Genomic DNA, 230,686 nt, shown 5'->3' with positions numbered 1-230,686 from the left:
CGGCACACGAATTGCCTGCCGTGACGCTTCCGGCGGTCCTGAATGCAGGCGGGAACCGCGCCATGAGAGCAGCCGACATCGTGCGTCGTGACGTCTCATCGGCCCCGCAACCCCCTACGGGGACGATCTCCGCGGCCATGGCGTCATGCGCTGCGGCTGTGCGTGCATAGCTGGACAACGCGTACCGGTCCTGCTGCTCCCGCCCGACACCGAAGGCGGCGGCGACGTTCTCGGCCGCTTCGCCGGCGTCGGGATCGCCCTGTTCCTCCGGCGCAAACTGAGCGCGGGAATAGATGTCCGGAGCGCCCGGCAGGGACGTCAGGCGATGCGCCCGCAGCGGGGCTGTACTGCAGCTCTCCACTCCCCCGGCGAGGAACCAGTCGCCGGCTCCCGATTCGACCAGCCGGCACGCGAGCACGATAGCGTCGAGCCCGGAAGAGCACTGCCTGTCGACGGTGAGGCCGGGTACCGCGTTCGGAAGCCCTGCTGTCAGGGCGGCCAGCCTCGCGACATTGCCACCGCCGCCAGTGGCGTTACCGACGATGACATCGTCAATGTCTGCGGCAGCCAGCCCGGCGTCACGCTGGGCCGCAGGAAGGACGGCGGCGAGCAGCTGGTGGGCCTCGATTGCCGCGTGCACACCCCGCACCCGCCCGAACGGAGTACGGCGGCACAGGACCACTGCTGCCCGACGGCGGTAGTCCGGCTCAAACGATGGGTTCAAGCTCACTCTCCTTGGCCAGGACGGCAGCCTGCAGCGCCGCACGATCCGGTTTCCCCGCTGCAGTCAGCGGGAGGGACGCTGTCCGGAAAAGTGACCGCGGGACCATTCCCACCGGCAGGAGTTGTTTCAGCCGGGCCCGCAGCACCGGCACGTTGATAGCGGTACCTCCGGGCGCCTCGATCACGGCGGCGAGGACAGCACCACGTCCGGCGTCCGGAACACCGACCACGACGGCGGACGGGTAGCCGGCCTCCGTCAGGGCTGCCTCGACCTCGGCCGGATAGACATTGATACCGGCGACGACCACCATGTCGCCGTTCCGCCCGGTCAGATGCAGGGCACCGTCGTCGTCAATCCAGCCGCGGTCCTGGACTGTCACCCAGTCCCCGTGCCGCTGGAACGCGCGACCGTCATCGCCGAACAGGTATCCCTCGATGGCCGTGTCAGTCCGGACGAAGATCGTCCCTGGCCGGTTCTCCGGCGTGGCGCCGTCACGCTCTATCCGAAGGTGCACGCCCGGAAAGGGGCGTCCGACATTGTCCCCGGCGTTGCCGTCCACGCGTCTGGCGGTGACGATGCTGAGCTCTGATGCCCCGTAATACTCAAAGATCCGTGCGGCGGGTGCCGCGCGGCCGATGATCGCTGCTTCCGCCGGGGACAGCCGGGACCCGCCCGAGACGACCGTGCGCAGGTGCGGCAGTGTTCCCGTCGTGCGGTCGAGTGCGATCCGTAAGGCGGAAGGGACTGCCACGAGGTGCTCGATCCGTTCGGTGCGCAGGATCTCCGCCAGATGCGGGCCTTTCGCGGATGCCGCCCCGGGTGCCGGGGCATGAAAGGTCGCACCGGCGAAGAGGCACTCCGCCAGAGCGTACAGGCTGAGGCTGGCCGCCAACGGACCCGGCGCGAGCACGCGGAGGCCGGGGGCGACACCGAACCAGTCAACGCTCCGTTCCAGGGACCGCGACCACGAGCCCACGGTACGTACAAATCCTTTCGGGACGCCGGACGTGCCGGATGTGAATCCGCAGTAGAAGCGGGCGCCGGCCGGCGCCTCTCCCAGGGGCGGCGCATCGCCCCTGTGCTCCGCTCCGCCGGTGAGGATCGCTGCCGGCCTCAGTTCATCGAGGACCCTGACGCGAAGCGCATCGGGCCAGGCCGGGTCGAGAACGGCGGCGCACCTGCCCCGCCCGACGAGGGCGGTGAATGCGACAGTAAACTCGAGCGGATCGGCAATGTCGACGCCAATGAGGTTCCCCGCCGGCAGCCGGAGGCGGGCTGCACGCATAGCAAGCTCGCCGTGACTCAATCTACGGTCACCAACAACGACGGCGGCGCGCAGGGGTTCGCTCGCAGCGAAGTGGAGCAGACGATTGATGAAGGGCATAAGCGAACGAACTTCCTCTTCTGGAGGTACGCAAAACGTTAGTACATTGGTGCCCATGTCCAGCACTTCGGCGGCGCTGCGTTTCAGCCACAATGAAACCCCTCTTGTCCTATGACGGCGGAGATCCGGATCGTCCAGGGCGACATCACCACCCAGACTGTTGACGCCGTCGTGAATGCGGCGAATTCAGCCCTGCTCGGGGGCGGCGGGGTTGACGGCGCCATTCATGCCGCAGCCGGCCCGGACCTACTGGAGGCCTGCCGTGCTCTCCGCCGGGATTCGCTTCCTGACGGACTGCCGGTCGGTCACGCAGTAGCGACCCCCGGCTTCAGGCTCCCGGCGCGCTGGATCATCCATACCGTCGGGCCAAACCGCCATGCCGGTCAGACCGACCCGGCTTTGCTGGAATCCTGTTTCCGCCGCAGCCTTGACGTAGCGGACGAACTCGAGGCCCGCTCCATCGCTTTCCCGGCGATCAGCGCTGGCATCTTCGGCTGGGATCCGGAAGAGGTGGCCGGGGCAGCGTTCACAGCCGTCGCAGATTACGACGGCGGCGTCCGGGAGGTCAGGTTCGTCCTGTTCTCCGCCGGCCTTGCTCAAACCTTCCGGAAGGTGCACGCGAACCGCACCGTCTGACACGAGCACAGGATCCGACCCAATGGAGAAAGGGCGGCAGCGCACAGTGCGCTGCCGCCCCCTTCCGGGCAGAACGGTCGTAAGAGACCCGCTAGATGTTGAAGCCGAGGGCGCGCATCTGGTCGCGTCCGTCCTCGGTGATGCGCTCCGGGCCCCACGGCGGCATCCAGACCCAGTTCAGCCTCCAGTCGTCGACTGTTCCATCCAGCGCCTGTCCGACCTGCTCCTCGATCACATCGGTGAGAGGGCATGCGGCGGTGGTGAGGGTCATGTCAATCAGGAGAGCGCCGTCGTCGGCATACTTCAGGCCGTACAGGAGGCCCAGGTCGACGATGTTCACACCGAGCTCCGGGTCGATGACGTCCTTCAGCGACTCTTCAACATCCTCAAGGGACGTCTGTGCTGCATTCACATCGCTCATGTGGAGGAGCCTTTCTCTCTCGGAATGCGGTGGTCAGGCGCCGGCGGTTGCGGTACCGGGAACGAGGAAGCGGTCGTAGCCTTCTTCCTCAAGGCGGTCGGCGAGCTCCGGGCCACCCTCCTCGGCGATGCGTCCGTCAACGAAGACGTGTACGAAGTCCGGCTTGATGTAACGAAGGATACGCGTGTAGTGGGTGATGAGCAGCGTGCCCATCTTGCCCTTGCTGTGCTCACGGTTGACGCCCTCCGAGACAACCTTCAGCGCGTCGACGTCAAGGCCGGAGTCGGTCTCGTCCAGGATCGCGAACTTCGGCTTGAACAGTTCAAGCTGAAGGATCTCCACGCGCTTCTTCTCGCCGCCGGAGAAGCCCTCGTTGACGTTGCGCTGGGCGAAGTCTGCGTCGATGCGCAGCTGCGTCATTGCTTCCTTGACGTCCTTGGTCCAGTGGCGGAGGCTCGGAGCCTCACCGTCGAGCGCAGTCTTGGCGGTGCGCAGGAAGTTCGTCATGGTGACGCCCGGAACCTCGACGGGGTACTGCATCGCGAGGAAGAGACCGGCGCGGGCGCGCTCGTCCACGCTCATCTCGAGGACGTTTTCACCGTCGAGGGTGATGGAGCCGCTGTCCACGGTGTACCGCGGGTGGCCCGCGATCGTGGAGGCGAGGGTGGACTTGCCGGAGCCGTTCGGGCCCATGATGGCGTGGGTCTCACCGGTGTTGATGGTCAGGCTGACGCCTTTGAGGATGGGCTTGGTGCCCTGTTCCGTCTCGATGCTGACGTGCAGATCCTTGATCTCAAGGGTGGACATCTGGAATTTCTCCTTTGCATCCTGCATGCGCAGGGTTGCTCAAATATTCGGAAGTGTTAGCTGTGTGCTGGTTCAGCCGCGGTCTGGGACGGGGGCCGAGTTGATCACGGTAGTGACGTCCACGTAGACCTCTTCACCGTGGATCTCCAGGGCGAACACAGGCACAGGTTCGTAGGCCGGCAGCTGAAGCGGCATACCGGTACGCAGGTCGAACTGGGAACCGTGTCCCCAGCATTCGATCCTGCAGCCTTCAACATCCCCTTCGGACAGGGAAATATCGGCATGTGAACAGGTATCCCCAATGGCGTGGATACCGCCGTCGGAGTCCTTCACGATGGCCACCGGGTAGTCGTCGATCAGGATCCGCAGAGCCTGCTTCACCTCGATGTCGTTCACGTTGCAGACCAGCTCGCCCTTCGGCGATGATCCGTTCGACGGTGATTCTGTCATCAGTAGTTCCCTGCAGCCAGCTCGCGTTCCACGGCTTCCGTGAGACGCTCTTCCAGGACGGGGACCTTGATCTGCTGAATGACCTCATTGAGGAATCCCCGCACCACCAGGCGGCGTGCGGTTTTTTCATCGATGCCTCGGGCCATCAGGTAGAACAGGTGCTCGTCGTCGAAACGGCCGGTGGCGCTTGCGTGGCCGGCACCCTCGATCAGGCCTGTTTCGATCTCGAGGTTTGGCACGGAATCGGACCGCGCACCATCGGTCAGCACCAGGTTGCGGTTGACCTCGTAGGTGTCCGTTCCTTCTGCTTCCTTCCGGATCAGGACGTCGCCCACCCAGACGGTGTGTGCGTCCTTGCCCTGCAGCGCGCCCTTGTACGTGACGCGGGACTTGCAGTTCGGTACGGCGTGGTCCACCAGCAGTCGCTGCTCAAGGTGCTGTCCGGCATCGGCGAAGTACAGACCGTACATCTCGACCTCGGAGCCGGGAGCGGTGAAGAACGACGACGGCGTCAGGCGCACCAGGTCGCCGCCGAGGCTGACCACAACGTGCTTGAAACGTGCGTCACGGCCCACCTTCGCCTGCTGCGAGGAGACGTGAACGGCGTCGTCGTCCCATTCCTGCACGCTCACCACAGTGAGCTCAGCGCCGTCGCCCACGACGATCTCGACGTTCTGGGCAAGGACGGTGCTGCCGTGGTGGTCGAGGACGACCACGGCGCGCGAGAACCGGCGAGCGTCGATGATCAGGTGCTGGGCAGCCGGGGCGTTGTCGCTTCCGCGCACGCTCACGGTTACCTCGCAGTCAGCAACGGTCTCCTCGGGAATGGTGACCACTGTTGCGGTCGTGACGGCTTCCCAGGCGGCGGCGGAGACCCGGTCCTCAGGAACAGCTGCCGAGCCGAACCGTGCGTCGTCCCGGCTGACGGTCTCAACCTGAATGTTCGAAGCTCCGGTGACGGTGACCGAGGGACCCTCACCGGTCAGCGGGGCGGAGTCCAGCCCGCGCAGGCGCTTGAGCGGCGTGAACCGCCAGTCCTCCTCGCGGCCGGTCAATGGAGCGAAATCGGCCAGGCGGTAGGACTTCAGCCGCTCTCCGCGTGACGCCTCGGGCACGACTGGCTCGTCGCCGTGGCTATGGCGGCGCGCGCCGTGCTGTTCGGTGCCGGTGTTCAGCGGAGAAAGGTTCTCGCCCTCCTCGGTGAAGCCGTCGATGGCAATCTTCTCGGCGCTTGACGGGGCCCCGACCCGGGCCTTCTCATCGCTCAGGCTTTCGGACAAGTCAGGGCTCAACTGTGAGGTTTCGGCCATTAGCCTACGGCTCCTTCCATCTGGAGTTCGATCAAGCGGTTCAGTTCGAGGGCGTACTCCATGGGGAGTTCACGCGCAATGGGCTCGATGAATCCGCGAACGATCATCGCCATCGCCTCATCCTCGGGCATGCCGCGGGACATGAGGTAGAACAACTGCTCCTCGCTGACGCGGGAGACGGTGGCTTCGTGGCCCATGGTGACGTCATCTTCGCGGATGTCCACGTACGGATACGTGTCAGACCGGGAAATGGTGTCAACGAGCAGCGCGTCACAGCGCACCGTGTTAGCGGAGTGCGAGGCACCCTCCCGGACCTGGACGAGGCCGCGGTAGGCTGCGCGTCCGCCGCCGCGTGCAACCGACTTGGAAATGATCGAGGACTTGGTGTTCGGCGCAATGTGCACCATCTTCGACCCGGTGTCCTGGTGCTGGCCCTCGCCTGCGAAGGCGATCGAGAGAGTCTCACCCTTGGCATGCTCGCCTACCAGGTAGACGGCCGGGTACTTCATGGTGACCTTCGAGCCGATGTTTCCGTCGATCCACTCCATGGTGGCGCCCTCGTGCGCGATGGCGCGCTTGGTGACGAGGTTGTAGACGTTGTTGGACCAGTTCTGGATGGTGGTGTAGCGAACGCGGGCGTTCTTCTTCACGATGATCTCTACTACGGCGGAGTGCAGCGAGTCCGACGTGTAAATCGGCGCTGTGCAGCCCTCGATGTAGTGAACGTAGGAGCCCTCGTCGGCGATGATGAGCGTCCGCTCGAACTGGCCCATGTTCTCGGTATTGATCCGGAAATATGCCTGCAGCGGGATCTCCACATGCACACCCGGGGGAACGTAGACGAAGGAGCCGCCGGACCATACAGCGGTGTTCAGCGAGCCGAACTTGTTGTCGCCCACAGGAATGACCGAACCGAAGTACTCCTCGAAGAATTCGGGGTGCTCGCGCAGCGCTGTGTCGGTGTCCATGAAGATGACACCCTGACGCTCGAGTTCCTCGTTGATCTGGTGGTAGACAACCTCGGACTCGTACTGGGCAGCGACGCCCGCAACAAGGCGGTTACGCTCAGCCTCGGGGATACCAAGCTTCTCGTAGGTGTTCTTGATGTCCTCGGGCAGCTCTTCCCAGCTGGTGGCCTGCTTCTCGGTGGAGCGCACGAAGTACTTGATGTTGTCGAAATCAATCCCCGACAGGTCCGCACCCCATGCGGGCATGGGCTTACGGTCGAAGTACTTCAGGCCCTTGAGCCGCATGTCGAGCATCCACTCGGGCTCGTTCTTCTTGGCGGAGATGTCGCGAACGACCTCTTCATTAAGACCGCGCTTGGCGTTGGCACCGACGTCGTTCTTGTCGGCCCAGCCGTACTCGTAGTTGCCGATGCCGTGAAGCTCCGGGTTCCTCTCGAGGATGTCGCTGATCACTCCTGCCGGCACGGCGTCGGGAACCAATGCCTTCTGATCTGTCTGATCCGTCATCACGGCCTTCCTTGCTGATGGTTGGAGACGTTTGTTGAGAATGGGTGAGGCGCCGGTTCAACGGCACCCGGTGGCGGGCTGCCGGAAAGACCGGCGCGCGCTATCCGGCCAATAGGTATGTGGGTGGTGCAGACATGTCCGCCACTTGCCAGGGTCGATAGCCTCCGGACGTCCACGCCGAGGAGGCGGGCAAACACTTCCGTCTCCTGCTCGCAGAATTCCGGAAAAGCGGACGCTAGTTCCTGGATCGGACAGTGCCCCTGGCAGAGCTGCACGCTCAACATGGCGGCATTCGGCGCGTTACGTCCGATCTCCCGGGTGGAGCCCACGAACCCGTCCTGGCTCAGGGATTCTGCCAGCGCAGCTGCCTTGTCTTCAATGCGGTCGCCTGCTGATTCCACAACGGGTCGATACCGCTGCTCCATGTCGGCGAACCGGCTGGCTGCAAACTGGCGAACGGCGTCGGGCCCTGCCGCTTCCCGCAACTGACCCAAAGCGGCTTGCGCAATATGCAGATAATCATTGCCGAGCCTCGTCTGACCGCGCTGGCTCAGCACGTATCGCCGCGCCGGCCGGCCGGCGCCCGGTGAGGGATTGCCGATCACCTTGACTTCGATGAGGCCGTCGCGGGACAGGGCGTCCAGGTGCCGCCGGACGGCTGCCGGGGTGTAGCCCAGCCGGTCGCCCAGCTCTGCAGCGCTGACCGGCCCGTGCTCCAGCACCGCGGAAAGTACCTTGTCCCTGGTGCGCTCGTCGACGGAGCGCCGCGAATCGGCGTCGTCGGTCCCACTGATAGCGGCGGCTGCCCTGGCCTGCCCGGACACCACTGAATGTGACATCGCGAGGCCTCCTTAGGGTTCGCCGGGAAAGAGCCGGGCGGCACCCGACCAATTAAGACAACATAAGCGTGTCCTAATCTATTCCAGATCCTCACCCGCTTCCAGTAAGGCGAGGCTACCCACGGAAAGGAGTCCACCCAGTTACTACGTGGCGTAGAATTATGCGGTGCCTCCCTCCTCCCCCGCCGTCGAAGTGAGCGGACTTGTCAAGGACTTCGGCCCGGTCCCATCCCTCGACGGCAAGATGATCCGGGTGCTCGACGGCGTCAGCCTGCGCGCTGACAAAGGCCGCGTCACCGCGTTGCTCGGGGCCAACGGAGCAGGTAAGACGACCAGCCTCGAATGCGCTCAGGGCCTGCAGAAGGCCAGCGGAGGAACCGTCCGCCTGCTGGGCGAGGACCCCTGGCGTGCCGGTGCCGACCTGCGCAGCCGGGTGGGGATCATGCTCCAGGAAGGCGGCCTACCCCCCGCTGTCCGGCCCCTGCCCTTGCTGCGCCACATCGCCGGCATGTATTCCTCGCCTCGGGATGTTGACGACCTGGCCACCAGGCTCGGTCTCCACTCCTTTGCGCGCACCACCGTGCGGCGCCTTTCAGGCGGCCAGAAACAACGGCTCGCCCTCGCATGCGCGCTCGTCGGAAACCCCGAAGTGCTGTTTCTGGACGAGCCGAGCGCCGGCCTCGACCCGCAGTCCCGCAACATAGTGTTCGAGCTGATCAACGAGCTCCGCACGGAAGGTCTCGCGATCATCCTGACAACCCACCTCCTCGATGACGCGCAGAGACTCGCCGACTACGTGTACATCATCGACCAGGGCCAGACCGTCCGGCAGGGAACGGTCGCCGAGTTGACCGCTCACGCCTCAGATGCCGCCCGCGAGCTGAAGTTCGAAGCCTCGGCCCGCCTGCCGCTGCCCACTGCCCGCCTTCCGCACCTCGAGGTCATCGAATGCGCACCGGGCCAGTACCAGGTCAGCGGCGCACTGACGCCGAAGGACCTCGCGGTGCTGGCAGCCTGGTGGGCCGAGGAGGGCATCCTCCCTTCCTCTATCTCCCTGACCTCCCGCTCACTCGAAGACGTATTCTTGGACATCTCAGGACGGAGCATCCGATGAGCGCATCCCCGCTGACGGTGCGCGTACTGCAGCACGGAAAATATGAGACTGTTGCCATGCTCCGCAACGGCGAGCAGCTTGTTCTTGCCATTGTGCTGCCGCTGCTCGCCCTCGCGGCGATCGCCGTAACGCCGTTCTTCGATGTCCTGGGCGTGCCCCGGCTTGGGACCGGAACTCCCGGAGTGATTGCGCTGTGTGTCCTGTCTACGGCCTTCACCGGGCAGGGAATCGCCACGGGATTCGACCGCCGGTACGGCGTGCTTCGCTTCCTTTCCACCACGCCGCTGGGCCGCAGCGGACTGATCCTCGGCAAGATTCTCGCCGTCGGCGCTGTGCTCGCCCTTCAGCTAGTGGTCATCTGCGCGACGGCGGTACTGCTCGGTTGGGAACCGCCCCTTACCGGAGTTCTCCCGGCGCTTCTGATGCTGATCCCGGGAATCGGGGCCTTCACTGCGCTCGGGCTGCTGATAGCGGGCACCCTCCGGCCTGAGGCAACCCTGGCCGTAACGAACCTGGCCTGGATCCTGCTTGCTGCCGTAGGAGGCACGATCATCCCCCGCAGTGCCCTGCCGGATGCCATCGAGCCCATCGTTGCAATTCTGCCGTCCGCTGCCCTCGGCGACGGCCTTCGGGCTGCACTGACATCCGGCACGTTTGATTTCCTGTCCTTCGCACTGCTCAGCGGATGGGCTGTCGTCGTGGGATTGGCCGCCGTCCGCTGGTTCAAATGGAGTTAGGAACATGACTCAGCTCTCCCCCGCTCGCGTAACCGACCGTCTGCCAAGAACGGTCACGCCGATCGTGCGCATACTGGCGCTAGCCTCGCTCATCTCCCAGATCCTCATTGTCGTCACCGGTGGTGCGGTTCGGTTGACCGCCTCCGGACTTGGCTGCCCCGAGTGGCCGCGATGCACAGCGGATTCCATGGTCACTACGGCCGAGATGGGTATCCACGGAGTGATCGAGTTCGGTAACCGCCTGCTCACGTTCGTCCTGACCGCCATCGCGATCGCCATGCTCGTTTCCCTTTGGAACATGCGCAAGACCCGTCGCGACCTCTTTATTCCCGCTGTCCTGCTTCTGGCGGGCATCCCTGCCCAGGCGGTTGTCGGCGGGATTACGGTTCTGACCCAGCTCAATCCCTGGGTCGTCGGCTGGCACTTCGTCATCTCCATGGTCCTGATTGCCGTGGCCACAGTACTGGTGAACCGGAGCAGGCTTTCCAGCGCAGAGACTGCTGCCGATAACCCACCCCGCGCCACTCCCTTGCTCCGGCAGCTCCTCGGCGCAGCCGCGGTGCTGGTGGCCGTCGCGGTGCTGCTCGGCGTCGTTGTCACGGGCTCCGGACCTCACGCGGGCGACGCCGGTGCGGCCCGCAACAACCTCAACCCCGACCTGATGACCCGTATCCACGCAGCGCCGGTGTACCTGCTGGTCCTGACCGTGCTCGTCCTGGTGGTGGCCGCATACCGGCTCCGGGTCGCCCCTCGGCTGAAAGCCGCGCTGGTTCTCCTTGCCGTCGTCGTGTTCGCACAGGGTGGGATCGGCTACCTGCAGCACTTCCTTCACCTGCCGGTCGCACTGGTCGCGCTGCACATGCTCGGTGCTTCACTGCTGACCGCAGCAATGGCCCACGCTGTCTATGTCGGCTATACGCGCCGCACGGTTGACGAGCTATCCCAGGTCAGCTGAGGGTCAGCGCAGAACGCCGTCCTCGACGTCGTCGAACGCCTCCGCCAGCCGAGCGAGATCCCGCTGCTCGCTGCCGGCAATCGGAAGCAGTGGTCGGCGAGGATCGCCGGCATCCACTCCGCACGCCCTGCCCAGGGCATGGAGACCGCTGAGCTTCCGAAGACGCTGGACTGCCTGAACCACTGGGACAAGGCGGGAACGCTCGGCGGCGATGCGGGCGGAGTCGCCCTGGAGGACAGCAGTTCGAAAGGCAAGATAACTTGCCGGCAGCAACGCGGCCAGGCCGGTATGCCAGGCATCCGCCGCCACCTCGCCGGTCGCAATGAGTGAGTCCCCGCTGACGCCATGGCTCAGTGGCCGATCCAGGGATCCGCGCAGCCGCGCCGAGCGCTGGGCGAACTCGGCGGGCGTGGCAGCCGTGTCCTTGAACGCTACGAGCGTGGGTACGTGCGCCAGCCGGGCTACCAGTTCGACGTCGATGGAGAACTGCGTGGTGGACGGGTTGTTGTAGAGGCAGATGGGCAGCGTGGTCGCGGACGCCGCCTCTTCCACCAGTGCCACGAGTTCGTCGTCGGTCAGCGGCAGGTAGGACACCGGTGAAATCACCACCCCATCAGCTCCCAGCTGTTCGGCGGCGCGCGCACCGGCGACGACTTCGCGGGTGGCGACTGCGCTGATTCCTGCCGCAACGGGCATCCGGCCCGCAGCCGCTTCAATTGCGTTCGCCAGAACCTGCTTGCGCTCCTCGGCATCGAGATACGCGAAGCTGCCCGAAGATCCGAGGACAGCAATCGAGTCGACCCCGGATTGTGCGAGACGGTCAACGAGCAAGGCAAGCTCCGCTGAGTTCACCGCACCGTCAGCGTCGAAGGGTGTCAGTGGGTACGCAACGACTCCGGTGAAGACCATCCCACCATCCTAGGCGGAGGATGGGGCCGCCTCAGGAAGCGAAGACGGAGGCACCGACGAACGGGTCGATCGCCAGGGCCAGGAACAGCACCGTGAGGTAGCTGATTGATCCGTGGAAGACCTTCATTGCCCCTTTGCCGGTCACTGTCCCTGCACGGGCGGCGGAGTGCAGCTTGTGCGACTCGAGAATGAACCATCCGCCGCCGACCAGCGCTGCAACGGTATAGACCCAGCCGGCACCGCCAACCGGAATGAGCAGGAGCGAACAGACCACCGTGGCCCACGCATAAAGGACCACCTGCACCGAGACGATCCCCGCTCCCGCGATAGCGCCCAGCATGGGAACATTCGCGGCGTTGTAGTCATCGCTGTATTTCATGGACAGGGGCCAGTAATGGGGCGGAGTCCACAGGAAAATGACGAGGAACAGTACGACGGCGGGCCATTCCACCGTTTCCGTTACCGCAGCCCACGCGATGAGCACAGGCATGCAGCCCGCGGCACCACCCCACACGATATTCTGCGCGGTCCGCCGCTTCAGGATGAGCGTGTAGATGACCACGTAGAAGAAGATGGCGGCGACTCCCAGCCACGCCGCCAGGGGATTGGCTCCCAACCATAGGATGGCCACAGCGGCCACGCCGAGCGCCCAGGCGAAGATCAAAGCTTCCCGCGGTGTCACCTCGCCGGTAACCAGCGGACGGTTGACCGTGCGGTTCATGACCTTGTCGATGTCCCGGTCGAGATAACAGTTGAAAGCGCCCGCGCTGCCTGCGGCGAACGCTCCGCCGACCATGGTGGCGAGCACGAGGCCGAGCGACGGGAACCCGCCCTGGGCAAAGATCATGGTGGGCAGAGTTGTCACCAGCAGCAGTTCAATGACCCGGGGTTTGGTGAGTGCCAAATACGCCCGGAGCTTGCGGGATACGCCGCCGCCTGCCTGATGCACGCTGGGCGCAACTGCCGCCTGGTGGAAATTCACGGAGGGATGCTCTGCTTCTCTTTGTGAGGTTAAAGTCCTCCGTCATCATACCCGGTCGTTGTGTCTTTTTTACAGTTCGTAGAAAACGACCGGATGGATGCGGCGGGTACGCGTTGCCGTCGTTCGTGTCCTTGTGTGACCCTTCACAAAAGTCCGTTCCGCGCATATCCGGACACGAAAGCGCTAAGGTGACATATATCGCCTGGATCACTTCCGCACGCCGGGATACACGAACAGATACCGCAGGGAACGCCCTTTGGAACTTGTCAGTACTACCACGACGTGCGTCGTATCGGGTTTGGTCGAATCGCAGCAGTATTCAAGATTTCAACGGTGAACGGCCGGCTGGCCGCGGGACTTTCGCGTCCGTGGCGCAGTCCCACTCGGCGCCGCGGCGCTGGCCGTGACGTAAAGAGAGGGGCCCGGTGAACGTGCCACAGCTGGAAAATCAGGAACTCGACTGGAATGAACTGGATGAGCGCGCAGTAGACGCAATTCGCGTACTCGCTGCCGATGCCGTGGAGAAGGTCGGCAACGGACACCCGGGAACGGCGATGAGCCTCGCCCCGGCGGCCTACCTTCTGTTCCAGAAGTTCATGCGTCATGATCCGACCGACCCGGAGTGGACCGGCCGCGACCGTTTCGTGCTTTCCCCCGGCCACACTTCGCTCACCCTCTACATTCAGCTCTTCCTCTCCGGATACGGTCTGGAGCTTGATGACCTGAAGGCGCTGCGCACCTGGGGCTCCCAGACACCGGGCCACCCGGAATACCGCCACACCGCGGGCGTCGAAATCACCACCGGTCCCCTGGGACAGGGCCTCGCATCCTCCGTGGGGTTCGCCTATGCTCAGCGCCGCATGCGCGGGCTGCTGGATCCGGAAGCACCGCAGGGCGAGAGTCCGTTCGACCACACCATCTGGGTGATCGCTTCCGACGGCGACCTGCAGGAAGGCGTTACCTCCGAGGCGAGCTCCCTTGCCGGCCACCAGGAACTCGGTAACCTCGTGGTGATTTACGACGAGAACCACATCTCGATCGAAGATGACACCGACATCGCCTTCACCGAAGACGTCCTTGGCCGGTACGCGGCCTACGGCTGGCACACGCAGCGGGTGGACTGGACCAAGACCGGCGAATATGTCGAAGATGTCGCAGAGCTCTACAACGCCCTGACCGCTGCGAAGGCTGAAACCACACGGCCCTCCATCATCTCGCTGCGCACCATCATCGGTTGGCCCGCCCCGAACAAGCAGAACACCGGAAAGATCCACGGTTCCGCCCTCGGCAAGGATGAAGTTGCCGCACTCAAGTCCGCTCTGGGAATGGACCCGCAGAAGGACTTCCAGATCGACGACGAGGTACTCGCCCACGCGCGGAAGGTCGTGGATCGCGGTCAGGACGCCCGCAAGAGCTGGGAAGAGACGTTCGACGCCTGGAAGGCCGCCAACCCGGACAGCTCAGCACTGCTCGACCGCATTTCGGCACGCGAGCTTCCCGAAGGCTGGGAATCGAGCCTTCCTGAGTTCGAAGCCGGCAAGGATGTGTCGACCCGCGCAGCGTCCGGCAAGGTGCTCAACGCCATCGGCCCGGTACTGCCCGAGCTGTGGGGCGGATCAGCGGACCTCGCCGAGTCGAACAACACCACGATCGAAGGCTCTCCGTCCTTCGTTCCCGCGAGCAAGCAGACTGATGCCTGGTCGGGGAACCCGTACGGCCGCGTCCTCCACTTCGGCATCCGCGAGCACGCCGCGGCCGCCATCGTGAACGGCATCGTGATGCACAGCAGCACCCGCGCGTTCTCCGGCACTTTCCTCATCTTCAGTGACTACCAGCGACCCGCCATCAGGCTCGGCGCGCTCATGGGAGTTCCGGCGATCTACGTGTGGACCCACGACTCCATCGGCTTGGGCGAAGACGGCCCGACCCACCAGCCGGTCGAACAGCTCGCCTCGCTGCGGGCCATTCCCGGTCTGGATGTTGTCCGGCCGGGTGACGCCAACGAAGTTGCGATCGCGTGGCGCACCATCCTGGAGAACACCTCCAATCCCGCAGGCATCGTTCTCACCCGCCAGAACATCCCCACTTGGGAACGCGGTGAAGGGGCCGCCAGCGGCGACACGTTCGCGTCCGCCGAGGGTGTTGCGAAGGGCGCATACGTGCTCGCCGAAGCGCCGAACGGCGACCCTGACGTCATCCTGATCGCCACCGGGTCCGAGGTTCAGTTGGCCGTTGAAGCACGGGCTGTCCTGCAAAAGGACGGCATCGCTGCGCGCGTTGTGTCCCTCCCCTGCCTTGAGTGGTTCAACAAGCAGGATGAGTCCTACCGGGAATCAGTCCTGCCCTCCACCATCCGGGCGCGCGTTTCCGTCGAAGCCGGTATTGCGCAGGGCTGGCGCGAACTCGTAGGTGACGCCGGAAAGTCAATATCGCTGGAGCACTTCGGTGCGTCGGCTGACTACAAAACCCTCTTCCGCGAGTTCGGCATCACCACCGAAGCCGTGGTCGAGGCTGCCCGCGAATCGATCGCTGCCTCGGGAACGCGTAACGCTCCCGAGGGAACGGCCGCCGCTGCCGGCGCCTCAGCCTCAGCTACCGGCGACCGCCTCTAGCAATCCCTCACCGAACAGCACATTCCACCCTGGATCAAGGAGAAACCATGACTCCCACCCCTACCGCCGCCCTCTCGCAAGCCGGCGTATCCATCTGGCTGGATGACCTCTCCCGTGAGCGGATCACCACCGGAACCCTGAAAGCACTCATCACCGAGCGCGACGTCGTCGGCGTCACCACCAACCCGAGCATCTTTGCCGCTGCGTTGAAGAACGGCGAGTCGTACTCGGCACAGGTCAAGCAGCTTGCTGCGAACGGCGCGGATGTCGATACCGCGGTCTTCGAGATCACCACCACCGACGTTGCGCAGGCCTGTGACATCTTCGCCCCGGTGGCGGAGAAGACCAACGGTGTCGACGGCCGAGTGTCCATTGAGGTCGACCCCCGGCTCGCCCGCGACACTGCCGGTACCATCACAGAGGCCCGCCACCTCTTCGACGCCGTCGGCCGCTCCAACGTGCACATCAAAATCCCGGCCACGGCCGAGGGCCTCGAGGCGATCACGGCAACTCTGGCTGCCGGTATCAGCGTCAACGTGACCCTGATCTTCTCCCTGGAGCGTTACCGCGAGGTCATCAACGCCTTCATGCTCGGCCTCGAGCAGGCGAAGGATAATGGGCATGATCTGGCCACCATCCACTCGGTTGCGTCGTTCTTCGTCTCGCGTGTCGATGCTGAAATCGACAAGCGACTCGATGCGCTGGGCACCGACGAGGCCTCCGCGCTCCGCGGCAAGGCAGGTTTGGCCAATGCGCGTCTGGCCTACGAAGTCTATGAGGAAGCCTTCAGCTCCGAGCGCTGGAAGGTGCTCGCATCGGCTGGTGCCCACCCGCAGCGTCCGCTCTGGGCGTCCACCGGGGTGAAGGATCCGGCTTACCCGGACACCCTCTACGTCACGGGCCTCGTTGCGCAGGGCGTAGTCAACACCATGCCGGAGAAGACACTCGAAGCTACGGCTGACCACGGGGAGATCACCGGTGACACGGTGACGGGAACGTACGCCGAGTCAAACGAGATCCTGGATCGCCTGGAGACAATCGGCATTTCCTATAAGGAGGTCGTTCACCTCCTCGAGGAGGAAGGCCTGGACAAGTTCGTCGCGAGCTGGGGCGAACTGCTCGAGACGGTTACCACGGCGCTCGATTCCGCAAAGGGCTGAAGCACCATGGCCACCCTCTTTGTCAACGCATCCGGGGCCGCCGCTGAAGCGATCGAGCGAGCCATACCGGAACTCGTGGAGGAGCAGGTTGCCTCCCGCATAATGGCCAAGGACGCCACCCTGTGGGGTCCGGAGTCCACGTCCGAGGCATCCGTGCGGCTGGGCTGGGTCGATCTCATTGACGCATCGCGCGCTCTGCTGCCCGAAATCGAGCAGCTGCAGCGCGACCTTTCGGACGAGGGGGTGAACCATATCGTCCTCTGCGGGATGGGTGGATCTTCCCTCGCCCCTGAGGTCATCACGCGATCAGCGGGAGTGGAACTGACCGTACTTGACTCGACAGACCCGGCGCAGGTCCGTGCAGCCTTGGCTGACCGGATCGAAAGCACAGCGATCGTGGTGTCCTCGAAGTCGGGCTCCACCGTGGAGACGGACTCCCAGCGCCGCGCGTTCGAGCAGGCTTTCGCCGACGCCGGGGTCGACGCCAAGAGCAGGGTCATCATCGTCACGGACCCCGGCTCGCCCCTCGACGAGTCCGCCCGTGCAGCAGGTTACCGTGCAGTCTTCAACGCGGATCCGAACGTGGGCGGCCGGTACTCTGCGCTCACGGCGTTCGGGCTCGTGCCCTCGGGGCTGGCCGGCGCGGATATCGCGACGCTGCTGGATGACGCGGAGTCGATCTCCGAGTTCCTGGCCGACGACGACGCCGGGAACGTCGGACTGCGCCTCGGCGCCGTGCTTGGCGGCACACTGCCGCTGCGCGACAAGATCGTCTTTGTCGATGAGGGATCCGGAATCGTCGGTTTAGGCGATTGGGTGGAACAGCTCATCGCCGAATCCACCGGCAAGCTGGGTACCGGCGTCCTTCCCGTGGTTGTCGAGCAGGACGCTCCGGAACTCTCATCCGGCGCCACGGACGTCCTGGCTGTCCATCTCGTTTCGCCCGAGTGGAGCACAGAGCCGTCCGGGGATGCCATAGCCGTCGGGGGGACGCTTGGCAGTCAGCTGCTGGTGTGGGAATTCGCAACCGCCGTTGCAGGCAGGCTCCTCGGCATCAACCCGTTTGACCAGCCGGACGTCGAGGCGGCCAAGCAGGCCGCCCGCGGGCTGCTTGATGCCCAGCCGGAGGCCTCGGCGCCGAACTTCGTGGACGGTGCTGTTGAGGTTCGCGGAAGCGCAGCCCTTCTGGGATCGGCGACCACCGTCGGTGAAGCACTTGAGGCGCTTTTCGGAACGCTTGAGCCGAATGGGTACCTCGCGGTACACGCGTACCTCGACCGCATTGCGGAGGCACCCCTCGCAGAGGTGAGGCCTGCGCTGTCGCGGGCTACCGGGCGCCCGGTGACGTTCGGCTGGGGGCCCCGCTTCCTCCATTCGACGGGTCAGTTCCATAAGGGCGGTACGGCGGTGGGCACGTTCCTCCAGGTCACAGGAGCCACAACCGAAGACCTGGGGATCCCTGAGCGGCCGTTCACCTTCGGGGAGCTGATAGCTGCTCAGGCAGCGGGAGACGCGCAGGTTCTGGAGGATGCCGGGCGACCGGTCCTCAGACTGCACCTGGCGGACCGGGCTGCGGGCCTCAAGCAGCTTCGCGACGTCGTCGAGCACTTGTCCGGTCGATCAGTTGAAAACGGAAACGGGTAGATGCCTGACAACAGCGCCAAATCCAGGAACCCACTGCGCGACCCACGGGACCGACGGCTCAGCCGAATCGCCGGTCCCGCTTCCCTGGTCCTGTTCGGTGTAACGGGAGATCTGGCCCGCAAGAAGCTGATGCCGGCGGTTTACGATCTCGCGAACCGCGGTCTGCTGCCCCCGAGCTTCGCCCTGGTCGGCTTCGGCCGCAGGGAATGGAGCGATGAGGACTTCGCACAGGAAGTGCTGTCCTCGGTGAAGCAGTATGCCCGCACACCGTTCGATGAGTCGGTCTGGGAGCAGCTCTCTGCGGGCGTCCGGTTCGTCCAGGGCAACTTCGACGACGACGACGCCTTCGTTGAGCTGAAGAAGACCGTGGAGGAGCTTGATTCCACGCGCGGAACCCGCGGCAACCACGCCTTCTACCTTTCCATCCCTCCCAAGGCATTCGAACTCGTGTGCCAGAAGCTTTCGGAGCACGGTCTCGCACAGCCCGAAGAAGGCAAATGGCGCCGAGTGGTGATCGAGAAGCCCTTCGGGCACAACCTTGAGTCCGCACGCGAACTGAACGCCATAGTCGAGCAGGTGTTCCCGCCCGACGCCGTCTTCCGCATCGATCACTACCTGGGCAAGGAAACGGTTCAGAACATCCTTGCGCTACGGTTCGCCAACCAGCTTTTTGAGCCGCTCTGGAACGCCAACTATGTTGACCACGTCCAGATCACCATGGCAGAAGACATCGGCATCGGCGGCAGGGCCGGCTATTACGACGGCGTGGGCGCGGCCCGCGACGTCATCCAGAACCACCTGCTGCAGCTGCTGGCCCTCACGGCCATGGAAGAACCCATTTCCTTCAACGCTGAGGACCTTCGTGCCGAGAAGGAGAAGGTCCTTGCGGCGGTGAAACTTCCTGAGGATCTGTCCACCCACTCCGCACGCGGACAGTACGACGGCGGCTGGCAGGGCGGGGAACTGGTCAACGGCTTCCTGGACGAAGACGGAATCCCCGAAGATTCCATGACGGAAACCTACGCCGCCATCAGGCTCGACATCAACACCAGGCGCTGGAGCGGTGTGCCGTTCTACCTGCGCGCCGGCAAGCGGCTGGGCCGCCGCGTGACAGAAATCGCCGTCGTCTTCAAGCGTGCACCGAACCTCCTTTTCCGCGACCACGGCGAGGATGATTTCGGCCAGAATGCAGTGGTCATCCGTGTCCAGCCCGATGAGGGCGCCACGATCCGTTTCGGATCCAAGGTTCCCGGGACGCAGATGGAAGTGCGGGACGTGACCATGGACTTCGGGTACGGCCACTCGTTCACGGAGTCCAGCCCAGAAGCCTACGAACGCCTGATTCTCGACGTCCTGCTGGGGGAACCCCCTCTGTTCCCGCGTCATCAGGAGGTGGAGTTGTCCTGGAAGATCCTTGACCCGTTCGAGGATTACTGGGCCACCCTCTCGTCAGCTCCTGAGAAGTACATCCCCGGCAGCTGGGGACCGGACTCCGCTGATGAATTGCTCGCGCGCGACGGAAGGACGTGGAGGCGGCCATGATCGTCGATCTTCCCGATACAACGACGTCCAAGGTTTCCAAGGAAATCATGACCATGCGGGACAAGGGCGGAGTGGTAGCCCTTGGTCGGGTACTCACGCTCGTGGTCATCACCCGTTCAGGGCATGAAGAGGAGGCGATCCTCGCTGCGAACGAAGCCAGTCGTGAACATCCGTGCCGCATCATTGTGCTCGCGGAAGGCGGAGACGCCGAGGAGACGCGGCTTGATGCGCAGATTCGTGTAGGAGGCGACGCGGGTGCTTCCGAGGTCATCGTTCTGCGCGGCTATGGTGAGCTCGCCGGGGAAAGCGAATCGCTGGTTTCCGCGCTCCTGCTTCCCGATGCCCCGATCGTCGCGTGGTGGCCGCGCGGCATTCCCGATGCGGCCGCTCGGACGTCGATCGGCAGCATCGCCCACCGACGCATCACCGATTCGGCGAACGAACCGGACCCTACGGCTGCGCTGTTCAACATCCGGCGTACATACGAAGCCGGCGACACGGATCTCGCGTGGACCAGGTTGACCAACTGGCGGATCCAGCTCGCAGCGGTTCTTGAGCAGCTGGACGGATCGCCCATCACCTCGGTGACGGTGGAAGGCGCGTCGGACTCCCCCAGTACCGTGCTGCTGGCAGCCTGGCTGACGCTCTCCCTTGATACGCCGGTGTCGATTGTGGCCGGCGAGCCGGGGACCGGCCTGCACCGGGTGCGCCTGTCGCGTCCGGCGGGCGACGTCGAGCTCGACCGACCGCGACGGTCTGTGGCGGAGCTGCATCAGCCCGACCAGCCCGTGCAGAAAATTTCCCTACCACGGCGCAGCCTGCAAGACTGTCTCGCGGAAGAGTTGCGGCGCCTCGACCCCGATGATGTTTTCGGGGAAGTGATTACCGAGGGCCTGGCACGGACCAACTTGAGGAGCGTACGTACCAGTGACCACTGAACCCAAAGTCAGTATCCATCCTGACGCCGGGCTGCTTGCGGCGTCCGTCGCGGCACGCCTGGTCACGCGCCTCGTGGATGTGCAGAACGAACGAGGGACGGCGACGGTAGTCCTCACGGGCGGAACGCTTGGCATTGGGGCACTGCGCGCAGTGGCGGAGTCGCCGGCGCGGTCAGCGGTTGACTGGTCGGCGGTCGACTTCTGGTGGGGCGATGAACGGTTCCTGCCCGCAGGGCATGAGGATCGCAACGCTGTCCAGGCACGTGCCGCGCTTCTTGACCAGATTGGTGTCTCCGAAGATCGCGTGCACGAGTTCGGGACGGCTGACGCCTACAGCAGCCAGGATGACGCCGCTGCAGCCTATGCCTCGGCCTTGCAGGAAGCGGCAGAGAAGGAAGCGGCGCAGGGCATCGAGTTGAGAGACCCCCGGCTGCCCCAGTTCGACATTCTCCTGCTCGGCGTCGGTCCCGACGCCCATGTCGCTTCCCTGTTCCCGGAAATGGCAGGAATTCGCACCAGGGGCCAGACTGTGATCGGCGTGAGCAACGCTCCGAAGCCTCCGCCTGAACGCATCAGCCTCACACTGGAGGCCATCAATTCAGCGGAAGAGGTTTGGCTCGCGGTCGCAGGCAAGGACAAGGCCGGCGCTGTCGGACTTGCACTCGCCGGCGCGGGTCACGTGCAGGTGCCGGCCGCGGGTGCCCGGGGACGGCGGAAGACGCTCTGGCTGATAGACCAGGAGGCCGCCAGCCAGCTGCCCGGACGTTTGATAAACAACGGCGAGTCTGACGCCGACTAAACGGAGTGGCGCTGGCGCACCTGCGCCAGCGCTTCCTCCAGCACTCGGGCTGCTTCAGCTTCAGTGCGACGCTCTTTCACGTACTGCAGATGGCTCTTGAACGGCTCATCACCGTCGATATTGAGCTCTACTCCCGGTGAGCGTCCGGCAGGCCTGCCACAGCGACCGCACTCCCATACTTCGGGGATTTCGGCATCGCTCAATTTGGCGAAGGTCGGTCTCGTCTCATGGCCATCCAGACACCAGTAGCTCACAACCGTACGCTCAGCGGCGCTCTGCCTCCGCTCGGCGTCGAGGTGGCGGCCGGAAGCCTGTGTACTGGAGCCGGAGCCAATACGTGTTCCCTTAAAAGCGTGTCCCGCGTTCACCATGGATTTCTCCCATCAGTACCGCACACGACCTGCGTTTCGAGGTTCAGTGTACGCCCTGAAGTGGTGGACGCGGGATAGCTTGTGGTGCCTGAAGTTCCGGGTGCCTGCGGAAATCCTGTTTCCGCAGGCCGTGGGTCAGGAGTCTCCGGCGAAGCGCTGAATCAATCCGAGGGCAACAATGACAACACCCCAGGCGAGCCCGAGGGCCACCGTGAACCGGTTGAGGTTGCGCTCTGCGACTCCGGAGGATCCCATGCTGGTGGTCATGCCGCCGCCGAACATGTCGGACATGCCGCCGCCCCGCCCCTTATGAAGCAGGATGAGCAGCGTCAGCAGCAAGCTGGTGATGCCCAGCAATACCAGCAGGATGATACGGAGAATTTCCACGGTGACCTTTCAGCGTGACCTTAGTCGGTCACCAGATGGTGCTCGAACCTGACAATGTTAGCAAACTCATCTACGTCGAGGCTCGCTCCGCCGACGAGGACGCCGTCTACGTCGCGTTCCTTCAGGATTGCGGCAGCGTTGGCGGCCTTGACTGATCCTCCGTAGAGCAGCCGTACACGTGCGGCGACCGACTCGTCGAAAAGCACGGCCAGTTCGGCCCGGATCGCCGCGCACATCTCCTGCGCGTCCGCAGGTCCCGCTACTTCACCGGTTCCGATGGCCCAGACCGGTTCATAGGCGACGACCAGATCAGACGCCTGCTCTGCGCTCAGACCTGCGACGTCCGCCCGGAGCTGGTTCAGTGTGTGCTCCACATGGGTTCCAGCCTGACGGACCTCGAGCCCTTCACCGACACACAGGACCGGCACGAGGTTGTGACGGTAGGCTGCCTGGACCTTCTGAACGAGGAGCTCATCCGACTCGCCGTGGATGGTGCGCCGCTCGGAGTGGCCGACCAGCACGTACGCGCAGCCGAGCTTCTCGAGGAATTGCCCGGAGATGTCTCCGGTGTAGGCGCCCGAGTCGAACGGCGAAAGGTCCTGTCCCCCGTACACAACATCGAGGTCATCGCCCTTTACCAGTGTCTGCACGCCACGAAGATCCGTGAAGGGCGGGAACACTGCTACCTCTACACGCGAGTAGTCATGCTTTGCGTCATCGAGGGTCCACGCGAGCTTCTGCAACAGAGTGATGCCCTGAACATGGTCCAGGTTCATCTTCCAGTTGCCCGCGATCAGTGGACGACGGTCGTAAGTGCCGTTCGTCGAGGAAGTCATAGTTCTCCAGTTCTAGAAGTATTGCCTGTCGCTTCAGCGCTGCAGCGCGGTCAGGCCCGGGAGTTCCTTGCCCTCAAGGTATTCCAGGCTGGCACCGCCGCCGGTTGAGATGTGGCTGAAACTCGATTCGTCAAAGCCGAGCCCCCGGACTGCCGCGGCGGAGTCACCGCCGCCGACCACAGTCAGCGCGCCGTTGCTCGTAGCGTCGGCAAGCGCCTGCGCCACTACCCTGGTTCCGGCTGCGAACGCGTCGAACTCGAACACACCCATGGGCCCGTTCCAGAAGACGGTCCGGGCCTCGCCGATATGGCGGGCAAATGCCTTGCCCGATTCAGGGCCGATATCCAACCCCAGGCCGGAAGCACCATACTGCCCGGTTTCCATCGACTCGGCCGGAAGAGTCTCGCTGCCTGCGTCTGCTGCAAACTTTTCCGCTACCACGATGTCGGTGGGCAGCACGAACTCGGTACCGGCGTCCCTGGCGCGGGCCAGGTATCCGCGGACTGCGTCGAGTTGGTCCTCTTCCAGCAGGCTGGCACCCACCGAGTGCCCCTGGGCGGCGAGGAATGTGAAGACCATTCCGCCGCCGATGAGCAGCCGGTCGGCAGTGCCGATGAGGTTTTCGATGAACGCGAGCTTATCGGACACTTTTGAACCGCCCAGCACGACCACGAAGGGCCGCTCAGGCTCGCTGGTGAGCCGCTGCAGTACGTCAACCTCGGCCTTGACCAGGTCACCCTGGTAGGAGGGCAGACGGGACGCGACATCGTAGACACTTGCATGCTTGCGGTGGACCGCTCCGAACGCGTCGTCAACATACGCGCCGTTCTCGCCGGTCAACTGGACGAGCTCGTCCGCAAAAGAGGCACGTTCGGCGTCGTCCTTGCTCGTTTCGCGGGCATCGAACCGGACGTTCTGCAGAACGAGAACACTTCCCTCAGTGAGCGACTGCGCATGTTCGCGCGCGTTCTGGCCGCTGACGTCGTCGGCGAACGCCACCTCGAAGTCGGCAAGCTCGGCCAACCTGTCCACCGCGGGCCTGAGCGAGTACTTTTCCTCGGGCGCGCCCTTGGGGCGGCCGAGGTGGGCCATCACGATGACGGCTGCGCCGGCCTCGGTGAGCTTCTGGAGGACCGGGAGGGATGCACGAATGCGTCCGTCATCGGTCACCCGAAGGTTGGGGAGATCGCCCTCAAGGGGCACGTTCAGGTCCGACCTGACCAGAACGCGCCGCCCGCGGACTCCTTCGCTTAGCAGATCATTCAGGGATGCGTAGCTCACAGTCTTCCTAGGAGAGCTTCGATGCGACGATTTCGGTGAGGTCGACCAGGCGGTTTGAGTAGCCCCACTCGTTGTCGTACCAGGAGACAACCTTCACCTGGTTGCCGATGACCTTGGTAAGGCCGGAATCGAAGATCGAGGAAGCGGGATCGGTGACAATGTCCGAGGAGACGATTGGGTCCTCGGTGTAGGTGAGGTACCCCTTCAGCGGTCCTTCGGCTGCAGCGGCCTTGTACGCAGCATTAACTTCCTCCACGGAAACCTCGCGGCCCACGGTGACTGTGAGGTCGGTCGCGGAGCCGGTGGGCACGGGAACGCGGATGGCGTAGCCGTCAAGCTTGCCCTTGAGTTCCGGGAGGACCAGACCGATGGCCTTTGCAGCCCCGGTGGAGGTGGGAACCATGTTGATGGCCGCTGCACGCGCACGGCGGAGGTCCTTGTGGGGACCGTCCTGGAGATTCTGGTCGGCAGTGTAAGCGTGGATGGTGGTCATCAGTCCGCGCTCGATGCCGAATGCGTCATTGAGCACCTTGGCCAGCGGGCCAAGGCAGTTGGTGGTGCAGGACGCGTTGGAGATGATGTGGTGCGTCTCGGGATCGTACTGATCGTCGTTCACGCCGAGTACGACGGTGATGTCCTCATCGGAGGCGGGAGCCGAAATCAGAACCTTCTTGGCCCCTGCATCGATGTGCTTGCGCGCGTCCGAAGCCTTGGTGAAGAACCCGGTGGACTCGATGACGATGTCTACGCCCAGGTCGGCCCAGGGCAGGTTCGACGGGTCGCGCTCGGCGAGGACCTTGATGGTCTTGCCGTCGACGACAAGGCTGCCATCTGCGACCTCCACGCTGACGCCCAGTCGGCCGGTGACGGAGTCGTACTTCAGCAGGTGTGCAAGCGTCTCGGGGCTGGTGAGGTCGTTGACTGCGACGATTTCGAGGTCTGCGCCCTGTTCCAGGGCCGCGCGGAAGTAGTTGCGCCCAATGCGGCCGAATCCGTTGATTCCGATACGGGTAGTCACTGTTTTCTATCTCCTTGATGGGGGTTGCTGCCGACGGCTGTTGCCCTCAAGAAAGGCGGACCGCTTCGGCGTCTGAAAATCAATGCACCGCACTGTGCGCGTCTTGTGTGAACTTGGAGGTTGCCTCCGCAGAGTGTGACGGAGGCGACATTCATCATAGTACGCACCGGGCGCCTTTCCTGCCCGGACGGGCAGGAAAGGTTACGCCGGGCGTGTCTTGCTACGAGAGAGTGATCAGTCCGCTGGCGTTTGCGCGCGCAGACTCGAACCGGCGGGACACATCCGCCCAGTTCACGATGTTCCAGAACGCCTTGACGTAATCAGCCTTGACGTTGACGTAGTCGAGGTAGAACGCGTGCTCCCACATGTCCAGCATGAGGATGGGGGTGGTTCCGACCGGGACGTTGCCCTGCTGGTCGTACAGTTGCTCGATGACGAGGTTGCCGCCGATCGGCTCCCAGGCGAGCAGCGCCCACCCCGAACCCTGAAGGCTCAGAGCAGCCGCGTTGAAATGCCCGCGGAACGCGTCGAAGGACCCGAAAGCATCATCGAGTGCAGCAGCGAGCTCGCCCTCGGGCTTGTCGCCACCGTCCGGCGAAAGGTTGTTCCAGAAGACAGAGTGGTTGACGTGGCCGCCGGTGTGGAATGCCAGGTCCTTGGACAGCTTGGGGATGTTGGTGAAGTCACCGTTCTGGCGGGCCTCGGCGAGCTGCGCAAGTGCATCATTGGCGCCCTTGACGTAGGCTGCGTGATGCTTGCTGTGGTGCAGCTCCATAATCCGGGCGGAGATGTGCGGCTCAAGCGCCGCGTAGTCATAGTTGAGTTCAGGCAAAACGTATTCGCTCACGAAATCCTCCAGGTCCTGTGTTGCTGATCCGGGCTGCAGCCCGGCTATTGCGTTTCTCCAGGCGAGGCCCCGCAACCTTTGACGGCGCGCAGAGCCCCTTGAAGTTCCATCCTATGCAGGTATTCAGTCATCCAGCATGTCTGCAGTCACATTGGCCTCGGTTCCCGGGATGCCGAGTTCCACTGCGCGTTTGTCCGCCATCGCGAGCAACCGCCGGATGCGGCCGGCAATGGCGTCCTTCGTCATGGGCGGGTCTGCGATGCGCCCGAGCTCGTCGAGGCTTGCCTGCTTGTGCGCTACGCGCAGCTCCCCCGCGTACTTGAGGTGATCCGGCACTTCCTCACCCAGAATCTCCAGGGCACGCTCCACGCGCGCACCGGCAGCGACCGCAGCCTGGGCAGACCGCCGGAGGTTTGCGTCGTCGAAGTTGGCAAGGCGGTTCGCGGTGGCGCGAACTTCCTTGCGCATCCGCCGCTCCTCCCACACCATGAGGGCGTCATGGGCTCCCATCCGGGTGAGCAGGACTGCGATGGTGTCGCCGTCGCGAATCACCACGCGGTCCACACCGCGGACTTCCCGGGCCTTCGCCGTGATGCCGAGCCGGCGCGCCGCCCCGACCAGGGCGAGGGCCGACTCCGGCCCCGGACACGTGACCTCCAGTGCCGAGGAGCGGCCGGGTTCGGTGAGAGATCCGTGGGCCAGGAAAGCGCCACGCCAGACCGCCTCCGCATCGGCGGCAGAACCATTGACGACGACGGACGGCAACCCGCGCACGGGCCTCCCCCGGTTGTCGAGCAACCCGGTTTGCCGTGCCAGCGATTCTCCGTCGCGCACAACGCGGACCACATAGCGGTTCCCCCGCCTCAAGCCGTTGCCTGATACCACGATGATCTCGCTGTTGTGGCCATAGACGTCAGAGATAGCGCTCCGGAGCCTACGAGCGGTTGACGCAAGGTCAACCTCCGCCTCGATGACAATCCGTCCGGAGATGATATGCAGGCCGCCGGCGAAGCGCAGGAGTGCGGAAACCTCAGCCTTGCGTACCGACGATTTTTTGACGTCGAGGTGCGAGAGTTCCTCTTTCACATCCGCGGTCAGCGCCACAGACACCCTCCTAGAATTCGCCGAACATGTCTTGATAGGCAGTTGCCAGGCGCAACGCGTCATGAACCGGTCCGCCGCTTGAAGACCCTACTTTACCCAAGAACGCCCGTCCCCCCATTTCGCTGACGGCCGCTTCGAACTCGTCGCGGTCGGCAACCACGGAGGGGTCCGCAATAACGGCATCAATGCGGAACTCCGGCGCGTAACGCCTGATCACCGAGAGGTGGTCGACGGCGCTCATCCCCTGTGTTTCCTTGGTGTCGTTGCTCAGGTTCATCGTCAGGCACCGACGCGCAGTGGTGTTGCACAGTGCGTCCCGCAACTCGGGAAGGAGCAGGTGGGGAAGGACCGAGGTGTACCAGGAACCCGGTCCGAGGATCACCCAATCCGCGAGTTCTATGGCATTGAGTGCGTCGACGCACGCCGGGGCATCTTCGGGGAGAAGACGTACCTTGCTCACATTGCCGGCGCTTCCCGCCACGGCGAGTTGCGCCTGCCCCGAAACCTTCCGGAGCCGAAGGCTGCCGTCGACCTCAGTCAGTACGTCGCCCTCGATGGTCAGCGGCACGCTGGCCATGGGCAGCACCCGCCCCCGCGCACCCAGGAGCGCCCCTGCCCACTGCAGTCCCGCGACAGGGTCGCCCAACAACTCCCAGAGAGTCACGATGAGGAGATTGCCGAGGGCGTGGTTGTCGAGAGATCCCTCCACTCCGTCCCGGGATGCGAACCTGTGCTGCATAACATCGCGCCAGGTCCTCCCCCAGTCCGTGTCATCACACAGCGCCGCAAGAGCCATCCGGAGGTCTCCCGGCGGGAGGACGCCGAGTTCATGCCGCAACCGTCCGGAGGAACCGCCGTCGTCGGCTACGGTGACCACGGCCGTGAGTTCGGAGGTGAGCAGGCGCAGTGCCGAGAGCGAGGCTGACAGACCATGCCCCCCACCAAGAGCCACCACCGATGGAGCATTGTCCTGCGATCCGGTACCGGCCCGGCCGGTCGAAGTGGCTGGAATCAGGGGCAGTGATCCGGTGAGGACCGCCACTATTCGCGCCCGAGGTCACGGTGATGAGCGGTCACCTGCAGACGGGGCAGCTGGGCTAGGCGCTGTGCGATCTCCTCGGTCACCGCAACCGAGCGGTGCTTCCCGCCGGTACAGCCCACAGCGATAGTGGCGTAGTGCTTGTTCTCACGGCGATAGCCCTCAAGCACCGGCTCCAGTGCATGGACATACCTGTCGATGAAATCGGAGGCGCCGTTTGCACCCAGCACGTAGTCCCGTACAGGCTCGTCCATGCCGGTCTGCGGTCGGAGCACCGGCACCCAGTGCGGGTTGGGGATGAAGCGGACGTCAGCGACGAAGTTCGCGTCAACGGGCAATCCGTACTTGAAGCCGAAGCTCATGACGTTCAGCCGCAGGACGATCGGCCCCGACTCCGAGAACAACTCGGTGATGGTGGTCGCGAGGGCGTGCACATTCAGCTGAGTGGTGTCCACGACGACGTCGGAGGCATGCTTCAGTTCCTTGAGCACCTCCCGCTCAGCGGAGATACCGTCCAGGATGCGTCCGTCTCCCTGAAGCGGGTGCGGGCGGCGTCCCTGCTCGAACCGCCGTACAAGGGTGTTGTCCGCCGCGTCAAGGAACAGGACCCGGTAGGTGATGCCCGCCGCCCTCAGTGCGGCCAGCGAACCCTGCACGTTCTGGAACAGTTCCTTGCTTCGTACATCGATCACTACGGCCAGCTTCGGGATCGATTCAGGAGTCCGCGAAACAATCTCCGTGAGGGTGCCGAGCATCTGCGGGGGAAGGTTCTCCACGACGTACCAGCCGTGATCCTCCAGCGCGTTCGCCGCCGTGCTTCGGCCGGCCCCCGACATGCCCGTGACAACGAGCAACTCGGATTCGGCAGGTTTGACCGGCGTCAGACCGTCAGTCTCGTTCATGTGTTCGTTGTCCGTCCCACCGTTGCACGCAAATGTAAGCCGGCTGGGCGCCGGCAGCCACGTCTACCCTAGCTAAGAATCCACTATTTCGCCGGTCATCATGTTCACGGCGGGGGCAGCAGCGTCGCCGGTTGCATCTCCGCCGTCCTCGGCAAGTTGGCGCCTGATCGTGGCCGCCAGCGCCGGTCCCACCCCCTGCACTTCCTGCAGCTCCTCGACGCTTGCCGCCTTCAGTTTACGAACGGATCCGAAGTGCTTGAGCAGGGATCGCCGCTTCGCCGGACCGAGGCCCGGAACGCCGTCCAGTACCGACACGGTCATGGACTTCCCCCGCTTCTGCCGGTGGTAGGCCAGGGCAAACCGGTGGGCCTCGTCGCGGATACGCTGCAGAAGGAACAGCCCCTCAGAGGCGCGGGGAAGAATGATCGGGAAGTCTCCCTCCGGGAGCCACACCTCCTCAAGGCGCTTGGCGAGTCCGATCACAAAGACATCGTCGATACCGAGGTCTTCCAGCGCGTGCGCAGCCGCGCGGACCTGGGGCTGACCGCCGTCGACCACCACGAGGTTCGGCGGGTAGGCGAACTTCTGGCGCGACGGCGCTTTCGCCTCCTCCGGAAGGGAGCCGGCGCCGTCGTCGGTACCGGGCAGGGAGTCGAGCGGATTGCGCTCCGCCAGGTAGTTGCGGAAGCGCCGGGAGATCACGTCATACATCGAGGACGTGTCGTCCCGTGCGGCATCTCCGGTGATGGAAAACCTGCGGTAGTCGGATTTACGTGGAAGGCCGTCCTCGACCACCACCATGGAGGCAACCACGTTGGTGCCCTGCACGTGGGAGATGTCGAAGCACTCGATGCGCATCAGCGGCATGGGCAGGTCCAGCGCTTCCTGGAGTTCCTGCAGTGCTGCGGACCGGGTGGTGATGTCTCCCGCCCGGCGGCTCTTGTGGAGCCTGAGGGAATCAGCAGCGTTCTGGGCGACCGTTCCGAGCAATGTCGCCTTATCCCCCCGCTGCGGGACGCGGATGTCCACGCGGGCTCCCCGCAACCCGTACAGCCACTCGCGCATCTGCTCTTCGTTGCTCGGCATCTCGGGCACGAGGACTTCTCGGGGAATGCGGTTGTTGCTGCTGCTCCCCTCGCCGTAAACCTGCTGCAGGAGATGCTCCACCAGGTCGGCGGTAGTCATGTCCTCGACCTTCTCGACAACCCACCCCCGCTGCCCGCGAATCCTGCCCCCGCGAACATGGAACACCTGCGCTGCCGCTTCAAGTTCATCTTCCGCAAGGGCAAACACGTCGGCGTCGGTATCCTCGCTGAGCACCACGGTGTTCCGTTCAAAAACGCGCTTGAGGGCGGCGATGTCGTCGCGGACGCGCGCTGCCGACTCATAGTCCAGTTCAGCGACGGCTGCCGACATCTTCTGCTCCAGCTCGCGGATGAAGCGGTTGGCCTGGCCGGACATGAAATCGCAGAACTGTACAGCCAGTTCGCGGTGTTCTTCAGGCGACACGCGTCCGATGCAGGGCGCTGAGCACTTGTCGATGTACCCGAGCAGGCAAGGACGGCCGGAACGCTCGGCGCGCTTGAAAACGCCGGAACTGCAGGTTCGGACGGGAAAGACGCGCAGCAGGGTGTCTACAGTCTCCCGAATGGCCTTCGCCGGATAGAAGGGCCCGAAGTAGCGGGTATCCTTCCGGCGGTCCCCGCGCATCACCTGCACCCGTGGGTATTTTTCCCCCAGCGTTACTGCGAGGTATGGGTATGACTTGTCGTCGCGGAACATGACGTTGAACCGCGGATTGAATTCCTTGATCCAGGTGTACTCCAGCTGGAGCGCCTCAAGTTCACTGCCGACGACGGTCCACTCAACACTTGCCGCCGTGTGTACCATGGCGCGGGTGCGCGGCATCAGTCCCTGAGGATTGGCGAAGTAGGAGTTAAGCCGGGAGCGAAGGTTCTTTGCCTTACCGACGTAGACAACCCGCCGATGCTGGTCCCGGAACCGATAAACCCCCGGTTCCTGTGGGATCTCGCCGGTTTTCGGGCGGTATGTTGCTGGATCTGCCACCCAAATATCCTACCGGCGCGCTGCTTGCGGGGTGGCGCCGACGCTGTTGGTGCAGACGCACCCGGTTATTCGGAAAGGCCCTTGTTGTACCCGGCTGCCCTGTGCTGCCCTGTCAAGGCGGCGATAGCGTCCATCACCGCGTCTGTCGCCTGCCGTCGCGCGGGTAGCGAGTGATCGGGTCCGGTTCGCTCGAAATACAGCGGCTCACCGATCTTCATCGTGAAGTGCTGCGGCCGGATCCACCGGGCACCCGCGGGTTGCAGGCGCTCAGTGCCCAGAAGGCCGACCGGAACAACCGGGGCGCCCGTCGTCAGGGCGAGCCACCCCACGCCCGTCCGGCCCCGGTACAGCAACCCGTCACGGGAGCGCGTCCCTTCCGGGTAGATGCCGACCCCGTCTCCATGCTCGAGCATGGTGAGCAGTGTCTTCAGCGCCTGCACGCTTGCGGCCTGCTGACCGCGCTGTACCGGGATGGAGCCGACGCCCTCGAAAAAGGATCGCATCAGAGCCCCCTTTATTCCTGTGCCGGTGAAGTACTCGGCCTTGGCGAAAAAGGCTACGGGCCGAGGCATGAGTGCCTGAACCAGAACGCTGTCGAGAAAGGAAAGATGATTGGCCGCAACAATAAAACCACCCGTTGCCGGTACGTTCTCCAGGCCAAGGACCGTGGGGCGGCAGAGACCTGCGATCAGACCGCGGGTGCTGCTGCGGGTGAGTTCATAGACGCCCATGGGCCACCACCTGCGAGGGTTCGGCGTATGCGAGCACCCGTTCCACAAGTTCTGCGGACGAACTTACGACGGCGGCCGCGCCGGCCTGCGTGAACTCGTCCATACTGCCGAATCCCCACTGCACGGCAATGCATTCCAAGCCGTTCGCGGCTGCACCCTCGATGTCGTGAAGCCGGTCCCCGATCATCAGCGCGTGGTCGAAGTTACCCTGGTGCTCAGCGAGAGCCGCTGCGATGATTGTCCGCTTGCCGTCCAGCAGGGCAGCGGCTTGTTCATCATTGGGCGCCCCGTGAATGGACTCGAACAGGGGCGTCATCCCTTGTATTTCGAGAAGCTCACGCGCCAGCCGCTCCGGCTTCTGGGTAGCTACCCCGACACGGTGGCCCCGGTCCCGGAGCATCCGGACGGCCTCGACGATGCCTGGATAGGGGCTGCTTTCCGCCATACCGTGCATGCGGTACCCGGCACGGTACAGGGCGATGACCTCCGCCACGCGATCCTCCGGCACGCCGGCGATGTCCACGAGTGACCGCACCAGCGCAGGCCCGACCATACGCCGCATGTCGTCAGCACCCGGCACAGGCAGCCCGAGCGATCGCAGCGCCGCAGCGATCCCGCCTGTGATTGCTCCTTCCGGGTTCACCAGCGTTCCATCCAGGTCGAACAGGATGAGCAGCCGCGTATTCTTCACCGAGCAAGTTTCCCATAGTGCGACGCCGTGCCGGAAATGGCATGCCGGCGTCGGAATATTAGGACGCCGGGTCGAGTACCTCCGCCAGGAACTGGCCGGTGTGGCTTCCTTCGGTGAGCGCGATCTGCTCGGGGGTTCCGGTGGCGATGATCTCGCCGCCGCCCGAACCGCCATCCGGGCCGAGGTCTATGACCCAGTCCGCGCTTTTGATGACGTCGAGGTTGTGCTCGATGGTGATCACGGTGTTTCCCTTGTCCACGAGCCCCTGAAGAACCTGCAACAGCTTGCGGATGTCCTCGAAATGCAGACCGGTGGTCGGCTCATCGAGCACGTAGATGCTGCGTCCATTCGAACGCTTCTGCAGTTCACTGGCCAGCTTGACGCGCTGTGCCTCACCGCCCGAGAGGGTGGTGGCGGGTTGCCCGAGCCGCACGTAACCCAGGCCTACATCCACGAGGGTGGTCAGGTGCCGTGCGATCGGTGTGAAAGCAGCGAAGAACTCCGCGGCTTCCTCGATGGGCATGTCCAGAACATCGGCGATGGTCTTGCCCTTGTAGTGAACCTCGAGGGTTTCCCGGTTATAGCGCGCACCGTGGCAGACCTCGCACGGCACGTAGACATCGGGGAGGAAGTTCATCTCGATCTTCAGGGTGCCGTCACCCGAGCAGGCCTCGCAGCGTCCGCCCTTGACGTTGAAGGAGAACCTTCCCGGCAGGTAGCCGCGGACCTTCGCTTCGGTGGTTTCGGCGAAGAGCTTTCGGATGTTGTCGAACACCCCGGTGTAGGTCGCCGGGTTGGATCGCGGCGTCCTGCCGATCGGCCCCTGGTCGACGTGGATGACCTTGTCGAGGTGCTGGAGGCCGTCGATTCGGCGGTGCCGACCGGCGACCTGCTTGGCGCCGTTGAGCTTGTTCGCGAGGACCTTGTACAGGATCTCATTGACCAGGGTGGACTTGCCCGATCCGCTGACCCCCGTGACGGCAGTGAGCACGCCCAGCGGGAAGGTGGCGTCGACGCCCTTCAGATTGTGCTCACGAGCGCCGACGACCTTGAGCTGCCGGGAACGGTCGATCTTTCGACGCTTCGCCGGAGGCTCGATCTTCCGCCTCCCCGAGAGGTAATCGCCCGTTATGGACCGCTCGTTGCGCAGCAGGTCCTCCAAGGAACCCGAGTGGACTACCTCGCCGCCGTGCTCACCGGCGCCCGGGCCGATGTCCACGATCCAGTCCGCTTCGTTGATGGTGTCTTCATCGTGCTCAACGACGATCAGTGTGTTTCCGAGGTTCCTCAGCCGCGTGAGGGTCTCGATGAGACGGCGGTTGTCGCGCTGGTGCAAGCCGATGGAGGGTTCGTCGAGTACATACAGCACGCCAACCAGGCCGGAGCCGATCTGGGTGGCCAGGCGGATACGCTGCGCCTCACCGCCGGACAGCGTACCTGCCGCCCGTTCGAGATTGAGGTATTCGAGACCGACATCCAGCAGGAAACGAAGGCGGGCCTGGATCTCCTTCAAAACCTGGGAGGCAATCTGCGCCTCGCGGCCCGTCAGGACGAGGTTGTTCAGGAAGTCGCTGCATTCGCGCATCGGCAGGGCCGCGACCTCGGCGATCGAACGGCCGTTGATGAGCACCGACAGGGAAGCGGGATTGAGCCTGGCTCCGCCGCATTCGGGGCAGGGAACCTGCCGCATGTATTCCTCATAGCGGTCCCTCGCGTAGTCGGACTCCGTCTCGAGGTGCTTGCGGTGAATGTACTGGACCGCTCCCTCAAATCCGGTGCTGTACTTCCGTTCACGTCCGAATCGGTTGCGGTACTGCACAACGACCTTGTGGTCCTTGCCGTACAGGGCGGCATCCCGGGCGTGCGCGGGCAGCTTCTTCCAGGCGGTATCCATGGAGAAGTCGAGCTCCTTGGAGAGCCCTTCGAGGAGGCGTGTCCAATATTCGAGGGTGGCGGCGCCGAGTGCCCAGGGGGCGATTGCGCCTTCGCGGAGCGAAAGGTCAGGGTTGGGTACGACGAGTTCCTCATCGACTTCAAGCTTGGTGCCGATGCCGGTGCAGGCCGGGCACGCACCGAAAGGGTTGTTGAAGGAAAACGACCGGGGCTCGATCTCATCCAACGCAAGCGGGTGCTCGTTGGGGCATGCCAGGTTCTCGGAGAATGCGCGCAGCCGGTGCGGATCGTCTGACTCGAGGTCGACGAAGTCTGCCAGCACCCGCCCCTCGGCGAGCTTGAGCGCCGTCTCGATGGAATCGGTGAGCCGCTGCCGTACACCCGGTTTGACGACCAGGCGGTCCACGACGACCTCGATGGTGTGCTTGAACTGCTTGCCCAGCTTCGGTGGATCGGTGAGCTGGATAAGGTCACCGTCCACGCGTGCCCGGGAGTACCCCTTTGCCGACAGGTCCTGAAAGAGATCGACGAACTCACCCTTGCGGCCGCGCACGACGGGCGCGAGTATCTGGAACCTTGTGCCTTCCGCGAGCTCCATGAGCTGGTCGACGATTTGCTGTGGAGTTTGCTTGGTGACCGCTTCGCCGCACTGCGGACAGTGGGGCCGACCCACGCGTGCCCACAGCAACCGCATGTAGTCGTAGATTTCGGTGATGGTTCCCACGGTGGACCGCGGGTTCTTGCTGGTCGATTTCTGGTCGATGGAGACCGCAGGAGACAAACCCTCAATGAAGTCGACGTCGGGCTTGTCCACCTGTCCGAGGAACTGGCGGGCGTAAGCAGAGAGGGATTCGACGTAGCGGCGCTGCCCCTCCGCGAAGATGGTGTCGAAAGCGAGGGAGGATTTACCGGAGCCGGAGAGACCGGTGAAGACGATCATCGCGTCCCGAGGCAGGTCCAGATCGACGTTGCGCAGGTTGTGTTCCCGTGCACCCTTGACCACAAGCCGCGAGAGATCCTGAGGCATTTTGTCGGGGTGGGCGAAAGCGGAATCCACGGAGGTTGCTATAGACACCATTTCACTTTAGAGGAAACAGTGTTCGAAGACATATTCGAACGTCGATTTTTCCGGGTATTAGCGGCGTGTCGCCTCGTATGTTCACCGACGGCGCAGAGCCGCCCGCAGATAGGAAACCGCTTCCTCCTCAGTCAGGCCGTTCGCCTTAATAAGCCGTGCATACTCGGCCGCACCTTCTGCTGCCTTGCGCCGCGCCTCGTCCCCCGCCGCCGCGACGACAGTCCCCGCCCGCGAACGTGTGACGACAATATGCGCCTGCTCCAGTTCCCGGTAAGCCCGGGCGACCGTATTGACTGCAACACCGAGATGGCCCGCGAGAGTGCGGACCGGTGGCAGCCGGGTACCCACCGGCAGGGAGCCGTCATTGGCGGCGTCCAGTATCTGCACGCGCAACTGTTCGTACGGGGGGACTGAGCTGTTGGGATCGATCCGCAGCCACGCCGATACATCAGAATTCACGGTGCGCGCTCCTGGACGACAGTGGGAAAGGTGCTCACATTGTGCCACGCGGTGTCATGCATCACCATCAGTATTAGAGTTGCCCGCATGCATGATCTTGCCGGTGTGACCATCAGGAGCATCTCTGTCAGCGAGACGGACAACAACTACCTCTGAATGTAGCGGGGCCGGTGTACTAAATTTGCCACTATCTACATCCGTCAAGCTCCGACCTCTGACGGCACCATCTCTCCTGGAGCTTCAGCAGCACGTTAAATAGGATTGGATACCCGCAAACGCGTTGAGTTGCCACGTACGTCGAAGGCACTTCGAACCCAGAAGGCGCGTTCGCCTCGCTGCTCTTCATACTGCTCTCTGCCATAACTTCACCCGCGCTATGAGAAAGCGCTCGATGGCACGCACGCGTACCGGATAGCTCAGAGGCTTTTTTGAACGGTGTCAGGCAGTACAGAGGGGAGGCCATGGTCGACCTACTCTCCGCATCCTCATCAAACGCTCGTTTTCGATTCTCGCCCGAGCATTGCATCGGCGGATCTCGTGCTGAAAATCCCCTCGCCCGGTGCCAGTTTCGGGTGAGACGCTGGCCGGATTCGGAATGGTAAGGCTACTGTGGATTTGAGGGGCCAACGGCCCGCTGGCCCTCTTTCGTCTATGGATCAGGAGCAGAATCAAATGACGCACATCACCTCTATGCTCGAGACGTATCCGAAGGACCTCGGTGGCATCGACCGGGAAAAACTAGCCGAATGCATTGCAGCGTGCTTTGAATGCGCGCAGACGTGTACCGCCTGTGCAGATGCCTGCCTGAGCGAAGATATGGTCGCCGAACTCACTAAATGCATCCGCACCAATCTGGATTGCGCGGATATCTGCGCCACCACAGGAAACGTCCTCTCCCGCCATACCGGCTACGACGCGAACGTGACTAAGTCCGTCCTGGAAGCCTGCGCAACTGTGTGCAAGGCTTGCGCGGACGAATGCGAACAGCACGCAGGCATGCACGATCACTGCCAGACCTGCGCTGAAGCATGCCGCCGTTGCGAAACCGCCTGCAACGAACTCTTGAGTTCCCTCGGCCGTGGGGCTTCCGAGTAGAAACAATCTATGGCTTGATCGGCGGCTTCGCCGGAACGATGACCCAGTGAAACCTCCTCGGAGCTGATCTCGCCGAATCGTGAAGGAAAGGACCCTGCAATCGAACGCGGCTCCACCGGCAAGGTCGGACAGACACTGTCCCTAACGGGCTCCGTGGCCCTGGGCACCGGCGTCATGATCGGTGCCGGCATTTTCGCGCTTGTGGGCCAGGTCGCGGAACTGGCCGGTGGTTGGGTGCCTTGGGCGTTCTTCGCCGGTGCGGTGGTCGTGGCGTTCAGCTCCTACTCCTACATTCGCTACTCCGCCACCAACCCCTCCGCTGGTGGAATCGCCATGCTGCTCAAGGCCGCTTACGGCCCGGGCGTGGTTGCAGGCTCGTTTTCCCTGTTCATGTACGTGTCGATGATTCTGGCCGAAAGCCTACTGGGCCGCACCTTCGGCACATACTTGTTGCGGCCTTTCGGGATGCAAGATTCCGCGCTGTGGGTGCCGGTGCTGGCCATTACAGCTATCTCATCCGCAGCGCTGGTGAACCTCGTCGGCAATCAGTGGGTGGAGCCCTTTGCCACGGTGACCGCGGCAATCAAGATTATTGGAATTGCGGTCTTGGCCCTCGCCGGGATTGTCGCCGCCGGGCTCTCCTCTCTGGGACGGTTGTTCAACACCGCGGACCGGACCCCGCCGGAAACGGGGTTGTTGGGTTTCCTGGCCGGAGTGGCCTTATGCATCCTGGCTTATAAGGGATTCACCACCATCACCAATCAGGGGGCGGACCTACGCGACCCCAAACGCAACATCGGCCGGTCCATCATGATCGCGATCGGTCTGTGCACCATCCTCTACCTGCTGATCACCGTCGCCGTGACCGGCAGCCTCAGTGTCCCGCAGATCGTGGAGGCCCGGGACTACGCCCTTGCCGAGGCGGCCGAGCCCACCTTCGGGTCGTGGGGGGTGAGGTTGACCGTGATGATCGCCGTCGTCGCCACACTCTCCGGGCTTGTTGCCAGCCTGTTCTCAGTCTCCAAGCTCTATGACATGCTCCGCGACATGGGCCAAGCCCCTGGTCTGCCGGGGAAGGAGGGGCACCAGTCACTGTTCATCACCGCGGGGCTAGCCATTGTCATGGCAGCCTTCTTCGACCTGTCCCAAATCGCCGCCCTCGGCGCCATCCTCTACCTCGCGATGGATATCGCCATTCACTGGGGCATCATCCGGCACCTGCGAAGCGACACTCAGGCCAAGGTGTGGATACCGTGGGTTGCCATCGCGCTCGACTTCGCCGTCCTGGTGCCCTTCACGATCCTAAAAGCACAGGCGGACCCGCTCACCATAGTCATCACCGTGGTGGTGGCTTCGATCATCGTCGCGACCCAGTGGCTGGTCGTACGCCACAGAAGCCGCGATGGTGAACCATCACAGGAAACCCCCGCCCAGCGCCACTTCGAGTAACGGCCATTCCGACGCCCAGCCCGACAAACCTTATAGCCGTCGCCGGTTACAGACTCGATTGAAGGGCGAGACCACATAAGCGCCGACCCGCCAGCGGAGCCACAGAAGAACTGTCAGCGAGCGGTCGTCTTCCCGTTGCGCTTGAAGTTAGGGCGGCACTCCCTGAAAGGGTCGGCTGTAGAGCCAGTCAAGATGAGCTCGGCTTGGTACCGAAGGCCACGTTCAGTCCCCATCCGAGTGCGGTGACGACCAGGACTGCTCCAGCCATTGTGAGTAGCTGGAGCGGCGTAGTAAGTATGCCGAGGCTGACAATGAGCGTTGTCGCACCGGCTGGCGGGTGCGACATTTTGATAAGCGTCAGCACCAGGGTTGTCAGGGCTACGGAGAGCGCACCGGCGATCACGTACTGCGGGGTTAATCCTCCAACGGGTGCCGGCGGAGCACCTACCAGTCCCAGCGCGTAGAAACAGCCGGCTCCTGCGAGCAGCCCCACACCGTGGCCTACCAGGGCGTTGCGCGGTCGTGAGGACTCTTGCTGGGGAGATTCGAAGAACAGCATGACGGTGGGGCCAAGGCTGGGAAAAAGCCACGGTAGGTGAGCCAGCAAGCCGACGAGCCCGGCGATCGCAAGGACGATCAGCGAAAGGACTCCAGCGTAAGCGGCTGCTCCCAGTCGCCCAACCGGTTCAGACATCCGTTTCAGCAGGGGCGCTCGTCCCATTGGTTAAACCTCCTGACGAACCGGCTGCAGGCGATGCCCCTTCCGGTTTCTCGCTGGGTATGGCGATTGGTTGGTCAGCTGATCAATGCCTGGGTCGATTCCACTTTCAGCATGGCGTTGGCCCAGCGCAGCTGCCGCAGCGTTTCGGGGTGGCACTGCTTGGTGACATCGAGGAGGTCGGTGTGTTTGATGCCTTGGGCGGCCTGGGCGAGCATTTCCCAGTCGACTGAGACTCCGGCGGCTTTGAGGTAGATTTCACGCAGGTCCCGCAACAGCAGCAAGGCGGGAGAGCTGCGCCGCCCAATAAGTTCGCTGCCTTTTTCCCGGAGTTTCTTGGTAACAGCCAAGTCTCCCTTGGGATCCGGGTCGAGGTCCTGGCCGTAGTTCTTCGCGATCTTCGCTATTTCGCGTACGTGTTCCTGGGACCACTTCGCAAGGTCCCGGCCGAGATGGTAAATCTCGTGGTCTACTTTGTGCCGTTCGGAAACTTGCAGCAGTTCATGCGCGAGATCGTTCTCCGATCGGTGCAGCTCCTCCAGCACCAGTCCGATCTTCATCGTGATCCTCCCGCTGCTCCGGCTTTGATGTCTTCTTCCACCGCAGCGTTATGTGAGCCGGCCGTCTCATAACCAATAGACCGGACCGGTGCGGACGCTGTCGTTGTCGGCGCTGCTGAAGGGCCCTTGCCGGACTTGACCCGCTTAATGTTCGCGGCAGCGGTCTTGAAGATGGGTTGTTTGGACGCCGGATCCCAGTCCGTAACGGTCAATTCGTTCGCCGCGCGCCCGGCCTTGTCCGGTTGGTGTCCGCCGTCGGTATCCCAGTAGCCGTAGTGGAAGGGCAGGAATAGGACACCGTCCCGGACGCCGCTGATCCTTACTTTCGCCTCAACCGACCCCCGGGGAGTGGAGACCCGGGCGAGGTCTCCTTCTTTGATGCCGTAGGCGGTCGCGTCATTGTCAGACATTTCGACCCATACCTCTGGGGCTGCGGCTTGAAGTTGGGGTGCGCGCCCCGTTTTCGTACGGGTATGGAAGTGGTACAGGGTGCGCCCGGTGATCAGCTGTAGCGGGTAGTCCTGGCTGGGGAGCTCATGCGGGGGCATGTACGCCGCTGCTTTGAGGATGGCCTTGCCTTTCGGGTTCATGGCCTTGTACTCATCCGGTTCCAGGGGCGCACCGGTCACCAGGTCGCGCCCGTAGCTCTCGCAGTACTCCGGGGAGCTCCAGAACTTGCCGTCGGCGTAAATCCGCTCGGAGCCTTCCGGGTTTTCCTCATTGCAGGGCCACTGGATCCCGGAGCCGCCGCGGAGCTTTTCGTACGTGATTCCGGTGTAATCACAGGGACGGCCGCGAGTGCACTCCTTCCACGCTTCGAAGGCCGATTCCGGATCGTGCCACTTCACCAGCGGCTGCCCGTCCTTATCGCGCAGGTCCATCCGTCGGGCGTAGTCGATGAATATGTCCAAGTCCGGCTTCGCCTCCCCGGGCGGATCGACGGCCTTCTCCGAAATGTGGACGGTCCGGTCCACGTTCGTGAAAGTCCCCGTCTTTTCCCCCCAGGTTGCCGCTGGAAGCACGACGTCGGCTAGTCGGGCTGTTTCGGAAAGGAAGATGTCCTGGACCACCAGGAACAGGCGTTCCTGGGTGAGGATGGAGCGGATACGTTGAAGTTCCGGCAGGGACAGCGCCGGATTGGTGCCGCTGACCCAGAGCATGCGGATGGACCCGTCCTCAACGTACCGCATCATCTGCATTACGTGGGTGGGCGGTGAGTAGTGCGGTATTGCCATGGGGTCGACGTTCCACACATCCGCGAGGTCTTTCACGTGGGCGTCGTTGGACCAGTTCCGGAAGGCCGGGAAATCTCCGTCGGCACCGCATTCGCGGGTGTTCTGAGCCGTGGGCTGCCCATTCATCTGCAGGATCCCGCAGCCGGGTTTGCCGAGCATGCCGCGAATGATGTTGATGTTGTTGACCTGCACGGCCGCCGCCGTGGCCTGATGGGATTGATAAAAGCCTTGCAGCACGGTCGAGAGCAGGCGTTCGGCGTGCCCGATGATGCTCGCTGCCTCGCGGATCTTCTCCGCCGGCACATCACAGATTTCTGCCACACGTTCAGGCGGGTACTCCTTGACCCGCTTCTGAAGTTCGCTGTACCCGACGGCATGAGCCTCTACGTAGTCCGTGTCGACCCAGCCGTTCTCGATGATTTCGTGGAGCAACCCGTTCATGAGCGCCACGTTCGTGCCCGGCCTGGGTGCGAGGTGGACGGTGGCCGCTCGCGCTACGGGTGTGGCTCGCGGATCGACGCAGATGATTTTCGGGGGGTTCGGCCCGGCAAGGCGGTCAAGGACCCGCGTCCAGAGCACTGTCTGCGTCTCGGCCATGTTGTGGCCATACAGGGCAATCACATCAGCATGATCAACATCGGTATAGGAGCCAGGCTGACCATCACATGCGAAGGACTCCTTCAACGCTGCAGCAGCGGTCGCGGTACACAACCGCGTATTGCCGTCCACGTGATTGGTGCCCAAACCCCCGTGTGCAACGATCCCCAGGGTGTAGTACTCCTCAGCGAACAATTGCCCCGTGGTATAGAAACCGATGGCGCTGGCACCTTGCCCATCAAGCAGATCCCTGCTGCGCTCGACCACTTTCTCCATTGCGGTGTCCCAGTCCGTCTCCACGAGCTTCCCCCTTCTCCGGATCAGGGGTTTCGTGAGGCGGTCCGGGGACGAGTTGGCCTGCCACCCGTAGAGGTCCTTCGGGCCCAGGCGTCCGTGGTTGACGCGATCCTGAGCCCGTCCCCGGACGCCAGCTATGCGGTCATCCTTCACCGCTATATCCAAGGCGTCACCGTTGGAGTGAAGAATAGATGCAGTCTGCACCCATCGATCAACATCCGCTTCCTGAAGGCCCTCTTCCAGGTGCATATCCACCCGGACAGGCCAGGCCTCGCCCGACGCGTAAGGGGTTCGTGTACCCCATGGTTCGGCTATCCGGTCCTTGCGAGTCATCGACACGTCCTCCGGTCCTGGTGGGGTAATGCTCACTGACTAACCGTGAAGCCACCGGCGGATGGCGTCATGGCCGACTCTACGGAAGGCCCGGACAACCCCACAAGGGGTTCCTTCTTCGTCCTGGCCGGCAGGGTTGCACTTCAGCAAGAAGAACCGTATTTCGAGGACTCAGCGCAAGATGATTGAAGTGGGCAACCTAGAGACCCGACTAGGGTCCGTACGCGCTACTAGGATGAGCCAATGCTGATTCATGACCTACAGGACGTGACGATTCGACGTATCTTCGTCAGCGAGATGGACAACAACGTTTACCTCATCACGGGGAAGGCGACCGGAGCGCAAGTCCTCATCGATGCGGCTGACGACGCGCCCGCCATCCACCGTCTGATCGCCGAAGGTGCTGCCGATGCGGAAGTCCCCTCACAACTGGCCCTCGTCGTGACCACCCACTCCCATTGGGATCACGTCCGGGCGCTGAAGGACGTTGTCCGGGCAACGGGCGCGCGCACGGCCGCCGGCGTGGAGGACGTCGGCGATATCGCGGTCCCCACCGATGTACCGCTCAATCACGGCGACGTGGGTGAGTTCGACGGTTTCGAGCTCGAAGCAATCGGGCTGCGCGGACACACGCCCGGATCCGTCGCATTGGTGTACCGGGACCCCGACGGGCCCGTCCACCTTTTCACCGGCGACTCGCTGTTTCCAGGCGGTGTCGGTAACACCGGTGGTGACCCTCAGCGGTTCGAGTCCCTGTACAACGACGTAGTGGAGCGGATCTTCAACCGATTCGATGACGACACCATCGTCCATCCCGGCCACGGCAAGCCGACCACTCTCGGGGCGGAACGGCCGTCTTTGGCCGAGTGGCGTTCACGCGGCTGGTGAGCCTTCGCTCCCCTGCTTCGCACCCACGGCGAACACACGCCTGAATGCAAAGAGAGTGCCGCCGTCGGGCTCGGGCGGATACGCCTCGGTAAGCAGGTCGGCGTAGGCGCGCTCGAACTCGGCGGCCTCGTCCTCAGCGAGGGCGGCAAGAACCGGGCGCAGCCCGGTACCCCGCACCCACTGAAGGACCGGATCGGCACCCGAGAGCCGGTGCTGATAGGTCGTCTCCCACACATCTGCTTCAAGACCCGCGTCGTTGAGCAGGCGATGATATTCCTCTGGTGAGCCGACGGCGTCCTCGTGTCTGAGCACAGATCCAAGCTGCTCCCTCCAACGCACGGACTCTGCCAGTCTTCGCATCAGCGAGTGCGAGGGCGCCGAGAAGTTGCCTGGAACCTGAAACGCTATCCAGGCGTGCTCCCCAAGGTCGCGGGCCCAGCGCGCCAGCAGCTCCTGATGCCCAGGCACCCACTGCAGCACAGCATTGGATACCACGACGTCGATGCCCGGCTCCACAGCCCAGTCCCGGACGTCGGCCAGCGAGAAGAGCAGGTTCGGAGGAGCATGCTTGAGCGCACGTGCGCGGTCAATCATCTCCGGTGATGAATCCAGTCCCACGACCTCGGCATTGGGCCATCTGCGCGCAAGCACAGCAGTAAGCTCTCCGGGCCCGCAACCGAGATCAACCACCCGCCGGGGCGCGGCATGGCCGATCCGGCCCACCAGGTCGAAAAACGGTCGCGACCGGTGGTCGGAGAAGGCGGCATACTGTGAAGGGTCCCAGCGCATGAGGGCAAGCCTAGCCGTCGAGGGTTCAGGCCGACGGGCAGGGCACATCCGGCACAAGCGGATAGGCTGGAACTAAATGACTATCCAGGAACATCTCCCCCAGCCCGGCGAAGCACACGCTCCCGACGCCGACTCCGTCTACACGGCCTTCCATTCCTGGTCCGCCAGCACCGGGATCACTCTGTACCCGGCGCAGGATGAAGCCGTCCTCGAGCTTGTCTCCGGGAACAACGTCATCCTCGCGACCCCCACCGGATCAGGCAAATCACTGGTGGCCGTCGCAGCTCACTTCCATGCGATCGCGGAGGGGCGGCGAAGCTACTACACCGCCCCGATCAAGGCGCTGGTCTCGGAGAAGTTCTTCGCACTGTGCGCGATCTTCGGCGCCGAGAACGTCGGCATGGTCACGGGCGACTCCGCCGTCAACCAGGATGCCCCCATCATCTGCTGTACAGCGGAGATCCTGGCGAACATCGCACTGCGCGAGGGAAGCCGCGCCGATGTCGGCACGGTGGTCATGGATGAGTTCCACTTCTATGCTGATCCGCAGCGCGGTTGGGCCTGGCAGGTCCCCCTGCTCGAGCTGCCGCAGGCACAGTTCCTCCTGATGTCCGCAACCCTCGGCGATGTTGAGCGCTTCGAGAAGGACCTGACCGAGCGAACCTCGCGGGCCACTGTTCTGGTCAGTTCGGGTGATCGACCCATTCCGCTGAACTTCTACTATTCCGAGGAGCCCCTGCAGGAAGCCCTCGAGGAATTGCTCTCCACGCACCAGGCACCGGTCTACGTGGTGCACTTCAGCCAGGCGGACGCCATCGAACGCGCGCAGAACCTGATGAGCATCAATGTGTGCACACGTGAGGAGAAGGACAGGATCGCGGCCCTCATTGCGAACTTCCGGTTCTCCTCCGGCTTCGGCAAGACCCTGAACCGGCTGGTGCGCCACGGTATCGGTGTACATCACGCCGGGATGCTGCCCAAGTACCGGCGGCTTGTTGAGCAGCTTGCACAGGCGGGGCTGCTCAAGGTCATCTGCGGCACGGATACGCTTGGCGTGGGCATCAACGTGCCCATCCGCACCGTCATGCTCACGGCTCTCAGCAAGTACGACGGCGTTCGCACCCGCCTGCTCAACGTGCGGGAGTTCCACCAGATCGCCGGCCGCGCGGGGCGGGCGGGTTACGACACCTCCGGAACGGTGGTGGTGCAGGCGCCCGACCACGTCGTCGAGAATACGAAGGCAATGGCCAAGGCCACAGCAAAATTCGGCGATGACCAGAAGAAGCTCCGCCAGGTCGTGCGTAAAAAGCCTCCCCAGGGGTTTGTTTCCTGGGGTAAGCCCACCTATGACAGGCTCGTCGAGGGCACACCGGAGCCGCTCGGTTCCAGTTTCGCGGTGAGTCACTCGATGCTGCTGAACCTGCTCGAGCGTCCGGGGGACCCGCTGAGGGCCGTGCAGGATCTGCTGCGCGGTAATCATGAACCTCCCGCCCGCCAGTTCATGCACCTTCGCAGGGCAATCAGCATCTATCGCGAACTGGTGACAGCGGGCATCGTGGAGCGGCTCCCCGAGCCCGACGACGAGGGCAGGACCATCCGGCTCAAGGTCCACCTGCAGGCGAACTTCGCGCTCAACCAACCGCTCTCCCCCTTCGCGCTCGCCAGCCTCGAACTCCTCGACCCCGAGAGCCCGGCCTACGCCCTCGACGTCATTTCGGTCATCGAGGCCACCCTCGAGAAGCCGCGCCAGGTGCTCAGCGCGCAGGAAAAGAAGGCCCGCGGCGAGGCCGTTGCCGCAATGAAGGCCGACGGCGTTGACTACGACCAGCGGATGGCCAGGCTCGAGGAGATCTCCTATCCGCAACCGCTCGCCGAGCTGTTGTTCCAGGCCTTCGAGACCTACCGCTCGGGTGCTCCCTGGCTGGGGGACTTCGAACTCACGCCCAAGTCGGTAGTCCGCGACATGTACGAGCGGGCCATGAACTTCGGCGAGTACATCGCGTTCTACTCCCTGGCCCGTTCCGAGGGGATTCTCCTCAGGTACCTTGCCGACTGCTTCAAGGCCCTGCGTCAGACCGTCCCCCGTGACGCCCTGCGCGAAGACCTGACCGACATCATCGAGTGGCTCGGGGAGCTGATCCGCCAGGTGGACTCGAGCCTGCTCGATGAGTGGGAACAGTTGGCGGCGGGCGTGTCCGGCCAGGACACAGGGACTGTTGATCTTCCCCCGGAGCCCGATTCCGTTACCTCGAACGAGCGGGCGTTCCGGGTCATGGTGCGCAACGAGATGTTCCAGCGGGTGAAGCTGTTCGCCGCGGAGGACGAGGAAGCACTTGGCCGGCTGGATGAGGCGTCGGGCTGGAACGCAGACCGATGGGCCGAAGCAATGGACGGCTACTTCGACGCTCACGACGACATCGACGACGGTCCTGATGCCCGCGGGCCCGCCCTGCTCATCATCAAGCAGGTTCCCGGACGCTGGGAGGTGCGGCAGATCTTCAAGGACCCGGCCGGCGACCAGGACTGGGGCATTAACGCGGTCATCGACCTCGCGGCGTCAGACGAGGCGGGATTCCCGGTTCTGGCGGTCACTTCCGTGGGCGGTCCCTGAACCGCGTCTAGCGGACCCTGAACCGCGGCCACCCACACCTCGCTGGCGCTCGGCGCGGGCCCCTCGGCCAGTAGCGCCTACCGGCCTCCCACACCTCGCTGGCGCTCGGCGCGGGTCCCTCGGCCAGTAGGCTTGGGGATCATGACTCCTATCCGGGAAGCGCGTCGTGATGACGTGCCCATCATCCTGCAATTGATCCACGACCTTGCGGTCTATGAGAAGGAACCTGACGCCGTCCGCAATACGGTGCAGGGCCTTGAGGAAGCGCTGTTCGGACCACATCCCGGCATCTTTGCGCATGTGGCCGAGGACGACGACGGCGTCCAGGGTTTCGCTCTGTGGTTCCTCAACTACTCCACCTGGGAGGGCGTGCACGGCATCTACCTTGAAGATTTGTACGTACGCCCTGAAGCGCGGGGATCGGGTTACGGGAAAGCGCTGCTGCGCACACTCGCCGGAATCGCGTCCGAACGCGGTTATGCACGCGTGGAGTGGTCGGTACTGAACTGGAACGAACCTTCGATCGCCTTTTACCGCAGTCTGGGGGCGCTTCCGCAGGACGAGTGGACCACCTTCAGGCTCACCGGCGATCCGCTGACGAAGTTTGCGGGCAACGGCGCATGACCGCCCGGGCTCATGAAACGGGGTCCACCCGGGTGATGCGAGGCGTGAAGACGACGCCGCACCGTTTCGCCGTTCCACTGGACTACACCGTTCCTGAGGGTGAGCACATCGAGGTTTTCGCTCGAGAGTACAGCTCCACGGATCACGACGACGCGGCGCGGCTCCCGTGGCTGCTCTTCCTTCAGGGCGGGCCCGGCGTGCGCGGCAGCCGCACCACCCAGCTCTCCGGCTGGATGAAGGCAGCCGCCCGTGATTTCCGGATCCTGATGCTTGACCAGCGCGGTACCGGGCTCTCCACGCCCGCCGACACCGTGACGCTCCCCCTGCGCGGCACCCCGGCTGAGCAGGCGCGCTACCTTCGCCACTTCCGCGCTGACTCGATCGTTGCGGATGCCGAGTCCATCCGTAACGCCCTGGGTTCGGAACCGTGGACAGTATTCGGGCAAAGCTTCGGCGGATTCTGCACCCTGTCCTATCTTTCCTTCGCTCCGGAGGGGGTGGAACGCGCCTTGATCACAGGCGGACTGGCACCACTCGCCGGACCGCCCGAGCGTGTCTACCGATCAACTTTCAAGCGCGTAGCGAAGCGCAACGCCGAGTACTTCTCCTGGTATCCCGAGCACCGGGCACTGGCCACACGCCTGATGCGCCACCTCGACGCGGTCGAGGAGTTTCTGCCTAGCGGCGAACGGCTTACCGCGCACCGATTCCAGATGGTCGGGTCCTTCCTCGGCGGAAACGCGCGGGTGGACGCACTTCACTACCTGCTGGAGGACGCTTTCGTCCCGGCCCCCGGCGGGGAACGTCTCTCGTCCAGTTTCCTGGATCAGGTGCAGTCCGTCGTGAGCCGTCGATCGAACCCGCTGTACGCGCTCCTTCACGAGTCCATCTACTGCCAGGGTGAAGCCTCGAGGTGGGCGGCATGGCGGGTGTTGAAAGAGTTCCCCGACTTCGCGCCCGATGCAACGGATCCGCTGCTCACCGGTGAAATGATCTACCCCTGGTACTTCGATGAGGACCCCGCACTGATACCGCTTAAGGAGACAGCTGAACTCATCGCAGCGGCAGACGACTGGGGGCCGCTGTACGATCCGGTCCGGCTTGCGCGCAACGATGTGCCCGTCGCAGCTGCCGTTTACAGCGATGACATCTACGTGGACCGGGACCTGTCCCTTGAGACGGCAGCGGCGGTCCGTGGCCTCCAGGTGTGGGAAACCTCGGACTTTCATCATGACGGAATCAACGACGACGGTGACGCCATCTTCTCGCGTCTGCTCGCCATGACCCGCCGCGGCTAGGGAACCTCGGCAACGTAGAAGGCGCCGACCCTGCACTGCAGGATCGGCGCCTTATGTATCAGCTCTCAGGCGTGGTTCAGTGTTCCGGACCGCCCGTGCGGGCCTTTTCGGCGTCCGCAGCGAGTTCGGCATCGAGCTTGGCGCGCTTCCCGGCAGGGCTCAGCAGGCTCGCTACGACAGCTATCACGATGGTGGCGACGATGAAGCCCAGCGAAGCGAACGTCGGGATTACCGGGGCCCATTCAATATGCTGGCCGCCGTTGATGAACGGCAGTTCGTTCTCGTGCATGGCGTGCAGGATCAGTTTCACACCGATGAAGGCGAGGATGATCGAGAGCGCGTGCTTGAGGAACACCAGTCGGGTCATGAGACCGCCAAGGAGGAAGTACAGCTGGCGCAGGCCCATCAGCGCGAACAGGTTCGCGGTGAACACGATGAACGCACTTTCGGTCAGGCCGAAGATCGCGGGAATGGAGTCCACAGCGAACAGCAGGTCGGTGAGGCCGATCGTGACGAAGACGATGAGCATCGGTGTGAAGACCTTCTTGCCGTTGACCACGGTGCGGACCTTGCCGCCGTCGTACTTGTCGGTCATAGGCAGCACAGTGCGCAGCTTGGCAATGAGCTTGTTTTCCTTCTCCTCTTCCTCTTCACCGGAGTCTTTCGCCTGGTGGTAAGCGGTCCACAGGAGGAATGCGCCGAAGATGTAGAAGATCCAGGAGAAGTTGCTGATCAGCGCCGCACCCAAAAGGATGAAGATTCCGCGCAGTATCAGGGCGATGATAATGCCCACCATCAGCACTTCCTGCTGGTACTTCCGCGGCACGGAGAACCTGGCCATGATGATGATGAACACGAACAGGTTATCGATGCTCAGGCTGTACTCCGTCACCCAGCCGGCGACGAACTGCCCGCCGAATTCGGGGCCTGTTATAGCGAACATGAGTACGGCAAAGATCAGGGCGAGTCCCACGTAGAAGGAGACCCATAAGCCGGCTTCCTTCATCGAAGGCTCGTGGGGCCGCTTCACGACAAGCAGGAGGTCGAACAGGAGGATAATTCCCAGAACGACAAATGTGCCTATTTCAAAGGCAAGGGGCAGTTCAAGCACTAGGGACCCTTTCGAAGGTACAACGGGATTCGCAAGTCTCTCCGTCGCATTCGTTGTGCGACCGCTACGCCCGGCAGACCGTCGTCGGCCTGCGTGTTGACGTTCGTAGCGCGAAAGGATACTCCCCTACGTTCGTCCCATGGTACCCGCGGCCGGTCGGGATCGGGAAACAAGACGCAAGTCAAGTACGGAGCTGCGCCAACCCGGCGACATGTTGCACGATGTCGGGCTCGGTCCAGTAGTCGCTGTGACCTCGGACCAGGCCGTCGGGCCGCGGATCTGGAAGTTCGCTGTTTGCGATCCCCGGGATGGGGAACCCGATGGGATCTGTTGCCCGCCAGTAATTGCGCCAGCTTTGGGATCCGGCAACGGCGTCGGCCAGCAGTTCCGGCGTGAAGGTGGCCGGAAAAAACCGCGCATACACGGAGTGGACGGGTGACCCGGCCGTCACGAGGTGCGGCCGCACGCCATCAACGGAGGTGTGAGCGACAAGCCAGGCACAGAGTACCGACCCCTGGCTGTGGGCGACGAGGACAACCTGGCCCCGGGCATGCCGGTCCACCAGGTTCGAGATACCGTCAACAGCAGCGTCCCGGTACGATGAGCCGGCCAGCGGATGGTCCAGGACGGGCCAGAAGCCGGCGACGTCGGCTATCTTCCCGAGCACCTCCCGCAAGGGACGAAGCTGCCCGAGAAGGAGCACGAGCACCACCACCGCCCCCGCAGCTTGGAGCACCAGGATCGCCAATGCCAGCCAAGGACCACCGAGCCTGCCCTCGCCGAGGACGATTGCCGCCGTCATCGCCGCCAGCGCGAGTACGAGGGCGAGCGGCAGAATGCGTGGCACCAACTGCGGCGCTTGGGCGCACACAGCGTGCCACCAGCGCCCGCGTTCCGCCTTACCATGCCCGAGAGGCGGCAGACCCGGTCCGGCGCCCGAAGCCAGCACGACAGCGATGGCGACCAGCGCTGCTGCTGCGGCGATCAGCGCGAGGAACGGGAAGAGGTCAAGCCGGCTGTCGCCGGGATCGTCGGGATTGTCATAGGGAAGGAGAATGCCGGAGAGCGGCTGCGGAACCCGCACCCACCCGAAAAGCCCGGTGACGTAGCCGAGCAGGTTGTCCAAAACCATACGGACCAGCGCGGTGACGAAGTGCATCAGGGGTACTGCAACAGCCAGCAGGACACCAGCAGCAGCGAGCGGCCCCCGCACCTTCTCGCGCGCACCTGGGCTTCCCCTGCCCAGCGCGGAAAGTACGAACGCCGCCGCGAAGCCCGCGACCGTACTTGCGGCGATCCAGAGCGCCATGGCGTCCAGGCGCGGCGGACCGGTGGGAAGCGCGGCTGAGGGCCAGCCTGCGTGAATGAGTTGCGCCGGCGGGGCAAGGCTGAGCGCGATACCGCCCACAACGACAAAGGCGGCGTGCATGACGGGCACGGCACTCCCGCGGTTGTGCCCGGACTGTACCCGGACAACGGTCCGGTAGCGGAAGGCCAGCCATGCAACCAGTAGTGCCGCTGCAATCAGCGGCACGATGCGCAGAACGGAAGACGGAAGGCTCAGATACCTCAGGACCGTTTCACCCAGCACGATCAGCCAGGCAAGCTGCGACAGCGTCAGCACGACGCCGATGACGCCAACCATCGCTCGCAGGGTTGCGACGGCCGGAGCTCCTGCTCCCACGGGTTCCATGCGCCCCGCCACGTTTGCAAGGGTGAACGGGAATGCCAGGTACCAGAGGAAGCCGGTCTTCTGCCGCCGTGACCGCGACCAGTTCACAATGCGCAGCCGGTGTTCCGGCAGCGGCGGAGGTGCGGCGACCTGAACCCAGGCATTGAGTCGTTTCTCAACCGGCAACCCAAGACTGGTGTAGTACTCGTGGTCTCCGATCCCATGGACCCGGATCTCGGTGAAGGACCCGGCGCCTGCCGCAACCTCGTCGACCATCGGTCAGGCGTGCCCGGCGGACTGCATCTGCCTCAGTTCCTTCTTCAGATCGCTGACCTCGTCGCGGAGCCGGGCCGCCAGTTCGAACTGCAGCTCCTCGGCTGCGGCGTGCATCTGGTCAGTCAACTGGCTGATCAGATCGGTGAGGTTTTCTGCCGGCACCGCGGCGAGGCCATCGTGCCGGACGGTTGGGACCTTGCCCTTACCTTTGCCCTTGGACGACTTGGCCGTTTTCTCGAGCAGAGCCCGGGTATCCGCGTCCTCCTTTGCCAGGGAGTCCGTGATGTCCGCAATGCGCTTCCGCAGGGGTTGGGGATCCACGCCGTTCTTTTTGTTGAAGGCGATCTGGATGTCGCGTCGCCGGGTGGTCTCCTCGATCGCATTCGCCATGGAATCCGTGATCCGGTCGGCGTACATGTGCACCTGACCGGAAACGTTCCTGGCGGCGCGGCCGATGGTCTGGATCAGTGAGGTGGAACTGCGCAGGAAACCCTCCTTGTCCGCGTCCAGGATGCTGACCAGAGACACTTCCGGCAGATCCAGGCCCTCCCTCAGAAGGTTGATGCCCACCAGCACGTCGAACGTGCCCATCCGGAGCTCACGCAGCAACTCCACCCGGCGAAGGGTATCCACGTCCGAGTGCAGGTACTCGACCTTCACCCCGTGTTCCAGAAGGTAGCCGGTAAGGTCTTCGGCCATGCGCTTGGTCAGGGTGGTAACCAGGACCCGCTCATCGCGCTCCACCCGCACCTGAATCTCCCCGAGAAGGTCATCGATCTGGCCCTTGCTCGGCTTGACGACGATCTCCGGGTCCACCAGCCCGGTGGGTCGGATGATCTGCTGGACATAACCGTCTGACTTGCTCAGCTCGTACTTTCCGGGGGTAGCCGAGAGGTAGACGGTCTGGCCGATGCGCTCGAGGAACTCATCCCACTTCAGCGGCCTGTTGTCCATGGCGGACGGGAGGCGGAAGCCGTGGTCAACCAGGGTGCGCTTGCGGGACATGTCGCCCTCGTACATAGCGCCAATCTGCGGAATGGTCACGTGGGATTCATCCACGACAAGCAGGAAGTCGTCAGGGAAGTAATCGATGAGGCAATGCGGCGCGCTGCCTTTGGTTCGTCCGTCGATATGGCGGGAGTAGTTCTCGATGCCGTTGCAGAAACCCATCTGCTGCATCATCTCGAGGTCATAAGTGGTGCGCATGCGCAGCCGCTGTGCTTCGACCAGCTTGTTCTGTGACTCAAGTTCCTCGAGACGCTCCCGCAATTCGTCTTCAATGCGTGTGATCGCCCGGGCCATCCGCTCCGGTCCGGCCACATAGTGCGAGGCCGGGAAGACGTACATCTCCGTCTCCTCCCGCACCACTTCACCCGTGAGCGGGTGAAGCGTGTAGATGCGCTCAACCTCATCGCCGAAAAACTCTATGCGCAGCGCAAGCTCTTCATACATCGGAATGATCTCAACGGTGTCCCCGCGTACTCGGAATGTGCCGCGATGAAAATCCATGTCATTGCGGACATACTGCATCGCCACGAACTGACGCAGCAGGGCATCCCGGTTCATCTCCTGCCCCTGCCGCAGGGTGACCATCGCGGAGACGTACTCCTCGGGTGTACCGAGACCATAGATGCACGAGACAGTGGCGACCACCACGACATCGCGCCGGGTCAGCAGCGCGTTCGTAGCGGAGTGGCGCAGCCGCTCAACCTCCTCATTGATGGAGGAGTCCTTTTCGATGAAGGTGTCGGTCTGCGGGACGTATGCCTCGGGTTGGTAGTAGTCGTAGTAGGAGACGAAGTACTCGACCGCGTTGTTCGGCAGGAGCTCGCGGAATTCGTTGGCAAGCTGGGCCGCGAGGGTCTTGTTCTGGACCATGACCAGCGTTGGCCGCTGTACCTGCTCGATGAGCCATGCAGTCGTGGCGCTTTTGCCGGTACCGGTGGCGCCAAGGAGCACCACGTCCTTCTCACCGGCGTTGATTCGCTCCGCAAGTTCCTTGATGGCGGTCGGCTGGTCACCGGCAGGCTGGTACTCGCTGATCACCTCAAAAGGCGCAACAACACGGTTGATTTCCTGCGCAAGACTCATGGTTCTACGTTACCGCCCGCCGCGGACAACCACAGTCCGTGATAGGTGTTCTTTGCTGGAGGCTGAACCCCGGCTCAGCCCGCGACGGGCGGGCTCGGTGACCAGCCGACGTCGTACTTCCAGGCGGTCACACGCGGGGCCGCAAAGGTGTTGAACCACTCCTCCTTGCAGGCGGCGTAACCCGAGGTGGAGGCGTCGTTCCGATGGATGCCGGCGCACCGGTCCTTCTCTGCTGCATATGCCGCCGCCATATCAGGATTGGCCCGCAGCCAGTCCCGGAAGGCCAGGGCGTACTGCCACCCCGGGGAACCCTCGACACGGACATGCAGGTTCACCGCCCGCCCCGGATCAGCGTTGCAATGCAGCCGTTTCTGCCACAGCTCCGGGTGCGGAAGGTCTGCGGTGGGCGTATCCCGCCAGACGCCCGGTAGGCGTGGGAACCCTGCCTCTGCGAGAGGGCCGGAGAGGGCGTCGGCGTCCTCAAGGGAGGCGACCGTCAGCTGGAGGTCGATGACGTCCTTCGCCGGCAAACCCGGGACGGCGGTGGATCCGATGTGGTCGACGCGGAGCACTCGCGGATCGCGCCGCTTCAGGCGGCGGCCCAGCAGGGCGGCCTGGCGCGGCCAGTCGTCATCATGCAGGAGTACGGGTCCCCCGCGGCGTTGCGCCCGTTCCTGTTCAGTCAGGTTCCGTGCGAACGGCACAATCCGCTGTTCCCATAATTCCTCTATGGCGCTGATGAGCGCCGCCGGGGACCCGGAGTTGTCCAGTACGACGTCGGCTGCCGCATTTCTCGTGTCCGGTTCGGCCTGCGCCTCCATCCGCTTTCGTGCCTCCTGCTCCGTCATTCCGCGCTGCTCCACCATGCGGCGAAGCCGCATCTCCTGGGGCGCGTCAATCACCAGCACCAGGTGAAAGCTGTCTTCCTGCCCGGTCTCCACGAGGAGCGGGATGTCATGCACCACAACGGCGCCGCTTGACCGTGCGCGCGCGTCGGCCTCTGCCTTCGCTGCCTCCTGACGGACCCGCGGATGGATGATTGCGTTCAGCGTTGCGCGTCCGGCAGGGTCCGCGAAGATGACGGCCCCGAGCGCAGGCCGGTCCAGTGAGCCGTCCTGCCGGAGCACGCCTTGCCCAAACGCTGCAACGACCTCCCGCAGACCCTCGGTGCCGGGCTCCACTACAGCGCGGGCAAGCTGGTCGGCGTCGATGAGTACCGCTCCCAGCTCACGAAGTGTTGACGCCGCCAGCGACTTTCCCGCAGCAATCCCGCCCGTCAATCCAACCCTCAACATGACTGCAAGGCTACCTGCGGACGTCGCTCCCTGCCCTCTCCGGGTTGCCTACACTGGAGGAGTGACAGGGACGGCGGGAACGGTGGCGCGATACACGACTATCGCTGGTTCTCATCGACACGAATTGGAGGTCCGCCGGTCCCGCTTCATCACCGTGCTGCAGCGGGTGGAGTCCGAGGACGAGGTCCGTGACCTCCTTACCCGGGTGCGCCGGGAGTTCCACGATGCGAGGCACCATTGCAGCGCCGTCGTTCTTGGACCCGGCCGCGAGATCCAGCGCGCCAACGACGACGGCGAGCCCTCCGGTACCGCCGGCCAACCGATGCTCGACGCGATCATCAGACGGGCCACTTCCCCTGATCGAGCGGATCTGAGCGATCTTGCTGCGATCGTCGTGCGCTACTTCGGCGGGATCCTGCTGGGCGCCGGCGGATTGGTGCGTGCGTACTCGGACTCGGTGTCCCAGGCGCTCGATGCCGCGCCGATGATCACCCGGGAGCGACGGCAGCTGCTCGAGATCGCGGCGCCTTCCGCCACCGCCGGGCGGGTCGAGAATGAGCTGCGAGCCGTCGGCACTCCAGTGCTGGCGGTGCACTACGAAGGGGAGCTGGCTCGCCTCACCGTCGCGGTTGATGACGACGCCGCCGCAATGGGCTCCTTCTTAAGTCGCCTTGCAGCGATCACAGCCGGTGAATTGACCGCAGTGCCAGTGAGCCGCGAATGGGTGGACCGTGGCTGACTTCCCTTTCAACGCTCTCAGGCGCTGGCCTGACGTGGAAGCCGAGAACCTGCACGCGGTCGATGCCACGGACAGGCTGCTCCTCGATACAGCAGGTGAAGCCCTGCGGGGCTGTGCTGCGGGTGAAGTCGCCGTCGTCGGTGACACACACGGCGCCCTGACTCTCGGCACGCTGCATGCCGGCGCTGAGCACGTGCGCGTCCATCAGGACTCAGTCACCGGCGAGCGTGCGCTCGCGGCAAATGCACGCAGCTTTCCGCTCAGCGGTCTGTACACCTCAACGGTCCTGGGCAAGGACCTCTTCGACGGCGTCCGCCTGGTGCTGCTGCAACTCCCCCGCTCCCTTGACGCGTTGGAGGAGATCGCGTGGCATATCGCAACCGCCGCACATCCCGACGTCACCGTCTTCGCGGGAGGGAGAGTCAAACACATGACTCCGGCCATGACCACGGTCCTGGCCAAGTACTTCCGCACCGTCGAGGCCGGGCTGGCGCGGCAGAAGTCCCGGATCCTTACTGCGTCGTGCCCGCTCCCGACGGGCCCATGCCCATTTCCTTCCGAAGCAGAGTACGACGTCGGACTCCCCCGCCCGCTGCGGCTACGCGCCTTCGGGGCAACGTTCGGGGGCGCGAAGCTCGACCCCGGCACCCGCTTCCTGCTCCCCCACCTCCAAGGAACACGACCATCCAGCCACGCCGTGGACCTTGGCTGCGGCAACGGCACCATCGCCGCTTACCTTGCCCTGACCCACCCGGGACTCTCCGTCATCGCGACCGATACCTCGGCGGCGGCGGTGGCCGCCACCCGCGCTACGGTCGACGCGAACGGTGTAGGCGACCGGGTAACGGTGGTGCGCGACGACGCCCTCTCAGGGCGGCCCGATTCCGGTGACCATCTGATCGTCCTGAACCCGCCGTTCCACTCCGGTCATACCGTCCATGCGGGAATCGCACTGAAGCTGTTCGCCGAATCGGGGCGTTCGCTGGCGCCCGGCGGCGAACTGTGGACCGTGTGGAACAGCCATCTGCAGTACCGCAGCGCGCTGGAGCGGCTTGTGGGACCTACCCGCCAGGTAGCGCGCGACCGCAAGTTCACGGTTACGGTGTCCACTCGCAGCTGAAGATCTACGCCCAGCGTTTTGCCGGGCAGTGCTTCAACGCAGGAAACCCCCGCCCAATGGGCGAGGGTTTCCTGAGGAGATCGGACCTAGTTGCCGGTCAGCTTCTCACGCAGTGCGGCGAGAGCCTCATCCGACGCGAGGGTGCCGGACCCTGCGGGTGACTCTGCAGCCGGCTCCGAGGAGTAGCTGGTTGCACCGGAGTCCGCCGGCTCGTTGGCTGCGGCGGCGTCGTCGGACGCGTGCTGAACAACCTGCTTCTTGTGAGCTTCCCAGCGGGACTGGGCCTCGGCGTACTGGGCTTCCCAGGCTGCGCGCTGGGTCTCGTAGCCTTCAAGCCACTCGTTGGACTCGGGATCGAAGCCCTCGGGGTACTTGTAGTTGCCCTCTTCGTCGTACTCAGCGGCCATGCCGTAGAGAGCCGGATCGAATTCGGTGCTGTCTGCGTCGACGCCCTCGTTGGCCTGCTTGAGGGACAGCGAGATGCGGCGGCGCTCAAGATCGATGTCGATGACCTTGACGAAGAGCTCGTCACCAACGGAGACAACCTGCTCGGCCAGTTCAACGTGGCGCACAGCAAGTTCAGAGATGTGGACGAGGCCTTCGATGCCGTCTTCGACGCGAACGAACGCACCGAACGGAACCAGCTTGGTGACCTTACCGGGGACAACCTGGCCCAACGCGTGAGTGCGGGCGAAGGTCTGCCACGGATCTTCCTGGGTGGCCTTGAGCGACAGGGAGACGCGCTCGCGGTCCAGATCCACCTCGAGAACCTCGACGGTGACCTCCTGGCCGACCTCGACAACCTCGGACGGGTGGTCGATGTGCTTCCAGGACAGTTCCGAAACGTGAACCAGTCCGTCTACGCCGCCAAGATCGACGAATGCACCGAAGTTGACGATGGAGGACACAACGCCCGGACGGACCTGGCCCTTTTCCAGCTTGTTGAGGAAAGTGGAGCGAACCTCGGACTGGGTCTGCTCGAGCCATGCACGGCGGGACAGCACAACGTTGTTGCGGTTCTTGTCCAGCTCGATGATCTTGGCTTCAATCTGCTGGCCGATGTACGGAGCGAGGTCGCGGACACGGCGCATCTCAACGAGGGAAGCGGGAAGGAAGCCGCGCAGGCCGATGTCGAGGATGAGACCACCCTTGACAACCTCGATGACCGTACCGGTGACAACACCGTCTTCTTCCTTGACCTTCTCAATGTCGCCCCAGGCGCGCTCGTACTGAGCACGCTTCTTGGAGAGGATCAGGCGGCCTTCTTTGTCTTCCTTCGTGAGGACAAGCGCTTCAACCTCGTCACCAACGGAGACCACGTCCCCCGGATCGACATCGTGCTTGATGGAAAGCTCGCGGGAAGGGATGACACCTTCGGTCTTGTAACCGATGTCGAGCAGAACTTCATCGCGGTCAACCTTGACTACCGTTCCTTCGACGAGGTCTCCGTCGTTGAAGTACTTGATGGTGGCGTCAATAGCTGCGAGGAAGTCCTCAGCGGTGCCGATGTCGTTGATAGCGACCTGCGGGGCACCTGGCTTCTCGGTGGTGGTGATGGTCATGTAGTTGGGGCTCCGTTGTGGATTATGAATTTGATCCGGACTTCTTGGAACCGCGCGCGGGTACATGTTGATGTACCCGCCATGAGGAACCTGCCCGGATGCGGACAAATGGAAATATGGAGAACACTGTGCCAACACAACGCAGAGGCTGTGCAGGACACATTGCAGGGCCCACTGTGCGCGGGACATGCCCACCCAGTCTAGCGTTCTGCTGCAACGCCGGTCAAAGCGTGCTGGCTGCTTCCCGTGCGGTCATGGTGAGCGGGCCGGAGCGGACCGTCAGAAATGCGTGATGCAGTAGGGTGCCCGGGCCACCGAGAACAACGTTGCGGCACGCTCAACACCTTCAGGGGAACCTCCGGTCAGACCGCCTGCACTGGCAAGAATCCGCGCGTCCACTCCCCCAAGGTACAACGACCCTAAAGCAGCTACATCGAGCGTGATGTCCGTCCTGGACCCGTCGCCCAGTCTACGGACGGTGCCCGCACCGTTCGCCACACTCAGTTCGAAAGCGCCCTCGGCATGACCGAGCGCATCCGTGATTGACAGGGACAGGACACCGTCGTGCTCATAGTTGCGCTGGGACAGCGCGGCCACCGGATCGAGGATCCGCAACCAAAGCACGTCTTCATCGGATTTCAGTTCACGGCATCTCCGGTCAGCCAGAGCCCACGGCAGCGGATCCTGGACAGGCGCCGACCCGAAGGTGACCCGTTCGATCAGGTCCAGCGAGCCGAGATAACGCCACAGCTCGAGGTAGGCGGCATCCGATACCGCCACCAGATCCTTCACCCGCATGGTGTACGGCGTCTTCTCCCAACCCGCGAACGAGTAGGAGACGAAGGCGTCCGGGCGGCCGTCGTCGTCATAATGGACGGCGGTGCGCAGCGCCTTGTCGGGTTGGGGACGATCCTCACCCCACAGACCCGCTGACCGGCGGGAGTACGCGAACTGGCGGCCGATCGAACCCAGCGAGTGTGAGTGAAAACCAGCGAAAACTTCCTGGGTGAGGTCGACGGCAGCTTCCGGCGAAACCACCTCCATCCGCCCGTACGGTACGGAAGTGATGGCGAAGCGCTCTCGAACGTCAACCTCAATCGAGGTGGTGTGCGTTGCCGTACCAAACCCGAAGCGACCGTAGATGGTGGCTTCCGACGCAGTCAGGGCCGCGACGGCAAAACCCCGTTCGGCCGCGCCCTGAAGGTCGGCAGTGATCATTTGGCGCAGCAGTCCCCGACGCCGGTGTGTCGGGCGAACCGTGACCGCGGTGACCAGATGGGCGTCCAGCAACCTGCCCCCACCGACGTTCAGCGAATTCACCATAGTGCCGTAAGTGGCTACGGGAATGCGCGGATTCCACGCATGGGGACCCGGATTGTCGTCATAGGCGCCCCACAGGATGCGCCGGTCCGCCGCATACGCCTCAGCCAGTTTCGGCAGGTCCTCGACCTCCAGCCGGCCCTCGTGGAATCCGAAGCTGACGCCCTCGAACCAGGCGGCCAACGGGCCCTCTGCTGAGGTATCGGCATCCCCGTCTACGGAGAAGGTCTCGATCCGAAGCGTGGATGCGGCGGTGTTGATCCCTGTTTGCGTGCTCACGGTTCCCCAGCCTAATCCTCCGACAGCCGACGGGCTATGCCGCGGCACCTGTTCCTAGTGCGCCGCTTCGTGCCAGCTGGTGCCGGTACCGACCGAGACGTCGAGCGGCACCGTCAGTTCGGCCGCACCCGCCATCTCCGCGCGCACCAGCTGCTCCACTTCGTCACGTTCCCCCGGCGCGATTTCGAGTACCAGTTCGTCGTGGACCTGCAAAAGCATCCTCGACGTGAGCCCGCGGCGTCGCAGCTCGTCATCGACACCGAGCATTGCCTTTTTGATGATGTCTGCCGCCGAACCCTGAATCGGTGCGTTGAGCGCCGCCCGCTCAGCCATCTCCCGCAGCTGGCGGTTGTCACTCGACAGGTCCGGCAGGTACCGCCGCCTTCCCTCGATGGTTGAGGTGAAACCGTCCTTGCGTGCCTGCTCCACGATTCCGCGGAGGTAGTCACGGACGGCGCCGAACCGGTCGAAGTAGTCACCCATCAGGGTCCGGGCCTCATCCACCGAGATGGCAAGCTGCTTCGACAGCCCGAACGAGCTCAGCCCGTACACCAACCCGTAGGACATGGCCTTGACCTTTGAGCGCATCGCACTGGTCACTTCCTCCGGGGCCACGTGGAAGATGGAGGAGCCCACGAAGCGGTGCAGATCCTCGCCCTCGTTGAACGCCTGGATCAAGCCCTCATCGCCCGAGAGGTGCGCCATGATGCGCATTTCGATCTGCGAATAGTCCGCCGTCATCAGGCAGTCATAGCCGGGACCTACTACGAACGCTTCCCGGATCCGGCGGCCCTCATCCGAGCGGATCGGAATGTTCTGCAGGTTCGGGTTCATGGAGGACAGCCGGCCAGTCGCTGCAATGGTCTGTACGTAGGTCGTGTGAATTCGACCGTCTTCTGCGACCGACTTCCGGAGGCCCTCCACCGTCTGCCGAAGCTTGGAGGCATCCCGGTGTGCCAGCAGCTGCTCAAGGAACGGGTGTCCCGTCTTGACGATCAGGTCCGTGAGCGCATCTGCGTCGGTGGAGTACCCGGTCTTGATCTTCTTGGTTTTCGGCAGGGCCAGCTCGTCGAAAAGAACGGTCTGAAGCTGCTTGGGCGAGCCCAGGTTGATCTCCTTGCCGATGATCCTGAACGCTTCGGCGCTGGTGTTCGCCATGGTCGCGGAGAAGTCGTCGTACAGGCGGTCGAGACCGTCGACAGCCACGCTGATTCCCGTCAGCTCCATCCGCGCCAGCACCTCGGACAGCGGCAGTTCCAGACCCGCGAGCAGCTGATTGGCGCCGCGCTCTACGAGCTGGCCCGTGAAGTGCTGGCTGAGTTCCAATGCTGCGAAGGCCGCCGCTACCGCTGGGGTTGCGACATCCTCCTCCTCGAGTGCCAGCGCCTGCTGGCCGCCCGTCGCAGCGTTCGACGTCGGCAGGGTGAGCTTCAGGTGCACCTGGCTGAGGTCAGCAAGCTCATAGCTGCGCCGGTCGGGCTGAATGAGGTAGCCCGAGATGGCGGTGTCGTCCACCTCGCCCGCAAGGGTGAAACCGCGGGCATGGAGCAGCTTGTAGGCCGCTTTGAAGTCGTGCACCACCTTGGGCGCGTCCAGGTCCTGGAGCCACTCCCCGACGACGCTCTCGGCGTCCTGATCCAACTCTTCGAACGGGATATAGGCAGCGACCGCGGCGGTCACCAGCGCAACGCCGACGGCTTCCTCTCCTCCGCTCGTGGAACGTGTGGCCACGTGGACAGCCGCGGGAGCCTGATTGGTTCCATTGATCCAGGCGGTCAGGGAGTTCGCTTCGGTGAGGATTTCATGCTGCGGCGGGGACATTTCATCCCTGGCTGTATCCGCTTCCTCCTCGCCGAACAGATCAAACAGGCGCTTCCGAAGCACATTGAACTGCAGGGCGTCGAAAAGGTCCTCAACGGCGTCCCGGTCCGGACGTTGCGCTCCCATCGCCTGCAGATCCACCGGCAGATCGAGGTCCGTGAGCAGGCGGTTGAGGCGCCGGTTCCGCTTGACGTTCTCGATGTTCTCCCGGAGTGCGATTCCCACCTTGCCGCCGATCGCGTCCAGGTTCTCGAGGATGCCTTCGAGGCCGCCATACTTCAGGATCCACTTGGCCGCGGTCTTCGGCCCGACGCCCGGCACACCCGGAAGATTGTCCGCGGTCTCGCCCACCAGCGCCGCCAGGTCCGAGTAGAGGTGCGGCGGAACGAAGTACTTCTCCTCAACGGCCTTGGCGTCCATCTGCGGGATATTCGTGACTCCCTGTTTGGGATACAGGACCGTCACGCGATCATTGACGAGCTGGAAGACATCCCGGTCTCCGCTGACTACCTGTACGTCCCAACCCCTGGCAGCGGCGTCGACGGCAAGGGTAGCGAGGACATCGTCGGCCTCGTAGCCCTCCATCGACAAAGTAGGAATGCGCATGGCTTCCAGCACCTTGATGATCAGGTCGATCTGGCCGTGGAATTCCTCCGGGGTGCGGGACCGTCCGCCCTTGTACTCGGTGTATTCGGTGTCCCTGAAGGTGGGTGTGTCGAGGTCGAAGGCGACTGCGACGTGCGTTGGCTCCTGGTCACGCAGCAGGTTGATGAGCATGGCGGTGAACCCATAGACCGCATTGGTGTGCTGGCCCGTGTCGGTAGAAAAATTCTCGGCCGGCAACGCGTAGAACGCGCGGAACGCCATCGAATGGCCATCGACGACCAACAACCGCGACCGCTTCCCCGCGGATGCGGGTGCAGGTGCCGCATCCACCGCGGCATCGGTCTGGACGCTGGTTTGCACGTCGATCTGCACGTCGGAATCTACGGTTTGGTTTGTTTGGCTCACAGGTGCCAGCCTAGTTCCCATGGATGACAAATTCACTCCGGGCCCAGGTTCCGACGGCGACCACCCCTACCTTGCCGAACTGACCGCTGCGGGTGTTCCCGAGCACATGCACGGTTGGCTTCGCGGCCACGGCATCGGGCGGCTCGCTGCCAAGATGGGGATCGTTTTTCAGGAGATGGGGGCGGAGCGCATGGTGGCTACCATGCCGGTCGAGGGGAACCAGCAGGTTGCCGGGATCCTGCACGGAGGGGCCCATCTGGTCCTTGCTGAAACATTGGGGTCATTCGCGGCGGGCATCCATGCAGGCCCGGGCCGCCAGGCTGTCGGTATTGAAATCGGGGCCACCCATCACCGGTCCGCCTCGAGCGGCCTGGTCACAGGAACTGCCGTTGCCATCCACCTCGGCCGTACGCTGGCCACACACGAGGTGATCATGACCGACGAAGACGGCAGACGGCTCTCCTCAGCCCGCATCACCAACCTCATCCGGGACGTACGCTGACCCGGTTCTGAGGCCAGGAACCGGGTCAGGCCTGGGCGGCCGACGCCGCTGTTCCGACGCCGAGCACACCGAGTATCCCGCCGGATGAAATCTCCAGATTGCGGGTTACCCGCGGACGGTTCAGCCACTCGTTCGCCTTGGCGGCCAGCAGGCATAGACCCACAAGGTACATCAGCACAATGAAGCCGAGAGTTGCCCCCAGCAGCATCGTGACAGCGAAAACTGAACCATCCTTGGGAAGGAACTGCGGGACCACGGCAAGGAAAAACAGGCCCACCTTCGGGTTGAGCATGGTGGATGTGAGTCCGGCTGCACACGAACTCAACGCACGCACTTCCACCATGACGACGCCGTCGGGCACGGGGGCCGATGATTTCTTCCTATCCCCCCGAATAGCTTTGATCCCCAAATAGACCAGATAGATACCACCAAGGACCTTGAGCCCGCGGTAAGCGACGGCCGACTGTTCGATGAGGGCGGCGAGGCCGACAGCAACGAGCACAGCCCAGACCAGGTACCCGGCAGCGGAGCCGAACGAAGCCGCAATACCGGATGGAAGCTTCCGCAGGCTGAACCGGAGGATCAGGAAGCTGTCGGGACCGGGAGTTACGGCGAGAACCACGCACAAGCCGCAGAAGGCCAGGTAGGAAGACATTGCCATGTCCCTATTAGAAGCCAGTCCGGAAGGATTCTCAGAAACAAGTCAGTCAATATGACTGGACGACTGACCGTAAAAGTCAGTGCGTGCTGGTGCCCGAAGTGGGACTCGAACCCACACACCTTTCGATACTGCATTTTGAGTGCAGCGCGTCTGCCAATTCCGCCATTCGGGCTGATCAGTGCACCGACGTGAGTTCCGTGACTCGGGGACCCCCGGGTGCGCGAATCTACTCTACATGCCGATAGGCTGTTCCAGTGAACCCGTGCAGCGCGCCTTCAGGGCTGCTCCTGCGCCGGGGCACGCAGAACCAATAAACGCATACCAAGGAGCCTCAGTGTCCCAGAACCGCGACTCAGCGAACACGAGCCCGGCACGGCGCGTCATCGTCGCTGAGGATGAAACCCTCATTCGTCTCGACATTGTGGAGATCCTGCGTGGCGAGGGTTACGACGTGGTCGCCGAAGCCGACAACGGTGAGAAAGCAGTTGAGCTGGCGCATGAGCACAAGCCCGATCTTGTCCTCATGGATGTAAAAATGCCGGTCATGGACGGAATCACCGCTGCGGAGCAGATCGTGAAGGCGCGCATCGCCCCTGTCGTCCTGCTGACCGCCTTCAGCCAGAAGGAACTCGTGGAGCGTGCGCGCGACGCCGGAGCCATGGCCTACGTGGTGAAGCCCTTCACTCCAGCCGATCTGGTGCCGGCCATCGAGATCGCTCTCTCCCGCCATGAAGAGATCAAGGCGCTTGAGAATGAGGTTTCCGACCTCCAGGAGCAGTTCGCTACCCGGAAGCTCGTAGAGCGCGCGAAGAGCCTGCTCACCACGAAGATGGGGCTGACGGAGCCCGAAGCCTTCCGTTGGATCCAGAAAACGTCCATGGACCGCCGCCTGAGCATGCGCGAAGTTGCCGAGACGATCATTAATCAGGTCAATTAGCGGGCGCTTCCACACGGAGAACCACACACCAAACAGCTCGCACATACAGAAGGACCCCGCCGAGGCGGGGTCCTTCTGTATGCGAGTCGCGTGCGGGCTACTTGTGCTTGTTCTTGACCGGCCAGGGACCGACCTTCTCCTTGCTCGGTGTGTAGCCTTCGGGCAACTGGCCCGCGTCGGCGATATCCCCGACCTTATGCACCTTGATGGAGTTCGTCGAACCGGACTGCCCTGGAGGGGAACCGGCCGCGATGACCACGAGGTCGTTGAGGTCAACAAGCTTCTGCTCGAACAGTACGCGGTCAACCTGCGCAGTCATCTGGTCCGTGTGTTCGGCGTACTCAACGAGCATCGGCTGGACACCCCAGATCAGTGACATGGTGTTGAGGGTCGACTGCACCGGAGTGAAGGCGAAGACCGGCTTCGTCGGACGAAGGCGGGAGAGGCGGCGTGCGGAGTCGCCCGACTGGGTGAAGGTACAGATGTACTTCGCATCCAGCTGGTCGGCGATCTCCACGGCTGCACGGGTGATGGCGCCGCCGCGCGTCTTGGGCTTGCTGCCCAGAGGCGGAACCCGATCGAGGCCGTGCTTCTCGGTGGACTCGATGATGTCTGCCATGGTGCGGACCGTATCGATGGGGTACTTGCCCACGCTGGTCTCGCCGGACAGCATGACCGCATCAGCGCCGTCGAGCACTGCGTTGGCACAGTCAGAAGCCTCCGCGCGCGTGGGGCGGGGGTTATCGATCATGGACTCGAGGACCTGGGTGGCCACGATGACCGGCTTGGCCCAGCGGCGGGCGAGCTCGATGGCACGCTTCTGCACGATGGGGACGTCCTGGAGAGGCAGCTCAACGCCGAGGTCGCCTCGAGCAACCATGATGGCGTCGAACGCATCGATGATTTCCTCGATGGCGTCCACGGCCTGCGGCTTCTCGATCTTGGCGATCACCGGGACGCGCCGGCCCTCTTCGTCCATGATCTCGTGTACGCGCTCGACGTCGGCCGCATTGCGCACGAAGGACAGGGCAACCATGTCGACGCCGCGCTGGATTGCCCAGCGGAGGTCTTCTTCGTCCTTGTCGCTCAACGCAGGCACGTTCACTGCGACGCCGGGCAGGTTGATGCCCTTGTTGTTCGAAACCGCTCCGCCGACGGTGACCTCAGCGGTGACCTTGACGTCGTCGACTGCGGTAGCGCGCATCGCGACCTTGCCGTCGTCGATCAGGAGGATGTCGCCGACATTGACATCGTGAGGCAGCCCTTTATGGGTGGTGGAGCAGATCTCCGCGGTGCCTTCCACGTCCTCCGTGGTGATCGTGAAGGTGTCACCGGGAAGCAGCATATGGGGTCCGTCAACGAAGCGCCCGAGACGGATTTTGGGGCCCTGGAGGTCGGCGAAGATGCCCACCGGCCGGCCCAGCTCTTCTGCTGCCTTACGGACAAATTCGTACGTCTGGTTGTGTACGGAATGGTCGCCGTGGCTCATGTTCATACGAGCTACGTCCACCCCGGCTTCAAGAACTGCGAGGGTGTTTTCATAGCTCGCGATTGCCGGGCCGAAAGTGGCCACTATCTTTGCGCGTCTCATAAAACCTTGCCTGTCATGTCGTGTTCGTGGATTGCTCTTTGGCTCCTGCGCACCTGGGAATTACAGGACGTTGAGGGCCCGGTCTGTCGGTGCCACGGGTGCGGGCAGCTTGGTCTGACCCATCAGCCACTGGTCAACCGCTGCGGCACACGCACGGCCCTCCGCGATTGCCCACACAATGAGGGATTGCCCGCGTCCTGCGTCGCCGGCTACGAAGATTCCGGGAGTGCTGGTCATGTAATACCCGTCACGCTCAACGTTACCCCGTCCGTCGAAAGCAGCGTCGAGCTGTTCGGCGATTCCCGCAGGTTCCGGGCCGGTGAATCCGAGCGCGAGGAAGACCAGGTCCGCCGGGATATCCCGCTCGGTTCCAGCCTTCGGCACCCGTCTGCCGTTGACGAACTCCGTCTCGGCGACGCGAACCGCAGTCAGTTTTCCGTTGTCACCAACAAACTCGACCGTTGACGCGAGGTAGGTGCGCTCACCGCCCTCTTCATGGGCGCTGGCTACCTCGAACAGCGTCGGGAAGGTAGGCCATGGCTGGTTGGGCATGCGCTCGAGCGGCGGTTGCTGCCCGATGGCGAGCGTGGTGACCGAGGCAGCCTTGTGGCGATGCGCGGTGCCGATGCAGTCTGCACCTGTGTCGCCGCCGCCCAGAATGACCACGTGCTTGCCTTCGGCGTGGATCTGGTCCTCGATTTCCTCGCCCGCCACAACCCGGTTTGCCTGCACCAGGTACTCCATCGCGAAGTGAACGCCGTCGAGCTCGCGTCCGGGAATAGGCAGGTCGCGTGGAACCGTGGCGCCGGTGGCGACCACGACGGCGTCGTAACGGCGGCGCAGCTGGTCCCAGCTGATGTCGCGGCCCACTTCGACGCCGGCCCGGAAACGTGTTCCCTCCGCCTTCATCTGGTCGAGGCGACGGTCAAGCTGGATCTTCTCCATCTTGAAGTCGGGGATTCCGTAGCGCAGGAGCCCGCCGATGCGGTCGTCGCGCTCATATACGGCCACAGTGTGGCCCGCGCGGGTCAGCTGTTGGGCAACAGCCAGACCGGCAGGTCCGGAGCCGACGACGGCGATGGTCTTGCCCGTCAGGCGCTCCGGCGGGTGCGGGTGCACCCAATCGTTGTCGAACGCTTCGTCGATGATCGAAACCTCAACCTGCTTGATCGTGACCGGAGGCTGATTGATTCCGAGAACACAGGACGCCTCGCACGGAGCAGGACACAGCCGGCCGGTGAACTCGGGGAAGTTGTTGGTGGCGTGCAGACGGTCAATCGCCTCGCGACCCTTGTCCCGCCACGTGAGGTCATTCCATTCCGGAATGAGGTTCCCGAGCGGGCACCCCTGGTGACAGAACGGGATGCCGCAATCCATGCAGCGCCCGGCCTGGCTCTTCAGGACGCCCTTTTCCTGGGCCTCGTACACTTCCTTCCAGTCCATGATCCGGACCGGAACGGGCCTGCGCGGCTGCGTCTGCCGCTCGCGCACCTTCATGAATCCGCGTGGGTCAGCCACCGGTAACCTCCAAAATCCTGTTCCAGACCTCTTCACCGTCGGGATCGAGTCCCTCTTCGATGGCGGCGGCCCGGGCATCGAGAACGCGTGCGTAGTCACGCGGCAGCACCTTGGTCAGGCGCGGCACGGTCGTCTCGAATTCATCGAGTAGTTGGGCAGCGAGCGGCGACTCGGTTTCTTCCTGGTGCCGCAGAAGCAGCTGGCGGACGATCTCGATGTCTTCCGCGTCCAGCTCTTCGAGCTGCAGTTCGCCGCTGTTGAGCGCCTGTACGTTCACGCGGGTTTGGTCGAGGTCCAGCACGTAGGCCGTACCTCCGGACATGCCGGCGCCGAAGTTCCGCCCCGTCCGTCCGAGGATGAGCGTCTGGCCACCGGTCATGTACTCGCAGCCGTGGTCACCGATCCCCTCCACGACAGCCGTTGCGCCGGAGTTGCGCACGAGGAACCGCTCCCCCACCTGGCCCCGCAGGAAGATCTCACCGCTGGTTGCCCCGTAGCCGATCACGTTGCCGGCGATGACGTTGCGGTCGGCGGCGAAGACGTTGGCGCGGTCCGGCCGAACGATGATGCGCCCGCCCGACAGTCCCTTGCCGACGTAGTCGTTCGAGTCACCAAGCAACCGCAGGGTGATTCCTGCGGGGAGGAACGCGCCGAGCGACTGGCCGGCGTGACCGGTCAGAGTAACGTCGATGGTGTCCGTTGCCAGCGTGTCGGTGCCGAAGCGCCGTGTGACCTCGTAGCCGAGCATGGTGCCGACTGAGCGGTCGGTGTTCACGACGTCGAGGGTGATCCGGACCGGGGCCCGGTGATCAAGCGCGTCGCTGCTCATCTCGATCAGCTTGTTGTCGAAGTGCTGATCGAGCTCGTGGTTCTGCGGGAACATGTTCCGCAGTGGAGCGTCCTCGCCGAACTCGTTGCCGCGCAGGATCGGTTCGAGGTCGAGCCCGTCCGCCTTCCAGTGCGCAACGGCCCGCTGCACGTCAAGTACCTCGCTGTGGCCGATCGCCTCGTCCAGCGAGCGGAAACCAAGTTCGGCCAGCAGCTCGCGGACCTCTTCTGCGATGAACTCGAAGAAGTTGACCACGAACTCAGGCTTGCCGGTGAAGCGGCTGCGCAGCTCTGGGTTCTGCGTTGCAACGCCTACCGGACAGGTGTCGAGGTGGCACACACGCATCATGATGCAGCCCGAGACCACCAGCGGCGCTGTGGCGAAACCGAATTCTTCGCCGCCCAGCAGCGCGGCGATCAGTACGTCACGTCCGGTCTTGAGCTGCCCGTCCACCTGAACCACCACCCGGTCCCGGAGTCCGTTGAGCATCAGGGTCTGCTGCGTTTCGGCAACTCCAAGCTCCCATGGGACGCCCGCGTGCTTGAGCGAGTTCAGCGGGCTGGCGCCGGTACCGCCGTCGTGACCTGAAATCAGTACGACGTCGGCCTTCGCCTTTGTGACACCGGCAGCCACCGTGCCGATCCCCACTTCCGACACGAGCTTCACGTGCACACGTGCCGATGTGTTGGCCCGCTTCAGGTCGTAGATGAGCTGAGCGAGGTCTTCGATCGAGTAGATGTCGTGGTGCGGCGGAGGCGAGATCAGCGCCACGCCGGGCGTCGAGTGCCGGGTACGAGCCACCCACGGGTAGACCTTCTGGCTCATGAGCTGGCCGCCCTCACCGGGCTTTGCTCCCTGCGCCATCTTGATCTGGATGTCCTCAGCATTGGTCAGGTACAGGCTGGTGACTCCGAACCGCCCTGACGCAACCTGCTTGATGGCGGAGCGGCGCTCCGGATCGAGCAGGCGCTCGACGTCCTCGCCGCCTTCGCCGGTGTTGGACTTCGCACCCAACCGGTTCATGGCAATAGCGAGAGTTTCGTGGGCCTCCTGGGAGATGGACCCATAGCTCATCGCACCTGTGGAGAAGCGCTTGACGATGCTCGAGACAGGCTCCACTTCCTCGAGCGGGATGGCAGGCCGGAGCCCTTCCTTGAAGCCGAGCAGGCCGCGCAGGGTCATCAGCTCGCGGGACTGATCGTCAACGCCCTTGGTGTAGGACTTGAAGATGTCGTAGCGACGCTCGCGGGTTGCGTGCTGCAGGCGGAAGACCGTTTCAGGGTTGAACAGGTGCGGCGGTCCTTCCCGGCGCCACTGATACTCACCACCGTTGTCCAGGCTGCGGTACGGGTCCTCAATGCCGTCCTGGGGGTACGCGTACTCGTGGCGAGCCGCTACCTCGGCAGCGACAACATTGAGGCCGACCCCGCCAAGCTGGGTTTGCGTGCCGTGGAAGTATTCGTCCACGAGCTCCTGGGACAGTCCCAGGGCCTCGAACGTCTGCGCACCGCAGTAGGAACTGACGGTGGAGATACCCATCTTCGACATGATCTTGAGGACGCCCTTGCCGAGGCCCTTGATCAGGTTGGCCACAGCCTGTTCCGCAGTGACACCGGTGATGTCGCCGTTACGCACCAGTTCCTCGCAGCTTTCCATCGCGAGGTAGGGGTTGATTGCGGACGCGCCATAACCGATGAGCACGGCCACATGGTGCACCTCCCGAACGTCGCCGGCCTCGACCACAAGGGAGGTCTTGGTGCGGTTCGCGCTCTTCAGCAGGTGATGATGAACGGCACTAGCCAGCAGCAGCGAAGGGATAGGAGCCCACTGCGCGTTCGAGTCGCGGTCGGAGAGCACCACGTACTGGATGCCGCGGTTGATGGCGCTTGAAACCTGCTCGCAGATCTCGGCCAGGCGGGCACGCAGGGACGCTTCGCCGCCGTCGACCCGGTAGAGACCGCGTACGCGAACGGTGAGGCGGTCGCCGTCGTCGGACTCCAGGTTGGCGATCTTGGCGAGCTCATCGTTGTTGATGACCGGGAAGTTCAGGGCGATCTGCTTGGAGCGGACCCGGCTGGAGGACAGCAGGTTGCCATCCGGGCCGATGGTGACACCCATCGACGTGACGAGTTCTTCGCGGATGGCGTCCAACGGCGGGTTGGTAACCTGCGCAAAGGACTGGACGAAGTAGTCGAACAGAAGGCGGGGCCGCTTGGAAAGCACCGCGATTGGGGTATCTGAACCCATGGCACCCAGCGGCTCCGCCCCGGCCTTCGCCATGGGACCAAGCAGGATACGCAGTTCCTCCTGGGTGTAGCCGAAGGTGCGTTGCCTGCGGTTGATCGAGGCCTTGGTGTGCACCACGTGCTCGCGATCGGGCAGGTCCTTCAGGTCAATCAGGTTTTCCTTGACCCACTCACCCCAGGGGTTAGCGGCGGCGATTTCGGCCTTGACCTCCTGGTCCTCGATGATGCGGCCGTCCTCGGTATCGACGAGGAACATCTTGCCGGGCGAAACGCGTCCCTTCCGGACGATCTTCGAAGGCTCGACGTCGACCACGCCGACCTCGGAGGCCAGGACCACGAGCCCGTCCTCCATGACCCAGTAGCGGGCAGGACGAAGACCGTTACGGTCCAGGACAGCTCCGACAAGGCGTCCATCGGTGAAGGAGACCGCTGCAGGCCCGTCCCAGGGCTCCATGAGCATGGAGTGGTACTGGTAGAACGCGCGCCGCGCCGGATCCATGGAGGTGTGGTTCTCCCAGGCCTCCGGGATCATCATCATGATTGCGTGGGTGATGGGACGCCCAGCGAGCATCAGGAGTTCCGCGACCTCGTCGAAGGAGGCTGAGTCGGACGCGCCCGGGGTGCAGATTGGGTACAGTTCCTCGGGCGAATCTCCGAGGAGTGGATGTGCAAGGAGCGACTGGCGTGCGCGCATCCAATTCCGGTTGCCCTTGACCGTATTGATCTCGCCGTTGTGCGCGATCGTCCGGAACGGCTGAGCTAGCGGCCATGACGGGAAGGTGTTCGTCGAGAAGCGCGAGTGGACGATGCCGAGCTTGGTCTTGAAGCGCGGGTCCGAAAGGTCCGGGTAGAACGGCTCGAGCTGCGCGGTGGTGAGCATTCCCTTGTAGACCATGGTGCGCGAGGACAGCGAAGGGAAGTACACACCGTACTTGTTCTGGGCACGCTTCCGCAGCCGGAACGCCTTGGCGTCAAGGTCCGCTGCCTTGCCTGCGACGGGTGCGATGAAGAGCTGTACGAAGTGCGGCATGCAAGCGCGGGCCATCGACCCGACCAGGTCAGCGACCACAGGAACCTCACGCCAGCCAAGGACCGTCAGGCCCTCAGCCTCTGCAAGGCTCTCGATGCCGGCGCGGGCGGTTGCTTCTTCACTCGCGACAGCAGGGAGGAAGGCCGTGCCCACGGCGTAGGAACCGGGAGCCGGAAGTTCGAAATCGACAACGGCGCGGAAGAACTCGTCAGGAACCTGCGTCAGCAGACCAGCACCGTCACCGGTACCTTCATCCGCGCCCACCGCACCGCGGTGCTCCAGGTTGCGCAGCGCTGTCAGGGCGGCGTCGACGATGTCGTGGCCGGGCTCACCCCGGAGCGTGGCAATGACAGCCAGGCCGCAGGCGTCCTTTTCGTTCTCCGGGTTGTACAGCCCGGAGGCTTCCGGGTAGGAAGCAAACCGCGTGAAGGGCGATTCCGCAGTGATGTCTTCCGGCACGAGACCGGTAGTGGGTGCAGTCATAGATAGAGTCCTTCCCCCATGATGGAGCGTCGGGAGGGGACGACTTCGGCCCCGAGGCGCGCTTGTCCCTTCAGGGAGGCGCTGCGTATTTCTAGTGCACATTGTAGAGGCGCACGCCACATGCCGACATGGATTGCCGGAATGGTCTGATGGCGGTGGGCCTGATCAATCCCGGTACGGCGCGAAAGCCGGTGAGCTAGCTGGTGTACCGAGCGGAGCCACGACGCTGTGACATCGTCCGTGGGTAGGGCGGTGGCCCCGCTGGACGCTACTTTCGGGAGTCTGATTCCCGGGGTTCCTCAGGGGCTTGGTTCGCGGAGGCGGCCGCACCTGAGGCGTCTTTTATTTCTGGAAGGTTACCACGATCCGGACTTTTTCCAGCGGAAGTGTCCGGACTGTGGACGTCCGTGCCTGATCCGCTACCCGCATCCGTCGTGGCGGCAGCGGCATCTTCGGCTGGGTCTGGACCGCGACCCGGCAGGTACACAGAGTGCTCCTTCACCCCGCGCTGCTTCACGGAAAGATAGATGAAGACCGCGAGGGACACCAGCAGCACAAGTACGCTCATCCAGACATTCAGTCGCTGGGTGACGCCGAGAATGCTGATCATCTCCGCGTCGTCGATACGCAGTGCCTCGATCCAGATGCGACCTGCCGTGTAGTACGCGGCGTACAGCCAGAACATTCGGCCCCTGCGCAGTGAGAACCTGCGGTCCAGGAGAAGGAGGAGTGCGACACCGGCCAGGCTCCAGAGCGACTCATACAGGAAGGTGGGGTGGAAAAGGGTTCCGGGATCAGCGTCTGCCGGGAAATTGGGGTTGTTCGCATCGATCTCAAGACCCCAGGGCAGGTCCGTCGGGGCACCAAAGAGCTCCTGATTGAACCAGTTTCCCCAGCGCCCGATGGCCTGTGCGAGGAGGACCCCCGGTGCGGCAGCGTCAGCGAAAGCCGACAGGCGAACTCCTGCGCGTCGGCATCCGATCCAGGCGCCGACAGCGCCGAGCGCAATTGCACCCCAGATTCCCAGACCGCCCTCCCAGATACGGGGTATGCGGGAGAGATCTCCATCGGGCCCGAAGTAGGCGTCCGGCGACGAGAACACGTGGTAGAGACGTCCGCCGATGAGTCCGAACGGTACGGCCCAGATGGCTACATCCCAGACGACGTCAGGGTTACCGCCGTAGCGCCTCCAGCGGGCTGAGGTGAGCAGCAACGCGGCGACGATTCCAGCGAGTATGCACAGCGCGTAAACGTGGATGGTGGCCGGTCCGATGGAAAAGCTGGCCCATTCTGCGGGCGGACTGGGGATGCTGGCGGGGATCATGCTCAGCCTTTCGAGGTTCCGGAGCTGAGGTCTTTGGCCAGGGCGGCGACAGCGGGAACACCGCCGTCGCGAAGGGCCGCGACCAGCGCTGTACCAACGATCGCCCCGTCCGCGTAGGCGCCGATTTCCCGCACCTGGTCGGCGGTGGAGACGCCCAGCCCGACGCAGGCCCTCTCTGCCCCGGCTCGGTGAGCAGCGTCGACCACCTCACGCGCAGCGGAACTGACCGCCGTCCGTGCACCGGTGACGCCCATGATCGAGACCGCGTAGACGAATCCGCGGGTGGCGTCGACCGTTGACTGCATCCGCTCCGGCGAACTTGAAGGAGCCACCAGGAACACGCGGTCGAGGCCGAACTCATCGGACGCCGCGATCCATTCGCCGGCTTCGTCGGGGATGAGGTCAGGCGTAATCAGGCCGGCGCCGCCGGCTTCGGCGAGACGGCGCGCAAAATCACGGACGCCCATGCGCATGACGGGGTTCCAGTAGGTCATCACGAGGACCGCAGCGTCCGTGCGGTCGGTGATTCCCTTCACCACGTCGAAGATCTGACGAACGGCAAATCCGTTCTGGAGCGCCTCGACCGTGGCCTGCTGGATGACCGCGCCGTCCATGACCGGGTCGGAATACGGAATACCGATTTCGATCAGATCGACGCCGTTCTCTGCCAGCGCGACAGCGGCATCGATGGTGGTCTGAACGTCAGGGAAACCGGCGGGCAGGTACGCGATGAGGGCAGTTCGGCCGGCAGCGCGCGCACGCTCGATTGCGGCGGCAGACTTACTCACGGTTCCGATGCTCACAGTTGCTCCCCCTCTGCGCCGATTTCCGCCTCTGCACTGTCTTCAGGCAGCAGGTCAAACCATTCCGCCGCCGTCGCCACATCCTTGTCGCCACGCCCGGAGAGGTTCACCAGTACGATCTTCTCGCCTGGATCGCCCGGCTCGGCCGCAAGCCGCTGCCCCACCTTCAGCGCGCCTGCGAGGGCGTGTGCGGATTCGATGGCTGGAATGATGCCTTCGGTGCGGCAGAGCAGCCGGAACGCTTCCATGGCTTCGGCGTCGGTGATGGGCTCATAGCGCGCCCTCCCGATGTCCGCGAGAAACGCATGTTCCGGACCCACACCGGGGTAGTCCAGACCGGCCGAAATGGAATGGGACTCGATGGTCTGTCCGTCGTCGTTCTGCATCAGATACGAGCGCGCACCGTGGAGTACTCCCGGCCGGCCGAGTGTGATGGTCGCGGCGTGGCGGCCCGACTCGACGCCGTCACCGCCGGCCTCGAACCCGTACAGCGCCACGTCGCGGTCGTCCAGGAAACCGTGGAAAATTCCGATGGCGTTCGATCCGCCTCCGATGCACGCGCAGACAGCGTCAGGCAGACGGCCTGTTGTGCTGAGCATCTGCTCCCGTGCCTCTTCGCCGATGACCTCGTGGAAGTACCGGACCATTGCCGGGAAGGGGTGCGCACCGGCTGCGGTGCCCAGCAGATAGTGGGTGGTGTCAACATTGGCGACCCAGTCACGCAGGGCGTCATTGATGGCGTCCTTGAGCGTCTGCGAGCCGTTGGTGACGGGAATGACCTCCGCACCGAGCAGCTGCATCCGGGCCACGTTCAGTGCCTGGCGCCTGCAGTCCTCAGCTCCCATATAGACCACACACTCAAGACCGAGCAGTGCAGCGGCAGTGGCACTGGCAACACCGTGCTGACCGGCACCGGTCTCGGCGATTACCCGGGTCTTGCCCATGCGCTTTGCGAGCAGGGCCTGACCCAGCACGTTGTTGATCTTGTGTGAGCCCGTGTGGTTCAGGTCCTCGCGCTTGAGGAAGACACGCACTCCCCCGGCATGCTCGGCGAAGCGGCGTGCTTCAGTCAGCAGGGACGGACGTCCCGAGTAGGACCGGTTGAGCTCAGCCACCTGAGCCAGGAATTCGGGATCCGACTTGGCCTTGTCGAAGGTCTCCTCCAACTCGTCCAGGGCGGCAATGAGCGACTCGGGCATCCAGCGCCCGCCGTAGGCTCCGAAGTACGGACCCTGTGCGTGGCGCAGGGATCCTCCTGCCAGGAAAGCTTCTGCCGCGCTCTCAGTGTCAGACTGCGGCTGTGGGGTGTCGGTCATGAACCTGCTGTCTTTCGTGATGGTTTTGCCCGGCCGTTGGAACGGCGAGAGCCTCAGGAATGCAGTGCGCTGCCGGCGCGGGCGAATTCGCGGACTGTCTCCTCCGGATTCGAGTGGCGCACCAGCGCTTCGCCCACCAGAACTGCCTGCGCTCCGTCAGCAACGAAGCGTTCGACGTCGGCGATGTCCCGAACGCCCGATTCCGCGACGACGACGGCATCGGAAGGGATGAGCCCTGCCAAGGCAGGGAAAACAGACCTGTCGATGTCCAGGGTTTTGAGGTTGCGCACGTTGACGCCGATGATCCGCGCGCCTACGGCGACAGCGCGCTCCACTTCCTCAGTCGTGTGCGTCTCGACGAGCGCGTGCATGCCGAGCCGCTCGGTGAGTTCCAGGAAAGACCTGAGTGTCGCGTCGTCGAGCGCGGCGACGATGAGAAGGATCAGGTCCGCGCCGTGCGCGCGGGCCTCCCAGATCTGGTACTCATCGACCGTGAAGTCTTTGCGGAGAATAGGAAGATCCACCGCTGCCCGAACGGCATCGAGGTCTTCCAGAGAGCCTCCGAAGCGTCGCTCTTCCGTGAGGACGCTGATGACGCTCGCCCCGCCGCGCTCGTAGGCGGCGGCCAGTTCGGCAGGATCGGGGATGTCGGAGAGTGCGCCTTTGGACGGACTCTTCCGCTTCACCTCGGCGATGACGCGAACGCCGCCACCCTTCGTGCTCAGAGCCCGGTAGGCGTCACGGGGCCCTGGAGCCTGATCCGCGAGGACCTGAATTTCCTCGAGGGGAAGGAGTGTGCGGCGGGAGTCGAGATCGGCGCGCACTCCGACGATGATGTCGTCGAGAACGCTCACTTAGTGTCCGGAGTTCTTGAGCCGGTGGCCGCCGACGCCGAATCCGGCCTTCTTGAGGATGATCCCGAGCACGAGGCCGATCACCATGATCAGCGCACCGATCCAGAACAGCACGGTGCCGGCGTCCTTGTTGCCTTCGGTGCTGGCGAACACGAACGCAAAGGAAGACAGAGCCGCGCCGGCAAGCATGACGAATACACAGGTCCACGCTGCAGGGCTGTTGCCGTGACCGATGGTCTCGTCGCGGGCCGCGGAATGCTGGATCATAGGGGTGTCGTTAGTACCGGTCTCGGGCGCGGTCTTAGCCATGGCAGTTCTCCTTGTGCTGTGGTCTTCAGTCCATTCTGCCATTGATTCAGAAGGACTTTGATTTACCTGGACGGTCCGCTGGTCGGGTCCTCGCCCCGGCTGAGGCTGTCCCAACTGTCGATCTCGTCAGCGTTCGTATCGGTCGCCGCCGCCTTGTCGCGGGGACCGGACTCTCTGGTCCGGTTCTCGTATCGGCGGGCAGCAAGCCAGCGTCTACCCACGACGACCAGCCAGACCGCCGAGAGCACGAGCAGCAGACCGGCCAGCGCCGCTACCCACGGCATGGCCGTGACGGTGACCGATGCCCCGCTCTGGCTGGTGACCCCGAGGGCTTCCCCGATAGCGGGTGACGCGGAGCCTGCCGGGTCCATGGGCACCGCAACGCTGCTGAAAATGATGCCTGCGCCCGCGACAACCAGGATCCCGGCGATAACCCAACGGGCAACGCGACCTGCGATCGACGCCGCCAGGCCTGCGGCCAGACCAACCAGCGCGAACGCGGTAACGGCAGTGGCGGCGTCGGAACCCGGGACCTGAATGGACGGAGTCTGGACAGCGGTCTGCGGCAGCGCGACCGTCAGCCAGGTCTGCGTGGTGCTGCCGAAGGCCGCCAGGGCGGCAATCACGGTTGCCAGTACGACGGCGCCCCTGCGCCGGTAGGCGGGCGGGCGGTTACCGGCGGGGGCGTCCGGATCGGGAGCCGTACTCACGGTGTGCCCACGCCGGCTTCAGTGACCGGCTGAAGGCTTGATGCCAGCAACGCAGCGCGCAACGGAGCGGCGGCCTTGTTGACGGTTTCCAGCGCCTCCGCCTCAAGCTCGGAATCCGCCACAATCCCGCCGCCGGCCTGGACGTAGGCGCGGTTGTCACGGAGCAGTGCGGACCGGATGGCAATTGCCATGTCCATGTCCCCGGCGAAGTCGAAGTAGCCGACCACTCCCCCGTAGATGCCCCGCTTGTGTGGTTCAAGCTCATCGAGCAGTCTCAGCGCCCGCGGTTTGGGCGCGCCGGAAAGGGTTCCCGCGGGGAAGGTTGCCGCCAGGACGTCGTAGGTCGTCCGGTCGGGATGCAACTGGCCGACGACGGTCGAGACGAGGTGCATGATGTGGCTGAACCGCTCGACCTCCATAAATTGGGTGACGTCCACCGTTCCCGGCCGGCACACCTTTGAGATGTCGTTGCGTGCAAGGTCAACCAGCATCAGGTGCTCCGCGCGCTCCTTTTCGTCAGCGAGCAGTTCTTCTGCCAGCGCGCGGTCCAGCTCGGCGGTCTTGCCACGCGGCCTTGAACCTGCGATGGGGTGCGTGATGACCTCTGAGCCGTTGACTGTGACGAGCGCTTCCGGAGACGAGCCCACGATGGAGTAGGGGCGCCCCGAAGCATCCTCGAGGCTGAAGAGATACATGTAGGGGCTGGGGTTGGTCGTCCGCAGGACGCGATAGACGTCGAGGGCTGATGCATCGCAGTCGAGTTCGAACCGGCGGGAGATGACAACCTGGAACACCTCACCGTCCACGATGGCTTCCTTGCCGCGCTCAATCGCAGCAAGGTAGCGGTCGCGGTCCCAGCGTTCACGGACGCGGGACATCAGCGCTGTGGTGTCCGCTGCCCCGTCCGCGAGAACCGAAACCGGCTGCTCCGAGGGGGACGCAAGCCGCTCGAGCATGCTCCTGCAGCGGGCGACGGCGTCGTGCCAGGCTTCGTCAACGCGCGCTGTCGAGTTGTCGTAGTTGATGGCGTTCGCCACCAGAGTGACCTTGCCGCCGGCGTTGTCATGAATGGCCATATCAGTGACCAGGTTCATGGCCAGCTCCGGCAGGTCGAGGTCATCCTCCGGCGGCGAGGTGAGGCGTTCCCAGTGGCGCACCGATTCCCAACCGATGAATCCCACCATGCCGGACGTAAACGGGGGAAGGCCATCGAAGCGCGCCGTCTGAAGTTCCTCGACGGTGCGGCGCAGGGCTTCAACCGGATTGCCGTCGACGGGCACTCCTGCCGGCGGCTCCCCCAGCCAGCACGCCTCGCCGCCCCGGGTGGTGAGTGTTGCGCGGGAGTTCACACCGATGAAGGAATACCGCGACCAGACGCCGCCCTCCGCGGCGGATTCCATCAGGAACGTACCTGGGTGCCCGTCAGTGAGCTTCCGGTAGATGCCGATAGGTGTGTGGGCGTCGTCAAGTACCGTGAGGCGAACAGGTATGACCCTCCGGTCCCGGGCAAGAGCGCGGAACTCTTCCAGGCCGGGGCTGATTACTCCGAGCTCATCCATGAAATGCGTTTCCTCATTCCTTGCGCCCATCCACCTGGCGGGCGTCCTGCGGGGGTGGTGCTGCCTGAATTGTTCTGTGCGGCGTCCTACTCGGAGCCGACGACGGCTGCGAGTTCCCTGCCCTCGAAGCAGGTCCGGGTGCCGGTGTGGCATGCAGCACCGACCTGATGAACCCGCACGAGGAGCGCATCGCCGTCGCAATCCAGGGCGACCGACCGCACAAACTGCACGTGACCCGAGGTGTCTCCCTTGCGCCAGTATTCCTGGCGCGAGCGGGAGTAGAAGGTGACACGGCCGCTGGTGAGAGTTCGCCGCAGCGCTTCGTCGTCCATCCAGCCCAGCATGAGGACCTCACCGGTGTCATGGTCCTGGATGATGGCTGCGACCAGCCCAGCGGCATCCCGCTTGAGCGCGTCGGCGATCGCAGGGTCCAGCTCCGGCGAATCGTCCGCAGCGATGGAAGAGGCAGGTTCAGGGTGTTGTGACATCGCATCTGATTCTAGTCGCGCCGGGACGGAGCGCCGCATCGGGGACCAGCTGCGGCGCGCTTTGGAGGCTTGCGGTGCTTTCGCCGGAGGACCGACCCCATACCCGGACATCGGATGGCCCATCATGCTATTTTCAACAGTGATGCATTTCGTTGATCCCTCCCGTGAAGTCCTCGCCGAAACCCTGCTTGCGGCCGGTCCTCACTCACCCACGCTGTGCGACGGGTGGCAGACCAAGGAACTGGCTGCACACCTGTACCTCCGGGGACACAAGCCCAGCGTCGGAATAGGGGCACTCATCAAGCCGCTGTCCGTCGTGTCGGAGAAGGCAACGCGGAAGCTCGGCGCCAAGTGCGCATCCACGCCGGCCTACGAGAAACTGGTCAACGACTTCCGCAAGGGCCACCCGTTCTACTCACCGATGCGCTTCCAGTCCATCGACACCAGCACCAACCTCATCGAGTACTTCGTGCATACCGAAGACGTGCGCCGGGCAACCAGCAGATGGGCACCGCGGGCGCTGGACGAGGACTACTCGAACGCACTCTGGGACGAGCTGATCAAGCGCGCCGCCATCCTCTACCGGGGTGTCGACCTGGGCATCGTGCTCGTGAGGCCTGACGGTCCAAGGCACGTTGCAAAACGTGCGCCGGTGTCCGTTGCGATCGTCGGCGAGCCGGGTGAACTCCTCATGCACGCTCACGGGCGAACCCGCCATGCCCTGGTCACTTTCGAAGGACAGCCCGACGCCGTGGCACTCCTCGAGAGCGCGGAGGTCGGGCTCTAACCGGCCCGGGCGTTCTCAACGGACGGCGAGTCCTCAGCGAACGGGGAAACCGGCGTCCCGGATCGCCTTTTTCACTTCAGCGATCGCATCGACCGGGCCGAAGTGAAAGACCGAAGCTGCGAGTACGGCATCCGCTCCGGCAGCGACCGCGGGCGGGAAATGTGCTGGTTCGCCTGCACCACCCGAGGCAATCAGGGGTACCTTCACCGCAGCCCGGACCACGCGGATCATCTCCAGGTCGAAGCCCTCACGCGTTCCGTCGGCATCGATCGAGTTGAGGAGGATCTCTCCGACACCCCGGTCGGCGGCCTCCTGCGCCCAGGCGACCGCGTCGATCCCGGTTCCCTTGCGGCCGCCGTGCGTGGTGACCTCGAAGCCTGACGGCGTTGAACCGTCGTGGGTCCGACGCGCGTCAAGGCTCAACACCAGCACCTGCGAACCGAAGTGGGACGTGATCTCATCAATGACCTGCGGGCGCGCCACGGCCGCGGTGTTGATGGACGCCTTGTCGGCGCCGGCACGCAGCAAGCGGTCGACGTCGGAAATCTCCCGCACGCCTCCGCCGACAGTGAGCGGAATGAAGACTTCCTCAGCCGTTTTGGCAACCACGTCGAAAGTGGTTGCCCGGTTGCCTGAGGATGCAGTGACATCCAGGAAGGTCAGTTCGTCGGCGCCTGCCCGGTCATAGCGGTGGGCCAGTTCCACCGGGTCTCCGGCGTCCCGGAGGTCCTCGAAGTTGATGCCCTTAACCACGCGGCCGGCGTCAACATCAAGGCAGGGAATGACGCGGATTGCCACGCTCATCGATCGATCCTGCCCTAGATCCGGCACGCGTGGATGGTGCTGACCAGGATGGCTCGGGCGCCGAGGTCGTACAGCTCATCCATGATCTGGTTGGTGCTGTTGCGCTTGACCATTGAGCGAACCGCAACCCAGTCGGAGTCGCGCAGCGGCGATACGGTCGGCGACTCAAGGCCGGGGGTGAGCGCCGCTGCCTGGTCGACCAGCTCCTTGCGGATGTCATAGTCGAGCAGAACGTACTGCCGGGCAACGAGCACGCCCTGAAGCCGTCGGATCAAAATGTCCAGCCCGACCGGAGTTGCCCTCTTGCGTCCGATGAGGACGGCCTCACTGCGCAGAATCGGTTCACCGAAGATTTCCATGCCGGCTGCCTTCAGGGTGTTGCCGGTCTCCACGACGTCGGCTATGGCATCCGCAACGCCAAGGCGCACTGAGGATTCCACCGCACCATCGAGACGGACCACTGTCGCATTGACGCCTTCCTCGGCGAGGAAGGCGCGCAGGAGGCCGTCATAGCTCGTGGCCAGGCGCCGGCCCTCAAGTTCAGCGACGGAGGCGAAGTTTCCTACCGGTCCGGCGAACCGGAAGGTGGAGGCGCCGAAGCCGAGGGGCAGGAGCTCCTCGGCATCCACCTGCGCGTCGAGGAAGAGATCTCGGCCGGTGATTCCGACGTCGAGCGTTCCGGAACCGACGTACACGGCGATGTCCCGCGGCCGGAGGAAGAAGAACTCGATTTCATTTTCAGGGTCCACCATCACCAGTTCGCGGGTATCGCGGCGCTGGCGGTAGCCCGCCTCGGCGAGCATCGCGGACGCGGATTCGGACAGGGATCCCTTGTTGGGGACTGCAACTCGAAGCATGGGTTTCCTTCAGTGAGGAGGGTTTCCTTGGGACTGCCAGAAAGCGGGAGTGTGCCGCGCGGTAACCAGGAGCCTGGCGCGCGGCTACAGATGCTTGTAGACGTCCTCGAGAGTGAGCCCCTTGGCGATCATCATGACCTGAAGGTGGTAGAGCAACTGCGAGATTTCTTCTGCGGCAGCCTCGTTCGACTCGTACTCGGCCGCCATCCATACTTCGGCAGCCTCCTCGACAACTTTCTTGCCGATGCCGTGTACGCCTGAGTCCAATTCGGCCACGGTGCCCGACCCGGACGGACGGGCGGCAGCTTTCTCGCTCAGCTCGGCAAAGAGGGTATCGAAGGATTTCACTCTGCCTAGGTTACTGGGTTCCACTGGATCCGCCGTATCCTGCCCGCCGTATGTGACGAACCTCTAGGCGTACTCACGTGCCCCAGGGCCCAAGCACCGCGGCCGTTGCCAGCGCAGCAACGGTGGCCTCGTATCCCTTGTCCTCACTTGAACCGGCAAGGCCCGCCCGATCGAGGCCCTGCTGCTCCGTGTCGCAGGTCAGCACACCAAAGCCCACCGGCACTCCGGTGCGTACGCTGACCTCGGTGAGTCCCGACGTCGCCGCCTGGCACACATAGTCGAAGTGGGGCGTTCCCCCGCGGATAACCACGCCGAGCGCGACGACGGCGTCATAGTGCGGTGCCAGCCTCGCGGCAGCGACCGGCAACTCGAAGCTGCCCGGCACACGAATCACGTCGGGCTCGATGCCTGCATCAGCTGCTGCACGGCGGGCGCCGTCGAGCAGGCCGTCCATGATTGCGGTGTGCCAGCTGGCCGCGACGACCGCGAGCCGAACCGGCTCCTGCTCATTCCGGCCCTGCGCGAGGGAGGTGACATCAATCGTGGGGGCGCCGTGTCCGGCCATGGTTCTCCTTGGGGTATGAGGGGGTTTGCTGGTAGGGGGATCGTCAGCTCTGCTGGACGATCTTCTCCTGGGGGCGCTGATGGAACCGTTCTTCCAGATGCGACAGCTGGTGGTTGAGCCGGTCACGCTTCGTCTCGAGGTAACGCTGGTTCTCGAGGCGGGACGGAATCTCGGAGGGCACCATCGACACCACGGCGATCCCGTAGCGTTCCAGGTGCTCGCGTTTGACCGGGTTGTTGCTCAGCAGCCGGATCCGTGGGATGCCGAGGTTGGTAAGGATCTCGGCAGCCGCCTGGTAGTCGCGTGAGTCGACCGGCAGTCCGAGCTGCTCGTTCGCCTCGACGGTGTCTGCCCCGTTTTCCTGCAGGGCGTAGGCGCGGAGCTTGTTGGCGAGGCCGATGCCGCGCCCCTCCTGGCCGCGCAGATAGACGACCGTTCCGCCCTGCTCCTGAACCAGTCCGAGCGCCTGTTCCAACTGCTCGCCGCAGTCGCACCGGTAGGAGCCGAACACATCGCCGGTCAGGCATTCGGAGTGCATGCGGACCAGCGGAGTTCCGTCGGCCCGCGACCCCGGCGCGGACATGGTGAGGTGCTCCACCCCGGAGGCGGTGTCAGTCCAGGCCTGCGCGGTGAAGGGACCGAACGGCGTCGGAATGGTGACAACCGGGCCCCCAATGACTGTGCTCATTCGGCGGCTCCTGCACTGCGTACGGCAAGATAGCCCGCGAGGTCCTCGATGGAGATCAGCGGGGCATCGAAGCGGGTGGCGAACTCGCGCAGCGCCGGCAGGCGCATCATCTCGCCGTCGTCGTGGGTTACCTCCGCAATGACAGCTGCCGGTTCCACCCCGGCCAGTCGGCATAGGTCGACCGCGGCTTCGGTGTGTCCAGGCCGCTCACGGACGCCGCCGTCGACCGCACGCAGCGGAAACATATGGCCCGGCCGTGTGAGGTCCGAGGGCGTGGACGCAGCCGAGGCGAGCACACGCGCAGTCAGCGCGCGATCCGCTGCACTGATGCCCGTACTCACACCGACGGCAGCATCACACGAAACCGTGTAGGCGGTCTGCTTGGCGTCCTGGTTGTTGATGACCATGGCGGGAAGCTGCAGGCGGTCCGCCGTGTCCCCCGTTACCGGGACGCACAGGACACCGGACGTGTAGCGGATGGTCCAGGCGGTCAGTTCCGTCGTGGCGAACTGCGCGGCGAAGATGATGTCGCCTTCGTTTTCCCGGTTGGCGTCGTCAACAACGACGACGGCACGGCCTGCAGCCATTGCGGCAACGGCCGTCTCCACCGGGTCAAGCGCTATCTCAAGCACCGCACCGCTCTGCGTGTCCGGGGCACTGCCCTCGCCGCTGCGCATCATGCCCGGCCTTCCTTTCCGGTGAACGCGAGCAGCCGCTCAGCGTATTTGGCCAGGACGTCCATCTCCAGGTTCACGGGATCCCCGATGTCCTTTGCCCCCAGGCCGGTCTCGGTGAGGGTTGTGGGGATCAGGCCGACCTCGAACCAGGGGTCGGGTGTTCCGGCGTCGCTCACGGCCGTCACTGTCAGTGAAACGCCGTCCACGGCGATGGATCCCTTCTCGGCCGCATAGCGGTCCAGCGGGACGGGCAGGCTGAAACGCAGGCGCTCCCAATCGCCGAAGTTCTCACGCTCAAGGAGCGTACCGACGCCGTCGACGTGACCCTGCACGACGTGGCCGTCCAAACGGCCGTTCGCCGGTACGCAGCGTTCCAGGTTGACCCTGCGGCCCTCGGTCAGGCCCCCGATTGTCGTACGCCTCAGCGTCTCCCCCATCACGTCCACGCTGATTCGGCCGTCGTCGATGACGGTCGCGGTCAGGCATACCCCGTCCACAGCGATGGACCCGCCGAGCTCGAGCCCCTCTCCTGTGGGACCGGCCTCGAACACAAGCACCGCGCTGCCGCCGTCCGGGGAGCTGCGGAGGGAGGTGACGGTGCCCTGCCCGGAAACTATTCCTGTGAACACTCAAGAGCCTTTCTCAAAGGACGCCGGTGCCGGCGCTATGGGTTTGAAATGCAGACGGACGTCGTCGCCAATCTGGGTTACCGCGGCGGCGCCATCCGGATCCAGACGCCATACATGGGCGTCGGCCAGGGTTGCCACCCCAAGGCGCTGGAAGGCCGGAACACCGGCGCCAAGGAGCATGGGCGCAATGTAGGTGAAGAGCTCATCCGCCAGGTCCGCCATGAGGAATACCCCGACAAGCTGGGGACCGCCCTCCACCAGGACGTGCCGCACGCCCCGCCCATACAGTTCCTCCAGTACTGCGGCGGGGTCGTGCGTCCGCAGGTGAATGAAGCCCTGGCCGCGCATCGCCGCGTCATCGGGAACGTCCCGCTCACCGACGGCGACCCGGAGCGGCTGGCTGTTCGCGTCGGAACCGTCGAGCGCCCGCGCAGTCAGGCGGGGGTTGTCTGCCAGGACGGTTCCGGTGCCGACGAGGACTGCATCAACCCGGGCGCGGATGGCGTGGCCGTCCGCACGGGCATGCGGTCCGGTGATCCATTGGCTTGAACCGTCCGCCGCGGCTGACTGTGCATCAAGGCTCTGTGCCACCTTGACCGTGACGAATGGACGGCGCGTCCGCACTGCGTCCAGCCACCGGCGGTTCAGTTCCGTTGCGGCGTCGGCGAGGAGCCCGCCGGCCACATCGATCCCATTCTCCGCCAGCCGCGACGCGCCGCCGGCTGCCTCGGGGTTGGGATCGGATGCGGCGTACACCACGCGGCTGATTCCGGCAGCAAGGATGGCTTCAGTGCAAGGCCCCGTGCGTCCGGTGTGGTTGCAGGGCTCGAGCGTCACCACCATGGTGCAGCCTGCGGGGTCGACTCCGTGCAGGGCCGCGTTCTTCAGTGCGGCGACCTCCGCGTGGTCGGTTCCGGCACCGAAATGAGCGCCTGTGGCGACCATGCCGCCGTCGTCATCGAGGAGGACAGCGCCCACCAACGGATTGGCGCCGCGCACACCCTGGCCGGCAAGGAGCAGCGCGTGCTCCATCGCCATCATTTCCTGCGCGGTGATGTTTCCGGATGCAGTCATGACAGGCTCGGCGCAGGCTCGGCGGCGCGAGGCTCATGACTGCCGCCAATGACAATCTGGGCTTCGAAGAGCCACTTCAGAAAATTCATGCCGTTCCTCAAGCTCGCGTGAAGGCTCCGGGGAACGACAGGCAAGGCTGGCGCTGCCGACGGCGCGAAGAGCCGACAACAAAGCACAGCCGTAGCTGTACGCGCTTCTCCCATCCAGACTTTGACTGTCGGTGCCGGAATTTCACCGGCTCAACCGTTTGCTGCCCGTGAGGGCTGCGCGCGGGTCGCGGACTATAACCGCCGGTTCGGAATTACACCGACCCCGGAGCACGTTTTACGACGCCCATTGTTTCACATAATTGAGGATGTGCAGGAAGGTGCGGTGGTGACACGCACCACCGCACCCTCCCGAAGCAGATCAGGCCCCTGCCGCGGGCTTCGCCTCGGGCTTCGCGTCCGACTTCACAACCGGCTTGGCGTCAACCCCTGCTTCCTTTCGCTGCTGCGGGGTGATCGGCGCCGGTGCCGCAGTCAGCGGGTCATAGCCGCCGCCGGACTTGGGGAATGCGATCACATCGCGGATGGAATCGCTTCCGGCCAGAAGTGCCACCACACGGTCCCAGCCGAAGGCTATTCCGCCGTGCGGAGGCGCACCGTACTTGAAGCCCTCGAGCAGGAATCCGAACTTCTCCTGTGCGTCCTCGGGGCTGATTCCCATTACCGAGAAAACCCGTTCCTGAACGTCACGCTGGTGGATACGGATCGACCCGCCGCCGATCTCGTTGCCGTTGCAGACGATGTCGTAGGCGTACGCCAGTGCGCTCCCCGGGTCAGTGTCGAAGGAGTCGAGGTACTCCGGCTTCGGCGAGGTAAAGGCGTGGTGGACTGCTGTCCAGGCTCCCGACCCCACGGCGACATCACCGGCCGCGACGGCGTCCGACGCCGGCTCGAACATGGGTGCGTCGACAACCCAGACAAAGGCCCAGGCTTTGGGATCGATGAGTCCCGTCCGGTGGCCGATCTCCACGCGCGCCGCGCCGAGCAGTGCACGTGCGGACGACTTCTCCCCCGCGGCGAAGAAGATGCAGTCTCCCGGGTTTGCACCGACGGCAGCTGCCAGGCCCTCCCGTTCGGAATCCGTCAGGTTCTTCGCCACAGGTCCGCGCAGGCCGCCGTCGTCGTCGATCAGCACGTAGGCAAGGCCCTTCGCGCCGCGCTGCTTGGCCCATTCCTGCCAGGCATCCAACTGCCGGCGCGGCTGGGAACCGCCGCCGGGCATGACCACGGCACCGACATAGGATGCCTTGAAGACGCCGAACTCCGTGTCCTTGAAGTACTCGGTCAGCTCAGTCAGCTCCAGGCCAAAGCGCAGGTCCGGCTTGTCCGAGCCGTAGCGCGCCATGGCGTCTGCGTAGGTCATGCGCTGAATGGGTGTGGGGATTTCGACGTCGATCAGCTTCCACAGTGCCTTCACCAACTGCTCGCCGAGAGCGATGATGTCATCCTGCTCAACGAAACTCGCCTCAATGTCCAGCTGCGTGAATTCGGGCTGCCGATCGGCGCGGAAATCCTCGTCGCGGTAGCAGCGGGCGATCTGGTAGTACTTCTCGAACCCGCCGACCTGAAGCAGCTGCTTGAAGAGCTGCGGCGACTGCGGAAGCGCGTACCAGGAGCCCGGTGCGAGCCGCGCGGGAACAAGAAAGTCGCGGGCGCCTTCCGGCGTGGAGCGCGTCAGGGTCGGGGTTTCGATCTCCACGTAGCCGTCGGAATGCAGGAGCTCGCGGGCGACCCTGTTGGCCTCGGAGCGCAGGCGGAGGTTCGCGTTCGGTGTGGGACGCCGCAGGTCGAGGTAACGGTGCTTCAGCCGTGCTTCCTCGCCGACCTCCACGTGCTCGTCGATCTGGAACGGCAGCGGGTCAGACGTGTTGAGGATGGTCACCTTCTCCGCGATGACCTCGATCTCGCCGCTGGCCAGGGCGGGGTTCTCGTTGCCCTCGGGGCGCTTCTCGACCGTGCCGATAATCTGCAGCACGTACTCGTTGCGGAGGGTCGAGAACACGTCTTCTTCCCGCACCACTACCTGCGCAACCCCGGAAGCATCACGCAGATCGAGGAACGCCACGCCACCGTGATCACGACGGCGGGCCACCCATCCGGCGAGAGTAACGGTTTGTCCGATGTGCCCGGTTCGCAGGGAACCAAGGTCATGTGTGCGCAGCACAGCATTCCTTCCGGTGTGTGGTTAAGGTTGGTGGAGTTACAGCTCAGTGTTCGAGTTTACCGCCGGATGCACCGCGCTCCCGGCCACACCATTCACCGGACGGGGACCCGCGCATGCCACAGGCGCTGAAGAGACAGCTTGGCGGCTTCGATGCCACGACGGTCGGCATTGGCTCGATGATCGGCGCCGGGGTTTTCGTCGTCTTCTCCCCGGCCGCTGCTGCGGCGGGATCCCTCCTGCCCCTCGCCGTCGGCCTTGCCGCGATCATTGCCTACGCGAATGCCGCGGCGTCAGCACAGTTGGCGGCGGTGCATCCGGTCAGCGGAGGCACCTACACCTACGGCCGGCGCCAACTGGGCGAATGGCCGGGCTTCCTCGCCGGCTGGAGTTTCATCACCGGCAAGCTCGCCTCCTGCGCCGCCATGGCGCTCACTTTCGGGCTCTACGCCGCCCCCGGTTTCGAGAAGGCAGCCGGTGTGGCCGCGGTCGCGGCGCTGACTGCCGTGAACCTCCTGGGTGTTACCCGCACGGCTATGATGACACGCATCATCGTTTCACTCGTGGTTCCCGTGCTCGCCTTCGTCATTGTGGTTGCGTTCACCCAGGACGCGCACGACGGCGGCGCCTCGCCTGCCGGACCCGCCGGGGTCCTGCAGGCGGCGGGCCTCATGTTCTTCGCATTCGCCGGATATGCGCGCATTGCCACGATGGGTGAAGAGGTGCGCGAACCCGAACGCAATATCCCGCGAGCCATCTTCGGGGCACTGGGGTTCACCCTCGCCCTGTACCTGCTGCTCGCATTCGGCCTGCTTCGGGCAGTGGGACCGGACATGCTCGCCGAGTCGGCCGCCCCACTCACCGAAGTCTTCACCGGAGGCCAGTCAATACCGGTCCTCGCCGTTGCCATTGCTGCTGCGCTCGCGAGCCTGGGTGCCCTGCTCGCCCTGATCAGCGGCATCGCCCGCACCACGCTTGCCATGGCGCGCGAAGGCGACCTGCCCCGAGTGCTCGGATCGGTGTCTCCGCGCCGGGCCACGCCGTTCGTCGCCGAGCTGGCCATCGCCGTCGTCGTGATTGCCCTGCTGCTGGGAACCGACGTCCTGACGGTGGTGGGTTTCTCCAGTTTCGGTGTGCTGCTCTATTACGCGGTAGCCAACCTGTCGGCGCTGACCCTCCGTACCCGGCCCTGGTACGCGCCACGGGCCCTGAACGTGCTCGGGGTGGTGGGCTGTCTGGTGCTCGCATTCACCCTCCCGGTGCAGTCGGTTCTCACCATGACCGGGATACTGCTGGTCGGGCTTCTGGGCCGCGCCGCGGTGATTCTCGTGCGGGGGCGCGGGGGTTCAGCCTAGAGACTCATGCTTCAGCCCTGCGGCAACACCGCGGGCCACTGATCCTCGGCGGGCGGAGTCCACGATCGCGGGTCTGCGGATACCTGTTCACCCGAGCGGATGTCCTTGACTTCGTGGGTGCCGTCCTCGGAAGTGAACCAGACGAACGGGATGCCCCGCCGGTCGGCGAACTTGATCTGCTTGCCGAACTTCTCGGCGGAGGCGGCCACCTCCACCGGGATGCCACGGCTGCGCAGCGCGGCAGCGACGTCCTGGGCGGCTGACCAGGAATCATCATTGGCGAGGGTGACCAGCACGGCCGTCGGAACCTGCCGCGTTGCGGCGGCGAACTCCTGGCTGAGAATGCGGGTGACCAGGCGTGTGACGCCGATGGAGAGTCCGACGCCGGGGAAGGTCCGGTTGCCCTTGCTCGCGAGCGCGTCGTAACGCCCACCGGAACATATGGACCCGAGTGCCTCGTGGCCGACCAGCACCGTCTCGTAGACCGTGCCGGTGTAATAGTCCAGGCCTCGGGCGATACTGAGGTCCGCAATGACCTTGCCCGGTGCCCGCTTCGAGGCCTCGGCGATAACCTGCTCGAGTTCCGCAAGTCCTTCATCGAGCAGCGGGTCCGTCACGCCGAAAGCGCGAACCCGCTCGACGAAGGACGTGTCCTGGGTGCGGATCTCCGCCAGGCTGAGAGCGGCCTTGGCCTGCTCGTCGGTGGCACCCAGTTCGGCCTTGAGCAGTTCCGCGACCCTGCCTGCGCCGATCTTCTCGAGCTTGTCGATGCTCCGCAGTACGCCCGGCGTATCGGTCAAGCCGATTCCCCGGTAGAACCCCTCTGCGAGCTTGCGGTTGTTCACGCGCAGCTGGAAGTCAGGGATCGGCAGGGCGCTCAGGGCCTCGGCGATCACGAGGGCGATTTCGACGTCGTACCGGAAAGGCAGTGAGCCGTCGCCGACCACGTCGATATCAGCCTGGGTGAACTCGCGGGCACGCCCCTCCTGCGGACGCTCGCCGCGCCAGACCTTCTGAATCTGGTACCGGCGGAAGGGGAAGGCAAGGTAACCGGCGTTTTCGACGACGTACCGCGCGAACGGCACCGTCAGGTCGAAGTGGAGGGCTAGCGAGTCCTCGCCGGCGGGAGCAGATCCGTCCTCATCCTGCAGACGGGATACGGCGTAGACCTCCTTGTCGATCTCGCCCTTGCGGAGCAGCTGACCCACTGTCTCAACGGCCCGGGTCTCGACGTTGGAGAAGCCGTGAAGCTCGAAGGTCCGTCGCAGGATGTCCAGGACATGCAGTTCCACGAGGCGCTCCTGCGGGAGCCACTCGGGGAATCCGGACAACGAGGACTTTCGTGCCATGTAAGCAACTCTCCTTGGGTGACGCTTGTGTCCCCAACCTGATGGCTCGGGATCCTGCGGTGAATCGTAGGGCGGACGGTCTGCTGTGCCTACACTGTCTGCGGCATTCATTTTAGGGGGTTCGTGCTGGGCCGTGCTAACCGGCCCAGGGCGCTGCGCCTGAAGTGCCAGACCATGCCGGAACCGTGCTGGAACAACGTCGGACACAGGAGGTCGCGTGGCCGTTGACCGTCGCGGACGCGAAATGCGCCGTCACATCAGCCAGATCGAAGCACGCCGCGAGCTGAAGCGCGCACAGGAGAAACGCCGCCGGAAGGACAGCACAGTGGCTGGCATTGCGGCGGCAGCAACCCTTGCCCTCGCCGTCCTCCTGCAAGCGGTCTGGTTCAGTTCGGATCCCACGGCGGCGGAAATCGACGCCCTCGAGGAGAGTCCCGGGGTGACGGAGACGGCGGAGCCGAACAGCGCGAACATTCCCGACCCGTCTATCGCCGAGGGAAAAGTATTCGAGGGCACACTTTCCACCAGCATCGGTGACATCGGCGTCGAGCTCGACGGAAACGTGGCTCCGCAGGCAGTGGCTGTCTTTTCCTCTCTCGCTGAGGAGGGGTTCTTCGAGGGCAAGACCTGTCATCGGCTGACGACCGCCAAGAGCATGGGGGTACTGCAGTGCGGCTCATTGAACGGCGACGGCGTGGGTGACCCGGCCTATCAGTGGGGTCCGGTGGAGAACACGCCGGCGGACGGCCTGTATCCGGCCGGGAGCATCGCAGTGGCGCGCGGAGCGAGCACGGACAGCAACGGTACGCAGTTCTTCATCGTGTACAAGGACTCGCCGATTCCACAGAACACGGGCGGGTACACCATCATGGGTTCCGTGACCTCGGGCCTGGACGCTGTTCAGGAGGTCGCGGAGGCTGGAGTCGAAGGCGGCGGCGAGGACGGAGCCCCCGCCACTCCTGTGACGATAGACTCGTTAACCCTGCAGTAAATCAACCGGGACCGGCCTTGGGGCCGACCATCGAGCGAAAGACTTTTAGCGGTGACAAACAGTCAGAAATCCGACGAAGCGCCTGTAACCGAAGCGGCCGAGATCGAGCAGCCCAGCACTGGAACAGATAGTGCCGCTGCCGAGCAGCCTGCTGCAGCCGACACTGCTGCGGCCGCCGGCGAGTCCGCAGCCGACGAGTCCGCGGCCGACGATGAGTCCCCCACTCCCGATGCTTCCCCCGCTGCCGGGCAGCCGGTCCCTTCCGTTCCCCGGCAGAAGTCCACTCCGGTTCCGGGTAAGCCTGCACGGCCCCGCCCGACGCCGGCTGCCATGGCCCCGCGTTCCAGTGGCGCAGCAGCGCCCACGGTTGTCGCTGCTCCCCCGACCCACTCCACTCCGCTGACCGAGGCGGAGAAGTTCGCCCGCGTGGAGGAAGACGGGCATGTCTTCCTCATCGTGGACGGCGAGGAGTTCGCCGTCGGCCAGTACCCGGACGCGTCCCGCGAGGAAGCCCTCGGCTACTTCGTACGCAAGTACGACGACGTCGCCGGCCAGGTCACGCTGCTTGAGCAGCGCGTGCATGCCAAGGCTCCCACTACGGATATGCGCAAGACTGCGGCCCACCTTGCCGAGCAGGTGGCCGAGCGGAAGATGGTGGGCGATGTCCGCGCACTCGAGTCCCGTCTCGAAGCCCTCCTCACTCTTATCGCCGACCTCGAATCTGCGGAGAAGGCGGAGCAGGACGCTGCCCGAGCCCGCGAGCTGCAGGCGCGCGAGGCGATTGTCGCCGAGGCCGAGGAGATCGCCGGCAGGGACCCTTCCTCCGTGCAGTGGAAGGCGAGCAGCAACCGCATGAACGAACTGTTCGAGCAGTGGAAGACCGCCCAGAAGTCGGGAATGCGGCTCGGACGCGGCACTGAGGACGCACTCTGGAAGCGGTTCCGCTCGGCCCGCACCATCTTTGACCGGCACCGTCGGGCCTATTTCTCCCAGCTCGACAATGAGAACGCCGAGGCGAAGCGCGCCAAGGAAGCACTCATCAAGCGGGCCGAGGAACTCTCCAGTTCCACCGACTGGGGCCACACAGCTGCCGAGTACCGCCGCCTCATGGACGAATGGAAAACCTCCAAGCGCGCAAGCCGCAAGGACGACGACGCCCTGTGGTCCCGCTTCCGTGCTGCTCAGGACACCTTCTTTGCTGCACGTAAGGCGGCGAACGAGGCAATTGATGAGGAGTACGGCGCGAACCTGGCAGTGAAGGAAGCCCTGCTGGCCGAAGCGCGCCAGCTCCTGCCGGTCAAGGATCCGGCAGCGGCTCGCAAGGCCCTGCAGTCCATCCGGGACCGCTGGGAGGACGCCGGAAAGGTCCCGCGCGCTGATATGGGACGCGTCGAGGCGCGCCTGCGCGAGGTCGAGGATGCGGTGCAGGCTGCCGAGCAGGAGCACTGGCAGCGGACCAATCCGGAGACCAAGGCCCGCACCAACAGTGCGCTCAGTCAGCTGGAGAGCACCATCGCCTCCCTTGAGGACGACCTGGCAGCCGCGGAAAAGAATGGAGACGCGCGCCGGATCTCCGAGGCCCGAGAGGCGCTCGCTGCCCGCCGGCAGTGGCTGGACATGCTGCAGAGGTCGGCACAGGACTTCTCCTAGGGACCCTCCTGCAGCCGCTCGCGCGTTAGATAGAAGTCCCGGTCAGCCGTTTTCCACAGCGGCTCGACCGGGACTTTTCCTTTGCTTCCGGATTGGGAAAGCTTGTTGCATGTCAATCACCCAAGGGTCCTCCGTGCAGGGGCGCACGGCAGCCCGCCGGGATCTCGCCATCAACTCCACCGGAGGCGTGCTCTTCCACGGCGGCGCACTGTTCACCCATGTGGAACTGCAGGCCATGCGGCTGGACGGGCTGATGACCCACGTGTGCGGCAAGTCCTACGTGCGCACGGATCAACCTTCCACCCCGGCCATCCGCGCGCAATCCGCGATCAACGCTGTGCCCAGGACCCTGCACCGGCGGGTCGCGTTGGCGAGACAGAGCGCTGCCTGGGTCTACGGGTGCGCGCCGGCCCCGGAGATTGTCAGCCTCGTCACCGACCACCGGCGGCGGACCACTGCCCTGCCCGTGTTCTGCGAGGCAGTAATGCACCAGGTAACGCTCGGGCCGTGCGATCTGTCCACCATCGGAGGCGTTGAGGTAACGTCTCCCCTTCGCACTGCCCTCGATGTGGCAGTACACGGCTCCGAGCAGTGGGCAGTGGACACCCTGAAGAGAATCGCCGCAGCGCCTGAACTGCGTTGCCCCCTGCACCTTGTCACTCTCTCGCTGGAGGCGTCTCCGCGGGTTCCAGGCAAGGCGCGCGCACTGAGCCGGCTCCGCGAAGCAATGCGGGTGGAGCGCTAGATGCGGCGCTGTGACCCGGTTGTCCGGTAGACGTCGAACACTCCGTCGATCCGACGAACCGCACTCAGGATGTGGCTCAGGTACTTCGGGTCGCCCATCTCGAAGGCGAACCGTGACATCGCCACCCGGTCGGTCGAGGTATTAACACTCGCAGCGAGAATGTTCACGTGGTTCTCGGACAATACCCGGGTCACGTCGGAGAGCAGGCTCTTTCGATCCAGCGCCTCCACCTGAATCTCCACGAGGAACACGCTGGACTGTGTGGGCGCCCACTCGACGTCAACAATGCGGTCGGGCTGATCACGCAACTCCTGAACATTACGGCAGTCGCTGCGGTGCACGGAGACGCCGGACCCGCGCGTGACGAATCCGACGATCGGGTCGGGAGGCACAGGCGTGCAGCAGCGGGCCAGTTTGACCCAAACGTCGCCTACGCCCACAACGGTCACTCCGGAGTCCGAGAACTTGGGGCGGCGGGGCTGGGTGGCAACGGTGGCCTCGGCGATGTCGTCCTCCGCCCCCTGATGGCCGCCCATCAGCGTCACCAGGTGTTCTATGACATTCTGGGCTGACGTGTGGCCGTCACCGACGGCCGCGTAGAGCGCGGAAATGTCCGCGTGCCGCAGTTCCTGTGCTACGGCAAGGAGCGCGTCGTGGGTCATCATGCGCTGAAGGGGGAGGTTCTGCTTCCGCATGGTGCGGGTGAGCTGATCCTTGCCCTTCTCGATCGCTTCCTCGCGGCGTTCCTTGGTGAACCACTGCCGGATCTTGTTACGTGCTCGCGGACTCTTGACGAAGCCCTGCCAGTCCTGGCTCGGGCCGGCGCCCTCGGCCTTCGAGGTGAAGATCTCCACCCAGTCGCCGTGGTTGAGTTCGCTGTTGAGCGGAACAAGCTTGCCGTTGACACGGGCGCCAATGGTCCGGTGGCCGACCTCCGTGTGCACGGCGTAGGCGAAATCCACAGGGGTTGACCCAGCGGGCAGCGCCATGACCTCGCCCTTGGGAGTGAAGACGAACACTTCACGGGCGTTGATCTCGAACCGCAATGAATCGAGGAACTCGTCAGGATCGGAAGTCTCCTGCTGCCAGTCCACGAGGCTGCGAAGCCAACCCATGTCGCTGTTGTCCGGGGCACCACTGGTGCCGGCGCCGCCCTGGTTCTTGTACTTCCAGTGCGCCGCCACACCGTACTCGGCACGCCGGTGCATGTCGTGGGTGCGGATCTGGATTTCTACGGGCCGCCCGCCGGGTCCGATCACCGTGGTGTGCAGCGACTGGTACATGTTGAACTTGGGCATCGCGATGTAATCCTTGAAGCGGCCCGGGAGCGGATTCCACCGTGCGTGCAGCTGGCCAAGGGTCGCATAACAGTCGCGGACCGAGTCAACGAGGACTCGCACGCCCATCAGGTCATGAATGTCGTCGAAGTCCTTACCCCTGACGATCATCTTCTGGTAGATCGAGTAGTAGTGCTTCGGGCGTCCGGTGATGGTGGCCTTGATCTTGACTGACCGCAGGTCCTCACCGATCTGGTCGCGGACCAGGTTCAGGTGCTTCTCCCGTTCCGGGGTGCGGTCGCCGACCATCCGGACGATTTCCTCGTAAACCTTCGGGTGCAGCGCCGCAAAGGAAAGATCTTCCAGTTCCCACTTGATGGTGTTCATGCCGAGGCGATGTGCAAGCGGAGCGAAGATTTCGAGCGTTTCCCTCGCCTTACGGGCGGAAGATTCCGGTGAGACGAACCGCCAGGTCCGGGCGTTGTGCAGCCGGTCAGCAAGCTTGATGACGAGGACCCGGATGTCCTTCGCCATCGCCACGACCATCTTGCGGACGGTTTCGGCCTGCGCTGCGTCACCGAAGGACACCTTGTCCAGCTTGGTAACGCCGTCCACCAGCATGGCAACTTCCTGGCCGAAGTCCCGGCGGATGTCATCGAGGGTGCAGTTGGTGTCTTCCACCGTGTCATGCAGGAGTGCTGCGGCGAGCGTGGTGCCCGTCATGCCCAGCTCGGCCAGAATGGTGGCAACGGCCACCGGGTGGGTGATGTACGGATCACCGCTCTTGCGCTTCTGCCCTTCGTGGCTGCGTTCAGCGACCTCATAGGCGCGTTTGATGAACTCCAGGTCCTCTTTGGGATTGTTCGCGCGCACCGTGCGCAGGAGCGGTTCAAGAATGGGGGAATAACCGGTGCTTCCGCGGCCGGCCAAGCGCGCGAGGCGTGCACGGGTGCGCTCCCTGCGACCAGGAGAGCTGGGCGGCTCCACGGGAACGGCCGACCCCGGCCCTGGGCGTGCCTGCACGGGCGTCACGGCGCGGATGGGTTGGGGGCGCGATTCGACGCCGGACCCTGTGGACGGTCCGGTACCGGACGGGCGTCCGGGACCACTGGCTTCAGCCACCCAATACCCTACTTCCGTTGAAGTTTTCGCCAACCCCGCCGCCGCGGGTAAGGCTACAACATGCCACACCCTGGTTGACTATCCAAGTTTATCCACCGCGCGAGACTTCCCGTGCACGTTTCGCCTCACGGAGTAAGGATCGGATCCTGCCTGGCTGCACGCTGGTGCCGGGCTCGAGCCGCTGCCGAACCGGGAAAGCGGCCCGATATCCAGGCGTACCGGGCCGCTTTCCGGGCCTTGATCTTCCGTCAGGGCTTCCGCTAGGCGGGTACCGTGGGCGACGGTTCGCTTGCTTCAAGCGAGCGACGGTGCAGCACGCGCTTTTCCTGTTTGCGGATCTCCGGCTCATTCATCCGCAGCATCGCGTACATCGGAGCCGCCACGAATACCGTGGTCAGCGTACCGATGATGATGCCGACGAAGAGGGCCAGCGACAGGTCCCGCAGCGTACCCGCGCCCAGCAGCATTGCCCCGATGAACAGGATGGCGGCCACCGGCAGGACGGCCACGACCGACGTATTGATGGACCGGACCAGGGTTTGATTGACCGCGAGGTTCACCTGCTCGCTGAAGGTCCGCTTGCCGGACACCTCCAGATCCGCGGTGTTCTCGCGGATCTTGTCGAAGACCACGACTGTGTCATAGAGCGAATAACTCAGGATGGTGAGGAACCCGATGACGGCGGACGGCGTTACTTCGAAGTCGCTGAGCGCATAGATGCCCGCGGACGTGATCATCACCACGACCAGCGCCGCCATCGCGGCCACGGACATCTTCCACGTGCGGAAATAAATAGCCATCAGCAGCGCAGCAAGGGCGACAAAAACAATGAGTCCGATGATCGCCTGACGGCTGACGTCCTCACCCCAGGTCGGTCCCACGAAGTTGGAGGTGACCTCCTCCTCCGTAACGTCATAGGCGCCGATCAGCGCGTCGCGAACACTCAGGGTCTGGTCGTCGGTCAGCCGCTCCGTCTGGATCCGCATGGTCCCAGGCGCGATGTTGGTCACCCGTGGAACAGCTTCCGGTACGACGTTGGTGACCGCCTGTTCACCGGCGGTGACATCCGTGTTCTCCACGTTCGACACCGTGAACTCCGACCCGCCCCGGAAGTCGATACCGAGGTTGAACCCGCCCTTGACGATCGGGATCAGAATCGACAGCAGGATGGCAGCCGCTGCGATGAGGAACCATAGCTTGCGCTTGCCCACGAAGGGGTACGACCGCTTGCCGGAATACAGCTCATTTCCGAACTCGGCGAAACTGAAACGGCTCATCGGTTATCCCCTTCCTCGGATCCGCGTGCTTGCGCAGTAACGGTCTTTTGTTCTTCAGCGGCCTTCCGCTGTTCGGCGAGGCGCCGCTCCGCAATGGTCATTCGCCGTTCCGCTTCTCCTGCCGCTGCCTTGTTCCGGCCGCGCAGTTCGACCTCAGGCCGTTCCACCGGCTTGTGCCGCACTCGACCGGCTCCGCGGTATAGCGGAAGCGCACCGAGGCGTGACGGGTCGAGGCCCGACCAGCGGTGGCCTTCACCAAAGAATCGGGTCATCGCCAGCAACCGCATCACGGGGTGGGTGAAGAGGAACACGACCACGAGGTCGGCAATGGCGGTGAGGCCGAGTGTGAACGCAAACCCACGTACGTTGCCGACGGCCACGAAGTAGAGCACGACGGCGGCAAGCAGGTTCATTGCCTTGGAGGCGAGTACCGTGCGCTTGGCTCGCCTCCAGCCGTTCTCGACCGCGGATACCAGGCCGCGACCGTCGCGAAGCTCGTCCCGGATACGTTCGAAGTACACGATGAACGAGTCGGCGGTCTGGCCAATTGCGACGATCAGTCCGGCCACACCGGCGAGCGACAGGCGGTAGTTCTCAGTCCAGCCGAGGATACAGATCGCAAGGTAGGTGAGCGCGCCGGCCACCACCAGGGAGGCAATCGTCACCAGGCCGAGCATCCGGTACTGGAACAGCGAGTACACGGCGACGAGAACCAGGCCGATCACGCCCGCGATGAGCCCGAGGCGCAGCTGGTCGGCGCCCAGGGTGGCGGAGATCTGCTGCTCACTCTGGATTTCGAAGCTGATCGGCAACGCGCCGTACTTCAACTGTTCGGCCAGAGCCGCCGATGACTCCTCGGTGAAGCTGCCGCTGATCTGCGGCCGCCCGTCAGGGATCACAGCGTTGGTTGTCGGGGCCGAGACAATGATGCCGTCGAGCACGATGGCGAACTGGTTCCTCGGGTCGCCGGAGCCGATCGCGAACAACCGCTCCGTGACCGAGCGGAAAGTTTCCGTTGCCTCATCGTTGAAGTCGATGTTGACGACCCACTCATTGAGGGTCTGGCCCTGCGAGCTGCGCGCCATGCCGTAGTCGGCGGAGTCGATCTCCGTACCGCGAACCTCGACCGGTCCGAGGATGTACTTGCCCTGCGTGTCCGGCTCACACGCAACCATGGGCTGGTCGGCCGGCGCGGGCTCCACCGCAGGCTGCAGGGCTTCGGGATTCGTGCAGTCCGTTGTCTCGAATTCCTGCATCAGTTCAGCGGTGATCCAGTTCGGATCACTCCCATCCGTGGGTTCCGCGCTGGGCGTCGGCAGCTGGTCTTCGGGCGTCGGCGTCTCAGCGGCCGGGGCAAGCCCGGGCCCGCCGAACAGGACCGGCCGGAACTCCATCTGCGCGGAAGCCTGGATCAGCTCCCGTGTTTCAGGTTCCGGGATGCCGGGGAGAGCAACAATGACGTTTCGACCGGACTGCGTGCTGATCTCGGCCTCGGCCACGCCGCTGCCGTCGACGCGCTGTCGAATGATTTCGACCGCTTGGTCAAGCTGCTCGGGGGTGATTTCGTCGCTACCCCCCTGAACCTGAGGCGCAAGGATCATCTGGGTACCACCCTCGAGATCGAGGGCCAGCTTTGGTGCCCAGCTGGCGCTACTCCACAGCGAGCCGCCGCCGAGCAGCAGCGCGAGGAGTGCAAAGACGACGCCGAGCCAGACGAGTGTGCGTCTGGCGGCGGAGCCTGGGCCGGTTCGTGCCATGGTGGGTGAATCCTTCGGGTGTTGGAGCGCGAGACTTGACGGAGCCTACATAGGGGCCGGGTCGCAGGTTACTGGTCTTTGTCGTTTCGGTCGCGGGAGTTTTCCCGGTTCAGTCGCTCGACGGTCTCTTCCGGGGTCTCCTCGCGTACCGGGCGCTGGTCATCCGTGGCCGGGTCCGTCAGTGAGGAGGCATCGTTCGGAACGGTACCTTCATCCTCGACCACCGGCTCAGGGGTGACAACCTTGGTCAGCGTCTGGGTATGGACCGTGGCCGTGACACCCGGCGAGATTTCAATGACGGCCTTGTTGTGTTCGTCATCGAGGGAAACGATGGTGCCGAACAAGCCGAAGTTGGTCATGACTTCGGTTCCCGAAACCATCTGGGTGCGCTGCTCGGCAACCTGCTGCTTCATCTTCCGTTGCTTGCGGAACATGGTGAAGATCAGGAAAGCCAGGGCCAACGGGAGCAGCAGGCTGAAGATGTCAAAGCCGCCGGTTGTCTGAGTGGTCTGGGCAACTACGTTTGCGAGCACAGAGAAGATCCGTTTCTATATTTGGTCGGCGCAGCGGGCCGCAACACATGCGGTTGCGACGCCGAATTCCGCGGCCACGCGCGGTCTGCAGGGGTACTGCCTTCAGGGTATCGACTCCGTGCCCCGTATTTCACAACGGTGAGACGGGACAGGAAACCGTGAACAGCGTTTCCGGCGATTTAGACCATGCGTGTGCCACACGTCATACCAGTCTACGGGGAACCCGGCGCAACTGACGCCTAGCCCTCGTTACGACTCCATTCCGTTTCGTTCTCCAGAGCGGTTCCCAGGGCGGGATCTTCCTGATAGACGGAGAACAGGTCCTCAGGCATGGCGGCAGCGACGGTTGGCGGCATGACCAGTCCGAGGTGTTCCCATGCAGCAGCCGTGGCAATACGTCCCCGGGGCGTTCGGCCGAGCATCCCTTCACGCACAAGATAGGGCTCGGCCACGGTTTCCACGGTCTCGGGCTCCTCACCTACCGCGATCGCGAGCGTGGAGAGGCCCACCGGTCCCCCGTTGAACTTCGTGATCAGGGCGGTCAGCACCGACCGGTCTAGCCGGTCAAGGCCCTTCGCGTCGACTTCGTACATGTCCAGGGCGGAACCGGCGCATCGTGCGTCTATGACGTCCACGCCGTGCACGAGTGCCCAGTCACGAACGCGGCGCAGCAACCGGTTCGCGATTCGGGGAGTGCCCCGCGATCGACCCGCAATCTCGGCAAAGGCCGCGGAGTTGACCCGCATGTCCATCATCATTGCCGAACGCCGGAGCACGAGTTCAAGCTCCGCGGTGGAGTAGAACTCAAGGTGCCCCGTGAACCCAAACCGGTCACGCAGGGGACCCGGAAGCAGCCCTGCCCGGGTAGTGGCCCCAACCAGCGTGAATGGCGGAAGTTCCAGCGGGATCGCGGTCGCCCCGGGGCCCTTGCCCACAACGATGTCGACCCGGAAGTCCTCCATGGCCATGTACAGCATTTCCTCGGCGGGGCGCGACATCCGGTGGATCTCGTCGAGGAACAGCACCTCACCTTCAGTGAGTGACGAGAGGATAGCCGCGAGATCCCCGGCGTGCTGGATCGCAGGACCGGAACTGATCCGCAGCGGGGCGTTCATTTCTGCTGCGATGATCATGGCGAGGGTGGTTTTTCCGAGTCCGGGCGGGCCGGACAGCAGCACATGGTCTGCGCTTCGACCGCGCATGCGCGACGCTTCAAGAACCAGGGACAACTGTCGGCGCACCCTCGCCTGGCCCACGAAGTCGTCGAGGTTCTTCGGCCGGAGGGCTGCCTCGACGGCCCGGTCCTCAGGATCGACCGAGGGCGAGACGAGAGGTTGTTCCTGATCTGCCGCCATCAGTTCACCGAGGCCCGTGCCGAGCTGCGCGCACCGTCCTGGCCGAGCCGGCGCAGGGTGAGCTTCAGGATGGCGCCGACGTCACCGGCAGCAGCGGTCTCCGGCGATTCCTTGACGGCTGCCTCTATGGCCGAGCCGGCGTCCTTCTCCGACCAACCGAGGCCCATCATGGCTGCGAGGACCTGCGACTGCCAGGCACCGGCTGAGGTTGCTGGTGAGTCAGCCTCGAGCGGAACAAGCTTGTCCGCGAGTTCGAGCACTATTCGCCGGGCCCCCTTGGGCCCGATGCCGGGAACCTTGCTGAAGGCCTTGTCATCACCCGACGACGCCGCGGTGCGGATGGCTGCCGGAGCATGCACGGCGAGGACAGCCAGCGCGAGCCTTGGGCCGACACCGCTGACCCCTAGCAGCGTTTCAAAGACCTCGCGCTCCTCCGGCTCGGTGAAACCGAACAGGGTCATCGAGTCCTCACGGACGATCATCGATGTGAAGACCTTGGCCTGGTTCCCGGGACGCAATGTTGAGAGGGTCTGGGGCGTTGCCTGCACCTGCATGCCGAACCCGTTGACGTCGAGGACAGCCGAGTGCAGGCCGACGTGGCTTACGGTCCCGGTCAGAGAGCTGATCATGCGTGCGGCTCCAGGTGCTGAGGATTGAAACGAATAACACCGAACATATCTACGAATCAGCGTACGGGCAGGCGGTGACTATTTCACGCCCGCCACACCGAAGCCGAGGCAGAGGCGGATTCGCATACGGGCGCTTAGCGCCGTCGTCGGGCTTTCGCTTCTGCTTCTGCCCACAGTCGTTGCGCTGCGGTCAGGCCGGAACCGCCTTGCGCACGGACGGACGACGACGAACCGGTTCGCCAGGCGTGCGTGATGGCCAGCGCCAGTGCGTCCGCCGCGTCGGCGGGGGTCGGTGCGGTGGAAAGCCGCAGGATCTTCGTGACCATCTTCGTCACCGCAGCCTTGTCTGACTGGCCGTTGCCGGTAACAGCGGCCTTGACCTCGGTGGGCGTGTGCAGTGCGACAGGAATCCCGCGGCGTGCAGCCGCAGCAATCACGACGCCGGATGCCTGCGCTGTACCCATCACGGTGCTCACGTTCAGTTGACTGAAGACACGTTCGACGGCGAGGACGTCCGGCGCATGGGTATCAAGCCACGTGTCGACCGACTCCGCAATCATGAGAAGCCGCCGGTCGAGCGTGTGGTCAGCGGGTGTGCCAACCACTCCGACGGCCACGAGCGTGGCCCGGCGGTTCGGTTCGACATCGACCACCGCCAACCCGCAGCGCGTGAGGCCAGGGTCGATACCCAGGACGCGCAAGGTCACCCGGAACGCTCCGGGACCGCCTGAGTGAGACTAATCGTCGCTCTCCAACTCGGCCATGACGTCTTCGCTGAGGTCGGCGTTCGAGTACACGTTCTGCACGTCGTCCAGCTCTTCGAGCGCGTCAACCAGCTTGAGGAACTTGCGTGCGGCATCGGCGTCGAGCTCCACCTGCATGGAGGGAACAAACTCGACCTCATCGGTCTCGTACTCGATACCTGCTTCCTCCAGGCCGGCAACGACGGCGCGCAGGTCGGACGGCTCGGAGTGAACGTCGAAGGAGTCCCCCGATTCCTTGACTTCCTCAGCGCCGGCGTCGAGGACTGCCATCAGAACATCGTCTTCGGACAGGTCCTTCTTCGGCAGCGAGACAACCCCCTTGCGTGCAAACAGGTACGCCACCGAACCAGGATCGGCAACGGTTCCGCCGTTGCGGGTGATGGCGACCCGGACCTCGGAGGCGGCACGGTTCTTGTTGTCCGTCAAGCACTCGATCAACAGGGCTGAGCCCTGGGGACCGCGCGCTTCGTAAATGATCTCCGAGTAATCGATGACCTCGCCGGTCAGGCCGGCGCCGCGCTTGATCGCGCGGTCGATGTTGTCGTTAGGAACAGAGGTCTTCTTGGCTTTCTGTACGGCGAGTTCCAGTGCAGGGTTGCCCGACAGGTCGGCTCCACCGGCACGGGCGGCAACCTCAATGTTCTTGATCAGCTTCGCGAAGGATTTTGCGCGTTTGGCATCGATCACGGCCTTCTTGTGTTTGGTGGTTGCCCATTTAGAGTGCCCCGACATGCTCTGCCCTTCTGGTAGCGATCATCGATAGGAAAAGCTCGTGGATGCGGTGCTCACCGGTGACCTCCGGATGGAAGCTGGTGGCAAGCAGGTTTCCCGAGCGAACTGCAACAATTCTAGCGATCGGCGGTGCGTGGCCCTTGCCGGCGTCCTGCTCAGCGCCGTGTTCGGCCGGCGGAGTATCAGGCGCCTCGACCTGCGCGAGGATCTTCACCGACTCTCCTACCTTTTCCACCCACGGCGCACGGATGAATACCGCGTGGACATCGTCGCCGTCTCCCGGCAGCTCGGCGAACGGCAGATCCGTCTCGAAGGATTCCCGCTGCCGGCCGAAGGCATTGCGGCGCACAACGATATCCAGCCCGCCGATGGTCTGCTGGGGACTGCCCTGCAGGTCCACCGAAGGATCCGCAATGGTGTCGGCCAGCATGATCATTCCGGCACAGGATCCGTAGACAGGAAACCCGTCACGAATGCGTTCACGGAGCGGCTCGGCAAGGTCGAAGGCGCGGGTCAGCTTGTCCATGGTAGTCGACTCGCCGCCGGGAATGATCAGGCCTTCGACCTGGTCCAGCTCGTCGGGACGCCGGACGGGCGAAGCGAGGCCTCCGAGGGATTCGATCACCCGGATGTGTTCGCGGACGTCACCCTGGACGGCGAGAACGCCCACGCGCAGCGCGGAGCCCTGAGGAGAATTGGTGGAAGTCACCGACCCATTCTAGTTTGGCCAGAGCCCTTCCCACCGAATCGATCACGACGCCGGCTCCTCCCGCCGCTGAGGTGCGCATGCCTAAGACGCTTGCAAACCGCGATAAGTTAGACATCATGTCTGTTCTGTCGAGCGTGAGCGTGCCCCTGGGCAAAACAGTGCGGGCGCTTTCCCGTTTACGGGGTGGCGGTTCTGCGTTCCCGGGTCTAGTAGTCGAGCGGATCGACCCCGGTTTCATGGCGCGAGCGCTACGCAACCTCCCCCACGGGGTCATCGTCGTGAGTGGGACCAATGGCAAGACCACCACTACCAAGATGGTCGTTGAGCTCCTCGAAGGCCAGGGCCTGAACGTCTTCACCAACCGGACCGGCAGCAACTTCACCCGCGGGGTCGCCGCTGCACTCCTGGGCGACGTCGACTGGCGGGGCCGTCTGAAGGCCGACGTCGCCGTCCTCGAACTGGACGAGGCCCACGCGGTCCACTTCGTGAACCTGGTTCCGCCGACGCACTGCCTGCTGCTCAACGTCCTGCGCGACCAGCTGGACCGCTTCGGTGAGATCGACAAGACAACCCGGCTGCTTGAGCAGATCGCGGTGAAAACCACCGGCACCGTCGTCCTGAACCGGGAGGACCCGCGGGTCGCCTCCATCGCATCCTCGGTCCGGTCGGCATCGGTGGCCTACTTCGGCCTGAACGAATCGTTGCGTTCGACCTTCCCCAGCGATGATGACCTGCGCGGCGCCACCGGCACCGCTCCGGCCTCGAGTCTTCCGGCCGACGTCGTGCTTGAGTCTGTGAACTCGAACACCGCGACGTTCTCGATGGACGGCGAGACGAGCACAGTCGAGCTGAGCCTGCGCGGCGTCTACAACATCTTCAACGCCGCGGCTGCGCTGGCGATGGCGCGAATCATCCTGGGTGGTAACGCGAAACGCGCAGAGATGCTCAGTTCGCTGGCAGCGGTTGAGCCTGCCTTCGGCCGCGGTGAATCGCTCGTTGTAGACGGTCAGCCCCTCGAACTCGTCCTCGTGAAGAATCCGAGCGGTTTCCGGCTGGGCCTGAAATCATTCGATGCCGCCGGGTACGCGACCATGATCGCCATCAATGACAACTATGCGGACGGCAGGGACATGTCGTGGCTCTGGGATGTCGATTTCGACACCCTGAGGAACGACGGCGTGGACATGGTCAGCGGCGTCCGCGCCTATGACATGGCCCTTCGCCTCCAGTACGACGACGTCGCCGCCCGCGACATCGACCCGGACACCGGATCCGCCCTGCGCACCTTCATCAGCAGCGCGAAGGGTCAGCCGAAACGAATCTTCTGCACCTACACGGCGATGCTCGCCATCCGCAGGGATCTGTCCAAAATTACCGATGTGAAGGTGGTTTCATGACTTCCGGCGCCCAGGAGAGCACTCCAGCACACAGCAATTCAGCACACAAGGGCACGCTGCGCATCCTGCAGCTGTACCCGCGCGACATGAACATCTACGGTGACTGGGGCAACGTACTGGTGCTCAAGCAGCGCCTTGCCTGGCACGGCTACGATGCCGAGATCCTCGAACACAACGCCGGTGATACCTTCCCGGACGACGTCGACATCCTGATCGGCGGCGGCGGCCAGGACAGCGGGCAGGTGGTGATCCAGCAGGACCTGCAGTCCAATGCGGCGCACCTTCGCGCGCTGGCGGAGGACGGCACGCCGATGCTGGCCATCTGCGGCCTCTACCAACTGTTCGGCAACTTCTTCAAGACGCACGACGGCACAGTCATCCCCGGCATCAGCATCCTGGACATCGAGACACACGGCGGCAGCGAGCGGCTGATCGGTAACGTCGTTGCCCGCAGCGAGGAATTCGGCGACATCCACGGCTATGAGAACCACAGCGGCCAGACCTACCTCGGTCCCGGTGTCCGGCCTCTTGCGACAGTGACCAAAGGCGAGGGCAACAACTCTTCCGAGGATCACGAGGGCGCCCGCCACCTCAACATTGTTGCAAGTTACCTCCACGGTTCACTGTTGCCGAAAAACCCGGCGATCGCGGACTTCCTCATCCGTGAAGCAGCCACCCGCAAGTTCGGGTCTTTCGAGCCCGGTGACGTGGACGACAGCCTGGCTGAGCTTGCGCGCCGGCACGCCGCGACCCGCCCACGCTGACCGGGCCCTGAGCGGCCCTCACGTGAGGCCCGCTCAACCACCAGCTCCGCTGAACCAGTCCCCGGCCGGACTATTCCTCTTCAGACACCAGCCACTGGTGAGCACCGTCGTCGGACGCTCCGAAGGCGTCCACCGTTGCGAGGGTGCGCGCCTTGACGGCTTCCTCGTGCTCGGGAGTCGAGCACGAGCCGGGCTCCCGGTCCGGTGCCAGCGAGCACCAGCGGTACGGGTCCCGGACGATGACGGAAGGAACCCAGGCCAGATCGCTGACCGTCCACTCACCCGATTCGTCAGCGGCGAATTGAGCCCGGATGGTCAGCCCTTCGTTGTTCACGTCATACACCGGTGACAGCTCGGTCACTCCGTTGCCGAGTCCGTACACGATCCAGGTGTCGTTGTAATACTCGATGGGAAGCACCGAGTGCGTGTGGTGCCCATAGATGAAGTCGACGGCCCCGCTGTCCGCCAGCGCGTGGGCGAGGTCGATCTGCTGCTGGTTGGGCAGTGAAGCGTACTCATCTCCGGCGTGGATGGCAGCGATAACGACGTCGGCGCCTTCCGCACGCGCCCGTTCTGCCTTCGCAATCATTGTTGCGGAATCGAGCATGTCCACCTGCCACGGGAACTCCGCGATCAGCCCGTTCAGCCCGTAGGTCGCCTCGATGACCGCTACCTTCGCCGCGGGTGTCTCGAGAATCATCAGCTCGCGCGATTCTTCCTCCGTCCGGTAGGAGCCGGTGTGCGGCAATTCCAGCCGATCGAGTGTGTCCAGGGTGCGCACCAGCCCTTCGGTGCCGGCATCGATCGTGTGGTTGCTGGCAGTGGTGCAGGCGTCGTAGCCGACGGCCTTTGCGGCGTCGAGGATCTGCGGGGGCACGTTGAACTGCGGGTAGCCGCTGAACGGTCCTTCCGGTGCGGCAACCGGGGTTTCCATGTGGCACATGGCGAGATCACTGGCCTCGATGTACGGACGCTGTCCGGACAGGAGCGGCTCGAAGTCGAGAGAGCCCTTGCCGGTCTGCTGGGCATCGGCGGTGGCCTGCTCCCATAACTGCGGGTGTACCAGAAGATCGCCCGAAGCCATGAACGAGAAACACCGGTCGGTGGGGCAGTCGGGACCCTTGCCGGGAGTCGGCTCCGGCGTGGGTTCCGGCGCCTCCGACGTGGAGGCGGTTTCAGGCGCCGAGGAGGCGGCGGGCGCCGTCGTCGATGGTTCTGCGCCCTCCGTGGTTCGCCCCTCCCCTGCCCCCATGCAGCCTGAGCACGCAAGCGTGAGCGCCAGTCCCAGCGCTGCCCACCTGCCTCGTACTAGCGCCTTTTCGGACACAGCTTCCTCCCTCGGGTGATGACTCTCAATGATAGGTGCGCCACAGCACGGATTCGGGGAGAAACGGCCCCGATCTGCTGGAGTGGCGCCAACCGTTATGCCAAGGTTGGTTTCCATGAGCAACCCCTTCCTCAGTCCCAGTACGCTGCCGTATCAGCTGCCGCCCTTCGCCCAGATCCGAGAAGAGGACTACCTTCCGGCCTTCGAAGCAGGCATGCAGGTGCATCTCAGCGAGATCGACGCGATCGTCTCCAACCCTGAACCAGCGACGTTCGACAATACGATCGTTGAGCTGGAACTGGCCGGTGAGACTCTCCGCCGCGTCTCTCTGGTGTTCTACAACAACTCGTCGGCGCACTCCACCGACGGTATACAGGCGGTGGAGAAGGAGATCGCACCGCGGCTCGCTGCGCACGGGGACAACATTTACCTGAACACCGCTCTCTTTGCCCGCGTCAACGCTGTCGATGCCTCCGACATGGACCCCGAATCGGCGCGGCTCGCCGATGAATACCGACAGCGTTTCGTCCGCGCGGGTGCCCAGCTCGACGATGATGCGCAGCACCGCCTGCGCGAACTGAACGGAAAGCTCTCCGAACTCGGCACCGAGTTCAGCCAACGACTGCTCCGGGAAACGAATGATTCTGCGCTTCTGATCGACGACCCGGCGGAACTGGACGGCCTGACAGCGGACGACGTCGCGTCAGCGGCCGACGCCGCCAAGGCAGCAGGACATCCGGGCAAATACCTCCTGACCCTCATCCTGCCCACCTCCCAGCCTGCACTGGAGTCCCTGACCAACCGGGAAACCCGGCGCCGCCTCCACGAAGCCTCCATCAACCGCGGCTTCCGCGACAACGCCAACAACACAGTCGGCGTCGCGGCGACCATGGCCGCCCTGCGTGCAGAACGCGCCGCCCTGCTCGGCTTCGCCAATCACGCCGAGCTCGCCACGGACGACCAGACGGCACCTTCGTTGGACGCCATCCACGACATGCTGGGCCGGTTGGCAGGACCTGCGGTGCGGAATGCGCGTGCCGAAGCTGAACAGCTGGAGAGCGTTGCCGGCCACCCGATCGAGGCATGGGACTGGTCCTTCTACTCCGAGAAGGTGCGCTCGGAGCGTTACGACGTCGATCTGTCCGCGCTGCGCCCCTACTTCGAGCTGGACCGGGTACTCAAGGACGGGGTTTTCTTCGCCGCGAACAAGTTGTACGGGCTGTCGTTCCATGAGCGTGACGACCTGCAGGGTTACCATCCGGATGTGCGGGTCTGGGAGGTCCGAGAGGAGGACGGAACGGAACTCGGGCTGTTCCTCGGGGACTACTACACGCGCGAGACCAAGAACGGCGGTGCCTGGATGAATTCCTTCGTGGAGCAATCCCGGCTGGCCGGGACGCGCGCCGTCGTCGTCAATAATCTCAATGTCACCCGGCCGCCGGCGGGTGAACCCACGTTGCTGACGTTCGACGAGGTCCGGACCACGTTCCACGAGTTCGGACACGCACTGCACGGTCTGTTCTCGAACGTCGCCTATCCGCTGTTCTCGGGCACGAGCGTGCCCCGCGACTTCGTGGAGTACCCCTCACAGGTCAACGAGATGTGGATGCTCTGGCCGGAAGTGGTGAATAATTACGCGCGCCACCACCAGACCGGCGAGCCGCTTGCCCAGGACACGATCGACAAGCTGGTTGCCGCACGGCAGTGGGGTGAGGGATTCGCCACGACCGAGTATCTCGCCGCTGCACTTCTGGACCTGGCCTGGCACGAGCTGCCGCCGGGGACAACGGTGGAGGATCCACTAGCCTTCGAGAAGCAGGCTCTGCACGACGCCGGAGTGGACTACGCACTTGTGCCGCCGCGGTACCGCACCGGTTATTTCAAGCATATTTTCGCGGGCGGCTACGCGGCAGCGTACTACGCCTACATCTGGAGTGAAGTCCTTGATGCGGACAGCGTCGAGTGGTTCGAGGAGTCCGGCGGGCTCACCCGCGAGAACGGCGAGCACTTCCGTCGTGAGCTGCTCTCGCGCGGCTACAGCGTCGACCCGCTCGAGGCGTTCGCTGCATTCCGTGGGCGGGCTGCAAGCATCGATCCGCTGTTGGCGCGTCGAGGGCTGGCTGAGAAGCCATGACCACGATCGCCGGTTGCCAGAGGCTGCAGCGGGCATGGTTCGCTGCGATGGCCCGGGCAACCGGCGGCAGGACTTTCTCGACGCACGAGTGTGACTGGATCTGGCTGCCTGCACGGCGCGAGCTCATGCTGATGTTCCCGACTGCAGTGTCCCCTGCCGGGTTGAGGCCCGGCCTCGCCGAGGGGGTCCGGCTTGGGGCGGGGACCGTGGGTGTATGGCTCAATGGTGCGGTTCGGGGACAGGAGCTTGGAAGCTTCGGCTTCGAACAGGGCTGGCAGCCGTGGTGGATGAGCGCTCCGGTTGACGCTGTCACTGCCTTCGACAGCAGTGGAACGACCATTACGGCGTCGGTTTCTGAGTTCGATGGGCCGCCTGCCACTGAACTGGCTGTCGCCCGGGCCGAACCGCGGAGGGCCTGGCACGCGGTGGCGCGGCAGGGTGAGTCCCTCGTTGGGTCGGCGTATTCGTTTTATGACGGGATCGACAACCCCCGCGGCCTCGGCGGCGTCTTCAACATGGAAGTCCACCCCGGGTTCCGTCGTCGCGGGCACGGCACAGCTCTTCTTGCAGCCCTTGCCCGGGAGGCCGCGGCGGCGGGCGCCAGGGAGCTCGCGTTGAATGCCACGCCCGAAGGTTACGAGCTGTATTCCCGCCGCGGCTTCGAACTGATCGGGCGTGGGCAGACCTGGTGGCTGCGGCTGGACTGAGCGGCCTCTCAGCCGTTATACGCTTCTAGCTGCGGCAAAATTCTTGGGGGAAGGTTTCACTGTGGAACGACGGGCGTTTATCGGTGCGCTGGCAGCTACCGGAATCGGTTGTGGGCTGGCGGCCTGCGCCGGCGCCGAGCGAAGCTCAAGCGGCGCACAGGTCCTGACGAAGCCGCCCGCAGCACCAAAACCTACTCCTTCACCAATCTCAACCTCCCCCACTCCGAGTCCGGTGCCGGCTCCTCCCGCCGTAACGAAGGTGCCCCTGCCTCCCGGCATCATCACCGGCCTTCCCACGACGGAACCCGTCCTCGCCTGGACGGTCGACGATGGGTCTGACAGCGAAGTCGTGCGGCGATACGCAGAGTTCGCCCGTGACAGCGGCACCCGGCTTACGTTCTTCCTCAACGGCTCATACCCGGGCTGGACCGAGCACGCTTCCCTCCTGAAGCCGCTCGTCGCGTCCGGGCAGGTGCAGGTCGCCAACCACACGTGGTCCCATGCCGATCTGACCAGCGTCAGCGACGCGGAAGTGGTCGCCGAACTTCAGCGCAACCACGATTTCATCTCCGCCACCTTCGGCGTCGACGCACGCCCGTACTACCGCCCGCCCTACGGGTACCGCGACGCGCGTACGGACGCTCTCGCAGCGTCGATCGGCTACACGTGCCCAGTCCTGTGGTACGGCTCCCTCGCTGATTCGGGTCTGCTGCCCGAGCAGGAAATCGTTAACCTCGCCACGGAGTGGTTCAGGCCGGCGCACATCATCATTGGTCATCTCAATTACCTGCCCGTCACCAACGTGTTCCCACAACTTCGTCAGCTGATCAACGACCGTCAACTCATCACCGTGACCTTGAACGACATCTTCACCCCCTGAGCGCCGGGCGCACGGTGAAATTCGCGCTCACACTGACACACGTTGCACCTGCACCCGCCGCTCTAGCGCGAGTGAAAGTCAAGAGCGACGCCGATCCACTGCATGAGGTCCTCGTCCCCCAGCAGCGCGTCGGGCTGCACGGTGAGCCAACCCGGACCCATGGGCCGTTCTATACCCATGAATGACAGGCCGGCGCCCTTCCGCTGCAGTAATTCTTCGCTGTCGGCCGGATCAACCCGGACGAGGAGTGACCCGTCACGACCAGCGGATAGCAGCATCCGGTCCTCCAGCATGAACGCTATCCCACCGAACATGGCGACCTCGCGAACGGGGCCGCCGTCTTGAATCATCGACCTGATCCGGGCAGCCAGTGCCTCACGCTCTGCAGTCATCCCATCTCCCTGTCCTAGTCCTCAACTTCAGGCCACTCCACCGCACCGGCCTCCGCTGCTCCCAGAGACTCCACCGTTGCCTTGGTTCGCGCGCGGCTCGCGGCGTCCTCCTCATTCGAGACGCATGACGCTCCCGAGGCGGCCATCTCCTGCAGGCTGGAGGCTGCCACAGGGCACCAGCGATGTTCAGGACCATTCCAGGTGGCCGGCAGCCAGCGAAGCTCGGCCACCTGGAACCCGGCGTCGTCGTTGCGTTCGAAGTCCGCACGGACCAGAAGGCCCTCCGTGTTGCGGATATCCGGCGTGAGATGGGCGGCAATGGTGTTTCCGAGGCCATAGACGATCCACACGCCGTTGTACTTCTCGATGGGCAGCACCGAGTGGCTGTGGTGTCCGTAGATCAGATCGAAGCGGCCGCTGTCCACCAGTGCGTGCGCCACCTCCTGCTGCTGAGCATTGGCGTAGTCGGCGTACTCGTCGCCGGCATGCACAGCTGCGAGTACGACGTCGGCACCCGCCTGGCGCGCGGCGTCCGCCTTCGCGATCATCGCGGCTGTATCCAACCGGTCTACCTGCCAGTCAAACTCCGGGACCATCCCGTTGAGCGCGTAGGTGCCGGTGACTATCGCAACCTTCGCCTCTCCGGTGTCCATGATGAACGGTTCTGCTGCCTCCTCGGCTGTGCGGTAGGAACCGGTATGTTCGAGTCCCGCCTGATCCAGGGTGTCGAGGGTACGGTTCAGCCCATCCGTGCCGGCGTCGAGCGTGTGGTTGCTGGCGGTGGTACAGGCGTCGTAGCCCAACGCGGCGACGGCGTCGGCGATCTGCGGCGGCACGTTGAAGGCGGGAAAGCCTGAGAACGGTCCGCTGGGCTCCGCCAGCGGTGTCTCCTGGTGGCAGACGGCGAGATCTGCGGGCGCGACATACGCTTCCTGCGCGGCCAGGAGCGGCCGGAAATCCAGGTCGCCACCGCCGTCGAGCGTTGCCTGTTGCCAGAGTCTCTCATGAAGGAGCAGGTCCCCGGTGAACACAACCGTGAGGCAATCTCCCCCTGGACAGCCCCCCGGTTCCGGCTCCGTTGAAGCGGGCGCTGAAGGTTGCGGCGGAGATGATGCGGTGGCGGAGGTTGCCGGGCCGGAGGATGATGGTGCGGCCGATGATGGTGCGGACGCCGGAGGAGTGCCCGATGGCACGCCCTGGGGAGGCGGGCCGGCCGTCGTACAACCCGTGAGCGACAGAAGCACCACAAGCGTCACGGCTTTCCCGGTGAATATCCTGCGCCCGCTCACGCGACAAGCCTAGCCCCGCCCCTGGAAACAACGAAGGGCCGGACGAATTCGTCCGACCCTTCATAGTGAAGCGGGTATTACCAGCCGCGCTCGGCGAGGCGGTGCGGCTGCGGGATCTCGTCGACGTTGATGCCGACCATTGCTTCGCCCAGGCCTCGGGAAACCTTGGCGATCATATCGGGATCATCGTGGAAGGTGGTGGCCTTCACGATCGCCGCGGCCCGCTCGGCCGGGTTGCCGGACTTGAAGATACCCGACCCGACAAAAACGCCGTCGGCGCCGAGCTGCATCATCATCGCAGCGTCAGCCGGGGTGGCGATACCGCCGGCGGTGAACAGCACTACCGGGAGCTTGCCCGCAGCGGCAACCTCCTTGACCAGCTCATACGGCGCCTGAAGCTCCTTGGCCGCGACATACAGCTCGTCCTCCGGCATGGAACTGAGCCGGGCAATCTCCGCCCGGATCTTACGCATGTGCATGGTGGCGTTGGAGACATCCCCGGTACCGGCTTCACCCTTGGAACGGATCATCGCCGCACCCTCGTTGATCCGGCGAAGCGCCTCACCGAGATTCGTGGCACCGCACACGAAGGGGACAGTGAACTTCCACTTGTCGATGTGGTTGGTGAAATCCGCCGGGGTCAGGACCTCGGACTCGTCAATGTAGTCAACACCGAGGGACTGCAGCACCTGCGCCTCGACGAAGTGACCGATCCGGGCCTTGGCCATGACCGGAATGGACACAGCCTCGATGATGCTCTCGATCATGTCCGGATCAGACATCCGGGACACTCCGCCCTGAGCACGGATATCAGCGGGAACGCGCTCAAGAGCCATCACAGCAACGGCACCGGCATCCTCAGCGATGCGCGCCTGCTCCGCAGTGACGACATCCATGATGACGCCGCCCTTGAGCATCTCCGCCATCCCGCGCTTGACCCGGCTGCTCCCGGTCACTGGCGCGGTGGTGGAAGCTTCTTCAACAGTGGACACAGTTTGGCCCCTCGGGTAGAGAAAAGATAACAATCCATGATACGCCCGCGCGCAGCCGTAAAGCGCCGGTCAGCAACCAGACGTAATGGGATGCCAATTGTGCGACCGGACAGCGGGTCCCGCACGAAGCCGGCGCCAGGAACCGCGCTCAGGTTGCGGCGGCGGCCTGGACCCGCACCGTCATGATGCGCTGCACGATGGTGATGACACTCGCCAGAGCCAGGAGGACCAGCACAGCCAGGAGAACCACCTCCGGCAGGCCCAGTCCGGTCAGCCCGGTCACTACCAACACCGAAACCAGCCGCTCTGCACGCTCGGCTATGCCTACGTTGGCAGTGAAGCCCAGCGACTCAGCTTTGGCCCGTGCGTAGGAAACGATCATGCCGAGCACGAGGCAGGCCAGCGCGGCGAGTGCGATCGCGTTGTTACTGCCGCCGAGGAAGAACCAGACGGCGACGCCGGCGAAAAGTGCACCGTCCGCGATGCGGTCCAGGGTCGAGTCGAGGAAGCTTCCCCAGGAACTGCTGCGCCCCTGCATGCGCGCCATGATCCCGTCAACCACGTCCGAGAAGACAAAAAGTGTGATGAAGACCGTGCCCCAGAACAGCTGCCCCAAGGGATAGAAGACCAGCGCTCCCCCCGCAACACCGACCGTTCCGATAACGGTGACGGTATCCGGAGATACCCGCCATTTCAGGAGCAGCGTCGCCAGCGGTGTGAAGAGGGAGGTGAAGAAGGACCGGGCGTACTTATTCAACATGGCCCGCACCGGTGTCCATCGAGGCTGCAGCTGCTTCATCCCAGGCCGCTGCCAATTGTTCCCTTACCTCGTCGAGGGTCTGGGTGATGGCCTTGGTCTGGGCAATGATCGGGAAGAAGTTGCCGTCGCCGTTCCACCGAGGAACCACATGCTGATGCAGGTGCGCTGCGATGCCCGCGCCGCCGGTGACTCCCTGGTTCATGCCGAGGTTGAATCCGGTGGGCCGCGCCACGCTGCGCAGCGCATGCATGGCTGCCTGCGTAAGCTGCGCGATCTCCACCGTTTCTTCCGACGTGATGTCGGTGTAGTCGGGCACGTGGCGGTAGGGACATACCAGCAGGTGGCCGGGGTTGTACGGGAAGAGGTTCAGGACGACGTACGCACGTTCTCCGCGGTGGACAATGAGCGATTCCTCGTCAGACCGCGCGGGCGCGGCACAGAAGGGACAGTCCTCCTGCTTGCTGAACTGACCCTGGCCACCCTTGATGTAGGCCAGCCGGTGCGGAGTCCACAGGCGCTGGAAGGCATCGGGCACGCCGGCCAGCTCAAACCTGTCCGTTACGTCCCCGTCGTCGCGATACTGCCCGTCAGCGCCTGTGTTCCCCATGGACCGCTACTGTTCCCTGCTGCGGACGGCTTCCACAATCCGCTTCACGGCTTGGTCGACCGGCACCTGATTCTCCTGGCTTCCATCCCGGAAGCGGAAGGACACAGCGCCGGCGTCGACGTCATCTCCGCCCGCGATCAGGACGAACGGAATCTTCTCCTTGCTTGCCGTGCGGATCTTCTTGGGGAACCGGTCGGAGCTGATGTCCACCTCGGCCCGGATACCCTCCGCCTTGAGCTTGTCGACGACGTCGAACAGGTAGTCGTTGAACGCGTCCGCCACCGGAATGGCACGTACCTGCACCGGAGCCAGCCAGGCGGGGAAGGCCCCTGCGTAGTGCTCGGTGAGCACGCCCAGGAACCGTTCGATGGAGCCGAACAGTGCACGGTGAATCATGACCGGCCGTTGGCGCGTACCATCCGCTGCCTGGTATTCAAGTTCGAAACGCTCCGGCAGGTTGAAGTCCAGCTGGATGGTGGACATCTGCCAGGTCCGGCCGATGGCGTCGCGGGCCTGCACGGAGATCTTCGGTCCGTAGAACGCCGCTCCTCCGGGATCGGGGACCAGGTCCAGCCCGGATGCCTCAGCGACTTCGGCCAGTGTCCGGGTCGCTTCTTCCCAGGTCTGGTCATCCCCCACGTACTTCTCAGGGTCCTTCGTGGAGAGTTCCAGATAGAAGTCGTCCAGTCCGTAATCCTTCAGCAGCCCGAGGACGAAGTTGAGCGTGGTGGTCAGCTCGTCCTTCATCTGTTCCCGGGTGCAGTAGATGTGGGCGTCGTCCTGGGTCATGCCCCGCACGCGGGTCAGCCCGTGCACCACTCCCGACTTCTCGTACCGGTACACCGACCCGAATTCAAAGAGCCGAAGCGGCAGTTCGCGGTAGGACCGTCCGCGGGAACGGAAGATCAGGTTGTGCATGGGGCAGTTCATCGGCTTCAGGTAGTAATCCTGGCCGGGCTTGCGCACCTTGCCGTCGGCGTCGAGCTCAGCGTCCACGTGCATGGGCGGAAACATGCCGTCGCGGTACCAGTCAAGGTGTCCGGACACCTCGTAGAGGTGTCCCTTGGTGATGTGCGGGGTGTAGACAAATTCGTAACCGGCTTCGACATGCCGCTGACGCGAGTAGTCCTCCATCGCCTTGCGGATGATGCCGCCGCGAGGATGGAAAACGGGCAACCCGGATCCGAGCTCGTCCGGGAAAGAGAACAGGTCAAGTTCGCTGCCGAGCTTGCGGTGGTCGCGGCGCTCAGCCTCGGCCAGCCGCTCCTGGTAGGCCTTGAGGTCATCCTTGGTGGGCCAGGCCGTGCCATAGATGCGCTGCAGCTGCTTGTTCTTTTCGCTGCCCCGCCAGTAGGCCGCAGCCGAACGGGTCAGCGCATAGGCGTTCGAGATCAGCTTGGTGTTGGGCAGGTGCGGGCCGCGGCACAGGTCCTTCCACACCACGTCCCCGGACTTGCGGTCCAGGTTGTCGTAGATGGTCAATTCGCCCGCGCCGACCTCGACGGATGCGCCGTCGTCGTCGGTGATGTCTCCGTTGCCGCCCTTGAGGCCGATGAGTTCGAGCTTGTAGGGCTCGTCTTTCATGGCTTCGCGGGCTTCATCCTCGCTCGCGACCCGGCGCTCAAAGAGCTGGTTCGCGTTGACGATCTTCAGCATCATCTTCTCGAGCTGCTTCAGATCCTCCGGCGTGAAGGGATCGTTGACATCGAAATCGAAGTAGAAGCCGTCCGTGATGTACGGGCCGATGCCAAGCTTGGCATCGGGACGGAGCTGCTGGACAGCCTGCGCCATGACGTGCGCGGCGGAGTGGCGAAGAACGTTCAGGCCGTCGGGGGAATCGATGGTGACCCGCTCAACGCGCGCACCGTCCTCCAGTTCGCGGCTTAGATCCCACAGTTCGTCGTTAACCCGGACTACGACGACGTCGCGCTGCTCCTTGAAGAGGTCCGCTCCCGTAGTGCCGGTGGTCACCCGCTGCTCTTCGCCGTCGACGATGAGGGTGAGTGATGGGGGCGCTGACACTAAGGTCTCCTCTTGATAAGGGTGAACTGAACGGGTTCCAAAACTGGTCAATCAACCGTACCGGCGGACGAGGGGCACAATCCCCCAACACTCCCGCCGCGGTCTTCTCGATGGTATCCGTTACGTCAGCGGCCAACCAACCGAACTCCGGGCCGCAGCGGCAGTGCTCTCCGGGAATGCGCCTCGCTCCCCGGGCGTTATACCTGCCGACAGAAACCACCTCTCAGGCGGATTCGGAACGAGTCCGCCACGCACCAAAGGAGCACTGTGGACTACACACCCGCTGCCGGCACCATCACCATGTTCAGCACCTCGTGGTGCGGTTACTGCCGCAGGCTCAAGTCACAACTCGATGCGCAGGGCATCGGATACCAGGAGATCAACATCGAGGAAGTTGACGGAACGGCGGAACTGGTCGCGTCCCTGAATGGCGGAAACCAGACCGTGCCTACCGTCATCTTCCCGGACGGAAGCACCGCCACCAACCCCTCGGCATCCGAGGTGAAGGCGCGCGTCGGCGTCTAGCCCGCGGTGATTCGGCAGGACACGCCCCTTATCCGAGTGGATAAGGGGCGTGTCCTGCTTTTTCGATAGTCGTCCGTCCACTATCTATAAGCTGGAGGCGTTCCCCCACCCTCGAGGAAAAGGACAGTGTCAATGCCACACAGCGTCAAGGGCGTCGTCGTCATGGAAAAGGATGCGCCGGCCACCGTCGTCACCATCAATGTGCCCGACCCCGGTCCGGGCGAGGCACTGGTCGACATTCTCACGTGCGGCGTGTGCCACACGGACCTGCACTACAAGCAGGGCGGCATCAGCGATGACTACCCCTTCCTGCTGGGGCACGAAGCCACCGGCGTCGTCAGCGCCGTCGGACCGGACGTCACCAATGTGCAGCCGGGCGATCGCGTCATCCTCAACTGGCGGGCCGTTTGCGGACAGTGCCGGGCGTGTCTGCGCGGGGAAGCGCAATACTGCTTCAATACGCACAACGCCACCCAGAAAATGACGCTCGACGACGGCACCGAACTCTCCCCCGCCCTCGGGATCGGCGCCTTCGCGGAGAAAACGCTCGTGGCTTCGGGGCAGTGCACCAAGGTTGATCCCGATGTGGATCCGGCAGCTGTGGGCCTGCTCGGTTGCGGGATCATGGCCGGCATCGGCGCGGCCATCAACACCGGAAACGTCCGGCGTGGTGATTCCGTAGCTGTGATCGGCTGCGGCGGCGTGGGCATCGCAGCGATCGCCGGCGCAAAGCTCGCCGGGGCAACGCGGATCATCGCCGTCGACATCGACAGCCGCAAGCTGGATCTCGCGAAGGGCCTGGGTGCCACGGATACCGTGAACTCCAAGGAGTCCGACCCGGTCGAGGCAATCCGGGAGCTGACCGACGGCAACGGTGCCGCCGTGGTGATTGACGCCGTCGGACGCCCTGAAACCTACAAGCAGGCGTTTTACGCCCGTGACCTCGCTGGGACCGTTGTGCTGGTGGGCGTGCCGACACCGGAGATGACGCTTGAACTGCCGCTGCTGGACGTCTTCGGCCGCGGTGGAGCGCTGAAATCGTCCTGGTACGGCGATTGCCTTCCCTCCCGGGACTTCCCCATGCTTGTCAGCCACTACAAGCAGGGCAACCTTGACCTTGACGCCTTCGTCACCGAGCGGATCGCGCTCGACCAGGTTGAGGCCGCTTTCGCCAAAATGCACGACGGCGTGGTGCTGCGTTCGGTGGTGGAGCTCTGATGGGCGCACGCATCGATCACCTCGTCACTTCCGGCACGTTCTCCCTCGACGGTGGGACGTGGGAGGTGGACAACAACGTCTGGATCATCGGTGATGATTCGGAGTGCATCGTCATCGACGCTCCGCACGACGCCGATGCGATCATTGATCAGGTCAACGGACGTCAGGTCCGCGCGATCCTGCTGACGCACGGACATGATGACCATATCCGGGCGGTCGGCGATCTGTTCGACGCGGTACGGGCACCGATCCACCTCCACCCCGACGACCGCATGCTTTGGAATGCCGTGTACCCGGACACCGCTCCGGGCGGCACCATCGCGGACGGAGACACCTTTACCGTCGCCGGAGCGACCCTTCAGGCAATTCATACCCCCGGCCACTCACCTGGCTCGGTGTGCTTCTACCTGCCCGACGCCGGCACGCTGTTTAGCGGAGACACCCTCTTTCGCGGCGGGCCGGGAGCGACCGGCCGCTCGTACAGCGACTTCCCCACCATCATCGAGTCGATCCGCGCCCGGCTGTTGACCCTTCCGCCCGACACCGTGGTGCGAACCGGGCACGGTGACTCGACCAGCATCGCCGAGGAAGCTCCACAACTTGAGGAATGGATCGCCCGCGGGCACTGATTTGCGTCGCCTTCCGGCGGCTCAGAGGCCGTCGAACACGTCCGAAAGAAGCGGCGCCCCCGGTGTCACCGGGGGCCACGCAATCACCATGCTCTCCCGTCCAACAGAACGCTCCCACTGCTCGTTTGAACGGTCCTGACCGTAGATTACGTGGCGTTGGCTGCGGTGTTCGTTCAGCCCGGCCACGATGCGCGATGCAACAGAAGTCGTGTCGACCTCCACGCCGATCTGGTCATCGGCCACGCCGCGCAGGTGATAGACGCGGGAGGGATCCCAGGGCTCGTCCCCCTCTTTGGCCCGCGCTGTGTTCCAGCGGCGAAAAGTGGACTCGCGCATGGCCCCGTGCAACAGCCGGTGCAGTCCAGCGCTGCCGGAGGCGCGGACCCGGTGAAACGCCTCATCCGTCGCCGCGCCCACGGCGATGTGGTCCGGATGTCCGGTTATCCCGTCCGGACCGAAGGTGGCAACGACGTCGGGTGCTTCTTCCCTCATGATTGCGGCGATACGGTCGACGAGCTCTGCGAAGGGCGCCTGGGCAACGGTGCCGTCGTCGTAGTCCAGCCAGTCGTGCCGATCCGGCTCCCGGCCGAGTGACCGCCAGGCGCGGGTGCATTCCTCCCGGCGAATCTGTCCGAGGTTCTCGCGCGTAGCAGGAAAACCATGCGCGATGTCCCCAGCCGCGCCGTCGGTCGCATGCACAAGGACGAATCGGAAGTCGGGATCATCAGCGTGAAGTGCCACCGTTCCAGCGAGCCCGTACGCGTCGTCGTCCGGGTGGGCAACAACGAGCATCAGAGCGCGCGAGGGTCTGTTCGCCATGGCTCACCCTAGCGCCGCGCCCCAGTCAACGACCAGCAGCTCACCCGGATCACCAAAACTCGCTAGCTGCGCCGCACCACATCCTCGTAAACGGCGACGACGGCGTCCGCGACCGTATCGACCGTCAGGCCGGGCACGAGGTCGTCGGCCGCCCCGGCGGTTGCCGGATTCCATTCGAGACCCAGGGCGGCGTAGGTCTTCTCCAGTACCGCCCTGATCGGTGCCGAGTCCTCGACCACAATGACGGATGAGAACAGCCAGGCACCCGAAATAACCCGCTGGGCCGTCCCGACCAGCTTCACCCGGACCGGGCCGTTACCGTGGACGCTGAACTCTCCGGGGCAGTACTCGCCCGGAATCTCGCCCACAGACGCATCGACGCCGACCCGGCGCAGCGCCTCAGCGAGGAGCTCACCGAGCAGGCCGAAACGGGCGTGTGAGCCGGCGATCGCGTCGTCGTGCTGTTCAATATGGTCAACGATCAGGCAGCCCTGATGATAGGCCGCCGCCCTCCCGCCCGCCTTGCGGATCAGCGGCTCGAAACCGGCACCGCGTGCGGCCTCGGCCGCTTCATCGAATCCGGGCAGGCGCGCATCCCTCTGCCCGAAGGCAACGGTGGGGTACGGCCGGTACAGCCGGAGCGTCGGCGGGAGTTGACCGGACGCGGCAGCACGCAGCAGCTCGATGCCGCGTGCAAGGTCCGCCGCAGCGCCCCTCGAAGGATCATGGACAATGGCGAGCTGGCCGCGCGACCACGGTTGGGCACTCACGAGGTTCCGGCTCCCATCTGTGGTTTTCCTTCCCATTTATATCCTCCGGGGTCACTTCTGCAGGTTCGGTGTCGCCAATGGAACTCGTCACAGTTCCTTCGGGCGCGTGCGTGGAATGGCGCGATCGGGCTTGTCTGATGACATCATGACCCCGTGACAACCCATGCCCCCCAGATGCCCGGCAGCCAGTCCACTCCCCCACCCCGGACGCTGATCGACGTCCTGGCAGCAACCGCCGAAGCATACCCCGACGCGTCGGCCCTGGACGACGGCACCAGCCGGATGAGCTACACCGAGCTGTTGGATGCGGCGCGCGCCGTGGGACGCACACTGCACAGCGCCGGGCTGGGCGCAGAAGATCGCATCGGGATCCGCATACAGTCGGGCACGGCCGAGCTGTATGTCTCCATTCTGGCCACGCTCATGATCGGGGCGGCCTACGTGCCCGTTGACGCCGACGACCCGGAGGAGCGCGCGAAGCTCGTCTTCAGTGAGGCGGAGGTTGCCGGTGTCATCCTGACGGGTGGCCGTATCAAGGTACGCAAGGACCGGAAAGGACCCTTTCCCCGGCCCCGGCAGCCGCTGCCGGATGACGACGCGTGGGTCATTTTCACCTCCGGTTCCACGGGCACGCCGAAGGGCGTGGCGGTGAGCCACCGCTCCGCTGCTGCCTTCGTCGACGCTGAAGCCCGTATCTTCCTTCAGCGGGAGCCGGCAGGACCGGGCGACCGTGTGCTTGCTGGACTGTCGGTAGCCTTTGACGCCTCCTGTGAGGAGATGTGGCTGGCCTGGCGGCACGGCGCATGCCTGGTCCCCGCCCCGCGTGCTCTGGTCAGGACCGGAATGGACCTCGGACCATGGCTGGTGACGCGCGGCGTCACGATCGTCTCCACTGTTCCGACGCTCGCGGCGCTCTGGCCAGTGGAAGCGCTCGAGTCGGTGCGCCTGCTCATCTTCGGGGGCGAAGCCTGTCCTCCCGAGCTCGCAGCACGGCTTGCCGACGGTGAACGGGAGGTATGGAACACCTATGGGCCCACCGAGGCGACGGTCGTCGCCTGCGCAGCGCCGCTGACCGGGACCGGCCCAGTGCGCATCGGACTTCCGCTGGACGGATGGGATCTCGCCGTCGTCGATCCGGAAGGCCTACCGGTGGCCAAGGGTGAAGTCGGGGAGCTGATCATCGGCGGCGTCGGTCTTGCCCGCTACCTCGACGAGGCGAAGGATCGTGAGAAGTACGCTCCGTTCCCCACCCTGGGGTGGGAACGCGCCTACCGTTCCGGGGACCTGGTCCAGTTCGAACCCGAGGGGCTCATCTTCAAGGGGCGGGCGGATGAGCAGGTCAAGCTCGGCGGCCGCCGCATTGAACTGGGCGAGATTGACGCGGCCCTTCAGGCGCTTCCCGGAGTGTCCGGAGCAGCTGCGGCGGTCAAGGACACAGCCGCCGGCACCCAGGTATTGGTGGGCTACCTCGTGCCGGCGGGCCACCCCCTGGATCTGGTGGCCCTCCGCGAGAAACTGGCCGCCTCCCTCCCCGCACCGCTCATCCCCCTACTCACCGAGTCCGACTCGCTTCCCACGAAAACCAGCGGGAAGGTGGACCGGGCAGCCCTGCTGTGGCCATTGCCCGGCGCAGGGCACGACGACGACGGTGCCCCGCTTGACCTCGATGAAGCCGCCCAGTGGATAGCCGACCAGTTCGCCGCCATCCTTGGGGCGCCTGTCACCTCCCTTGACGCCGACTTCTTCGCGCTGGGGGGCGGCAGCCTGTCCGCGGCGCAGCTGGTCTCCGCACTACGGCGCCGCTATCCGGGCATCACGGTTGCCGACGTGTACTCGCATCCCCGTGTGGGTGCCCTGATCGACATGGTGCGGCAGACGGAGGTCGCAGCTGATGCGGTTGAACGTCGCGTGGTCCGGACCAGCCGCAAGGCACAGGTGTTCCAGACCATCATGGGTGTGCCCCTGCACATCCTGGTGGCCATGCGGTGGCTCACCTACCTCATGGCACTCAACAATCTGTTCGCGGCCTGGGGCGTCTTCACGCTCACTCCCATCTCCTGGTGGTGGGTCGTTGCGACGTGGGCGGTCTTTGTCACGCCCTGGGGCCGCATGGCCATCGCCGTCTGCGCCGCACGGCTCCTGCTTCGAGGCGTAGGGCCAGGCAGCTACCCGCGCAGCGGGCGGGCTCACCTGAGGTTGTGGCTGGCTGAACAGATCGCGGATATGGCCTCCGCCGTCAGCCTCGCGAGCGCCCCCTGGATCACCTATTACGCGCGTGCCCTTGGTGCGAAAGTGGGACACAATGTGGACCTGCATTCGGTCCCGCCCGTCACCGGCATGCTGAATCTGGGCAGTGGAACCTCGGTGGAACCCGAGGTAGACCTCTCCGGCTGGTGGGTAGACGGCGATCTGGTTCACATCGGCCGCGTCAGCATCGGCACGGGCGCCACGATCGGAGCGCGCAGCACTTTGATGCCCGGAGCAAGGGTCGGCTCAGGTGCTGTCGTTGCGCCAGGATCTGCGGTATCGGGGAAAGTGAAGGCCGGACATCACGTCTCAGGATCGCCCGCTACCCGTACCGGGAAGGCGAAACAACCCTGGCCGGCCGCGCCCGCATCCCGCGGGATCGGCGAGTTCCTCGGCTTTGCGGCCGCCTCGGTGGTCCTGGCAGCCATCCCATTCCTCGCCGCCGCCGTCGCAATCCTTCCGCTGATGCCGACGCTTCAGGGAGCAGGATCCCTCTCCGAAGCATTCCCCCGACTTCTCATTTCCCTCCCTCTCGTGGCCGCAATCTGGTTCCTGGTGACGATGCTGCTCATCCTCGGAACGGTCCGGTTGCTCGGGATCGGTCTCACCGAGGGGTGGCATCGCGTCCGCGGCCGTGTCGGGTGGCAGGTCTGGGCCACTGAACGGGTGCTCGATATGGCACGGGACCTCCTGTTCCCGCTCTACGCCAGCCTGTTCACGCCGATTTGGCTCCGCCTTCTGGGCGCAACCGTCGGCAAGCACGTGGAAATCTCGACCGTGCTCCTGATCCCGCGCATGACGACCATCGGCGACGGCGCTTTCCTCGCTGACGACACCATGGTGGCCTCCTACGAGCTCGGCGGCGGCTGGATGAAGATCGCGCCGGCCAAGATCGGCAAGCGTTCTTTCCTAGGCAACTCCGGCATGATCGGCGCCGGACGGCGGGTTCCCAGGGATTCCCTCGTCGCCGTGCTGTCCGCCACGCCGGCGAAGGCCAAAGCTGGAACCTCCTGGCTGGGTTCCCCTCCCCTCCGGCTGCGGCGGACCCAGATGCTCGCCGATGAGGGACTTACCTTCAGTCCCCCCACGCGACTCCGGGTCGCGCGCGCCGCCTGGGAGGTCACCCGGTTCGCCGCCACGATCCTGACCGTGGGTATCGCGGGACTGGTGCTCTATCTGCTGGACCTGCTCGCCAACACCTGGGGATACGGTGTGGCCGCACTGGCAGGTGGAGCGGTCATGATGTTCGCGGGCGCGCTGGCGGCGGCGAGCGCCGTCGTCGTCAAATGGTTGCTGGTAGGAAGGATCCGGGCGGGCGAACATCCGCTCTGGAGCTCGTTCATCTGGCGGAATGAGGTGGTGGACACGTTCGTCGAGTCCGTGGCGGCGCCCTGGTTCGCGCGGGCAGCAAGCGGTACACCGGCGCTGGTCTGGTGGCTGCGTGCGCTGGGCGCGAAGATCGGACACGGAGTCTGGTGCGAGAGTTACTGGCTGCCGGAAGCGGACCTCGTTCATCTGCAGGACAGCTCGACGGTCAATCGCGGTTGCGTGGTCCAGACTCACCTGTTCCATGACCGCGTCATGTCCATGGACACCGTAACGTTGGAGGACGGCGCTACCCTTGGACCGCACGGAGTCATCCTTCCGGCGGCTGAACTGGGAGCAGGCTCAACGGTGGGACCGGCTTCACTGGTCATGCGAGGAGAGACTGTTCCCGCGGGAAGCTCGTGGATGGGTAATCCGGTCAGCCCGTGGAAGCGTTCCGAGTCCGCGGCACCTGCAGAGAAGGTCCTGGTTAGTTGATGGCACAATCCACTGATTGCAGCAGGAACGCGGTGCAATCTGCTTCCGCGGACCCGTACACGCCCGGGCACGGCACAGAGGATTACTCGGTCAGTTCCTATGACCTCACCATCGAATACCGGCTGGCCAGCAACCGGCTGGAGGGCAGGGCGCTTATCTCGGGTGTCATCGGCGGGCCGGAGTCGCATTCTGTGCCCGATCTGGTTCTCAGCCTCTCGGGGTTGCGGGCGGGCCGGGTTTCGCTGAACGGTGAGCGGGTGCGGAAGATACGGGCCGCCAACGGCCGTCTGAAGGTCACGCCCGCCAAGGCCCTGATCGGCGGATCACCATTCGTCCTGGACATTCGCTATTCGGGGAATCCGTCGCCGCTGAACGGGGTGTGGGGAGACGTCGGATGGGAGGAGCTCACTGACGGCGCGCTCGTGGCAGGTCAGCCCACCGGTTCGCCGTCGTGGTTCCCCTGTAACGACCACCCGCGGATGAAGGCTGCCTTCACCATCCGCGTCACCACCGACGCCGGCTACCGGGCGGTCTGCAATGGGACGCTTACCTCCCATTCGGTGGCGTCCAGCCGTGAGACGTGGGTCTACGAATCCACCGCACCGATGGCCACGTACCTCGCGACGGTCCAGATTGGCCGTTACCAGCTGGCTGAGCTCGCCGACGCCGGCGCCGTGCCGCAGTATGTTGCCGCACCCGGCCCTCTTCTTCCCGCAGCCCGCAAGGCGCTCGCCCATCAGGGGAAGATGATCAGTGCGTTCTCCGAACGGTTCGGTGCCTATCCCTTCCCGCTCTACACCGTCGTCGTGGCGGATGACGAGCTCGAAATACCGTTGGAGGCGCAGACGCTGTCCATCATCGGCAAGAACCATCTCAGCTCTGAATGGGCAGCGCAACGGCTGATTGCCCACGAGCTCGCGCACCAGTGGTTTGGGAACTCGGTGACCGCTTCTTCCTGGCAGGACATCTGGCTGCACGAGGGCTTCGCCTGCTATGCGGAGTGGATCTGGTCCGAGGAATCCGGCTCGCTGTCAACGGAGCGCCGCGCCAGTGACGCCTGGTCGGGTCTCGCCTCAGCCCCGCGCGATCTGGAGATCGGCTCTCCGGGCCCGGCTGCGATGTTCGACGACCGCGTCTACAAGCGGGGGGCGTGCGCCCTGCACGCGTTGAGGAAAACGATCGGCGACGAGCGGTTCTTCGGCGTACTCAGGGAATGGACGGGGCGCTTCAGGCACGCCAACGCCAGCACGGCCGACTTCCTGTCGCTCACGGATGAGCTGTGCGCGGACCTCCCCGGGTTCGATGCCGCCGGGTTGCTGCGTCCCTGGCTGTATGAAGCGCGGCTACCCGCACTTCCCTGACCCGGCCCGCCGGTTTCCGACGCTTCAGCAGGCTGTCGCAAGGGCGACAACGAAGCCGTGGGGCAACTCAAGCTCTGCAGGGTCAACGTCCTCGAGCACATAGTTGCGCCGTCCCACGCGGATCTGCTGTTCCAGAACATCGACCGACGCCGGGTCGGTCATGAGACCTGTACCGGCCGCTTTGAGCACCGCTTCTTTCCGCGCCCAGAGCATCGCCCGCAGCAACGGTCTGCCGGACTCGTCCTGGCCCTCGATGCGGAAGCGTTCGGCGGACGTGAACACCGTCGCATCAAGTTCCGTGCCCTCGAACCGGTTGATCTGTTCGAGATCGATCCCGACCACGGGGGTCACCCGCGCATCCTCGACCGCAGCAACGGCCCAGCCGCCGCTACGGCTCAGGCTGACAGCCAACGGCACCACTTCCCCATCGACCGTCCAGCCCGGCCGTCCATGATCTACGCCGCCGCACGACGGACAATCGAATCGGGCGAGGAGCCGGTTCGCCTCGATACCAGCGGCACAACCCACGATTTCACGCAGCCAGGCCCGCCCGGCGAGAAAGCTGTGCCGGGCGGCTGCGTCCGCAAAGGTTCCGCCGCGCTCGCGCTCACCGGTGTCCACGGGTTCTTGCCGCCGGCCGTCCAACCGGACGGCATGGAGTTTCACGTCCCTAGCGGCCGCCGTCGATATTCCGGCTTCGCTGCTCCACGCCGGGCGTCCCGTACGGATAATCGGCGAGCTCCGGTGTGCTGACCTCGGACAACCGGCCGATCTCCCCGTCACTGAGCGTGAGGGTCGCCGCTCCCAGGTTGTCCGCCAACTGTTCGGTAGTCCGCGCGCCGAGGATCACCGAGGTGACGGCCGGTTGCTGCGCGACCCACGCGAGGGCCACCTGGGATGCGCTGACACCGCGCGTTTCCGCGATTTCCAGTACGACGTCGATGATCGCCCACGTGCGCTCCTGCGCGTTGCGCTTCTGCCACGCTTCCATGCCGCGCTCGGGATTCTCTCCGAGCCGGGTTGCGCCCTCGGGTGCGGTGTCACGCTTGTACTTCCCGGTGAGCCAGCCCCCGCCCAGGGGCGACCAGGGCAGGAGGCCCATACCGGCGTCGACCGCTGCCGGCACGATCTCCGCCTCAATCCCCCGAACCAGCAGACTGTACTGGGGCTGCAGGGTGACCGGCAGGTCCCATCCACGAGCCTTCGCGATTCCGACGGCCTTGGTGAGCTGCCAGCCGGTGTAGTTCGAGAAGCCGTAGTAGCTGATCTTGCCTGCGCTCACGGCGTCGTGCAGGAACCCAAGCGTCTCCTCAAGCGGAGTGAGCGGGTCCCAGGAGTGCATCTGGTAGAGGTCGATATGGTCGACGTTGAGCCGCTTCAGCGACGCGTCGAGCGCAAGGCGCAGGTGCCTGCGGGAGAGCCCCAGATCGTTGGGGCCCTTCCCCATCGGGAACCTGCCCTTGGTCGCCAGGATCATGTCTGCAGCGGACGAGCTTTTCGCGAGCCACCGCCCGATGATCTCCTCTGACGCGCCCGCGGTGTAGACATCGGCGGTGTCAATGAAGTTGCCGCCGGCGTCCGCGTAGTCGTCAAGGATGGCATGCGACGCGGCCTCGTCCGATTCCGCTCCGAAGGTCATGGTGCCCAGCGCGTACGCTGACACCGATGTACCGCTGCTGCCGAGATTCCTGTACTCCATCAACACTCCTGTCGTTCGGTTCTACTGCGGGTTGGATCGGTCGGGATGGTCCAGTCAGTCGGTGACGGTGACTCCACGCCAGAACGCGACGTGGTCCTTGATGTTCGCGGCGGCGTCCTTCGGTTCCGGGTAGGTCCAGGCGGCGTCCGGGTTGCTCTCTCCGTCTACCTCGAGGCTGTAGTAGCTCGCCTCCCCTTTCCAGGGGCAGGTGGTGTGCATGTCGCTTGGCCGCAGGAACTCCTGCCGCACGCTTTCCTTCGGGAAGTAGTGGTTGCCTTCGACCATCTCTGTGGAGTCGGACTCCGCAATCACCTGGTTGTTCCACATTGCCTTGGCCATGATGTCCTCGCTTGTTTTTGAACGGCTCGGCGCCGGCTGCGCTGTGAGCGCGGTTACACAGAGAACCAACGACGATGGTGAGCACCGCATTCCCTCCGATGAGTCATTAGGTTCCAATGACTGAGTCATCGGGTTCCAAGAACTGATCAGGGCAGCTTGCGCAGGGTGAGGATCTGTTCGCTGCGCCCGAACGGTCCTTCGAGGTCGTGAAGGACCGACGAGGTCAGGCCGACTCCTTCGCGGCCGAACGTCACTCGGGTGTCCAGACCGAGCCATTCACCCACTGGTTGACGGTGCAGGTGTACCTGAAGGTCAACATTCGGGAAGGCCCAACTGCCCGGTCCAGGAGGAACCCGGGTCGCTATGCCGTTCGCTGTGTCGATGAGTCCGATGAGCCGCGCCATGTCCGACGATGGCTGACCCTCCACGAGAGGGTGGGGCGTACGCAGCCACACCTTGCCGTGACCGGAACGGTGACCCTTGAGCCGGCGAACATCGATGGACTGGATGTACCCGCCCGGCCACTCGGCCACCGCATCGTGCTCTTCGCCCTCGGCCGGACCTGGCATTGGCTCATCCTCAAGGGCTGCCACCAGCGAGGTGTCGCTGGTCGCGAGGCGCCAGGCACGGGCTCGTATTGCAGTACGTCCTCCGTGGTTCATCTCCGCTTCGAGGAGCTCGATGGTACGCCCGGGCCGCACCACCCGGGTTGCCACCTGCACGGTGTCGAGTGGGATGAGCCCGAGAATCTCGTACGAAATCCTCGCCATCTGCAGCTCAGGGCGCGGCTCGAATTGTTCGAGGCAGTGGGCGAGAAGCCCGGATGCCGGCGCCATGTGCTGTTCGTGTGCGTTCCAGGCGCCCTGCGAGTGGATGGTCGCTTCGAACTGCCCGTCTCCGACGGCGCGATAGTAGGAATCTGCCATAGTGCTGATGAACACGCTCCCTTGAGTGATGACCGGAGTCCCCGCGGCAGGGGGTGGCTCAGGAGCGACAATACCCAATCGTGGCGGAAGCCGTGACGCGTTGCTCGCCCACGGGTACATTCAGTGTCCCGCCGAGGCCAGTGCTGCACACGCCGGTCTCCGGCAGCTCCAGACGGACTGCGGAAGCTGCCTGGTGATCACCTGCAATGGCGGCGACCACCGACCGCACCTGTTCGTAGCCCGTGGCCAGGAGGAAAGTTGGTGCCCGGCCGTAGCTCTTCATGCCGACCAGATAGAAGTCCTTTTCCGGGTGCGCCAGGACCTCGGCTCCATGTGCCCGAACAGTGCCGCAGGAGTGAAACTCAGGATCGATCAATGGCCCCAATGCACGTGGTGCCTCCACCGCGGGATCCAATTCCAGGCGGAGTTCACGCAGCATGTCCAGATCCGGGCGGAAGCCGGTGGCAGGGACGAGCACGTCGACCTCCACTTCGCGCTCGCCGTCCGGAGTTTCGGATCGGACGGTGAGGGCGTCGTCGTCGGTTTTGAGTGAAGTGATGGTGAACTGGGTCAGCAGTTCGACCACGCGGTCTTCCACCAGCGAGCGCAGGCGGCTTCCCAACGCACCGCGGGCGGGAAGCCCATCGAGGTCACCGCCGCCGTAGAGGCGCTGCGCCGATCCTTCCCCGCGCACCGCCCACAGGACGCGCGTTCCCGGATCTGCTTTGGCAACCTGGCCCAGACTCAAGAGGGTGTTGGCCGCTGAGTGCCCTGCCCCGACAACCATTACCCGCTTTCCCGAGACCCTCCCGCGCTCTGCTCCTGTGATGTCCGGGAGCGGTGCTGTGATGTATTGCCGCGCTGCGCGCTCCCCGGGAGCGGGCAGACCCGCCTGGCCCAGCGGATTCGGTTGGGTCCAGGTGCCGGACGCATCGATGACAGCACGTACGAGGTGGTCCTCGAGCCCGTGGGGGCCACTGACCCGGACGAGGAACGGCGTAACTTCCCGGCCCTTGGTCCTCGTCTTGTCCAGCCCATGCCGGGTCACCGCCAGAACCTCACATCCGAAGCGAAGAGCGCCAGCCACCTCGGGCAGGGCTGCGAGCGGTTCAAGATAGGACTCCACCAACTCGCTTCCGAAGGGAAGCGCAGTAGGACGCGGAACGGTCCAGCCCGTCGGTTCAAGCGCGCGGCGTGCGGCGTCGTCGATGTTGTACTGCCAGGGCGAGAACAGCCTGATATGGCCCCACTGACGGATTGAGGTCCCCACCGTGGGGCCCTTCTCGAAGACGACCGGGGTTAGTCCCCGCTCGAGCACGTGAGCAGCTGCCGCCAGTCCTACCGGGCCCGCGCCAATGATGGCGATGGGCAGTTCCTGCTGTTCAGTCATCCGTGTCCCTTCCTCGCGCCTCAGCGGCGGACCGATCCACATTGATCTGCGTCGATATAGATGATCACCACTATATCGATAGATGTCAATGCAGCGCGGCCAAGAGGGCACTCCACCCGTCCCCCGCAAATACGAAGCAGGCTTCCTAGTTTAGAGTTCTCGCATGAGCTTCAATGACAATGCGCAGTTTGATCCGTCCCGGGTAAGTGATCGCCGAGGCCGCGGAGGGCGCGGCCGGGGCGTCGCCGTCGGCGGTGGGCTGGGCGGTGGCCTCATTCTTTTGCTGTCTCTGTTCTTCGGCCCCGGCGTGGTCGATCAGCTGGGCCTTGACGGCAGCAGCGGAACGGATTCCGGCTTCACGGAGGACTCTGACCCTGCAATCAACGCCTGCCAGACCGGCGAGGATGCCAATAGGCAACTGGACTGCCGCATACTGGGGACGGCAGAGAGCCTCGACAGCTTCTGGGCCCCCTACCTGGAGCCTTACGGGATTCGGTACACGCCGCCGGGCGTTGTCCTTTTCAGCGGCCAGACTGACACGGGATGTGGCACGGCGAGCAGCGCCGTTGGACCGTTCTACTGCCCGGCGGACGAGCAAACCTATTACGACACTGCATTCTTCGACGACCTCGTGACCCGCTTCGGCGCGTCAGCCGGACCCCTGGCACAGGAATACGTCATCGCGCACGAGTTCGGACACCACATCCAGAACCTGACGGGTGCGCTCAGCGCTTCCCAGCAAGATCCCCGCGGCGCGGAATCGGGCGCCGTGCGGGTGGAACTGCAGGCTGACTGTTACGCGGGCATGTGGGCAGCACACGCAACCAGCGTTCCCGATCCCGAGTCTGGCGTTCCCTTCCTTCGGGAATTCACCAGGACCGACCTGCAGGACGCCCTGTCGGCGGCGTCCGCTGTGGGAGATGACCGGATCCAGGAGTCGACCACCGGTCAGGTCAACCCGGAGGCCTGGACCCATGGCTCGAGCGAACAGCGGCGGGCGTGGTTCCTGCAGGGGCTGGAAACTGGAGACATTGAAGCCTGCGACACCTTCGCCGCTAACGACCTCGACAACCCCTAGGCAGCGACAGGGTCAGGTTCCGCAGAACGTCCGGTAGGAACCGAAGTCATCCGGTGCACCCAGGGCGTAGCGCTCGAACCCGGACCGTTCCTCAAAGGGAGCCGTGACCGCCGCAAGGAGCGTCTCAAGCGGAGCGAGGTCGCCGTCGGAAGCGGCAGCGAGCGCCTCTTCCACGAGGTGGTTTCTCGGCACGTAGATCGGGTTGACCTTGTCCATCTGTTCCGCGGACGGGTTGAGCGCATGCCACTCCCCCAGCCAGCTGTCGAACCTCGCCGTGTCCATGAAGAACGCCCGGGCCGGCTCTGCGTTGCCCCTCGCGGCTGAACTGAGGCTGCGCAGGAAGGACGTGTAGTCGACACGGTCTTCCTCCAGCAGCGTCAGGAGCTTGCCCGCCAGCTCAGAAGCATCGACGCCGTCAGCCAGGCCCAGCTTGCGGCCCATACCCGCCGACCAGGCTTCGCTGTAGCGGGCGGGGAAACGGTTCAGGGCTTCTTCGGCGAGTGCGACGGCGTCGTCCTGGTTCTCGTGAAGCAGCGGCAGGAGGGTCTCAGCGAAGCGGGTCAGGTTCCATTGCGCCGCGAGCGGCTGGTTCGCGTAGGCGTAGCGGCCCATGGTGTCGATGGAGCTGTAGACAGAGGAGGGGTTGAACGAGTCCATGAACGCACATGGGCCGTAGTCAATTGTCTCTCCCGAAATCGTCATGTTATCCGTATTCATGACTCCGTGAACAAAGCCAATCAGCATCCATTGCGCGACCAGCGACGCCTGCACCTCGATGACCGATTCGAGAAGGGCTGGATATGGGCGGGGAGCCTTCGCCAGGTGCGGGAAATGGCGTGCGATGGCGTAGTCCGCCACACGTCGCAGCAACTCGAGATCGCCGGTTGCACGCGCGTACTGGAACGTCCCGACACGCAGGTGGCTCGCCGCAACGCGGGTCAGGACAGCTCCGGGCAAGAGCTCTTCGCGCTGCACCGGGCGGCCGGTGGCTGTGACCGCGAGTGAGCGGGTGGTGGGAATCCCCATCGCAGACATGCCTTCGCTGACGATGTATTCGCGCAGCATTGGGCCGACGGCGGCCAGCCCGTCGCCGCCTCGTGCAAAGGGGGTGCGGCCCGAACCTTTGAGGTGGATGTCCCGCAGGCTGCCGTCCGGGCCGGTGATCTCGCCAAGCAGCAACGCTCGCCCGTCCCCGAGGCGGGGACTGTATCCGCCGAACTGGTGACCTGCATAGGCCTGCGCCACAGGAGTTGCGCCCGCCGGCACCCGGTTGCCGGTCAGCAGCTCGATTCCCTCCGAGCTTCGAAGGACGGCGGCATCCAGGCCCAGGTCGGAAGCAAGTTGCTCGTTCAGTACAAGCAGCTGTGGTTCCGAAAGCTCGGCAGCCTGCCAGGGCATGCCCATTTCGGGCAGATGGCGGGCGAAATGGTTGTCGAGGGTGATCGTTGACGCCGTTGAGATGCTCACCCCTGAATCAACAGCGTGCTGACTAAAAATGTTCCCTCTACGCCGGTTTCACTCTCGCGCGCGCCCCATCTTTTCGTTATCGCTTTCCAGTTCCAGCGGGCGTATTTTGGATGTATGTCGGCGATGGGCCGTCTGCCCTGCGCCGATCCTACGGGACCGGAAAGGAGCGGGACATGTCCATCTTCCGTCGGAAAGGCAACGCTTTCGAGCGTAAGCAGGCCGCCGCTGCGTCAGCCCAGCAAAAGGACTTCCGCGAAGGGTACGTCCATATCCATGGAAGCGAGAAAAAGGCCAATGAACTGGCCATGAGGGCCTACGGTGACAAGGACAAGGACGGAAAGCCCGACGTTCCGTTCATGCCATTTCCCGGATAGACGCCGGCATCGGACTTCTGCTTTCGATATGCGCGGTGCCGGACTGCTATTTGATCACATTCGGGAGATAACCCGTCGTGCCCGCAATCTGGCTGAGGGCTCAGGCGGTAATGGGGGCTGACGTTCCATCAGCGCGGTCCACCACGTACGTTACTTTTGCCGGGTCCGGCCAGCCGGTGAAGGTTCCGTCGAAGGGCCCGTTTCCGTCCGCGTCCACAGCCTCGATGGTCAGCTGATCGATCTTGCCCTCGAAGACGTGCAGGAGGACATGGAGTGTCTCCCCTTTGGATCCGGAGAACTGTGCGCGGACAGGGAACACCTGATCGTGAGGCACTGCGCGTGGCAGGTCTTCGGGCACCCTGAAATGCGTTGTGGGATAGAGTGCCTCCCCCCACGAGACTTCCTTGGCAGCGCGAAGTTGTGCCAGCAGCTCCGGCGCTCCCGCCAAGTTCCCGGCGCCCAGCATGCCTTCGACCAGGCGAGACACCGCAGGATCGACCGGGCGCACGTGCTCCAGTTGATCAAGTGGAAGGGCTTCGAAGAAGGGTTGCTTGGCGGCTGCGCGATCACTCAGATAGCCGGCGAACGTGAGCACCGCCGCCCCGACCGCCATCCAGCGGCGGGGGTTCCGAGCGCCTGCTTCGCGCAGCTTCTGCTCAAGGCGGCTATCGAATGCGTCGCTTGCGTCGGCGAACCGCAGAGCGAGGCCCGATGTCGCCAGACCGGCAGCACTTCTCAGAAGTACTCTTCGCTTCCGGGTACCGCCGATGGTCAGGGCGACGTAGGCACCGGCGAACACAGCTGATGCGACGTGGAAGGCGCGCCGCTGCGACTCGCCAAGCCTGGAGATGTCGACGAGCTGGAGTGCCCCGATCACGGCAGTGGAGGCTACGCCGAAGACCGGCGAGGTAGCGATGGTCGTTGACATTGGAACTTCGGAATTCATGCGTCGATCCTGTCTGGGCGAGCGTACGGGTCCGATGACGGTCCTTCGGAACTCCATTGTGTACCCGGTCCGCGCCAACATGGGAGTGAAGGTCTCCGGGCGCGGGCCTTTGGTTCAATCTACTATCGAGGAGACGGTCGGCTCTGCTGCGACAAACGGCGCGTGCAAGGATGCGGCGACAGGTCCAGCGAGATTGCAAGCGATCAGGGAGGCAGCATGCCGGAGGGTGACACTGTCTTCCGGCTGGCGATTCGCCTCAGGAAGTCCTTGGACGGCCGCAAGCTGAAGCGGGGAGACCTCCGCGTCCCTGCTCACGCTACGGATGCTTTGGACGGCATGCGGGTGATCGAGCATGAGACGCACGGAAAGCATCTGCTGACACGATTCGACAGCGGACTCACCCTCCACACGCACCTCCGGATGGAGGGGTCGTGGACCGTCACGTCGCCGGGCAGGAAGCTCCCGCACGCAGTGCTTTCGGACGCCCGGGTAATCCTGGAAGTCGACGGCGGTCCCACCGCGTACGGGCTGAAGCTACCCGTCGTCGACCTCCTTCCAACAAACGCAGAGAACGACGTCGTTGGGCACCTTGGTCCCGATCCGCTCAGAAGCGACTGGTCGGCACAGGAAGCAGTCAGGCGACTAGATCAGGACCTCGACCGGCGGGTGGCTGCTGCCCTCCTCGATCAGCGCAACATCGCTGGATTCGGCAATCTGTGGGCCAATGAGCTCTGTTTTCTGCGCGGGATTCACCCTGACACCGCCATGAGCCAGGTGGATGTTCCCGCGCTGGTCACGCTGGGGGCACGATGCCTGCGCTTCTCCGCCACTCAGCCCGGAGCCCTCCAGGTCACCACGGGCAACACCCGCAAAGGACAACAGCACTGGGTGGCGGGCCGGGCCGGAAAGCCGTGCTTGCGATGCGGCACGGCGATCCTGGTCAGGCCCGAAGTCCCGGGAGATCCGGAGCGACGCCGGACCTGGTGGTGCCCGCACTGTCAGCCACTCCGTTCCTCCTGATGCGACACTCTGATGGGACACTGATGGGTATGGCTGCGGTGATCCTGGGCTGGAACCCCGAACGATGGAGCTGGGACGGGACGTACGCGCGTGCGGTGAGTGAGACCCATGAGGTTGGGAGACACCTGGGGAGGTGGCCCAACGACTGTACTGAAGTTCAGCCGATAGGCACTGAAGCATGGCTGTTCGTCCAAGGGGGCGGGCCGAACCAGCGCGGTCTCATCGGCCACGGGGTGACGGTCAGCAAGCCCTTCCGGGCTCATTCCCACACCTTCGATACCGGAACCGGAAGCTACATTCAGGTGGAGTTCGATCTCCTGCTTCCCGAGGGCGACCAGCTGCGTACTGCAGAGCTCGCTGCTCGAGTGCCCGCAGTGGAATGGGAGTCGCTGAACGCCTCCGTCCAGCGCCTTCCGACCGGTTCAGAGGCGGAAGTGAGAGCGGCGTGGACCGAACATGTCATCGGCGACCACGACGGCGACACCCTGGAACCGCCGCCCGGTACCTGTCCGGAGGACGCTTTGACGCGGATCGCTGTGATTCGATACGAACGCAACGCGGACGCCAGGCGTGTGGCGCTTGCCCATCACGGGTCACGATGCGCGGCATGCGGTTTTGACTTCGAGCAGACGTACGGAGCCCCGGGGTCCTCGTGCGTGCACGTTCACCACACGGTGCCCGTCTCCCAGCTCGGAAGAGGCTATGAGCTTGACCCGACTGCCGACCTGATTCCACTCTGCCCGAACTGTCATCACATGGCCCACCGCCGCAAGCCGGACGCCTACACGGTGGCGGAGCTCCGGGCGATGATCTCGGCAGGCGGGCACCTTCGTGGCGCGATCATGAGTGAGGAGCAGATGGCAGCCGAGGCCGCGGCGAAGACGCTTCTGCAGAACTAATCCGCGAGACACTTGGTGTATCGAGCGCTGTGCAAGCGTTCCTGACACCGGCAGTCAGCGCTTGTTCAGCTCCTCGGCGAGCATGACGATGATACCGCTGGGGCCGCGGACATAGCTGAGTTTGTAGGAGTCTTCGTATGTCGCGACACCGCGCAGGGGGTGGCAGCCGTGACTTGCGGCAACCTCCAGGGCCTCCTCGATGTCGTCGACCGAAAACGCCACGCGGTGCATGCCGATCTCATTGGGTTGCGTGGGTTCCGTCTGGATCGCGTCAGGGTGGATGTATTCGAAGAGTTCCAGCCGACCGTTGCCATCGGGAGTCTGGAGCATGGCGATTTTGGCATGGTTGCCGTCGAGCCCGACTGCAGTGTCGGCCCACTCTCCGCTGATCGTTTCACGTCCCAGGACGGTGAGTCCAAGATCCGTGAAAAATGCGATCGTCGCTTCGAGGTCGCGGACCGCGATGCCGACATTCTCGAGTCTGATGGGCATAACGTTCACGGTAGCAAGTCGAGGCAACCCTCCTCAGGGCCGGGCGCCCGATAAGCAACCGGCCGCCCTTCGGCATGATTGAAGAAGGCAAGGGACCTTTTGGTTCAATGGTTACGCTGGGTCAATGGCGACAGTTCTTCTCGTGCGGCACGGCCGCACCACAGCTAATGCTTCCGGGCTGCTGGCCGGCCGGGCCGACGGCGTCAGTCTGGATCAGGTCGGCCGCGACCAAGCGGCCTTGACAGCTGACCGACTCGCTGCTGTGCCGGCCGTCGGAGTGGTGTCGAGCCCCCTCGAACGGTGCCGGCAGACCGCTCGGTTCATCATCGATCGCCAGACTGGCTCTCCCCACGCGCCGCTTGATCCCGATATCACCGAGTGCGATTACGGCCAGTGGCAAGGCCGTACGCTCACCGATCTCGCAACCGAAAACTTGTGGTCCGTTGTACAGTCGCAACCGTCCGCCGTCACCTTCCCCGGCGGCGAGTCCATGGCCGCCATGCAGGCTCGGTCCGTGGCGGCGATTCGCCGTCACGATGCAGCATTCGAGGCTGAGCACGGACCGGGCGCGGTCTGGGTCGCGGTGAGTCACGGGGACATCATCAAATCAGTCCTCGCCGACGCGCTCGGCATGCACCTCGACCTGTTCCAGCGCATCGCTGTTGGTCCGGCCTCTGTGTCAATCGTGCGCTACAGCTCCAGCCGCCCGACCGTCCATGCGACCAACACTGACGCCGGAGACCTCTCATGGCTCGCGAATACCGGCACTTCCGACGACGCGCCGGTGGGGGGTGGCGCAGGACACACGGCGCCGCCGCCCGGATGAGCCTAAAATGATCCCATGCCTACAACTGTTCACGAGTTCGCCTGGCCTGACCGCGTCGTCATCGGCACCGTCGGCGTTCCGGGGCAGCGCACTTTCTATCTGCAGGTACGTGCGGGTAAGCAGCTCGTGAGTATCGCGCTGGAAAAGCAGCAGTCCGCGCAACTGGCCGAGAAGATTGACGAAATTCTCGACCAACTCATCACCATCGAGGGCAACCCGTTCAGTGTTCCCACGGGCACACCCATCGAACTCGTCGACAACGACCAACTGGAGACGGTCGAGGAGCAGTTCCGCACGGGCGTCATGAGTCTGGGATGGGACCCTACGACGGCGCAGATCGTCATCGAGGCTTACCCGCTCGCGGACGTAGACGCTGAGGACGAGGCGGTCCTCGACGAGGACGCCGATGCGTCCGAAGTGCTGCGGGTCAGCATGCCGGTCGGCACCGCCCGCGCCTTCGCGAAGCGCACCCGGGAGATCGTGGGCGCCGGGCGTCCGATCTGCGTGCTCTGCGGTCAGCCCATCGACGCCGACGGACACACCTGCACCATTCCCGAGGCCTGATGTCGCCGCTCGACCTGGTGACAGCCGAGCTGACGCTCACCGGCCGCATTACGACGGCGTCCAACGCCACTTTCCTCGGCAGCATCGGCGAAACGACGGTCGTATACAAGCCGATCGCTGGCGAGAAACCGCTGTGGGACTTCCCTGAAGGGTGCCTGGCGCACCGGGAGATGGCCGCCTATCTGGTGTCGGAAGCCTTCACCTGGAACGTCGTTCCTCGTACGTGGCTGCGCGATGGTCCTTTCGGGGAGGGCATGGTGCAGCTCTGGCAGGAGACGGATCCTGACCAGAGTGCGGTCGACCTCATCGCCGCAGAAGACGTCCCCGAGTCCGGCTGGAAGCAGGTCCTTGAGGGTCAGGACGAAAGTGGACGGGTGGTAGCCCTCGTCCACGAGGACACGTCGCCGTTGCGACGCATGGCGGTCTTCGACGTCGTCGTTAACAACGCAGACCGCAAAGGCGACCACATTCTTGCCAGCGCGGATGGGCACCGGTACGGCGTGGACCATGGGCTGACCTTCCACACTGACCACAAGTTGCGCACCGTGCTGTGGGGATGGCTGGGCGAGGAACTGACCAGCGACGAGCTCGACGGCGTGGATCGCATCAGCGGAGCCTTGAACGGTGAGCTGGGCCGGGAGCTAACGGACCTGCTCACCGCGGACGAAATCGCTGCGCTCGACGCGCGCTGCGCCCGCTTACGCTCAGCAGGGCGGTTTCCCGCCCCGAGAGGGAACATGTCGGCCGTGCCCTGGCCATTGTTCTAAGGGATCCGTCTCGTTCAGGTGAGTGATCAAGACTCATGTGGTCCTGTGTTATCGCCAGGCTTTGACAGCGTGAATATCCCATACCGCATCGCACCGGTGCGGTAGGCCAGGATCAGGCGCGGGACGCTCAGAACGAAGATGCTGCTGCGTGTGCCAAGGGCGAGGCGGCGGATCTGCCGATCGACAAGGAAGACCTTCGCAATTCGACGGGCGCAGATCGTCCACGTCCGCTCGACGCGGCGGCTGACGTCCTCATAGCTGACAATCTCAAACCCTGCGGCTTTCGCCATCGCCTCGTACTCCTCGCGCGTGCCCATCGACGGCAGCCGGCCTTCACGGCAGATCGGCCCCAGCAGGTGGCGCACCTTCCAATTGCTGGCATCAGTCTCGGCGAGCCACGCACAGACGACGAAGCGGCTGCCCGGCATTAGCACGCGATGCGCCTCGGCGAAGAATCCGGGCTTGTCGACCATGTGCTCGCTCGACTCGATTGCCCACGCGGCATTAGCCGACGCGTCGGGCAGCCCGTTGCCAAGCCAGTCACAGAGCTGGATGTCCACGTGGGGTGCTGGATGCGCAGCGGCGTAGGCGGCCTGCTCGGCGGAAAGGGTGAAACCGGTAACGCGCACTCCCCGCCTCACGGCGAGCTGCCTCGCGGTGGAGCCGTAGCCGCATCCGATATCGACGCACTCATCTCCGGGCGAGAGCCGCAACCGATCGCCCACCGTGTCGACCAACGCTTCGACAGCCTCGACGGGCGTTTCTCGACCCGTCGCCCATAGTCCGTGATGGACATGCTCACCCCACACCCGACGATAGATCGGGTCGAGCTCGTCATAGTGGTCCGCAACCGCGACGGCGTTCTGGTGAATATCGGGGATGATCACGCCGTCACACTACAACGTCCGTTCATGCGTCGGAAGGCCGCTCAACGTCAACAGCCCAGCGGAGGAGTCCCTTGTGGCTTGATCACTTCTTGGACTGAAGGAGGGAGGCGGCGGGGACTCGAAGGGGGAGAACGGTCCCCGCCTCGCGGGAGTGATCTCCGTCCAGACCAGGTCCCGCTGCGTTTCATTGTGAGTGGGGAACGGGCCTCGATCCATAACTTCGGTGATTGTTACCGAAGCTGCTGCGCACATGACGCCTGGGCCACACCCGTAGAATCCTCGAACGGCGGACAAGTTCCTCCGTACGATTGTCAGTCCTCGCCCTCCGGCCCGCGAGTCTTTAGGATTTCCTCATGTCCTGGTCCGATTTGTCCCATGAGGTGACCACCCGGTGACCGGGGTTCAGGTAGCTGTGGTTTTCTGCGATGACTTTCTCGGTCTTCGGTGTTGAAACTGTCCACGTTCCAGGACAGGTCTTGCACTTGATCGTTCCCATATCCGCCGCCCCAAAGTTGATCCTGCTGAGATGCAGTTGATAACAGCATCCGGCTCTGACACTCGAGCCGTCAACGGGTTTAGTCGAGACGTGAGACTTACTTGAGGGAAGCTTGAACTTACCTGTCGGTAGGCACCCTGACCGCACCGGTCAGGGCGAGCGTAGCCTCTGTCGGCACGGCTTCAGCTGGGTTGGAAGCGCTCGCTCCTGGTTCTTCGAGGGAATCAGAACCCGGCTATGGTGTAGCCATTCCAACCGGTCCCAATCAGGTTGTTCATGATTTTCCAGCTGCGGCGCAGCCCTGCCAGCCGCTAGTTGACTGACTTCTCTTAAAGTCGGGGGGCTACGCGGGTGATCATGGGCAAGGGACTATTCATACGGGATAGTCACGAATCCATCCGTCCACTTGTCCTCACCTAGCGTCAAAGTGTCGATCATGAAGCAATCAGGTTCGTCCTTAAAGCCTGGTTGCTGGCGCGCTCTTTCGATGCGGCCTTCGGTCTCGGCTCTTGTGGCGTAGACACCCAAGAGTTTCAGGCTGTCGCCGTCCTGTTCATCCCAAGTCAGCTCGCCGTCCTCACCGAAGTGTTCCGTCGGGGAACCATCCAAGAACTTTGCATGACGGACATGCCAAACCATAAATACGTCCATGTTGGAAGTGTCTCACCGGCGCCCACCCCTCGGAGGTAAGGAGACCAACCAGCACCTGATCGAACCGGTCGGCAAGGTATAGGCACGCAGCTAGGACGCCCTGAAAGCCTGGCCGCTACTCTTTCGGGTCCTGCCAGATCAGCTGGCTCATATTGTTCTCGCCGTCGGCACGCACGGTGACCGGGTAGCTCTGACCGGGAATGAATAGCGGGTCTTTCACGGTCAGCTTGTAGAACGAGGGCTCGATCGGCTCGCTGCCGCAGGACGGCTCGTCGGGCACCTGAGCAGGGAAAGCAGCCAACGACGCATTGTCGCCGCGGCTTTGGGCTTGAGGGGCGTTCGGGGAGACTTCGAGCGTAATCACGTCCCGAACAATCGAGATGCCATCAACGGTCTGCCCGCACTCGTGATGACCGTTTAGGAGTACGATCGCTTCCTGCGGCGAGTACACCAGCCCAGCGGAACCTCGGATCTCGTTGAAATCATCCATGTCATAGATCGACTGCCATTCAGCGTCGTCGACCGGTTCGATGGTGATCGGCTCCGTGGGCGCCGCACTCACCTCAGGTCTGGCAGCAGAGGGCGCTTCCGTGGCCTCCTGGCTTGATGCGCAGCCGGTGAGTACGGAGCTGGCGGCAAATATTGCAACCGCTGCGCTGAAAATTCTAGCCATTGAGCCCCCGTATGGTCGTAGGAATTGCTCGAAGACTACTACGCGGCGAGTCGGCTCAGGCAGCTGGCAGCATTGTTACGCGAAGAGCCGGGCGGGGCCGGTCCTAGGGGCGAAAGCGTCCCCCGGTAGGCGCTCTCGCCGAGTCGTCGTACGGCTGCTCCCGCAACCAGCGTCTGATGTGTGGCTTGCTGTTTCCTTCGAGAAAGACGGTGGGACCGCGGCCGGGGAAACCGGGCCCCACCTTTCAGGAAGTGCTAGCCGGCGTCCCGGCATCTCCTGGGTACATTCTCACTGCTGGACGATGAAATCGCACAGCAGCGGGTCACCCTCCAATTCAGGCTCGTGGCTCAGTCACGGGCAGCTGAGGTTCGGGTTGAAGGCCGCGAAGGTCCCGCTCGGGTTCTTCTCGTAAATCCATGCATGTAGCGAATGGTTGCCCGGGAAAGGCCCCTCTTCGAACGGAATTCCGGCCACCGATGGTGCCTGAGTTAGACCAACGGTCAGGAATTCGACTGCGACAAGATCGAGCCTGCCCCTGTCGTCCGGCATAAACACCAGGACCTCCGGAGCTTTTGGATCGATGACGCCGTCGACCAGGGCGCCATTCACGTAGTGGACGCCCATGGCGCCGAGGCCTGGGACCTCCACGCAAGGGCCTTCCGGTAGGTACCCGGCCTTCATCGCGTCCTCAACCTTCCTCAGGTCCTTTGTAGACTTCTTGAGGGTCTTGACGAGGTCATGGGCGGCGCGCGTCTCCGTGCCGCCTGTATGAGCATTTGCTGCACCGGGTGCAAGACCGCCCATAAGGAGGGCGGCAACCGAGGCGAGGGCGACACCAGATCGCCTGAAACTGGGCAGAGTGTGCATTTTTGGCTCCTAGGCCTAAATCAGAAAGCATTCCAAAGTGGAGCGTGACTGACACCCCGAGCTGAGACCGCGCAGGAGGCTAGAAACGTCCTTGACGGGCCGTCCGGGACCAACGGCTGAGCAACAACAGACAGTGTAGAAGCTACCTATGGGGCCCACAAGGACCCTTCCAGATCAATCAACGAGTCAAGCTGTTTGTCGGCCTCGACAGCGGCGAAGAGTTCGAAGCGGCCTCGCTTGACCTTGCCAAGTTCGGCTACGTCGTACGCTCCACCCTGACGACCCCGGTCCGAGGCTTCATCTACGACGCTTTGCAGGAATCCACCACGGTCAGGGCCGGCGAGAGCGTTCCGCCGAGCTGAAGACCGCCATCCTCGGGATCGAGCAGGCTCTGGTCATAAACGTCCGCCGCAGCTAAGGCGGGCAGGACTACTGAGATCACGTTTGGGTTCATACTGATGGCATGAGCGATTGTGCTGGCTTCCTGAACTGGGTGCGGACTGAGCTGTTCGAAGCCGAACTAGCTATTCACAATGGTGACGCCGGCCCGAGGAAGGCACTCTGGTCGCGCAGTGAACCCGTGAGCGTCCTAGGCGCATGGCGCAACGCCTTCGGACGGCAGGAGCTCGATGAACTGTTCACCGACCTAGCCCAGCAGTTCTCCGACTGCACCTCGTACAGATTCGAGCTGCTCGCCTACGACGTCGCCGGCGACATGGCATACACAGCGGGACTTGAACATACATCAGCCTCCGTCGACGGTGAACCTCGCAGTTACGTCCTCAGGGTCTCGCAAATCTATCGACGAGAAGGCGGCACGTGGAAGGTTGTCCACCGGCATGGCGACACGGTAACCGCTGATGGTGAGCAGTGACCTCCCACGCCACCATGACTACTGAGCCCTCCGGCTAGGCTGGCAGGACAACTCAACTCCTGGGGGGAACCATGATGCTCGAACCTTCACCACTGCTGCTGCTCGTCTACGGCCTGGTACCGGCGCTGATCAGCGCGCTGCTGCTGTACGTCGTCGTCCGGTTCGGCGTGAAGCACGGCATGCGCGCCTACTACGCCGAGGAACGCCGCAGCCCGAGCAACTGATCTCGGTGGCTGCCGTCAGGTCAGGATTCCCGCAGCCTGGTGATGATCTCGTAGTCGGCGCCATGGCGGTCCGGTCCTCATCCGACGGCTACCGAGTAGCATCAGTACTCACATCGTCGCTTCTTACACCTAGGCCTGCACTCACCTTGAGGCTGACATTCCAGGCACTTGAGTTGCCAACTAGTCATCGAATCGCCAACTAGCTTCCGATCTCACGAACGTCTAGAAGTCCCAGTCCTCGTCTTCGGTGTTGACGGCCTTGCCGATGACGTACGAGGAACCCGACCCCGAGAAGAAGTCGTGGTTCTCGTCCGCGTTTGGTGACAGGGCCGACAGGATCGCAGGGTTCACGTCCGTGACCGACGACGGGAACATTGCCTCGTAGCCCAGGTTCATGAGCGCCTTGTTGGCGTTGTAGTGCAGGAACTTCTTGACGTCCTCCGCCAGGCCAACGCCGTCGTACAGGTCATGCGTGTACTGAACTTCGTTTTCGTACAGCTCGAACAGCAGTTCGAAGGTGTAGTCCTTGATCTCCTGGCGCTTCTCCTCGGAAACCTTCTCCAAACCCTTCTGGAATTTGTAACCGATGTAGTACCCGTGAACGGCTTCGTCGCGGATGATCAGTCGGATCAGGTCAGCGGTGTTGGTCAGCTTGGCGCGCGAGGACCAGTACATCGGCAGGTAAAAGCCGGAGTAGAACAGGAAGCTCTCCAGCAGTGTGGAGGCCACCTTGCGCTTCAGAGGATCGTCGCCCTGGTAGTAGTCCATGACGATACTGGCCTTCTTCTGAAGGTTAACGTTCTCCGTCGACCAACGGAAGGCCTCGTCAATTTCCTTGGTGGAAGCCAGCGTGGAAAAGATCGAGGAGTAACTCTTGGCGTGCACCGACTCCATGAACGCGATGTTTGTGTACACGGCTTCTTCGTGGGGGGTGATCGCGTCCGGGATCAGCGAGACGGCGCCAACAGTGCCCTGGATCGTATCCAGTAGCGTCAGGCCGGTGAACACCCGCATGGTGAGCTGCTGCTCATCATGCGTCAGCGTGTTCCACGACTGGACGTCGTTGGACAGCGGCACCTTTTCAGGCAGCCAGAAGTTATTGACCAGACGGTTCCAGACCTCGACATCCTTGTCGTCCTGGATACGGTTCCAGTTGATCGCCTCAACGTGCGACAGCAACTTAACCTTCTCGGTCATTGTGACCCCTTGTCCCATTCAATCGAACTGCCCCTCAGGGCGGTGAAATTCCTCTTATAAATGTACGACGACGGCGAGCCGGTTTCTCCCCGCCTGCCCGCCGGCGTCGTCGTTGGCTTACTTCAGCGTTACAGCATGCAACTGACGCAGCCCTCAACCTCCGTGCCCTCCAGCGCGAGCTGACGGAGACGGATGTAGTACAGCGTCTTGATGCCCTTGCGCCAGGCGTAGATCTGGGCACGGTTGATGTCACGCGTGGTGGCGGTGTCCTTGAAGAACAGCGTCAGCGAAAGCCCCTGGTCCACGTGCTGCGTGGCAGCGGCGTAGGTGTCGATGACCTTCTCGTAGCCGATCTCGTACGCGTCCTGGTAGTACTCGAGGTTGTCGTTCGTCAGGTAGGGCGCCGGGTAGTACACGCGTCCCAGCTTGCCTTCCTTGCGGATCTCGATCTTCGCTGCCACCGGGTGAATGGAGGAGGTCGAGTTGTTGATGTAGCTGATCGATCCGGTCGGCGGTACGGCCTGCAGGTTCTGGTTGTAGATCCCGTGCTCCATGACCGAGGCCTTGAGCGCCCGCCAGTCCTCCTGGGTGGGGATGTGCACGTTGGCGAACAATTCCTTCACGCGGGCGGTCTGCGGAACCCATTCCTGCTCGGTGTACTTGTCGAAGTACTCCCCCGACGCGTACTTCGACTTCTCGAAGCCGCCGAAGGTTTGACCGGTCTCGATCGCCAGCAGGTTGGAGGCACGGACCGCGTGGTACACCACTGTGTAGAAGTAGATGTTCGTGAAGTCCAGACCCTCTTCGGAGCCGTAGTGGACCCGCTCGCGGGCAAGGTAGCCGTGCAGGTTCATCTGGCCGAGTCCGATGGCGTGGGACGCGTCGTTGCCCTTGGCGATAGACGGGACCGAGGAGATGTGGGACATGTCCGACACAGCCGAGAGGGCACGGATTGCGGTCTCGATGGTGCTGCCGAAGTCGGGCGAGTCCATGGTCTTGGCGATGTTCAGCGAGCCCAGGTTGCAGGAAATGTCCTTGCCGGTCTCGGCGTAGGAGAGGTCCTCGTTGTACGTGGTGGGCTGTGAAACCTGCAGGATCTCGGAGCACAGGTTGGACATGATGATCTTGCCGTCGATCGGGTTGGCCCGATTCACGGTGTCCTCGAACATGATGTACGGGTAGCCGGACTCGAACTGGATCTCCGCGAGCGTCTGGAAGAACTCGCGGGCCTTGATCTTGGTCTTCTTGATCCGTGAGTCGTCGACCATCTCGTAGTACTTCTCGGTGACGGAGACATCGGAGAACGGCATGCCGTAAACGCGCTCGACGTCGTAGGGCGAGAACAGGTACATGTCCTCGTCCTTCTTCGCGAGCTCAAAGGTGATGTCCGGGACAACGACGCCGAGCGAGAGCGTCTTGATGCGGATCTTCTCGTCAGCGTTCTCACGCTTGGTGTCGAGGAACCGGTTGATGTCCGGGTGGTGCGCGTGCAGATAGACGGCGCCGGCACCCTGACGCGCGCCGAGCTGGTTGGCGTAGGAGAAGCTGTCTTCGAGGAGCTTCATCACGGGGATGACGCCGGAAGACTGGTTCTCGATCTGCTTGATCGGGGCGCCGACCTCGCGGATGTTCGTCAGTGCGAAAGCGACACCGCCACCCCGCTTGGACAACTGTAGCGCCGAATTGATGGAGCGCCCGATGGACTCCATGTTGTCTTCGATGCGGAGCAGGAAGCAGGAGACGAGCTCGCCGCGCTGCTTCTTGCCTGCGTTGAGGAAGGTGGGTGTTGCCGGCTGGAAACGGCCCTCGATGATCTCGTCCACCATGCGGGTGGCGAGTTCCTCGTTGCCCCGGGCCAGGTGCATGGCAACCATGCAAACGCGGTCCTCGTAGCGCTCGAGGTACCGCTTGCCGTCAAAAGTCTTCAGCGTGTAAGAGGTGTAGAACTTGAACGCGCCGAGGAAGGTCTCGAACCGGAACTTCTTCGCGTAGGCACGCTTGTAAAGGTCACGGATGAAGTTCATGGTGTACTGATCGAGCGTTTCCCGCTCGTAGTACTCGTTCTTGACCAGGTAGTCGAGCTTTTCCTCGAGGTCGTGGAAGAAGACCGTGTTGTTGTTGACGTGCTGCAGGAAGTACTGGTGCGCGGCTTCCCTGTCAGCTTCGAACTGGATCTCGCCGTTCGGGCCGTACAGGTTGAGCATCGCGTTGAGCTCGTGATAGCCCAAACCCTTGAAACGCTCGGGAAGTGCGGGTGCTTCTGGTTCAGCGACTGTCATGTCCAAAACTCTTCCAATCCTTGGGTTACCCGGTCAACGTCCTCAGACGTGCCCATAAGTTCAAATCGATACAGCACGGGAACACCGCATTTTGCCGCCACGATATCCGCAGCAAGGCAGTAGGTGTCCCCGAAGTTGGTGTTGCCGGCGCCGATGACGCCGCGCAGCAGCACGCGGTTGTTCTCGACATTGAGAAACTTGATGACCTGCCTGGGCACTGCGCCCTGGCCGCCGACTCCCCCGTAAGTAGGTAGAACCAGCACGAACGGGCTGAGCGCGTGCAGTGTGTCTTCTTTAGTGAGGAGCGGAATGCGCGCCGAACGGACGGGCAATTTACTGACGAACCGATGGGTATTGTCCGACGCCGACGAAAAATAGATCAACGACGCGTCAGTTTCCAAGGGTTCCCTCGCTGCCCGTCCGCGAGCAGGTCGACTAATGGTTGGTGTTGTCATGGTGACTACATCCGCCCTCGCGAGTGGGTAAGACTGAAAGCCGTGCCTAGGCTACGGAAGTAACCGATCCCTGAGCGAGCTCGTTGATCTTGTCGGGGCGGAATCCTGACCAGTGATCCTGGTCGGTGATGACGACGGGCGCCTGCATGTAACCGAGCGAGCGGACCCGCTCCAGCGCTGCGGGATCCTGAGAGATATCGACGCTTTGGTAGGCGATGCCCTTCTTGTCCAGGGCCCGATAGGTGGCGTTGCACTGTACGCATGCTGGCTTGGTGTAAACCGTGACGGTCATGTCCCTGACTCCCCTTGTGAAGTGCTGTTATTCGGCCAATGTTGGTGGGCTTCAAGCCGCTCTTCGGACCGTCAAACGGTCGATGCGGAGACTGCCTCGCCAGCAGGTATTTCGATATCTAGATACTACATCTAGTGCAACGCAGTGGCGCCGACCCCAAGATGATGTATTACAAGTATGTCATTTGCCGGTCGATTCGTCCACAGGGAATCCACATGCAGCAGCCCGTCAAAACGGCTCAACGGCGCGGTTGCATGCAGTTGGGTCCACAGGCTGTGGAGCACTGTCCACACAGGAAAATGGCGAGCGTGTCGCGCTTTCTCGGCGTGTCGCTGCGTAGGGGAAAACGCGTGAGAGGATGACGACGTGGTCAATCCCGTTCACCTGCGGACCCTGCTTGAAGTCATCCGGCACGGATCCTTCGCGTCCGCCGCCACACGGCTCGGTTACACGGCCTCCGCAGTGTCCCAGCAGATGTCGGCGCTGGAACGGGACACCGGCGTCACTCTCTTCACTCGATCCGCACGCACCGCTGTTCCCACGGAAGCCGCCGTCGTCATGTCACGCCATGCTGCCAAGGTGCTGACGGACATCGACACTCTCCTGGCATCCACCGCCAAAGCCGGCGCCGCAGTGACCCAGGAACTGCGGCTGGGGATCTTTCCAAGCCTCGCAACGTTCGCTCTCCCCCGGCTTGTGCGCACGCCGCAGTGGCAGCGGCTCGGAATCAACCTCAAAGTCTTCGTCGGCGAGCCGGCGCAAACCATCCATGGCCTGCGCACCGGCGGTGAACTGGATCTAGCCCTGGTCTTCCAGGTTGGACAGGGCGGCCTTGCCTGGCCCTCCTCGGTGAGCCGGCAATGGATCGGTGACGACAATTTCCGTGTCGTGCTGCCGGCGGCCTGGGGAATAGGCGAAGGTTCCACCGTCTCGGCTGGACAGTTGGCCGATATGCCGTGGATCATGCACCACCCCGGCACCTCGGACGCAACGGTTATCGAACGGTTGTTCGCCAGCTGCAACCTCCACCCGCATGTCGCCGCCTACTGTGACGACTTCAACGCCAGCTTGGCCATGGCAGCCTCCGGCATGGGCGCAGCGCTCGTACCTGAACTGGCCATGCTCCGTGCACCCGAAGGCATTGTCGCGCTGGATGTTCCCGAGATCCGCCTCGCCCGCAGCATCTTCGCCCTGCAGATTGCCGGAAAGCAGACCACGCAGGTGCGTCTGTTCATGGACCAGCTCGCGGATGTGCTCAAGGACCGGCAGATCGTGCCCCGGAAGAGCAGCCGCCCGGCCTAGCCTCCCAGGAACGCAAAAGCGCGGACCGGAAACCCGGCCCGCGCTTCAGCTGTCTCGAGGGTTACTACGAAACCGCCGCCTCCAGCTGTGAACGGACGGATACCGTCGCGTTGACGAGATTCCGCAGCGACTCCTCAGTCTCGGCGTAGCCTCGGGTCTTCAGGCCGCAGTCCGGGTTGACCCAGAGCTGGCGCGCAGGCACATGCTGTACAGCCTTCTCCAGCAGCTCGGCGACTTCCTGCTCGCCAGGCACGCGGGGCGAATGGATGTCGTAGACGCCGGGGCCAACGCCGCGCTTGAAGCCGTGGCCTTCAAGGTCGTGTACAACCTCCATGCGTGAGCGGGCAGCCTCGATCGAAGTCACGTCGGCGTCGAGGCCGTCGATGGCATCGATGATGGCGCCGAACTCCGAGTAGCACAGGTGGGTGTGGATCTGCGTCTGTGGAGCGGCGGACGCCGTCGACAGCTTGAAGGAGTTGACCGACCACTCAAGGTATTCGGCCTGGTCTGCCCTGCGCAGGGGCAAAAGCTCGCGCAACGCGGGCTCGTCCACCTGGATCACCTTGATCCCTGCGGCTTCGAGATCGGATACCTCGTCGCGCAGAGCGAGCGCCACCTGGTTGGCTGTGTCGCCGAGCGGCAGGTCGTCGCGGACGAAGGACCACGCGAGGATGGTTACCGGTCCGGTCAGCATCCCCTTGACCGGCTTGTCAGTCAGGGTCTGGGCGAACTCAGCCCACGGCACGGTGATGGGAGCCGGACGGCTGACATCACCCCAAAGGATGGACGGACGCGTGCAGCGGGAGCCGTACGACTGAACCCAGCCGTGCACCGTGACCTCGAAACCGTCGAGGTTCTCCGCAAAGTACTGCACCATGTCATTGCGTTCGGGCTCGCCGTGCACCAGAACATCGAAGCCCAGCTCTTCCTGCAGGTCGATGACGCGCTTGATCTCGTCCTTCATGAGCTGTTCGTACTGCTCGGGTGACAGGTCACCCTTGTTGGCCCGGGCACGGGCCGAGCGCACTTCGGCGGTCTGTGGGAAGGACCCGATGGTGGTGGTGGGCAGGGCCGGCAGGTCCAGTGCCTGTTCCTGGGCGGCGACGCGGGCCGCGTAGTGTCCCCTGGAGAAGTCCGACGGCGACAGGGCAGCTGCGCGGTTCCGCACCTCGGCACGGTTCACGCCCGCGGCGCCCGCCCGGGAAGCGAGCACTTCAGCCGCAGCCTGGATCTCGGCGTCGATGGCGCCCGGGTTGCCGATTGCGCGTGCCAGCGTGACGACTTCGGTCACCTTCTGGTCGGCAAAGGCCAGCCAGCTGCGCAGCTGCCCATCGAGCTGCTGCTCGTCCTCGACGTCGTGCGGTACATGCTGCAGCGAGGTTGAGGTGGACACGGCGAGGGCCGGCACGGAGGCCGCCAGCTCGGCGAGCTTCGCAGCGGCAGCGCCGAGGTCGGCCTTCCAGATGTTGTGTCCATCCACGACACCTGCCACCAGGGTGGTGTCGCCGAGCTGCGCGAGATCGGCCGCATCCGGAACTTCGCCCTTGAAGACGTCGATGTGGAGAGCGTCGATACCGGTACTGCCGATGACCGGCAACAGGGAACCAAGGGAGCCGTACTGGCTGGTGACCAGGATGGCCGGGCGCTTCGTCGCCTCAGCGGACAGCGCGGCGTAGGCACGCTCGACGGCGGCGGCCACCTCGCTCTCGGGAATCGCCTGATCGGCCACCAGAGCCGGCTCCTCAAGCTGGACCCACTGAACGCCGGCATCGGCGAGCTTGCCGAGGAGCTCCACATACAGCGGCAGCAGATCATCCAGACGGCTCAACGGGTCGAATCCTGCGGGTGCTTCGTCGGCGGCCTTGCTGAGCAGCAGGAAGGTCACAGGACCGATCAAAGTGGGACGCACGGTGTACCCAGCGGCAGCGGCTTCGGCAACGTCGCGCAGGATCCAGTCGTTCGCCAGTGAGAAGGCTGTTTCCGGTCCGATCTCGGGCACAAGGTAGTGGTAGTTGGTGTCGAACCACTTGGTCATCTCGAGCGGTTGCCGCTCCTTGTCACCGCGGGCGAGGGTGAAGTAGGCGTCAAGGCCCAGAGAGCCGTCGCCGTCGTACAGGTCCTTGAAGCGGTCCGACACGGCACCGAAGGTGACCGCTGTGTCCAGCACCTGGTCGTAGAGGGAGAAGGACGCCGGGATGGAATAGTTGCCGGCCTCCAGGCCGAGGTCGGCCAGCCGGGCATAGGTTGCGGCGCGGAGCTCTGCTGCGGTTGCTTCCAATTCAGCGGCCGAGGTGCGGCCGGCCCAGTAGGCTTCAACAGCCTTCTTCAGCTCGCGGCGACGGCCGATGCGCGGGTATCCGACGATGGTGGCTTTCGGGAATGCGGTTGTCATGAGGGTCCTTTTCACGTTCGTTGAAGGTTCAGTCAGGCGTTGAGGTTCAGTCAGGCAGTACGTCCGAGCCCACCCGGAACGGGGGGTCGGCGGAGATCAAGGTGCTCGAGCACGTCCAGCGCTGCTGCGTGCTCATTGAAGGTGTAGAGGTGGATTCCGGGTGCTCCGGCGTCGAGCGCTGCGTTGGCAAGGTCGACCGTCGCCTGGACGCCGATGCGGCGGCGCGCGGCGTCGTCGTCGGCTGCTGCCAAGCGCTCACGCAACTCGTGATCCATTTCGATGCCGGCGAGCTCGCTGAGGCGGTCCAGCCGGCGCACGCTGGTGAGCGGCATGACTCCGGGGATGATGGGAATTTCGACGCCGGCGCGGCGCGCTGCGGAGACCAATCGCTGGAAGTGGTCGGGGAAGAAGAACACCTGCGTGATCGCGAAGTCCGCACCGGCCGCCTGTTTGGCGAGCAGCGCCTCGATATCGTGGCCGAAGCTTGGTGATTCCGGGTGCTGGGTGGCATATGCGGCGACGCCGACGGCGAGTCTGCCGGCGCACAAATGCGCCGTCCTGCGGCGTTCCGCTTCGCGGACGAGCTTCACCAGATCGCTGGCGTAGGACAGATCACCCGGCTCCACGGTCGGGTCTTTGGGAGCGTCCCCGCGGAGCGCGAGGATGCCGCGTACACCGAGGGTGATGAGTTCATCGACGAGGTCGAGGAGGTACTCGCGGCTGTTGCCCACGCAGGTGAGGTGTGCCAGGGGCTTGAGCGAGGTCTCCGTCAGGAGTTTGGAGAGCAGCTCGACGGCGGTGCCACGGTTGGAGCCTGAGGCACCGTAGGTCACCGAAACGTAGTCGGGGCTGGTCTGCTCAAGCTCGCGGATGGTGCGCCAGAGCGTTTCGGCCGCACTGGTGCTGCGCGGCGGAAAGAGTTCATAGGACAGGGCGGGATACGGCTCGGGAGCCGGCGGACCCACGGTATGGACGGACTTTGCTGGTGACATTCGTCATCCTCGGTCGTTAGGACATCCGGCTGCCGCCCCGCACAAAAGATGCGCAAAAGCAGAACCGGAATGAAATAAGGAAAGGAAGCAGGACAGAATCCCGATCACCGCGCGGCCGCGCGGCAGGGAACTCCTGCGAAACAAATGTCAGGCCCACATGGGGGCACCCACACTCCCAACTTTGGGAGTCGCTGACCCGTTACGGAAGTAACTTGTCCTGAACGTTACGGCACGGCCGCGCGGGCCTTCAAGAATTGTTGCGACACCCCCGACACATTTCGTGGAGCAGTCCTCCACGGAGCACTCACGGGGCTCTCATAAACGGTTGCCATACTGAAGGAATGCGACGCCTGCTGACCCATTCCGGTGACCTGCGGGAGCGTACCCGGCACCTCATCATGCACGAGCGCCTTCTGTTGGCCATCAAGACCGCCCTGGCGGCGGCGGTTGCATGGTGGCTGGCTGTGCGGGTCCCCGGAGTTGCCGCGCAATATCCCTACTACGCTCCGCTCGGTGCGGTGGCGACGATGTACCCCACCATCGCCGGATCAGCGCGGCAGGGTATGGAGACCCTCCTGGGCTTGGCCGTGGGGTTTGCCCTGGCGCTTCCGATCATCTTCATGGGGAGTGTTTCCGTGCTTTCCCTCGCGATGGTCGTCGGTGTGGGCGTACTCGTTGCCGGCATCCCTCGATTCGGTGCAGGCAGAGACTGGATTCCAATGGCCGCCATCTTTGTACTGCTGGTCGGGGGCAACGATCCGGAAGAATACTCCTTCAGCTACCTCCTTCAAATGCTTGTCGGCGTGGTCGTCGGGCTGGTGGTGAACCTGCTGATTTTCCCGCCGCTTCACCTTGACGGCGCGGTACGCGGTCTCCGGGACTTCCGGGCGCTGCTGGCCCGTCAGCTCTCCGACATGGCCAAGGCCATCACGGAATCCTGGCCGCCTGAGCACGAGGAATGGGCCGAACGCGAGGGTCGATTGACCGATCTGGGCCAGGAGGTCCGTTCCGCGGTGCAGTTGGCGGACAGCAGCAGGCGCGGAAACCCACGACGACGGCGCTATAAACGCGATCTCGCCGCGGACTACCAGCGGCTACAGGCGATGGAACGGATCGCCTTTCACGTTCAGGACATGACTGAGGTCCTTGCGGGGGTCATCTGGCGCACCCCCGAATCCACTCCCCTGCCACCGGCACTGGTTCAGCCCCTTGCCGATGCCATTGCCCGGACTGCAGAGGCTCTGGATGAGTGGGACCCGGAAGGTTCCACCATGACGCGCGCTGAAGATGCCGTGGAGCACCTGATGCAGCAAATCTCCTCCGGAGCCGCTGCCGAGGAGCGAATCCAGGCAACAGCGGCGCTGGGTATGGACCTGCGGCGGATCCTGCTGACCGTTCGTGCCGAATCCGAGTCACCCTATGACGGGGCAGTACCGGACGTCGGGAAACGGGGGAGCTAGACCTCGTCCTCCGGGTCGATACGGGCCGCACTGTCGATGATTCCCATCCGGCTCAGCTGATCCGACATGCCGGCACCGTCGCCAGCGTAAATCCACGGAATGCCCGGCGTGGACCCCGCAAGGTTGGCCTTCGATCGTCCACCCGCGAGTACGGCTTCGCTTGTGGAGAGCTGCCGTATGGCGATCGCCCGGACATTGTCCGGGTGGTTTCGCGCAAACTCCGCATAGATAGCCTCATCATGCTGTCCGTCGTCACCGATCAGCAGCCACTTGACCGAGGGGAACTCCTCAGCGAGCCGCTCCAGTGAGGACCGCTTGTGTTCCTGTCCGCTACGAAACCAGCGGTCGCGGGTAGGGCCCCAGTCGGTAAGGAGTTTTGGTCCGGCGGGGTACAGGTTCCTTGACAGGAACCGCGTCAGCGCGGGCGCTACGTTCCAAGCGCCCGTTGAGAGGTACAGCACGGGGGCGGCCGGATGCTTCCGGACGATCCGTTCCATCAGGACGGACATCCCGGGAGTGGGAGTACGCGCATGCTCATCAAGCACGAAGGTGTTCCAGGCCGCCAGAAACGGACGCGGCAGAGCGGTCACCATGACGGTGTCGTCTATGTCGGATACGACGCCGAACGTTACGTCGTTCTCGACGACCCGCACGGGAGCGTCAGCCACGACTGAGTCCCCGGACTTGATGCGGACGGTATGCCAGCCCGGTGCGAGCGAGGCATCGATGTGGACGTCGATGACGCCGCCCCTGTCCGCATGGACGACGGCGGTGGTTCCGTTGACCTCAAGCGTCACTTCCGCATTGCGCACCGGTGCGCTGACGAAGTTCCGCCATCCACGGAGCCCTTCCTTGATGGGCTTCATGGTCTCCTTGCCCTCAAGCGGCTGGAGATCACGTGGATTGGAGAGAACCACGCGACCGAGAACACGGATCCAGGTGGTGGTCCCGTAACCCGTGTACGGAATGATGGTCTCGACGCGGCCACGCTTCTCCGCGATACGGGTCTGCAATGAGTGCCACGTATCGCCGATCATCAGACCGAGGTGGGTCCGTTCCCTGATCTCCGCCCCAGGTGGGGGCAGCGGTATGGGTGTGGACTGTCCGCTCGCGGATGATGCCGGGTCTTCAGGACGCCTATCGGCTCCTCCCGCGTGGGCTTCGTCAGATGGTGCCTGCTCGAATGGTGCCTGGTCGGTTGCCATGGCTCCAGTCTTGCATGATCAAACCGCGTTGCCACAGGGAAGAGCGCGTCGCTCTGCTGCTCAACCAGGTTGGGCCGCTTAGACCATCGCTTCCTCGCGCTGCTCGGAAGCCTTCCAGATGGTCACCGTCCTGTGCCCGGGGTTGAGGAAGGTGTGGTTCTCGGAAGTGACTGATTCGGCTGTCCTGGTCTCGACTACCCACGTCCGCTGACACTGACGGCACCGCATTAGTCCAGTCATGATGCACTTGCTCCGTTCGTGCTTTTGGTTGTCCGGTCCCAGTGTGGACCTACTTGCTCCAAGCTTCAAGGGTTTTCATCGATCGAATGGATATATTTTCTGAGGACTGGGTGAGGTTCGGTGGCGCGCCGTCGTCGTCGTTCCGGGACTGCACCATGGGAGGATCTGAGAGTGGCCGAACGACTGATGCTCCTCGATACACCGTCCCTGTACTTCCGCGCTTTTTATGGGTTGCCGGACAGCCTCAAGGCAGCCAACGGGATGCCGGTAAACGCCGCTCGAGGGTTGCTTGACATGATCGCCCGCCTGGTGACTGATTATGAGCCGACACACTTGGTCGCCTGCTGGGATGATGACTGGCGTCCCCAGTGGCGCGTAGAGCTCATTCCCAGTTACAAGGAGCACCGGGTTGCCCGGAAGGTTCCGGACGGTCCGGACATCGAGGAGACGCCGGAGGGCCTGGTAGCCCAGCTCCCGCTGATCCGCGAAACCCTCGCCGCGCTTGGTCTGCCGATCATCGGAGCGGCAAGGCACGAAGCCGACGATGTCATCGGCAGCCTCGCCAGCCAAGCCACTATGCCGGTGGACATTGTCACCGGTGACCGGGACCTGTTCCAGCTTGTCGACGACGCCAGCGGCGTGCGGGTGCTCTACACCGCCCGGGGAATGAGCAAGCTCGAAGCAGTCACCGATGTGACGGTGGTGGGTAAGTACTCGGTACTTCCCGGCCAGTACGCCGACTTCGCTGCGTTGCGGGGTGACACCTCAGACGGCCTTCCCGGCGTTGCCGGCATCGGCGACAAGACGGCGGCCAGCCTTCTCAAGGAATTCGTCGATCTCGACGGGATCATCGACGCGAGCAAAGACTCCTCAAGCGCCATGTCAGCGTCGGTACGCCAGAAGCTCACGAGTGCTGCCGACTATCTGGCTGTAGCTCCGACGGTTGTCGGCGTGGTCCGGGATCTGGACCTGGGCCAGATCGATTCCCGGATCCGGCCGCTTGATGCCGAGCAGGAAGTGGCACTGAAAAAACTGGCAGAGCAATGGAACCTCGGCGGCGCGGCGGACCGCGTACTGAAGGCGTATGCCACCCGCGGCTAACCTGTCCTCCGCTGGGCGAGTGCCCTTTCCATGCGCCGAACTGCCTCGATAAGGATTTCCGGGTGCGTCGCGAAGTTGAGCCGCGCGTGACCGGCGCCACCCGTTCCAAACACATGGCCCGAGCTCAGGGCGACCCGCGCCTGATCGAGGAAGAATCTGGCAGGCCCGGCCAAATCGGTAACAACCGCAGGGTCGTCCTGGGGAGCGGATTCACCGAACCCCAGTTCCCGAAAGTCCAGCCAGGCCAGGTATGTGCCCTCCGACGGAAGCAGCCCGGTTCCCGTGAGATGCTCGGCCACAAGCTTGCCAAGCAGGTCGCGGTTGTCATTCAGGCCCATCAGCAACTCATCCAGCCAGGCACCTCCCTCGCTGAACGCTGCCGTGTGAGCGAGGACTCCAAGGTGACTGGGGCCGTGACTTACCTCTTCCGGCAGCCGGGCAAGGTCCGCTGTTGCTTCGGGTCCTGCGATGAGAAGTGCCGCTTTCAATCCCGCTAGGTTCCATGCTTTTGATGCGGAGGTGAGCGAGAAGGCGTCATCGCTCCCCGCAACGCTCAGATAGGGGGTGAAACTGGCCCCGGCGAGCACAAGCGGACCATGGATCTCGTCCGCTATGACCCGCACCCCGTGACGGCCGGCTAGCTGCGCAACCTCCTCAAGCTCCTGGCGGGTGTGGACCGTGCCAGTGGGATTGTGAGGGTTGCTGAGCAGGAAGGCGGGCTGCCCCGACGCGGCCCGCGCAGCCTGAAACGCCTCGTCGAGATTGCCCAGATCAAGGCGTCCATCACTTCCGAGAGGTGCTTCGACAATGCGCCGGTCGGCATGTGTGGTGAAGGCGAAGAATGGTGCATACACCGGAGGTGTGACGACGACGGCGTCCCCCGGCGCCGTCACCAGCTTGAGGACCTCGACGATACCCATCATGACGTCAGGAACGACAGCGATCCGATCGGTATCGACGTTCCTCCATCCCCAACGCTCTACGGCAAACGTCCTGAAGGCTTCCGCGTAGGCGTTTCCCGCCGGGTATCCGGTGTCGCCTTGATCGATTGCCTGCTGCAGTACTGCCCGGACCGGCGGTGCCAGTGGGACATCCATCTCCGCGACCCACAGCGGCAGGACATCGGCGGGGTAGGTACGCCATTTGAGGCTTGAGCGCTCTCGTAGCTGCTGAAGGGTCAGTTGGCTGAGCGGGTTCATAAGGTCAATCTATACAGAGTGCAGCGCCGGTCTGCGATAGGTGCAGGAAACACGTAAGATCACTTGTTTCCCTCCTTGAAGCACCGAGTAAACGGCGGAATTGTGCGTTATCTGGATGATGCCGGAAAGCGTGCTTCGGTGGGGCTGGCCGGACAGAGTTTCGGGTCACTCAGTCCCCCAGCTGAAGTTCATGACGCAGCGCCAATGAACGATTCACCGACCTCTTAGGCAATATAAGGAGGGAGCCGCAACGGGGACAGGGCTTGCTCCTGCCCCCCCATGGACGTTGAATCTGGCCAGCTTGCCAGCGCCGGTCCAGGTAATAACCCACAGCGATCAGCCCCAGCATTGCACCGCTGGCGAACCGTTCGTCGATCCACACCCCCCGCACCCGCGGGACCGTCTCAGGAAACTCGGTCTGCAAACCTCCAGTGCCAGGAAAACCGATCGCCGCGCCCATGGACGCCCAGAAAAACGCCGGCAATAGCGCCCCCATTGCGATGTCTCGCTGTGGTGCCGAGCCCTTACGATTCAACACCCATAAACCACCCAGCCCCAGCAACGCCCCCATAGCGACCGTTTGCGCGTCATGGAACCTGGCGTGCGGGGGCCAGCTGGGATTGAACAAATGTGTCCGATTCCAGTCCGCCGCGAATCCGCCAACAGCGGTGGCACCAGCCACGACTTTGAGAACCTTCCGACCTGCAGACACGCCCTGTCCCTCCCACTCGCTCACTCCTTGACCAGACCACGCCACTCATGGTGGGCCTTGAACATTACGCCGCGCACCTCCTCCTGTCTGTACCTGTCAGCCAACTGATGTGAACACACACCCGAGGTCCTCAGCCATACACAACCACCACATCACACACCTCCACCGAGTGCTCAGGGGAGAGTGAACACAGAAAGCTTTCTCACTGATGGGCGGAGGTCATAACTGAGAGTATTGGAGCGCCTGGGTTCGGGGGTTACTGCCGCAGTAGGTGTACCTGCAAACCCGTTCAGCGATGTGTGGAACGGCTGCTGGAATGATTATCACCCCTGCATAGAGGATGGACGGGTCGATCTTGGCTGACCGCAGGCTGTATTCATACGCATAGGTCGATATGGGCCGTCCCACGATCTCCCGCGCAGGTTCCCCTTTGATGAGCTGGTTGACGCTGCGGCCTCCAACGAGGATTTTGATCTGTACGCCGGGCATCTCGGCTGCGGCGTTACATGCGGCGCGGAGAGCCGTGGTCAAGTCTGGAAAGGGTTCATGCCCGGGGCAGGTCAGGTGCAGGACCAGCACGTTGGTGCCAGCTATCTGGCTGATCGCGAGCGACAAAGTGTCGGCTGAGCCAGTTGGTAGTTTCCGCACCCTTGCCCTGATCAGTGGACTGTCGCTGGGTGAGCGCCGCGCAGGTGCAACGCTTACTCGAGCATCCACCCTCTCCACTGATTAAGGGCCCGCAGCGAACCCCGTCATCTCCGGCCCATTAACAGGGGGGCAACTCTCGCAGTGCAAGCAAGGAAGGCTAGTGGCTGGTGCGACCCCGGGTGGAAGAAAGCCTCGGAGGTAATACCCGGTCGGCCACCACGCCGGTCACTACCGAGAACACTGCTTTGTGCAGGACATCAACGGCTCTTTCACCCGCGGGCCAGGTCGCCGGCGGCGCGCCGACACCAGTGGAGTTCTCGATGGTCTGATCGAATCCGAGGCGTATCACGGTGTGCCAGAGGTTCGCGTGCACCCCGCGGATACCGGTCACGGCCCAGATCCCCCGCAACGCACCAAGAGCCGCACCCGTGGCGTAATGCATAAGGTGATTCCACACCACAGGCTTAGCGCCATCACCTGTTTGCTTGCCAAGCAGCGCCAATAACGCCCGAGCGGGCACATAGGAGTTCGGGCGGTGGGTAACGGCCTGTTCAAGCTTCTCACCAACCGCCATTACTGCTGCTCCGGCAAGTCCTGCTGCCGCTCCGGTTGCGGCCGCTCCACCCAGTTCGTTAAGACGAGATGCCCTGGTCATGATCTTCCCTTCCTAATTTTCTCACTGTTTCACTACTACTCAGTCGGATCACCGACGGAATCCACACGAACAGGACGGGAAACACCACAAAGGCTGCCACCATAGTCCATCAGTCAGACAGCAACCCAACATCGCCGGCCTGATGCCCAGAGGTGATGTAGGACCATTACTCCCGAAGTCCCATAAACAATGATAAGCACGCTTACCGATTTCGCACCGGCCTCATAACCGCGCTTCACACTGAAGTCATTGGCGGTTTCCAGCAGCGCCGGGCGAATGAGGCCTAGGGCGCCAAAAACTTCGAGTGTGCCGATGGTTTTGAAACTGGCTGCTTGGCTTTCGGCTGGTGGCGTCTGGACAAAACTTTCAGAGTGCAGCAGTGTGGGGCTTGGTCATCCTGACCGGTTTTCACTGATAAGGAGATGCAAAAAGTGACGCTGCCACAAGGAATAACTCCAGGTGTCTGGGTTCTTGACATGTCGCACAGTGAGATTGCATTCACGGTCCGGCATGCGGGCATCAGCAAGGTACGCGGCCGCTTCCTCGAGGCTTCCGCCGAGGCCCGGATCGGGGAGTCTCTGGCCGACGCGTCGCTGCACGCCACGGTCAAAACTTCCAGTTTCGATTCCGGTGACGCCAACCGGGATGCCCACGTGAAGGGACCGGAATTTTTTGATGTGGAGAAATATCCGGAGATGACATTCCGCGCCACGTCCATAGAAGGTGACGGCGAGGACTATACGCTGACTGGCGATCTAACTATCAGGGGAGTGACTAGGTTGGTGGAACTGGAAGTGGAGTTCAGCGGTGTGGCTGTGGACCCTTTCGGTGCCACGCGCGCAGGCGCCTCGGCCGAGGCCGAGATTAGCCGCAAGGACTTCGGCCTGACGTGGAACGCGGTACTGGAAACCGGCGGCGTGCTGGTCAGCGACAAGGTAAGGATCAATATCGAAGCGTCGCTGGTCAAGCACTCCTGACGACCCCCCTGAAAACCTTGCCCTTTCTCTACCCCTTTTGCGGGTCGTCCTGGTCGGAGACCGCAATAGCGGAGGAATCGCGCTCCTGGACAGTCCCCGACGGAGCACCGAGCTCGACGTCAACCTATGGAAGTAAGTAAGAACCTCCGACGCGCCCTACTACCCGCCTTTTCACCCGAGATGATCCGCACCTTCCCCAAAGCATGTGTGAGCGCCTTCATGCCATAGTTTTAGCTGCACCAAGAGCGCACGGTGCAGACATAAAGAAATCCGCTGGAACAGGGCTTCTCCCTTTGTTCCAGCGGATCATTGGTGGAGCTGAGGGGACTCGAACCCCTGACCCCCTGCATGCCATGCAGGTGCGCTACCAGCTGCGCCACAGCCCCAAACTTGTTTCCTGGCCCTTACCGGCCGAAGCAACTTGTCCAGTTTAGACAATTTTTCTGGTCCCGCAAAATCGGCGAATCTCCGCGGATTTCAGCCTTCCAGCGGTGTGGAGGGCATGGACGCAAGACCGACGTTGTGCTCAGTCAATTGCCATCGTGGCGTGACATCCGACAACGACGGATTCAACTCCTCGAGCACGGACCAGTGACAGTTCGCTACTCCTGCCAGTGAGCCCCACAACTCCGGCGGAATGCCCATCAAAGCGGCAACCCCTGCACGGATGGCTCCCCCATGGCTGACCACAACGAGAGTCTGCCCGGGCTGCAGGGCGGCAACGGCGTCGAGCGTTCCTGCCTGCATCCGCTCGCCGACCTCCAGCCGACTCTCTCCCCCGCCGGCGGCAACCCGCGGGTCACCCTCGTGCCACGCCCGCTGATCCTCGGGGAACCTGCGGCCGATCTCAGCGAAAGCCAATCCTTGCCAGCGCCCGGCGTAGGTCTCCCGGAACCGTGGGTCGGTGCCGGACGAGACGCCGGTGGCGACGCTCAAGGCCGCAGCGGTGTCACGCGCCCGCTCCAGGTCCGATGACACAATAAGCGACGGCGAAAAGTGCTTCAGCTCGTAGGCGGCCTGCGTCGCCTGCTGCCTGCCGAGGTCGTCGAGGGCGATGTCCTCCTGCCCCTGGAAGAGCCCGCGGGCATTCCACTCGGTCCTCCCGTGGCGCCAGAAGACGATCCTCCGGCCCTCAGGAGCGGAGTCCCCCGCCGCGCTGTCTACGGCCCGCGGACTCACTCGACGTCTGCGCGCGCAGCGTCCGGGGAACCAGCTTCAGCAGGGTCTTCGGCGGCGCCGTCAGCAGAGACAGTCCGTCCTGAATCCTCGATCTGAAGGTCCACCTTGGGGCAGTCTCCCCACAGGCGTTCGAGGGCGTAGAAAACCCGGTCCTCCTGGTGCTGGACGTGAATGACCACCTCTGCATAGTCAAGCAGCACCCAGCGGCCTTCGCTCCGGCCCTCACGGCGCACGGGCTTCAGGTCCTGCTTGGCGAGTTCCTCTTCGATGCCGTCAACGATTGCGTTAACTTGCCGTTCGCTGGGGGCCGAGGCCACGAGGAAGACATCAGTGATCGCGAGGCGTTCACTCACATCCATGGCCACGATGTCCTGTGCAATCTTGTCCGTCGCCGCGCGTGCTGCGGTGCGGGCAATCGCAATGGACGATTCCGATGCGCTCACTGATCTCCTAGGGTGTGGTCAGCCGCCGAAGCCGCCGACAATCATCATGATTCCGGTGATGAGCGCGAGTGCGCCCAGTCCAACTACCGAATATTGCAGTATCCGCATGCGCTGAACCCGGGCCAGGCCCGCGGTCATGGCGTCAAGAGGCTCAAGTCCGTAGGCGCTGCGCGCACGGATGGGGGTGACGCCGTCGGACCCGGGACGGCGCTGCTCACGCACCATCGCCTCAGCCTGCGCGAGAACGTGCGACCGTCCGACGGAGTCGGGCGATGTAGCGGACGACGGCGGCCGGGTTGGGACAGCGGGCGCGGTAATGACTGGCTGGACATCCCTGGCTGTGACGACGGGAATGTGGGATGTCGACGGTGCGGGCGCGTCCGGGCTCTCGGGAACGGCACGTACGAATTCCACCGGCGAGACTATCGAGAGATTGTGTGCGGTCGTAGGGTCATTCAGCAGCGGCTTACGCTGGCGGTTCTCCTGTGTCAGCTGCTGGATCTTCTGGGCACGCGTGTTGAGCACTGCGGCCCGTTCGGCCAGCGCCTTCTGCTGCGCAAGGATCTCCAGATCCACGGAGAAAGGGTCATCCTTGGCGGCTGCTTCCATCACCGCGACCTGGTTCTGGGCCTGGTTGATGATCGCTTCCCTGGCTGCGAGTGCCTGCTCCACCGTCATCTCATCCAGATCGGCGTTTGAGAGCTGGGAAGCCTGAGCTGCAGTCGTTGGCCCATCAGCCTGCAGCGCCTTTTCACGGGCAGCCTGCTGCTGGAGACGAAGCTGGCGCCGGGTGGGGATGCTCGAGGGCTGCTCAGCCTGCTGCTCCGCCAACGCACGGTAGTTACGGAGCATCTCGCGATCCCGGGCGCGTGCCTGCGAGATCCGTTCCGTGGAAGGCTGTTTCGGCGGAGCGTCAACGGGGGCGTCGGCTGCGCGTCTGCTGCGGCGCTCGCGGATCGGCGCGACTGCAACGCCCGCTTCAGCGGTTTTGCCGGAAGGCGGCGCCGGCGGGTTCGCGGGCAGGTGCGTCTCGACGGATCCTTCGTGGGACGGCGATTGATCCTCGGCAGAAGTCGCGCGCGCCTGCCGGAGCGACCTCCGGCTCTGTGCGGACTCGTTACCGTTACTCATTACTTCTTCACCCAGTGATTGTCATGTTGTTGTGGACACTTCAGGTTGGACCGGCGCTCCCGTGCTGGGTCCGTTCTTCCGGTAAAGCCCATGCTTGGCGATGTACTGCACGACGCCGTCCGGAACCAGATACCAGACCGGCTCATCGTCAGAGACCCTTCGGCGGCAGTCGGTCGAGGAGATTGCCATCGCCGGCACCTCCATCAGGCTGACGTCCTTCCGCTGCGTGCTTAACTCGTGCCCCGGCCGGGTCACCCCGACAAAGTGCGCAAGCGACCACAGCTCATCAACGTTCTTCCAGGACAGGATCTGAGCCATGGCATCAGCACCCGTGATGAAGAAGAGCTCCGCTTCCGGACGTGTTGCGTGAAGATCACGCAGCGTATCAATGGTGTAGGTGGGGCCGGGCCGGTCGATGTCGACCCTGCTCACCGTAAACCGTGGATTCGACGCTGTAGCCACCACAGTCATCAGGTAGCGATGCTCAGCTGGGCTGACTTCCTTCACGTTCTTCTGCCACGGCTGGCCGGTAGGAACGAACACCACTTCGTCCAGGTCGAACGCCGCTGCTACTTCGCTTGCCGCAACCAGGTGACCGTGGTGGATCGGATCAAAGGTTCCGCCCATCACCCCGAGGCGCCAGCGGCGTGAACCGTCGGTTCTGAGAGCACTCGGATGGATCACCTGCTCGGGTGGGGACGCGGAAGGAACGGTCAAGGAAATCAGTGCTGGGACATCTCGCCGTGATCGTGCTTGTTGGGGTGCTGACGATGCGGATCGGCGTGCTCGACAACCGCCTCGTGGCGGTGACCGAGGCTGGTGAACGAGATGGTCACGAACATCAGCAGGAGCAGTGCCCCCATGATGATGGCGCCATACGCGATCGCAGGCATGGGAAGCTCGGCGTGGTGCTCGGCGGTCTCGCCTGCTACCACCGCAACATTGAGGATCTGGTTCAGCATTCTTCTCCCCTTGAGAACGACGTGGCCAGCCCGGCGGCTGGGCGCGGGTCAGCGCTTAGTTTCAGTACAGTATCCGTACTATCCTACGCGCTAACCGCGTACCGCTCGACTTCCACTGCCGAACGTTCCGCGCTCAGCCGTGCGACGCGGTTCTAGCGGCGGATCTGTCCATCGCCCTGAATGATCCACTTTGTGGTGGTCAGTTCGCGCAACCCCATCGGGCCGCGAGCGTGCATCTTCTGCGTGGAAATGCCGACCTCCGCCCCGAGCCCCAGCTCGCCGCCATCGGTGAAACGCGTGGAGGCGTTGACGATGACCGCCGCGGAATCCACTCCAGCGATGAACTGCTCGGAGTGTGTGAGGTTGTTGGTGATGATGGCTTCAGTGTGCCCCGTGCTCCATGTCCGAATGTGCTCCAGTGCTTCATCGACTGTGTCCACCATGGCCACCGCTATGTCCAGGTCCATGTACTCACGCGCCCAGTCGTCGTCGTTCGCGGTATCTGCCGTGACCCCCTGCGGAAGGATCGCCTGGATGCGGCTGTCCGCGTGGATGCGCACGCCGGCGCGGGACAGCGCCTCCAACACTGCGGGTGCTGCCTGCGCGTCCCTATGGACCAGAAGGGTCTCGACCGTGTTGCAGACGCTGGGACGCTGGGTCTTGGCGTTCAGCAGGATGTCGACCGCCATCTCCTCGTCGGCGCTCTCGTCGAGGTAGATGTGGACGTTGCCCTCGCCGGTCTCGATCACGGGGACTGCTGCGTTCTGGACTACGGTCTGGATGAGGTCGTGGCCGCCGCGCGGAATCAGAACATCGACGCGCCCGCGTGCCTTCATCAGAACGTTGGCGCCTTCACGCCCGAACTCGTCCACAGTCTGGACGGCGTCCGCCGGCAGGCCCGTTCGGTCAAGTGCGTCACGGATGATGTCCAGCAGCGCAGCGTTGGTATGCGCGGCCGCACTACCGCCTCGGAGGATCACCGCATTCCCACTCTTCAGCGCGAGTCCCGCGATATCCACCGTGACGTTGGGACGTGCCTCGTAGATAGCCGCCACCACCCCGAGCGGAACATGGATCTGCCGCAGTCTCACGCCGTTGGGCAGGGTCTGTCCACGCTCGATGGTGCCAACGGGGTCAGGCAGTCCGGCGAGATTCTCGAGGGCGGCAGCGAGGCCGGCAATGCGCTCTTGGCTCAGGCTCAGCCGGTCCAGGAGTGCATTGGAGGTGCCATTCGAGCGGCCCGCTTCCAGGTCCTGCCGGTTGGCGCGCAGAATGGCTTCCTGATTGGCGACGAGCGCCTCCCCGATGGCGCTCAGTGCCTTGTCCTTGTGGGATCGGTTCGCTCGGGCGATGACGCGCGAGGCGGTCCGGGCGCGATCCGCGATGGCGTGCACAGCCTGCTCGACGTTCACCGGTGTTCCCGGCTGGTCGCCGTTCTCTGGGTCGGTGATGGCCTGCTGGGCAGTCTGCTGTGTGGTCACGTCAGTCATTGCTCCAGTCTAGCGAGGGCGCCCGCCCAACCCCAGCCGGGCTCAGGAGGAAGCTACCGCGTTCAGGACCACAAGGTCGTTGACGTGGACCACCGACCGTTCATACTCCCGGCCGAGTTCACGCGAAAGCTCCCGCGTGGACCTGCCAAGCATGCGCGGCAGTTCGAAGGAGCTGTAGTTGACCAGACCGCGGGCGATGACGGTGCCGGTGCCATCCACCATTTCCACCGGGTCACCGGCCTCGAACTCGCCGCTCACCGACACGATGCCTGCCGGCAGGAGCGACCGGCGTCTCTCCCCCACAGCCCTGACCGCGCCGTCGTCCAGCGTCAGCGTGCCCTGGATCCGGGCCAGATGGGCAAGCCACAGCAGCCGGATGGGCTGGCGGCGGCCGTTGGTGCTGAACCAGGTGCCCACGTCTTCACCGGCCAGTGCAGGGCCTGCATTCGCTGTGGAGGTGACGAGGGCGGGGATCCCGGATGAGGCAGCAATGGTGGCGGCTTCAACTTTCGTCACCATGCCGCCTGTGCCGACTCCCGCCTTGCCTGTACGTCCGATACTCACGCCCTCAAGATCTTCGGGGCCGCGAACCTCCGCAATGCGCTTCGCGCCTTCCTTGGGCGGACCGTCATAGAGCGAGTCGACATCGGACAGCAGGACGAGTGCATCGGCTTTAACCAGGTGCGCCACGAGGGCAGCAAGACGGTCGTTGTCCCCGAAACGGATCTCGGAGCTCGCCACCGTGTCGTTCTCGTTCACGATCGGGACCACTCCGAAGTTCAACAAGCGTTCCATGGCCCGGTGCGCGTTGGCGTAGTGGCTCCGCCGCATGAGGTCGTCGAGGGTCAACAGCACCTGACTGACGGTGACGCCGTGAGCCCCGAAGGCGTGGGTGTAGCGGGCCATCAGGAGGCCCTGTCCCACGCTCGCGGCCGCCTGCTGGGAGGATAACTGGCTGGGCCTGCGCGCCAGCCCCAGCGGGGCAAGACCAGCTGCGATTGCGCCCGAGGATACGAGGATCACCTCGGTACCCTCGTTGTGCCGGGCCGCAAGCACATCGGAAAGAGCGTAGAGCGCTTCGTCGGAGAGTCCTCCGGAGAGTGACGTGAGAGAGGACGAACCTACCTTGACGACTATTCTCTTGGCTTTCGCCAGTCCGGAACGGGTCTTGAGCGGGCGCTTTGCGGTCATCTATTCCTTCTGTCTGGTTCTCCAGTGGTCAACACAGGGCCGTGCGGTCACACTTCGTCGTTGTCCGTGCCGCCATCGGGTCCGCTCTCGCCGTTCGCAACCTTGGGCCCTGAGTGCTTGTAGTTGACCGACTCAGTCCAGATGCCGGCCTTCCTTTCAGCCTCAAGCTCGGCCCGCGCAGCAGCACGCGCGTCCTTGCGGCTCTGGTAATCCTCACGCTTCTGTTCGCGTGTGGGACGAACGAACTCCTCAAGGCGGATGTCAGTACCGCGGGGCGAGGCCAGCAGCTCAGCGCCACCCATCATGGTTGGTTCCCAGTCGAAGACGACGCCGTCGCCTTCCCCGATTACCACGGTATCCCCCGGCTTGGCTCCACTCTTGAAGAGCTGTTCCTCAACGCCCAACTTAGCGAGCCGGTCGGCAAGGTAGCCAACCGCTTCGTCATTTGTGAAGTCGGTCTGCTTCACCCAGCGCTCAGGCTTTTCACCGAGCACCCGGAACAGCGGCTCGAGATTCTTCTCTTCGCGCCGGATGACGAAGCCCTTCTCGTTCACCGCGCGGGGGCGCAGGACGGTGGGCGTGACAACGGGCGGCGCTGTTTCCAGCTTCTCGCGGGCATCGCGGACAATCTCGGCCATGGCGAACCCCAGCTGGCGGAGTCCTTCGTGGCTGGCGGCAGACACCTCGAAGACGCGGTAGCCACGGGACTCGAGTTCAGGGCGAACGAATTCGGCCATGTCACGGCCGTCCGGGACATCGACCTTGTTCAGTGCCACGAGGCGCGGACGCTCGTTGAGCGGCACTACCTCACCGCCTGGCCCGGCATAGCTCATGTCTACGGCGTATCGGTCGAGTTCGCCCTCGATGATCTCCAAGTCGCGTAGAGGGTCCCGGTCCGTCTCAAGTGCTGCACAGTCCAGTACATGGACCAGTGCGGCGCAACGTTCGACGTGGCGCAGGAAGTCATGCCCCAGTCCCTTGCCTTCGCTCGCACCCTCAATGAGTCCGGGGACGTCAGCGATGGTGAAACGGACGTCACCGGCCTGCACCACCCCGAGGTTGGGGCGCAGCGTGGTGAAGGGGTAGTCGGCGATCTTAGGCCGGGCGGCCGACATGGCGGCAATCAGGCTGGACTTGCCCGCCGAAGGGAATCCGACGAGGGCGATGTCCGCAATGGATTTGAGCTCGAGCACGATGTCGCGTGCGTCACCGGGAATTCCCAGCAATGCGAACCCGGGAGCCTTCCGCTTCTGCGACGACAGCGAGGAGTTGCCGAGGCCGCCCTGCCCGCCAGCGGCGGCGACGAATTCGGCGCCCGGGCCGACGAGGTCAGCCAACACCTCGCCCTCGGGGGACTTGACCACAGTGCCGTCGGGGACCGGCAGGATAAGGGTTTCGCCCCTGCGGCCTTCCCGCCAGTCGCCCATGCCGTTGCCGCCGTTCGTAGCGTGGCGGTGCGGGGCGTGGTGGTAGTCCAAAAGAGTGGTCGTCTGCGGGTCAACGCGCAGGATCACGGCGCCGCCGTCCCCGCCGTTGCCGCCGTCAGGGCCACCCAGGGGCTTGAACTTTTCCCGCTTGACCGAGACGCACCCGTGTCCGCCGGTGCCGCCCGAGACGTGCAGAACTACGCGGTCAACGAAGCTTGCCACGGTGTACTCCTCTTGAGAATCTCACATCAGTGCCGAGTCTATCCGGCTTAAAAGAAGGTGGGGTGAGCCTGATTGGCTCACCCCACCCTAGTGCTTTTGTAAACGCTGCTATGGTGTGCGGTTGCGAGTACTACTCGGCAGCCGCACCCACGATGTTCACAACGCGGCGTCCGCGGCGGGTACCGAATTCAACGGCACCGGCTTCCAGAGCGAACAGCGTGTCATCGCCGCCACGGCCAACGTTGGCGCCGGGGTGGAAATGGGTACCGCGCTGACGAACGATGATTTCGCCTGCCTTAACGACCTGTCCGCCGAAGCGCTTCACGCCGAGGTACTGGGCGTTGGAGTCGCGACCGTTGCGAGTGGAGCTCGCACCCTTCTTATGTGCCATCTGTTATGCCTGCCTTTTTCTCGAACAGAATCTGAGGAACGAGTAACCGTGTGAGGGTTACGCGATGCCCGTGATCTTGACCTTGGTGAGCTCTGAACGGTGACCCTGGCGCTTCTTGTAGCCGGTCTTGTTCTTGAACTTCTGGATAACAATCTTCGGGCCCCGAAGATTCTCGACGATTTCGGCAGTGACAGTGACCTTTGCCAGGTCCTGTGCTGCTGAAGTCACCTTGTCGCCGTCGACCAGAAGGAGAGCAGGCAGCTTGAAGCTGCTGCCGGCCTCACCGGGGACGCGGTCAAGGGTAACGAGGTCTCCCACGGAAACCTTTTCTTGGCGGCCGCCTGCGCGGACAATCGCGTACACCACTTGGGAACTCACTTCTCTCGACGATCAAAACTGTTTGCTTACTGTTTCCGGGACCGTACGCTGTTAGCAGCGCAGCCGGAGGGGTGCCTGTGCACTCACGGCACAACCACGCCCCGAAAATAGTCATACAAGGGCGCAGCACCGAAGATCTAGATTACGGCAGTTTTGCGGTATCCCGCAAATCAACACGCGTCGGTGCGTCGAAGAACTCATGCTCGTACCAGGCGGAGGCAACGAAAGCGTCGACCATAGCGGCTCGGTCCCCCGCCGACGCGCCGGCAAATGCCGCATCGGCGAAGGCAATCGCACACCCGGTAGCCTCAGCAAAATCGGGATCGGCGTAGGTTTCCATCCAACTCGCATAAGGGTGCCCGTGTCCGGACTTCGAACCACTCCACCGCGCATGCAGAACGCTGCCGACATGCGCGTAAAGCCAGAAGCACGGCAACACAGCAGCCACGAGCACCGCGTACCCGCCATTGGCGGAGGCAGCCAGCAGATGATCGACGTAGGCCTTGGTGACGGGACCCTGCGTGTCGGTCAGTTCTCGTCCGGCAAGCCACGTCCGGTGCAACTCGGACTCCACCTCGAGGCAATTCAATGCGGACCGTGCCCAGAACAGCTGCTCCGCCTCGGTGGGTGCCAGCGCACTGGCCCTGGACAGCACCCGTGAGTACTCACGGAGGTAGAGAGCGTCCTGTGCCAGATAGTAGGCAAACTGTTCAGAGGGCAGGGTACCGTCACTCAGGTCCTGCACAAATCCGAGCGCCTCGATGGCGCTGCGGTGTCCGGCAGTGAGCTCCCAGACCTGTTCGCTGAATGGACGTTCCACGAGCGGCCTGTCCCCGAGCCTCGGCTCGAACTCATGGAAATGGTGGATGGGACCGTTGCCCTCCCCCACCTGCAGCTCGTCGGCACGTTCCAGCGCGCCCCTCAGCCACTTCTTGACGATCACCAGCGACTCGTGCCAGTCGCGCGTACGCACCTGGACGGTAGCGAGGGCAGCCGAGAGCGAGCATCCGGTGCCGTGCGTGTTGCGGGTGGCGATCCTGGCGCCGCTGACCTCCGTCACCGTCCCGGCACCGTCGGACGCGTCGATGAACGCATCCGGGCACGCCCGATTTCCCTCCCCGGTGTCTCCTCCATCCCTGAGGTCCTTGAGATGGCCGCCCTTGACCAGAACGGACGTTCCCGTTGACGCCGCGAGGCGCTGCCCCTGCTCCAGAGCAGCTTCCCAGGTCTCGGCAACCGGCTCACCCACCAACACGGCGAGTTCGGGCAGGTTCGGTGTCACAAGATCGGCGAGCGGAATCAGCGCGCGCAGTTCATCCTCGGCGTCGGTTGCCAGAAGCCTGTCACCGCTGGTTGCCACCATGACCGGATCAAGCACGACGACGGCAGCTGACGCACGGGGCAGCCACCCGGCTACCGTCCGGATGGTTTCCACGTCGCCCAACATGCCGATCTTGACCGCATCAATGACCACGTCGTCACTGACGGCGGTCAACTGCTCAGCAAGGAAAGCTGCCGGCGGCGTGTGGACAGCCCGCACTCCCCTGGTGTTCTGCGCAACGAGGGAGGTCACCACGGCCATGCCGTACCCGCCCTGCGCGCCGATGCTCTTCAGATCGGCCTGGATGCCCGCTCCCCCGGTCGGGTCGGTACCCGCAATACTCAGGACACGCGGAATTGTCCGCGTCTGTGCTGGGTAGGTTGATGATTCTGTGTGCTCCATGAGCGTGCGAATACTCATTCGCGACATCCCTCCGCTAGGCCAAGGACCGCGTGTCGGCGGCCATCTCTAGATCAGGTTCAACGCGTCTTATCTCAGCCCGGACCGGGCACCGCGTGTCACTTCGTCCCACCTTACCCCTGCCCGGACCGGCCGTCTGGTTTCGGGCTCAGGCGCCGTGTCACAGAAGCTGACCCTCACAACAGAACACGCCGCTCCCTTCGGGGAAGGGAACGGCGTGTTCGCTGAAAGTGTCGGAACCTAGAGCTCGGAGGCAGGCACTCCGACACCCAGGATCATCGGCTCGTCCGACTTCTCCGGCTTGGCTGCGGGTTTCTCGGCCCGCGCCACGTACTGCGCTCCGCCCGACGGGGCGGCCGTCGCTTCGCCGGCGCGCTCGATAGTTGCGTTGACGGCGGAGCCCTGCGCGCTGCTGGCGGCCCGATGCCTCCGGTTGCGGCGACCGGATGTCGGCGCTGCACCCGCGTCCACTGCGGGAGTTTCGCGCTTCACCGGCTCTGGACGTGAGATCTCCGGCGCGGGCTCAACGGTCACGCTGCGAGCCGGTGTCTGTCCGCTCCGCTCCCGGAAGGCGGGTTCCGGATCAGGCTCGGTCTCGCTGGCCGCCGGGAAGCGGTTGAATGCTTCCGTCAGGCTCTCGAGGGTCAGCTCCGGCTCCGGTCGGGGAACGACCGGCCCATTCTCCGCACGCGGCAGCGTCACCTTCTCGCCGTTGATCGTCAGCACAGGGCCCGACGACGGCGCTTCGGCTGCCGCCTCCTCGTGATCGTGGTCGTGGTCGTGTTCATGCGCAGCGTGAGTCGCCGCAGCGATGTTCGCGAGAGCTGCCCGTGCGGCCTCGGCGCGCGCCTGACGCTCGGCGTCGTCAGTCTTCTGCTCGGGGGCGGGAACGTGCTCCTCGACCTGTTGGGTTTTGGCGCGGCGCTTGCGTTCGCTGCGGGACATCTTTTCCTGCCGCAGGTGCTGCTGGTGGTTCTCCGTTGATACGGCGTGCCTGCGGTGCTCGACCGGCTCGTCGTGGGTGACGACGCCGCGTCCGCCGCAGTGCTCGCAGTTCTCGCCGAACACTTCAAGCAGACCGGTTCCCATGCGCTTGCGGGTCATTTGCACGAGGCCGAGGGAGGTGACTTCAGCAACCTGATGTTTGGTCCGGTCACGGCCCAGGCACTCCACGAGGCGGCGCAGCACGAGGTCGCGGTTCGCCTCGAGCACCATGTCGATGAAGTCGATGACGATGATGCCGCCGATGTCGCGGAGCCGGAGCTGCCGGACCACTTCCTCGGCCGCTTCCAGGTTGTTCTTCGTGACGGTTTCCTCAAGGTTGCCGCCGCTACCGGTGAACTTCCCCGTATTGACGTCGACAACCGTCATGGCTTCGGTCCGGTCGATGACCAGCGAACCGCCCGAAGGCAGGAAGACCTTGCGTTCCAGTGCCTTGTGGATCTGCTCGTCGATGCGCCGGGCAGCGAAGATGTCCTCGTCCTGGGTCCACTTCTCGAGCCTGCCGACGAGGTCCGGCGCTACGTACATCACGTACGCCTCGATGGTGTCCCACGCCTCTTCCCCGGAGACGATCAGCTTGGAGAAGTCCTCGTTGAACACATCACGCACCACCTTGATGGTGAGATCCGGCTCTCCGTAGAGGAGTTCCGGTGCCAGCGTCTTGGTGGACGATGCCTTGCCCTCGATGGTCTCCCACTGCGAGCGGAGGCGGTTGATGTCGTGGGTCAGTTCCTCTTCGCTGGCGCCCTCGGCGGCGGTCCGCACGATGACGCCGGCATTCTCAGGCAACCGGTCCTTGAGGATCCGCTTGAGGCGGTTGCGCTCCACGTCGGGCAACTTGCGGGATATGCCGGTCATGGAGCCGCCGGGCACGTAGACCAGATAGCGGCCCGGCAGGGAAATCTGGCTGGTCAGCCGCGCGCCCTTGTGGCCCACGGGGTCCTTCGTGACCTGCACCAGCACCGAGTCGCCTGACTTCAGCGCCAGTTCAATACGGCGCGGCTGTCCGTCCAGGCCCGCTGCATCCCAGTTGACCTCTCCGGCATACAGCACGGCGTTACGTCCGCGTCCGATGTCGATGAACGCTGCCTCCATGCTGGGAAGGACGTTCTGGACCTTGCCGAGGTAGACGTTCCCGATCAGGGAATCCTGCTGGGTCTTGGACACGAAGTGCTCGGCAAGAACGCCGTCCTCCATGACCGCGATCTGGATCCTGTCATCGCTCTGGCGGACCACCATCTGGCGGTCAACGGACTCGCGGCGCGCTAGGAACTCCGCTTCGGTGATCACGTGGCGGCGCCGGCCCGAATCGCGGGATTCACGACGGCGCTGCTTCTTGGCTTCCAGTCGTGTGGAACCCTTGACGCTCGTGACGCGGTCCGACGGCGCTTCCTGGCTCTGCCGCGGCGCGCGCACCCGCGTGATGGTGTTGGGCGGGTCATCGTCCGATCCACCGGTCAGTTCGAGGTCTTCGTCCCCGCGGCGACGGCGACGACGACGACGGGAGGTGACCGACTCGCTCTCCTCGCTGGACTCTGCCGGCCCCTGGCTCCGTGACTCGGACTCTGATGCCTCACCTTCGACAGCCCGGCTGCGGCTCCGGCTGCGCCGGTTCCGACGACGTCCGCGGCCGTCGTCGTCACCCTCGGTGTCATCTTCGGTGTCTTCGGGTGTGACTGTCTTCGGCTGATTCCGCGGCACGACGGCGGTGAGGTCCGGTGCGTGGAACAGCAAGGAGACCGGTGAGTCGGGAACCGCGAAGGGATCCAGGGCGCGAGGGGCAGCTTCAGCGACGGGTGCTCCGCCGTCAGTCCCTGGAGACGCGGCGGCGTGCGGCGCGGTAGCGGCCGGCTCGGTCCCGGAATCGGGAGTCCCGGCCTTCGGTTCCTCAGCGGCTGCGCTGCCTGCCTCTGCGGTCTGGGGCGCTGTGTCAGCTTGCGCCACATCAGCCGTGGCCTCGGTGCCGCCCGTCGCCCGGCGGCTCCGCGAACGGGTTGACCGCGGGGGCCGGGATGCCTGCTCCGACGCCGGCTCGTCTGCCGAGTCGCCGGACGCGGGTTCGGACGTTTCCACCGCGACACTGACGTCGTCAGCTCCAGCGCCCTCGGTGACTGCGGCCTTGGTGCTGGCACGACGGCGGCGTACCGGTCGCTCAGCGGCTGCTTCCTCCGGAGCGGGCTCCTCAGATGACTGCTGCTCAGGGCTCTCGGCAGGGGCTGTCTTGCGGGTCCGACGTGCGCGGACGGGCTTCCGCTCTTCCGGAACGCCTTCACCCTCCTCGCCGCTGACGGCTTCGCCCGCCTCGGCAGCGGGGCTTCCGGCCTGTACCGCGTCCGGCTCGGCACCGATCGACGGCGGCTGGGATGGGGACTCCGGCAAGGTGAGTTCGGACGCTGCGGCGCGGCGCGGCGCGCGCCGGCGGGCAGGCTGCGGGGCGTTCTCGGGGTCTCCCGCGGCAGCCGGCGACGCGTCCGAACGCTCGGCTACGTCGTCGTCGTTCTTCTTCCGGCGCGTACGCGGCGCCTTGCGCTCCGGTGCAACGTGCTCAACTGCATCCGTCAGGACCTCTGAGGTATCTGATGCGTTTGTATCCATATTTGGCTGTGCTCCACCCTCGGGAACGCCGTCCACATTCCGGCGCCCCGAGGCGCTTGGTCGGGTGTCCGCGGCGTTGGTGCACGCGCCACCCGGAAGTCGTTATTGTGTCATCCGAGGTCGCGCCAACCATGGGGCGCGGCATCACTCGAAGACCAGTGGCGCTTTTCCTGCCCGATCGCTGAAACCAGCGCGGGTTCTGCCCGGCGGATTCTGCGGGGTTCACCATGAAGTGCCAAAATCCGCAGGAGCGTCGCCGGCAGAACCGGAAGCCTGTCACTGGACCGGCACCGGAATGTGGTTCCTGCGCCAGCCACCTTCATTGTCTCACATGCCCGTCATAAGGCGTTGTAGCGCCGGTTAGACTCGCTGGTGGATGACCACAGGAGGGGTGCATGGAAGACGACGCCCGGGATGCCCCAACGGGCGTGAACGGCTTGCAGGGCGGTGGCATACCGGCTTTCGCCTCTGACCGTGGTGTGGCCTGGCTATTCGCAGTGTGCGGGTTCATCGGGTTCCTGGCTTCGGGCCAGCTGGTCCTTGAACGGCTTGCCCTTTACGAGGACCCGAACTACGTCACCTCCTGCGACATCAGCCCCTTCGTCTCATGCGGAGAGGTCTTCCGCACCTGGCAGGCGGCACTGTTCGGGTTCCCGAACCCGCTGATCGGCATCGCGGCGTTCACCGTCATTCTGACGACGGCGATGGTCCTGTTTTCCGGTGCGCGTCCGGCCCGCTGGTACTGGCGCGGACTGCAGGTCGGCGTGGGCCTGGGCTTCCTGTTCGTCGTCTGGCTGTGGAGCCAGGCGCTCTTCGAGATCCATATCCTGTGCCTGTACTGCATGGTGGTCTGGGCAGTGATGATCGTGCTCACTGTCCTGCTGACGGCGCGCAACGTGATCTGCGGGGACCTTCCCGCGCCCGCCGGCCTGCGTCAATTCCTCGCCGAATGGGCATGGCCGCTCACCGTGCTTCTCCTGGTGGCGGCAGCAGCCTCGGTGTTCTTCAGTTTCTCCCAGGCATTCCTGGGCTGAAAGGCACGCCCACAGTGGGTCAGAGCTGAGGCAACTGCCCCGTGGCCGAGGGAACCTCACCGGGAAGCGGACGGGCAACCGGGACCTTGGTACCAAGAACCTGCTCGACGACGTCCTGTGCTACCTTCCGTGCGGTGAGTCCGACCCGCTCCATCACTTCGCTGCGCGAACCGTGGTCAAGGAACTCCACCGGCAGGCCCACCTCGTTGAGCGCTGTATCGACCCCCGCCGAGCGCATTTCCTGACGGATCCGCGAGCCTACCCCTCCGGCGCGCACTCCATCCTCGATAACGACGACAATCCGGTGGTCCGCGGCCATGGAAATCACTGAGGCGGCCACAGGCAATACCCACCGGGGGTCGATCACCGTGGAGCTGATGCCCTGCGCTCCCAGCCGGTTCGAAACATCAAGCGCCAATTCACTCATGGCACCCACGCTGACAAGCAGCACATCGTTGTGCCGGGATCCTGCAGGCCGGCGGCACAGGACGTCCACGCCGTCCTCGAGACGCTCAATGGCCTCGACTTCCGCTCCAACGTTGCCCTTGGAATAGCGCACCACCGACGGCGCGTCGCTGATGGCTACGGCTTCGCGCAGCTCTTCACGGAGTCGGGTGGCATCGCGCGGTGCCGCCAGATGCAGACCCGGGACGATCTGGAGCATCGAGAGATCCCACATGCCGTGATGGCTGGCCCCGTCAGGCCCTGTCACGCCGGAGCGGTCCAGCACGATGGTCACGCCTGCCTTGTGAAGGGCGACGTCCATGAGGAGCTGGTCGAAGGCACGGTTCAGGAACGTCGCGTACAGCGCCACCACCGGGTGAAGACCACCGAACGCCATGCCCGCAGCACTGGTGAGCGCATGCTGTTCCGCGATGCCGACGTCGAACACGCGGTCCGGGTGCTTCGCAGCGAACTTGTGCAGTCCCACCGGAATGAGCATCGCGCCGGTGATCCCGACGATGTCTTTGCGCTCATCGGCGATGTCCGCGATCTCCTCGGCGAAGACGGATGTCCACGATTGGGCGCCCGCAGCACCGATCGGCTCACCGGTCTCGGGGTCGATGATGCCGACGGCGTGGAACTGATCTGCTTCGTCGGCACGAGCGGGAGCGTAGCCGTGCCCCTTCTCTGTGATCGCATGGACGATGACCGGGCCGCCGTAGTTCTTGGCATGCGTCAGCGCATGCTCCACCGCCGCCAGGTCGTGGCCGTTGATAGGACCGATGTACTTCATGCCGAGGTCTTCGAACAGTCCCTGCGGCGCCCACCAGTCCTTCACGCCCTTCTTGGTGGCGTGCAGGCTCTTGTAGGCAAAGCGGCCAACCGGTCCACCGTTTTGGAGCTTCCGCTTCCACCAGTCGAGGGTTCCCTCATACACGCGGTGGGTGCGGACGGAATCGAGAGTGGGACGCAGGGACGCCAGATAGTCCGCTACACCGCCGATCGTCGGAGCGTAGGAGCGCCCGTTGTCATTGACGACGATGACCACCCGGCGCCGCTTGTCTGCAGCAATATTGTTGATTGCTTCCCAGGCCATGCCGCCCGTGAGCGCGCCGTCACCAATGAGGACGACGGCGGTACGGTCCTCTTCCCCGTTCAGAAGGCGTGCACGGGAGATGCCGTCCGCCCATGAAAGGGAGGACGAGGCATGCGAGCTTTCGACGACGTCGTGCACTGATTCAGCGCGCGAGGGGTAGCCCGACAGACCACCCTGTTGCCTGAGTGAGTCGAAATCCTGCCGGCCGGTGAGGAGCTTGTGAACGTAGGACTGGTGACCGGTGTCAAAGACGATGCTGTCGCGTGGCGAGTCGAACACCCGATGGATGCCGATGGTCAGCTCGACGACGCCAAGATTGGGACCAAGGTGGCCGCCCGTTCGTGAGACGGTCCGGATCAGGAAGGCCCGGATCTCCGCGGCCAGACGGGAAAGCTGCTGTCCGGACAACCTGGTGAGGTCTTGTGGGCTGTGGATGGTCTCCAGAAGTCCCATCGCGCCTCCTTCTGATACTTGCGATCTGCGGCTCCGGTGCGTTCTCACACGCTCTTAACTCTAACGCGGTCCACTGCTCACCCGTGCCCTGGCTCGGAGCCGACCTGCCCTCAACGCAGAACACGCCGCGTCCTGAACCGGACGCGGCGTGTTCTGGATAAGTGGTGAATCAGGAAGCTGCTGCCAGCTGGCGCAGTACGTACTGCAGGATTCCACCGTTGCGGTAGTAGTCGGCTTCACCCGGGGTGTCGATGCGCAGGACCGCGTCGAACGTCACGGGATTGCCCTCTTCTTCCGGTGTGGCGGTCACCTTGACGGTGGCCGGTGTGTTGCCGTTGTTCAGCTCCGTGACGCCCTCGATCGAGAAGGTCTCGGTACCGGTCAGCCCCAGAGTGGCAGCGTTCTGGCCGGCGGGGAACTGCAGCGGCAGTACGCCCATCCCGATCAGGTTGGACCGGTGAATGCGCTCGTAGCTTTCAGCGATGACGGCCTTCACTCCGAGCAGCGCGGTTCCCTTGGCGGCCCAGTCGCGGGAGGAGCCCGATCCGTATTCCTTGCCCGCCAGAACCACCAGCGGTGTGCCTGCGGCCTGGTAGTTCATGGCGGCGTCGTAGATGTACGCCTGAGGGCCCCCGGTCTGGGTGAAGTCGCGGGTGAAACCACCCTCCACCCCGTCCAGCAGCATGTTGCGCAGGCGGATGTTGGCGAAGGTGCCGCGGATCATCACTTCGTGGTTACCGCGGCGGGACCCGTAGGAGTTGAAGTCCTTCCGGGCGACGCCGTGCTCGAGGAGGTAGCGGCCCGCGGGGCTGTCAGACTTGAACGAGCCCGCGGGGCTGATGTGGTCGGTGGTGACCGAATCGCCGAGCTTCGCGAGGACGCGTGCACCCTCGATGTCGGCAACCGGCTCCGGCTGTGCCTGCATGCCCTCAAAGTACGGGGGCTTGCGGACGTAAGTGGACTCCGTATTCCAGGCGAAGGTGTCACCCTCGGGGGTGTCCAGCGCCTTCCAGCGGTCGTCGCCGTCGAACACGCCCTCATAACCCTTGGCGAACATGTCCTCGTCGATCGAGGAATCGATGACCTGCTGCACCTCGGTGGCATTCGGCCAGATGTCCCGTAGGAAGATGTCGTTGCCCGACTCGTCCTGTCCGAGTGCATCGTTCTCGAAATCGAAGTCCATGGTGCCCGCGAGAGCATAGGCGATGACCAGCGGCGGTGACGCGAGGTAGTTCATCTTCACGTCCGGGTTGATGCGGCCTTCGAAGTTGCGGTTGCCTGAGAGCACCGCGGCAACGGAGAGGTCGTTGTTCTGGATCGCGTGGGAAATCTCTTCCTCAAGCGGCCCTGAGTTTCCGATGCAGGTGGCGCAGCCGTAGCCGACGATGAAGAAGCCAAGCTTCTCCAGGTACGGGGTAAGGCCCGACTTGTCGTAGTAGTCGGTGACAACCTTCGATCCGGGGGCAACAGAGGTCTTGACCCAGGGCTTGGAGGTGAGGCCCTTCTCCACAGCGTTGCGCGCCAGGATGGCGGCAGCGAGCATCACCGACGGGTTCGAGGTGTTGGTGCACGAGGTGATCGAAGCAATGGTGACGGCACCGTGATCGAGCACGAACTCGCGGCCGTCGCTCATGTTCACCGTGACCGCCCGGGACGGACGCCCGGTGGCCGACGCTGCGGCCGAATGCTTCAGGGTGGACGTCATGGCGGGGACGTCCGAGGCCGGGAAGGACTCTTCGAGTGCTTCATCCAGTGCGGCCTCGTCGGCGCTTCCGGTGTAGTTGTGGATGTCCTTGCGGAACTGTTCCTTGGCCTTGGTCAGCTCGATACGGTCCTGCGGGCGCTTGGGGCCTGCGATCGACGGAACAACCGTGGACAGGTCCAGCTCGATGTACTCGGAGAAACGGATCTCACGCGAGGGATCATGCCAAAGACCCTGTTCCTTGGTGTAGGACTCGACCAGCGCAACGCTCTGTTCGGACCGGCCGGTGAGGCGCAGGTACTCGAGGGTGACATCGTCGATCGGGAACATGGCTGCGGTGGAGCCGAATTCCGGGCTCATATTACCGATGGTGGCGCGGTTGGCCAGCGGAACCTCGGCAACACCTTCGCCATAGAACTCGACGAACTTGCCGACGACGCCGTGCTTGCGCAGCATCTCCGTGATGGTGAGGACGACGTCGGTGGCAGTTGCGCCCGCCGGGATGGCACCGGTGAGCTTGAAGCCGACAACCCGCGGAATGAGCATCGAAACGGGCTGGCCGAGCATTGCTGCCTCGGCCTCAATGCCGCCGACGCCCCAGCCGAGCACGCCGAGGCCGTTGACCATGGTGGTGTGCGAGTCGGTGCCGACGCAGGTGTCGGGGTAGGCCCGGAGGGTACCTTCAACTTCACGTGTCATCACGGTGCGCGCCAGGTACTCGATGTTGACCTGGTGCACGATGCCGGTTCCCGGGGGTACAACCTTGAAGTCGTCGAACGCGGTCTGGCCCCAGCGGAGGAACTGGTACCGCTCCCCGTTGCGCTCGTACTCGATTTCCATGTTGCGCTGGATGGCATCGGAGTTACCGAAGACGTCGATCTGCACGGAGTGGTCGATGACCATTTCTGCAGGTGCAAGCGGGTTGACGCGCGCCGGGTCTCCGCCGAGCTCCTTGACCGCTTCGCGCATGGTCGCCAGGTCCACCACGCAGGGCACGCCGGTGAAGTCCTGCATCAGGACACGCGCCGGGGTGAACTGGATTTCGGTGTTTGGCTGGGCGTCGGCATCCCAGTTCGCGAGTGCGCGAATGTGATCCGCAGTGATGTTTGCACCATCCTCGGTGCGCAGCAGGTTCTCGAGCAGAACCTTGAGGCTGTACGGAAGGCTCTCGGCGCCTTCAACTGCATTCAACCGGAAAATCTCGTATTCGGCACCGGCGACGTCTAGTACGCCTTTGGAACCGAAGCTGTCCACACTACTCATGTCAGGACTCCTCTCGCCGTCTTCTATCTTTGTTCCGGCGGGCGCGAGCTGCTACTTAGGAGCACCTAAGACTCCAGGGGAGCAGGTATCGGTTTTTCGCGGCGAATGGAGGCTGCGAAGTCCACGCGGAACAACCGTTTTCATCCTAGCCGGTTGCGGGCAACCGGGTGCGTTCAGGCCGGACGGAGAACAGAGACTGACTCCATATGGTGGGTGTGCGGATACAGGTCGAACACTCGCAGGGAGTCCAGCTGCCATCCGGCGGCCGCAAAGTAGGCGACATCCCGCGCGAAGGAAGCCGGATCGCACGAGACGTACACGGCCGCCTGTGCGCCGGTGCCGGTAATCGCACGGACAACCTCCTTTCCCGCTCCCGCCCGGGGAGGATCCAGGACGACCGCGTCAAGGTGCGGCCGGCGCTCCCGCAGCACCTTCTCGACCTTCCCCTGCACGATGTCGACGTGTGCTTGACCGTGCAGGTTTCGTCGCGCGTCCCGGCTCGCGGCGGGGGCACCCTCGACTGAAAGCACTGCACCGGAATCCCCCACCTCTCCGGCAAGTGCTGCCGTGAAAAGTCCCGCGCCGGCGTAAAGGTCTGCAACACGCTGTCCGGATGACGGTTCGAGTCCTCCGAGCACCGCTTCCGTCAATACCCGCGGTGCACTGCGGTGAATCTGCCAGAACCCTTCGCCGGTGACCCGGAAGCTATTGTCACCGACAACTTCGCGGACCCACGTGCGGCCGCGCAGGCGTGTCAGGGTGCCGGACTCGGGATTCCAGGCGGCCACCGACGCACCCTGAATCTGATCAGCCAGCGCGCGAACTTCCCGATTGGGAGCATCCTGTGCCGCCAGGAGCAGCACCAGCGGCTCGTCATCTCCCGACCCCGCGGCGACTTCAACACCGTCCACGCCGCTGAAGTTCAGGTTCCACAACGCGAGGTCATTGATTGAGGAGACGGCCAGCGGCATGTCCGCCACGGGAATCAGCTCGGTCGAGCGGTGTTCGTGCATCGAAAGATGCCCGTCGCCGTTGACAGCGAAACCCACGCGGGTGCGCCATCCCAATCCGTCGGGGGTCTCGTCCGGGACGGGCTCGACAGTGATCTCCCGGTCCACTTTCCCCAGCCGATGGAGCTGTTCCCGAAAGACTTCCGCCTTCAGCCTGCGCTGGGCTGGGAGGTCGATATGGCCGAACTCCGCGCCACCCACCGGCCGCGTTCCCCGCATGCCCGCCAGGACGGCGTCAGCAAGCGGCCACGGGTGGTTCACGCGGTCCGGCGACGCCTGAACGACGTCGGTGGCGTCGGCACGCCAGAAGCGGGCGTCGTCGTCGTGCTCTGTGAGACGGGCCTTCACCACCTCACCCGGCAGGGCGTGGCGCACGAAGATCACCCTGCCCTCGTGCCGGGCAACAAAGTGCCCGCCGTGGGCGGGTGGGCCGATGGTTAGTTCGATTTCTGGAGTGTGGGTCACCTGAGGTCCTGGAATTTTCGGGCGGCATCGGAGGATGCCAGCTGCCATGGCACGCTTGCCACCATAACCCCCGGCTCGAAGTGGAGCCGGGTCTTGATGCGCAGCGCCGTTTGGTTATGCACCAGCTGCTCCCACCACTTGCCCACAACGTACTCGGGGATGTAGACCACAATGAGGTCCCGCGGAGAGTCACGGCGCATGGACTGGATGTAGTCCATGATCGGCTGGATGGTGTCGCGGTAGGGGGAAGCCAGGACCGTGATCGGCACCGGCACTTCGAGGCGGTCCCAGTCTTCGAGGGTTCGCCGCGTTTCCTCGGGGTCCACATCGACCACGATCGCATCGAGCCGTGAGGGTCGGGATGCCCGGGCGAAGGCGAGGGCACGCAGCACTGGCTTGCGCACATGGGAGACAAGAATCACGGCATGCACCCGTGAAGGCAAGGCACGGGCGGACGCGGCGTCGTCGATGGCGAGTTCCCGGGCTACCTGGTCGTAGTGCGCCTTGATGCTGAGCATCACCGCGAACAACACCACCATGGCCAGGACCGCAATCCAGGCGCCGAACTCGAACTTGGTCACAAGTACCACCACCAGCACGGCCGCAGTCAGCAGGAACCCTACGGTATTGATGGCGCGGGACTTGTTCATCTGCCAGCGGCGCTTCTTGTCGACAGTGCTGCGCAGCTCACGGCTCCAGTGCTTGATCAGGGCGAGCTGGGTAGCGGTGAAGGAGACAAAGACGCCGACGATGTACAGCTGCACCAGTTGGGTGACGTCCGCGCGGAACATGAAGATCAGCAGGATAGCTCCGAGGCCGAGCGCCATGATCCCATTGCTGAACGTCAGGCGGTCCCCGCGGGTACGCAACTGGCGTGGAAGGTATCCGTCCTTGGCCAGGATGGATGCAAGGACAGGGAAACCGTTGAAGGCGCTGTGCGCCGCGAGCAACAGGATGAGCGCAGTCGCTCCGACGACGATGATGAAAGGCACGCTTCCGCCGTCGAAGACGGTCCCGGCGAGCTGACTGATGACCGGATTCTGGATGTAGGACCCTGCCACCGGTTCACCATTGAGCAGCAGTTGCTCGGCCGGGTTCTGGACCACGTGCACCCGGGTGGCGTTGGCGAGATAAATGATTCCTGCAGTCATCAGCGATGCGACGATCCCAAGGATGAGGAGAGTGCTCGCAGCATTCTTCGCCCGCGGACGCTCGAAGCTCGGAACGTTGGCGCTCGGAGCCTCCACTCCCGTCAGCGCCGCCGCGCCCGAGGAGAAGGCGCGCAGGATCAGCAGCGCGCCGGCAAGCCCCACCAGTCCGCTCTCAAAGGCAGGATCGGGAATGATCTCGAAGCGCGCACTCGGCGCCTCGCCCAGTGTTCCGGTGAGCCGCTGGACAAAGCCGGCAGTACACAGGGCGAGGATCGCAGCCATGAACACATAGGACGGAACAGCAAGCACGCGCGCGTCGCGCGTGAACCCCCGAAGGTTGACAACCACCAACACGACGACGGCGGCCGCTGCCAGGGCAGTCTGCGTGCCTGCAAGCGCCGGTGCGAGAGAGATGACGTAGTGCGCCCCTGCCGATACGGATACCGCCACTGTGAGGACGTAATCAACCATGAGCGCCGCAGCGACCGTAACTCCGGCGCCATCCCCCAGGTTGCGGCGGGCTATCTCGTAATCACCGCCACCTGAAGGGTAGGCGTGGACAGACTGGCGGTAGGAGGCGATGACCACCAACAGAACCACGATGACCGCGAGGCCGACCCAGGGAGACACCGCGACGGCTGACACACCGGCCAGCGCAAGGGTGAGCAGGATCTCGTCGGGTGAGTAGGCGGTCGACGAGAGGGCGCTGGTCGAAAAGAGCGGCATCGCGATCTTCTTCGGCAGCGTTTCATGCCGCAGCCGGTCGTTGCGGAACGGCTTGCCCACCAACACCCGTTTGGCGGCCTCGAAGAAAGTCAGCACAGCCCACAGACTAGCGCGTTTGCACGCCCCGACCTCCACTAGGCTTGTGGGATAACCAGCAGCAGACAAGCAGGGGTGGCGCAGTGGCGCATTTCGTAATCATGGGCTGCGGACGGGTCGGCGTGAGCCTGGCGCACACGCTGGACGAATCCGGCCACAGCGTGGCGATCATCGACCAGGATGACCGGGCGTTCCGCAGGCTGCGCGGCTCCTTCGGCGGACGCAAGGTGACGGGCGTAGGCTTCGACCGTGACACCCTGAAGAGCGCCGATATCGAAAACGCGTACGCTTTCGCCGCGGTGTCGAGCGGAGACAACTCCAACATCCTGGCGACCCGGGTGGCGCGGGAAATCTTCCACGTACCGCACGTCGTCGCACGTATCTACGATCCAGGCCGTGCAGAGATCTACCAGCGCCTCGGTATCCCCACGGTGGCGGCGGTCCGCTGGAGCGCAGATCAGGTCCTCCGCCGGATCCTCCCCGAGCAGAGCATCAACGGTGACTTCCGCGAGTCTTCAGGGCGGCTGATCCTCGGTGAACTCAACCTCCACGACGGCTGGTTGGGACGTTCCATCAAGGACATCGAAAAAGCTGCCGGCGTGCGGGTTGCCTACCTCACCCGCTTCGGCGAGGGAATGCTGCCGGGCAGCGGAACCAGTTACCAGGAAGGCGACGTTGTGCACGCCATGATGGAGACCGCCGCAACAGACGAAGTGGCTCGGGTGCTCTCCAAGCAGCCGCGGGAGGAGCAGGAATGAAGGTTGTCATTGCCGGCGCGGGAAGCGTCGGATCCTCGATCGCACGTGAACTGCTGTCCAACAACCACGACATCCTCCTCATCGATGAGAAGCCGGAGGTGGTGGGCCGCAGTGGGCTGAAGGGCGCACGCTGGCTGATCGGTGACGCGTGCGAGCTGACCACCCTCAAGGACGCGAAACTGGAAGAGGCCGACGTCGTGGTGTCCGCTACCGGCGACGACAAGGTGAACCTCGTGGTCTCGCTTCTGGCCAAGAGCGAGTTCGGCGTCGGACGGACCGTGGGACGGGTGAACAACCCCAAGAACGATTGGATGTTTGACGATTCCTGGGGCGTCGATGTCGCAGTCAACACACCGCGCCTGATGACAGCCCTGGTGGAAGAGGCGGTCGAAATCGGCGACCTCGTGCGCCTGTTGACCCTCCAGACCGGCGTGTCTGCCATTGTCGAGTTCACTGTGCCCCATGATTCGTCCCTGATCGGGCGAACGCTGGGGTCAATCGAGCTGCCCGCGGACTGCACGGCAGTTGCGATCCTTCGCGACGACGCTCCCATCACTCCCAGCCCCGACGACGTTGTCGAGGCCGGTGATGAACTGTTCTTTGTTGCCGCGATCGCAGCCGAGGACGCTCTGCGGGCGGCATTACGGTCCGCTACCTGACGTCCCCTTACGCCGGCGGATGCTGCTGCTTCTCGAGCGCCGGACGCGATACAAGCCAGGCGAACCAAAGCCCCAGTGCATAGAGTGGGACACCCATGGCCACACGGGTGGCGCCGAGGGCGGCGATGTTATCTACGAGGTACAGCGGCACCTGCACGATGAGCCGCAAGGCGAGTACTGCGATAATCAGCCAGGTGGCAAGTGAGTAGGCCTTGATCCGCGCCGGGTGCTTGCGCCAGTCGGTGCCCTCCCCCCGGATGAAACCGAAGAGCAGTCCCGCCAGGGGCCAGCGGACAGCAATGGAAATCACCATGCCCACGATGTAGGCGGCGTTCGTGAAGAATCCGGGAAGAAAGAAGTCTTCCGCGTTGCCCGTTCGGTTGGCAACAAACGCGCAGATGCCCACGCCGATCAGCCCGGACAGTGCCTGGGTCAGCGGCGTTTTGGTGAGCAGGCGGACGACGGCGAAGACCGCTGAGACTGCGAGGGCAACAATGAGTGAGAGCTGCAGGTCCCGCGCCACGGTGAAGATAACGGTGAACAGCAGGCCGGGAAGTATGGCTTCGGCCAGTCCGCGCACTCCGCCGATGGACTGCATGACATCGATGCGTCCGCTTTCGTCCTGCCGCACGCCGGCTTTCGCGGCATACTGGCCTGCGATCGCTCCGAGTCCGTTATCTGTGGCTGGCTGATCGGGGGCGTCGGCCGCCTCGTTGCCCGGGCGGTCCTCGGCGGACTGGTTCACGGTGACTCCTCAGGGCGGCCGACAATCTCGTACCGCGGGTTATGAATAGTGCGTATTCCATCGACCATGCTGACCATCCCCTCGAAAGCCAGGTTGATACCTGGGTCGATCCCGGGAACCCTGCGCTGGCCGTTCCAGATGAGCCGGACCCTTCGATCCCGGTCGGAACCTCGTGGACCGGCGGTGGAATCACCGGGATCCAGGGCAACCGTCGCTGAAAACTCGGGCGGAGCACTCCGGGGCAGAATAGTCACACGCTCCACGAAGCCCCTCCCGGCAACGCGTCCGCGGTTGGGGAAACCGGTCCCCCTCCCCTGCTCCCGGTGGGCTGTAGAGCCATGATCAGCCAATGTGGGTGATCTCGGGGCCCCGCCGCAGCGGATCGTCGGGCGCCGTCTTCGGCCGTTCAGGCTGCTGCTTCGGCGCACCCGCGTCCTTCGGCAGCCTGAGCTGCAGAAGTTCCCGTGGAGGCAGCGGATGGTCCCCACGGACCACAACCACATTGCGGAAGAGCTGCTCCATTGGCTCTGCCAGCGCGGGATCCATGGCGGCTGGCCCCCCGAAGACGCCGCGGAGGAACCAGCGCGGGCCGTCAACGCCGACGAACCTCGCCACCCGGAACCCAGCGCGGCCATCCGGCGTCTGCGCGGGGAGTTTCGCAATCAGTTCTGTGCCGAACTCGCCCTCACGCTCCTCGACGGTTCCACCCTGCGATCCGACGGATGCAGCGATCTGCCCGCGGATCTCGTCCCAGAGCCCTTCCGACCGTGGAGCGGCGAAGGCCTGAAGCTGCAGATTCGAGCCCTTGATATCCAGGGTGACTGCGATAACCCGCTTTGTCCGTTCCTCGACCTCGAGGCGGAGCTGCAGGTTCTCGGCAGCGGCAATCCGCAGGGCTCCAAGATCGATATAACCCGAGCTCGTGTCCTTTTCAGCATCGTCGAAAGGACCGGTCGCAGCACGACCGGTGGCCAGCGCAACTTCCTCCCGTGCGCTGGACGGCTCGAGTTCCTCGCCGGCTTCGGTGGTCTCGCCGGATTCAGCCGCAGTCGTTGATGCAGTGCTACGGTTTTCGTTCTTCTTGCGGCGCCCGAAAATCATGATCGGGATCCTCCTTCAGTGGTCATCGGCAGCCCTGTCGCTGCCAGTCGTTGCGTCAGCGCGGGGCGCCTGTGGTCGGAGTGAATCCCCCGGTCGAACCGAAGCCGCCCTCCCCGCGAACGGATTCGGGCAGCTCGTCCACCGCCACGAATGCCGCCTGCTCGACCTTCTGGATAACCAGTTGGGCAATGCGGTCGCCCCGGCGGAAGGACAGGGCAGCGGAGGAGTCCGTATTCAACAGCGTCACGGCCACCTCACCCCGATATCCGGAATCGATGGTCCCCGGGGCGTTCACGACGGTGATCCCGTGCTTGGCTGCGAGGCCGGAACGGGGATGGACGAATGCGGCGTAGCCGTCAGGCAATGCCAGCGCAACGCCGGTCGGGATGAGGGCACGCTCTCCGGGCCGAAGTTCGAAGTCGACGCGGGTGCGAAGGTCGGCACCGGCGTCGCCCGGGTGCGCATAGGCAGGGGGTTCGAGTCCGTCGTCGAGCATTTTGATCTGCACGGACAATGCTTCAGCGGTATCAAGCACGTCTTCTCCTGCACGGGTCTTTTTGATGGCGGCGCAGTATGCGCTGCGCATCGGCGATGCGCCGGAAGTGCACGGCGCACCGGAGCACTTTGCTCCATTTACTGTAGCGCTTCCACCCGACCGCCCACTCCTCGGCGTCAGGATGAAAAGCGCCCCGAAAGGTGCTTAGCTAGCTGATATGCCTACAGGATCTGCCGGTGAATCGGTTCTTTATGAAGAGAAGTTGTGGCCGGCGCCGTGGATCTGGATCGTGGTGGCGGGTGCGGCTCTTGCCTCAGTGTTCACCTTCATACCGATCAGCGTTGAGGCAGGCATCATAGCCGCCGTCGTGGTCGCGGCCATTCTGACCACCCTGCTGGTCCTCTCAACTCCGAGTATCAGGGTGACGTCCACCGAGCTGCAGGTGGGCAAAGCGCAGATCGAGCGGAAGTACCTGGGGCGCGTCGAGGCTTTCACCGGAGCCGACGCGACGGCCCAGCGCGGACCAAGGCTCCATGGGAAGGCCTATCTCTGCATTCGAGGCTGGATCTCGCCCGTCGTCAAGATCGTGATCGAGGATGCCGAGGACCCCACGCCCTACTGGTTAACATCAACGAGGCGGCCCGAGCAGCTGATCGCTGCCCTGACCGCCCCGTCACAAGGAGCCTAGGCGGGACTTCTCCGCCTTCGTTCGTCGACCTCACTTACTGGGCTCCACGTCGCTGGGCCCCGAATCAGCCTTCGCAATCCTTGCAGTAGGCCATACCGTTCTTTTCCTTTGCGATCTGCGAGCGGTGGCGCACCAGGAAACAGGAAGCGCAGGTGAATTCGTCGGCCTGCGCGGGAAGCACCCGCACCAGCAGTTCTTCGCCGGAGAGGTCGGCGCCCGGAAGTTCGAACCCTTCCGCAGCATCAGCCTCGTCCTCGTCGACAACCGCGGACTGCTTGTCCGTGCGACGCGTCTTCAGCTCCTCAATGGAGTCTTCGCTGAGTTCGTCGTCGGTCTTCCGCGGCGCATCGTAGTCAGTCGCCATAGTTAGTTGTTCACGCTCCGGAGGATGTGGGTGGTGTATCGGTGGACTGTTTGTGGACTGTGGGAGCCACGGTCGAATCGCTACACAGGAACGGTGCGTAATAAGCGCAAGGCTCCTGTCCGTGTCACAACGCTGAAGGGGATCATTTTGTGCCCGTTCCGCAGAGATTGTTGCTGATCGACTTCAATAAAGCGAATCCATGCATAAGTTCCGCGCCACACCAGGGATGAAGTAGGAACGGGACCCTTTGAATGGCAGAGTTTCACCGAAAGTAACGTATGTCGGCTGGAGGGTTTTTCATGCAGGAGCTACGGCTGGTAGGCGTGGATGAGGGCGGAGGTCATCTGCTGCTGAGCGGTGAAGGTGGGACTTCGTTCCGCCTCCCTATCAACGAGGCGCTGCGGATGGCGAGCTCAAGGCCGTCCACGCGTCCGATGCGCCAGGAAACGCCGGTGAGCCCGGACAAGCGTCCGCCGTTGAGCCCCCGGGACATTCAGGCGCGCATCCGGGGTGGTGCGACTGCCCAGGAGATCGTTGACGAAACGGGCGTGGAGTTGCAGCATGTCCTGCGCTACGAGGGTCCGGTACGGGCGGAACGCGACTACATGGCCCAGCTGGCGCAGCGCGTCGAGGTGGCATCCCCGCTGCCCTCCAACGACGGCTACAGGTCCGCGTTCGGGGACAACCCGGCTCAGCTCGACGACATGGTCCGGTACCGGTTGCAGGCCTTTGGAGTGGACCCCGAGACCGCCGAATGGGATGCGTGGCGCAAGCCGGACGGTCTCTGGACCGTCGTCGTCCGGTTTGAACTTCCCACCGGTTCCGCAGCCTCGGTCGGAGAGGAACCGCCCGCCCAGTGGACCTTCAACCCGTCGCGCCGGACAGTGCTGAACGCCAACCGCTGGGCGCAGGTCCTGAGCGAGCTTGAGCCGCTGGACGGGCCGCTCCCCTCACGGAGGCTCAGCGCGGTAGCCGACCGCGTTTTCGACTTCGAAACCGATGCTGCCGTCGAGGAACCAGAGGAATCCGATTCCGATGAGCTGCTCGAAGTGCTTCGCTCACGTCGCGGCCAGCGCCTCGGTGCCGATGAAGACGGCGACGATGCCCTCGCGCTCATGCTCGCAAAGGGACATGTTCCTGCCGCGCATCCCCGCCCCGTCCACGAGGACGCAGACATCAGCGAGGAGCACGGCGTCGCGGCTGAATCCCGGTCCTTCCCCGGGCTGAGCCTTGCTCCGTCCATCTTCGAGGGACAGAACCGGGAAGACACGTACGACGACGGCACGCCGCGTCTGTTCGAAGGCATCAGCACCGATACACGTGAGATCAGCGTTATCGCGAGGCCGCAACCAATCGGCAACGACTCTGCAGCCGCACCAGCCGCTTCCCTTGAGGACAGGCTTGCAAGCCAGGCAGTGGACCGCTCTCCTGAACCTGAAGAATCCCATGACGCGGCGCCCAAAGCCACCGACCATTCCGCTGACCGGAAGATTCGTCCCAGGCGTTCGAGCGTCCCAAGCTGGGATGAGATCGTCTTCGGGACCAAGGGCGACTAGCCAGCCAGACCAAGCGGAGGCGCCAGCAGAGGCGACCAACCAAGCGGGATGCTGGACCAACCAAGCGGGACGCTAGAGGCGCGCCGCTGCCGGATCGAACGGCAGCGGTACCTCGCTTCCCGCATGTCTGCCGGCCGTCTGAGCGGTAACCCGTCGCATGTGGTGCCTGCGGCAGAGCGTTTCGTAGCCGATGACCGGGCCGGCGGGCGCGTCGAGTTCGTCCAGGCCCCCTCCTGCCAGTCTCGGCTGATTTGGATCAGCTTCAGCGGCCGGCGGTTCCACATCGCCCACCACCATCTGCTCGCCCTCCACTACCATGACGCCGTCCACCGTGCGTGCGTTATGGGTGGCCCGCCGTCCGCACCAGCAGAGCGCCTCGACCTGGAGTACCTGTGTTCTGTCAGCCAGTTCGATGAGCCGCTGCGAGCCGGGGAAGAGCTGGGTGCGGAAGTCGGACGTTATTCCGAACGCAAACACGTCGATATCCATGTCATCAACCACACGCGCGAGCTGCTCGATCTGCTCGGGAGTATAGAACTGGGCCTCGTCGCAGATGAGATAGTCAACGCGTGTCCCGTGGGTTCGCCGTCGTACGAGTTCTTCCCAGAAATCAGTATCCGGGCGGACCTCCACTGCCTCGGTTTTGAGGCCCAGGCGACTGGAGATAACCGACTCGCCGGCCCTGTCATGGGAGCTGAAAAGTAGCCCGCCGCGACCACGCGCACTGTGGTTGTGATCCATCTGGAGTGCGAGGGTGGACTTGCCGCAGTCCATGGTTCCGGAAAAGAACACCAGTTCGGCCATCCGTCAGCGCCCGACTATCCGGGCCGGGACGGGCCCGGGTTTCTTCAGGGTGAGCAACGGCACCTCGCGTTCGGCGCGCGTGACCGACCCATGCTGGCCAATCACCTGAAGGGCCGAGGCGGGCACCCGGCGGGTGTCGTAGAAGGCCACCGGCTCCCTCGCCGCCACCAGGATGTTCCCGATGCGCGACACGACGTCCGGCGCAACGCTGCCGAAGTACCCGGCAGCAATCGCCTCCTCACGGGTAAGGATCCAGGCTCGCGCGGCGTGGGCGTTCCGCCACGAAGCCAGGAGTTGTTCCATACCAGCGTCGGGAAGGTCAGGTTCTGTATAGAGGTGGACCATGCGGGGCTCGCCGCCTGTGTGGGCCACGCCGTCAACCAGGTCGGCATCAGCGGAGAAGTCGATCTGTTGCGCCTGTGCCACGTCCACCATGCCGTGATCGGCCGTCAGCAGCAGCAGGGTGTGCGGTGGAAGCTTCGCGGTGAGGAGACGCATGGTCCGGTCGAGGTCCTCGAGCCTGTCCCCCCAGTCCGGCGAGGCGCAGCCGGAGCGGTGCCCCGTCTTGTCCAGGTCGTTCAGGTATAGGTAAACCAGAGCCTGGTCGTTGGCCGTCAACGCCTGGCACACGGCCTGGACGCGGGCTTCGGGAGTGCTGCCCGCGACATAGGCTCCGCCCCGCAGAGCTGCCCGGGTGAGTCCGGAGCCGTCAAAACGGGCAAGTCCGACGCTGGTGACGGACACCTGTTCCGCAACCCTTTCGAACACTGTCCGGTGCGGCTGCCAGCGTTCAGGCCGGACGGCGGCATCCCATCCGCCCAACATGTTCACGATCCTGTCCTGCTCCGGATCGAGAACGTCGTAGCCTACCAGGCCGTGCTGGCCGGGCGGCAGGCCGGTACCGAGCGAGGCGATGGCTGCCGCCGTCGTGCTGGGAAACACGGAGCCGAGCTTGCGCGATGAGTCAAGGAACTGGCGCAGGAAAGGTGCGTGCCCGGAGCGCTGGCGCAGCAGGGCCGCACCGAGCCCGTCCACCAGGACTACGCAGACCTTCCGGGCTGAGGGCAATTCAAGGGTATTGACGAATCCGGGAAGCCCGAGGGCTGCGGCGGAACTGGTGAAGACCTCAGCGACCGTCGAGCGGCCATAGGCGGGTGCAGCCGGGAGTGGCTCCCGGTGAAGGGGTGTCGCGGTCACGTGTCGGGTTACCGCCCGTGGTGAGCGCGGCTGAAGCGGGTGGCCAGCCCCGGTTGCCGGCGGTTGGCGCTTGGCTGGTTGACGACGACGCCGGCGACAGTGGGATTCGCGGTGCTCACCGTACGCAGGGCGCGGGCGAAGGACTTGGCGTTCTGGACGGCCTGCAGTCCGTCGGCTTCTGCGCTGACACGCAGCACGATGTCTTCCTGGGCGATGGTTCCGGTGTAGCCGTGGTCGGCGTCGCACTGGGGGTCGCCGCAACTGGCGGGTCCCATGTCGAGTCGCTGCCCGCCGGACCACGCGATTCCGAGGGTGAGCTCGCGGGCCGGATCCGATGGCTTGTAGTTCTGCGGCTGCGAGTACAGGTAGCTGAGCACTACGGAGCGGATCTGGCTGACCGGAACCGACTCGGTGGAAACCTGCGCGGTCACCTGTTCCCCGGCGTCGTCCAGTTGCTGGTCATCAACGTGCGTGACCACCAGCATGTCCTCGGTCAGGACAAGGACGGTGATGTGCCGGCGCACTTCCGTGCGTTCGAAGTGGGTTTCCAGGTGGACCACATGGGACAGCGGTTCCCTGCCGTCCAGGGCGTCGTGAACGACGTCGGCCACCAGTCGCGGGTAGAAGCCCGCTCGTTCAAGGGAGGCATCCAGGTCGCGGCGTTCCGCCGACAGCGATGGAGTCATGCTTCCAGTGTGACTTATCGCGGTAGCGCACGCCTAACCGGAAGGCACCCGGCAGCAGGCACCTGCACCGCCTCAGTCGCGCATGGCACGACGCGCGCTGTCGGTGCGCTGCCGGGGATTGCCGACGCTGATTTCAGCATTGAGCACAGCGAGTCCGGCAGGTGAGACAAGGACCGGATTGAAGTACAGCAGGGCGATCTCGGGATGCCGGTCCTTGAGCAGGGCGACGCGCAGAAGCAGTTCTTCGACAGCAGGAATATCCACCGGCGGCAGCCCCTGATAGCCGCGCAGCCGTCTGCTTGCCCGCGGGGTCCTGACCAGCTCGGCAGCGTCCACGGTGGTCAGGGGCGGGATGCCGTGGGCCCAGTCATCGAGCAGGTTGACTGCGTCTCCGGCCAGCCCGAAGGACACCACCGGGCCCAGGAGCGGATCCTCAATGGCCCGGATGACGCAGGCCTGGCCGGCGGGCGCCATGGTCTGGACCTCGAGACCGGGGTCGCCGAACGCTTGCAGTTCGGCACGCATGGCCGCGATTCCGGCACGCAACGCGGGCGCGTCAGCGATGTTGAGCCGGACTCCCCCGAAGTCCAGTCGGTGGCGGAGATTCTCCTCCACCGACTTCAAAGCCACCGGCCACCCGAGCGAATCAGCGGCTTTGACCGCTTCCTCGGGGGAATCAAAGGGAATCGACGGCAGGAGCTCGATTCCGTAGCTAGCCAGCAGTCTGGCGGTTTGAGTGCTGTCCAGACGCCGCAGCCCGACATCCCTCACGTCGGACAGGGCGTGGCCGAGCACGGCGGCGGCGTTGTCGTCATCGATGCCGTCAAGCTCGGCGAAGACACCGTGCTCGCGTTCACGCCACCGGCTGTAGCGAACGACGGCCCCAAGGGCTGACACTGCCGCTCCGGGGCTGCCGAAGCAGGGTACGCCGGCGCCCTCGGCCGGATGTTCCGGCATGGAGGAGCGCCCGTCCCTGTCCGGCCACAGCCCTTCAAGCTGCGCGGCGGAATCGAGCACCCCGGCGAAACAGGCGACCACGGGCTTCCCCGCGGCCGTACCGCATTCGTGCAGCACGGGCAGGATCTGGTCGGGAGCCAGGCCGACCGCGGGGATGAGGGTAAGGACCAGCGAATGGACCGCTGCGTCCTCAAGCGCTTCGCCCAGCGCAGTTCTGAGGGCGGAAAGGGCAACGGACTGGCCCGCATCGAGGTCGAGGTGCGCGTTCATCCGGACGACGTCGAGCTCCTGGGACTCGGCGGCGTCGGCGAGGACCTTGCCCAGCGCAAGTGAGTTGCTGAAGATCGCGACGCCCGGTCCTGACGGGACCGGCTGCCCGACTACGATCTGTGCAACGTCCATCAGCTGCTCGGTAGTTTCGACCCGGATCACGCCGGACTGGCGCAGCATTGCGTCCAGTGCACCGATCGGTGCCTGTGTTGTCCGAACGGCGTGACCCGGCGGCAGTTGCAGCCCCATGACGTCGGACTTGGCGACGATGACGGGCTTCAGCCGCGACAGCCGGCGGGCGATCCTGGAGAATTTGCGGGGATTGCCGATGGACTCGAGGTAGAGAGCAACTGCACGGGTCTTCGGGTCGTCTTCCCAGTACTGCATGGCGTCATTGCCGGAGACATCGGCGCGGTTCCCCGCTGACAGGGCTGAGGACAGGCCAAGGGACCGCCGGCTTGCGGCGGCGTGAAGCATCACGCCGATGGCAGCTGACTGACTGAAGAGCCCCAGCCCTCCGGCTTCCGGCAGGATCGGTGCCATCGACGCGTTCAAGCGGACGCCGGGTTCGGTGTTGATGATGCCGAGCGATGCCGGGCCCACCACGCGCATGCCGTAGGAGCGCGCGCTGTGCACCAGGGCACGCTGGCGTGCCAGCCCCTCGCCGCCGTCGTCCGCGAAGCCTGCCGTGACCACCAGCAGGCCTTTTACGCCGGCCCGACCGCATTCCTCGGTCACGGCGAGGACCTGATCATACGGAACCGCGATCACTGCGAGATCGACGGGGCCGGGCACCTCCCCGATGGAACCGTAGGCCACCATGCCGTTGAGCTCGAAGGCTTCAGGATTCACCCCGGCGACGGGCCCGGTGTAGCCGCCGTCGACGATGTGCTCGAGGAGTGAGTAGCCCACGCTCCCCCAGCTGCGGCTGGCTCCTATCACCGCAACCGACGACGGCGTCAGCAAGGTCTGCATGCTGCGTGCCTCGGCGCGGTGCTCGCGTGCTTCCATGACCGCGCGGGATTTGTCCGTGGGGTCGATGTTGAAGGTGAGTTCCACCACGCCGTCGTCAAAGTGCCGGTCCACCTCGTAGCCTGCTTCGGCGAACACAGTGATCATCTTCCGGTTCTCGGGCAACACCTCGGCGGTGAAGCGCCGGATGCCGTTCTCCCTGGCGGCGGCCGCGAGGTGTTCGAGCAGGATCGATCCCAGTCCCTTGCCCTGGTAGGCGTCCGAGACGTTGAAGGCGACTTCGGCTTCGTCGGGGTCGTCGAGGCGGTCGTAGCGGCCGATGCCGATGATGTCCTGGCCGCGGGTCACCACGAAGGCGACCCGTCCGACGTGGTCAACCTCCGTGAACCGCTTGAGTTCCTTGGCGCTCAAGGAGGACTTGTAGGTGAAGAAGCGGAGGTAGATGGACGCCTGCGACTGCCGCATATGGAAGGCCTGGACGGCGTCCGCGTCGAGGGGCGAAATGGGCCTCAGATGGCCTGTTGAGCCGTCGCGCAACACGACGTCGGCCTCCCAATATTCGGGGTATAGTCCGTCAGCCACCATAGACTCACAGTAGTGGGCGGTTGCGGCTGGCGTCAGCTAAGCACAGTTGCCGCCGGGAGACTGCCGCCGCCAGACTCCACGACTGTTACGCATTCAGCTGCCGAAGGACCCGAAACACCATGGCCAGGCGCCAAGCCACACCACCGGATACGGACTACACCGAGAAGATCATCGACATCGATGTCACCTCCGAGATGGAGGGCTCCTTCCTGGAGTACGCCTACTCGGTCATCTACTCGCGAGCCCTTCCAGATGCCCGTGACGGATTGAAGCCGGTGCAGCGCCGCATCCTGTACATGATGACGGACATGGGTCTGCGACCTGACCGCGGGCACGTGAAATCGGCTCGCGTGGTCGGTGAGGTCATGGGCAAGCTGCATCCCCACGGCGACGCTGCGATCTACGACGCCATGGTGCGAATGGCACAGAACTTTTCGCTCCGGCTTCCGCTGATCGACGGACACGGTAATTTCGGCTCGCTCGATGACGGCCCCGCCGCCGCCCGTTACACCGAGGCGCGGCTCGCCGCAGCAGCGCTCACCATGACTGACCACCTCGGCGAGGATGTCGTCGACTTCGTTCCGAACTACGACAACCAGCTCACGCAGCCGGAGGTCCTCCCTGCGGCGTTCCCCAACCTGCTGGTCAACGGAGCGACGGGCATCGCGGTCGGCATGGCCACGAACATGGCACCGCACAACCTTGGCGAGGTCATCGCGGCGGCCCGGCACCTGATCGACAACCCGGACGCCACCCTCGAAGACGTCATGCGCTTCGTGCCGGGACCCGACCTCCCGAGCGGCGGCAAGATCGTCGGGCTGGACGGCATCCGGGATGCGTATGCGACCGGACGCGGATCCTTCAAGACCCGAGCCACCGTGGAGGTCGAACAGCTCTCCGCGCGCCGCACCGGTCTGGTGGTCACCGAGCTGCCGTACATGGTGGGCCCGGAAAAGGTGATCGAGAAGATCAAGGACGCCGTCACAGCGAAGAAGCTGCAGGGTATCTCGGACATCGTGGACCTGACCGACCGCACCCACGGGTTGCGCCTGGTCATCGAGCTGAAGAACGGCTTCAACCCCAACGCGGTGCTCGCCCAGCTGTACCGCTATTCGCCGATGGAGGACTCCTTCGGCATCAACAACGTCACACTGGTGGACGGCCAGCCGCGCACGCTCGGGTTGCTGGAGCTGCTGCAGGTGTACATCAGCCACCGCATCTCGGTGGTCCGCCGACGCACCGCCTACCGGCTGGGGAAGAAGAAGGACCGCCTCCACCTGGTGGAAGGCCTGTTGATCGCCATCGTAGACATCGACGAGGTCATCCAGATCATCCGGTCCTCCGACGAGGCCGCGGCAGCCCGCGAGCGGCTCATGGCCATCTATGACGTGACCGAAATCCAGGCAAATTACATCCTCGAACTCCGGCTGCGCCAGCTGACCAAGTACTCGCGGATCGAGCTGGAGAAGGAGCAGGAGGAACTGCGCAGGGAAATCGCCGAGCTCGAAGAGATCCTCGGTTCGGAAGAGAAGCTGCGCGGTCTCGTTTCGGATGAACTCGCTGCAATCTCGGAGCAGTTCGCGACCCCGCGGCGTACGGTCCTGCTTGAGTCGGAGGCCAGCGCACCGCTGAAGGGCACAGTGATGCCCACGCCGGCCGGAAATGGAGCAAAGGCTCCCCTGGCGCTGGAGATCGCGGACGACCCCTGCTGGGTCATCCTGTCGACGTCCGGCCAGCTCGCGCGCACGACCGGTCAGGAGCCCATGTCCGACGGCGGACAACGGGTGAAGCACGATGCCTTCACCTCGGTGGTCGCAACCACTGCGCGGGCGGAGATCGGCGCGCTCACCTCCGCCGGGCGCATGCTGCGGCTGCAGGTCGTGGACATGCCCGCTCTTCCTCCCACGAACGGCATTCCCAATCTGGCCGGCGGGGTTGCGGTCAAGGAATTCATCACTCTGGAGCGCGGTGAATCGCTGGTGGGCCTTGTCCCGCTGGACAAATCCTTCGCGATCGGCACAGCACAGGGAGTGGTCAAGCGGGTCGTTCCGGACTACCCGCTGAACCGGGACGACTGGGAAGCGATCACGCTCAAACCCAAGGACAGCGTGGTGGGACTTGCGGCAGCAGATGACGCCGACGAGCTCGTGTTCATCACCCGACAGGCGCAGCTGCTTCGCTTCGCGGCGTCCGGGGTTCGGCCGCAGGGGCGCCTGGCCGGCGGAGTGGCCGGCATAAAGCTCGGGGCAGATGACGCGGTTCTCTTCTTCGGTGCGGTGCGCGGGGAGGATCCTGCCGCCGTCGTCGTTACCATTGCCGCCGGAAGCGAGGCACTGCCTGGCACCACGCCCGGCTCCGTCAAGGTGACGGAATTCGCCGAGTACCCGGCAAAGGGGCGGGCGACAGGCGGTGTGCGCTGCCACCGTTTCCTGAAGGGCGAGGACCATTTGGTGCTGGCCTGGGCCGGGCGTGGACCCGCGCGTGCCGTATCAGCGACCGGTGTAGCGCGGGCGCTTCCCACGGAACATGGACGACGCGACGGTTCAGGAGTTGCGCTCTCGCAGCCGGTCGAGGCGATCGGGCCGAACCCCTTCCCGGAGGGCTAGGACCTTCCGGGGGCGGGTGCGGCTACTCCGGCTGGGCGAGCTGCTTCTCGAACGCCATCGACCGGCGCGTAGGGGTGTATCCCATGCGCTCGTACAGCCCGAGAGCGCCGGAGGGATTCTCCGTGTCCACGCCGAGGGCGGCGTTTTCCATACCGCTTGCCTTGATGCGGCGCATGGCTTCGGCGAGTAGAGCCGGCGCAAGGCGTCGTCCGCGCCAGTTCCGGCGCACGCCCAGCAGTTCGGTGTAGCCCTCGTCGTGCCCGACCAGTTCCTTGGATTCCGGGTCGTAACTGGCGATCTCGTAGGCGGCGACCTCACCGGATGAGTTGTCAATCACGGCCAGGCTCCAGTCAGCGCGGAACTCGGGGTGCGTCACTGTGAACCGCCAGCTTTCCTCGTCGCGCGGTTCGCTTCCCCAGTGGTCCTGGAACGCTTCATTGTGGGCCAGGCGGATTGCCTCTGAGAGGTCGTCGCTGAAGGTCACGATCTCGAACTCCGGGTCGAGGTCGACCTCCGGGATAGGCTCCGACAGATCCCTCGTCATCTCAGTGAACCACCGGACAACGGTGGCGCCCGCGGACTCCATCAGGGCCTGGTGCCCGGGATTGCTCTCTTCGACATACGAGCGGATGAAACCGCCCGTTATCTCTGCGTCCTCCAGCCGCTTGCGCGCGCGCTCGACCTGCCAGTGGTGGATGGATTGGCCGAGACCGCGTCGCCGCCAGGCGGGGTCGACACCGCCGAATACATGCACGAGGTTCGACCCCGGATTGGCACTGATACGTCCGAACGCCCGCGGGATGCCCTCCCCGTCAACTCCGAGGATGGTATCCAGGTCAGGGTTGTTCTTCGACGCCTGAAGGACTTCCTCGAGATCTGCCCGCTGCTCGATCCAGTCGGGCTTGTCCTCGACGGCCATCCGGCGAAGCAATCCCTCCCATCCGTCGATGTCCGCGTCCGAGATGGGCCGCCAGCTCAGCTGCTGGTCGACGGGCGTCAGGTCAGGAGTAGGCATGATCCCAGCGTAGGTGATTGCCTGCGCCGGCGAGCGCAAGTTCAACGCCGGTGTCACAGGTCAGCGCTTCCTCTCGATCGTGGGTGACGAGGAGCACCGGCCTGTCCCCTACGCCCCCGCGCAGATCGTGCAGAAGCCGGGCTGCGCCGTCGGAATCCAGGTGGGCGGTTGGTTCGTCGAGGATCAAAGCCGGCGCTTCAGTCAACAGTGCGCGGGCCACGGCAAGGCGTTGCCGCTGACCGCCGGAAAGCCGGTTTCCGCCCGCCCCGATCCTTGCATCCAGTCCGCCGCTGCGATCACGCACAGTGCCCGCCAGCCCAACGGCGTCCAGTACACGCCACAGCTGTTCGTCGTCGTCTGTGCTGTGCGGACCCCGGGCAAGCAGGAGGTTCGCCCGGACGGATGAATCGAACAGGTAGCCTTCCTGCGGACACCAGGCGGCGGGAAGTCCGTCCTCGCGGTGCGCTTCAGGCTTGACCACATACCGGCCGCGGCTGAGGGGAAGGAAACCGAGCAGGGCGCCGATGAGCGTGGACTTACCGCTGCCGGAGGGTCCGGTGAGCGCGGTCCAGGTTCCGCTGCGCAGCTCGAGGGTCACCCCTTCGACTACCGATTTGCCCGGCTCGTAGCCCACGGCGGCGTCAACCAGCGCAAGCACCGGTGCGTCTGCCCCTGAATGGGACTCAGGGCGCGGCTTTGCCGTACTGCCTCCGTGAGGTGAAGGAGCGAGATGCACGTCGAGCCGCCGGGTCACCGCACCGAGCGGCGCCCACTGCTGCACGGCGCTGACGCCGAGCGCGAACGGCTCGATCAGAGCAAGCTGCATCAGCACGACGACGGCGACCACCTCAGCGGATTGCCCGCCTGACCCTGCGAGGATGGCGATCGCGGTGCTCACACAGCCGAGGATCACGAGCGCCTGGCCTGTACCTGCCGCCCAGGAGCTTCGCCGCAGGCCGCGGGCGGCGCGGGCTTCAAGGCGCGCAAGCCGGTTGAGGGCACGATCCGTGAGGCCGTTGACGGAGACGTCCCGAGACGCCTGTAGGAGACCGGCCGTTTCGGCAAGTGATGCCGCACGCAGCCGAATGCCTGCCGCCCCCGCCGAGCGCTCCGCCAACAGTGCGGCTGCCGGGGCGGCCACAAGCCCGACGGCGATTGCGAACACTTGCCAGCCCACCGCTTCCGGCAGGAGAAGTGCCGTGGTTACGACGGCCGCGAGGCCGGTCAGAACGGCGGTGAGGGGTGGGAACACCGCCCGGGCGGCCGTATCGCGAAGCTCATCGATATCTCCCACGAGCCGCTCGATTCCGCCCGAACCGCGCGAAAGCGAACGCCAGGATTCGGCGCGGCCGAGGAGCACCCGCCATAAGCGGAGCCGGATGTCGTCGGCGGTCCGCAGAATGCTCTCGTGCAACCACAACCGCTCGCAGTACCGCAGGAGTGACCGGCCGATGCCGAAGAAACGGACACCGACGATGGCTGCCAGCAGATACAGGATAGGAGGCTGCTCCGAGGCACGGACGATCAGCCATCCGGAAAGCGCCGTGAGTGCCACAGCGAATGCCGACGACCCCGTTCCGAAGGCGAGTGCGGCGAGGAATCGCGGCGACCAGGGATGCACCAGCGCAAGCGTGCGTCTCAGGGTGGATACGGAAGCAACAGCCCCCGTTCGCACGATAGCGTCCGCGTCCTGATCAACAGGCGTGGCGTTCCCTACCGCGTCGGGCCCCCGACGGCGAGCGGGCGGGGCATCGCCGGGTTCCCCGCCCCGGTCAGAGGAGGCGACCGACGGCGCAAGATCGACCGTGTGGTCAGCGAGCTGCGCTGTCTCGCGGTCATGCGCGATAAGCACGACCGTCACCTTTCCCCTCAGCTTTCTGACGGTGCGGCGGATAACGTTCGAGGTGTCAGCGTCGACATGGGCAGTGGGCTCGTCTAGAAGCAGTGTTCCGCCGTCGGGTCCGACCCGCAGCAGTGCGCGGGCCAGGGCCAGGCGCCGAAGCTCGCCCGGGCTCAGTTCACCGGTGGACTTGTCCAGCAAGTGCAGAGCGCCGACGGCCGCGAGGGCCTCCCGGAGTACATCGTCGTCGGCCTCGGAATGCGCGTAGAAAGCGAGTTCACCGCGAACGGTGTCCATCAACGGTTCCGGATGCTGCGGCACCCAGGCCAGTGGGCCCTGGATTGACCGGACGACGCCGTCGGGCTGGAGTCCGGGTTGGGGCATGCCGGCGAGCAGGCCCATCAGGGTCGATTTGCCCGAACCGCTCGGGCCCCGCAGGGCGGTGATGCTTCCGGGCTCGAGGGTGACGGTGAGGTTGCGCATGATGGGCGCCTCGGCGCCCTCGAAGCGCAGCGTGAGGTTTTCGGTTCCGGCGGGGGCGCCGTCGTGCCTGGGGCTTTCCCGGTGTGACCTCCGTGGAGCGTCGATGATGCCGCGCACGGCGCGCCCTGCTTCCAGCCCGTCGTCACTGGCGTGGTGCGCGGCGCCCACGTCCCGCAGAGGCAGGTAACACTCCGGCGCAAGGATGAGCGCCAGCAGCCCTACCTCGAGTCCCACATCGCCGTGGATGAGGCGCACTCCGACGAAGACGGCGACCACCGCCACCGAGATGGTGCTGATCAGCTCAAGGGCAAGCGAGGACAGGAAAGCCACACGAAGGGTTTCCATGGTGCGTTTCGAGTAGCCGGCCCCGATGTCCTGCAGTGCCCGCGTCTGGGCGCTGGCACGGCCGAGTCCGACTAGTGCGGGGAGGCCACGGGCCAACTCGAGCAGGTGGTCCGAGAGCCTGTCCAGGGACGCTCTTGCCTCGGCGGTCCGGTCCTGTGTGTGCCAGCCGATGAGCACCATGAACACCGGAACCAGCGGAATGGTCACCACGATGATGACGGCGCTCACCCAGTCAGCGAACAGGATGCGCGCACCCACCAGTAGGGGCACGACGGCGCAGGTCATCAGAGCCGGCAGGTACTGGGTGTGGTACTTGTCGAGGCCGTCGAGGCCGCGTGTGAGGAGCACGCTGAGAGCTCCGGTGCCCTGCTTACCGTCCGGGGAACCGCCGTCGGCGAGCACGCGCTTCAACGCTTCGTGGCGCAACTGCTCCTTGACGCCATGGGCCAGGCGTTGCGCGATCCCTTGTTGCGCCCACGCTGCCGCGCCGCGGAGCACTGCACCGGCAAGACCGAGCCACAGCAGGTCCTCAGGAGGCACGGTCCCACCCGCGAAAGCCGCGATACCCCGGGCAACAGCCTCCGCCACCAGGATGAGGCCCGCCGCCCGGACCGCTGCGATGACACCCAGCAGGTAGACGGGCCGGACCGGAACAGAGGTGCCCGCAGGCCCCCGGGCCAGCAGCCGCTCAATCACAGCGGAACCACGGAGTGTGCGTCTGGAATGCTCTGCTCGGTGACACGCTTCCGGAAGACCCAGTAGGTCCATCCCTGGTAGGCGAGGACGAGCGGAACGCCGAAGGCAGCGACGATGCTCATCAGACCGAGCGTGTACGGCGAACTGGACGCATTCTCGACCGTGAGGTTGAACGCCTCATCGAGCGTTGACGGCAGCACCACGGGATAGACGGAGCCGAAGATGCACGCGAGCGACGCGGCCAGTGCCGCACCCAGCCAGCTGAAGCCCCAGCCGTCGCGCCCGGCCCGCTGGGCGAACCATGATGCGGCCGCGGCGCCCACGGCGGCAAGAAGGAGGAGACCTGTCCAGGCCGTTCCGTCGGCGATGTACACCCGGGCGGCCCACACCAGCAACGGTACGACGGCGACCGGCAGCGTCCGCAGCAGCAGCCCGCGTGCCCGCTCACGGATCGGCCCGTCGGTTTTCAGCACGAGAAACGCCAGCGCGTGCACGAGACAGAACAGCACGACGGCGGCCGCGCCGAGGAGCGCGTCGAACGTCAGCCACACGAACGGCCCGCCCACCCGGTCACCGTTCTCGTTCAGGGGTAGACCGGTGGTGGTCAGGGCGAGGGCCGCCCCGATCCCGGCCGCCGACGTGAAGGAGCCGAGGAAGATCGCGAGGTCCCAACGCTGCCGCCACTGGTCGTTGTTCATCTTGCCCCGGTACTCAAATGCCACCGCGCGGAAGATAAGGCCGAGCAGCACAAGGACGAAGGGGACGTAGAGGGTGGAGAGCAGCGAGGCGTACCAGAGCGGGAAGGCGGCAAGGGTGGCGCCGATTGCGGTGACCAACCAGACCTCGTTGCCGTCCCAGACGGGACCGACGGTGTTGAGGAGAAGCCTGCGTTCCCTGTCCGTCCGCGCGAAAAGCTTCATCAGCATGCCGACGCCGAGGTCGAACCCCTCGAGGAAGAGGTAGCCGGTCCACAGCACGGCGACCAGGGTGAACCAGATGGTGGGGAGCATCTCGCTCATGCTTGAAGGTCCTTTCGGCCGGACAGCGTGGGGTTCGGCAGGTCAGTAGGCAAAGGCGAGTACATCGTCGTTGTCCTTCCCGCCCGGAGAGTTCGCGTCGTCGTGCTTGTGGGCCAGTTCCGGCATGGCCGAAGCGACGCCGCCGCGCACGTAGGTGAAGAGCAGCCTGACCTCGACAACCAGCAGGACGGCGTACACCAGAGTGAGCGCGACCAGGGAGAACACGAGTTCTGCCAGTGAGACGCCGGGCGAGACGGCGGCGGCCGTGAACATGAAGACGCCGTCAATTCCGCTCGGATCCGGGTTGGGTGCCACCACGAACGGCTGGCGGCCCATTTCGGTGAAGATCCATCCCGCGGAGTTTGCACCGAACGGGGCGAGGATCCCGAACACCGCAAGGCGCATGAGCCAACGGGATTCAGGGACGGTCCCCTTCCGCAGAATCCACAGCGCAACCAGGGCTGCGAAAGCCGCCATTACGCCGAAGCCGATCATGATGCGGAAGCCCCAGTAGGTGACCTCCATGACGGGAAGGTAGTCAATGTCCATTCCGGCGCGCTCGCCGTACATGGGGTCGTTCGGCAGGGTCTTTCCGTACTGCTCCTCGTATTCGGGCAGGAGCGTATTGACGCCCTTGACCTCCGTGGTGAAGTCGCCGTTGGCAAGGAAGGACAGCAGGCCCGGCACTTCGAAGACCGCCACGATATCGTCACAGTTCTGCGAGCCCAGGTTTCCGACCGAGAGAACGGAGAAGCCTGTCCCGTCGTGACACGCAGCCTCGGCCGCCGCCATCTTCATGGGCTGCTGCTCGAACATCAGCTTCGCCTGCAGGTCGCCTGAGGCGGCAGTGCCGGCGAAGGAAATAAGTGCAACGACGGCGCCGATCCGCGCAGAGCGCAGCCACACGCTGTGGTCAATCGAGCCGCGTGAGCCGGACGGGTCCGAGCCGACGATGACTGCACCGGCGTCGTCGACCGTGTCCAGCCCATCGTGGCGCCGCTTCCAGAGGTGGTACCAGGCGATGCCGAGAAGGAACCCGCCGGCCACGGCAAGTGCGCCGAAGACAGTGTGGGTGAAGGCGACCACCGCGGTGTTGTTGGTGAAGACGGCCCAGGCGTCCACCATGCGTGCGCGACCGTCGACGAGCTCCACGCCGACGGGGTGCTGCATCCAGGAGTTGGCAACGATGATGAAGTAGGCGGACAGGACGGAAGCCAGCACAGCGGCCCAGAGGGAACCCAGGTGAAGGATCTTCGGAAGACGCTGCCAGCCGAAAATCCAGAGGCCGAGGAAGGTGGACTCGACGAAGAACGCCAGCAGCGCCTCCATAGCCAAAGGTGCACCGAACACGTCACCGACGAAGCGGCTGTACTCGCTCCACGCGAGGCCGAACTGGAACTCCTGCACCAGGCCTGTCGCCACGCCCATGATGAAGTTGATGAGAAAAAGTTTTCCCCAGAACTTCGTCATCCGCAGGTAGTGCTCCTTGCCCGTGCGGTACCAGAGCGTCTGCATGACGGCGACGACCAGGCCGAGGCCGATCGTCAGCGGCACCATCAGGAAGTGGTAGACGGTGGTGATTCCGAATTGCCACCGGGCGATTTCAAGTGCTTCCACAGGTCCTCAATTCCTCAAGCACAGGCGATGCGAGCAAGTTCTACACAACGTAGAAAAGCTTCTTCTACGTATCGTAGAACAACTTCCGGCATCACTTCTACATTGCGTAGAACCTTGGCGAAAAAAGTTGTAGATTAAGAGGAGTTGGAACTGGCATCGCAGTCGCGAGCATCCGTCCGCCAACCGAACCGGATCGACAAAGGAAACAAGAATGGCCACGCTCGGTGAACTCGAACGCACAGTGATGGACCTGCTGTGGGGCACCCAGGAGGCCATGACCGCGAATACACTTCGTGACGCATTGGCGCTTGCCCCGGAAGGCACCGCAGAGGGCAAGGACCTCGCAGTAACCACTGTGCTGACCGTACTGTCCCGCCTGGAGAAGAAGGGCCTGGTGGAGCGGGAGCGGGATACCCGCCCGCACCGCTACCGTGCCGTCACCAGCCGGGAAGACCACACCGCCGAACTCATGCATGAGGTTCTGGTGACTGCTCCCGACCGGGAGGCTGTGCTCGCACGCTTCATCGGCAGCGTTTCCGAGAGCGAGGCCCGCACCCTGAGGCGGCTCCTGGGCAGCAACTAGCCCATGTTCTGGGCCTCGCACTTCCTGGCCACGCTTGCCGTGGTTTTGGCGTGGCCTGCTCCCATCGCCCTGTCCCGGGCACAGTGGCCCTCGCGCTCGCCCTTCACGGCGATGATCCTCTGGCAGGCAATAGCGCTCGCAGGCGGACTCTCCATGATCGGGGCGATGCTGGTGTGGGGGCTTGAACCCCTCGGCGATAACCTGCTTGAAGCGCTTCGCGGGCTTTGGGACGTGCTCGTAAACAACCGGCCTGCTGACACTCTCGGACTGATGCACGTGTTCGCGCTCAGCGCAGCAAGTCTGCTGACCGCCCATCTGGTCTTTACACTCCTCATCACGTACGCGCGGATCACACGCCAACGACGCCGGCACCGCAACCTGTTGAACCTGCTCAGCTCCCCCTCGCACACGAACCCCTCAACGGTCGTCATCAAGCACCCGACCCCTGTTGCCTACTGCCTGCCGGGGGGTGCGCGTTCCGTAACGGTTCTCTCGGACGGCCTGATGGGACTGCTCTCCGAGGACGAGCTGCAAGCCGTACTGGTGCATGAGCGCGCGCATCTGAGCCAGCGCCACCACCTGCTGCTGTGGGCGTTCGCGGCGTGGCGTTCAGCGCTCCCCTGGCTCCCTACCTCGCGCCTTGCCCAACGGGCCGTCAACGAACTCATCGAGATGCTCGCCGATGACGAAGCAGTCAAGCAGGTGGACCAGGAAACGCTGGTGGGTGCCATCGCCGTCGTCGCCACCGGCTCGCACGGGCCTACGATCGGAGGATCGAAGCAGACGCTGCCTCAGGGCGCACTCGAGCCGGATCCGGAGCAGGATGATGAGGCGTCGCTGTCCACGGTTCACCGGCTGCACCGCCTGCTGGAACCCAAGCGGCCGCTCTCCCCGCTCCAGTCCTTCTCTGCGCTGGCGACGTCGGCGCTCCTCCTCATGGTGCCGACGGTGCTGCTGGTCGCGCCGGGACTCTTCGTCTGAGCTACCGCTGCAGGCTTCTGCCGGAGCGGATCGTGCAGCCTGGACCAGCCTCGACGTTCAGCGTCGAAGTTTAGGCGTCGAAGTTCAGGCGTCGATACGCTCGCGGTCCAGGGAGGCAGCACCTGCGACGATGAAGTCCTTGCGCGGCGCAACGTCGCTGCCCATCAGCAGATCGAACACACGCTCTGCTGCCTCAGCTTCCTGAATCCGGACCCGCCGCAAAGTACGATGACGCGGATCCATGGTGGTCTCGGCGAGCTGCCCGGCATCCATCTCCCCCAGCCCCTTGTAGCGCTGGATCGGTTCCTTGTAGCGCTTGCCCTCACGCTCAAGGGCGGCCAGCAGCCGGTGCAGTTCCTGGTCGGAGTAGGTGTAGACGGTCTCGTTCGCCTTGCTGCCGGGATTGAGAATCTCAACCCGATGCAGGGGCGGAACGGCCGCGAAAACACGCCCGGCGTCCACCAGCGGCCGCATATAGCGGAAGAACAGCGTCAGTAGAAGGGTGCGGATATGCGCACCGTCGACGTCGGCGTCCGTCATCAGAATGACTTTGCCGTAGCGTGCCGCCTCCAGCTGGAAGCTACGGCCGGAGCCCGCTCCGACCACCTGGATGAGCGCGGCACATTCGGCGTTCGAGAGCATGTCGCCGACCGATGCCTTCTGAACGTTCAAGATTTTCCCGCGGATAGGCAGGAGTGCCTGATAGTCGGAGGAACGCGCGAGCTTGGCAGTGCCCAGCGCGCTGTCGCCCTCAACGATGAAAAGCTCGGAACGCTCGGCGTCGTCGATGCGGCAGTCAGCGAGCTTCGTAGGCATGGAGGAGGTCTCCAGCGCGTTCTTGCGGCGCTGTGTTTCCTTGTGCACGCGCGCGGAGACGCGTGACTTCATCTCGGCGACGACCTTCTCCAGCAGCAACGCGGACTGCGCCTTGTCGGCACGGGCCGACGACGTGAGCTTGGCGAGGATCTGGGTTTCGACGACCTTCGCGACGATGGCACGGACGGCGGACGTTCCGAGGATCTCCTTCGTCTGGCCTTCGAACTGGGGCTCGGCCAGCCGTACCGTCAGGACGGCGGTAAGTCCGGCGAAGACGTCGTCCTTCTCCAGCTTGTCGTTGCCCGCCTTGAGCTTGCGCGCGTTGGTCTCGACGACCTTCCGGAAGGTCTTCAGGAGGGCCTGCTCGAAGCCCGCCTGATGCGTTCCGCCCTTCGGAGTGGCGATGATGTTGACGTAACTCTTGACCGTCGTGTCGTATCCGATCCCCCAGCGCAGTGCGATATCCACCTCGCAGTCACGCTCCACTTCGGCGATCCGGCTGTGTCCCTGATCATCGAGAACCGGCACCGATTCCTTGAAGCGGCCCGATCCGTGAAGCCGCCACACATCGGTCACCGCGTGATCGATGGCGAGGAACTCAACGAACTCGGAGATACCGCCGTCGTGGTGAAAGACTTCTTCGACCACGCCGTCGGTGCCCGGCAGGCTCCGTTCGTCCCGCAGCGTGATCCGCAGACCCGGGACGAGGAACGAAGTCTGCCGTGCCCGTGCCTGCAGTTCCTCGTAGGAGAACTTTGCATCAGGCGTGAAGATCTGACGATCCGCCCAGTAACGGATCCTGGTTCCGGTAACTCCGCGCTTCGCGGTTCCGACCACCTCAAGCCGGGAACTGTCCACGAAGGGGGCGAACTTGGACGTCGGCAAGGGCTTGCGCTCGTCGGCGAAGCGCCCCGGCTCTCCCCTGCGGAAGGACATCTGGTAGGTCTTCCCACCGCGATCGACCTGTACGTCCAGACGCGCGGAGAGTGCATTCACCACGCTGGCGCCGACGCCATGCAGGCCGCCTGACGCGGTGTAGGACCCGCCGCCGAACTTGCCGCCGGCGTGGAGTTTCGTGAAGACCACCTCAACACCGCTGAGTCCCGTCTTCGGTTCAGCGTCGACGGGAATGCCGCGACCGTCGTCGTGCACTTCCACCGAACCGTCAGCGTGAAGGATGACCGTGATGCTCTGCCCGTGACCAGCCAGTGCCTCGTCGACAGAGTTGTCGATGATTTCCCACAGGCAATGCATGAGCCCACGCGAGTCTGTGGAACCGATGTACATGCCCGGGCGTTTGCGGACCGCCTCGAGTCCCTCAAGTACGGAAAGATGGCGGGCTGTGTATTCAGAGCTGGGGGCCACTTCCTGGGAAACTCCTTGGCATTGCGGTCAATCTCGGGGTGTTTCTGCGGCCGGGGGCGGCGCGCCTTCCCTAGCATATTCGCTTGTGCGCGGTGGGGACCGCAGGCGTGCCGGGCCCAACGGAAGCTCTCCGACCGCTCGCGCGAGCGTACGCGCTGAGCGAAAGCGGACCCAGCTTGCGAAGAAACGGCTCCGAATAGTGGTTATATGAACTACAGGAACCACTAAGGAGGCATCCATGACAACAGCTACAGCAACCCGCGAGCTGACCGCACTGCATCGTTGTGACCGGTGCGGAGCCCAGGCCTACGTGCGCGCAGTCCTTCAGTCCTCCGGTGGTGAGCTTCTTTTCTGCGGGCACCACGCGCGTGCTGTTGAGAGCACCCTCCGGCCGCAGACATCCGAATGGCAGGATGAGACTGCCCGGTTGACCGAAAAGGCCCCGAGCACGGTAGAGGCGTAAAGCGCTTCGGCTATCGGCCGATGGGCATCCCGAAGGACGCCTGACTGGAAAGCATTACAGACACGAAGAACCCCCTCCTCGGAGGGGGTTCTTCGTGTCTGTAACGATTGCTGGTGTCGCCCAGCGAGCAGTCCTAGTCCAGGTAGTCCCGGAGAACCTGGGACCGCGAGGGGTGGCGGAGCTTCGACATGGTCTTCGATTCGATCTGGCGGATCCGCTCACGGGTGACCCCGTAAACCTTGCCGATCTCGTCGAGGGTCTTGGGCTGGCCGTCCGTGAGCCCGAAGCGCATGGCTACAACACCGGCCTCACGCTCCGAGAGAGTGTCCAGAACGGAGTGGAGCTGTTCCTGCAGCAGGGTGAAGCTTACGGCGTCCGCAGGAACAACAGCTTCGGAATCCTCGATCAGGTCACCGAACTCGGAGTCGCCGTCTTCGCCCAGCGGGGTGTGCAGTGAGATGGGCTCTCGACCGTACTTTTGGACCTCCACGACCTTCTCAGGGGTCATGTCCAACTCCAGGGCCAGTTCCTCCGGAGTCGGTTCCCGCCCAAGGTCCTGAAGCATCTGGCGCTGCACGCGAGCAAGCTTGTTGATGACCTCCACCATGTGCACCGGAATGCGGATGGTGCGGGCCTGGTCTGCCATGGCACGGGTGATCGCCTGGCGGATCCACCAAGTCGCGTAGGTGGAGAACTTGAAGCCCTTGGTGTAGTCGAACTTCTCAACGGCGCGAATGAGGCCGAGGTTGCCTTCCTGGATCAGGTCCAGGAAGAGCATGCCGCGACCGGTGTAGCGCTTGGCAAGCGAGACGACAAGCCGGAGGTTTGCTTCCAGCAGGTGGTTCTTCGCGCGCTTTCCGTCGTGGATGACCCACTCGAGTTCGCGGCGCAGCTTCGGATCGATGTTCTCGTTGGCCGCCAACTTTTCTTCAGCGAAGAGCCCGGCCTCAATTCGCAGTGCAAGATCAACTTCCTGTTCTGCGTTGAGCAGAGCGACCTTGCCGATCTGCTTCAGGTAGTCCTTGACCGGGTCGGCAGTGGCTCCAGCGGAGACCACCTGCTGGGCCGGCGCGTCGTCGTCGTCAGCGTCCGAGTAGACGAAACCGCTGCCGGTAGGTGCTTCAGCAACCTCGGGTTCGGCGGTTTCAGTATCAGCGGTGCTCACATCCGCGGCGCTGGGCTCGATGTCCTGCTCCGGCAAATCCTCTTCGGGCGTGGCGTCAGCAGCCTTCGTGTTCACACTGCCCTCGTTGGCCGCGCGCTTGGCACCGCGCGCGGCACCTGCCTTCGACGCTGGTTTAGCAGCGGAAGCTTTGCGCTTGGTCGCAGTTGTACCGGGTTCTGATAACACCGGTGCTGTTGTCTTCTTGGCCGACACAGAGAACCTTTCATACGGCGGTTTGCGGCGCCGCCAAAGGGGGCAACACCACTATGACCCTGTCAAGTCCGTGTTTGATTTCAGACCTGTCAGCGGAATCTGTCGGTGAATACAACAGCTCCGCCGGTAGCACTATTCGGTGGGGATGATCAGTGGTGCGAACACCTACGTCCCGGGACTGCAGCGCTTAAATCTGAAACACGAACCCAACCGGGTCTAGGTTCCATTGTCGCACGCTTTGCGGACGCCACGTAATTCCTCTGCGCAACGAGCCTATTCAGGCGGCCCTCCAAGAATCGGAAGTCCAGGCGGTTTCCCGTCGCCGCGCCCAGGGAGCCAGGGATCCGGTCCCGACCAGGGCCAGAAGCAGTTCAGCCAACGTGTATCCCGGTGTCTCGTCGAGCGCCGCCTGCAGGTAGTGATGGGCTCGGGATCCCCTCCCGCGAGTCCACTCCAACCAGCCGAGAATGCTGAGCAGCGCCGATCTCGGCTTCCCCTGTGCCACCGCTGTGAGCCGAACGAACACCCGGTGGGCGGCATCCAGACGATTCCAGTCGGGGGTGCTCATCGTGGCCAGGAAAACGTCCCGGAAGAGCGCGCTTGGTCTTTCGTCACTGTGGCTTTGCGCGCTTGCTCCGCCTGCTGCTTCCTCTGCCGCAATGGCGCTCTTCAGATCATCGCATTCCTGGGGAAGTTGCACCTCTTCCGGATATGCCGGAAGAACAGAGCCATCGACAGCGGCGGCATAGGCAGCCGTTGCATCCGTCGCTGCCAGCACGATGAGGCTGTCCCGCACTGCGGCGCTCGTAAGACCGGCAAGGAGGAAGGCCGTCACCTCAGGTTCGTCGCCGGCGCTGCCGGCAGTGCCCCTGATCAACCCATCCCAGAGGGTCAGGCAATCACGGGCCAGGCTTGAGCTATCCCATTTGCCTGCCCACTTCTCGATGTAGGAGAAGGTCAGCCGATGCACTTCCTCATTGTCCACAGCATCGACGGTGCGCACCGCCGACTCCAGCGACTCGGCGTACGTGCTTCCCTGAAACACGAGCTCGGCGTTCAGCACGCTTTCGGTGATTGCGGTCAGGCGATGCCCGGGCCAGGGACAGCACGACTGCTCCTCGCAGAAGTAATCCCGCCAGTGACTGGAACTGACCAGCCATCCGTCCAGCAGGCTGAGCCCGGCAGCGTCAAGGACAAGATCCAGGCAGTGGACCAGCGGGGCGAAAGGCGGCGCAGCGGGCTCCATCCACGCCCTATCCGTGTAGATGACCATCAGCACACCGTCGGCGGCTGAATCGGACTGCAGATACTCGCAGACGGAATCGGCGTAATCGAGCGGATCTGCCTCCTCGCAGGGAAGATCCAGCCGCAGCGTGGCGCCGACGCGCTTGCCTGTCATGGTGAGGAACACCAGGCTCTCGCGGGGCTGGAAGCCCAGGATGTGCGGGACGTAACTGAGGATGTCCGCAGGAGTGCTGACTTTGATCGGTGCCTCGGAGTGGGATGCGCTTGATGTCATAGTTACGACTTTGATCCCGGCTGGAGGAGCAGGTCCGCTCTTCGATCTCTATGTGGGCAAGTTGCCCAAACTCCGTCGGTGTGGAGGAACAGTCGTCAGCTGCGGGCGTCGCGCCGTCGTCGAATCTCCCTCGCAATTGCCTGCCTGAGCGGCGGTACAACGATCGACTGGCGGGCAAGCTGCGCCCGCACGCGTCGGCGGACAATCAGGATCGCGGTGGTCCCGACTGCGAGCATTACGAACTGCACGGCGAAAGCGATCCTGAACGAGTCCAGGGCATAGAGATCGCCATTCGAAAAGCCGCTGGCCAGCAGCAGATCGAGAATGATCCCCACAGCGAACATGGTGAGGAGGGCAGCGGTGAAGCCTCCGATATTGACAATCCCGGTCGCTGTCCCAAGCCGGGACGCCGGGTTGAAGGTCCGCGCAAAGTCGAAGCCGATCATGGACCCGGGACCGCCCACCGCCAGTGTCACGACAAGGAACACCAGCAACCAAACCGGTGCGCGGCCCGGATAGGTCAGGACCACCAGCCATGCCAGGGCGGTGGCAGCGGTGATTGCAAGAACCATGGTCGACCGGCGCAGCGGATGCCGTGCGACATACACGCCCAGAAGAGGGCCACAGATCATGCCCACCACCACGAATAGCGTCATCAGCACCGAGGCGGTCGGGGCAGCAAGCTCCTGTGCACTCACCAGATAGGGGTAACCCCAGGTGAGCACGAAAACGGTACCCGAGAACTGCGTCGTGAAGTGGCACCAGAGGCCGAGCCTGGTTCCCGGCTGCTTCCAGGCCTCGGCGAGGGACACACCCGTCTGACGCAGCGTTACAGAGGAGCGTTTCTGACTTCCATCCGGGTGGTCGCGGATCACCGCCAGCGCAAGTACTGCTGCCAGAATCCCCAATCCTGCCGCCGAGAGGAAAGCCGCACTCCACCCAGCGAACTGCAGGACGGCGAGAAAGGGCACCACACTCAGGACCTGCCCCAGCTGGCCGAGAATCCCGGTGAGTTGCGTCAGCAGCGGGATGCGCTTCGTCTCGAACCAGGCAGGCAGCAGTCTCAGGACAGCGATGAAGGTCATGGCGTCACCTCCACCCACCAAAAGACGCCCGAAGATGCCGGCGGAGACGGACTCAGCAAATGCCAGTTGGCTCTGGCCGAGCGCCATCAGGAGGGCACCGGAGAAAATCAGGATGCGCGGACCGAAACGGTCCACCAGAACCCCGACCGGAATCTGCAATCCGGCGTAAACCACAAGCTGGGCCACCGTGAAGACAGCCAGTGCGGAGGCCGTTGCGTCGAAACGCTCGGTGGCCGCAATCCCTGCCACGCCGAAAGACGTGCGCTGGGTGACTGCTATCAGGTACGCCAGGACACCGGCGCACCAAACCAGCCAGGCCCGCCGGTTCATCCCATGTCCCGGATCAGTCCCCAGAAGGACCGCCTTCGCGGTCGACGGGGACACCGTCGGCTTCGGCATCCGGGTCGGCAGCCTGCTCCCCTGATCCGGCATTTGCATTCTCCCTGGCGGCATCCAACGTTTCAGCCAGCTCATCCGCTGCCCGTGGTCCGGCCAGGTAGGCCTCGACGGCGGCTCCAAGCTCTTCGGCACTGGCCAGTTCCATGTTCTGCTTGATCAGCAGCGACCGGCGGGAACCCTCTGCGTGCTCGTCGTAGCGCTTCTCCAGTGATGAAACGACGCCCTGAACCTCCGCAGAGTTGTCCACTTGGCGTGCAATCTGGCGGGCGACATCCCGCCCGGCTTCGCGCAACCGGTCCGTCGGGAGGACACGGCCGATCGACGCGCCCAGGTACTCCAGCGCCGTAACGGCGGCGGGGGGATACTCCGCTTCAGCCAGGTAGTGAGGGACGTGCACCACATAACCAACGACGTCGCGGCCCGCCTCCATGAGACGAAGCTCCAGAAGATGGCCGATCGAGGCCTGCAGCTCTGCGGTTGGCCTCCAGGCGCTACCCATTCCCTCGATGAGATCGCCACGGTTACCGTGAACCGTCACCCCGAGGGGCCGCGTGTGGGGAACCGGCATCGGAAGCGAGTGGACCCACGTCACCAGCGGAACCTCGAGCGCGCTAATCAACTGCCCGACGGCGGCACAGAACCTCTCCCACTGCAGGTCCGGTTCCATCCCGCTCAGGAGGAGGAAACGCTCCCCCAGCCCATCCTCGAGGACCTGCAGTTCCAGCGCTGGAGGCTGGTAGTCCCTCAGATGGTCCTCTTCGAAGGTGATGCGCGGTCTGCGGCTGCGGTAATCGATGAGCTGATCCGTATCAAACACGGCCAGTACCTCATGGTCCAGCGAGCCCAGCAGTTCGTCGCGCACCTGGGCAACCACGTGGCCTGCATCGACAAAGCCGGTAAAACCCGCAATCAGCGGCAGCCCCCGAAGTGAAGGATCATCACTGATTGAGTCGCTCACGTTGTACAGACTCTGCGGGTCCAACATCGATTCCTCCTCAGCTCAATTCCGGACGACTGCAGCGCACCCGCGCGGGTCTTCCCCGCTGCGGCGAAGCCCTGGCAGTCAACCCTAGTTGATAGCCCATTCCTCGTCCGGATATGTAACGTCGTCCCGGCTTCCCCCCATTCCCGCGCGCCCGCCCGTGGGATGCATGTCACAGGGTACGACTACGATCGGTAGCAACGGAGAACGCGTGACACAACCCGCACGCCCGTGCACCAACCCCAAGCTATTGGAAGCGAGGACGAACCTTCGTGAGCAACACCAGCGACATTCACCTGACCGCCGTCTCCCGGGACATCAAGAAGTCCGCATGCGAGGTCCTAGTGATCGGCACCGGCCAAAGCCCGGACGGCCCGGTACTCCTGGAGAATCCGCTCTCCGCGAAGTCGGCAAGGGCCCTGACCGACACCCTTCCCTCCCTGGGAGTCACCGGTGCCGCCGACGAGGTTCGCCGCTTCCCGGGATTGCCGGAAACTGGAGCGGACGTCCTGGTGCTGGTTGGAACGGGACGCACAACAGCCGGCACTCCCCTGTCTGATGAACAGCTCCGCCGTGCAGCAGGTTCCGCCGCCCGGCAGTTGAACGGAGTGGAAAGCATCGCCGTAGCACTCCCTGCCGCCACAGTCGATCAGGCTGCAGCAGTGGCCGAAGGCATCCTGCTCGGCAGGTACGCCTACACGGAGCACTACTCGGCATTCGGCGGCAGGGCACCCCGTCCGTCAGCCAAGACTCTTTCGCGGGTCACCATCCTGACGCCGGCTGCACAGGACCGCGGGCTTAAAGCGGCGTTCGACCGCGCGGAAGCAATCGGCCGAGGAGTTAACGTCACCCGCACCCTCGTCAACCAGCCCCCGAGCCACCTCTACCCGGAATCCTTCGCCCAGTTCGCCCGCGAACACGTCAAGGGACTGCCCGTGAAGGTGACGGTCCTGGACGAAAAGAAGCTTGAGAAGGACGGCTACGGCGGCATTCTCGGCGTCGGGAAGGGCTCGTCCCGTCCGCCACGGCTGGTCAAACTCGAATACACGCCTGCCAGATCGAAGATCAACCTTGCGCTTGTGGGCAAGGGCATCACCTTCGATTCAGGCGGACTTTCCCTCAAGCCCGGCGCGGGGATGCAGACAATGAAACTCGACATGGCGGGTGCCGCCGTCGTGCTTGCCGCGGTCACTGCGATCGCTCAGCTCGGCCTCCCGGTCAGCGTAAGCGGTTGGCTGTGCCTCGCGGAGAACATGCCGTCGGGAACCGCGCAGCGGCCCTCGGACGTGCTCACCACTTTCGGCGGCCGCACCGTCGAGGTACTGAATACCGACGCCGAGGGGCGGCTGGTGATGGCGGATGCACTGGCCGCAGCGAGTGCTGAGTACCCCGATGCGATCATCGATGTGGCCACCCTCACCGGCGCCCAGATGGTCGCGCTCGGCAAACGCGTGTCCGGAGTAATGGGCGACGACGGCGTCAGGGACGCAGTGAAAGCCGCGGCCGACCGCGTGGGCGAGCAGTTCTGGCCGATGCCTCTGCCGGAGGAGTTGCGTCCGAGCCTTGATTCGACGGTTGCTGACATTGCAAACGTCGGTGAGAAGTTCGGCGGCATGATGACCGCTGCTGTCTTCCTCCGGGAATTCGTCGGTGAAGTCGATGGCCAGAAGATTCCCTGGGCTCATCTCGACATCGCGGGTCCTGCATTCAATGAGGGCGGCGCCTACGGCTATACCCCCAAGGGCGCTACCGGTGTCGGAGTCCGCACGCTCCTGGCGTACGTCGAAGATGTCGTGGAGCGGGCACAGAAGCACGCTGCCTGAGTCGACCCGCGTAGAGGTGAGACTCGACACATAGGCGTGTGCTTCGCCCTTCACTAAGTGGCTGATGGTGTGATCTGGCGATAGGGTGAAGCCAGATCACACCAAGCATTCCGCCAGACATCAACCGACGCGCGTACTCAAGTGCGTCACCGATCACGCGAGGGAGCGTCCAAGTGGCCGATACGGCAACTGCGCAAGAATTCGACATCCTGGTACTGGGCGGAGGCAGCGGCGGTTACGCCGCCGCCCTTCGCGCCGTGCAGCTCGGCTTCACAGTCGGGCTCGTCGAGAAGGCCAAGCTCGGGGGCACGTGCCTTCACAATGGGTGCATCCCCACGAAGGCGCTTCTGCATTCGGCTGAAGTCGCCGACAGTGCGCGATCGGCCGAGAAGTACGGCATCAAGGCCACGTTCGAGTCGATCGACATGACCGCCGTGAATGCATACAAGGACGGCATCATCGCCGGCAAGTACAAGGGCCTGCAGGGGCTCATCAAGGCCAAGGGCATCACCGTCATCGAGGGTTCCGGCCGGTTGACCGGCCAGAACACCATCGAAGTGAACGGCACCACGTACACCGGCAAGAACATCGTTCTTGCAACCGGCTCGTACTCACGGTCGCTGCCCGGACTTGAAATCGGCGGCAAGGTCATCACCTCGGACCACGCACTCACCATGGACACGATCCCCTCCAGCGCCATCGTGCTTGGTGGCGGTGTGATCGGCTGTGAGTTCGCCTCCGTCTGGAAGTCCTTCGGCGTCGACGTCACCATCATTGAGGGCCTGCCATCCCTGGTTCCCAATGAGGACGCATCGATCGTCAAAAACCTCGAGCGTGCGTTCAAGAAGCGCGGCATCAAGTTTAACACCGGAACCTTCTTCGAGAAGGTCGAGCAGGATGACAACGGCGTCAAGGTCACCCTCGCGGATGGCAAGACCTTCGAAGCGGATCTCCTTCTTGTCGCTGTTGGCCGCGGCCCCGTCACTGCCGACCTCGGGTACGAAGAAGCCGGCCTTACCCTCGACCGCGGATTCGTGATCACCAATGAGCGTCTCCACACCGGCGTCGGAAACATCTACGCGGTCGGCGACATCGTTCCCGGACTCCAGCTTGCGCACCGCGGCTACCAGCAGGGAATCTTCGTTGCGGAAGAGATCGCCGGACTCAAGCCTGTCATCGTCGAAGATGTCAACATTCCCAAGGTCACCTACTGCGAGCCGGAAATCGCTTCCGTCGGCCTGACTGAAAAGGCCGCCAGGGACAAGCTGGGCGATGACCGCGTCGAAACCCAGGAATACAACCTTGCGGGTAACGGCAAGAGCTCAATTCTCGGTACCGGCGGCATCGTCAAGCTGGTTCGCGAGAAGGACGGCCCGGTGGTCGGCGTCCACATGATCGGCACCCGTATGGGTGAGCAGATCGGTGAGGCCCAGCTCATTGTGAACTGGGAAGCGTACCCGGAGGACGTAGCCCAACTGGTTCACGCACACCCGACCCAGAACGAGTCGCTGGGCGAAGCGCACCTTGCCCTGGCGGGCAAGCCGCTGCACGGCTGACGAACACTCGAGCGGTTGTTCGAAAACCGCACCAAGCTCCACACAAAGCATCACTGGCAACCTCAAACCGACCGGCTGATCCCGGTACCGGCGGTCGAAGGTAGAACGAACAAGGAGAACCGGACACCATGTCTGAATCCGTGAACTTGCCGGCCCTGGGCGAGAGCGTTACTGAGGGTACTGTTACCCGATGGCTCAAGCAGGTCGGCGACCGCGTTGAAGTCGACGAGCCGCTGCTCGAGGTATCGACGGACAAGGTCGACACAGAGATCCCATCCCCTATTGCGGGTGTCATCGAGGAGATCCTGGTCGCCGAGGACGAAACAGCCGAGGTAGGTGCTCCGCTCGTCAGGATCGGTGACGGCTCGGGCGGTTCGGACAGTTCGGAAGACGGCGGATCGGCAGAGCAGGCGCCGTCGGACGATGCTGCGACGCAGGATCAGCCGGGAGAAAGTGCAGCCCAGGACACTGAGGCTGCAGCCCCCGCAGCCACCGCAGCGGAGCAGGCTTCGGAGTCCGACGCCGGCACCAGCGGCGGACAGGGCACCGAAGTTACTCTGCCCGCTCTCGGCGAAAGCGTTACTGAAGGAACGGTTACGCGCTGGCTCAAGGCGGTCGGTGACGAGGTCGAAGTAGACGAGCCTCTCCTCGAGGTCTCCACCGACAAGGTAGACACAGAAATCCCTTCACCGGTCGCCGGAACGCTCCAGGAGATCCGGGTCAATGAGGACGAAACCGCGGAGGTCGGTTCTGTCCTCGCCGTTATCGGCTCAGGCAGTGCTGCTCCCGCTCAGGCGGAGCCTACGTCAGCCGAACCGGTAGCTGCGGCCCCTTCCACGGAGCGCGAGGAGCCGGCCGCTGAGCCGGCTGCTCAGAAGCAGGCGCAACCCGCACCTGCCGAAAGCGCCAAGCCTGCTCCTGCGCCGGCAGCGCCGAAGCCCACCGACTCGGCCGAGAAGGAAACGGCGGCCGGATCAGATTCCGTGTACGTCACTCCCCTTGTCCGCAAGCTCGCGAACCAGCATGGCGTTGACCTCGGCTCCATCAAGGGCACAGGTGTTGGTGGACGGATCCGCAAGCAGGACGTGCTTGAGGCTGCCGAGACCGCAAAGGCACCGCAGCAGGAAGTTCCGAGTGCGGCCGCACCTGCGGCTGCTGCGCCCTCGGCTCCCGCTGCCGCCCCCGCGGCTTCGAAGCTGCGCGGTACGGTCGAGAAGGCTCCCCGCATCCGCCAGACGATCGCCCGCCGCATGCGGGAATCGCTCGAGGTTTCAGCGCAGCTGACACAGGTCATTGAAGTTGATATGACCCGCGTGGCGCGGCTCCGCGCGAAGGCGAAGGACACCTTCCAGGCGCAGAATGGCGCGAAGCTGACCTTCCTGCCCTTCATCGCCAAGGCAGTAACCGAAGCGTTGAAGCAGCACGCCAAGCTCAACGCCTCGTTCGACGAGGATGCGAAGGAAGTCACCTACCACGACGCCGAGCACCTCGCCATTGCGGTGGACACCGAGAAGGGCTTGCTCGTTCCCGTTATCAACGATGCCGGAAACCTCAACCTCGCAGGTCTGGCCAAGAAGATTGCCGACGTCGGTGCACGCACCCGCAACGGCCAGATCGGCCCAGATGAACTCTCGGGCGGAACCTTCACCATCACCAACATTGGCTCGGTCGGAGCGCTTTTCGACACTCCGATCATCAACCAGCCTCAGGTCGGCATCCTTGGTACCGGTGCAATCGTCAAGCGCCCCGTGGTGATCACCGATGCCGATGGTGAAGACACCATTGCCATCCGCTCGATGATGTACCTCTGCCTCACCTACGATCACCGTCTGGTGGATGGAGCTGACGCCGGTAGGTTCCTGCAGTCACTGAAGTCCCGTCTTGAAGATGGTGCATTCGAGGCTGACCTCGGGCTGTAACCCACCTCATGCAGAAGGCAGCGTTCCGGTTTCTCGGGGCGCTGCCTTCTGTCATCAGGTTCTAGAAAGACTTCCCCGTCGAATACGGGGAAACACCGGACGTCCCGTCCGGTGCACATGATTCAACCATCGAACAGGAGAACTCATGGCTACCGTACGCTCAGCACACACCGTCTGGACCGGTGACCTGCCCACGGGCTCAGGTCAGGTATCGCTCGACACGTCCGGCCTCGGAACCTACGACGTCACGTGGAAGGCCCGGGCGGAGCAGGCTGAAGGCAAGACCAGCCCTGAGGAGCTCATCGCTGCGGCACATTCTGCGTGCTTCTCCATGGCTTTCAGCCACGCGCTGGGCGGAGAGGGCAAGACACCTGATCGAGTCGAGACGAAGGCGGAGGTGGACTTCCAGCCGGGAGAGGGCATCACCGCGATTCGGCTCACTCTCAAGGCATCTGTTCCGGGCCTGAGCGAGGAAGACTTCCAGCGCCTTGCTGATGAAGCAAAGACCGGGTGCCCTGTCTCCCAGGCTCTTGCAGCGGTGAAGAACATCTCGCTGGACGCCACCCTCGAGTCCTGACCTGCGCTTCCCCAGCTCTACAAGACGCCCCGGTCACCGTCAGGTGATCGGGGCGTCTTGTCTCTTCATTCAACACCCGTCCCGGTCAACGACCGGGACAGGCGCCCATACTCTCAGCGGCGGGGTGGAAGGGGCGCCGGTGCCAGCCGGGGATGATCCCTCCGGGCTGGAGGCACGTCCGTGGGAAGCTCTTCCAGCATTTCGCGCAGAATTCCCACGGCGTGCTCGAGTTGCGGATCTTCCTGCGCGGCGTATGCGTGCGGTGGGAAGGGCACCTCGATATCAGGATCCACCCCGTAGTTCTCCACGTCCCACTCGACGCCGCCTGTCATCCAGAAGGCATAGCGCGGCTGGGTTACCCCGGTACCGTCCGCGAGGCTGAACCGACCGTCGATTCCCACCACGCCGCCCCAAGTCCGTGTTCCGATGACCGGCCCGATTCCGCGGAGCTTCGCTACCTGGGTGATGATGTCACCGTCAGATCCGGCGAATTCATCCGTCAGGATCACCACAGGACCGCGCGGTGCATGCGCAGGATATGTCCCAGGCTGTTCCCCTCTGGGAAGAGACCAGGCGGTCACTTTGCGTCCGATGAGCTCTGCGACCAGTTGGGACGTGTGACCACCCCGGTTGCGCCTTACATCGATGATCAGACCATCCCGTGCGGTCTCCCGGTCCAGGTCCCGATGGAGCTGGGCCCAGCCTCGGGCCACCATGTCCGGGATGTGGAGATAGCCGAACCGCTCGTCCGAGGCTTCGTGGACAATCGACCTGTTCGCATTGACCCAGTTCTGATAGCGGAGCCGTTCCTCGCTCCGAAGCGGCACAACCGCGACCCTGCGTACCTCGGAGTGATCGCCGTCGTCATCGTGACGGGCGACGGTAAGCTCGACCGGGCGCCCGCCGGCTCCGGTGAGCAGAACGGCCGGACCCAATTCGGGCGGAACGGGAACGCCGTCGACGGCTTGGATAATATCTCCGGGCTCCACGGCCACTCCGGGGGCCGCTAGCGGCGCTGCCGCCTGCGGGTCTGACGACTCGCCGGCGAAGATGCGGTCCACTCGCCAGCCCCGTTCAGACCTACTGAGCTCGGCGCCCAGGAAACCCTGCGCTCCGGCGCCCGGCTCACTGGCCAGGGCAGGCGTGACGTAGGCATGCGAGGTGCCAAGTTCCCCGTGAAGCTCCCACAGTAGGTCCACGAGGTCGTCGTGGGATCCGATACGGTCCAGCAGCGGCCGGTAGCGGTCCCGTACGCCCACCCAGTCCAGACCGCCCATGTCTTCGGCCCAAAAGAAATCGCGCTGGAGACGCCAGGCGTCCTCGAAGGCCTGGCGCCATACACTCGGAGGATCGAGGAGGACACGGATACGGTTGAGTTCAACCGTCACCCGCTCCGTCGAATCCGGATCGGCCGGGCCGGATGTGGGGACAGCGGTGACCGCGCCGGCCCGGATGACTACGGCCCGCTTGCCGTCGCCGCTGACCTCAAAAGAGTCCACTTCCTGCACCAGTGTGGCCGTCTCCCGCTTGAGCATGTCGAATCGCTCCAGCCGCTTCGCCGGCTCCTTGGTGTCGGTGGTGGCACGGCCGTCACCGGTAGTCCCCACGGTGTCCGCAGCCAGCCACAGCAGTGAGTTATCGGCAGTGCGCAGGCCCTCATACGAACCCTGCGGCACAGGCACCGGGATGATCCGCTCCCCGATCCGTTCCGCTGCAACGTCTACGGTCGTCTTGGCGCCGTCTTTCTCCTCAGCGGGCGCCGGACGGTCGTGCACTGCCGGCCCGAAAGGGGAGGCCGTGCCCGCAGCCAATGCAACCAGGAATGGCTTGGTCGAGGCCGGGAAGCTCAGGTCGAATCGGTGGGTGTCGTATACCGGGTCAAAGCTTCGGTCCGAGAGGAAGGCGAGAAAGCGGCCATCGGGAGTGAACGACGGCGCATGGTCGCGGAAGCGTCCGTCCGTCACGTCGAGGATCTCAGCGTCACGTGCTGCCCGTGCCAGCCGGATGCGCGTACGGGCGCCTTCTCCGGTGACAGGTTCTGCCCAGACCAGCCAGGCTGAATCAGGTGAGAAAGCGAGATCGTCGATCGCACCGTGAGGCGTCGTTGAGAGGGTGAAGAAGCCCTCGCTTCCCACCTCATGAATGAGAATCTGTCCCATCTCACCGGCGACCGCAATGACTTTGCCGTCCGGGCTTACCGCGAGATTGCTTGCCCTGAACGGTCCGCCGAAATCGACGCGGGACAGCGCCTCGCTGCCCGCAGAATCCTGCGCGACGACGATGGCCGCGTCCGGCGTTGCGGTCTCCGCGGTTTCAGCTGCCGACGCTGTCTCGCGCGGTGAGCTAGACCCGTCCGGGAGCGTCGCGGGCACCGGCGCGGGCAAGGAATGGTCCGCGGTTTCAGTTTCTGGAAGGGAGGGACCGCTTGCGACGGGCAGGTCGACGTCGAACACGTTGCGGATGTACAGCGCTTCCTCGCCGTCGTGGTCGGCAACATAGGCCACATGATCGTCACCAACCGGGCGGCCGAGGCGCGCCCGCACTCCTGCGGTGGCATCCACCACCCGCGATGGGCCATCGCGGTGTGTAAGCAGGTGAAGCGTACCGTGCGATTCGATGACGCTCGCCCGCCCATCTGTGACTGGTACGGCCGCGGCAAGGTGACGCGAAACGTTGAGCGGTTGGGGACGCCGCCCCGTGGAAGCCGAACCGAGAGTGATGTCGAGGGCGCGCGCTTCGCTATCGAGACCGTCAAGGAGCCAGAGTGTCCCGGCTGACTCGTAGACGACCCGACTTCCATCGGTGCTGGCATGCCGAGCATAAAATTCTTCGTGATCGGTGTGCCGCCGAAGATCCTCACCGTTCGCCGTCACTGAGTACAGGTTGCCGTAGCCCTCGTGATCTGACAGGAAGGCAAGGCGACCGCCGACCCACATCGGGTCGGCGAGGTTTCCGTCGAGATCGGGAAGGAAGCGGCTGAAATCACCGGATCCGTCCAGGTCGATCCAGAGCTTGCCTGCTGTCCCACCGCGGTAGCGCTTCCACCAGGCTTGCTCACGGGTCATGACGCTGCCGATGACAACTGGCCGCTCGTCTCCGACAGCTTCTCCGTGGACAATGGCGTCGAGCGGTCCGTACGGTACGACGGCGGCCGGGGATCCGTCCGTGGGGAGGGTGTACGCCCAGGTGTGCCGGGGGTCTTCGTGGCGGAAGGCGCTTGTCGCGATGATTCGGCCGTCAGACGTATACCCCTTGACGCGCGTGCTTTGGTGCCCCCAGTAGGTCAAGCGGCGGAAGTTTCCACCGTCAGTATCTGCTGCTACCACCTCAGGCGCGGCACCCTGGATTACCGTCCAGGCGATGGTGGAACCGTCGGGCGAGAACCTCGGATTACGGACCGGTTGCTGGAGTGCAGATATTCGCCATGCGCGGCCGCCGGACAACGGAGCAACCCAGATGTCGTTCTCTGCTGCGAACGTGAGGAGATCTCCGGACAGGTGCGGATAGCGCAGGTAATGAGAGGGAGCCATTGTCCGATCATAGCCACACAGGAGGACGCCTTTCAGACTGCGCCGGCCGTGTGTACGCTGTCGATTTTCCATACGTCCGCTTCCTTCATCAGGACGAAGACGAGCTCCTGCGGTGTCGAATCAGGTACTGTGCGCACTGCCGACCCGGACGTGTCAGTCTCGCTGTAGCCGGACATGACTACGGTCGCAGTAACCGCTGCAGCCCCCTCCGGGATTTCAAGGGCGTCCGTCAGAAAAGCTCCCTCAACCCGGATACTCAGCCCGCTGAACACAAGGCCCTGCTCCTGCAAACCCGCTACGAGGACGCGATCCGCGTCCATAGCCTCCGAAGCGCGGATATTCACGTGTGAGAGCAGGTCGGTATCGGCGGACGTCAAAGCCATCGCCCTCACTCCTGCCAGCGCCGGCAGGACTTTGGCCGGATCTGCGTCCGACAGCCGCGCCTGCATCTCAGCGGACAAGACGGAGGCCGGCGCGGGCGCGGCCGGAGCGGTCTCCGTCTCGGTGCCCTCTCCCTGCTGCGCCTTGGCTCCGGATTCTTCGACCCCTTGGCTCGAGGCGATCCCGACCGTGAGAGGTGCCGGATCCGGTTCGCTGGTGCCGGTGCTGATCCCACCGAGGAAGTGCTGACCGGCCATCATTGATCCGAGAAGCACAAGCACAGCGGCAGTTGTTTGGGGTACCGCTGACTTCCACTTAGGCTCCGGGCGATCGGGTTGCCTGCGTCGACGACCTCTCGGTTCGGCCAGCCGCGCTCGCTTCTTCCTCCGCGAGGTTGCCTTCCCGGGGCGTAAGCTTCCAAGCACTGCAGCAAGCCGGGGGCGAGGAGCAGTTGCCGGGATATCGGCAGGGCGCCGGGTGAGCAACTGCGGAAGCACGGAAGGGTGCACGGCGGCCACCAGGTCAAGCGGCCGAGGGACACCGGAACGCAGGACGGTTTCCGCGAATTCGGCAGCTGAGGGCCGGGCCGTCCACTCGGTCTCCAACCCAGATTCGAGTATCTGGAGCAGCTCGGAAGAAACCTCGGGCACCAGCAGGGAAAGTGGAACCCTATCCTTCGTCTGCCCGGGAGGATTGCCGGTGAGCGAGTACCAGCCAAGCGCCGCCAATGAGTACACATCGGCTGCGGCCGCGGGAGGCCCTATTTCTCCGCTGCGAGTCTCCGAAAACCCTGCGGTACCGGCGGCTCCTAAGTACTTCTCGCCGAGCAGGCGAGCTGCCCCTAGGTCACCGATCAGCGGCTTCCCTTCTGCGGTGAACAGCACATTCCCGGGCGACAGGTCTCCGTGATGAACCGACGACGAATGCAGGTGGGCCACGGCCTGCGCGATGGGAGCCAGGACGGTGATGCATTCCCCGGGGCTGAGGCGCCCACGTGCAGTCACCAGATTGAGAAGGGAGCCGCCCGCCGCGTAATCGGTCATCAACCCCGGCCCCTGGTCCGTGGAGACGACGGCATGCAGGCCAAGCAGGTGCGGATGTTCCAGCGAGCCCAGGACAGTGCTCTCCCTGCGCAACTGTGCCAGGAGTTCGTTGCTGGTGTTCCGGCCGTGTTCTCCCCCCGGTGCGTATGCGGGAAACACCTTGAGCGCTCTTGCCACTCCGGTCTGCCGCTCCTCGAGCAGCCAGACATTTGCATTTCCTCCCGTTCCGAGCAATCTTCCGGTACGGTAACCGTCCACGGCCGGGGGCGTATCCGGGCAGGCGTTGTTCCGGGAAACCACATCCTGGTCCGCCGCAGTCTGGCGAAGGAAATTGTCCATGGTCGCCATTCTTGGCTATTTCTTTCCGGCGTCCGTAAGTTATCCACAACCGGCCGGTACCCGCGAATGGGAGATCGTCACTGCCCGGGTCTACCCTTGAGGCATGACGCTGGAGTTCTCACGAATCGGATTCGACCCCCACTTCGTCGATTACCTCGAAGGATGGGACCGCCAGAAGGCACTGCACGAGTCAGTTGTTGCCGGGTCCTCGCCGAGTACCGTCCTGCTGCTGGAGCACGCGGCCGTGTACACCGCGGGCAAGCGAACCGAGGATCATGAGAAACCATTTGACGGTACGCCCGTGGTGCCCGTTGACCGTGGAGGGAAACTGACCTGGCACGGGCCAGGGCAATTGGTCGGTTATCCCATCCTCGCCCTTCCCGAACCAACCCGTGTGGCGGACTACGTCGGAATTTTGGAAGACGTTATCATCGCAGTCCTGCTGGATTATGGGATTTCGGGGGTACGAATCGAGGGGCGATCCGGCGTTTGGTTGCAGGCTGACGAACGGGGGCCGGCCAGGAAGATCGCTGCCATCGGCATCCGGATCAATCGGCGAGTCACCATGCACGGGTTCGCTATCAATTGCAGCAACGATCTGTCGCCGTTCGCCCAGATTGTTCCGTGCGGGATCACCGATGCTGGTGTAACGAGCATTTCCCAGGAACTTGGCCGCTCAGTTACACCCGCGGACATCGTTTCCCGTATCGAAGAAGAACTGAGTAAGAATGAGGGGTCTCTGGTCCTTGATGCCGAGGGCGCTCTCCCCGTACCCGAGACAGTGAAGGCCGGCAGCAACGACCGGCCGGAAGGAGTTCTACTGTGAGTCTGGCCCCCGAGGGACGACGACTGCTGCGCGTCGAGGCACGGAACGCCGCTGTTCCAGTGGAGCGCAAACCGGACTGGATCAAAGCCAAGGTGAACATCGGTCCCGAGTTCGTTGGGATGAAGAACCTGGTGAAAAAGGAGGGCCTGCACACCGTCTGTGAAGAAGCAGGATGCCCCAACATCTTCGAATGCTGGGAAGACAGGGAGGCCACCTTCCTCATCGGTGGTTCGGAATGCACGCGCCGGTGCGACTTCTGCCAGATCGACACCGGACGGCCCGCACCTCTAGACCGGAGCGAGCCGTTCAAGGTTGCGCAATCCGTCCAGTCCATGAACCTGCGGTACGCAACAGTAACCGGAGTGGCACGGGATGACCTCGAGGACGAGGGGGTATGGCTTTACGCTGAGACGATTCGCCAGATCCACTCGCTCAACCCAGGGACCGGCGTCGAGATTCTGATCCCGGATTTCTCGGGGAAGCCGGAACACATCATGGGGATCTGCGAAGCCAAACCCGAGGTCTTCGCGCACAACGTCGAAACTGTCCCACGCATTTTCAAGCGCATCCGGCCGGCGTTCCGATACGAGCGATCGCTGGACGTCATCACGCAGGGCCGCGATCAGGGCATGGTTACCAAGTCGAACCTGATCCTCGGAATGGGCGAGACCCGGGCGGAGATTTCAGAGGCCCTCCGGGATCTTCACGAAGCCGGCTGCGACTTGATCACCATCACGCAATACCTTCGCCCCAGTGAGCGGCACCTCCCGGTGGACCGTTGGGTCAAGCCGCAGGAATTCGTTGAGTTGCAGCAGGAGGCTGACGAGATCGGCTTCCTGGGCGTCATGAGTGGCCCGCTGGTCCGGTCTTCCTACCGCGCTGGCCGGCTGTGGGCCCGCGCCATGCGGAAGAAGGGTCTTGAGCTTCCTCCTGAGCTCGCACACATCGAGGATTCGGGCAGCACTCTGCAGGAAGCCTCCACCCTCATGGCGGGCTGATACACCTTCGCGGTTCACGCTCTTATCGGGCGCTCCGGCTTCGGCTGGGGCGCCCGATACGCGTTGGGCATCCCGTAGACTTAAGCCACTATGGCCAACAGCACTGACAACAGTTCCAACACTCCTTCTGACGCTGACGGATCGAGCGCACGGCGCCGCCTGTTTTCCCGCAAACCGAAGGCAGACAAGTCTTCGAAGAAGCCGGGAACAATGAAGCGCATCCGCGAAGTGTTCGCGATGACCCGCCGCAATGACCCAAACGTCGTTTGGATCATGCTTCTGGCGTTCCTGGCCGTAATTGCGGTGGGGCTGCTGATCGGACTGCTGATCAACAACGTGGTGACGATGCTTATCATCGCCGTTCCGCTCGCATTCCTCGCTGCTCTCTTCATTCTGTCGCGGAGAGCCGAACGCGCAGCCTTCGCGCAGATCGAGGGGAAGCCCGGTGCAGCGGGAGCTGCACTCAGTGTGCTGCGCCGCGGCTGGATCCTGAAGGATGAACCGGTAGCGGTCAACGCCCGCACCCAGGACGCCGTATTCCGCGCGATTGGGCGGCCGGGAATAGTCCTTGTTGCCGAGGGGCCCGTGAACCGTGTGAAGCAGCTCGTCAACGCGGAACGGGTCAAGATGAACCGGATCGTGCCCGGAGTGCCGGTTCACGTCGTACACGCGGGTCAGGGCGAAGGCCAGGTTCCCCTGCAGCGCATTTCGAAGACACTTCAGAAGATGAAGAAGAACCTGACCCGCCAGGAAGTGTCCGCGGTTGACAAGCGACTAAGCGCTCTCGGTGCCCGCATGCCCATCCCCAAGGGCGTCGATCCGTTCAAGGCGCGCCCGGACCGCAAGGCGATGCGCGGCCGATGAGATAAAAGCTGGTGCGCTCGATGCG

At 64.1% G+C, this 230,686-nt stretch carries 201 protein-coding genes, 2 tRNA genes and 2 riboswitches (1 of these 205 only partly in view); of the genes, 65 read left to right on the top strand and 138 right to left on the bottom strand.

Annotated features, from left to right (window positions below; genetic code table 11):
• Together M1D74_RS08260 and M1D74_RS08255 are read right to left on the bottom strand one after the other, a co-directional pair.
• Positions 1-724: the 5' portion of a thiolase family protein gene (locus M1D74_RS08260; RefSeq protein ID WP_458117098.1), read on the bottom strand. It extends 449 nt beyond the left edge of the window; 724 of the gene's 1,173 nt are visible here — the first part of the coding sequence; the start codon lies at positions 722-724; its stop codon lies off the left edge, out of view.
• Complete coding sequence (locus tag M1D74_RS08255) at positions 708-2,108, bottom strand: AMP-binding protein (RefSeq protein ID WP_458117097.1); 1,401 nt, start codon at positions 2,106-2,108, stop codon at positions 708-710. The genes M1D74_RS08260 and M1D74_RS08255 overlap by 17 nt, the downstream gene beginning before the upstream one ends.
• 111 nt (positions 2,109-2,219) lie before the next feature.
• Between M1D74_RS08255 and M1D74_RS08250 the strand changes: the two genes are divergently transcribed.
• A complete protein-coding gene (locus M1D74_RS08250; protein WP_458117096.1) occupies positions 2,220-2,744 on the top strand; it encodes an O-acetyl-ADP-ribose deacetylase in 525 nt (174 codons plus the stop codon).
• 91 nt (positions 2,745-2,835) lie between these two features.
• On the opposite strand, the gene M1D74_RS08245 is transcribed toward M1D74_RS08250, so the two are convergent.
• From M1D74_RS08245 to M1D74_RS08220, 6 genes are all read right to left on the bottom strand, one after another.
• A complete protein-coding gene (locus tag M1D74_RS08245; protein ID WP_309071140.1) occupies positions 2,836-3,165 on the bottom strand; it encodes a metal-sulfur cluster assembly factor in 330 nt (109 codons plus the stop codon).
• A gap of 33 nt (positions 3,166-3,198) precedes the next feature.
• The gene (gene sufC / locus M1D74_RS08240) at positions 3,199-3,972 is read right to left on the bottom strand and encodes a Fe-S cluster assembly ATPase SufC (RefSeq protein ID WP_309071141.1); all 774 of its coding nucleotides are present in this window, start codon (positions 3,970-3,972) and stop codon (positions 3,199-3,201) included.
• Positions 3,973-4,044: 72 nt separating this feature from the next.
• Complete coding sequence (locus M1D74_RS08235; protein WP_458117095.1) at positions 4,045-4,422, bottom strand: non-heme iron oxygenase ferredoxin subunit; 378 nt, start codon at positions 4,420-4,422, stop codon at positions 4,045-4,047.
• Positions 4,422-5,732, bottom strand: a complete 1,311-nt coding sequence (gene sufD / locus M1D74_RS08230; RefSeq protein WP_309071143.1) for a Fe-S cluster assembly protein SufD — start codon at positions 5,730-5,732, stop codon at positions 4,422-4,424. The genes M1D74_RS08235 and sufD overlap by 1 nt, the downstream gene beginning before the upstream one ends.
• Complete coding sequence (sufB, locus tag M1D74_RS08225; protein ID WP_309071144.1) at positions 5,732-7,207, bottom strand: Fe-S cluster assembly protein SufB; 1,476 nt, start codon at positions 7,205-7,207, stop codon at positions 5,732-5,734. The genes sufD and sufB overlap by 1 nt, the downstream gene beginning before the upstream one ends.
• Positions 7,207-8,046 carry a helix-turn-helix transcriptional regulator gene (locus M1D74_RS08220; RefSeq protein ID WP_309071145.1) on the bottom strand — a complete coding sequence of 280 codons (840 nt, stop codon included), beginning with the start codon at positions 8,044-8,046 and terminating at the stop codon, positions 7,207-7,209. The genes sufB and M1D74_RS08220 overlap by 1 nt, the downstream gene beginning before the upstream one ends.
• Positions 8,047-8,212: 166 nt before the next feature.
• Between M1D74_RS08220 and M1D74_RS08215 the strand changes: the two genes are divergently transcribed.
• From M1D74_RS08215 to M1D74_RS08205, 3 genes are read left to right on the top strand one after another with little or no spacing between them, the layout of a single operon-like run.
• Positions 8,213-9,160, top strand: a complete 948-nt coding sequence (locus M1D74_RS08215) for an ABC transporter ATP-binding protein (RefSeq protein WP_458117094.1) — start codon at positions 8,213-8,215, stop codon at positions 9,158-9,160.
• Positions 9,157-9,897, top strand: a complete 741-nt coding sequence (locus M1D74_RS08210) for an ABC transporter permease (RefSeq protein WP_458117093.1) — start codon at positions 9,157-9,159, stop codon at positions 9,895-9,897. Before M1D74_RS08215 ends, M1D74_RS08210 begins: the two co-directional genes overlap by 4 nt.
• 4 nt (positions 9,898-9,901) lie before the next feature.
• A complete protein-coding gene (locus M1D74_RS08205; protein ID WP_458117092.1) occupies positions 9,902-10,852 on the top strand; it encodes a COX15/CtaA family protein in 951 nt (316 codons plus the stop codon).
• 3 nt (positions 10,853-10,855) lie between these two features.
• Here M1D74_RS08205 and M1D74_RS08200 read toward each other — a convergent pair whose 3' ends face one another.
• Both M1D74_RS08200 and M1D74_RS08195 read right to left on the bottom strand, forming a co-directional pair.
• Positions 10,856-11,761, bottom strand: a complete 906-nt coding sequence (locus tag M1D74_RS08200; protein WP_458117091.1) for a dihydrodipicolinate synthase family protein — start codon at positions 11,759-11,761, stop codon at positions 10,856-10,858.
• Between the two features lie 31 nt (positions 11,762-11,792).
• Positions 11,793-12,743: a heme o synthase gene (locus tag M1D74_RS08195; protein ID WP_309071150.1), complete on the bottom strand. Its 951-nt coding sequence runs from the start codon at positions 12,741-12,743 to the stop codon at positions 11,793-11,795.
• 440 nt (positions 12,744-13,183) lie between these two features.
• Here M1D74_RS08195 and tkt point away from each other — a divergent pair, with 440 nt between their 5' ends.
• Genes tkt through pgl form a run of 6 tightly spaced genes read left to right on the top strand, consistent with a single transcriptional unit; the run spans position 13,184 to position 21,438 of the window.
• Positions 13,184-15,355, top strand: coding sequence for a transketolase (tkt, locus tag M1D74_RS08190; RefSeq protein WP_458117164.1), 2,172 nt, complete (start codon positions 13,184-13,186; stop codon positions 15,353-15,355).
• A gap of 47 nt (positions 15,356-15,402) precedes the next feature.
• Entirely contained in the window at positions 15,403-16,515 is a 1,113-nt protein-coding gene (gene tal, locus M1D74_RS08185) for a transaldolase (RefSeq protein ID WP_309071151.1), read from the top strand.
• 6 nt (positions 16,516-16,521) lie between these two features.
• Positions 16,522-18,159 (top strand): glucose-6-phosphate isomerase, encoded by a 1,638-nt coding sequence (locus M1D74_RS08180; protein ID WP_458117090.1) that lies wholly within the window; start codon positions 16,522-16,524, stop codon positions 18,157-18,159.
• Positions 18,160-19,701 (top strand): glucose-6-phosphate dehydrogenase, encoded by a 1,542-nt coding sequence (gene zwf / locus M1D74_RS08175; protein ID WP_309071153.1) that lies wholly within the window; start codon positions 18,160-18,162, stop codon positions 19,699-19,701.
• Positions 19,698-20,639 (top strand): glucose-6-phosphate dehydrogenase assembly protein OpcA, encoded by a 942-nt coding sequence (locus tag M1D74_RS08170; protein WP_309071154.1) that lies wholly within the window; start codon positions 19,698-19,700, stop codon positions 20,637-20,639. The genes zwf and M1D74_RS08170 overlap by 4 nt, the downstream gene beginning before the upstream one ends.
• Entirely contained in the window at positions 20,629-21,438 is an 810-nt protein-coding gene (gene pgl, locus M1D74_RS08165; RefSeq protein ID WP_458117089.1) for a 6-phosphogluconolactonase, read from the top strand. Before M1D74_RS08170 ends, pgl begins: the two co-directional genes overlap by 11 nt.
• On the opposite strand, the gene M1D74_RS08160 is transcribed toward pgl, so the two are convergent.
• The 14 genes from M1D74_RS08160 to M1D74_RS08095 form a co-directional block, all read right to left on the bottom strand.
• Positions 21,435-21,809 (bottom strand): RNA polymerase-binding protein RbpA, encoded by a 375-nt coding sequence (locus M1D74_RS08160; protein ID WP_309071156.1) that lies wholly within the window; start codon positions 21,807-21,809, stop codon positions 21,435-21,437. The two genes, pgl and M1D74_RS08160, sit on opposite strands and share 4 nt — an antisense overlap.
• Positions 21,810-21,944: 135 nt before the next feature.
• Entirely contained in the window at positions 21,945-22,196 is a 252-nt protein-coding gene (gene secG, locus M1D74_RS08155) for a preprotein translocase subunit SecG (RefSeq protein WP_026543639.1), read from the bottom strand.
• A gap of 20 nt (positions 22,197-22,216) precedes the next feature.
• Positions 22,217-23,032 carry a triose-phosphate isomerase gene (tpiA, locus tag M1D74_RS08150; RefSeq protein WP_309071157.1) on the bottom strand — a complete coding sequence of 272 codons (816 nt, stop codon included), beginning with the start codon at positions 23,030-23,032 and terminating at the stop codon, positions 22,217-22,219.
• Positions 23,033-23,065: 33 nt separating this feature from the next.
• Positions 23,066-24,313, bottom strand: a complete 1,248-nt coding sequence (locus M1D74_RS08145; RefSeq protein ID WP_458117088.1) for a phosphoglycerate kinase — start codon at positions 24,311-24,313, stop codon at positions 23,066-23,068.
• 7 nt (positions 24,314-24,320) lie between these two features.
• Entirely contained in the window at positions 24,321-25,331 is a 1,011-nt protein-coding gene (gap, locus tag M1D74_RS08140) for a type I glyceraldehyde-3-phosphate dehydrogenase (RefSeq protein WP_309071159.1), read from the bottom strand.
• A gap of 220 nt (positions 25,332-25,551) precedes the next feature.
• On the bottom strand, positions 25,552-26,178 hold the full coding sequence (locus M1D74_RS08135; RefSeq protein ID WP_309071160.1) for a superoxide dismutase: 627 nt from the start codon (positions 26,176-26,178) through the stop codon (positions 25,552-25,554).
• A 123-nt stretch (positions 26,179-26,301) separates the two neighbouring features.
• Positions 26,302-27,282: a DNA-binding protein WhiA gene (whiA, locus tag M1D74_RS08130; RefSeq protein WP_309071162.1), complete on the bottom strand. Its 981-nt coding sequence runs from the start codon at positions 27,280-27,282 to the stop codon at positions 26,302-26,304.
• A 10-nt stretch (positions 27,283-27,292) separates the two neighbouring features.
• Positions 27,293-28,324 carry a gluconeogenesis factor YvcK family protein gene (locus M1D74_RS08125; protein WP_309124207.1) on the bottom strand — a complete coding sequence of 344 codons (1,032 nt, stop codon included), beginning with the start codon at positions 28,322-28,324 and terminating at the stop codon, positions 27,293-27,295.
• Positions 28,324-29,223: an RNase adapter RapZ gene (gene rapZ, locus M1D74_RS08120; protein WP_309072315.1), complete on the bottom strand. Its 900-nt coding sequence runs from the start codon at positions 29,221-29,223 to the stop codon at positions 28,324-28,326. The genes M1D74_RS08125 and rapZ overlap by 1 nt, the downstream gene beginning before the upstream one ends.
• Positions 29,224-29,295: 72 nt before the next feature.
• Positions 29,296-31,290, bottom strand: a complete 1,995-nt coding sequence (gene uvrC / locus M1D74_RS08115; protein ID WP_458117087.1) for an excinuclease ABC subunit UvrC — start codon at positions 31,288-31,290, stop codon at positions 29,296-29,298.
• Between the two features lie 65 nt (positions 31,291-31,355).
• On the bottom strand, positions 31,356-32,021 hold the full coding sequence (locus tag M1D74_RS08110) for a lysophospholipid acyltransferase family protein (protein WP_458117086.1): 666 nt from the start codon (positions 32,019-32,021) through the stop codon (positions 31,356-31,358).
• On the bottom strand, positions 32,008-32,712 hold the full coding sequence (locus tag M1D74_RS08105) for an HAD hydrolase-like protein (RefSeq protein WP_309072318.1): 705 nt from the start codon (positions 32,710-32,712) through the stop codon (positions 32,008-32,010). The genes M1D74_RS08110 and M1D74_RS08105 overlap by 14 nt, the downstream gene beginning before the upstream one ends.
• A 58-nt stretch (positions 32,713-32,770) precedes the next feature.
• Positions 32,771-35,632 (bottom strand): excinuclease ABC subunit UvrA, encoded by a 2,862-nt coding sequence (gene uvrA, locus M1D74_RS08100; RefSeq protein WP_309124209.1) that lies wholly within the window; start codon positions 35,630-35,632, stop codon positions 32,771-32,773.
• A gap of 132 nt (positions 35,633-35,764) precedes the next feature.
• Positions 35,765-36,142, bottom strand: coding sequence for a GntR family transcriptional regulator (locus tag M1D74_RS08095; protein ID WP_309072320.1), 378 nt, complete (start codon positions 36,140-36,142; stop codon positions 35,765-35,767).
• A 672-nt stretch (positions 36,143-36,814) separates the two neighbouring features.
• On the opposite strand from M1D74_RS08095, the gene M1D74_RS08090 reads away from it, so the two are divergent.
• Positions 36,815-37,237 (top strand): four-helix bundle copper-binding protein, encoded by a 423-nt coding sequence (locus M1D74_RS08090; protein ID WP_458117085.1) that lies wholly within the window; start codon positions 36,815-36,817, stop codon positions 37,235-37,237.
• 153 nt (positions 37,238-37,390) lie between these two features.
• On the top strand, positions 37,391-38,686 hold the full coding sequence (locus tag M1D74_RS08085; protein ID WP_458117084.1) for an APC family permease: 1,296 nt from the start codon (positions 37,391-37,393) through the stop codon (positions 38,684-38,686).
• A gap of 187 nt (positions 38,687-38,873) precedes the next feature.
• On the opposite strand, the gene M1D74_RS08080 is transcribed toward M1D74_RS08085, so the two are convergent.
• From M1D74_RS08080 to M1D74_RS08070, 3 genes are all read right to left on the bottom strand, one after another.
• The gene (locus M1D74_RS08080) at positions 38,874-39,380 is read right to left on the bottom strand and encodes an HPP family protein (RefSeq protein ID WP_458117083.1); all 507 of its coding nucleotides are present in this window, start codon (positions 39,378-39,380) and stop codon (positions 38,874-38,876) included.
• A 101-nt stretch (positions 39,381-39,481) separates the two neighbouring features.
• Positions 39,482-39,964 (bottom strand): hypothetical protein, encoded by a 483-nt coding sequence (locus M1D74_RS08075; protein ID WP_458117082.1) that lies wholly within the window; start codon positions 39,962-39,964, stop codon positions 39,482-39,484.
• On the bottom strand, positions 39,961-42,426 hold the full coding sequence (locus M1D74_RS08070) for a molybdopterin oxidoreductase family protein (RefSeq protein ID WP_458117163.1): 2,466 nt from the start codon (positions 42,424-42,426) through the stop codon (positions 39,961-39,963). Before M1D74_RS08070 ends, M1D74_RS08075 begins: the two co-directional genes overlap by 4 nt.
• A 243-nt stretch (positions 42,427-42,669) precedes the next feature.
• Between M1D74_RS08070 and M1D74_RS08065 the strand changes: the two genes are divergently transcribed.
• A complete protein-coding gene (locus tag M1D74_RS08065) occupies positions 42,670-43,314 on the top strand; it encodes an MBL fold metallo-hydrolase (protein ID WP_458117081.1) in 645 nt (214 codons plus the stop codon).
• On the opposite strand, the gene M1D74_RS08060 is transcribed toward M1D74_RS08065, so the two are convergent.
• Positions 43,300-44,103 carry a trans-aconitate 2-methyltransferase gene (locus tag M1D74_RS08060; protein WP_458117080.1) on the bottom strand — a complete coding sequence of 268 codons (804 nt, stop codon included), beginning with the start codon at positions 44,101-44,103 and terminating at the stop codon, positions 43,300-43,302. The two genes, M1D74_RS08065 and M1D74_RS08060, sit on opposite strands and share 15 nt — an antisense overlap.
• Before the next feature lie 76 nt (positions 44,104-44,179).
• Between M1D74_RS08060 and M1D74_RS08055 the strand changes: the two genes are divergently transcribed.
• The 3 genes from M1D74_RS08055 to M1D74_RS08045 all read left to right on the top strand — a co-directional run bounded on the left by M1D74_RS08055 (position 44,180) and on the right by M1D74_RS08045 (position 48,636).
• A complete protein-coding gene (locus M1D74_RS08055) occupies positions 44,180-46,714 on the top strand; it encodes a DEAD/DEAH box helicase (protein ID WP_458117079.1) in 2,535 nt (844 codons plus the stop codon).
• A 141-nt stretch (positions 46,715-46,855) separates the two neighbouring features.
• Entirely contained in the window at positions 46,856-47,338 is a 483-nt protein-coding gene (locus M1D74_RS08050; protein ID WP_309072397.1) for a GNAT family N-acetyltransferase, read from the top strand.
• Entirely contained in the window at positions 47,335-48,636 is a 1,302-nt protein-coding gene (locus M1D74_RS08045; RefSeq protein ID WP_458117078.1) for an alpha/beta fold hydrolase, read from the top strand. Before M1D74_RS08050 ends, M1D74_RS08045 begins: the two co-directional genes overlap by 4 nt.
• Before the next feature lie 76 nt (positions 48,637-48,712).
• Here M1D74_RS08045 and M1D74_RS08040 read toward each other — a convergent pair whose 3' ends face one another.
• The 4 genes from M1D74_RS08040 to coaE form a co-directional block, all read right to left on the bottom strand.
• Positions 48,713-49,747 carry a TerC family protein gene (locus tag M1D74_RS08040; RefSeq protein WP_309072399.1) on the bottom strand — a complete coding sequence of 345 codons (1,035 nt, stop codon included), beginning with the start codon at positions 49,745-49,747 and terminating at the stop codon, positions 48,713-48,715.
• A gap of 181 nt (positions 49,748-49,928) precedes the next feature.
• Positions 49,929-51,695, bottom strand: a complete 1,767-nt coding sequence (locus tag M1D74_RS08035) for a hypothetical protein (RefSeq protein ID WP_458117077.1) — start codon at positions 51,693-51,695, stop codon at positions 49,929-49,931.
• Between the two features lie 3 nt (positions 51,696-51,698).
• On the bottom strand, positions 51,699-53,786 hold the full coding sequence (gene uvrB, locus M1D74_RS08030; RefSeq protein ID WP_309071884.1) for an excinuclease ABC subunit UvrB: 2,088 nt from the start codon (positions 53,784-53,786) through the stop codon (positions 51,699-51,701).
• 74 nt (positions 53,787-53,860) lie between these two features.
• Positions 53,861-55,081, bottom strand: a complete 1,221-nt coding sequence (gene coaE, locus M1D74_RS08025; RefSeq protein ID WP_458117076.1) for a dephospho-CoA kinase — start codon at positions 55,079-55,081, stop codon at positions 53,861-53,863.
• 61 nt (positions 55,082-55,142) lie between these two features.
• Here coaE and M1D74_RS08020 point away from each other — a divergent pair, with 61 nt between their 5' ends.
• Both M1D74_RS08020 and M1D74_RS08015 read left to right on the top strand, forming a co-directional pair.
• Entirely contained in the window at positions 55,143-55,820 is a 678-nt protein-coding gene (locus M1D74_RS08020) for an IMPACT family protein (RefSeq protein ID WP_458117075.1), read from the top strand.
• Positions 55,813-56,940: a class I SAM-dependent methyltransferase gene (locus M1D74_RS08015; RefSeq protein WP_458117074.1), complete on the top strand. Its 1,128-nt coding sequence runs from the start codon at positions 55,813-55,815 to the stop codon at positions 56,938-56,940. The genes M1D74_RS08020 and M1D74_RS08015 overlap by 8 nt, the downstream gene beginning before the upstream one ends.
• A gap of 86 nt (positions 56,941-57,026) precedes the next feature.
• On the opposite strand, the gene rpsA is transcribed toward M1D74_RS08015, so the two are convergent.
• The 3 genes from rpsA to polA all read right to left on the bottom strand — a co-directional run bounded on the left by rpsA (position 57,027) and on the right by polA (position 62,789).
• A complete protein-coding gene (gene rpsA / locus M1D74_RS08010; protein WP_309071880.1) occupies positions 57,027-58,502 on the bottom strand; it encodes a 30S ribosomal protein S1 in 1,476 nt (491 codons plus the stop codon).
• A gap of 279 nt (positions 58,503-58,781) precedes the next feature.
• Positions 58,782-60,101, bottom strand: coding sequence for a GNAT family N-acetyltransferase (locus M1D74_RS08005; protein WP_458117073.1), 1,320 nt, complete (start codon positions 60,099-60,101; stop codon positions 58,782-58,784).
• Between the two features lie 54 nt (positions 60,102-60,155).
• Complete coding sequence (gene polA, locus M1D74_RS08000; RefSeq protein ID WP_458117162.1) at positions 60,156-62,789, bottom strand: DNA polymerase I; 2,634 nt, start codon at positions 62,787-62,789, stop codon at positions 60,156-60,158.
• A gap of 163 nt (positions 62,790-62,952) precedes the next feature.
• On the opposite strand from polA, the gene M1D74_RS07995 reads away from it, so the two are divergent.
• Positions 62,953-63,435 (top strand): hotdog fold thioesterase, encoded by a 483-nt coding sequence (locus tag M1D74_RS07995; RefSeq protein WP_458117072.1) that lies wholly within the window; start codon positions 62,953-62,955, stop codon positions 63,433-63,435.
• A 25-nt stretch (positions 63,436-63,460) separates the two neighbouring features.
• Here M1D74_RS07995 and M1D74_RS07990 read toward each other — a convergent pair whose 3' ends face one another.
• Together M1D74_RS07990 and M1D74_RS07985 are read right to left on the bottom strand one after the other, a co-directional pair.
• Positions 63,461-64,090, bottom strand: a complete 630-nt coding sequence (locus tag M1D74_RS07990; RefSeq protein WP_458117071.1) for a LysE family translocator — start codon at positions 64,088-64,090, stop codon at positions 63,461-63,463.
• A gap of 93 nt (positions 64,091-64,183) precedes the next feature.
• A tRNA-Leu gene (locus M1D74_RS07985) sits at positions 64,184-64,268 on the bottom strand.
• Positions 64,269-64,430: 162 nt separating this feature from the next.
• Here M1D74_RS07985 and M1D74_RS07980 point away from each other — a divergent pair.
• Positions 64,431-65,033 (top strand): ANTAR domain-containing response regulator, encoded by a 603-nt coding sequence (locus M1D74_RS07980; RefSeq protein WP_309071875.1) that lies wholly within the window; start codon positions 64,431-64,433, stop codon positions 65,031-65,033.
• A 97-nt stretch (positions 65,034-65,130) separates the two neighbouring features.
• Here M1D74_RS07980 and pyk read toward each other — a convergent pair whose 3' ends face one another.
• From pyk to hisI, 11 genes are all read right to left on the bottom strand, one after another.
• The gene (gene pyk, locus M1D74_RS07975; RefSeq protein ID WP_309124067.1) at positions 65,131-66,624 is read right to left on the bottom strand and encodes a pyruvate kinase; all 1,494 of its coding nucleotides are present in this window, start codon (positions 66,622-66,624) and stop codon (positions 65,131-65,133) included.
• Between the two features lie 60 nt (positions 66,625-66,684).
• Complete coding sequence (locus M1D74_RS07970; protein WP_458117070.1) at positions 66,685-68,142, bottom strand: glutamate synthase subunit beta; 1,458 nt, start codon at positions 68,140-68,142, stop codon at positions 66,685-66,687.
• Positions 68,135-72,730 (bottom strand): glutamate synthase large subunit, encoded by a 4,596-nt coding sequence (gene gltB / locus M1D74_RS07965; protein ID WP_458117069.1) that lies wholly within the window; start codon positions 72,728-72,730, stop codon positions 68,135-68,137. The genes M1D74_RS07970 and gltB overlap by 8 nt, the downstream gene beginning before the upstream one ends.
• A gap of 268 nt (positions 72,731-72,998) precedes the next feature.
• A complete protein-coding gene (lgt, locus tag M1D74_RS07960) occupies positions 72,999-74,054 on the bottom strand; it encodes a prolipoprotein diacylglyceryl transferase (protein ID WP_458117068.1) in 1,056 nt (351 codons plus the stop codon).
• A gap of 2 nt (positions 74,055-74,056) precedes the next feature.
• Positions 74,057-74,851, bottom strand: a complete 795-nt coding sequence (gene trpA / locus M1D74_RS07955; RefSeq protein ID WP_458117161.1) for a tryptophan synthase subunit alpha — start codon at positions 74,849-74,851, stop codon at positions 74,057-74,059.
• Between the two features lie 2 nt (positions 74,852-74,853).
• A complete protein-coding gene (gene trpB / locus M1D74_RS07950; protein ID WP_309071868.1) occupies positions 74,854-76,173 on the bottom strand; it encodes a tryptophan synthase subunit beta in 1,320 nt (439 codons plus the stop codon).
• A gap of 53 nt (positions 76,174-76,226) precedes the next feature.
• On the bottom strand, positions 76,227-77,027 hold the full coding sequence (gene trpC / locus M1D74_RS07945) for an indole-3-glycerol phosphate synthase TrpC (protein ID WP_458117067.1): 801 nt from the start codon (positions 77,025-77,027) through the stop codon (positions 76,227-76,229).
• Positions 77,028-77,336: an HGxxPAAW family protein gene (locus M1D74_RS07940; protein WP_458117066.1), complete on the bottom strand. Its 309-nt coding sequence runs from the start codon at positions 77,334-77,336 to the stop codon at positions 77,028-77,030.
• 62 nt (positions 77,337-77,398) lie between these two features.
• Positions 77,399-78,046 carry a Trp biosynthesis-associated membrane protein gene (locus M1D74_RS07935; protein ID WP_458117065.1) on the bottom strand — a complete coding sequence of 216 codons (648 nt, stop codon included), beginning with the start codon at positions 78,044-78,046 and terminating at the stop codon, positions 77,399-77,401.
• The gene (locus tag M1D74_RS07930; protein ID WP_458117064.1) at positions 78,043-79,605 is read right to left on the bottom strand and encodes an anthranilate synthase component I; all 1,563 of its coding nucleotides are present in this window, start codon (positions 79,603-79,605) and stop codon (positions 78,043-78,045) included. Before M1D74_RS07930 ends, M1D74_RS07935 begins: the two co-directional genes overlap by 4 nt.
• Before the next feature lie 86 nt (positions 79,606-79,691).
• Positions 79,692-80,093: a phosphoribosyl-AMP cyclohydrolase gene (gene hisI / locus M1D74_RS07925; RefSeq protein ID WP_309071864.1), complete on the bottom strand. Its 402-nt coding sequence runs from the start codon at positions 80,091-80,093 to the stop codon at positions 79,692-79,694.
• 142 nt (positions 80,094-80,235) lie between these two features.
• Between hisI and M1D74_RS07920 the strand changes: the two genes are divergently transcribed.
• The gene (locus M1D74_RS07920; RefSeq protein WP_309072079.1) at positions 80,236-80,880 is read left to right on the top strand and encodes a TIGR03085 family metal-binding protein; all 645 of its coding nucleotides are present in this window, start codon (positions 80,236-80,238) and stop codon (positions 80,878-80,880) included.
• Between the two features lie 33 nt (positions 80,881-80,913).
• Here the strand turns inward: M1D74_RS07920 and hisF are convergent, their stop codons facing one another.
• The 9 genes from hisF to aspS form a co-directional block, all read right to left on the bottom strand.
• The gene (gene hisF / locus M1D74_RS07915) at positions 80,914-81,684 is read right to left on the bottom strand and encodes an imidazole glycerol phosphate synthase subunit HisF (RefSeq protein ID WP_309072077.1); all 771 of its coding nucleotides are present in this window, start codon (positions 81,682-81,684) and stop codon (positions 80,914-80,916) included.
• A gap of 14 nt (positions 81,685-81,698) precedes the next feature.
• Complete coding sequence (gene hisG, locus M1D74_RS07910; protein ID WP_458117063.1) at positions 81,699-82,541, bottom strand: ATP phosphoribosyltransferase; 843 nt, start codon at positions 82,539-82,541, stop codon at positions 81,699-81,701.
• A gap of 84 nt (positions 82,542-82,625) precedes the next feature.
• Positions 82,626-82,889 (bottom strand): phosphoribosyl-ATP diphosphatase, encoded by a 264-nt coding sequence (locus M1D74_RS07905; protein WP_309072075.1) that lies wholly within the window; start codon positions 82,887-82,889, stop codon positions 82,626-82,628.
• A gap of 73 nt (positions 82,890-82,962) precedes the next feature.
• Complete coding sequence (ribH, locus tag M1D74_RS07900; protein WP_309072074.1) at positions 82,963-83,454, bottom strand: 6,7-dimethyl-8-ribityllumazine synthase; 492 nt, start codon at positions 83,452-83,454, stop codon at positions 82,963-82,965.
• Positions 83,455-83,497: 43 nt separating this feature from the next.
• Positions 83,498-84,142, bottom strand: coding sequence for a GTP cyclohydrolase II (gene ribA / locus M1D74_RS07895; protein WP_458117062.1), 645 nt, complete (start codon positions 84,140-84,142; stop codon positions 83,498-83,500).
• Positions 84,139-84,819: a 3,4-dihydroxy-2-butanone-4-phosphate synthase gene (gene ribB / locus M1D74_RS07890; protein WP_309072078.1), complete on the bottom strand. Its 681-nt coding sequence runs from the start codon at positions 84,817-84,819 to the stop codon at positions 84,139-84,141. The genes ribA and ribB overlap by 4 nt, the downstream gene beginning before the upstream one ends.
• Positions 84,819-85,448, bottom strand: a complete 630-nt coding sequence (locus M1D74_RS07885) for a riboflavin synthase (protein WP_458117061.1) — start codon at positions 85,446-85,448, stop codon at positions 84,819-84,821. The genes ribB and M1D74_RS07885 overlap by 1 nt, the downstream gene beginning before the upstream one ends.
• Entirely contained in the window at positions 85,449-86,522 is a 1,074-nt protein-coding gene (gene ribD / locus M1D74_RS07880) for a bifunctional diaminohydroxyphosphoribosylaminopyrimidine deaminase/5-amino-6-(5-phosphoribosylamino)uracil reductase RibD (RefSeq protein WP_309072071.1), read from the bottom strand. It abuts the gene before it with no gap.
• Between the two features lie 186 nt (positions 86,523-86,708).
• A riboswitch (FMN riboswitch) is annotated at positions 86,709-86,847 on the bottom strand.
• A gap of 83 nt (positions 86,848-86,930) precedes the next feature.
• A complete protein-coding gene (aspS, locus tag M1D74_RS07875) occupies positions 86,931-88,733 on the bottom strand; it encodes an aspartate--tRNA ligase (RefSeq protein ID WP_309072070.1) in 1,803 nt (600 codons plus the stop codon).
• Between the two features lie 113 nt (positions 88,734-88,846).
• Here aspS and M1D74_RS07870 point away from each other — a divergent pair, with 113 nt between their 5' ends.
• Entirely contained in the window at positions 88,847-90,085 is a 1,239-nt protein-coding gene (locus M1D74_RS07870; protein WP_309123658.1) for an APC family permease, read from the top strand.
• An 11-nt stretch (positions 90,086-90,096) separates the two neighbouring features.
• Here M1D74_RS07870 and hisS read toward each other — a convergent pair whose 3' ends face one another.
• Entirely contained in the window at positions 90,097-91,434 is a 1,338-nt protein-coding gene (hisS, locus tag M1D74_RS07865) for a histidine--tRNA ligase (RefSeq protein WP_309123657.1), read from the bottom strand.
• Between the two features lie 217 nt (positions 91,435-91,651).
• On the opposite strand from hisS, the gene M1D74_RS07860 reads away from it, so the two are divergent.
• The 3 genes from M1D74_RS07860 (at position 91,652) to M1D74_RS07850 (ending at position 94,820) form a co-directional block, all read left to right on the top strand.
• Positions 91,652-92,425, top strand: coding sequence for a peptidylprolyl isomerase (locus tag M1D74_RS07860; protein WP_458117060.1), 774 nt, complete (start codon positions 91,652-91,654; stop codon positions 92,423-92,425).
• A 51-nt stretch (positions 92,426-92,476) separates the two neighbouring features.
• Complete coding sequence (locus tag M1D74_RS07855; RefSeq protein ID WP_458117059.1) at positions 92,477-94,075, top strand: DUF349 domain-containing protein; 1,599 nt, start codon at positions 92,477-92,479, stop codon at positions 94,073-94,075.
• A 109-nt stretch (positions 94,076-94,184) separates the two neighbouring features.
• The gene (locus tag M1D74_RS07850) at positions 94,185-94,820 is read left to right on the top strand and encodes a hypothetical protein (RefSeq protein WP_309072578.1); all 636 of its coding nucleotides are present in this window, start codon (positions 94,185-94,187) and stop codon (positions 94,818-94,820) included.
• Here the strand turns inward: M1D74_RS07850 and M1D74_RS07845 are convergent.
• The 9 genes from M1D74_RS07845 to pdxT all read right to left on the bottom strand — a co-directional run bounded on the left by M1D74_RS07845 (position 94,817) and on the right by pdxT (position 104,975).
• Positions 94,817-97,120, bottom strand: coding sequence for a RelA/SpoT family protein (locus M1D74_RS07845; RefSeq protein WP_309072580.1), 2,304 nt, complete (start codon positions 97,118-97,120; stop codon positions 94,817-94,819). The two genes, M1D74_RS07850 and M1D74_RS07845, sit on opposite strands and share 4 nt — an antisense overlap.
• Before the next feature lie 359 nt (positions 97,121-97,479).
• On the bottom strand, positions 97,480-98,496 hold the full coding sequence (gene secF, locus M1D74_RS07840) for a protein translocase subunit SecF (RefSeq protein ID WP_458117058.1): 1,017 nt from the start codon (positions 98,494-98,496) through the stop codon (positions 97,480-97,482).
• Positions 98,493-100,253, bottom strand: coding sequence for a protein translocase subunit SecD (secD, locus tag M1D74_RS07835; protein WP_458117057.1), 1,761 nt, complete (start codon positions 100,251-100,253; stop codon positions 98,493-98,495). The genes secF and secD overlap by 4 nt, the downstream gene beginning before the upstream one ends.
• A 68-nt stretch (positions 100,254-100,321) precedes the next feature.
• On the bottom strand, positions 100,322-100,786 hold the full coding sequence (locus M1D74_RS07830; RefSeq protein ID WP_309071860.1) for a preprotein translocase subunit YajC: 465 nt from the start codon (positions 100,784-100,786) through the stop codon (positions 100,322-100,324).
• 239 nt (positions 100,787-101,025) lie between these two features.
• Positions 101,026-102,141, bottom strand: a complete 1,116-nt coding sequence (gene ruvB, locus M1D74_RS07825; RefSeq protein WP_309071859.1) for a Holliday junction branch migration DNA helicase RuvB — start codon at positions 102,139-102,141, stop codon at positions 101,026-101,028.
• Positions 102,141-102,770 (bottom strand): Holliday junction branch migration protein RuvA, encoded by a 630-nt coding sequence (ruvA, locus tag M1D74_RS07820; protein WP_309071858.1) that lies wholly within the window; start codon positions 102,768-102,770, stop codon positions 102,141-102,143. Before ruvA ends, ruvB begins: the two co-directional genes overlap by 1 nt.
• 134 nt (positions 102,771-102,904) lie before the next feature.
• Entirely contained in the window at positions 102,905-103,477 is a 573-nt protein-coding gene (ruvC, locus tag M1D74_RS07815; RefSeq protein ID WP_309071857.1) for a crossover junction endodeoxyribonuclease RuvC, read from the bottom strand.
• Between the two features lie 30 nt (positions 103,478-103,507).
• A complete protein-coding gene (locus M1D74_RS07810; protein ID WP_309071856.1) occupies positions 103,508-104,266 on the bottom strand; it encodes a YebC/PmpR family DNA-binding transcriptional regulator in 759 nt (252 codons plus the stop codon).
• Complete coding sequence (gene pdxT / locus M1D74_RS07805) at positions 104,250-104,975, bottom strand: pyridoxal 5'-phosphate synthase glutaminase subunit PdxT (RefSeq protein ID WP_458117056.1); 726 nt, start codon at positions 104,973-104,975, stop codon at positions 104,250-104,252. The genes M1D74_RS07810 and pdxT overlap by 17 nt, the downstream gene beginning before the upstream one ends.
• Before the next feature lie 125 nt (positions 104,976-105,100).
• Between pdxT and M1D74_RS07800 the strand changes: the two genes are divergently transcribed.
• On the top strand, positions 105,101-106,372 hold the full coding sequence (locus M1D74_RS07800; RefSeq protein WP_458117160.1) for a MurT ligase domain-containing protein: 1,272 nt from the start codon (positions 105,101-105,103) through the stop codon (positions 106,370-106,372).
• Entirely contained in the window at positions 106,369-107,136 is a 768-nt protein-coding gene (locus M1D74_RS07795; protein WP_458117055.1) for a type 1 glutamine amidotransferase, read from the top strand. Before M1D74_RS07800 ends, M1D74_RS07795 begins: the two co-directional genes overlap by 4 nt.
• A 70-nt stretch (positions 107,137-107,206) precedes the next feature.
• On the opposite strand, the gene M1D74_RS07790 is transcribed toward M1D74_RS07795, so the two are convergent.
• On the bottom strand, positions 107,207-108,463 hold the full coding sequence (locus M1D74_RS07790) for a CapA family protein (protein ID WP_458117054.1): 1,257 nt from the start codon (positions 108,461-108,463) through the stop codon (positions 107,207-107,209).
• A gap of 115 nt (positions 108,464-108,578) precedes the next feature.
• Here M1D74_RS07790 and M1D74_RS07785 point away from each other — a divergent pair, with 115 nt between their 5' ends.
• The 3 genes from M1D74_RS07785 (at position 108,579) to M1D74_RS07775 (ending at position 112,184) form a co-directional block, all read left to right on the top strand.
• Positions 108,579-110,597: a M3 family metallopeptidase gene (locus M1D74_RS07785; protein ID WP_458117053.1), complete on the top strand. Its 2,019-nt coding sequence runs from the start codon at positions 108,579-108,581 to the stop codon at positions 110,595-110,597.
• The gene (locus M1D74_RS07780; RefSeq protein WP_309071850.1) at positions 110,594-111,304 is read left to right on the top strand and encodes a GNAT family N-acetyltransferase; all 711 of its coding nucleotides are present in this window, start codon (positions 110,594-110,596) and stop codon (positions 111,302-111,304) included. Before M1D74_RS07785 ends, M1D74_RS07780 begins: the two co-directional genes overlap by 4 nt.
• A 61-nt stretch (positions 111,305-111,365) precedes the next feature.
• Positions 111,366-112,184, top strand: coding sequence for a polysaccharide deacetylase family protein (locus M1D74_RS07775; RefSeq protein WP_309071849.1), 819 nt, complete (start codon positions 111,366-111,368; stop codon positions 112,182-112,184).
• A gap of 62 nt (positions 112,185-112,246) precedes the next feature.
• Here M1D74_RS07775 and M1D74_RS07770 read toward each other — a convergent pair whose 3' ends face one another.
• Together M1D74_RS07770 and M1D74_RS07765 are read right to left on the bottom strand one after the other, a co-directional pair.
• A complete protein-coding gene (locus tag M1D74_RS07770) occupies positions 112,247-112,576 on the bottom strand; it encodes a TfoX/Sxy family protein (RefSeq protein ID WP_458117052.1) in 330 nt (109 codons plus the stop codon).
• A gap of 14 nt (positions 112,577-112,590) precedes the next feature.
• Positions 112,591-113,607 (bottom strand): CapA family protein, encoded by a 1,017-nt coding sequence (locus M1D74_RS07765; RefSeq protein WP_458117051.1) that lies wholly within the window; start codon positions 113,605-113,607, stop codon positions 112,591-112,593.
• On the opposite strand from M1D74_RS07765, the gene M1D74_RS07760 reads away from it, so the two are divergent.
• Positions 113,600-113,878, top strand: coding sequence for a hypothetical protein (locus M1D74_RS07760; RefSeq protein WP_458117050.1), 279 nt, complete (start codon positions 113,600-113,602; stop codon positions 113,876-113,878). The two genes, M1D74_RS07765 and M1D74_RS07760, sit on opposite strands and share 8 nt — an antisense overlap.
• 64 nt (positions 113,879-113,942) lie before the next feature.
• On the opposite strand, the gene pdxS is transcribed toward M1D74_RS07760, so the two are convergent.
• The 4 genes from pdxS to thrS form a co-directional block, all read right to left on the bottom strand.
• The gene (gene pdxS, locus M1D74_RS07755) at positions 113,943-114,791 is read right to left on the bottom strand and encodes a pyridoxal 5'-phosphate synthase lyase subunit PdxS (RefSeq protein ID WP_458117159.1); all 849 of its coding nucleotides are present in this window, start codon (positions 114,789-114,791) and stop codon (positions 113,943-113,945) included.
• A 214-nt stretch (positions 114,792-115,005) separates the two neighbouring features.
• The gene (gene pgsA / locus M1D74_RS07750; RefSeq protein ID WP_309071905.1) at positions 115,006-115,617 is read right to left on the bottom strand and encodes a phosphatidylinositol phosphate synthase; all 612 of its coding nucleotides are present in this window, start codon (positions 115,615-115,617) and stop codon (positions 115,006-115,008) included.
• Positions 115,607-116,224 (bottom strand): HIT family protein, encoded by a 618-nt coding sequence (locus M1D74_RS07745; protein WP_458117049.1) that lies wholly within the window; start codon positions 116,222-116,224, stop codon positions 115,607-115,609. The genes pgsA and M1D74_RS07745 overlap by 11 nt, the downstream gene beginning before the upstream one ends.
• A gap of 6 nt (positions 116,225-116,230) precedes the next feature.
• Positions 116,231-118,246: a threonine--tRNA ligase gene (thrS, locus tag M1D74_RS07740; RefSeq protein ID WP_458117048.1), complete on the bottom strand. Its 2,016-nt coding sequence runs from the start codon at positions 118,244-118,246 to the stop codon at positions 116,231-116,233.
• Between the two features lie 267 nt (positions 118,247-118,513).
• Here thrS and M1D74_RS07735 point away from each other — a divergent pair, with 267 nt between their 5' ends.
• The 3 genes from M1D74_RS07735 (at position 118,514) to M1D74_RS07725 (ending at position 120,618) form a co-directional block, all read left to right on the top strand.
• On the top strand, positions 118,514-118,771 hold the full coding sequence (locus M1D74_RS07735; RefSeq protein WP_309071908.1) for a mycoredoxin: 258 nt from the start codon (positions 118,514-118,516) through the stop codon (positions 118,769-118,771).
• 132 nt (positions 118,772-118,903) lie between these two features.
• Positions 118,904-119,989, top strand: coding sequence for an S-(hydroxymethyl)mycothiol dehydrogenase (locus M1D74_RS07730; RefSeq protein WP_458117047.1), 1,086 nt, complete (start codon positions 118,904-118,906; stop codon positions 119,987-119,989).
• A complete protein-coding gene (locus M1D74_RS07725) occupies positions 119,989-120,618 on the top strand; it encodes an MBL fold metallo-hydrolase (protein ID WP_458117046.1) in 630 nt (209 codons plus the stop codon). Before M1D74_RS07730 ends, M1D74_RS07725 begins: the two co-directional genes overlap by 1 nt.
• 21 nt (positions 120,619-120,639) lie before the next feature.
• Here the strand turns inward: M1D74_RS07725 and M1D74_RS07720 are convergent, their stop codons facing one another.
• Both M1D74_RS07720 and M1D74_RS07715 read right to left on the bottom strand, forming a co-directional pair.
• Positions 120,640-121,437: a PIG-L deacetylase family protein gene (locus M1D74_RS07720; RefSeq protein ID WP_458117045.1), complete on the bottom strand. Its 798-nt coding sequence runs from the start codon at positions 121,435-121,437 to the stop codon at positions 120,640-120,642.
• 62 nt (positions 121,438-121,499) lie between these two features.
• Entirely contained in the window at positions 121,500-122,207 is a 708-nt protein-coding gene (locus tag M1D74_RS07715; RefSeq protein WP_458117044.1) for a lipoyl protein ligase domain-containing protein, read from the bottom strand.
• Between the two features lie 174 nt (positions 122,208-122,381).
• Between M1D74_RS07715 and M1D74_RS07710 the strand changes: the two genes are divergently transcribed.
• Positions 122,382-126,257 (top strand): Pls/PosA family non-ribosomal peptide synthetase, encoded by a 3,876-nt coding sequence (locus tag M1D74_RS07710; RefSeq protein ID WP_458117158.1) that lies wholly within the window; start codon positions 122,382-122,384, stop codon positions 126,255-126,257.
• Between the two features lie 32 nt (positions 126,258-126,289).
• On the top strand, positions 126,290-127,618 hold the full coding sequence (locus tag M1D74_RS07705; RefSeq protein ID WP_309071913.1) for a M1 family metallopeptidase: 1,329 nt from the start codon (positions 126,290-126,292) through the stop codon (positions 127,616-127,618).
• Between the two features lie 24 nt (positions 127,619-127,642).
• On the opposite strand, the gene M1D74_RS07700 is transcribed toward M1D74_RS07705, so the two are convergent.
• The 5 genes from M1D74_RS07700 to M1D74_RS07680 form a co-directional block, all read right to left on the bottom strand.
• Positions 127,643-128,284, bottom strand: a complete 642-nt coding sequence (locus tag M1D74_RS07700) for a 4'-phosphopantetheinyl transferase family protein (protein WP_458117043.1) — start codon at positions 128,282-128,284, stop codon at positions 127,643-127,645.
• 4 nt (positions 128,285-128,288) lie between these two features.
• Positions 128,289-129,317, bottom strand: a complete 1,029-nt coding sequence (locus tag M1D74_RS07695; RefSeq protein ID WP_458117042.1) for an aldo/keto reductase — start codon at positions 129,315-129,317, stop codon at positions 128,289-128,291.
• Between the two features lie 54 nt (positions 129,318-129,371).
• A complete protein-coding gene (locus M1D74_RS07690; protein WP_458117041.1) occupies positions 129,372-129,656 on the bottom strand; it encodes a DUF427 domain-containing protein in 285 nt (94 codons plus the stop codon).
• 146 nt (positions 129,657-129,802) lie between these two features.
• Complete coding sequence (locus tag M1D74_RS07685; protein ID WP_309123660.1) at positions 129,803-130,582, bottom strand: thioesterase family protein; 780 nt, start codon at positions 130,580-130,582, stop codon at positions 129,803-129,805.
• Between the two features lie 58 nt (positions 130,583-130,640).
• A complete protein-coding gene (locus tag M1D74_RS07680; RefSeq protein WP_458117040.1) occupies positions 130,641-131,972 on the bottom strand; it encodes an FAD-dependent oxidoreductase in 1,332 nt (443 codons plus the stop codon).
• Between the two features lie 163 nt (positions 131,973-132,135).
• Here M1D74_RS07680 and ypfJ point away from each other — a divergent pair, with 163 nt between their 5' ends.
• Positions 132,136-133,050 (top strand): KPN_02809 family neutral zinc metallopeptidase, encoded by a 915-nt coding sequence (ypfJ, locus tag M1D74_RS07675; RefSeq protein WP_458117039.1) that lies wholly within the window; start codon positions 132,136-132,138, stop codon positions 133,048-133,050.
• Between the two features lie 12 nt (positions 133,051-133,062).
• Here ypfJ and M1D74_RS07670 read toward each other — a convergent pair whose 3' ends face one another.
• Positions 133,063-134,517 (bottom strand): protein adenylyltransferase SelO, encoded by a 1,455-nt coding sequence (locus M1D74_RS07670; RefSeq protein WP_458117038.1) that lies wholly within the window; start codon positions 134,515-134,517, stop codon positions 133,063-133,065.
• A 173-nt stretch (positions 134,518-134,690) separates the two neighbouring features.
• On the opposite strand from M1D74_RS07670, the gene M1D74_RS07665 reads away from it, so the two are divergent.
• Positions 134,691-134,891, top strand: a complete 201-nt coding sequence (locus M1D74_RS07665; protein ID WP_309071729.1) for a hypothetical protein — start codon at positions 134,691-134,693, stop codon at positions 134,889-134,891.
• A gap of 100 nt (positions 134,892-134,991) precedes the next feature.
• Here the strand turns inward: M1D74_RS07665 and M1D74_RS07660 are convergent, their stop codons facing one another.
• Positions 134,992-135,837, bottom strand: a complete 846-nt coding sequence (locus M1D74_RS07660; protein ID WP_458117037.1) for a hypothetical protein — start codon at positions 135,835-135,837, stop codon at positions 134,992-134,994.
• Between the two features lie 216 nt (positions 135,838-136,053).
• On the opposite strand from M1D74_RS07660, the gene M1D74_RS07655 reads away from it, so the two are divergent.
• Both M1D74_RS07655 and M1D74_RS07650 read left to right on the top strand, forming a co-directional pair.
• A complete protein-coding gene (locus M1D74_RS07655; RefSeq protein WP_309071731.1) occupies positions 136,054-136,857 on the top strand; it encodes a DNA-formamidopyrimidine glycosylase family protein in 804 nt (267 codons plus the stop codon).
• A 29-nt stretch (positions 136,858-136,886) separates the two neighbouring features.
• The gene (locus M1D74_RS07650; RefSeq protein ID WP_458117036.1) at positions 136,887-137,756 is read left to right on the top strand and encodes an HNH endonuclease; all 870 of its coding nucleotides are present in this window, start codon (positions 136,887-136,889) and stop codon (positions 137,754-137,756) included.
• 54 nt (positions 137,757-137,810) lie between these two features.
• Here the strand turns inward: M1D74_RS07650 and M1D74_RS07645 are convergent, their stop codons facing one another.
• Positions 137,811-138,248, bottom strand: a complete 438-nt coding sequence (locus M1D74_RS07645; RefSeq protein ID WP_309071733.1) for a VOC family protein — start codon at positions 138,246-138,248, stop codon at positions 137,811-137,813.
• A 124-nt stretch (positions 138,249-138,372) separates the two neighbouring features.
• On the opposite strand from M1D74_RS07645, the gene M1D74_RS07640 reads away from it, so the two are divergent.
• From M1D74_RS07640 to M1D74_RS07630, 3 genes are read left to right on the top strand one after another with little or no spacing between them, the layout of a single operon-like run.
• Positions 138,373-139,074: a histidine phosphatase family protein gene (locus M1D74_RS07640; RefSeq protein WP_309071734.1), complete on the top strand. Its 702-nt coding sequence runs from the start codon at positions 138,373-138,375 to the stop codon at positions 139,072-139,074.
• A 15-nt stretch (positions 139,075-139,089) separates the two neighbouring features.
• Positions 139,090-139,638: a DUF3090 domain-containing protein gene (locus M1D74_RS07635; protein WP_309071735.1), complete on the top strand. Its 549-nt coding sequence runs from the start codon at positions 139,090-139,092 to the stop codon at positions 139,636-139,638.
• Positions 139,638-140,405 (top strand): SCO1664 family protein, encoded by a 768-nt coding sequence (locus M1D74_RS07630; RefSeq protein ID WP_309071736.1) that lies wholly within the window; start codon positions 139,638-139,640, stop codon positions 140,403-140,405. Before M1D74_RS07635 ends, M1D74_RS07630 begins: the two co-directional genes overlap by 1 nt.
• Positions 140,406-140,431: 26 nt before the next feature.
• On the opposite strand, the gene M1D74_RS07625 is transcribed toward M1D74_RS07630, so the two are convergent.
• From M1D74_RS07625 to M1D74_RS07605, 5 genes are all read right to left on the bottom strand, one after another.
• Positions 140,432-141,292, bottom strand: a complete 861-nt coding sequence (locus M1D74_RS07625) for a class I SAM-dependent methyltransferase (protein WP_458117035.1) — start codon at positions 141,290-141,292, stop codon at positions 140,432-140,434.
• A gap of 865 nt (positions 141,293-142,157) precedes the next feature.
• Positions 142,158-142,439, bottom strand: a complete 282-nt coding sequence (locus M1D74_RS07620; protein WP_458117034.1) for a hypothetical protein — start codon at positions 142,437-142,439, stop codon at positions 142,158-142,160.
• 115 nt (positions 142,440-142,554) lie between these two features.
• The gene (locus M1D74_RS07615; RefSeq protein ID WP_458117033.1) at positions 142,555-143,112 is read right to left on the bottom strand and encodes a hypothetical protein; all 558 of its coding nucleotides are present in this window, start codon (positions 143,110-143,112) and stop codon (positions 142,555-142,557) included.
• A gap of 351 nt (positions 143,113-143,463) precedes the next feature.
• Positions 143,464-143,979, bottom strand: a complete 516-nt coding sequence (locus tag M1D74_RS07610) for a hypothetical protein (RefSeq protein WP_309071740.1) — start codon at positions 143,977-143,979, stop codon at positions 143,464-143,466.
• Between the two features lie 301 nt (positions 143,980-144,280).
• Positions 144,281-144,421, bottom strand: a complete 141-nt coding sequence (locus tag M1D74_RS07605) for a hypothetical protein (RefSeq protein ID WP_458117032.1) — start codon at positions 144,419-144,421, stop codon at positions 144,281-144,283.
• A gap of 21 nt (positions 144,422-144,442) precedes the next feature.
• Between M1D74_RS07605 and M1D74_RS07600 the strand changes: the two genes are divergently transcribed.
• Together M1D74_RS07600 and M1D74_RS07595 are read left to right on the top strand one after the other, a co-directional pair.
• On the top strand, positions 144,443-144,853 hold the full coding sequence (locus M1D74_RS07600; protein ID WP_458117031.1) for a nuclear transport factor 2 family protein: 411 nt from the start codon (positions 144,443-144,445) through the stop codon (positions 144,851-144,853).
• A 71-nt stretch (positions 144,854-144,924) separates the two neighbouring features.
• Entirely contained in the window at positions 144,925-145,077 is a 153-nt protein-coding gene (locus M1D74_RS07595; RefSeq protein WP_458117030.1) for a hypothetical protein, read from the top strand.
• 222 nt (positions 145,078-145,299) lie between these two features.
• Here the strand turns inward: M1D74_RS07595 and nrdF are convergent, their stop codons facing one another.
• From nrdF to nrdH, 4 genes are all read right to left on the bottom strand, one after another.
• Positions 145,300-146,274, bottom strand: coding sequence for a class 1b ribonucleoside-diphosphate reductase subunit beta (gene nrdF / locus M1D74_RS07590; RefSeq protein ID WP_458117029.1), 975 nt, complete (start codon positions 146,272-146,274; stop codon positions 145,300-145,302).
• A 128-nt stretch (positions 146,275-146,402) separates the two neighbouring features.
• Positions 146,403-148,553 (bottom strand): class 1b ribonucleoside-diphosphate reductase subunit alpha, encoded by a 2,151-nt coding sequence (gene nrdE / locus M1D74_RS07585; protein ID WP_458117028.1) that lies wholly within the window; start codon positions 148,551-148,553, stop codon positions 146,403-146,405.
• Positions 148,550-149,008: a class Ib ribonucleoside-diphosphate reductase assembly flavoprotein NrdI gene (gene nrdI / locus M1D74_RS07580; RefSeq protein ID WP_458117027.1), complete on the bottom strand. Its 459-nt coding sequence runs from the start codon at positions 149,006-149,008 to the stop codon at positions 148,550-148,552. The genes nrdE and nrdI overlap by 4 nt, the downstream gene beginning before the upstream one ends.
• Before the next feature lie 46 nt (positions 149,009-149,054).
• Positions 149,055-149,300, bottom strand: coding sequence for a glutaredoxin-like protein NrdH (gene nrdH, locus M1D74_RS07575; RefSeq protein ID WP_458117026.1), 246 nt, complete (start codon positions 149,298-149,300; stop codon positions 149,055-149,057).
• Positions 149,301-149,666: 366 nt separating this feature from the next.
• Between nrdH and M1D74_RS07570 the strand changes: the two genes are divergently transcribed.
• On the top strand, positions 149,667-150,602 hold the full coding sequence (locus M1D74_RS07570; protein ID WP_458117025.1) for a LysR family transcriptional regulator: 936 nt from the start codon (positions 149,667-149,669) through the stop codon (positions 150,600-150,602).
• Positions 150,603-150,666: 64 nt separating this feature from the next.
• Here M1D74_RS07570 and metE read toward each other — a convergent pair whose 3' ends face one another.
• Both metE and M1D74_RS07560 read right to left on the bottom strand, forming a co-directional pair.
• Positions 150,667-152,994, bottom strand: a complete 2,328-nt coding sequence (metE, locus tag M1D74_RS07565; RefSeq protein WP_458117024.1) for a 5-methyltetrahydropteroyltriglutamate--homocysteine S-methyltransferase — start codon at positions 152,992-152,994, stop codon at positions 150,667-150,669.
• 50 nt (positions 152,995-153,044) lie between these two features.
• Complete coding sequence (locus M1D74_RS07560) at positions 153,045-153,986, bottom strand: methylenetetrahydrofolate reductase (RefSeq protein ID WP_458117023.1); 942 nt, start codon at positions 153,984-153,986, stop codon at positions 153,045-153,047.
• Positions 153,987-154,327: 341 nt separating this feature from the next.
• Here M1D74_RS07560 and M1D74_RS07555 point away from each other — a divergent pair, with 341 nt between their 5' ends.
• On the top strand, positions 154,328-155,446 hold the full coding sequence (locus tag M1D74_RS07555) for an aromatic acid exporter family protein (RefSeq protein ID WP_309072568.1): 1,119 nt from the start codon (positions 154,328-154,330) through the stop codon (positions 155,444-155,446).
• Here the strand turns inward: M1D74_RS07555 and M1D74_RS07550 are convergent.
• Together M1D74_RS07550 and M1D74_RS07545 are read right to left on the bottom strand one after the other, a co-directional pair.
• A complete protein-coding gene (locus M1D74_RS07550) occupies positions 155,443-156,651 on the bottom strand; it encodes an App1 family protein (RefSeq protein ID WP_375164859.1) in 1,209 nt (402 codons plus the stop codon). The two genes, M1D74_RS07555 and M1D74_RS07550, sit on opposite strands and share 4 nt — an antisense overlap.
• A gap of 78 nt (positions 156,652-156,729) precedes the next feature.
• A complete protein-coding gene (locus M1D74_RS07545; RefSeq protein ID WP_309072569.1) occupies positions 156,730-156,891 on the bottom strand; it encodes a hypothetical protein in 162 nt (53 codons plus the stop codon).
• A 171-nt stretch (positions 156,892-157,062) separates the two neighbouring features.
• Between M1D74_RS07545 and M1D74_RS07540 the strand changes: the two genes are divergently transcribed.
• On the top strand, positions 157,063-157,992 hold the full coding sequence (locus M1D74_RS07540) for a 5'-3' exonuclease (RefSeq protein ID WP_309072570.1): 930 nt from the start codon (positions 157,063-157,065) through the stop codon (positions 157,990-157,992).
• Here the strand turns inward: M1D74_RS07540 and M1D74_RS07535 are convergent.
• From M1D74_RS07535 to M1D74_RS07520, 4 genes are all read right to left on the bottom strand, one after another.
• Complete coding sequence (locus tag M1D74_RS07535) at positions 157,989-159,191, bottom strand: MalY/PatB family protein (RefSeq protein ID WP_458117022.1); 1,203 nt, start codon at positions 159,189-159,191, stop codon at positions 157,989-157,991. The two genes, M1D74_RS07540 and M1D74_RS07535, sit on opposite strands and share 4 nt — an antisense overlap.
• A gap of 169 nt (positions 159,192-159,360) precedes the next feature.
• Positions 159,361-159,873 (bottom strand): DUF6640 family protein, encoded by a 513-nt coding sequence (locus M1D74_RS07530; protein ID WP_458117021.1) that lies wholly within the window; start codon positions 159,871-159,873, stop codon positions 159,361-159,363.
• A 249-nt stretch (positions 159,874-160,122) separates the two neighbouring features.
• Positions 160,123-160,434, bottom strand: a complete 312-nt coding sequence (locus M1D74_RS07525; protein WP_458117020.1) for a hypothetical protein — start codon at positions 160,432-160,434, stop codon at positions 160,123-160,125.
• A 274-nt stretch (positions 160,435-160,708) separates the two neighbouring features.
• Positions 160,709-161,206, bottom strand: coding sequence for a hypothetical protein (locus M1D74_RS07520; protein WP_309071040.1), 498 nt, complete (start codon positions 161,204-161,206; stop codon positions 160,709-160,711).
• 431 nt (positions 161,207-161,637) lie between these two features.
• Here M1D74_RS07520 and M1D74_RS07515 point away from each other — a divergent pair, with 431 nt between their 5' ends.
• On the top strand, positions 161,638-162,183 hold the full coding sequence (locus M1D74_RS07515; RefSeq protein ID WP_309071041.1) for a YceI family protein: 546 nt from the start codon (positions 161,638-161,640) through the stop codon (positions 162,181-162,183).
• Positions 162,184-162,493: 310 nt separating this feature from the next.
• Here M1D74_RS07515 and M1D74_RS07510 read toward each other — a convergent pair.
• The 13 genes from M1D74_RS07510 to M1D74_RS07450 form a co-directional block, all read right to left on the bottom strand.
• A tRNA-Ala gene (locus tag M1D74_RS07510) sits at positions 162,494-162,569 on the bottom strand.
• A gap of 91 nt (positions 162,570-162,660) precedes the next feature.
• Entirely contained in the window at positions 162,661-163,362 is a 702-nt protein-coding gene (locus M1D74_RS07505; RefSeq protein ID WP_458117019.1) for a histidine phosphatase family protein, read from the bottom strand.
• Positions 163,359-163,805, bottom strand: coding sequence for a ribosome silencing factor (gene rsfS, locus M1D74_RS07500; RefSeq protein ID WP_458117018.1), 447 nt, complete (start codon positions 163,803-163,805; stop codon positions 163,359-163,361). Before rsfS ends, M1D74_RS07505 begins: the two co-directional genes overlap by 4 nt.
• An 18-nt stretch (positions 163,806-163,823) precedes the next feature.
• On the bottom strand, positions 163,824-164,936 hold the full coding sequence (locus M1D74_RS07495) for a hypothetical protein (protein ID WP_458117017.1): 1,113 nt from the start codon (positions 164,934-164,936) through the stop codon (positions 163,824-163,826).
• A gap of 21 nt (positions 164,937-164,957) precedes the next feature.
• Positions 164,958-165,563: a nicotinate-nucleotide adenylyltransferase gene (gene nadD / locus M1D74_RS07490; RefSeq protein ID WP_458117157.1), complete on the bottom strand. Its 606-nt coding sequence runs from the start codon at positions 165,561-165,563 to the stop codon at positions 164,958-164,960.
• Between the two features lie 95 nt (positions 165,564-165,658).
• Positions 165,659-165,898, bottom strand: coding sequence for a hypothetical protein (locus M1D74_RS07485; protein WP_458117016.1), 240 nt, complete (start codon positions 165,896-165,898; stop codon positions 165,659-165,661).
• Positions 165,899-166,050: 152 nt separating this feature from the next.
• Complete coding sequence (locus M1D74_RS07480) at positions 166,051-167,388, bottom strand: glutamate-5-semialdehyde dehydrogenase (protein ID WP_458117015.1); 1,338 nt, start codon at positions 167,386-167,388, stop codon at positions 166,051-166,053.
• 42 nt (positions 167,389-167,430) lie between these two features.
• Positions 167,431-168,579, bottom strand: coding sequence for a glutamate 5-kinase (gene proB, locus M1D74_RS07475; protein ID WP_309071047.1), 1,149 nt, complete (start codon positions 168,577-168,579; stop codon positions 167,431-167,433).
• Positions 168,580-168,626: 47 nt separating this feature from the next.
• On the bottom strand, positions 168,627-170,228 hold the full coding sequence (gene obgE / locus M1D74_RS07470; protein WP_458117014.1) for a GTPase ObgE: 1,602 nt from the start codon (positions 170,226-170,228) through the stop codon (positions 168,627-168,629).
• A gap of 130 nt (positions 170,229-170,358) precedes the next feature.
• A complete protein-coding gene (rpmA, locus tag M1D74_RS07465) occupies positions 170,359-170,619 on the bottom strand; it encodes a 50S ribosomal protein L27 (RefSeq protein ID WP_026545518.1) in 261 nt (86 codons plus the stop codon).
• Between the two features lie 57 nt (positions 170,620-170,676).
• The gene (gene rplU, locus M1D74_RS07460; protein ID WP_309071058.1) at positions 170,677-170,985 is read right to left on the bottom strand and encodes a 50S ribosomal protein L21; all 309 of its coding nucleotides are present in this window, start codon (positions 170,983-170,985) and stop codon (positions 170,677-170,679) included.
• Positions 170,986-171,139: 154 nt separating this feature from the next.
• A complete protein-coding gene (locus M1D74_RS07455; protein WP_375164392.1) occupies positions 171,140-172,738 on the bottom strand; it encodes a bifunctional hydroxymethylpyrimidine kinase/phosphomethylpyrimidine kinase in 1,599 nt (532 codons plus the stop codon).
• Positions 172,730-172,844: riboswitch (TPP riboswitch) on the bottom strand. Its footprint overlaps the gene before it by 9 nt.
• A 134-nt stretch (positions 172,845-172,978) precedes the next feature.
• Complete coding sequence (locus M1D74_RS07450) at positions 172,979-176,335, bottom strand: Rne/Rng family ribonuclease (protein WP_458117013.1); 3,357 nt, start codon at positions 176,333-176,335, stop codon at positions 172,979-172,981.
• 395 nt (positions 176,336-176,730) lie between these two features.
• Between M1D74_RS07450 and M1D74_RS07445 the strand changes: the two genes are divergently transcribed.
• A complete protein-coding gene (locus tag M1D74_RS07445) occupies positions 176,731-177,369 on the top strand; it encodes a vitamin K epoxide reductase family protein (protein ID WP_309071050.1) in 639 nt (212 codons plus the stop codon).
• 19 nt (positions 177,370-177,388) lie between these two features.
• Here M1D74_RS07445 and dxs read toward each other — a convergent pair whose 3' ends face one another.
• The 4 genes from dxs to M1D74_RS07425 all read right to left on the bottom strand — a co-directional run bounded on the left by dxs (position 177,389) and on the right by M1D74_RS07425 (position 185,775).
• Positions 177,389-179,362, bottom strand: a complete 1,974-nt coding sequence (gene dxs / locus M1D74_RS07440) for a 1-deoxy-D-xylulose-5-phosphate synthase (RefSeq protein ID WP_309071051.1) — start codon at positions 179,360-179,362, stop codon at positions 177,389-177,391.
• 169 nt (positions 179,363-179,531) lie between these two features.
• Complete coding sequence (acnA, locus tag M1D74_RS07435) at positions 179,532-182,327, bottom strand: aconitate hydratase AcnA (RefSeq protein ID WP_458117012.1); 2,796 nt, start codon at positions 182,325-182,327, stop codon at positions 179,532-179,534.
• A gap of 173 nt (positions 182,328-182,500) precedes the next feature.
• Positions 182,501-183,802, bottom strand: a complete 1,302-nt coding sequence (locus tag M1D74_RS07430; protein ID WP_458117011.1) for a class I SAM-dependent RNA methyltransferase — start codon at positions 183,800-183,802, stop codon at positions 182,501-182,503.
• Complete coding sequence (locus M1D74_RS07425; RefSeq protein ID WP_309071054.1) at positions 183,799-185,775, bottom strand: APC family permease; 1,977 nt, start codon at positions 185,773-185,775, stop codon at positions 183,799-183,801. Before M1D74_RS07425 ends, M1D74_RS07430 begins: the two co-directional genes overlap by 4 nt.
• A gap of 83 nt (positions 185,776-185,858) precedes the next feature.
• Here M1D74_RS07425 and M1D74_RS07420 point away from each other — a divergent pair, with 83 nt between their 5' ends.
• On the top strand, positions 185,859-186,533 hold the full coding sequence (locus M1D74_RS07420) for a potassium channel family protein (protein ID WP_309071055.1): 675 nt from the start codon (positions 185,859-185,861) through the stop codon (positions 186,531-186,533).
• Complete coding sequence (locus M1D74_RS07415) at positions 186,530-187,192, top strand: potassium channel family protein (RefSeq protein WP_309071056.1); 663 nt, start codon at positions 186,530-186,532, stop codon at positions 187,190-187,192. Before M1D74_RS07420 ends, M1D74_RS07415 begins: the two co-directional genes overlap by 4 nt.
• 7 nt (positions 187,193-187,199) lie before the next feature.
• Here the strand turns inward: M1D74_RS07415 and M1D74_RS07410 are convergent, their stop codons facing one another.
• The 4 genes from M1D74_RS07410 to dut all read right to left on the bottom strand — a co-directional run bounded on the left by M1D74_RS07410 (position 187,200) and on the right by dut (position 189,534).
• Positions 187,200-187,937 (bottom strand): DUF3159 domain-containing protein, encoded by a 738-nt coding sequence (locus M1D74_RS07410; protein ID WP_375164391.1) that lies wholly within the window; start codon positions 187,935-187,937, stop codon positions 187,200-187,202.
• Positions 187,934-188,191 carry a single stranded DNA-binding domain-containing protein gene (locus tag M1D74_RS07405; RefSeq protein WP_309123791.1) on the bottom strand — a complete coding sequence of 86 codons (258 nt, stop codon included), beginning with the start codon at positions 188,189-188,191 and terminating at the stop codon, positions 187,934-187,936. Before M1D74_RS07405 ends, M1D74_RS07410 begins: the two co-directional genes overlap by 4 nt.
• Before the next feature lie 88 nt (positions 188,192-188,279).
• Positions 188,280-189,038 (bottom strand): DUF3710 domain-containing protein, encoded by a 759-nt coding sequence (locus tag M1D74_RS07400; protein ID WP_309072695.1) that lies wholly within the window; start codon positions 189,036-189,038, stop codon positions 188,280-188,282.
• Between the two features lie 55 nt (positions 189,039-189,093).
• Positions 189,094-189,534: a dUTP diphosphatase gene (dut, locus tag M1D74_RS07395; protein WP_458117156.1), complete on the bottom strand. Its 441-nt coding sequence runs from the start codon at positions 189,532-189,534 to the stop codon at positions 189,094-189,096.
• A gap of 217 nt (positions 189,535-189,751) precedes the next feature.
• Between dut and M1D74_RS07390 the strand changes: the two genes are divergently transcribed.
• Complete coding sequence (locus tag M1D74_RS07390; protein ID WP_309123790.1) at positions 189,752-190,222, top strand: DUF3093 domain-containing protein; 471 nt, start codon at positions 189,752-189,754, stop codon at positions 190,220-190,222.
• Between the two features lie 64 nt (positions 190,223-190,286).
• Here the strand turns inward: M1D74_RS07390 and M1D74_RS07385 are convergent, their stop codons facing one another.
• Entirely contained in the window at positions 190,287-190,586 is a 300-nt protein-coding gene (locus tag M1D74_RS07385; RefSeq protein WP_309072698.1) for a DUF4193 domain-containing protein, read from the bottom strand.
• 299 nt (positions 190,587-190,885) lie between these two features.
• Here M1D74_RS07385 and sepH point away from each other — a divergent pair, with 299 nt between their 5' ends.
• The gene (gene sepH, locus M1D74_RS07380) at positions 190,886-192,142 is read left to right on the top strand and encodes a septation protein SepH (protein ID WP_458117010.1); all 1,257 of its coding nucleotides are present in this window, start codon (positions 190,886-190,888) and stop codon (positions 192,140-192,142) included.
• A gap of 72 nt (positions 192,143-192,214) precedes the next feature.
• On the opposite strand, the gene M1D74_RS07375 is transcribed toward sepH, so the two are convergent.
• From M1D74_RS07375 to M1D74_RS07360, 4 genes are all read right to left on the bottom strand, one after another.
• Complete coding sequence (locus M1D74_RS07375) at positions 192,215-192,946, bottom strand: thymidine kinase (protein WP_458117009.1); 732 nt, start codon at positions 192,944-192,946, stop codon at positions 192,215-192,217.
• Positions 192,947-192,949: 3 nt separating this feature from the next.
• Positions 192,950-194,143, bottom strand: a complete 1,194-nt coding sequence (locus M1D74_RS07370; RefSeq protein ID WP_458117008.1) for an alkaline phosphatase family protein — start codon at positions 194,141-194,143, stop codon at positions 192,950-192,952.
• An 8-nt stretch (positions 194,144-194,151) separates the two neighbouring features.
• A complete protein-coding gene (locus M1D74_RS07365; protein ID WP_309071355.1) occupies positions 194,152-194,829 on the bottom strand; it encodes a DUF5998 family protein in 678 nt (225 codons plus the stop codon).
• Between the two features lie 72 nt (positions 194,830-194,901).
• Positions 194,902-197,613, bottom strand: a complete 2,712-nt coding sequence (locus M1D74_RS07360) for a bifunctional acetate--CoA ligase family protein/GNAT family N-acetyltransferase (protein ID WP_458117007.1) — start codon at positions 197,611-197,613, stop codon at positions 194,902-194,904.
• Positions 197,614-197,732: 119 nt separating this feature from the next.
• On the opposite strand from M1D74_RS07360, the gene M1D74_RS07355 reads away from it, so the two are divergent.
• Complete coding sequence (locus tag M1D74_RS07355; protein ID WP_458117006.1) at positions 197,733-200,219, top strand: DNA gyrase/topoisomerase IV subunit A; 2,487 nt, start codon at positions 197,733-197,735, stop codon at positions 200,217-200,219.
• A gap of 22 nt (positions 200,220-200,241) precedes the next feature.
• Here the strand turns inward: M1D74_RS07355 and M1D74_RS07350 are convergent, their stop codons facing one another.
• Genes M1D74_RS07350 through M1D74_RS07335 form a run of 4 tightly spaced genes read right to left on the bottom strand, consistent with a single transcriptional unit; the run spans position 200,242 to position 207,234 of the window.
• Entirely contained in the window at positions 200,242-201,234 is a 993-nt protein-coding gene (locus M1D74_RS07350; RefSeq protein ID WP_458117005.1) for a GNAT family N-acetyltransferase, read from the bottom strand.
• A complete protein-coding gene (gene cydD, locus M1D74_RS07345) occupies positions 201,221-204,598 on the bottom strand; it encodes a thiol reductant ABC exporter subunit CydD (protein WP_458117004.1) in 3,378 nt (1,125 codons plus the stop codon). The genes M1D74_RS07350 and cydD overlap by 14 nt, the downstream gene beginning before the upstream one ends.
• Entirely contained in the window at positions 204,595-205,617 is a 1,023-nt protein-coding gene (cydB, locus tag M1D74_RS07340) for a cytochrome d ubiquinol oxidase subunit II (protein ID WP_458117003.1), read from the bottom strand. The genes cydD and cydB overlap by 4 nt, the downstream gene beginning before the upstream one ends.
• Before the next feature lie 42 nt (positions 205,618-205,659).
• Positions 205,660-207,234 (bottom strand): cytochrome ubiquinol oxidase subunit I, encoded by a 1,575-nt coding sequence (locus M1D74_RS07335; protein WP_458117002.1) that lies wholly within the window; start codon positions 207,232-207,234, stop codon positions 205,660-205,662.
• A 211-nt stretch (positions 207,235-207,445) separates the two neighbouring features.
• On the opposite strand from M1D74_RS07335, the gene M1D74_RS07330 reads away from it, so the two are divergent.
• Positions 207,446-207,817 carry a BlaI/MecI/CopY family transcriptional regulator gene (locus M1D74_RS07330; protein WP_309071347.1) on the top strand — a complete coding sequence of 124 codons (372 nt, stop codon included), beginning with the start codon at positions 207,446-207,448 and terminating at the stop codon, positions 207,815-207,817.
• A 3-nt stretch (positions 207,818-207,820) separates the two neighbouring features.
• Positions 207,821-208,798 carry a M56 family metallopeptidase gene (locus M1D74_RS07325; RefSeq protein ID WP_458117001.1) on the top strand — a complete coding sequence of 326 codons (978 nt, stop codon included), beginning with the start codon at positions 207,821-207,823 and terminating at the stop codon, positions 208,796-208,798.
• An 84-nt stretch (positions 208,799-208,882) separates the two neighbouring features.
• Here M1D74_RS07325 and M1D74_RS07320 read toward each other — a convergent pair whose 3' ends face one another.
• A complete protein-coding gene (locus M1D74_RS07320) occupies positions 208,883-210,979 on the bottom strand; it encodes a DNA gyrase/topoisomerase IV subunit B (protein ID WP_309071345.1) in 2,097 nt (698 codons plus the stop codon).
• Between the two features lie 238 nt (positions 210,980-211,217).
• Between M1D74_RS07320 and M1D74_RS07315 the strand changes: the two genes are divergently transcribed.
• Positions 211,218-211,442 (top strand): DUF7455 domain-containing protein, encoded by a 225-nt coding sequence (locus M1D74_RS07315; RefSeq protein WP_309071344.1) that lies wholly within the window; start codon positions 211,218-211,220, stop codon positions 211,440-211,442.
• Between the two features lie 133 nt (positions 211,443-211,575).
• Here the strand turns inward: M1D74_RS07315 and M1D74_RS07310 are convergent, their stop codons facing one another.
• From M1D74_RS07310 to M1D74_RS07295, 4 genes are all read right to left on the bottom strand, one after another.
• Positions 211,576-212,820, bottom strand: a complete 1,245-nt coding sequence (locus M1D74_RS07310; protein WP_309071343.1) for an RNA polymerase sigma factor — start codon at positions 212,818-212,820, stop codon at positions 211,576-211,578.
• Positions 212,821-213,097: 277 nt separating this feature from the next.
• Positions 213,098-214,339, bottom strand: coding sequence for a DUF4192 domain-containing protein (locus M1D74_RS07305; protein ID WP_458117000.1), 1,242 nt, complete (start codon positions 214,337-214,339; stop codon positions 213,098-213,100).
• 95 nt (positions 214,340-214,434) lie between these two features.
• On the bottom strand, positions 214,435-215,754 hold the full coding sequence (locus M1D74_RS07300; RefSeq protein WP_309071341.1) for an MFS transporter: 1,320 nt from the start codon (positions 215,752-215,754) through the stop codon (positions 214,435-214,437).
• A 13-nt stretch (positions 215,755-215,767) separates the two neighbouring features.
• Positions 215,768-216,808, bottom strand: a complete 1,041-nt coding sequence (locus M1D74_RS07295; protein WP_309123772.1) for a proteasome assembly chaperone family protein — start codon at positions 216,806-216,808, stop codon at positions 215,768-215,770.
• A gap of 269 nt (positions 216,809-217,077) precedes the next feature.
• Here M1D74_RS07295 and M1D74_RS07290 point away from each other — a divergent pair, with 269 nt between their 5' ends.
• From M1D74_RS07290 to M1D74_RS07275, 4 genes are all read left to right on the top strand, one after another.
• On the top strand, positions 217,078-218,628 hold the full coding sequence (locus tag M1D74_RS07290) for a leucyl aminopeptidase (RefSeq protein WP_458116999.1): 1,551 nt from the start codon (positions 217,078-217,080) through the stop codon (positions 218,626-218,628).
• A gap of 173 nt (positions 218,629-218,801) precedes the next feature.
• Positions 218,802-220,184, top strand: coding sequence for a dihydrolipoyl dehydrogenase (gene lpdA / locus M1D74_RS07285; RefSeq protein ID WP_309071272.1), 1,383 nt, complete (start codon positions 218,802-218,804; stop codon positions 220,182-220,184).
• Positions 220,185-220,312: 128 nt separating this feature from the next.
• Positions 220,313-222,103, top strand: a complete 1,791-nt coding sequence (gene sucB / locus M1D74_RS07280; RefSeq protein WP_458116998.1) for a 2-oxoglutarate dehydrogenase, E2 component, dihydrolipoamide succinyltransferase — start codon at positions 220,313-220,315, stop codon at positions 222,101-222,103.
• A gap of 145 nt (positions 222,104-222,248) precedes the next feature.
• Positions 222,249-222,680 carry an OsmC family protein gene (locus M1D74_RS07275; protein WP_309071270.1) on the top strand — a complete coding sequence of 144 codons (432 nt, stop codon included), beginning with the start codon at positions 222,249-222,251 and terminating at the stop codon, positions 222,678-222,680.
• A gap of 113 nt (positions 222,681-222,793) precedes the next feature.
• Here M1D74_RS07275 and M1D74_RS07270 read toward each other — a convergent pair whose 3' ends face one another.
• Together M1D74_RS07270 and M1D74_RS07265 are read right to left on the bottom strand one after the other, a co-directional pair.
• Positions 222,794-226,210, bottom strand: coding sequence for a S41 family peptidase (locus M1D74_RS07270; protein WP_458116997.1), 3,417 nt, complete (start codon positions 226,208-226,210; stop codon positions 222,794-222,796).
• A 32-nt stretch (positions 226,211-226,242) separates the two neighbouring features.
• Positions 226,243-227,973, bottom strand: coding sequence for a serine/threonine protein kinase (locus M1D74_RS07265; protein WP_309071268.1), 1,731 nt, complete (start codon positions 227,971-227,973; stop codon positions 226,243-226,245).
• A 103-nt stretch (positions 227,974-228,076) separates the two neighbouring features.
• On the opposite strand from M1D74_RS07265, the gene lipB reads away from it, so the two are divergent.
• The 3 genes from lipB to M1D74_RS07250 all read left to right on the top strand — a co-directional run bounded on the left by lipB (position 228,077) and on the right by M1D74_RS07250 (position 230,661).
• The gene (gene lipB, locus M1D74_RS07260) at positions 228,077-228,799 is read left to right on the top strand and encodes a lipoyl(octanoyl) transferase LipB (RefSeq protein WP_309071267.1); all 723 of its coding nucleotides are present in this window, start codon (positions 228,077-228,079) and stop codon (positions 228,797-228,799) included.
• Positions 228,796-229,797, top strand: a complete 1,002-nt coding sequence (lipA, locus tag M1D74_RS07255; RefSeq protein ID WP_309071266.1) for a lipoyl synthase — start codon at positions 228,796-228,798, stop codon at positions 229,795-229,797. Before lipB ends, lipA begins: the two co-directional genes overlap by 4 nt.
• Before the next feature lie 90 nt (positions 229,798-229,887).
• Positions 229,888-230,661: a DUF4191 domain-containing protein gene (locus M1D74_RS07250; RefSeq protein ID WP_458116996.1), complete on the top strand. Its 774-nt coding sequence runs from the start codon at positions 229,888-229,890 to the stop codon at positions 230,659-230,661.
• Positions 230,662-230,686 lie beyond the last annotated feature (25 nt).

The sequence above is a fragment of the Arthrobacter sp. D2-10 genome (assembly GCF_054161285.1).
Note: the sequence above shows the minus strand (reverse complement) of the source record. Positions and strands in the feature narration are given on the sequence as shown.

Coding starts and splice junctions, on each gene's coding strand:
- proB (WP_309071047.1), bottom strand. CDS start 168,579: ATGACCGCAAAGCGCCCGCTCAAGACCCGTTCCGGACTGGCGAAAGCC.
- M1D74_RS07300 (WP_309071341.1), bottom strand. CDS start 215,754: ATGAACCGGCGGGCCTGGCTGGTTTGGTGCGCCGGTGTCCTGGCGTAC.
- nrdI (WP_458117027.1), bottom strand. CDS start 149,008: ATGACAACACCAACCATTAGTCGACCTGCTCGCGGACGGGCAGCGAGG.
- trpB (WP_309071868.1), bottom strand. CDS start 76,173: ATGACCGACACCCCACAGCCGCAGTCTGACACTGAGAGCGCGGCAGAA.
- M1D74_RS08160 (WP_309071156.1), bottom strand. CDS start 21,809: ATGGTGAACGCGGGACACGCTTTTAAGGGAACACGTATTGGCTCCGGC.
- M1D74_RS07655 (WP_309071731.1), top strand. CDS start 136,054: ATGCCGGAGGGTGACACTGTCTTCCGGCTGGCGATTCGCCTCAGGAAG.
- M1D74_RS07250 (WP_458116996.1), top strand. CDS start 229,888: ATGGCCAACAGCACTGACAACAGTTCCAACACTCCTTCTGACGCTGAC.
- M1D74_RS07940 (WP_458117066.1), bottom strand. CDS start 77,336: ATGGCTAAGACCGCGCCCGAGACCGGTACTAACGACACCCCTATGATC.
- M1D74_RS07455 (WP_375164392.1), bottom strand. CDS start 172,738: ATGAGTATTCGCACGCTCATGGAGCACACAGAATCATCAACCTACCCA.
- M1D74_RS07485 (WP_458117016.1), bottom strand. CDS start 165,898: ATGCTGAACCAGATCCTCAATGTTGCGGTGGTAGCAGGCGAGACCGCC.
- M1D74_RS07265 (WP_309071268.1), bottom strand. CDS start 227,973: ATGGACAATTTCCTTCGCCAGACTGCGGCGGACCAGGATGTGGTTTCC.
- M1D74_RS07595 (WP_458117030.1), top strand. CDS start 144,925: ATGATGCTCGAACCTTCACCACTGCTGCTGCTCGTCTACGGCCTGGTA.
- M1D74_RS08235 (WP_458117095.1), bottom strand. CDS start 4,422: ATGACAGAATCACCGTCGAACGGATCATCGCCGAAGGGCGAGCTGGTC.
- M1D74_RS08250 (WP_458117096.1), top strand. CDS start 2,220: ATGACGGCGGAGATCCGGATCGTCCAGGGCGACATCACCACCCAGACT.
- sufD (WP_309071143.1), bottom strand. CDS start 5,732: ATGGCCGAAACCTCACAGTTGAGCCCTGACTTGTCCGAAAGCCTGAGC.
- M1D74_RS08210 (WP_458117093.1), top strand. CDS start 9,157: ATGAGCGCATCCCCGCTGACGGTGCGCGTACTGCAGCACGGAAAATAT.
- ribB (WP_309072078.1), bottom strand. CDS start 84,819: ATGCGCAGCGGCGAGGGCAGTGCCCCGGACACGCAGAGCGGTGCGGTG.
- M1D74_RS07650 (WP_458117036.1), top strand. CDS start 136,887: ATGGCTGCGGTGATCCTGGGCTGGAACCCCGAACGATGGAGCTGGGAC.
- M1D74_RS08110 (WP_458117086.1), bottom strand. CDS start 32,021: ATGGGCGTCTATGAACTCACCCGCAGCAGCACCCGCGGTCTGATCGCA.
- hisS (WP_309123657.1), bottom strand. CDS start 91,434: ATGGCACGAAAGTCCTCGTTGTCCGGATTCCCCGAGTGGCTCCCGCAG.
- M1D74_RS07375 (WP_458117009.1), bottom strand. CDS start 192,946: ATGGCCGAACTGGTGTTCTTTTCCGGAACCATGGACTGCGGCAAGTCC.
- M1D74_RS07555 (WP_309072568.1), top strand. CDS start 154,328: ATGCGACGCCTGCTGACCCATTCCGGTGACCTGCGGGAGCGTACCCGG.
- ribA (WP_458117062.1), bottom strand. CDS start 84,142: ATGAGCACAGTCATTGGGGGCCCGGTTGTCACCATTCCGACGCCGTTC.
- M1D74_RS07725 (WP_458117046.1), top strand. CDS start 119,989: ATGGGCGCACGCATCGATCACCTCGTCACTTCCGGCACGTTCTCCCTC.
- nrdE (WP_458117028.1), bottom strand. CDS start 148,553: ATGACAGTCGCTGAACCAGAAGCACCCGCACTTCCCGAGCGTTTCAAG.
- M1D74_RS07550 (WP_375164859.1), bottom strand. CDS start 156,651: ATGGCAACCGACCAGGCACCATTCGAGCAGGCACCATCTGACGAAGCC.
- secF (WP_458117058.1), bottom strand. CDS start 98,496: ATGAGCCGTTTCAGTTTCGCCGAGTTCGGAAATGAGCTGTATTCCGGC.
- M1D74_RS07400 (WP_309072695.1), bottom strand. CDS start 189,038: ATGATTTTCGGGCGCCGCAAGAAGAACGAAAACCGTAGCACTGCATCA.
- M1D74_RS08065 (WP_458117081.1), top strand. CDS start 42,670: ATGCTGATTCATGACCTACAGGACGTGACGATTCGACGTATCTTCGTC.
- M1D74_RS07350 (WP_458117005.1), bottom strand. CDS start 201,234: ATGCCTACTCCTGACCTGACGCCCGTCGACCAGCAGCTGAGCTGGCGG.
- M1D74_RS07360 (WP_458117007.1), bottom strand. CDS start 197,613: ATGGTGGCTGACGGACTATACCCCGAATATTGGGAGGCCGACGTCGTG.
- M1D74_RS07415 (WP_309071056.1), top strand. CDS start 186,530: ATGAAGGTTGTCATTGCCGGCGCGGGAAGCGTCGGATCCTCGATCGCA.
- ypfJ (WP_458117039.1), top strand. CDS start 132,136: ATGAGCTTCAATGACAATGCGCAGTTTGATCCGTCCCGGGTAAGTGAT.
- M1D74_RS07315 (WP_309071344.1), top strand. CDS start 211,218: ATGACAACAGCTACAGCAACCCGCGAGCTGACCGCACTGCATCGTTGT.
- M1D74_RS07520 (WP_309071040.1), bottom strand. CDS start 161,206: ATGACCAGGGCATCTCGTCTTAACGAACTGGGTGGAGCGGCCGCAACC.
- uvrB (WP_309071884.1), bottom strand. CDS start 53,786: ATGAGTCTTGCGCAGGAAATCAACCGTGTTGTTGCGCCTTTTGAGGTG.
- rpmA (WP_026545518.1), bottom strand. CDS start 170,619: ATGGCACATAAGAAGGGTGCGAGCTCCACTCGCAACGGTCGCGACTCC.
- M1D74_RS07810 (WP_309071856.1), bottom strand. CDS start 104,266: ATGTCGGGGCACTCTAAATGGGCAACCACCAAACACAAGAAGGCCGTG.
- pdxS (WP_458117159.1), bottom strand. CDS start 114,791: ATGGCGGAGATGCTCAAGGGCGGCGTCATCATGGATGTCGTCACTGCG.
- ribH (WP_309072074.1), bottom strand. CDS start 83,454: ATGGCCGGACACGGCGCCCCCACGATTGATGTCACCTCCCTCGCGCAG.
- tpiA (WP_309071157.1), bottom strand. CDS start 23,032: ATGACTTCCTCGACGAACGGCACTTACGACCGTCGTCCACTGATCGCG.
- hisI (WP_309071864.1), bottom strand. CDS start 80,093: ATGTCACAACACCCTGAACCTGCCTCTTCCATCGCTGCGGACGATTCG.
- M1D74_RS07640 (WP_309071734.1), top strand. CDS start 138,373: ATGGCGACAGTTCTTCTCGTGCGGCACGGCCGCACCACAGCTAATGCT.
- M1D74_RS07920 (WP_309072079.1), top strand. CDS start 80,236: ATGCATTTCGTTGATCCCTCCCGTGAAGTCCTCGCCGAAACCCTGCTT.
- M1D74_RS07695 (WP_458117042.1), bottom strand. CDS start 129,317: ATGGAGTACAGGAATCTCGGCAGCAGCGGTACATCGGTGTCAGCGTAC.
- lgt (WP_458117068.1), bottom strand. CDS start 74,054: ATGATCCCCGCCAGCATCCCCAGTCCGCCCGCAGAATGGGCCAGCTTT.
- M1D74_RS07730 (WP_458117047.1), top strand. CDS start 118,904: ATGCCACACAGCGTCAAGGGCGTCGTCGTCATGGAAAAGGATGCGCCG.
- sucB (WP_458116998.1), top strand. CDS start 220,313: ATGTCTGAATCCGTGAACTTGCCGGCCCTGGGCGAGAGCGTTACTGAG.
- M1D74_RS07535 (WP_458117022.1), bottom strand. CDS start 159,191: ATGAACCCGCTCAGCCAACTGACCCTTCAGCAGCTACGAGAGCGCTCA.
- M1D74_RS07445 (WP_309071050.1), top strand. CDS start 176,731: ATGGAAGACGACGCCCGGGATGCCCCAACGGGCGTGAACGGCTTGCAG.
- M1D74_RS07620 (WP_458117034.1), bottom strand. CDS start 142,439: ATGGACGTATTTATGGTTTGGCATGTCCGTCATGCAAAGTTCTTGGAT.
- ribD (WP_309072071.1), bottom strand. CDS start 86,522: ATGACTGCATCCGGAAACATCACCGCGCAGGAAATGATGGCGATGGAG.
- M1D74_RS07325 (WP_458117001.1), top strand. CDS start 207,821: ATGTTCTGGGCCTCGCACTTCCTGGCCACGCTTGCCGTGGTTTTGGCG.
- M1D74_RS07390 (WP_309123790.1), top strand. CDS start 189,752: ATGCCTACAGGATCTGCCGGTGAATCGGTTCTTTATGAAGAGAAGTTG.
- M1D74_RS07635 (WP_309071735.1), top strand. CDS start 139,090: ATGCCTACAACTGTTCACGAGTTCGCCTGGCCTGACCGCGTCGTCATC.
- M1D74_RS07795 (WP_458117055.1), top strand. CDS start 106,369: ATGACTTCCGGCGCCCAGGAGAGCACTCCAGCACACAGCAATTCAGCA.
- M1D74_RS08070 (WP_458117163.1), bottom strand. CDS start 42,426: ATGACTCGCAAGGACCGGATAGCCGAACCATGGGGTACACGAACCCCT.
- M1D74_RS07630 (WP_309071736.1), top strand. CDS start 139,638: ATGTCGCCGCTCGACCTGGTGACAGCCGAGCTGACGCTCACCGGCCGC.
- M1D74_RS07720 (WP_458117045.1), bottom strand. CDS start 121,437: ATGGCGAACAGACCCTCGCGCGCTCTGATGCTCGTTGTTGCCCACCCG.
- M1D74_RS08255 (WP_458117097.1), bottom strand. CDS start 2,108: ATGCCCTTCATCAATCGTCTGCTCCACTTCGCTGCGAGCGAACCCCTG.
- rpsA (WP_309071880.1), bottom strand. CDS start 58,502: ATGACCATCACCACCACCGAGAAGCCAGGTGCCCCGCAGGTCGCTATC.
- M1D74_RS07785 (WP_458117053.1), top strand. CDS start 108,579: ATGAGCAACCCCTTCCTCAGTCCCAGTACGCTGCCGTATCAGCTGCCG.
- M1D74_RS07450 (WP_458117013.1), bottom strand. CDS start 176,335: ATGGATACAAACGCATCAGATACCTCAGAGGTCCTGACGGATGCAGTT.
- M1D74_RS08075 (WP_458117082.1), bottom strand. CDS start 39,964: ATGAAGATCGGACTGGTGCTGGAGGAGCTGCACCGATCGGAGAACGAT.
- nrdH (WP_458117026.1), bottom strand. CDS start 149,300: ATGACCGTCACGGTTTACACCAAGCCAGCATGCGTACAGTGCAACGCC.
- M1D74_RS07545 (WP_309072569.1), bottom strand. CDS start 156,891: ATGACTGGACTAATGCGGTGCCGTCAGTGTCAGCGGACGTGGGTAGTC.
- cydB (WP_458117003.1), bottom strand. CDS start 205,617: ATGAGCGAGATGCTCCCCACCATCTGGTTCACCCTGGTCGCCGTGCTG.
- M1D74_RS07680 (WP_458117040.1), bottom strand. CDS start 131,972: ATGACTGAACAGCAGGAACTGCCCATCGCCATCATTGGCGCGGGCCCG.
- M1D74_RS08205 (WP_458117092.1), top strand. CDS start 9,902: ATGACTCAGCTCTCCCCCGCTCGCGTAACCGACCGTCTGCCAAGAACG.
- M1D74_RS08200 (WP_458117091.1), bottom strand. CDS start 11,761: ATGGTCTTCACCGGAGTCGTTGCGTACCCACTGACACCCTTCGACGCT.
- nadD (WP_458117157.1), bottom strand. CDS start 165,563: ATGGGCGGAACCTTTGATCCGATCCACCACGGTCACCTGGTTGCGGCA.
- rapZ (WP_309072315.1), bottom strand. CDS start 29,223: ATGAACGAGACTGACGGTCTGACGCCGGTCAAACCTGCCGAATCCGAG.
- gltB (WP_458117069.1), bottom strand. CDS start 72,730: ATGACTGCACCCACTACCGGTCTCGTGCCGGAAGACATCACTGCGGAA.
- acnA (WP_458117012.1), bottom strand. CDS start 182,327: ATGAGTAGTGTGGACAGCTTCGGTTCCAAAGGCGTACTAGACGTCGCC.
- M1D74_RS07275 (WP_309071270.1), top strand. CDS start 222,249: ATGGCTACCGTACGCTCAGCACACACCGTCTGGACCGGTGACCTGCCC.
- M1D74_RS07610 (WP_309071740.1), bottom strand. CDS start 143,979: ATGCACACTCTGCCCAGTTTCAGGCGATCTGGTGTCGCCCTCGCCTCG.
- M1D74_RS07770 (WP_458117052.1), bottom strand. CDS start 112,576: ATGACTGCAGAGCGTGAGGCACTGGCTGCCCGGATCAGGTCGATGATT.
- hisF (WP_309072077.1), bottom strand. CDS start 81,684: ATGAGCGTGGCAATCCGCGTCATTCCCTGCCTTGATGTTGACGCCGGC.
- M1D74_RS07745 (WP_458117049.1), bottom strand. CDS start 116,224: ATGGGGAACACAGGCGCTGACGGGCAGTATCGCGACGACGGGGACGTA.
- M1D74_RS07615 (WP_458117033.1), bottom strand. CDS start 143,112: ATGGCTAGAATTTTCAGCGCAGCGGTTGCAATATTTGCCGCCAGCTCC.
- M1D74_RS07330 (WP_309071347.1), top strand. CDS start 207,446: ATGGCCACGCTCGGTGAACTCGAACGCACAGTGATGGACCTGCTGTGG.
- M1D74_RS08050 (WP_309072397.1), top strand. CDS start 46,856: ATGACTCCTATCCGGGAAGCGCGTCGTGATGACGTGCCCATCATCCTG.
- M1D74_RS07850 (WP_309072578.1), top strand. CDS start 94,185: ATGTCAATCACCCAAGGGTCCTCCGTGCAGGGGCGCACGGCAGCCCGC.
- metE (WP_458117024.1), bottom strand. CDS start 152,994: ATGACAACCGCATTCCCGAAAGCCACCATCGTCGGATACCCGCGCATC.
- coaE (WP_458117076.1), bottom strand. CDS start 55,081: ATGTTGAGGGTTGGATTGACGGGCGGGATTGCTGCGGGAAAGTCGCTG.
- M1D74_RS07645 (WP_309071733.1), bottom strand. CDS start 138,248: ATGCCCATCAGACTCGAGAATGTCGGCATCGCGGTCCGCGACCTCGAA.
- pyk (WP_309124067.1), bottom strand. CDS start 66,624: ATGAGACGCGCAAAGATAGTGGCCACTTTCGGCCCGGCAATCGCGAGC.
- M1D74_RS08170 (WP_309071154.1), top strand. CDS start 19,698: ATGATCGTCGATCTTCCCGATACAACGACGTCCAAGGTTTCCAAGGAA.
- hisG (WP_458117063.1), bottom strand. CDS start 82,541: ATGCTTCGAGTTGCAGTCCCCAACAAGGGATCCCTGTCCGAATCCGCG.
- pgsA (WP_309071905.1), bottom strand. CDS start 115,617: ATGTTGAATAAGTACGCCCGGTCCTTCTTCACCTCCCTCTTCACACCG.
- secD (WP_458117057.1), bottom strand. CDS start 100,253: ATGGCACGAACCGGCCCAGGCTCCGCCGCCAGACGCACACTCGTCTGG.
- M1D74_RS08090 (WP_458117085.1), top strand. CDS start 36,815: ATGACGCACATCACCTCTATGCTCGAGACGTATCCGAAGGACCTCGGT.
- dxs (WP_309071051.1), bottom strand. CDS start 179,362: ATGGGACTTCTGGAGACCATCCACAGCCCACAAGACCTCACCAGGTTG.
- M1D74_RS07385 (WP_309072698.1), bottom strand. CDS start 190,586: ATGGCGACTGACTACGATGCGCCGCGGAAGACCGACGACGAACTCAGC.
- M1D74_RS07995 (WP_458117072.1), top strand. CDS start 62,953: ATGGATGACAAATTCACTCCGGGCCCAGGTTCCGACGGCGACCACCCC.
- M1D74_RS07685 (WP_309123660.1), bottom strand. CDS start 130,582: ATGGCAGATTCCTACTATCGCGCCGTCGGAGACGGGCAGTTCGAAGCG.
- M1D74_RS08245 (WP_309071140.1), bottom strand. CDS start 3,165: ATGAGCGATGTGAATGCAGCACAGACGTCCCTTGAGGATGTTGAAGAG.
- M1D74_RS07305 (WP_458117000.1), bottom strand. CDS start 214,339: ATGACATCAAGCGCATCCCACTCCGAGGCACCGATCAAAGTCAGCACT.
- M1D74_RS08080 (WP_458117083.1), bottom strand. CDS start 39,380: ATGTCTGAACCGGTTGGGCGACTGGGAGCAGCCGCTTACGCTGGAGTC.
- M1D74_RS08180 (WP_458117090.1), top strand. CDS start 16,522: ATGGCCACCCTCTTTGTCAACGCATCCGGGGCCGCCGCTGAAGCGATC.
- sepH (WP_458117010.1), top strand. CDS start 190,886: ATGCAGGAGCTACGGCTGGTAGGCGTGGATGAGGGCGGAGGTCATCTG.
- zwf (WP_309071153.1), top strand. CDS start 18,160: ATGCCTGACAACAGCGCCAAATCCAGGAACCCACTGCGCGACCCACGG.
- ruvA (WP_309071858.1), bottom strand. CDS start 102,770: ATGATCAGCTCTCTGACCGGGACCGTAAGCCACGTCGGCCTGCACTCG.
- M1D74_RS07665 (WP_309071729.1), top strand. CDS start 134,691: ATGTCCATCTTCCGTCGGAAAGGCAACGCTTTCGAGCGTAAGCAGGCC.
- M1D74_RS07495 (WP_458117017.1), bottom strand. CDS start 164,936: ATGAGTAACGGTAACGAGTCCGCACAGAGCCGGAGGTCGCTCCGGCAG.
- M1D74_RS07710 (WP_458117158.1), top strand. CDS start 122,382: ATGCCCGGCAGCCAGTCCACTCCCCCACCCCGGACGCTGATCGACGTC.
- M1D74_RS07690 (WP_458117041.1), bottom strand. CDS start 129,656: ATGGCCAAGGCAATGTGGAACAACCAGGTGATTGCGGAGTCCGACTCC.
- M1D74_RS07780 (WP_309071850.1), top strand. CDS start 110,594: ATGACCACGATCGCCGGTTGCCAGAGGCTGCAGCGGGCATGGTTCGCT.
- uvrA (WP_309124209.1), bottom strand. CDS start 35,632: ATGCCTCAGGATCTCTCGCGGCTTGTGGTCAAGGGTGCACGGGAACAC.
- M1D74_RS07990 (WP_458117071.1), bottom strand. CDS start 64,090: ATGTCTTCCTACCTGGCCTTCTGCGGCTTGTGCGTGGTTCTCGCCGTA.
- M1D74_RS07660 (WP_458117037.1), bottom strand. CDS start 135,837: ATGAATTCCGAAGTTCCAATGTCAACGACCATCGCTACCTCGCCGGTC.
- M1D74_RS07560 (WP_458117023.1), bottom strand. CDS start 153,986: ATGTCACCAGCAAAGTCCGTCCATACCGTGGGTCCGCCGGCTCCCGAG.
- M1D74_RS08035 (WP_458117077.1), bottom strand. CDS start 51,695: ATGGTCGACGAGGTTGCGGCAGGCGCCGGGTCCTTCACCGAGATCCGG.
- tal (WP_309071151.1), top strand. CDS start 15,403: ATGACTCCCACCCCTACCGCCGCCCTCTCGCAAGCCGGCGTATCCATC.
- M1D74_RS07870 (WP_309123658.1), top strand. CDS start 88,847: ATGCCACAGGCGCTGAAGAGACAGCTTGGCGGCTTCGATGCCACGACG.
- M1D74_RS07295 (WP_309123772.1), bottom strand. CDS start 216,808: ATGTTGGACCCGCAGAGTCTGTACAACGTGAGCGACTCAATCAGTGAT.
- M1D74_RS07480 (WP_458117015.1), bottom strand. CDS start 167,388: ATGACTGACGTGACCACACAGCAGACTGCCCAGCAGGCCATCACCGAC.
- polA (WP_458117162.1), bottom strand. CDS start 62,789: ATGGCGTTCCGCGCGTTCTACGCGTTGCCGGCCGAGAATTTTTCTACC.
- dut (WP_458117156.1), bottom strand. CDS start 189,534: ATGCTCGACGACGGACTCGAACCCCCTGCCTATGCGCACCCGGGCGAC.
- M1D74_RS07365 (WP_309071355.1), bottom strand. CDS start 194,829: ATGACTCCATCGCTGTCGGCGGAACGCCGCGACCTGGATGCCTCCCTT.
- ruvB (WP_309071859.1), bottom strand. CDS start 102,141: ATGGCGGCAGATCAGGAACAACCTCTCGTCTCGCCCTCGGTCGATCCT.
- M1D74_RS07270 (WP_458116997.1), bottom strand. CDS start 226,210: ATGGCTCCCTCTCATTACCTGCGCTATCCGCACCTGTCCGGAGATCTC.
- M1D74_RS08060 (WP_458117080.1), bottom strand. CDS start 44,103: ATGCGCTGGGACCCTTCACAGTATGCCGCCTTCTCCGACCACCGGTCG.
- sufC (WP_309071141.1), bottom strand. CDS start 3,972: ATGTCCACCCTTGAGATCAAGGATCTGCACGTCAGCATCGAGACGGAA.
- sufB (WP_309071144.1), bottom strand. CDS start 7,207: ATGACGGATCAGACAGATCAGAAGGCATTGGTTCCCGACGCCGTGCCG.
- M1D74_RS07600 (WP_458117031.1), top strand. CDS start 144,443: ATGAGCGATTGTGCTGGCTTCCTGAACTGGGTGCGGACTGAGCTGTTC.
- M1D74_RS07355 (WP_458117006.1), top strand. CDS start 197,733: ATGGCCAGGCGCCAAGCCACACCACCGGATACGGACTACACCGAGAAG.
- M1D74_RS08045 (WP_458117078.1), top strand. CDS start 47,335: ATGACCGCCCGGGCTCATGAAACGGGGTCCACCCGGGTGATGCGAGGC.
- M1D74_RS08220 (WP_309071145.1), bottom strand. CDS start 8,046: ATGTCACATTCAGTGGTGTCCGGGCAGGCCAGGGCAGCCGCCGCTATC.
- lipB (WP_309071267.1), top strand. CDS start 228,077: ATGACGCTGGAGTTCTCACGAATCGGATTCGACCCCCACTTCGTCGAT.
- nrdF (WP_458117029.1), bottom strand. CDS start 146,274: ATGACCGAGAAGGTTAAGTTGCTGTCGCACGTTGAGGCGATCAACTGG.
- M1D74_RS07930 (WP_458117064.1), bottom strand. CDS start 79,605: ATGGATGAGCTCGGAGTAATCAGCCCCGGCCTGGAAGAGTTCCGCGCT.
- M1D74_RS08055 (WP_458117079.1), top strand. CDS start 44,180: ATGACTATCCAGGAACATCTCCCCCAGCCCGGCGAAGCACACGCTCCC.